This is a genomic window from Moraxella atlantae NBRC 14588, assembly GCF_001591265.1.
Lineage (GTDB): Bacteria > Pseudomonadota > Gammaproteobacteria > Pseudomonadales > Moraxellaceae > Faucicola > Faucicola atlantae.
Genome location: NZ_BCUL01000001.1, coordinates 1 through 230686, shown reverse-complemented (window position 1 = coordinate 230686; position 230686 = coordinate 1). Strand labels below are relative to the sequence as shown.

197 protein-coding genes and 5 pseudogenes (1 of these 202 cut by a window edge) are annotated in these 230686 nt (G+C 49.1%); 88 read left to right on the top strand and 114 right to left on the bottom strand.

The genetic code is table 11. The features are described 5' to 3' along the window. Positions 1-1462 carry the 5' portion of an exodeoxyribonuclease V subunit gamma gene (locus MA2_RS01025; protein ID WP_067055107.1) on the bottom strand. Its footprint begins 2807 nt before the window's first position, so 1462 of the gene's 4269 nt are visible here — the first part of the coding sequence; the start codon lies at positions 1460-1462; the stop codon falls past the left edge of the window. Between the two features lie 178 nt (positions 1463-1640). Here MA2_RS01025 and MA2_RS01020 point away from each other — a divergent pair, with 178 nt between their 5' ends. Beyond that, positions 1641-2207 carry a hypothetical protein gene (locus MA2_RS01020; RefSeq protein WP_067055104.1) on the top strand — a complete coding sequence of 189 codons (567 nt, stop codon included), beginning with the start codon at positions 1641-1643 and terminating at the stop codon, positions 2205-2207. Between the two features lie 352 nt (positions 2208-2559). Here the strand turns inward: MA2_RS01020 and lysS are convergent, their stop codons facing one another. From lysS to MA2_RS00995, 5 genes are all read right to left on the bottom strand, one after another. Beyond that, positions 2560-4089: a lysine--tRNA ligase gene (lysS, locus tag MA2_RS01015; RefSeq protein WP_067055101.1), complete on the bottom strand. Its 1530-nt coding sequence runs from the start codon at positions 4087-4089 to the stop codon at positions 2560-2562. Between the two features lie 236 nt (positions 4090-4325). Then, the gene (gene prfA, locus MA2_RS01010) at positions 4326-5408 is read right to left on the bottom strand and encodes a peptide chain release factor 1 (protein ID WP_067055098.1); all 1083 of its coding nucleotides are present in this window, start codon (positions 5406-5408) and stop codon (positions 4326-4328) included. A 194-nt stretch (positions 5409-5602) separates the two neighbouring features. Then, positions 5603-6394: a TatD family hydrolase gene (locus tag MA2_RS01005; protein WP_067055094.1), complete on the bottom strand. Its 792-nt coding sequence runs from the start codon at positions 6392-6394 to the stop codon at positions 5603-5605. Positions 6395-6510: 116 nt separating this feature from the next. Then, entirely contained in the window at positions 6511-7620 is a 1110-nt protein-coding gene (locus MA2_RS01000) for a type I glyceraldehyde-3-phosphate dehydrogenase (protein ID WP_067055093.1), read from the bottom strand. A gap of 45 nt (positions 7621-7665) precedes the next feature. Beyond that, the gene (locus MA2_RS00995) at positions 7666-9702 is read right to left on the bottom strand and encodes a DEAD/DEAH box helicase (protein WP_067055090.1); all 2037 of its coding nucleotides are present in this window, start codon (positions 9700-9702) and stop codon (positions 7666-7668) included. Between the two features lie 210 nt (positions 9703-9912). On the opposite strand from MA2_RS00995, the gene MA2_RS00990 reads away from it, so the two are divergent. From MA2_RS00990 to cysE, 3 genes are all read left to right on the top strand, one after another. Then, a complete protein-coding gene (locus MA2_RS00990) occupies positions 9913-10311 on the top strand; it encodes an Hpt domain-containing protein (protein ID WP_067055087.1) in 399 nt (132 codons plus the stop codon). Positions 10312-10404: 93 nt separating this feature from the next. Beyond that, positions 10405-11241: an RNA methyltransferase gene (locus tag MA2_RS00985; RefSeq protein ID WP_245945323.1), complete on the top strand. Its 837-nt coding sequence runs from the start codon at positions 10405-10407 to the stop codon at positions 11239-11241. Positions 11242-11373: 132 nt separating this feature from the next. Further along, on the top strand, positions 11374-12399 hold the full coding sequence (cysE, locus tag MA2_RS00980; protein ID WP_067055413.1) for a serine O-acetyltransferase: 1026 nt from the start codon (positions 11374-11376) through the stop codon (positions 12397-12399). A 38-nt stretch (positions 12400-12437) separates the two neighbouring features. Here cysE and MA2_RS00975 read toward each other — a convergent pair whose 3' ends face one another. From MA2_RS00975 to MA2_RS00965, 3 genes are all read right to left on the bottom strand, one after another. After that, on the bottom strand, positions 12438-13295 hold the full coding sequence (locus MA2_RS00975) for a metal ABC transporter permease (RefSeq protein WP_067055082.1): 858 nt from the start codon (positions 13293-13295) through the stop codon (positions 12438-12440). Positions 13296-13416: 121 nt separating this feature from the next. Beyond that, positions 13417-14193: a metal ABC transporter ATP-binding protein gene (locus MA2_RS00970; protein ID WP_067055079.1), complete on the bottom strand. Its 777-nt coding sequence runs from the start codon at positions 14191-14193 to the stop codon at positions 13417-13419. Positions 14194-14202: 9 nt separating this feature from the next. After that, entirely contained in the window at positions 14203-15267 is a 1065-nt protein-coding gene (locus tag MA2_RS00965; RefSeq protein WP_158080605.1) for a metal ABC transporter solute-binding protein, Zn/Mn family, read from the bottom strand. 167 nt (positions 15268-15434) lie between these two features. On the opposite strand from MA2_RS00965, the gene MA2_RS00960 reads away from it, so the two are divergent. After that, a complete protein-coding gene (locus MA2_RS00960; RefSeq protein WP_067055074.1) occupies positions 15435-16250 on the top strand; it encodes a MipA/OmpV family protein in 816 nt (271 codons plus the stop codon). A gap of 29 nt (positions 16251-16279) precedes the next feature. Here MA2_RS00960 and MA2_RS00955 read toward each other — a convergent pair whose 3' ends face one another. The 3 genes from MA2_RS00955 to MA2_RS00945 all read right to left on the bottom strand — a co-directional run bounded on the left by MA2_RS00955 (position 16280) and on the right by MA2_RS00945 (position 19263). Next, positions 16280-16567 carry a hypothetical protein gene (locus tag MA2_RS00955; RefSeq protein ID WP_067055071.1) on the bottom strand — a complete coding sequence of 96 codons (288 nt, stop codon included), beginning with the start codon at positions 16565-16567 and terminating at the stop codon, positions 16280-16282. Positions 16568-16650: 83 nt separating this feature from the next. Then, positions 16651-18078, bottom strand: a complete 1428-nt coding sequence (locus MA2_RS00950) for a glyceraldehyde-3-phosphate dehydrogenase (RefSeq protein WP_067055068.1) — start codon at positions 18076-18078, stop codon at positions 16651-16653. 132 nt (positions 18079-18210) lie between these two features. Continuing rightward, the gene (locus MA2_RS00945) at positions 18211-19263 is read right to left on the bottom strand and encodes an NUDIX domain-containing protein (protein ID WP_067055065.1); all 1053 of its coding nucleotides are present in this window, start codon (positions 19261-19263) and stop codon (positions 18211-18213) included. Positions 19264-19439: 176 nt separating this feature from the next. Between MA2_RS00945 and hemP the strand changes: the two genes are divergently transcribed. After that, entirely contained in the window at positions 19440-19604 is a 165-nt protein-coding gene (gene hemP, locus MA2_RS10805; RefSeq protein WP_079352160.1) for a hemin uptake protein HemP, read from the top strand. A gap of 61 nt (positions 19605-19665) precedes the next feature. On the opposite strand, the gene orn is transcribed toward hemP, so the two are convergent. Continuing rightward, the gene (orn, locus tag MA2_RS00940) at positions 19666-20220 is read right to left on the bottom strand and encodes an oligoribonuclease (protein ID WP_067055062.1); all 555 of its coding nucleotides are present in this window, start codon (positions 20218-20220) and stop codon (positions 19666-19668) included. A gap of 295 nt (positions 20221-20515) precedes the next feature. Between orn and rsgA the strand changes: the two genes are divergently transcribed. The 4 genes from rsgA to secB all read left to right on the top strand — a co-directional run bounded on the left by rsgA (position 20516) and on the right by secB (position 23022). After that, complete coding sequence (rsgA, locus tag MA2_RS00935; protein WP_067055059.1) at positions 20516-21583, top strand: ribosome small subunit-dependent GTPase A; 1068 nt, start codon at positions 20516-20518, stop codon at positions 21581-21583. A 130-nt stretch (positions 21584-21713) separates the two neighbouring features. After that, positions 21714-22115, top strand: a complete 402-nt coding sequence (locus MA2_RS00930) for a rhodanese-like domain-containing protein (RefSeq protein ID WP_067055410.1) — start codon at positions 21714-21716, stop codon at positions 22113-22115. Positions 22116-22221: 106 nt separating this feature from the next. Next, a complete protein-coding gene (gene grxC, locus MA2_RS00925) occupies positions 22222-22482 on the top strand; it encodes a glutaredoxin 3 (RefSeq protein WP_067055056.1) in 261 nt (86 codons plus the stop codon). A gap of 75 nt (positions 22483-22557) precedes the next feature. Further along, positions 22558-23022 carry a protein-export chaperone SecB gene (gene secB, locus MA2_RS00920; protein WP_067055053.1) on the top strand — a complete coding sequence of 155 codons (465 nt, stop codon included), beginning with the start codon at positions 22558-22560 and terminating at the stop codon, positions 23020-23022. Positions 23023-23456: 434 nt separating this feature from the next. On the opposite strand, the gene MA2_RS00915 is transcribed toward secB, so the two are convergent. From MA2_RS00915 to MA2_RS00900, 4 genes are all read right to left on the bottom strand, one after another. Next, entirely contained in the window at positions 23457-24803 is a 1347-nt protein-coding gene (locus tag MA2_RS00915; RefSeq protein ID WP_079352161.1) for a S1C family serine protease, read from the bottom strand. A gap of 180 nt (positions 24804-24983) precedes the next feature. Next, positions 24984-25994, bottom strand: a complete 1011-nt coding sequence (gene dusB, locus MA2_RS00910; RefSeq protein WP_067055051.1) for a tRNA dihydrouridine synthase DusB — start codon at positions 25992-25994, stop codon at positions 24984-24986. 55 nt (positions 25995-26049) lie between these two features. After that, the gene (locus MA2_RS00905) at positions 26050-26391 is read right to left on the bottom strand and encodes a GNAT family N-acetyltransferase (protein WP_067055048.1); all 342 of its coding nucleotides are present in this window, start codon (positions 26389-26391) and stop codon (positions 26050-26052) included. Between the two features lie 53 nt (positions 26392-26444). After that, entirely contained in the window at positions 26445-26693 is a 249-nt protein-coding gene (locus tag MA2_RS00900; RefSeq protein WP_067055045.1) for a GNAT family N-acetyltransferase, read from the bottom strand. An 88-nt stretch (positions 26694-26781) separates the two neighbouring features. Between MA2_RS00900 and rlmN the strand changes: the two genes are divergently transcribed. The 9 genes from rlmN (at position 26782) to MA2_RS00855 (ending at position 38067) form a co-directional block, all read left to right on the top strand. Beyond that, positions 26782-27957: a dual-specificity RNA methyltransferase RlmN gene (rlmN, locus tag MA2_RS00895; protein ID WP_067055042.1), complete on the top strand. Its 1176-nt coding sequence runs from the start codon at positions 26782-26784 to the stop codon at positions 27955-27957. Between the two features lie 138 nt (positions 27958-28095). Further along, positions 28096-28989: a type IV pilus biogenesis/stability protein PilW gene (gene pilW, locus MA2_RS00890; RefSeq protein ID WP_067055039.1), complete on the top strand. Its 894-nt coding sequence runs from the start codon at positions 28096-28098 to the stop codon at positions 28987-28989. A gap of 51 nt (positions 28990-29040) precedes the next feature. Further along, positions 29041-29904, top strand: coding sequence for a RodZ domain-containing protein (locus MA2_RS00885; protein ID WP_067055036.1), 864 nt, complete (start codon positions 29041-29043; stop codon positions 29902-29904). 36 nt (positions 29905-29940) lie between these two features. Further along, the gene (gene ispG, locus MA2_RS00880) at positions 29941-31059 is read left to right on the top strand and encodes a flavodoxin-dependent (E)-4-hydroxy-3-methylbut-2-enyl-diphosphate synthase (protein ID WP_067055033.1); all 1119 of its coding nucleotides are present in this window, start codon (positions 29941-29943) and stop codon (positions 31057-31059) included. Positions 31060-31157: 98 nt separating this feature from the next. Beyond that, positions 31158-32489: a histidine--tRNA ligase gene (hisS, locus tag MA2_RS00875; RefSeq protein WP_067055030.1), complete on the top strand. Its 1332-nt coding sequence runs from the start codon at positions 31158-31160 to the stop codon at positions 32487-32489. Between the two features lie 10 nt (positions 32490-32499). Beyond that, the gene (locus MA2_RS00870) at positions 32500-33384 is read left to right on the top strand and encodes a YfgM family protein (RefSeq protein ID WP_067055028.1); all 885 of its coding nucleotides are present in this window, start codon (positions 32500-32502) and stop codon (positions 33382-33384) included. An 85-nt stretch (positions 33385-33469) separates the two neighbouring features. After that, the gene (locus tag MA2_RS00865; protein ID WP_067055025.1) at positions 33470-34765 is read left to right on the top strand and encodes an outer membrane protein assembly factor BamB; all 1296 of its coding nucleotides are present in this window, start codon (positions 33470-33472) and stop codon (positions 34763-34765) included. Further along, positions 34762-36171 (top strand): ribosome biogenesis GTPase Der, encoded by a 1410-nt coding sequence (gene der / locus MA2_RS00860; protein WP_067055022.1) that lies wholly within the window; start codon positions 34762-34764, stop codon positions 36169-36171. Before MA2_RS00865 ends, der begins: the two co-directional genes overlap by 4 nt. 51 nt (positions 36172-36222) lie before the next feature. Continuing rightward, positions 36223-38067, top strand: coding sequence for a sensor histidine kinase (locus tag MA2_RS00855; protein WP_067055019.1), 1845 nt, complete (start codon positions 36223-36225; stop codon positions 38065-38067). 96 nt (positions 38068-38163) lie between these two features. Here the strand turns inward: MA2_RS00855 and MA2_RS00850 are convergent, their stop codons facing one another. From MA2_RS00850 to tsaA, 3 genes are all read right to left on the bottom strand, one after another. Beyond that, positions 38164-39348, bottom strand: coding sequence for a D-alanyl-D-alanine carboxypeptidase family protein (locus MA2_RS00850; RefSeq protein ID WP_067055017.1), 1185 nt, complete (start codon positions 39346-39348; stop codon positions 38164-38166). 160 nt (positions 39349-39508) lie between these two features. After that, on the bottom strand, positions 39509-39964 hold the full coding sequence (locus MA2_RS00845) for an MCR_0457 family protein (protein ID WP_211269863.1): 456 nt from the start codon (positions 39962-39964) through the stop codon (positions 39509-39511). A gap of 165 nt (positions 39965-40129) precedes the next feature. Beyond that, positions 40130-40870: a tRNA (N6-threonylcarbamoyladenosine(37)-N6)-methyltransferase TrmO gene (gene tsaA / locus MA2_RS00835; RefSeq protein WP_067055009.1), complete on the bottom strand. Its 741-nt coding sequence runs from the start codon at positions 40868-40870 to the stop codon at positions 40130-40132. A gap of 277 nt (positions 40871-41147) precedes the next feature. Here tsaA and MA2_RS00830 point away from each other — a divergent pair, with 277 nt between their 5' ends. Beyond that, positions 41148-41933, top strand: coding sequence for a ferredoxin--NADP reductase (locus MA2_RS00830; RefSeq protein ID WP_067054999.1), 786 nt, complete (start codon positions 41148-41150; stop codon positions 41931-41933). Positions 41934-42034: 101 nt separating this feature from the next. Here the strand turns inward: MA2_RS00830 and MA2_RS00825 are convergent, their stop codons facing one another. From MA2_RS00825 to MA2_RS00815, 3 genes are all read right to left on the bottom strand, one after another. After that, entirely contained in the window at positions 42035-43510 is a 1476-nt protein-coding gene (locus tag MA2_RS00825; protein WP_079352162.1) for a DHA2 family efflux MFS transporter permease subunit, read from the bottom strand. Between the two features lie 129 nt (positions 43511-43639). Next, positions 43640-45283, bottom strand: a complete 1644-nt coding sequence (locus tag MA2_RS00820; protein ID WP_067054996.1) for a dipeptide ABC transporter ATP-binding protein — start codon at positions 45281-45283, stop codon at positions 43640-43642. A 56-nt stretch (positions 45284-45339) separates the two neighbouring features. Continuing rightward, positions 45340-47259 (bottom strand): Lnb N-terminal periplasmic domain-containing protein, encoded by a 1920-nt coding sequence (locus tag MA2_RS00815; RefSeq protein WP_158080606.1) that lies wholly within the window; start codon positions 47257-47259, stop codon positions 45340-45342. 334 nt (positions 47260-47593) lie between these two features. Here MA2_RS00815 and MA2_RS00805 point away from each other — a divergent pair. The 5 genes and pseudogenes from MA2_RS00805 (at position 47594) to MA2_RS00785 (ending at position 51505) form a co-directional block, all read left to right on the top strand. Next, a pseudogene (locus MA2_RS00805) lies at positions 47594-48756 on the top strand (RNA-guided endonuclease InsQ/TnpB family protein). A gap of 58 nt (positions 48757-48814) precedes the next feature. Then, entirely contained in the window at positions 48815-49108 is a 294-nt protein-coding gene (locus tag MA2_RS00800) for a DUF1315 family protein (RefSeq protein ID WP_067054988.1), read from the top strand. A gap of 32 nt (positions 49109-49140) precedes the next feature. Then, positions 49141-49722: a protein-tyrosine phosphatase family protein gene (locus MA2_RS00795; RefSeq protein ID WP_143821839.1), complete on the top strand. Its 582-nt coding sequence runs from the start codon at positions 49141-49143 to the stop codon at positions 49720-49722. A 38-nt stretch (positions 49723-49760) separates the two neighbouring features. Further along, on the top strand, positions 49761-51056 hold the full coding sequence (locus tag MA2_RS00790; RefSeq protein ID WP_067054983.1) for a serine hydrolase domain-containing protein: 1296 nt from the start codon (positions 49761-49763) through the stop codon (positions 51054-51056). 23 nt (positions 51057-51079) lie between these two features. Then, complete coding sequence (locus tag MA2_RS00785; protein ID WP_067055399.1) at positions 51080-51505, top strand: HIT family protein; 426 nt, start codon at positions 51080-51082, stop codon at positions 51503-51505. A 31-nt stretch (positions 51506-51536) separates the two neighbouring features. Here the strand turns inward: MA2_RS00785 and modA (MA2_RS00780) are convergent, their stop codons facing one another. The 5 genes from modA (MA2_RS00780) to MA2_RS00760 all read right to left on the bottom strand — a co-directional run bounded on the left by modA (MA2_RS00780) (position 51537) and on the right by MA2_RS00760 (position 57746). Further along, positions 51537-52553 (bottom strand): molybdate ABC transporter substrate-binding protein, encoded by a 1017-nt coding sequence (gene modA, locus MA2_RS00780; protein ID WP_067054980.1) that lies wholly within the window; start codon positions 52551-52553, stop codon positions 51537-51539. A 288-nt stretch (positions 52554-52841) separates the two neighbouring features. After that, positions 52842-53042, bottom strand: a complete 201-nt coding sequence (gene iscX, locus MA2_RS00775; protein ID WP_067054977.1) for a Fe-S cluster assembly protein IscX — start codon at positions 53040-53042, stop codon at positions 52842-52844. Between the two features lie 16 nt (positions 53043-53058). Continuing rightward, the gene (gene gloB, locus MA2_RS00770) at positions 53059-53877 is read right to left on the bottom strand and encodes a hydroxyacylglutathione hydrolase (RefSeq protein ID WP_067054974.1); all 819 of its coding nucleotides are present in this window, start codon (positions 53875-53877) and stop codon (positions 53059-53061) included. Positions 53878-53908: 31 nt separating this feature from the next. Beyond that, positions 53909-57088 carry a LysM peptidoglycan-binding domain-containing protein gene (locus MA2_RS00765; protein ID WP_067054972.1) on the bottom strand — a complete coding sequence of 1060 codons (3180 nt, stop codon included), beginning with the start codon at positions 57086-57088 and terminating at the stop codon, positions 53909-53911. A 175-nt stretch (positions 57089-57263) separates the two neighbouring features. After that, positions 57264-57746: a hypothetical protein gene (locus MA2_RS00760; protein WP_067054969.1), complete on the bottom strand. Its 483-nt coding sequence runs from the start codon at positions 57744-57746 to the stop codon at positions 57264-57266. Positions 57747-58115: 369 nt separating this feature from the next. On the opposite strand from MA2_RS00760, the gene yajC reads away from it, so the two are divergent. From yajC to secF, 3 genes are all read left to right on the top strand, one after another. Next, positions 58116-58460 (top strand): preprotein translocase subunit YajC, encoded by a 345-nt coding sequence (yajC, locus tag MA2_RS00755; protein WP_067054966.1) that lies wholly within the window; start codon positions 58116-58118, stop codon positions 58458-58460. 73 nt (positions 58461-58533) lie between these two features. Then, the gene (gene secD / locus MA2_RS00750) at positions 58534-60426 is read left to right on the top strand and encodes a protein translocase subunit SecD (RefSeq protein ID WP_067054963.1); all 1893 of its coding nucleotides are present in this window, start codon (positions 58534-58536) and stop codon (positions 60424-60426) included. Between the two features lie 10 nt (positions 60427-60436). Continuing rightward, a complete protein-coding gene (secF, locus tag MA2_RS00745) occupies positions 60437-61750 on the top strand; it encodes a protein translocase subunit SecF (protein ID WP_067054960.1) in 1314 nt (437 codons plus the stop codon). A gap of 263 nt (positions 61751-62013) precedes the next feature. On the opposite strand, the gene ubiE is transcribed toward secF, so the two are convergent. Both ubiE and MA2_RS00735 read right to left on the bottom strand, forming a co-directional pair. Then, positions 62014-63033, bottom strand: a complete 1020-nt coding sequence (gene ubiE / locus MA2_RS00740) for a bifunctional demethylmenaquinone methyltransferase/2-methoxy-6-polyprenyl-1,4-benzoquinol methylase UbiE (RefSeq protein ID WP_067055398.1) — start codon at positions 63031-63033, stop codon at positions 62014-62016. Positions 63034-63152: 119 nt separating this feature from the next. Continuing rightward, the gene (locus tag MA2_RS00735; RefSeq protein ID WP_067054957.1) at positions 63153-63866 is read right to left on the bottom strand and encodes a DUF8198 family protein; all 714 of its coding nucleotides are present in this window, start codon (positions 63864-63866) and stop codon (positions 63153-63155) included. A 282-nt stretch (positions 63867-64148) separates the two neighbouring features. Here MA2_RS00735 and MA2_RS00730 point away from each other — a divergent pair, with 282 nt between their 5' ends. Together MA2_RS00730 and MA2_RS00725 are read left to right on the top strand one after the other, a co-directional pair. Continuing rightward, positions 64149-66029, top strand: coding sequence for a SurA N-terminal domain-containing protein (locus tag MA2_RS00730; protein WP_067054954.1), 1881 nt, complete (start codon positions 64149-64151; stop codon positions 66027-66029). A gap of 188 nt (positions 66030-66217) precedes the next feature. Further along, positions 66218-67442, top strand: a pseudogene (locus MA2_RS00725) (RNA-guided endonuclease InsQ/TnpB family protein). A 13-nt stretch (positions 67443-67455) separates the two neighbouring features. Here the strand turns inward: MA2_RS00725 and MA2_RS00720 are convergent. Together MA2_RS00720 and MA2_RS00715 are read right to left on the bottom strand one after the other, a co-directional pair. Continuing rightward, entirely contained in the window at positions 67456-69384 is a 1929-nt protein-coding gene (locus tag MA2_RS00720) for a TonB-dependent receptor plug domain-containing protein (RefSeq protein ID WP_079352283.1), read from the bottom strand. Between the two features lie 264 nt (positions 69385-69648). Beyond that, entirely contained in the window at positions 69649-70167 is a 519-nt protein-coding gene (locus tag MA2_RS00715) for a hypothetical protein (protein ID WP_067054951.1), read from the bottom strand. A gap of 430 nt (positions 70168-70597) precedes the next feature. Here MA2_RS00715 and recJ point away from each other — a divergent pair, with 430 nt between their 5' ends. The 3 genes from recJ to MA2_RS00700 all read left to right on the top strand — a co-directional run bounded on the left by recJ (position 70598) and on the right by MA2_RS00700 (position 73343). Continuing rightward, positions 70598-72394 (top strand): single-stranded-DNA-specific exonuclease RecJ, encoded by a 1797-nt coding sequence (recJ, locus tag MA2_RS00710; RefSeq protein WP_067054948.1) that lies wholly within the window; start codon positions 70598-70600, stop codon positions 72392-72394. A 241-nt stretch (positions 72395-72635) separates the two neighbouring features. Further along, positions 72636-73019, top strand: coding sequence for a hypothetical protein (locus MA2_RS00705; RefSeq protein ID WP_067054945.1), 384 nt, complete (start codon positions 72636-72638; stop codon positions 73017-73019). A gap of 21 nt (positions 73020-73040) precedes the next feature. Then, positions 73041-73343 carry a hypothetical protein gene (locus tag MA2_RS00700; RefSeq protein ID WP_067054942.1) on the top strand — a complete coding sequence of 101 codons (303 nt, stop codon included), beginning with the start codon at positions 73041-73043 and terminating at the stop codon, positions 73341-73343. A gap of 277 nt (positions 73344-73620) precedes the next feature. Here the strand turns inward: MA2_RS00700 and MA2_RS00695 are convergent, their stop codons facing one another. Continuing rightward, positions 73621-75096, bottom strand: a complete 1476-nt coding sequence (locus MA2_RS00695) for an L-serine ammonia-lyase (protein WP_067054939.1) — start codon at positions 75094-75096, stop codon at positions 73621-73623. A gap of 273 nt (positions 75097-75369) precedes the next feature. Here MA2_RS00695 and MA2_RS00690 point away from each other — a divergent pair, with 273 nt between their 5' ends. Together MA2_RS00690 and MA2_RS00685 are read left to right on the top strand one after the other, a co-directional pair. After that, a complete protein-coding gene (locus tag MA2_RS00690) occupies positions 75370-76443 on the top strand; it encodes a helix-turn-helix transcriptional regulator (protein ID WP_067054934.1) in 1074 nt (357 codons plus the stop codon). 49 nt (positions 76444-76492) lie between these two features. Beyond that, the gene (locus MA2_RS00685) at positions 76493-77707 is read left to right on the top strand and encodes a TerD family protein (RefSeq protein WP_067054931.1); all 1215 of its coding nucleotides are present in this window, start codon (positions 76493-76495) and stop codon (positions 77705-77707) included. Positions 77708-77722: 15 nt separating this feature from the next. Here the strand turns inward: MA2_RS00685 and MA2_RS00680 are convergent, their stop codons facing one another. Genes MA2_RS00680 through yejB form a run of 3 tightly spaced genes read right to left on the bottom strand, consistent with a single transcriptional unit; the run spans position 77723 to position 80526 of the window. Continuing rightward, on the bottom strand, positions 77723-78412 hold the full coding sequence (locus tag MA2_RS00680) for an MOSC domain-containing protein (RefSeq protein WP_067054928.1): 690 nt from the start codon (positions 78410-78412) through the stop codon (positions 77723-77725). 16 nt (positions 78413-78428) lie between these two features. Next, the gene (locus MA2_RS00675) at positions 78429-79451 is read right to left on the bottom strand and encodes an ABC transporter permease (protein WP_067054925.1); all 1023 of its coding nucleotides are present in this window, start codon (positions 79449-79451) and stop codon (positions 78429-78431) included. Positions 79452-79476: 25 nt separating this feature from the next. Further along, positions 79477-80526: a microcin C ABC transporter permease YejB gene (gene yejB / locus MA2_RS00670; protein WP_067054921.1), complete on the bottom strand. Its 1050-nt coding sequence runs from the start codon at positions 80524-80526 to the stop codon at positions 79477-79479. 377 nt (positions 80527-80903) lie between these two features. Between yejB and MA2_RS11500 the strand changes: the two genes are divergently transcribed. Next, positions 80904-82631: a sigma-54-dependent transcriptional regulator gene (locus MA2_RS11500; protein WP_067054918.1), complete on the top strand. Its 1728-nt coding sequence runs from the start codon at positions 80904-80906 to the stop codon at positions 82629-82631. An 18-nt stretch (positions 82632-82649) separates the two neighbouring features. On the opposite strand, the gene MA2_RS00660 is transcribed toward MA2_RS11500, so the two are convergent. The 8 genes from MA2_RS00660 to pheA form a co-directional block, all read right to left on the bottom strand. Next, a complete protein-coding gene (locus tag MA2_RS00660) occupies positions 82650-83174 on the bottom strand; it encodes a 2-amino-4-hydroxy-6-hydroxymethyldihydropteridine diphosphokinase (protein WP_079352285.1) in 525 nt (174 codons plus the stop codon). Positions 83175-83177: 3 nt separating this feature from the next. After that, positions 83178-83561 carry a dihydroneopterin aldolase gene (gene folB, locus MA2_RS00655; protein ID WP_067054912.1) on the bottom strand — a complete coding sequence of 128 codons (384 nt, stop codon included), beginning with the start codon at positions 83559-83561 and terminating at the stop codon, positions 83178-83180. A gap of 31 nt (positions 83562-83592) precedes the next feature. After that, on the bottom strand, positions 83593-84531 hold the full coding sequence (gene rarD / locus MA2_RS00650) for an EamA family transporter RarD (RefSeq protein WP_067054909.1): 939 nt from the start codon (positions 84529-84531) through the stop codon (positions 83593-83595). Between the two features lie 78 nt (positions 84532-84609). Then, entirely contained in the window at positions 84610-85713 is a 1104-nt protein-coding gene (locus MA2_RS00645; RefSeq protein ID WP_067054906.1) for an RNA-guided endonuclease InsQ/TnpB family protein, read from the bottom strand. Between the two features lie 338 nt (positions 85714-86051). Further along, positions 86052-88307: a bifunctional prephenate dehydrogenase/3-phosphoshikimate 1-carboxyvinyltransferase gene (locus MA2_RS00640; RefSeq protein WP_067054903.1), complete on the bottom strand. Its 2256-nt coding sequence runs from the start codon at positions 88305-88307 to the stop codon at positions 86052-86054. Positions 88308-88349: 42 nt separating this feature from the next. Then, entirely contained in the window at positions 88350-89501 is a 1152-nt protein-coding gene (hisC, locus tag MA2_RS00635) for a histidinol-phosphate transaminase (RefSeq protein WP_079351979.1), read from the bottom strand. A gap of 109 nt (positions 89502-89610) precedes the next feature. Next, the gene (locus MA2_RS00630) at positions 89611-90150 is read right to left on the bottom strand and encodes a DUF924 family protein (protein ID WP_211269839.1); all 540 of its coding nucleotides are present in this window, start codon (positions 90148-90150) and stop codon (positions 89611-89613) included. 107 nt (positions 90151-90257) lie between these two features. Continuing rightward, on the bottom strand, positions 90258-91397 hold the full coding sequence (gene pheA / locus MA2_RS00625; RefSeq protein ID WP_067054897.1) for a prephenate dehydratase: 1140 nt from the start codon (positions 91395-91397) through the stop codon (positions 90258-90260). A gap of 331 nt (positions 91398-91728) precedes the next feature. On the opposite strand from pheA, the gene rlmKL reads away from it, so the two are divergent. From rlmKL to csrA, 3 genes and pseudogenes are all read left to right on the top strand, one after another. Then, the gene (rlmKL, locus tag MA2_RS00620; protein WP_067054894.1) at positions 91729-94020 is read left to right on the top strand and encodes a bifunctional 23S rRNA (guanine(2069)-N(7))-methyltransferase RlmK/23S rRNA (guanine(2445)-N(2))-methyltransferase RlmL; all 2292 of its coding nucleotides are present in this window, start codon (positions 91729-91731) and stop codon (positions 94018-94020) included. A 184-nt stretch (positions 94021-94204) separates the two neighbouring features. Next, the gene (locus MA2_RS00615) at positions 94205-95488 is read left to right on the top strand and encodes an aspartate kinase (protein ID WP_067054891.1); all 1284 of its coding nucleotides are present in this window, start codon (positions 94205-94207) and stop codon (positions 95486-95488) included. Positions 95489-95822: 334 nt separating this feature from the next. Continuing rightward, positions 95823-95994: pseudogene (gene csrA, locus MA2_RS11365) on the top strand (carbon storage regulator CsrA); the annotation flags it as partial. 364 nt (positions 95995-96358) lie between these two features. Here csrA and MA2_RS00605 read toward each other — a convergent pair. From MA2_RS00605 to MA2_RS00590, 4 genes are all read right to left on the bottom strand, one after another. After that, positions 96359-97099, bottom strand: a complete 741-nt coding sequence (locus MA2_RS00605; protein ID WP_079351980.1) for a sulfate/molybdate ABC transporter ATP-binding protein — start codon at positions 97097-97099, stop codon at positions 96359-96361. Next, a complete protein-coding gene (gene cysW, locus MA2_RS00600; RefSeq protein WP_079351991.1) occupies positions 97096-98070 on the bottom strand; it encodes a sulfate ABC transporter permease subunit CysW in 975 nt (324 codons plus the stop codon). The genes MA2_RS00605 and cysW overlap by 4 nt, the downstream gene beginning before the upstream one ends. Then, positions 98070-98876 (bottom strand): sulfate ABC transporter permease subunit CysT, encoded by an 807-nt coding sequence (gene cysT / locus MA2_RS00595; protein WP_067055389.1) that lies wholly within the window; start codon positions 98874-98876, stop codon positions 98070-98072. Before cysT ends, cysW begins: the two co-directional genes overlap by 1 nt. A 145-nt stretch (positions 98877-99021) precedes the next feature. Beyond that, entirely contained in the window at positions 99022-100152 is a 1131-nt protein-coding gene (locus MA2_RS00590) for a sulfate ABC transporter substrate-binding protein (RefSeq protein WP_067054888.1), read from the bottom strand. 319 nt (positions 100153-100471) lie between these two features. Here MA2_RS00590 and queC point away from each other — a divergent pair, with 319 nt between their 5' ends. The 5 genes from queC to MA2_RS00565 all read left to right on the top strand — a co-directional run bounded on the left by queC (position 100472) and on the right by MA2_RS00565 (position 105551). Further along, complete coding sequence (gene queC, locus MA2_RS00585) at positions 100472-101215, top strand: 7-cyano-7-deazaguanine synthase QueC (protein ID WP_067054885.1); 744 nt, start codon at positions 100472-100474, stop codon at positions 101213-101215. An 85-nt stretch (positions 101216-101300) separates the two neighbouring features. Further along, positions 101301-101651 (top strand): hypothetical protein, encoded by a 351-nt coding sequence (locus MA2_RS00580; RefSeq protein ID WP_067054883.1) that lies wholly within the window; start codon positions 101301-101303, stop codon positions 101649-101651. A 63-nt stretch (positions 101652-101714) separates the two neighbouring features. Continuing rightward, positions 101715-103229, top strand: a complete 1515-nt coding sequence (locus MA2_RS00575) for a dihydrolipoyl dehydrogenase (protein WP_079351982.1) — start codon at positions 101715-101717, stop codon at positions 103227-103229. A 38-nt stretch (positions 103230-103267) separates the two neighbouring features. After that, a complete protein-coding gene (locus MA2_RS00570) occupies positions 103268-104497 on the top strand; it encodes a mechanosensitive ion channel family protein (protein ID WP_067336778.1) in 1230 nt (409 codons plus the stop codon). A 121-nt stretch (positions 104498-104618) separates the two neighbouring features. Then, positions 104619-105551, top strand: coding sequence for a transaldolase family protein (locus MA2_RS00565; RefSeq protein WP_067054880.1), 933 nt, complete (start codon positions 104619-104621; stop codon positions 105549-105551). An 81-nt stretch (positions 105552-105632) separates the two neighbouring features. On the opposite strand, the gene obgE is transcribed toward MA2_RS00565, so the two are convergent. Next, complete coding sequence (obgE, locus tag MA2_RS00560; protein ID WP_067054877.1) at positions 105633-106850, bottom strand: GTPase ObgE; 1218 nt, start codon at positions 106848-106850, stop codon at positions 105633-105635. Between the two features lie 164 nt (positions 106851-107014). Here obgE and xseA point away from each other — a divergent pair, with 164 nt between their 5' ends. Both xseA and xseB read left to right on the top strand, forming a co-directional pair. Further along, the gene (gene xseA, locus MA2_RS00555) at positions 107015-108424 is read left to right on the top strand and encodes an exodeoxyribonuclease VII large subunit (RefSeq protein ID WP_079351983.1); all 1410 of its coding nucleotides are present in this window, start codon (positions 107015-107017) and stop codon (positions 108422-108424) included. Between the two features lie 65 nt (positions 108425-108489). Next, on the top strand, positions 108490-108705 hold the full coding sequence (xseB, locus tag MA2_RS00550; RefSeq protein ID WP_067054872.1) for an exodeoxyribonuclease VII small subunit: 216 nt from the start codon (positions 108490-108492) through the stop codon (positions 108703-108705). Here xseB and MA2_RS00545 read toward each other — a convergent pair. Next, positions 108702-110885, bottom strand: coding sequence for a potassium transporter Kup (locus MA2_RS00545; RefSeq protein WP_211269838.1), 2184 nt, complete (start codon positions 110883-110885; stop codon positions 108702-108704). The two genes, xseB and MA2_RS00545, sit on opposite strands and share 4 nt — an antisense overlap. 254 nt (positions 110886-111139) lie before the next feature. Here MA2_RS00545 and MA2_RS00540 point away from each other — a divergent pair, with 254 nt between their 5' ends. Next, positions 111140-111715: a TetR/AcrR family transcriptional regulator gene (locus MA2_RS00540; RefSeq protein WP_067055384.1), complete on the top strand. Its 576-nt coding sequence runs from the start codon at positions 111140-111142 to the stop codon at positions 111713-111715. Here MA2_RS00540 and MA2_RS00535 read toward each other — a convergent pair. Further along, complete coding sequence (locus MA2_RS00535; RefSeq protein WP_067054869.1) at positions 111705-112844, bottom strand: metallophosphoesterase; 1140 nt, start codon at positions 112842-112844, stop codon at positions 111705-111707. The genes MA2_RS00540 and MA2_RS00535 overlap by 11 nt on opposite strands. Before the next feature lie 215 nt (positions 112845-113059). Between MA2_RS00535 and MA2_RS00530 the strand changes: the two genes are divergently transcribed. Then, a complete protein-coding gene (locus MA2_RS00530; protein WP_067054866.1) occupies positions 113060-113437 on the top strand; it encodes a 5-carboxymethyl-2-hydroxymuconate Delta-isomerase in 378 nt (125 codons plus the stop codon). Between the two features lie 71 nt (positions 113438-113508). Here the strand turns inward: MA2_RS00530 and mnmA are convergent, their stop codons facing one another. Next, positions 113509-114678 carry a tRNA 2-thiouridine(34) synthase MnmA gene (mnmA, locus tag MA2_RS00525; RefSeq protein ID WP_079351984.1) on the bottom strand — a complete coding sequence of 390 codons (1170 nt, stop codon included), beginning with the start codon at positions 114676-114678 and terminating at the stop codon, positions 113509-113511. Positions 114679-114860: 182 nt separating this feature from the next. On the opposite strand from mnmA, the gene MA2_RS00520 reads away from it, so the two are divergent. The 3 genes from MA2_RS00520 to MA2_RS00510 all read left to right on the top strand — a co-directional run bounded on the left by MA2_RS00520 (position 114861) and on the right by MA2_RS00510 (position 117764). Continuing rightward, positions 114861-115664 carry a response regulator gene (locus tag MA2_RS00520; protein ID WP_067054863.1) on the top strand — a complete coding sequence of 268 codons (804 nt, stop codon included), beginning with the start codon at positions 114861-114863 and terminating at the stop codon, positions 115662-115664. 8 nt (positions 115665-115672) lie between these two features. Further along, positions 115673-117376, top strand: coding sequence for a two-component system sensor histidine kinase CreC (gene creC / locus MA2_RS00515; protein WP_067054860.1), 1704 nt, complete (start codon positions 115673-115675; stop codon positions 117374-117376). 133 nt (positions 117377-117509) lie between these two features. Then, a complete protein-coding gene (locus MA2_RS00510; protein ID WP_067054857.1) occupies positions 117510-117764 on the top strand; it encodes a hypothetical protein in 255 nt (84 codons plus the stop codon). Here the strand turns inward: MA2_RS00510 and MA2_RS00505 are convergent. Then, a complete protein-coding gene (locus tag MA2_RS00505; RefSeq protein ID WP_067054854.1) occupies positions 117747-118517 on the bottom strand; it encodes a glutathione S-transferase family protein in 771 nt (256 codons plus the stop codon). The two genes, MA2_RS00510 and MA2_RS00505, sit on opposite strands and share 18 nt — an antisense overlap. 260 nt (positions 118518-118777) lie before the next feature. Here MA2_RS00505 and MA2_RS00500 point away from each other — a divergent pair, with 260 nt between their 5' ends. The 4 genes from MA2_RS00500 (at position 118778) to nrdA (ending at position 124184) form a co-directional block, all read left to right on the top strand. After that, positions 118778-118999 carry a DNA gyrase inhibitor YacG gene (locus MA2_RS00500; RefSeq protein WP_067055377.1) on the top strand — a complete coding sequence of 74 codons (222 nt, stop codon included), beginning with the start codon at positions 118778-118780 and terminating at the stop codon, positions 118997-118999. Between the two features lie 67 nt (positions 119000-119066). Further along, the gene (locus MA2_RS00495) at positions 119067-120263 is read left to right on the top strand and encodes an acetylornithine/succinylornithine family transaminase (protein WP_067054851.1); all 1197 of its coding nucleotides are present in this window, start codon (positions 119067-119069) and stop codon (positions 120261-120263) included. 144 nt (positions 120264-120407) lie between these two features. Continuing rightward, positions 120408-121424, top strand: a complete 1017-nt coding sequence (locus tag MA2_RS00490) for an LLM class flavin-dependent oxidoreductase (RefSeq protein ID WP_067054848.1) — start codon at positions 120408-120410, stop codon at positions 121422-121424. 414 nt (positions 121425-121838) lie between these two features. Then, the gene (gene nrdA, locus MA2_RS00485; RefSeq protein WP_079351985.1) at positions 121839-124184 is read left to right on the top strand and encodes a class 1a ribonucleoside-diphosphate reductase subunit alpha; all 2346 of its coding nucleotides are present in this window, start codon (positions 121839-121841) and stop codon (positions 124182-124184) included. A 252-nt stretch (positions 124185-124436) separates the two neighbouring features. Here the strand turns inward: nrdA and clpA are convergent, their stop codons facing one another. The 4 genes from clpA to argC form a co-directional block, all read right to left on the bottom strand. After that, complete coding sequence (clpA, locus tag MA2_RS00480) at positions 124437-126740, bottom strand: ATP-dependent Clp protease ATP-binding subunit ClpA (protein ID WP_067054844.1); 2304 nt, start codon at positions 126738-126740, stop codon at positions 124437-124439. Positions 126741-126921: 181 nt separating this feature from the next. Then, positions 126922-127356 carry an ATP-dependent Clp protease adaptor ClpS gene (locus tag MA2_RS00475; protein ID WP_067054841.1) on the bottom strand — a complete coding sequence of 145 codons (435 nt, stop codon included), beginning with the start codon at positions 127354-127356 and terminating at the stop codon, positions 126922-126924. A gap of 116 nt (positions 127357-127472) precedes the next feature. Then, positions 127473-128318: a hypothetical protein gene (locus tag MA2_RS00470; RefSeq protein ID WP_067054837.1), complete on the bottom strand. Its 846-nt coding sequence runs from the start codon at positions 128316-128318 to the stop codon at positions 127473-127475. Positions 128319-128598: 280 nt separating this feature from the next. Further along, the gene (gene argC, locus MA2_RS00460) at positions 128599-129669 is read right to left on the bottom strand and encodes an N-acetyl-gamma-glutamyl-phosphate reductase (RefSeq protein WP_067055374.1); all 1071 of its coding nucleotides are present in this window, start codon (positions 129667-129669) and stop codon (positions 128599-128601) included. Positions 129670-129801: 132 nt separating this feature from the next. Between argC and MA2_RS00455 the strand changes: the two genes are divergently transcribed. From MA2_RS00455 to MA2_RS00435, 5 genes are read left to right on the top strand one after another with little or no spacing between them, the layout of a single operon-like run. Next, the gene (locus MA2_RS00455; RefSeq protein ID WP_067054832.1) at positions 129802-130605 is read left to right on the top strand and encodes a glycosyl transferase; all 804 of its coding nucleotides are present in this window, start codon (positions 129802-129804) and stop codon (positions 130603-130605) included. Between the two features lie 48 nt (positions 130606-130653). Continuing rightward, the gene (locus tag MA2_RS00450; RefSeq protein WP_079351987.1) at positions 130654-131544 is read left to right on the top strand and encodes a glycosyltransferase; all 891 of its coding nucleotides are present in this window, start codon (positions 130654-130656) and stop codon (positions 131542-131544) included. A gap of 50 nt (positions 131545-131594) precedes the next feature. After that, on the top strand, positions 131595-132137 hold the full coding sequence (locus tag MA2_RS00445; RefSeq protein WP_067054826.1) for a glycosyltransferase: 543 nt from the start codon (positions 131595-131597) through the stop codon (positions 132135-132137). Between the two features lie 11 nt (positions 132138-132148). Next, positions 132149-132667 carry a glycosyltransferase gene (locus MA2_RS00440; RefSeq protein ID WP_067054823.1) on the top strand — a complete coding sequence of 173 codons (519 nt, stop codon included), beginning with the start codon at positions 132149-132151 and terminating at the stop codon, positions 132665-132667. Between the two features lie 7 nt (positions 132668-132674). Beyond that, a complete protein-coding gene (locus MA2_RS00435) occupies positions 132675-133325 on the top strand; it encodes a glycosyltransferase family 25 protein (protein ID WP_067054818.1) in 651 nt (216 codons plus the stop codon). 133 nt (positions 133326-133458) lie between these two features. Here the strand turns inward: MA2_RS00435 and MA2_RS00430 are convergent, their stop codons facing one another. The 29 genes from MA2_RS00430 to MA2_RS00285 form a co-directional block, all read right to left on the bottom strand. Next, positions 133459-134181 carry a hypothetical protein gene (locus tag MA2_RS00430; RefSeq protein WP_067054815.1) on the bottom strand — a complete coding sequence of 241 codons (723 nt, stop codon included), beginning with the start codon at positions 134179-134181 and terminating at the stop codon, positions 133459-133461. Then, positions 134150-135019, bottom strand: a complete 870-nt coding sequence (locus MA2_RS00425; protein ID WP_067054812.1) for a hypothetical protein — start codon at positions 135017-135019, stop codon at positions 134150-134152. The genes MA2_RS00430 and MA2_RS00425 overlap by 32 nt, the downstream gene beginning before the upstream one ends. Before the next feature lie 15 nt (positions 135020-135034). Then, entirely contained in the window at positions 135035-135892 is an 858-nt protein-coding gene (locus tag MA2_RS00420) for a WaaZ-like lipopolysaccharide core biosynthesis protein (RefSeq protein ID WP_067054808.1), read from the bottom strand. A 2-nt stretch (positions 135893-135894) separates the two neighbouring features. Continuing rightward, positions 135895-136668, bottom strand: coding sequence for a glycosyltransferase (locus MA2_RS00415; protein ID WP_067055371.1), 774 nt, complete (start codon positions 136666-136668; stop codon positions 135895-135897). Positions 136669-136681: 13 nt separating this feature from the next. After that, positions 136682-137608: a branched-chain amino acid transaminase gene (locus tag MA2_RS00410; protein WP_067054805.1), complete on the bottom strand. Its 927-nt coding sequence runs from the start codon at positions 137606-137608 to the stop codon at positions 136682-136684. Between the two features lie 217 nt (positions 137609-137825). Further along, positions 137826-140669, bottom strand: coding sequence for a bifunctional [glutamate--ammonia ligase]-adenylyl-L-tyrosine phosphorylase/[glutamate--ammonia-ligase] adenylyltransferase (gene glnE, locus MA2_RS00405; protein WP_067054801.1), 2844 nt, complete (start codon positions 140667-140669; stop codon positions 137826-137828). Positions 140670-140744: 75 nt separating this feature from the next. Then, positions 140745-142409, bottom strand: coding sequence for an ABC1 kinase family protein (locus MA2_RS00400; RefSeq protein WP_067054797.1), 1665 nt, complete (start codon positions 142407-142409; stop codon positions 140745-140747). Between the two features lie 377 nt (positions 142410-142786). Beyond that, positions 142787-143437 (bottom strand): hypothetical protein, encoded by a 651-nt coding sequence (locus tag MA2_RS00395; RefSeq protein WP_067054795.1) that lies wholly within the window; start codon positions 143435-143437, stop codon positions 142787-142789. Positions 143438-143573: 136 nt separating this feature from the next. Beyond that, positions 143574-144776, bottom strand: a complete 1203-nt coding sequence (lldD, locus tag MA2_RS00390; RefSeq protein WP_067054792.1) for an FMN-dependent L-lactate dehydrogenase LldD — start codon at positions 144774-144776, stop codon at positions 143574-143576. Between the two features lie 27 nt (positions 144777-144803). Further along, a complete protein-coding gene (locus MA2_RS00385) occupies positions 144804-145562 on the bottom strand; it encodes an FCD domain-containing protein (RefSeq protein ID WP_067054790.1) in 759 nt (252 codons plus the stop codon). A 70-nt stretch (positions 145563-145632) separates the two neighbouring features. Then, positions 145633-147327, bottom strand: coding sequence for an L-lactate permease (gene lldP, locus MA2_RS00380; RefSeq protein ID WP_067054787.1), 1695 nt, complete (start codon positions 147325-147327; stop codon positions 145633-145635). A gap of 381 nt (positions 147328-147708) precedes the next feature. Beyond that, positions 147709-149244: an amidophosphoribosyltransferase gene (purF, locus tag MA2_RS00375; RefSeq protein WP_067054784.1), complete on the bottom strand. Its 1536-nt coding sequence runs from the start codon at positions 149242-149244 to the stop codon at positions 147709-147711. Positions 149245-149465: 221 nt separating this feature from the next. After that, positions 149466-150014, bottom strand: a complete 549-nt coding sequence (locus MA2_RS00370) for a CvpA family protein (RefSeq protein ID WP_067054781.1) — start codon at positions 150012-150014, stop codon at positions 149466-149468. 59 nt (positions 150015-150073) lie between these two features. After that, positions 150074-151108 (bottom strand): quinone-dependent dihydroorotate dehydrogenase, encoded by a 1035-nt coding sequence (locus tag MA2_RS00365; RefSeq protein ID WP_067055368.1) that lies wholly within the window; start codon positions 151106-151108, stop codon positions 150074-150076. A 166-nt stretch (positions 151109-151274) separates the two neighbouring features. Next, the gene (locus MA2_RS00360) at positions 151275-151697 is read right to left on the bottom strand and encodes a DUF4870 family protein (protein ID WP_067235048.1); all 423 of its coding nucleotides are present in this window, start codon (positions 151695-151697) and stop codon (positions 151275-151277) included. Positions 151698-151767: 70 nt separating this feature from the next. Then, a complete protein-coding gene (locus MA2_RS00355) occupies positions 151768-153063 on the bottom strand; it encodes a beta-propeller domain-containing protein (RefSeq protein ID WP_115254056.1) in 1296 nt (431 codons plus the stop codon). Positions 153064-153379: 316 nt separating this feature from the next. Further along, positions 153380-154363 (bottom strand): cell envelope integrity TolA family protein, encoded by a 984-nt coding sequence (locus MA2_RS00350; RefSeq protein WP_067054775.1) that lies wholly within the window; start codon positions 154361-154363, stop codon positions 153380-153382. 39 nt (positions 154364-154402) lie between these two features. Further along, on the bottom strand, positions 154403-154870 hold the full coding sequence (tolR, locus tag MA2_RS00345; RefSeq protein ID WP_067054772.1) for a protein TolR: 468 nt from the start codon (positions 154868-154870) through the stop codon (positions 154403-154405). 26 nt (positions 154871-154896) lie between these two features. After that, positions 154897-155652 (bottom strand): protein TolQ, encoded by a 756-nt coding sequence (gene tolQ, locus MA2_RS00340; protein WP_067055362.1) that lies wholly within the window; start codon positions 155650-155652, stop codon positions 154897-154899. Positions 155653-155755: 103 nt separating this feature from the next. Then, complete coding sequence (locus tag MA2_RS00335) at positions 155756-156475, bottom strand: hypothetical protein (RefSeq protein ID WP_115254057.1); 720 nt, start codon at positions 156473-156475, stop codon at positions 155756-155758. A gap of 195 nt (positions 156476-156670) precedes the next feature. Continuing rightward, positions 156671-157639 carry an AEC family transporter gene (locus tag MA2_RS00330; protein ID WP_067054765.1) on the bottom strand — a complete coding sequence of 323 codons (969 nt, stop codon included), beginning with the start codon at positions 157637-157639 and terminating at the stop codon, positions 156671-156673. 32 nt (positions 157640-157671) lie between these two features. Beyond that, positions 157672-159573 (bottom strand): tRNA uridine-5-carboxymethylaminomethyl(34) synthesis enzyme MnmG, encoded by a 1902-nt coding sequence (gene mnmG, locus MA2_RS00325; RefSeq protein WP_067055359.1) that lies wholly within the window; start codon positions 159571-159573, stop codon positions 157672-157674. Between the two features lie 381 nt (positions 159574-159954). Beyond that, entirely contained in the window at positions 159955-162033 is a 2079-nt protein-coding gene (locus MA2_RS00320) for a 2-oxo acid dehydrogenase subunit E2 (protein ID WP_082781978.1), read from the bottom strand. A 124-nt stretch (positions 162034-162157) separates the two neighbouring features. Continuing rightward, a complete protein-coding gene (gene aceE, locus MA2_RS00315) occupies positions 162158-164974 on the bottom strand; it encodes a pyruvate dehydrogenase (acetyl-transferring), homodimeric type (protein ID WP_067054760.1) in 2817 nt (938 codons plus the stop codon). Positions 164975-165297: 323 nt separating this feature from the next. Further along, positions 165298-167922, bottom strand: a complete 2625-nt coding sequence (gene acnB / locus MA2_RS00310) for a bifunctional aconitate hydratase 2/2-methylisocitrate dehydratase (RefSeq protein ID WP_067055353.1) — start codon at positions 167920-167922, stop codon at positions 165298-165300. Positions 167923-168244: 322 nt separating this feature from the next. Then, a complete protein-coding gene (locus tag MA2_RS00300) occupies positions 168245-169213 on the bottom strand; it encodes a bile acid:sodium symporter family protein (RefSeq protein WP_067054752.1) in 969 nt (322 codons plus the stop codon). 116 nt (positions 169214-169329) lie between these two features. After that, complete coding sequence (locus MA2_RS00295; RefSeq protein WP_067054749.1) at positions 169330-169821, bottom strand: flavin reductase; 492 nt, start codon at positions 169819-169821, stop codon at positions 169330-169332. A gap of 64 nt (positions 169822-169885) precedes the next feature. Then, entirely contained in the window at positions 169886-170947 is a 1062-nt protein-coding gene (locus MA2_RS00290; RefSeq protein WP_067054745.1) for a methionine synthase, read from the bottom strand. Positions 170948-171000: 53 nt separating this feature from the next. After that, positions 171001-172104 carry a putative oxygenase MesX gene (locus tag MA2_RS00285; protein ID WP_245945324.1) on the bottom strand — a complete coding sequence of 368 codons (1104 nt, stop codon included), beginning with the start codon at positions 172102-172104 and terminating at the stop codon, positions 171001-171003. Positions 172105-172594: 490 nt separating this feature from the next. On the opposite strand from MA2_RS00285, the gene lipA reads away from it, so the two are divergent. From lipA to MA2_RS00265, 5 genes and pseudogenes are all read left to right on the top strand, one after another. Further along, entirely contained in the window at positions 172595-173695 is a 1101-nt protein-coding gene (gene lipA / locus MA2_RS00280; protein WP_067054742.1) for a lipoyl synthase, read from the top strand. 371 nt (positions 173696-174066) lie between these two features. Continuing rightward, positions 174067-174222 (top strand): annotated as a pseudogene (locus MA2_RS10795) (IS607 family transposase); the annotation flags it as partial. Continuing rightward, positions 174219-175064 (top strand): RNA-guided endonuclease InsQ/TnpB family protein, encoded by an 846-nt coding sequence (locus MA2_RS00275; protein ID WP_079351990.1) that lies wholly within the window; start codon positions 174219-174221, stop codon positions 175062-175064. The pseudogene MA2_RS10795 and the gene MA2_RS00275, both read left to right, overlap by 4 nt. Positions 175065-175382: 318 nt before the next feature. Continuing rightward, positions 175383-175850 carry an IS1 family transposase gene (locus MA2_RS00270; RefSeq protein WP_306303888.1) on the top strand — a complete coding sequence of 156 codons (468 nt, stop codon included), beginning with the start codon at positions 175383-175385 and terminating at the stop codon, positions 175848-175850. 170 nt (positions 175851-176020) lie between these two features. After that, positions 176021-176947 (top strand): alpha/beta fold hydrolase, encoded by a 927-nt coding sequence (locus MA2_RS00265; protein WP_067054737.1) that lies wholly within the window; start codon positions 176021-176023, stop codon positions 176945-176947. Here the strand turns inward: MA2_RS00265 and MA2_RS00260 are convergent. Together MA2_RS00260 and cysK are read right to left on the bottom strand one after the other, a co-directional pair. After that, complete coding sequence (locus MA2_RS00260) at positions 176936-177745, bottom strand: 2OG-Fe(II) oxygenase (protein WP_115254058.1); 810 nt, start codon at positions 177743-177745, stop codon at positions 176936-176938. The genes MA2_RS00265 and MA2_RS00260 overlap by 12 nt on opposite strands. 105 nt (positions 177746-177850) lie before the next feature. After that, positions 177851-178903, bottom strand: coding sequence for a cysteine synthase A (gene cysK / locus MA2_RS00255; protein ID WP_067054734.1), 1053 nt, complete (start codon positions 178901-178903; stop codon positions 177851-177853). A 271-nt stretch (positions 178904-179174) separates the two neighbouring features. Between cysK and dapD the strand changes: the two genes are divergently transcribed. Both dapD and queE read left to right on the top strand, forming a co-directional pair. Then, a complete protein-coding gene (gene dapD, locus MA2_RS00250; protein ID WP_067054731.1) occupies positions 179175-180008 on the top strand; it encodes a 2,3,4,5-tetrahydropyridine-2,6-dicarboxylate N-succinyltransferase in 834 nt (277 codons plus the stop codon). Between the two features lie 177 nt (positions 180009-180185). After that, positions 180186-180926 (top strand): 7-carboxy-7-deazaguanine synthase QueE, encoded by a 741-nt coding sequence (queE, locus tag MA2_RS00245; RefSeq protein WP_067054729.1) that lies wholly within the window; start codon positions 180186-180188, stop codon positions 180924-180926. 56 nt (positions 180927-180982) lie between these two features. Here queE and MA2_RS00240 read toward each other — a convergent pair whose 3' ends face one another. Continuing rightward, positions 180983-181237 carry a hypothetical protein gene (locus tag MA2_RS00240; RefSeq protein WP_067235026.1) on the bottom strand — a complete coding sequence of 85 codons (255 nt, stop codon included), beginning with the start codon at positions 181235-181237 and terminating at the stop codon, positions 180983-180985. Positions 181238-181468: 231 nt separating this feature from the next. On the opposite strand from MA2_RS00240, the gene purB reads away from it, so the two are divergent. Beyond that, positions 181469-182878, top strand: coding sequence for an adenylosuccinate lyase (purB, locus tag MA2_RS00235; RefSeq protein WP_067054726.1), 1410 nt, complete (start codon positions 181469-181471; stop codon positions 182876-182878). A 169-nt stretch (positions 182879-183047) separates the two neighbouring features. Here purB and MA2_RS00230 read toward each other — a convergent pair whose 3' ends face one another. Continuing rightward, on the bottom strand, positions 183048-185234 hold the full coding sequence (locus tag MA2_RS00230) for a phosphocholine-specific phospholipase C (RefSeq protein ID WP_067055342.1): 2187 nt from the start codon (positions 185232-185234) through the stop codon (positions 183048-183050). Between the two features lie 875 nt (positions 185235-186109). Here MA2_RS00230 and MA2_RS00220 point away from each other — a divergent pair. Continuing rightward, positions 186110-186319: pseudogene (locus MA2_RS00220) on the top strand (helix-turn-helix domain-containing protein); the annotation flags it as partial. 390 nt (positions 186320-186709) lie between these two features. Here the strand turns inward: MA2_RS00220 and MA2_RS00210 are convergent. From MA2_RS00210 to MA2_RS00190, 5 genes are all read right to left on the bottom strand, one after another. After that, positions 186710-187702, bottom strand: coding sequence for an IS5 family transposase (locus MA2_RS00210; protein WP_067054714.1), 993 nt, complete (start codon positions 187700-187702; stop codon positions 186710-186712). Positions 187703-187789: 87 nt separating this feature from the next. Continuing rightward, positions 187790-189220: a siroheme synthase CysG gene (gene cysG / locus MA2_RS00205; RefSeq protein ID WP_067054710.1), complete on the bottom strand. Its 1431-nt coding sequence runs from the start codon at positions 189218-189220 to the stop codon at positions 187790-187792. Positions 189221-189379: 159 nt separating this feature from the next. Continuing rightward, positions 189380-190036, bottom strand: coding sequence for a phosphoadenosine phosphosulfate reductase domain-containing protein (locus MA2_RS00200; protein WP_067054707.1), 657 nt, complete (start codon positions 190034-190036; stop codon positions 189380-189382). A gap of 124 nt (positions 190037-190160) precedes the next feature. Continuing rightward, positions 190161-190820 (bottom strand): DUF934 domain-containing protein, encoded by a 660-nt coding sequence (locus tag MA2_RS00195; protein WP_067054702.1) that lies wholly within the window; start codon positions 190818-190820, stop codon positions 190161-190163. Positions 190821-190860: 40 nt separating this feature from the next. Next, a complete protein-coding gene (locus MA2_RS00190) occupies positions 190861-192546 on the bottom strand; it encodes a nitrite/sulfite reductase (protein WP_067055339.1) in 1686 nt (561 codons plus the stop codon). 355 nt (positions 192547-192901) lie between these two features. Here MA2_RS00190 and sat point away from each other — a divergent pair, with 355 nt between their 5' ends. From sat to chrA, 6 genes are all read left to right on the top strand, one after another. Next, positions 192902-194209: a sulfate adenylyltransferase gene (sat, locus tag MA2_RS00185; RefSeq protein WP_079352181.1), complete on the top strand. Its 1308-nt coding sequence runs from the start codon at positions 192902-192904 to the stop codon at positions 194207-194209. A gap of 250 nt (positions 194210-194459) precedes the next feature. Then, positions 194460-195365, top strand: coding sequence for an SDR family oxidoreductase (locus MA2_RS00180; protein WP_067054699.1), 906 nt, complete (start codon positions 194460-194462; stop codon positions 195363-195365). Positions 195366-195459: 94 nt separating this feature from the next. Continuing rightward, positions 195460-196266 carry a M23 family metallopeptidase gene (locus MA2_RS00175; protein WP_079352180.1) on the top strand — a complete coding sequence of 269 codons (807 nt, stop codon included), beginning with the start codon at positions 195460-195462 and terminating at the stop codon, positions 196264-196266. Between the two features lie 36 nt (positions 196267-196302). Next, on the top strand, positions 196303-196488 hold the full coding sequence (locus MA2_RS00170; RefSeq protein ID WP_067054696.1) for a hypothetical protein: 186 nt from the start codon (positions 196303-196305) through the stop codon (positions 196486-196488). A gap of 148 nt (positions 196489-196636) precedes the next feature. Next, entirely contained in the window at positions 196637-197902 is a 1266-nt protein-coding gene (locus MA2_RS00165; protein WP_067054693.1) for an oxygenase MpaB family protein, read from the top strand. Between the two features lie 106 nt (positions 197903-198008). After that, a complete protein-coding gene (chrA, locus tag MA2_RS00160; protein WP_067054689.1) occupies positions 198009-199229 on the top strand; it encodes a chromate efflux transporter in 1221 nt (406 codons plus the stop codon). 2 nt (positions 199230-199231) lie between these two features. Here chrA and pdxA read toward each other — a convergent pair whose 3' ends face one another. The 14 genes from pdxA to MA2_RS11055 form a co-directional block, all read right to left on the bottom strand. Continuing rightward, positions 199232-200350, bottom strand: a complete 1119-nt coding sequence (pdxA, locus tag MA2_RS00155; protein ID WP_079352179.1) for a 4-hydroxythreonine-4-phosphate dehydrogenase PdxA — start codon at positions 200348-200350, stop codon at positions 199232-199234. Positions 200351-200524: 174 nt separating this feature from the next. Further along, on the bottom strand, positions 200525-201001 hold the full coding sequence (bfr, locus tag MA2_RS00150) for a bacterioferritin (RefSeq protein ID WP_067054687.1): 477 nt from the start codon (positions 200999-201001) through the stop codon (positions 200525-200527). A 403-nt stretch (positions 201002-201404) separates the two neighbouring features. Next, positions 201405-201887, bottom strand: a complete 483-nt coding sequence (gene bfr, locus MA2_RS00145; RefSeq protein WP_067054684.1) for a bacterioferritin — start codon at positions 201885-201887, stop codon at positions 201405-201407. Positions 201888-202215: 328 nt separating this feature from the next. Continuing rightward, positions 202216-202425 (bottom strand): (2Fe-2S)-binding protein, encoded by a 210-nt coding sequence (locus MA2_RS00140; protein WP_067054681.1) that lies wholly within the window; start codon positions 202423-202425, stop codon positions 202216-202218. A 135-nt stretch (positions 202426-202560) separates the two neighbouring features. Beyond that, positions 202561-203055, bottom strand: coding sequence for a molybdopterin synthase catalytic subunit (locus MA2_RS00135; protein ID WP_067054678.1), 495 nt, complete (start codon positions 203053-203055; stop codon positions 202561-202563). 3 nt (positions 203056-203058) lie between these two features. After that, positions 203059-203316, bottom strand: a complete 258-nt coding sequence (locus MA2_RS00130; RefSeq protein WP_067054675.1) for a MoaD/ThiS family protein — start codon at positions 203314-203316, stop codon at positions 203059-203061. Further along, the gene (gene moaC, locus MA2_RS00125; RefSeq protein ID WP_067054673.1) at positions 203303-203818 is read right to left on the bottom strand and encodes a cyclic pyranopterin monophosphate synthase MoaC; all 516 of its coding nucleotides are present in this window, start codon (positions 203816-203818) and stop codon (positions 203303-203305) included. Before moaC ends, MA2_RS00130 begins: the two co-directional genes overlap by 14 nt. A 14-nt stretch (positions 203819-203832) precedes the next feature. Then, positions 203833-204354 (bottom strand): molybdenum cofactor biosynthesis protein B, encoded by a 522-nt coding sequence (moaB, locus tag MA2_RS00120; RefSeq protein WP_067054670.1) that lies wholly within the window; start codon positions 204352-204354, stop codon positions 203833-203835. A gap of 50 nt (positions 204355-204404) precedes the next feature. Continuing rightward, entirely contained in the window at positions 204405-205412 is a 1008-nt protein-coding gene (gene moaA, locus MA2_RS00115) for a GTP 3',8-cyclase MoaA (protein ID WP_067055327.1), read from the bottom strand. A gap of 131 nt (positions 205413-205543) precedes the next feature. Beyond that, positions 205544-206827: a molybdopterin molybdotransferase MoeA gene (locus MA2_RS00110; protein WP_067054668.1), complete on the bottom strand. Its 1284-nt coding sequence runs from the start codon at positions 206825-206827 to the stop codon at positions 205544-205546. 100 nt (positions 206828-206927) lie between these two features. Next, a complete protein-coding gene (locus MA2_RS00105) occupies positions 206928-207563 on the bottom strand; it encodes an ATP-binding cassette domain-containing protein (protein WP_067054665.1) in 636 nt (211 codons plus the stop codon). A gap of 19 nt (positions 207564-207582) precedes the next feature. Next, the gene (gene modB / locus MA2_RS00100; RefSeq protein ID WP_067054662.1) at positions 207583-208272 is read right to left on the bottom strand and encodes a molybdate ABC transporter permease subunit; all 690 of its coding nucleotides are present in this window, start codon (positions 208270-208272) and stop codon (positions 207583-207585) included. Between the two features lie 27 nt (positions 208273-208299). Further along, the gene (gene modA, locus MA2_RS00095) at positions 208300-209082 is read right to left on the bottom strand and encodes a molybdate ABC transporter substrate-binding protein (RefSeq protein WP_067054659.1); all 783 of its coding nucleotides are present in this window, start codon (positions 209080-209082) and stop codon (positions 208300-208302) included. Between the two features lie 276 nt (positions 209083-209358). Continuing rightward, on the bottom strand, positions 209359-209520 hold the full coding sequence (locus MA2_RS11055; protein ID WP_156470930.1) for a hypothetical protein: 162 nt from the start codon (positions 209518-209520) through the stop codon (positions 209359-209361). Positions 209521-210000: 480 nt separating this feature from the next. Between MA2_RS11055 and MA2_RS00090 the strand changes: the two genes are divergently transcribed. The 5 genes from MA2_RS00090 (at position 210001) to MA2_RS00070 (ending at position 214799) form a co-directional block, all read left to right on the top strand. Next, complete coding sequence (locus tag MA2_RS00090; protein ID WP_079352178.1) at positions 210001-211119, top strand: ABC transporter substrate-binding protein; 1119 nt, start codon at positions 210001-210003, stop codon at positions 211117-211119. Positions 211120-211300: 181 nt separating this feature from the next. After that, positions 211301-212350 (top strand): ABC transporter substrate-binding protein, encoded by a 1050-nt coding sequence (locus MA2_RS00085; protein ID WP_067054656.1) that lies wholly within the window; start codon positions 211301-211303, stop codon positions 212348-212350. Between the two features lie 131 nt (positions 212351-212481). Next, positions 212482-213381, top strand: coding sequence for an ABC transporter permease (locus tag MA2_RS00080; RefSeq protein ID WP_067054653.1), 900 nt, complete (start codon positions 212482-212484; stop codon positions 213379-213381). A gap of 86 nt (positions 213382-213467) precedes the next feature. Then, positions 213468-214262 (top strand): ABC transporter ATP-binding protein, encoded by a 795-nt coding sequence (locus tag MA2_RS00075; protein ID WP_067054651.1) that lies wholly within the window; start codon positions 213468-213470, stop codon positions 214260-214262. A gap of 207 nt (positions 214263-214469) precedes the next feature. After that, a complete protein-coding gene (locus MA2_RS00070; RefSeq protein ID WP_067054646.1) occupies positions 214470-214799 on the top strand; it encodes a hypothetical protein in 330 nt (109 codons plus the stop codon). Between the two features lie 66 nt (positions 214800-214865). Here MA2_RS00070 and MA2_RS00065 read toward each other — a convergent pair whose 3' ends face one another. From MA2_RS00065 to leuA, 3 genes are all read right to left on the bottom strand, one after another. Further along, on the bottom strand, positions 214866-215327 hold the full coding sequence (locus tag MA2_RS00065) for a resolvase (RefSeq protein ID WP_067054643.1): 462 nt from the start codon (positions 215325-215327) through the stop codon (positions 214866-214868). 78 nt (positions 215328-215405) lie between these two features. Further along, complete coding sequence (locus MA2_RS00060; protein WP_067055321.1) at positions 215406-215726, bottom strand: YcgL domain-containing protein; 321 nt, start codon at positions 215724-215726, stop codon at positions 215406-215408. A gap of 10 nt (positions 215727-215736) precedes the next feature. After that, positions 215737-217419, bottom strand: coding sequence for a 2-isopropylmalate synthase (leuA, locus tag MA2_RS00055; RefSeq protein WP_373279743.1), 1683 nt, complete (start codon positions 217417-217419; stop codon positions 215737-215739). Positions 217420-217622: 203 nt separating this feature from the next. Between leuA and MA2_RS00050 the strand changes: the two genes are divergently transcribed. Beyond that, entirely contained in the window at positions 217623-218090 is a 468-nt protein-coding gene (locus MA2_RS00050) for an Lrp/AsnC family transcriptional regulator (protein ID WP_067054637.1), read from the top strand. 148 nt (positions 218091-218238) lie between these two features. On the opposite strand, the gene MA2_RS00045 is transcribed toward MA2_RS00050, so the two are convergent. Next, the gene (locus MA2_RS00045; protein WP_079352177.1) at positions 218239-219114 is read right to left on the bottom strand and encodes a hypothetical protein; all 876 of its coding nucleotides are present in this window, start codon (positions 219112-219114) and stop codon (positions 218239-218241) included. Positions 219115-219715: 601 nt separating this feature from the next. On the opposite strand from MA2_RS00045, the gene ahcY reads away from it, so the two are divergent. The 6 genes from ahcY (at position 219716) to MA2_RS00015 (ending at position 228413) form a co-directional block, all read left to right on the top strand. After that, a complete protein-coding gene (gene ahcY / locus MA2_RS00040) occupies positions 219716-221095 on the top strand; it encodes an adenosylhomocysteinase (protein WP_115254103.1) in 1380 nt (459 codons plus the stop codon). Between the two features lie 182 nt (positions 221096-221277). Beyond that, complete coding sequence (locus tag MA2_RS00035; RefSeq protein ID WP_067054628.1) at positions 221278-222168, top strand: methylenetetrahydrofolate reductase; 891 nt, start codon at positions 221278-221280, stop codon at positions 222166-222168. A gap of 9 nt (positions 222169-222177) precedes the next feature. Further along, positions 222178-223533 (top strand): adenosylmethionine--8-amino-7-oxononanoate transaminase, encoded by a 1356-nt coding sequence (gene bioA, locus MA2_RS00030; protein ID WP_067054625.1) that lies wholly within the window; start codon positions 222178-222180, stop codon positions 223531-223533. Positions 223534-223618: 85 nt separating this feature from the next. Continuing rightward, positions 223619-224467, top strand: coding sequence for a 16S rRNA (uracil(1498)-N(3))-methyltransferase (locus tag MA2_RS00025; protein WP_067055318.1), 849 nt, complete (start codon positions 223619-223621; stop codon positions 224465-224467). Between the two features lie 223 nt (positions 224468-224690). Next, complete coding sequence (locus MA2_RS00020) at positions 224691-226484, top strand: acyl-CoA dehydrogenase C-terminal domain-containing protein (RefSeq protein WP_067054623.1); 1794 nt, start codon at positions 224691-224693, stop codon at positions 226482-226484. A gap of 126 nt (positions 226485-226610) precedes the next feature. After that, positions 226611-228413 (top strand): acyl-CoA dehydrogenase C-terminal domain-containing protein, encoded by a 1803-nt coding sequence (locus MA2_RS00015; RefSeq protein WP_067054621.1) that lies wholly within the window; start codon positions 226611-226613, stop codon positions 228411-228413. Positions 228414-228494: 81 nt separating this feature from the next. Here MA2_RS00015 and gmk read toward each other — a convergent pair whose 3' ends face one another. Next, on the bottom strand, positions 228495-229112 hold the full coding sequence (gmk, locus tag MA2_RS00010) for a guanylate kinase (RefSeq protein WP_067055315.1): 618 nt from the start codon (positions 229110-229112) through the stop codon (positions 228495-228497). A gap of 240 nt (positions 229113-229352) precedes the next feature. Between gmk and ispH the strand changes: the two genes are divergently transcribed. Next, a complete protein-coding gene (ispH, locus tag MA2_RS00005; RefSeq protein WP_067055313.1) occupies positions 229353-230303 on the top strand; it encodes a 4-hydroxy-3-methylbut-2-enyl diphosphate reductase in 951 nt (316 codons plus the stop codon). The last annotated feature ends 383 nt before the right edge of the window (positions 230304-230686 follow it).

Below are 230686 nucleotides of genomic sequence, written 5' to 3'. Positions count from 1 at the left end.
CCTGTTGAAGTTGAGCAATCGCGTTTTGCTGATTTGAATTGGAGGCAGTATTGGTTGGATATTTTGAATTTCTTAGGCTATTTAGTTGTTGCAACGCCTGAATTTTTTGCTGGGTGGCGTGTGAATTGCTTGACTCAACATTAAACGTATTTTGCACCAATGTGTGCAGCCGTTCGGCGGCTTGACGTTCATCTAACATCAAAATATCGTATTGTAGTTGGCTCAACAGCGTATCACGCGGCGCGCGATCATCAAATTTATCTTGCCATTCAATCTCACCATATGTATTGCCCGACAGGCTGACCAACATGGCAAACACCTCGCGCGACTGCTTGCCAAAACGCGACAATAACGTATGCCCATACTCACGCAGTTCAGTATTTGGCTGATGGGTCATCTGCTGTTGTAGCAGCCAATTTTTATCAACAATATCTGCCCAAAACTGCATAGACGGGTTAAAGTGTAGCAACGTGATATTGGTAAATTCTGCCAGTCGCTCAATTTCTAACAGCTCATTGGGCGGTAACTGCTGCACGGTGAACAGTAACACCGATGACGGCAACTGTGCGCGGCATACCCGTTGCACCCAATCGCGCTTATCATGTAAAGCTTGCCAAAAATGTGCGTGGATAGCTTGGCGTATGGCAAAATCTTGCGCAAATAGCGTCTGCCACAAAAACCGCTGCGCCGCCTCAAGCGTTTGGTAATGCTCAACCAACCAATCGGGTGTAATATCCGCCGTGTTGGCATCGCGCCCATTTAAGCGATTAAAAAAGTCATCGCGTTCAGCAATCATCTGCGCGATCGCCAGCGGCTGCCCATTATTCCATTGCATCAGCCAGTCTGTGCGATAGGTCAAGTACCGACTCAGCACCGCCGCCATATCGCCTGCAAATTGCCACAGCCGTTGATCGTGGGACTGGTGAGCAGCTGCATCAGACGTACGGGTATTAGCAAGTAAGGACTGATTGTCCGCCCAATCAGTGCCAGTGGCTGACTGGTGCGCTTGCGGTACGCTAACTGGTTGATCTTTGGTTGAATTAGCCTGTTTATCTTGTAGCAAGGGCTGAATAAACGCGTGCAGCGCGTGCTTGTCGTCACGAAAAATCTGCGCCGCATGCTGCAATAGATAGCCAAAAATCTGCCATTGCATAACGTTTTTGGACAACATCGGCACATCGGGCACACGCGGGACATCTGTTTCGCTGGTTAGCCGCTCATAGGTGCGTAGCACGCGCTGCATCAAACCCAAAAAATAACGCCCCCAAAATTCGGTGGTCACCAGTGTGCTAATGCCCGTTTGGTCAGCGACTTGGGTTTTTAACCATTCGCCCAGCACCTTGGACGGTACAATCACATGAAACGGTTCAAATACTGACCGCGACGGGTTTGGCTGGCAATAAAGTGCCAATAAGTGATCAAATAAAATTTCTGTTTTATTGCTTTGGATAATTTTTAGCATAACAAATCGGTGAATTTAATTTTTTAAAAGTTTTAAAAAGTTATAAGAGGCTATGTGTGGCAAATTAGCCGAAGGCTGTGGCAAATTATTTGCACCGACTGCCTATGACTGCGCTTTTGTAGTACAATAAATTTTGGGTTATTAGGATCATACTGCAACACACCAATAAGGGCAAACCATGCTGCCAACCATTGACGTGATTTTCTTTCATCCTGTCAAAAAGTTTAGCGTGCTCTACCGCGGCGGTAAATTGTGGCAACTGCCACGGCTGGATTTTAACGCCCAATCCTTGGCATATGCCAAACCTTACACAGGCAATCCTGAGGAGCTGTTTATCGCCGCCAATCAACAACCAAGCGACATCGCGCTCAACACTGAACTTTTGACCTTAGATTTACCTGCAACCTTGGTCGGACACAATGTGCCGCAGTTTGAACACTGGTGGCAAGCCAATCGTTATCATTACCGCGATATGATCCGCCAAAAAGCTGATGCACAAGCGCGCGCCAAATCGGTACCGCATCATGGTGTTTCGCCACAGACACAGACACAGACACAGACACAGACACAGACACAGACACAGACACAGACACAGACACAGACACAGACACATGTTAAGCCAAATTCAGATCATTTAACAAGCCAAAACTTACCCCAAACGACAGCCAGTGACGCGCAAGTTACTACCAACCAATCCGATACCATTTTTGATGAATTACTGGCAGAATTAATCCGTGATTTATAACGGCTTTTCGTGAGTTTGTGAACCAACGCTAATAAAAAGGAGCTTAAAAAAGTAGGAGTTGATTTGATGATTATCAGCACTAACTGAAACGTTAAAGCACAATCCAGTCACATGATGAATCACGCACTTAGAACGCAGTTTTCAGCATGGGAAAAACAAAATCAGTTGACCACTGCCAACTGTTATTAACTAGAATGGTAGTCATTTGAAGTACTGTTTGAAATAATTAAACATATAGGACTCGCTACATCAATCCTTGCACAAGCTAAATCGTCATACCCCACGAAAAACAATTTTTTTGACAATAAAAAAGCACCCTACATATGGTGCTTTTTTATGCCGCTTTGCGCCATCAAACGTCTTTACGACGCATATGCGGAAACAAAATCACATCGCGAATACTTGGCGCGTCAGCAAACAACATCACCAAGCGGTCAATACCAATGCCCTCGCCTGCCGTCGGTGGTAAGCCATAAGACAATGCCTCGATAAACTCCGCATCATAGTGCATGGCTTCATCATCGCCTGCGTCTTTTTCAATGACTTGTTGGCGAAAACGCTCGGCTTGGTCGATGGGGTCGTTCAGCTCGCTAAAGCCGTTGGCAATCTCACGTCCACCGATGAATAACTCAAAACGGTCGGTAATTTCTGGGTTATCGTCATTGCGCCGTGCCAACGGTGAGGTCTCAGCAGGGTATTCGGTAACAAAGGTTGGTTGGCGTAGCTGATGCTCAGCGGTTTCTTCAAAAATGATGGTTTGCAATTTGCCGATGCCAAAGCTGTCTTTAACTTCTTGCTTGAGCACATTTTTTACATAATTTGCCAAATAGTCACGATCAGCGATATTTGCCATGTCAAAATCGGCGGCATACTGAGCAATCGCTTGTGTCATCGGCAAACGCACAAACGGTGCTTTGAGGCTGATTGCTTCACCTTGGTAGGTTAGCTCAGTTGTGCCTAAGATATCATGAGCAAGCTGGTTAAACATCTGCTCAGTCAACGCCATCAAATCACGGTAGTCGGCGTACGCTTGATAAAATTCAATCATGGTAAATTCAGGATTGTGCCGCGCTGATACGCCTTCATTACGAAAGTTTCGGTTAATCTCAAACACGCGCTCAAAACCACCCACCACCAAGCGTTTGAGGTATAATTCAGGCGCGATCCGCAAATACAGCGGCATATCCAAGGCGTTATGATGGGTGATAAACGGTCGGGCTACCGCACCCCCTGGGATGACGTGCATCATCGGCGTTTCAACTTCCATAAAACGCGCATCTAACATGAATTTGCGAATACCTGCAATCACTTGGCTACGAATGATAAACGTCTGACGGCTGGCATCATTGGTCATCAAGTCCAAATGGCGGCTACGATAGCGGCTTTCGGTGTCAGCAAGTCCATGAAATTTGTCGGGCAATGGACGTAACGATTTGGTCAAAAGCTGCACATCACTGGCATGAATCGACAACTCGCCTGTGTTGGTGCGAAACAGATGCCCCGTGATACCGACGATATCGCCGATGTCCCATGTTTTAAAGTCGTTGTACGCATCCTCGCCGATGTCATTTTTGCTAATATAGGCTTGTATGCGCCCTGTCATATCGGCAATGGTGGCAAAACTCGCCTTGCCCATGACGCGCTTTAGCATCATGCGTCCTGCCACACTGACAATGACAGGCTTGGCATCGGCAAGCGCTTGTTTGTCTTGGTCTTGGTAGGTGGTTTGTAGGTCTTGTGCGTAATGCTCACGGCGAAACTGATTGGGGTAAGGGTTTTTGCCTGCTTGTTTGATGAGATCAAGTTTGTGATGACGTTGTTTGATCAGTTCGTTTACGTCTTGCACTTCGGTATTTTCGGGGGATTGGGGTTGGTTTGACATGGTTACTTCTTCTTTGACATTTAAAACGAAAAATCCGCGAAATTTGCGCTAAAGTTTTACAGCTTGCCAGCAGGCGAATCATGCTGATTTTGATTCGCTTTGGGCATAAAACAGGCTTTAGGCTACCTGACCACTTGGACTAAATCATTACCATTGATAAATTATATTAACATCAAATTTTAATGATAAAAAACTTAATTGATCAACAATAGGCGACGCTTAAGACGTCTTAACCATCAGTCCTCGCCACTGACAGAAGCCATCAAGTCAGCTTGGTGCTCGCGCAGTAGGCTGTCTAGCAATTCATCCAAATCGCCTTGCATGATCGCATCAAGTTTATATAAAGTTAAATTAATGCGATGGTCTGTCATGCGTCCTTGCGGAAAATTATAGGTACGGATACGCTCGGAGCGGTCACCACTGCCGACCAGATTGCGCCGTAAATCACTGGCAGCATCGACTTGTTTTTGTACCTTTTCTTGCTGAATTTTGGCGACCAGCATTTTCATGGCTTTGTCGCGGTTGGCGTGTTGGCTGCGCTCTTGTTGGCACTCTACCACCGTTCCTGTCGGGATGTGGGTGATACGCACGGCAGAGTCGGTTTTGTTGATGTGTTGCCCCCCTGCGCCGCTTGCGCGGTAGGTGTCAATGCGCAAATCAGCAGGGTTAATCTCGACGCTGTCATCAATTTCAACCTCGGGCATGACGGCAACGGTGCACGCTGAGGTATGCACGCGCCCTTGGCTTTCGGTTTCAGGCACACGCTGAACGCGGTGCGCACCCGATTCAAATTTTAGCCGTCCATACACGCCTGTGCCTGACACGCGGCTGATAATTTCTTTATAGCCGCCATGCTCGCCCTCGTTGGCTGATAGCACTTCCACTGTCCAGCCTTGTGACGCGGCGTAACGCTCGTACATCCGAAATAAATCGCCCGAAAAAATTGCCGCCTCGTCACCGCCCGTACCTGCACGGATTTCCAAGAACGCAGGGACTTTATCATTTGGGTCTTTAGGCAGCATCATGACGTTCAGCACGTCTTCAAGCTCAGCGATACGCGCTTTGGCGGTGTCGATTTCATCCGCCGCCATCTCTTTCATGTCGGGGTCAGACAATAGCTCTTGCGCGGTGGCTAAATCTTCCTCGGCTTGGCGGTATTGTTGCCACGTGTCAGTCAGCTCGCTTAAGTCGCTGTGCTCCATTGATAGCGTACGAAATTTATCATTGTCCGCGATGATCTCGGGATCAGACAACAACGCAGTGACTTCTTCAAAACGCTCAACTAGCTGGTCAAGGCGAAAACGTAACGATTCTTTCATGTATCCTAACGGTTCAGACCGCCGATTGGCTAAGCGTATATCTCATACGTCACCAACCTCGGCGGATAAATTTTTATTCAATTAAAGTTTAAAGACGCTATTTTGCCATATTTTTGCCTGTTTTGCATGGCTTTTAGCTGGCAAACTTTTGACCGATCAAAAATGATTCAGCGGTTTTATCAAGCTGTATGGATTTAGCGGTACTGGTTTAATAGGTCATCAAAATTGTTGTGGGTGATATCCGCCAACGCATCGACAGGCATGGCGTACAAATCCGCCAAAAACTGCGCAACATACGGCACAAATGTCGGCTCATTGGGCTTGCCACGTTTGGGAACAGGCGCAAGGTACGGGCTGTCAGTCTCGATCAACAAGCGGTCTTTGGGCAGTTTTTTGGCGACATCTTGCAAATCGGTGGCGTTTTTAAAGGTAACAATGCCCGATAAAGAAATATAAAATCCCAAATCCAACGCTTGCTTGGCGGTGGCATAGTCTTCGGTAAAACAATGGATCACGCCGTGTTCGGCACGTTCGGCGCGTAGGATATCAAGCGTATCACGGCGTGCCTCACGCGTGTGGACAATCAGCGGTTTTTTGAGGGTTTGGCTGGCGTGAATGTGACGCGCAAGGCTTGCCTTTTGCGCGGCGGCGTTGTCACTTGACCAATGATAATCCAGTCCCGTCTCGCCAATCGCCCACACTTCACCAGGCGCGGCAAGCTCGGTCAAATGCTCAACAGTCGCCGCCTGTAGCACGCCGATATCCTCACACGGGTGCACTCCCACCGACATGCCCAGCGTCATGCCCGCAGGTGCGCGCATGGTGATATCGTGGATGGCATCGTATTCATCCAAATCACACATGATGGACATGATACGCGATACGTTAGCAGCTTGCGCGGCTTGTAGCACATTGTCGATGTTACCTTGGTGTTTGCTTAAATCTAAGCGATTAAGATGGGCATGACTGTCAGTAAAGGTTGGCATAATTTTTTTCAGTTAACATGACTAGCGTTGCTGGCATAATTAGGGCGCGTGGGCAAAAATCAAGCACTTGCCAAACAAGCACTTGCCAAAAGAGCTAATTTTAAAAACGCGCAAACCTAAGACGCAAGCGCGGCTAAATGCGCCAACATATCCAACATGCGGTTGGCATAACCCCATTCGTTGTCATACCATGCAAAGACCTTATACTGCGCGCATGTGCCTGTACCCACTTGCATGGTCTGCAGGCTATCAATAACCAATGACGCGCTATGGTGAATATAATCACTCGATACCAGTGGCTCATCGCTATACGCCATAATACCCCAAAAAGCGTTTGCGCTGGCATGCTGTAGGCAAGCGTTGAGCTCAGCGCTGGTAACAGCGGTGTTTAAGGTCAATGTGACATCTATCGCGGCAACATCAATCGTCGGCACGCGGATAGAATACCCGTTGATTTTGTCCGCCATGGCAGGCAATACCTTGCCGACAGCCGCAATGCTGCTTGAGGTGGTCGGAATGATGTTATGCCCCGACGCACGCGCGCGCCGCCAATCGCGATGGGCTTGGTCAAGCACGGTTTGGTCAGCGGTGACGGCATGGATTTCGGTCATCATTGCCGATTGCACACCAAATGCGTTATCAAGAACGAACAACAGCGGCACCAGTGCTTGCGTGGTACACGACACGCCTGAGACAATCGGCTGCTTGCGCGTTAAGGCGTGGCGATTGACACCGAGCACAATACTGGCATCCACATGGTCAAACGGCGCGGCACCGATAATCACCTGCCTTGCGCCTGCAACAAGATGCTGATACGCACCCTCATAGCTGCGAAAATGCCCCGTGCTCTCTAGCACCACATCGATGTTTAAATCGCGCCACGGCAAATATTTTGGGTCGGCTTCACGCAAGATGGTTAGGCTGATGCTATGCGTTGGCAAGTCAATGCATAGCGTGTTGTCAGTAAGCGTTGCACCAATACGCGCGTCAAGCCGTCCGTGAGTGCTGTCGTATTTGAGCAAGTGTAGCAGCGTGGGTGCATCAGCAAGGTCATTGATAGCAACAATTTGTATATCCGTCACATTTGGCAAGCCGTTGGCTGGTTGGTCGCCCTCAAGCAAGCGTTCTAGATACGCGCGCAATACGTTGCGCCCAATGCGCCCAAAACCGTTAATGGCAACGCGTAACGGCGGCTGAGTGGTTGATGGGAGGGTAAATTTTGGCATGATAGGGTTCAACAGATATTAGTGGCTAAATAAAATAGACAACACTTATTTTGTGGACGTTTTGGCAGATTTGGGTACAAACAGCAACGCCAACCGAATGGTGTTGTAGCCGTATTTGTCGCCTATCACATCACGCAATTCATGGACAAGGACCTCCTCACCATCATCTTTGTCTGCCATCACCGTTTGGTAAGCATGTGCTACCGCATCAATCAGCGTATCATTGGGACGCAGATGCCCCAGTGGCAAATCGGTGAATTGTTGTTGCAATTTTTCGATATGTCCAATGATCGTGCTTTGTGCCAAGCCGCGCTGCTCAGCAATTTCGGCGAGGGTGAGGCTTTCATCAAGCAGTGCCTTGGTTTGTAGTAGTGTTGGCGTGAGTTTGGGCGATGGGCTGGTTGTACCGTCATCTGTGTCGCCGCTGGTTTGGATTTGCTGAACGATGGCTCGTTTACGCGCTAGCAGTTTTTGCTGTTCGGCATGGCGTTTTTCATAGCTTTTAATTTTGCGTTTATCGAGTGTGCCATGACTTTTTAGGATAAAGGCGTCTTGCGCTTGTTTGATGATTTCAGGGTCTTGGCGTAAAAATTTGTCCTCAAGCGCTTTGGATAATGCCAAAAATCGCATATCCGCGCCGCGTGCGGTTGGGTCAAGCTGTAGGCTTAGTTCATTAATACCCAATAAACGCAGCCCAGAAAGCCGCCGCAGACGCGACAATGCAACGTAGCCCTGCCCGTTTTCAAAGGTTTTGGATAAGTCAATTTCGGCGGCATCTAGTGTCATACCTTGGCTTTTGTGGATCGTAATCGCCCATGCTAGCGTCAAGGGTATGTGGTAATATGCCGCAACAATCTCGCCATCGTCATCATCAATGCGCCAAGTGTCGTATTCTACAATCACCTGTCGCCCATCATTGAGGCGCACCAGTGGATACAGCCCATTGGCAATCTGGTTTAGGCGGTTATCAGCGTCATTGTCGGTCTGATCAGTGGTGTCGGCATTCGCGTGTTTGGTGTCAGCTTTTTTAACATCGGTGTCTTTAATATCGGTGTCTTTAATATCGGTGTCTTCAAAATCAGGGCTTTCATTGGTAGGTTTTTTCTCGTTTTCTTTGTCGTCTTGGTCGGTGGGTTTGAGCGCGACAAAGTCTACCACTTCGCCCAATGTGCCGTTTGATACGTTTAAATCAGCGTTGTTTTTGATAAACATGACCTTTGCGCCGACTTTTAGCGTTAAAATCGGTGCGTTGCGTACGCCTTTTTGCAAAGTTTCAACCAGTGCAGCATCACCTTCACCCCAACTTTCATACGTTTGGCTGGGCGTGGTCAGATTGGTCAGTTCTTGTTCGTTAATTTGATTGACGTTAAAGTTGTGAGTAAACAGGCGTGTGCGTGTATCGCTCAGCGCGTGATTTGCCGTGGCGCGTAAGGCAGGCAAGATGTCGGGGGTAAACTGCTGTGTGCGAATCTGCTGCAAAATTGCCAACAAATCCAGCCCATGATAGCTATCGCCTGTGATGGCGTCCTCAGGCGCAGTTTGGCGCTGGCGGTGCTGCTCGGTCAAATAACACACCTGCAAATCTGCCTCAATCCACGCCTGCGCCATAAAGGCAAATTTGTCACGCGGCGTTTCATGCCGCTCTCCCACAGGCGGCAGCTGAAAAAAATCCCCTGCCAATAACAGCTGAATACCGCCAAATGGCGCGTCATTTTCGCGCACCGCTTGCAGCACTTGGTTTAACACCTCAAACTGCTTTTTGTGCAGCATGGAGATTTCATCGATCACCAAAACTTGCGCACGCTGCACACGCTCAACCACCAAAGGACGTCTTTGGATGCGTTTTAAATCAATGGGTGTCAGGCTATCTAAAATCCCGATGCCTGCCCAGCTATGAATCGTCATGCCGTTCATGTGGGTGGCAGCAATGCCTGTGCTCGCCGTCACCGCGACATTGACCCCACGCGCGCGCAAATAGTGCAAATATTGGTTAATGGTATACGTTTTGCCCGCGCCCGCCGAGCCCGTCAAAAACACGTTTTTGCCCGTTTTTAGAATGTCAAGCGCGGTTGATTGTTTCATTGTTGGTGATTTTCTTTAAATTTCAGCAAAAGTTGGTAACATTTGGCTAATAAAACTGGTAAAACGTCATGGTTTAACGCATGATGACTAGCGCATAAGAATTTAAGTTTTAACCAAGCCGTTGGCAACGCCCAAACGGGTAAAACCCAAACGCTGTAATATAACGCCAAATACAAAGCGGCGCAACGCTTATTCAATCATGGACAATCTATGTTAACCAACCGACCAAGCGGTATTGACACGTCAAACCAAAATATCCAAATCCCCCCACCCAGTGCTATTGATGCCAATATGCTTGCTGAACTGCAAGATCTATTGGCAGAAGACTTTAGCCCAATGATGCACAATTTTTTGGCAGATTTGCAGCAAGGAATCGATGATTTGCGCTCAGCGAAAGCTACTAATAATAACACAGTAGGTTACGATATCGCGCACCGTCTAAAAGGCGCAAGCTTAAACTTGGGCGCAAATACACTTGCCAAGCAGTGCCATGCCATGCAGGTGCTGTGCCAATCAGGCCATATTGGCGAATCTGATGGTACATTAGACACAATGATTGCACAGGCACAGCAAGTACGGGCACAGTTATTGGCGGTTTTGGCGTCTTAATGTTAGCCGCTTAAATTGCATTGGTGGTTTACAAACATCAACCACTTGAACCTCTTTGCAAGTTGCATAAAATTTGCCACAATAGTCAATTTTTTGCTACGCCTCATTTATCCAATGACCGACACCACCCCAAGCAATGCTCTAGACAATTTTTTAGCCACGATCCGCGTGGTTATGGTTAATACGACCTTACCTGCCAATATTGGCGCAGCAGCACGCGCCATGCACACGATGGGGCTGCGCCATTTGACGCTCGTTGCCCCCAAATACGCGCTTGATGATACTGCATTTGCCAATGCTGCTGGTTCAACGGAGGTGCTACATAACGCCCAGATCGTTGATGATTTGGCAACCGCGGTAGCAGATTGCACGTGGGTATTGGCGACCAGTAGCCGTGTCCGTCATATGCCAAAGCCTGTGATTACCCCTCAACAAGCAGCGGATTTTTTGCTTGATTACCACCGTAAACAGTCGGCGCAAAATCACACGCCAACAGTAGCTCTCGTGTTTGGGCGTGAGGATCGCGGCTTGACCAACCAAGAGCTGATGTTGGCAGATTATCACGTGCAAATTCCTGCCAATCCTGCCTATCCTGTGCTGAATGTGGCAGCCGCGGTGCAGGTGATCGCTAGCACCCTGTACGCCCACGCGTTGGCAGCGTTTGCTATGGCAGATGCATTAAATCCTGCTAATGCCAATACGCTTGATGTGATTTTGCGCCAGCATTGGGACGCGCCTGCGGTTAGCCAACATGAGCAAATCGCGCTTGAGCAGCAATTTTTGACAGTATTACAAAGCCTAGATTTGTACCAACCCGAGCAGTCCAAACACATGCCACAGCGCGTCAATCGTTTATTTGGGCGGCTGCAGCTTGACCAAAAAGAGTATCAGTTATTACAAGCGTTGTTGGCAAAACTAACCAAAAACTGATCCTAACAGCGTCTCGCCGCCAAAGCTTAACCGCGTAAAAAGCTTGCTTGGCATACCCAAAGCCAAACAAGCGTGTTATGATACACGCTTGTTTGATTGTCGTTTTGATTGTGGTTTATCTGTGAGATGTTTATGCTAAACCGTGCCCGCCGCTTGCGCCATCGTTGGTTGCTAATTCGCCGTGAACTGCAAGAAGATGTGCAAGCGGTATTTGATCGCGACCCTGCGGCGCGTAATACACTCGAAGTGCTTTTAACCTATCCAGGTGTGCATGCCCTGCTGTTGCACCGCGTGGCGCATGGCATGTGGCAGCGCGATTTAAAAGGCGCGGCACGCATGGTGTCTTTTGGTAATCGGTTTTTGACAGGCATCGAGATTCATCCAGCAGCAAAAATCGGGCGGCGGTTTTTTATCGACCATGGCATGGGTGTGGTAATTGGCGAAACCGCTGAAATTGGCGATGATGTCACGCTATATCACGGCGTCACCTTAGGCGGCGTGTCGCTCAACGAAGGCAAACGCCACCCAACGCTGCAAGACGGCGTGGTGGTAGGCGCAGGTGCCAAGGTTTTGGGCGGTTTTACAGTCGGTAAATACGCCAAAATCGGCTCAAACGCGGTGGTGGTCAAAGAAGTGCCTGAAGGTGCGACGATGGTCGGTAGTGCGGCGCGGATGATTTTGGACAAAAATTTGGCACAAAAAGCAGGGCTTGATAGCCTTGCCAATAACAGTGCCATCCCCGAGCCTGCCGTTAATTCTGCCCCACCACTGACTGACCCTGCGCATGAAAAACAAGCCGCCCACCCCACGAAAAATGACCTACGCGCGGTAAATTTGCCCACCAATCAGCCCACAGATTCAATCGATCAGTCAAACGGCGCTAAACCTGCCCCCCAAACCGCCAATCACACAGCGGTAGAGGCGGAACGCCATGCCATTTTTCACCAGTATGGCGTAGATCCCAACTCGCCTGATCCGATTATTCAAACGTTTTTAAAGCTGCTTGAGCACATCCACCAGTCGGATGCACGGCTCGATGAACTGCAAGCAGCAATGTGCCGCCTTGACCCAAATTTTTGCAAAAAACAATACCCTAAGCTCAAAGCCATTGATCTTGATGCAGTCGCGCCACAAGTGATCTTGTCCGATAAGCCATGATGTTGCTACATTTAGGCAGTATGCAGCAGCCAACGCCATCACACTCGACTAAGCGGCTGATGGCGCAATTTTGCCACCAGCCAACACAGCAGATAGATGCCAAACGACAGCGTCGTGATATAAGGCGATACGGGCAAGCCTGGTGACAACGACAACAAAATTCCACCTACTGCAGCGATACTGGCAAATACCATCGATAACACATACAGCCACAGCGGCTTTGCGGTGACCAAACTTGCCGCCGCCGTTGGGGTAATCAGTAGCGACAGCAACAACAACGCGCCAACAAACTGCACGCTGACCGCCACCACAAGGCTGAGCATCAGCATAAACAACAGCGACATTGCGCGCAAACTGATATGCCGCGCCTGTGCAATCTGCGGATCAAGCGCAGCAAACAACATACGTTGCCCAAACAGCGCCATCACCACCCAAACCACTGCCGCTACCACCAGCAAGGTTTGGATCTCGGTTGGTGTGACGGCAACAATTTGCCCCGTTAAAAGCCCAAATTTATTGGCCGCCCGCCCTTGATACAGCGACAAAAACAACACGCCAAGCCCTAGCCCAAACGGCAACACAATACCAATCACCGCATTGCGATTTTTGCCATCTAGCCCCATCAGTGCCAATGCCGCCCCTGCCACCAGTGAACCGATAATTGCCCCCCATGTTACCGAAGTGCCAAGCCACAAGGCACACGCCGCGCCTGCAAACGACAATTCTGCCGTACCGTGCACGGCAAACGCCATATCACGCGCCTGAATAATCGGACCAATCAGCCCTGCCAGCGTGCCTAAGATCAATGCCGCCAGCAGCGATGATTGCACCAACGGCAATAGCTCAAAAAAGCCATTAAAATTGATGATGGCGTGTAAGGTATCAATCAAGGACATACGGTTCAACGTTTTTAGATAGCGGCTAATAAGGGCGATGATGGCAATACAGTAAGCCTAACACTTAAAACGATGTATTTTAGCAAAAATCGGCTTAGATATTGGTAAGTTTTACGCTCAGTTAAAGCTGAGATAACAGCTTGCGGCCGCCAACTTGTGTGGTATGACTGGACAAATACACCACCTGATCAACCAATGGTGCGATGATTTCACGCTCATGGCTGACCATCAAGACCGCCGTTTGGTGCACAGCCTTGCGATGCGCCAAAATATCACAGACGATCTGCTGGCTTGTCACATCAAGGCTAAGTAGCGGTTCATCCATCAACAGCAAATCGGGGTCATTGACCAAAGCTTGTGCAATGCGCATACGCTGCTGCTCACCGCCTGACATCAAATGCAGCGGCGCATGACAAAACGCTTGCCCATTGACCTCGGCAATAGCTTTATCCACCAAACGCTGTTTTTGTTTGGCTGACCACCAGCGTCGGGCAGGTTTTGAACCACGGGATGTTAGACTCAACCAACCAAACAATAAGTTACCGCCATCTAGCCCAAGCTGCACCAAGTCACGTCCCCGAATCGGCAGGCGTGGGTCAAAATTTTTCAGCTGCGGCACATAGCCGATACGGGCATCGCGGGCAAGCCACACCTGCCCGTGACTCAAAGGCCGCAAGCCTAACACGCTTTGTAATAACGTGGTTTTACCTGCACCATTTGCCCCTATTAAAGCGACAAATTCGCTGGATTTGACCTCAAAGCTCACCCCCTGCCACAGCGTGCGCTCACCAAAGCACATACTGGCATCGGTGAGACGCAAAACGTCGCGCGGCGCGGTAGATGACGTCGTTGGCTGACAAGCAAAATCCAGTGTGGTGGGTAGCGTTGGTGTTGGCATGTTCATCAATCAGTGATCAGCACGCGTTTTGGGTGTTTCTTGGCTGGCAGCGGCAAATCGCTCGATGGTAGCGCGCATAAAATCGATGTAATTTGTCGTATCTGTCGGTAAGGTTTCATATACTGTGACCACAGGGATATGCATGTTTTCAGCCATTTTGCGCAGGGCGCGGCTGGCAGGGTCTTCGGTTTGTGCATTCAGTACCAGTATATCGACTTGTTGTTGTGCCAAGAGCTGCTCAGCGGTGTGCAATGCCTTGACCGATACGCCTTCATCATTTGCCAGTTGATTGATAAATTCAGGCGGTGTGACATTGGTAATGCCCATATCTGCCAATAAAAAATCCGCCACAGGTTCGGTTGCCAATGCCTGTAAATGTTTGCCCTGCCCGATTTTTCGCGCTTCGATTTTTAACTGGTCTAATTGGGCATTGAACGCGGCGGCATTTTGTTGGTAAGTGGCTTGTTGGGTGGGATTGGCAGTACTCAATTCTTGCGCAATCGCATTTGCCACTTGCTGCACAGCTGCCAGTTGATAAAATACGTGCTCGTTTTGCTCGCCATGATGGTGGTGATGTGAATGACCATCGCTGGTATCGTGGGTATGCGTTGCTGTATTTTCCTGCACGTGGGATGTATTAGCGTGCGGCTGGCTGATTGCTACTGCATTGAGCACGCGCGGCGCAGGGTCAAGCGATTGGGCGATTTGTTGCGCCCAGTCATCATAGCCGCCGCCGTTCATCAATACCACCGCAGCTTGCTGCATGTTTGCCTTATCGCGCGCGCTGGCTTGGTAGCCGTGTGGGTCTTGGGCAGGATTATCCACGGCAGCGATGACCTGCGCCGAATCACCTGCAACCGCTTGTGCCACTGCTGCCCACAGATTGGTTGAGGCATAAATAACGGGACGCGCGTTTTTAGTCATTGCTGCGCTAGCAGATTGGGTGTGGGCAGCGGACTGCTCGCCAGAATCGGCATGGTTGGTAGGCTGACAAGCAGACAATGCTAAAACTATGCTGCTTGTCAGTGATATTATACTGTATTTGAGGCTAAATTTACTTAGGCTATTTGGCATTATTTGTACCTTTTTGACAATCCACAAGCTGCTGCTAACCATTGTTATGTTATAATATAACATTTAATAACCTTGCGCAAACTTTACTTTGCCGTTACGTCAGTTTGTGGCACAATGCCTTTGAGACACCCTTTTACATCTGTGGGTAAAACGTACGGAAAAAATCAATGATGCAACGGTTATTCAACAAAGCAATGTATCGCCAATTCAGAATTGGTGTTTTTTTGGCGGTGATTGGCGTGGCCAATGCCCATGCCGAAGGTTGGCTAAATCGCGACAATATGCTACCTGTGGATGACAACGCGCGGCTAAGCGTCGGGCTTAACGCGTCTTATAACCAATTAGGCTATGACAAAGACAGTACTGTTACCGTGCTACCGCAAGCATTTTATGACAATAACCGTGTGTATCTAGAAGGCAGCGAGGCGGGTGTATATGCGTACAAGGATGCCGCCAATGAATGGCGCGTGTCGTTGGCGTACGATGGGCGCAGCTTTGACCCTGATGATGCCAATAACGATGCGCTACGCAAGCTTGATCAGCGCAAGTGGTCGGCGTTGGCAGGCACCAGCTACATGCGTATTACCCCATATGGCGGTCTAAAAGCGCAGGTTGAGACGGATATTTTGGGGCGTAGCAAGGGTACGCGCGTTAGACTATCGCATTTGAGCCGTTTTCGCCTGCTCGATGAGCGTTTGACAGTGTACCCTGAGATCGGTCTGCTATGGGGCAGTGAGGATTACAACCAGTATTACTATGGTGTAAGCCAAAAAGAGTCGGCGCGCAGCGGCTTGCCTGCGTATGATGCCGACAGCAGCGTGCGTCCATTTGCCAATATCAGTGCCAGCTACCGCGTCAATCCGCGTTGGCGTGTGTTCATCAGCGAAGGCTTAGAGCGCATGAGCGATGCGCAAAAAGACAGCCCGTTGGTCGATGGCAGTTGGGACAGCCGTACGCGTATTGGGTTTAATTACCAGTTTTAACCACAACTTTACGGCTATCGAATTGGTAACTATAAAAATGGATTACGTACCGTATCGATATTAGCTTGTTGATAGGCTTGATGATCTTTGCGTTCAAAATCTTGCGCGTTATGCGCTTGTAAATAACTGACGATTTGCCCCAATAAATCATGCAGATGTTGCGCCTGTGTGAGGCTTTGGCGATCAAGGGTAAAGGTCGCGCTGCCATACAAATTGACCTGCTGCCCTTGGTTTTCTAGTGTCATCTCACCAAGGTTTAGGCTCGCCTCATCATCGGCAAAGGGGGTAAACTCGGTGTTTTGCTGATCCTCACGCATTTTTTAATCCTTGTGTTTATTTAAACGATTTGCCACAAAAAAACCCGAACGCGTCGGGTTTTTTTATCTAGTCACGGCATACGTTAGACCAGTTTTGGTGTGGTCACGCCTGCCATTTTTTGCGCCACGCGCAACACTTGCGCGCTATAGCCCATTTCATTGTCATACCACAGGTACAAGTGCGCTTGATTGCCGCTGACGATGGTCGCTTTGGCATCAAAAATACTGGTTTCTTTCGCGCTGATATAGTCAGTTGAGACGGCATCGGGTGAGTCGGTGTAGTCGATTTGCGCGCTCCACTCGCTGCTGGTTGCGATTTGACGCATAAAGTTATTTAGCGTTTCAGCATCGGCAGGCGCACGGTCAAAGGTAACGTTCAATACCGCCAAGCTAACGTTTGGCGTTGGTACGCGGATTGAGTTACCTGTCAATTTGCCTTTAAGCGCAGGCAAGGCTTTGGCAACAGCTTTGGCAGCACCTGTTTCGGTGATAACCATGTTCATTGCTGCAGCACGTCCGCGACGCTCAGCTTTGTGGTAATTGTCTACCAAGTTTTGGTCATTGGTGTATGAGTGGATGGTTTCAACGTGCCCTGCTTGCACACCGTACTCGTCGTGCAATACCTTGAGTGCAGGCGTGATGGCATTGGTGGTGCAGCTTGCCGCGCTGATCAATTTGTCATCGGCTGTGATGTCGTTGTCGTTGACAGCAAATACGACGTTTTTCATGTCGCCTTTGCTCGGTGCGGTCAAAAGCACTTTGGCAACGCCTTGGCTTTGTAGATGCTTGGCAAGACCGTCTGGATCGCGCCATTTACCTGTGTTATCAATCACCAAAGCATTGTTGATGCCATATTGCGTGTAGTCAATCTGGCTCGGGTCATCGGCATAAATGACTTGGATGTACTGCCCGTTGGCAATAATAGCTTGGTTTTCCTCATCGGCAATCACCGTGCCATCAAACCAACCATGGACCGAGTCACGCTCTAATAACGAAACACGCTTGACAAGGTCATTGGCTTGGCTTTTGCGCACCACGATCGCGCGTAGGTTCAAGCCACGGCTTAGTCCGCTATCTTCAAGCATCAAACGGGTCAAAATCCGTCCGATACGTCCAAAACCATACAGCACCACATCGGTTGCGCCATCACTGCCTGTGCCTGCTTGCGCTTGGGCATCTGTGAGCACTTGCTGTGCGTCTGTGCCTTCGCTAAGACGCTGTGCCAAACGCCCGATATCCACTTGGCTGTTTTTGATATCACTGGCATTGAGCGCGTCTAATACTTGCAAAGCGTGTTGCAGTTCAACATCGCTTAGCTGCTGGGTACGCTGATAGGCCTGTGCAATGCGGCGCACATTGCTGTTGGTAACAGGACGGTCAAACAAACTGACCACAACGCTGCGGTCACGATACAGCTGATTGGCCGTAGCTAGCAATCGCTCTAGATTGGCAGTGTGGGTTTGGGCTTGGGCTTGGTGGTCTTGATGACGCTGGGTATAAGCGTTGGTCATTGGTCGTCCTTTTTATTACTAAATAAAAATGAAGAAAAAAAACAATCACTAAATGTAGCAAATGCGCTTTACAAAATAGTTTGGTGTTATTATAGCCAAAACCTGCGCCACTGTCAGCGGTTTTGTCACCGCTCACAGAGCATCAAGTAGGCGAATACCTGCCACACCGTAGCCATCATGAGCGCGCGCGGCGGCGATATCTGCTATGCCGATACCACCAAGCGCAAAAATCGGCACCTTACTGCTTGCCGCCAGATGACCAAAACCTTGCCAGCCCAGCGTTGGCGCGTCGGGATGGGTGGGCGTGGGCAAAACAGGCGATAAAAATGCCCCCATAACAGTATGGGTTTGTGCTAGCTGGTTTATCTTACTTAGGCTATCTGCATCATGGCAACTGGCAAAATAGCGGCAGGATGGCAGTAAATCTTGCGCCGTGCTGCCCATCAGCTGATGATGGTTAAGATGTAGCACCACATGGTTATGGTCACAACCAGGCCAAGCCAATTGACCAACCGCTTGATAGCTAAGCAAAAACGTCACATCAGGGCGGTTGGTATGCAACGCTTGCCACGCTGCAAGATATGCCTGTGTGCCGTCAGATTGTGCCAACACGCTAGGCAGGCGCACGTACAGCCATGCGTGTTGTGGCAGTTTGTGCGTATAAACATCGAGCCATGTATCAAACGTGGGCAAAGCATGGGTGGCAGCAGCGATATCACGGCTAATACCGATGACATTGGACAATGCCAACCAGTCCACAATCCGCGTATTGGCAGCAGGTAACGGATAATTACCTGCGCTGATATCGGCGCGTGTCGCCCATACCAACGCTTGCCCCTCGCTACCCTGCCCTTGCAGGCGTGTGTATTGCTCAGCCGTTGCCTGTGTATAAAATACGTGTAGGCTTACGCGTTGATCACCATAATCATGGCAAATCACACCCAATCGCGCCCAACCGTTATCTGCCATCTGAACGCCCAATTCCTCGTACACTTCACGCAACAAGGCTTGCCGTGGTGTTTCGCCTGTTTCGATTTTACCACCAACAAATTCAAAGCGATTACCTTGATGTTGGTGGGCATGGCGACGTGCCAACAGGTAGCGCGTTGGTGCGTTGGCGCTACTAAACGCGATGACCGCAACCGCCACGTTAATGAATTTAGTAGGGCTTAAGGTGGTTGGCATGCTAGTTCCTCACAGCGATCATACCGCTACGTAGCCATATTTATTTAAGCAAACTTTGCCCAAGCAAAATTTTTTGTTAAACGGCTTGACAGAGCGCAAATTATTAATGATAATCGTTATCAAATAAAAGCTATTTTATTCGCTTTGTCTAGCCAGCCATGCATAGGAGCCATCTGATGTATCATTTATTAAACCGCGTCATCCCGCAAGCCCAAACCGCCTTGCCAACTTTACAATCACAACATTTATTTGCCATGAGCAAGGAGATTCGCATTCAACACGGCGGCGAGGAGTATCGCCTACGCCTAACACGCAACAATCGCTTGATTTTAACCAAATAAACATTGATTTGATCAAACAAGCCAGTCCAAGTGCTGGCTTTTTTGTACAAAATAACAAGGATTATGGCGCGATCAGATTAAAAAAATGCGTACGATAATGGCGCAACTCGCGCACCGAGTCACGGATATCATCCAATGCCAAATGGCTGCCTTTTTTCTCAAAACTGGCTAAAATATCGGGGCGCCAGCGATAGGCAAGCTCTTTGACCGAGGACACATCCAGATTGCGGTAATGAAAAAACCGCTCAAGGGCTGGCATTTGACGTGCCAAAAAACGACGATCTTGGCACACCGAATTGCCACACATCGGTGAACGCCCTGCTTCGATATATTTGCTTAAAAAATTGATGGTTTCTTGCTCGGCGTGCGCCAATGTGATGTCACTGCGGCGAATGCGGTCAATCAAACCCGATTGCCCATGTTGGCGCGTGTTCCAATCGTCCATGGCATTAAGCACCAGCGCAGGGGTGGCAATGGCAAACACAGGACCTTCGGCAAGGATATTGAGCTCGCTATCGGTCACTAAGGTGGCAATTTCAATAATGGTATCGGTTTGGGTGTTGAGCCCTGTCATCTCAAGGTCAATCCAAACCAAGTTTTTGTTGTCAATCGGCATAATGTGGGGTCTTTTGTCTGGCGTATCGTGTCTTTTATAGCGCGACTTAGCACGATATTTTAGCACGATATTTTAGCACGGTATTGTAGGCACTTTGGCACGGCTTGGCAACTGCGGCAAAAACTGTATCAAAAATTGGCGCGGCTTTTGGTCACCCGTTTTAAGATTTGGCTACAAAATAACTGATTTTTTTGTGACCAATTTTAGGCTAAAATAGTTTGTTTGCTTTTATTTGGGTATCAAATCTAACAACATTGACCGCGGATAATTTTATCATGATGCAAGTAGTGCGTGTATGGCGTTAATTCGTAAGCGTAAACTCACCGACCAACAAAGCCGCCGTATCAAAAAACAGCAGCAAAACCAACAGGTTATTGACCAAGATGATTTGTTTGACGGCGTGGTCATCGCCAACTACGGTAAACAGCTAGAAGTACAAGCCACGTCCCTGCCCACACACTTGCCTAGCGCACCTTCGGTTGCCGAAGGCGAGCCGATTCCGTTTTGGCAACCGATTACGCTACACAGCGTGTGGCGTTGTCATGCGCGCACCAATTTGCCGCTGATTGCCACAGGTGACCGCGTGCGTTTAAGTGCTGACCCCAACACACGGCTTGGGCGTATCGAGGCATTGTACGAACGCCAAAACGTCATCACCCGTCCCGACCGCTACCATAAACTTAAACCCGTTGCCAGTAACGTTGATCTGTTGGCGATTGTCTTTGCGCCCTTGCCTGCCCCAGCGGCGCAGCTGATTGACCGTTATTTGGTGGTGTGTCATCACAGCGAGGTTACACCGCTGTTGGTGCTCAACAAAGCTGATTTGCTAGCCGCGCCCGAGTTTGACGATATTTTAACCCTGCTAAAAGAGTACCATGCGTTAGGCTATCACACGCTAACTACCCAAGCCAATGGCGATTTGAGCGCATTGCACGCGCAGGTAGCAGGCAAGACGGTGATTTTTGCTGGACAATCGGGAGTCGGCAAAAGTAGTCTTGCCAATCAACTACTACCCAATGCCGACCAAGCCGTAAACGCCATCTCAACGCTCTCACAGCTTGGACAACACACGACAACAACCAGCCGCTTATTGCCGTTTGTGCCAACAAATCTGCAACAAGGTGCGGTGATTGATACACCAGGAATTCGGGAGTATGGGCTGTGGCATCTGACCAGCGCCGATGTTTTGGCAGGCTTTATTGAGCTTGCGCCGTTAGCCAGTCAATGCCGCTTTCGCGATTGCCAGCACACCCCTGAGTCATTAGGCTGTGCGCTGTGGCATGCGGTAGAGCAAGGCGAAGTCTTGGCGCGACGGGTAGAAAGTTTGGTCACGTTGCAAGCTGAAGCACAAGCAGCGGTTTAGCGATCTTATTTGGCGTTTGGATCGGCATTTGGGTGGCTTTGCCAGCGCGCCACAAACCCGTTATAATACACCGATACGCTTATTTTTAACGCCCAACCAATTTAAATACGGGCACAAACGGGAGGTCAGATTGGAACGTTGGTTTGAGTTTATGGGGCGACACCCGTTTTTGTTTGGCACGTTGTTTGCTTTGATTGTCATGTATTTTATGCTAGAAACACGGCGTAGCGGCAAAAAAATCAGTCCCAACGCCATTGGCATGATGGTCAATGAGCAAAATGCCCAGCTCATCGATATTCGTAGTAAAAAAGAATTTGACGCAGGGCATATCAAAGGCAGCCGCAATATTCCATTCACTGATTTTAAAAACCATTTAGATAGTCTAAAAACCCAAAGTCAGCCTATCGTGGTGGTCTGTCAGATGGGTATGACCTCAGGTGCAGCGGTCGCCCTACTTGGCAAAGACAATGTGTATCGTTTAGATGGTGGTATTGCTAATTGGCAAGCGGCAGGTTTACCTTTGGTAAAATAAGACAAAATGCATTGACTTTTGGTGATTTACCGCTATGATGATTTAAGCAATTTTTGCTGATATTTTAATTATTTTAAACGAACAACCATGATATAAGGATGACTGTATGGCACACGTCAAAGTCTATACCACACCGATTTGCCCCTATTGCATGCAAGCCAAAACGTTACTTAAAAACAAAGGCGCAGATTTTGAGGAGATCGGTATGCACGATTTATCACCTGCCGACCGCCAAGCCTTGATGCAAAAAACCAACAATTACCGCACCGTACCGCAGATTTTTATTGGCGATACCTTTGTGGGTGGGTTTGACCAATTAGCTGCTTTAGAGCGTGAAGGCAAACTTGACGCTATGTTGGCGCAATAAATGTTGGCGCAATAAATAAATTTTACTCGATTAACCCTTTAATCACGGATATATAAAATCCATTTGGAGCATCCCATGACTGACCAAACCGACCTACCACAATTGGCACTTGAGCGTATTTATGTCAAAGATCTATCGCTTGAAGTGCCAGGTGCAGATGTTTTTACCCGTGAATGGCAACCTGAGCTTGACATCAACCTATCTAGCAGTGCAGAAAAACTCGATGATTTGCATTATCAAGTGGTTTTGACGGTCAATGTGACCGCTAATAATGGTGGCTCGGCGGCGTTTGTCGCGGAAGTTCATCAAGCGGGTATTTTCATGTTGCAAAATATCCCCGACGACCAATTGGGTGCAATTTTGGGCGCATATTGCCCGAACGTGCTATTCCCTTATGCGCGTGAGGTGGTCAGTGATATCGTCAATCGCGGTAGCTTCCCACAGTTGTTACTCGCGCCTGTCAATTTTGACCAAGCGTATGCACAAACTTTGGCACAGCAAGACCAAACCCAAACTGACGCAGACGATCATCATGCTTGATTGGACGTCAGCTTTTTGACTTCCTCCCCTCCCTAAAGTGAGGGGATTCCTTCTGCAAGACGGTGAAGCCCCACCGCAAACCTAAGACAATGGCAACCGCCCGTACGACACACCGTACATCTTAGGTTCTTATTTTAAGCTAATCCTACCGTTAGGATTGTCATAGACACGAATTAGCTTAAGTGTGTGTTTGGAAACGTCTTACCAGTTAAGTTACTGCGTACTCGCAATTTAGTCTTAACTTAACTGTGGAATGTAAGACATTGAATATAGTGAGATGAGTATAGCAAAACTCATCGCATTTAACAATTGCCTTATATCCACCGCCTGAAGTCGGTGGTTTTACGGCAACAGAGGATAAAGCATAGATAAAAAAGCGTTTGCCTGACTGCAAACGCTTTTTTATGGTCTAAACTTTTGTTGTTCAGCCAATATTATCGATTAAACAATTCCATCAATTCACGCGGGCTCATCTGATGTGGGTCTAGCTCTTGGGGCAATGGTTGGGCTTGATTGACCTGCCCTTGACGCTCACCCAAGATTACGGGGATTTGGCGTTGTTCATCACCGCGTTGTATGGTCAAAGTAATCGTGCTGTTTGGAGTTTTACGTGCCACCAGTTGAATCAGGCTGTTGGCATCGGTCAAAGTCTGTCCATCAAGCGCGGTGATAATATCGCCACGTTGTAGTCCTGCTTTGGCAGCAGGCCCATCGGGCAATACGTTCATCACTTCAATACCCGTTGCATCATCACTTAGCTTGGTTGGGTCTTTGGCACGACCTTGTAGTTCAATGCCCAACCAACCGCGGCTGACATGCCCTGTTTTAATCAGACTGTTCATGACGTTTTTGACGATATCGGTTGGGATGGCAAAACCAATCCCCATCGAGCCGCCCGAGCGCGAATAAATCGCTGTGTTAATACCGATCAGCTGGCCATAGGCATCGACCAACGCGCCACCTGAGTTACCAGGATTGATCGCGGCATCGGTTTGGATAAAGTTCTCAAAAGTATTAATGCCAAGCCCTGTGCGCCCTGTAGCAGAGATAATACCTTGCGTCACCGTCTGCCCCACCCCAAACGGGTTACCGATCGCTAACACAACATCACCAACATTAATCGGTGTTTCACGAAAACCAAGTGGTTTTAAGCCTGTTAAATCCACCTTGATAACCGCCACGTCGCTTTCAGGATCACTGCCAATCAAGCGCGCCGCTGCCTTGCGCCCGTCGTTGAGCATCACAACGATGTTATCAGCTTGGGCAATGACGTGAGCATTGGTGACGATATAACCATCTTGTGAAATAATCACGCCCGAACCAAGGTTGGTTTCCTCACCTTCGCTTGGCATGCCGTGGTACTCATAAAACCGTCGCATGACAGGGTCATTGGCGTAAGGATTACTGATTTTTTGTGTGGTGTAGATATTGACCACAGATTGCGCGGCGGTGGTGACGGCGTTGTGATAAGAGGCGACTAAGTTGGTCGCTGTATCGGGCACCGTTTGCGCAGGTACAGGCGTAGGTTTTGGCGGCTGCCAGTCGCTGGTGCTTGCGCTCTCAGATGAGTTTGCCTCCGTGGGCACGGCGGTGCTAGCAGACTGTAATGACAACGTGCCTTGGCTCAGTGCCCAGCCACCGCCCAATACCAGTGCGGCAAGCAGCGTCCACGGTACAACCACTGCCGCACTGAGCGATTTATGCCGTGGTGCTGGTGGCAATGTGGGGCTTGATTGGGTGGTGTGTTCATCATGCGGTGGCAGATTTGGACGTTGGGTCATTCGGTTTTCTCAGTTGGTTTTTGCGCTTTGCAAGCGTGGCGGTAATGGATTCCTAGTTGATACGTAAACAATCGATGAGCTGGCGCGTATTGTATGCCACCCAAATCTTACTGACAATTTAGTATTGGTTATAAATTGGTAGCATTTGGTGCAGGTGGTGGTTGGTAGATTTCGGCTTGATTAAGCGTCTGCCTCGCGTTGTGCGGTTTGTAAAAATTGATCCACCACCGCAAACTGTCCGCGTGTGCTGTCCTCAGCGTACATGGCTTGGCGAAACGCGTTGGAATTGACCAGCCCTGTGGTGTACCACGCGATATGTTTACGCGCGATCCGACAACCCGAATACTCGCCATAAAACGCATAAAGCTCGTCCAAATGCGCCAGCACAATATCGCGCAATTCTGCCACACTGGGCGCAGGCAAGTGTTCGCCTGTTTGCAAAAAATGCGCGATATCACGAAAAATCCACGGCTGCCCTTGCGCCGCACGCCCAATCATCACCGCATCTGCGCCCGTTTGTGCCAAAACCTGCGCCGCTTTGGGTGCGCTGTCGATATCACCATTCACAATAACAGGTATGCTTAGGCTATTTTTGACCTCGCTGATTAACTCATAGCGCGCCTGCCCTTGGTATTTATCCTCACGCGTGCGCCCATGAATGGCAATCGCAGCAATGCCTGCATCCTGCGCCAATTGGCTAACACGCAAAATATTTTCTTGCCCATTGGCAAAACCTAGCCGCGTTTTGAGCGTTACGGGCACATCAACCGCGCCCACCACTGCATCAAGCAGTCGCTTGACCAAATCCTCATCTTGCAGCAACGCCGAGCCTGCCAGTTTTTTACAGACTTTTTTGGCAGGACAACCCATGTTGATATCAATGATTTGCGCACCGTTGGCAACTTGATAACGCGCTGCCTCCGCCAGTTTGGTAGGCTCAGCACCCGCGATTTGTGCAGCAATCGGCGCGACCTCGCCGTCAAAATTGGCCCGAAACAGCGTTTTTTGGTGGGCAAATAAAGTTGCATCAGATGTCATCATTTCAGACACCGCGTGCCCTGCGCCAAAACGGCGGCATAGGCTACGAAACGGCTTGTCCGTCACGCCTGCCATCGGCGCAACGATTAAGCGATTGGCGATGGTTTGGCTGCCAATTTTTAGGGGAGTCAGTATGGGGTGTGGTGTAGACATAGACGGCGTAAAAATTGCTTATTTTACTGTGTTTAGCCAAACCAATAAAGCCAAATTAGCCAAAAAATGCATCAGCATATTGAATTTCAACATTGAGCGTATCATAGGTGGTATCTGATAAAACCCACACGCGCAGCGCACCATCGGGTACGTCAAATGGCGCAGTCAGACCCAATCTACCTACATGTTGGCAGCCAAATTTGGCGTAATAATCAGAATACCCAAGCACGACCACAGCAGGATAATCCAACGCTTGGATGAATTTGTGGGCGTGCTGAATCAATGCCGCACCAACGCCCTGCTTTTGGTAAGTGGGGTGCACGGATAACGGCGCAAGTGCCAACACCTTTGTGTCGTTGATCAAGGCCTGAAAAAACAATATGCCCGATGATTTCACCGTTTTTATAGTCAATCCTAAATTATAGTAAGCACCGTTTGCCCTGAGCTTGTCTAAGGGTAACGGTCGTTATGGTTCGACAGGCCTACCACGAACGAACCTGTTCGATATAATTCAGTTTTCACTATATGTTCTGCCACCAACGCCAATTTGGGCAAAAAAGCTGGATCTTGCCGCAAGCGTTCGACCAAAAATTGCTCTTGGTGATCGCTGTCATCAGCAGTAGCAAACGCTGTTTTGATCAGCGTATGAATGTGGGCAAAATCGCTGGGCTGTTCGCGGCGAATGCGATAATTTTTCATGCTAACTACTTGTTCTGACAAAAAATGACTTTACTTACAATTTTGACTATAATAGCAAGTTTTATCAGATTTGTGATATAAGCCAACCATGAGTAAAATTCCCGTTGTTGAAACCTTTGTGGATGAAAATCCTGCCAAAACCAACCTGCTTGGCATGAGTCAGGCGGCATTGGCAGCGTTTTTTGTCGGTTTGGGTGAAAAACCGTTTCGCGCCAATCAAGTGATGAAATGGATCTATCAATCTGGCGTGGATGATTTTTATCAGATGACCAATTTGTCCAAAAAATTGCAGGATAAATTGGCGCGCGTGGCAACCATCACACCACCGACGGTCAAGTTTAAAAAATTTAGCGAAGATGGCACGCGCAAGTGGGTGTTTGAAGTGGCGGGCGGCTCGTTAGTCGAGACCGTGCTGATCCCTGCCGATGACAACAAGCAATTTGGGCGCAAAACCTTGTGTATCTCATCGCAAGTTGGCTGCGCGCTTGATTGCGCGTTTTGTAGCACAGGCAAACAGGGCTTTGAGCGCGATTTATCCGCCAGTGAAATCATCGGGCAGCTGTGGGTCGCCAACCAATCTTACATGCAAGATATGCCCATCACTGAACGCCAAAACATGGTCACCAACGTGGTGATGATGGGCATGGGCGAGCCGCTGCTCAACTATGAACCTGTGGTCACCAGTATGCAGCTCATGCTCAGCGATTTTGGTTTTGGGCTGTCTAAACGCCGTGTGACGCTATCGACCTCAGGCATTGTGCCAAAAATGTATGATTTGGCAAAAGACATTGACGTGGCATTGGCAATCAGCCTACACGCGCCTAATGATGCGCTGCGCAACGAGCTGGTACCGATTAACAAAAAATATCCATTAGCCGACTTGATGGCAGCGGCAAAGGCGTATGTGTATGATGAAAATCCACGCCACAAAAAACATGTCACCATCGAATATGTCATGCTCAAAGACGTTAATGATACTGATGTGCACGCGCATGAATTGGTTGCACTGCTGCAAGATTTACCGTGCAAAATCAACTTAATACCGTTTAATCCCTTTAGCCACGCACCGTACGCACGTTCAAGTAACAACCGTATTCACGCCTTTAGCCAGATTTTAAGCCAAGCAGGGTTTGTTTGTACCGTGCGCCAAACCCGAGGCGATGACATCGACGCGGCGTGTGGGCAGTTGGTCGGGCAAGTTGCCGACAAAACCCGACGTGCCCAACGTTGGCAGCAGCGCGTCGCAAGTCATACAACCGCCTGATATCGGTCAAAGTAACGGCGCAAAATTTAGCAACGCTTTGTAAAGCGGTTGTTGTTGGCATGGCGTTTTGCTATAGTAGCGGGCTATAGCAGACAGTGTTTTGGGAATTTAACAATTTTGGCGAGGGTGTACCGCGGCATGAATATTGATCTATATAAAGATAAAGCGCGCGCATACCAGATGCAACACACAGCAAGCGGCTATTGGCTGCTTGTTGCGGCATTGGCAGGACTGATGTTTTTGCAAGCAGGCTGCGCCAGTCGCACCCCAGCCGCCGCGCCCACCACACAAACTGTCACCAGTAGCGACCCAAGCCGCCGTCGGCAAGACCCCAAAGAGATTGCCAAAGTCCGCACAGCAATTGCAGCAGAATTTATCCGTAACCATCAGCTTGACAATGCCAAACGCCAGCTTGAGGACGCGCTCAAAGCCGATCCGCGCTCAGCTGCCGCGTATGACATGATGGGTGTGTTGCTTCAGCAAGAAGGCAGCCCGATTAATCTACAAAAAGCTGAAAGCTATTTTTTAAAGGCATTGGCACTAGATCCTGATTATATGCAGGCGCACAATAACTACGGTGTGTACTTGGCGCAAATTGGGCGTAATGCTGAGGCGATTCGGCAATTTGAAATTGCAGGCGCGGCGTTGGGCTATGACGGACGCGCCAGTGCGCTAGAAAACTTGGGGCGCACCGCGTTAAAAGTCAATAACGTGCCGCTTGCCACCACGGCATTGTTAAAAGCTTTAGACGCTGATCGCACCAGTGTGATTGCGCGCACTGAGCTGGTGGATATTTTTTTACAGCAAAATCGCATCGCTGAAGCGCGTGAATTGCACAATGACCTACTGCGCTTGATGGCAGACAACCTTGATCCGCGCACCTTGCGCCAAGGCATTCAGTTGGCGCATTTGGCAGGCAACCGCAACCAAGAGCAGCAATACACCCGTCAGCTGTTTGACCGCTATCCGCTCAGCGATGAAGCGCGTCAGGTCAAAGGCTGGCTTGCCAACCCAACCGCTGCTTGGCGATAATTTTTAGCCACTTATTTTTAACCTTCAACCGATCAGTAATACGGATATTCGATGGACACGCAAGACAACGCCCGCACCCTTTCGCCAAGTTTTGAATCTAATGGTATGCCGCTGGGGCAACGGCTACGCCAAGCGCGTGAAGCCAAGGGCATCAGTCTTGAGCAAGCCTCCAGTCACACACATATTTTAAAGCGACATTTGGTGGCATTAGAAGCCAATGATTTTGCAGCTTTGCCCCAACCGACATTTGCGCGCGGCTTTGCCCAAAGCTATGCGCGGTTTTTGGGCTTGGACAAAGACGCGATCACCGAAAGCTTTGATCGTGAGTACCCAGCCCAGCTCAAAGAAAGCGCCAACATCGTGCGTGCGCCCGTTCAGCCGATGGGTACATTGCAGCGCGATGCTCGTCCAACATTGAAATTTAACCCGTTGATTTTGGTTGGTGTGTTGGTGGCGTTGGCATTGGCGTTTTTTGTGTTTCGTACTGTCACGCATGCGCACAAAGACACCGAGTCTCAGCCTGTCGATACCACGCTTACCCCACAAGAACAAGTCAGCGGCGCGGCGATTGACACCACAAGCAGCACCTTTAACAACAGTGGGTCAGCGATTGGCGATGCCACAGGGCTAAACAGCGCAGGCAGCGCGATTGATAACGCGACGTCAGCGGCAGTGGGTGCAGCAACACTGGATGTGTTGATTAAAAACCCGACCACCGTCAATATCACCGATGCGACGGGCAACGCCATCATGCAAGGGCAGCAAACCGCGGGCACGTATTCGCTCAGTGGTCAGCCGCCATTTAACGTTCAAATTGACAATGTTGATCGCGTAGGACTTGATTTAAACAGACAACCCATTAAATTAAGTCAATATGCGCAAAACGGACAAGCCAACTTTAGCCTTGCGCCGTAGCGTTTTTAAACCCTATTTAAAAAACCAAGGACAACTATGTCAAATCACAGCCCGATTCAGCGCCGTCCGACCAAAAAAATCTATGTTGGTAACGTTGCCGTGGGCGGCGATGCGCCAATTAGCGTACAAAGCATGACCAACACCGACACCTGTGATGTGGCAGCCACGGTGGCACAGATTGAACGCTGCGTGACGGCAGGTGCAGACTTCATGCGCGTTTCAACCCCAACGATGGACAGCGTCGCAGCGTTTGCTGAGATTAAAAAACAAGTCAGCGTGCCATTGGTGGCAGATATTCATTTTGATTACAAGATTGCATTGGCAGCCGCTGAGGCAGGCGCAGATTGTTTACGCATCAACCCTGGCAACATCGGCAGCGAGCAAAAGGTGCGTGAAGTCATCGCCGCAGCACGCCATCACGGCATCAGTATGCGCATTGGGGTCAATGCAGGTTCACTAGAAAAAGACTTGCAAAAAAAATACGGTGAGCCCACAGGTGAGGCGCTGCTTGAGTCTGCCTTGCGCCATATCGACATTTTAGAGCGCAATAACTTTGACCAATACAAAGTGTCGGTCAAAGCCAGTAATGTATTTTTGACACTTGACGCATACCGTTTGCTGTCGGCACAAATTGACAATCCGCTACACTTGGGTGTCACCGAAGCAGGCGTATACCGTACAGGTACGGTCAAATCAGCGATTGCGTTAGGCGGCTTGCTGCTTGATGGCATTGGCGATACCATGCGTATCTCACTGGCGGCAGAGCCTGAAGAAGAAATCAAAATCGGTTTTGACATCCTAAAATCATTGAATATCCGCAGCAATGGGGTGAATTTTATCGCCTGTCCTAGCTGCTCGCGGCAAGAATTTAACGTCATTGCGGTGATGACGGATCTAGAAAGTCGCCTAGAGGATATTCGCGAACCGATGGATGTATCAGTGATTGGCTGTAAGGTCAATGGACCGGGGGAGGCCAAAGAGGCCGATATTGGTGTGGTGGGTGCATCGCCCAATAGTTTGGTGTATAAAAATGGTGAAAAATCACATCTGATTGATACGACCAAATTAGCCGATGAGATTGAGGCGATGGTACGGGCTAAAGTCGCTGAACGGCAGGCCCAGCGCGCAAATGAGATTTTGCGTGTACAAAGTTAATCGATCAAAAGCCGCAAGATCCATCCTATAGACTTATTTTAGTGAACTTAGCTTTGTTAAAAAATAAGTTCACTAAACTTTAATCATCTGAGTGAATAATGAGCAATAAAATCACCGCGATTCGCGGCTTTAAGGACATCTTACCTGCAGCGACCAAAGAGACACGCTCGTCGGCGGAGTGGCGTTATGTCGAGTCTGTTTTAACCAGCGTACTTGATAGCTACGGTTATAGCCAAATCCGCTTGCCACTGGTTGAGGAAACCCAGCTGTTTGCCCGTGGCGTGGGCACGGATACCGACATCGTGGCAAAAGAGATGTTTGCTGTATCCTATCACGCTGACAACCAAACAGATAAAAACGATGAGACAGCCAGTTTTGCACTGCGCCCCGAAGGCACAGCAGGTGCGGTGCGTGCGGTCATCGAACACAACCTAACCCGTGGTGATACGCCCAAATTGTGGTATATGGGCGCGATGTTTCGCTATGAACGCCCACAAAAAGGACGCTATCGCCAATTTCACCAACTTGGTGTAGAAAGTTTTGGCAGCGAATTGCCCGATGCCGATGCAGAATTGATTGCCATGACCGCAACCATGTGGCGCAAACTTGGCATAGCCGAGCATTTGACTTTACAGCTTAACTCATTGGGTGAAGCCGACGAACGCCACGCCTATAAAGCCGCGTTGGTGGAATATCTTAATCAGCATTTTGACCAGCTTGATGAAGACAGCCAACGCCGCGTCACCACCAATCCGCTGCGCGTACTTGACAGTAAAATTGACAGCACGCAAGCCGTGTTACAAAACGCGCCGCGCCTTGCCGACTTTTTGGGTGAGGAATCTAAAGCGCATTTTGAGCAAGTCAAACACTATCTTGCCGCGCTCAACATTGCGTTTGAAATCAATGATAAACTGGTACGCGGATTGGATTATTACAACAAAACCGTGTTTGAATGGGTCACCGACAAACTGGGCAGCCAAGCCACGGTTTGCGGCGGTGGGCGCTATGACGGCTTGGTTGGAATCTTAAAAGGCAAGCCTGAGCAATCCGAGCCTGCGGTGGGCTTTGCCATGGGGCTTGAGCGTCTGCTACTGCTCATGGCAGAAGTCAATCCACAAGCCATGCCTGCCGATTGTGACGTGTTCGTCGTTGCGCAGCCTGAACTGTTTGCCCATGGTATGACGTATGCCCAAAACCTGCGCCAAGCGCGTCCTGACTTGCGCGTCAAGATGGCAAGCGCGACCAGTCTTAAAGCACAAATGAAAAAGGCGGACAAATCAGGCGCAGCGTTTACCATGATTTTGGCGCAAGATGAAATCGACAACGGCAAAGTCAGTGTTAAAAACATGGCGACAGGCGAGCAACGCCAATTCGACGCACATGATTGGCAATTTGATGCCGATGCCAGCCCACTCAACCAACACAGTTAAGGGAAAAAGTATGGCAAAAAATATTTCCCCGTTGGTTAAAACACCAAAAACCAACCTACCCGAGCAAGACGACCAACAGGCAATGCGCGCGCTCAAGCAGTACGGCGGCTATATCGTGCTGGCAATATTGCTTGCATTGGCGGGCTATTTTGGTTGGAATTACTGGCAACAGCATGGCGGACGTATCGACAGCCGCGCGATGACTGATTTTGCCAAAATTGAGCTTGACCAAACCCAACTTGATGATTTACAAAAATCATCAGCTGATGCGGCAAGCCATCAGCAACTGATGGCGGCTAAACAGCAACTGGCACAAGATTTGGATAATTTTATCAGCCAGCATGGCAACTCAGTGTATACCTGGCAAGCGTTGATCCAAAAAGCAGCGTTACAAGCCGATGCCAATGATTTTAAAGGTTCGGCAGCCACCCTGGCAAAAGCGCGTGAATTGAACATAAACGATGACGGGCTACAGGCAATTGCTACCTTGCGCTATGCCGAGGCGTTGCTTGCCGACAACCAACCCGATGCAGCAGCGCAAGCCCTACAAACGCCTATGCCTGCTGCGTTTGATATCAGCAAAAATGAGCTGCTTGGTGATATTGCATTGCAACGCGGTGATAAAGCACAGGCAAGTAAATTGTACCAACAAGCATGGCAGGGGCTACAGACGCGTAACCAAAACAATGCCGTGCCACAAGACCGCGCCTTATTGCGTGTAAAAATGGAGAGCTTGGGCTTAACCGTTCAACAGCCTGACCCAACAGGTGGGGTGATTGTTCAATCCGAACCTGCCCAAGCGTCATCCAATGCAGTCGCGGCTGAACCTAGCGCGAGCAGTAACGCAGCATCCGCCAGCACGCCAGCGGTAACTAGCGCGGCGGCGCAACCTTAATCAGCCTAGCTGCACGTTGATTTGGTCTAACCTACCGACGGATTAACAGGCAGTGCTATTTATTTAAAGTTTTTGAGGGCGTTGTATGACCCAGCGATACATCAATTCGTATTCACCTTATCCTACAGCTGTCACGCGCCGACCAGCGGTAGCCCTACCGCGCGCGGCTTATACTGTGCTGTTATCTGCACTACTCGGCATGGGCAGTTTAAGCGGCTGTAGTTATTTTAAAAAATCTGAGCCCATCAACCCACCTGCCGCCTTGGTACAAATCAATAACCCACAGCCCATGCTCGCGCCTGCGTTTTATCACGCTGCGCCGACAGGCAAACGACGTTTTGGCTGGGGCAATGGCAAAACCAGCGCGGTCAAACCATCAAAAAAACACGGCGCGACCCAAACAGGCGCAGGCTTGCAAGTTGCCAGCGATACAAACGGTTTTGTCAGTGCCGCAAGCCATGGTATCGTGACGGCTATCAATCCACAAGGGCAAACCCAGTGGCAAATCAGCTTACCCAATGCCATCACAGGTGGCGTAAGTCTTGACAACACAAACGGCAATGTGTTGGTCAGTGACCGCGCAGGTAAGGTGATCGCGCTTGAACGCACAACCGGCAAAACCCGTTGGCAAACGCAGCTTGCCAGCCCTGTGATGTCGCCTGTATTGGTCAGTGGCGCGCGCATTGTTGCCTTGAGTAACAGCGGTGTAGTCACTGCCCTTGATCGCCAAACAGGACAAGTGGTCTGGCAGTTTGCCACCCAAAATCCAAATCTCAGCCTACGTGGTGCTGCTAGCCCCATCGCGTTGGATGCAACCACGGCATTGGTTTCAACCGCAGATGGACGCGTGCACGGTATTACGCTTGCCAACGGTACGCCGTTGTGGTCGCGGCGCATCAGCCAAGTTCGCGGTGCCAGCGATATTGACCGTCTAGCTGATATTGATGCAACGCCTGTGTTTGAAGGCACGACACTTTACACCATCAGCTACAGTGGGCAGCTCGTGGCGGTGGATTTGGCAACGGGGCAGCTTTTATTTACCCAAGATGTTGCCAGTTTAAAATCTGTCGCGCTTGATGGTGATAGCCTCTACGCCACGACTCTCGATGGTAAATTGCTGTGCTTAGATAAAGTCACAGGTACGCTGCATTGGCAAAGCGATACCCTTGCCTACCGTGGGCTCAGTAACGCCGTCGCTACGCCGCGCGCGGTCTTGGTCGGTGATGTGTATGGCTATATCCACGCCTTTGACAAAGCTACGGGCAACCCGATTGACCGCCAACAAGCCCGTCACGCCGTCACCCATTTACAACTTGAGGGCAGCCGCCTGTTGGCGACAGACAATGATGGCAGCTTTAGCGTGTGGCAGGTGCGTCTATGAAACCAGTAATTGCACTGATCGGTCGTCCAAACGTCGGCAAATCAACGTTGTTTAACCAACTTACGCGCAGCCGCCAAGCACTGGTGGCGGATTTGGCAGGTTTGACGCGTGACCGTCAATACGGTGAGGTCAATTTTGAGGGCAAGTCGTTTATTGTGGTTGATACAGGCGGTATCGGCGAGCAAGACGATGGCACAGGCGCGATTGATGACTACATGGCAGCGCAGTCGCAAACTGCGATTGAAGAGGCTGACCGTATCATTTTTGTGGTCGATAGCCGTGCAGGGATTACCAGCGCCGATAGCAACATTGCCAAACAGCTACACACCTTGGGCAAACCTGTGATTTTGGTTGCCAACAAAATCGACGGTGTGCATGAGGCGGCGACCAGTGAGTTTTTCGCGCTGGGTTTTGGTGAACCACAGCCGCTTGCTGCTAGCCATGGACGCGGTGTCACCAACCTGCTTGAAACCCTAACCGCGGATTTGCCCGAACAAAACACAGCAGAACAAATACCTGAAGGTATGCGTATTGCCATCATCGGGCGACCCAACGTTGGCAAATCCACGCTGGTCAATCGTATGTTGGGTGAAGACCGCGTGGTGACGTTTGACATGCCTGGCACAACACGCGATAGCATTTATATCCCGTTTGAACGCGCAGGCAAGCACTATGTGCTAATTGACACGGCAGGTGTGCGCCGCCGTGGACGCATTGATGAAAAAGTTGAAAAGTTTTCGGTAATCAAAACCCTACAGGCGATCAAAGACGCGCAGGTAGTGATTTTAGTCATTGATGCGCAAGAATCCATCACTGACCAAGATTTACATTTGTTGGGTTTCGCGCTAGAAGCAGGGCGTGCGGTGGTAATTGCCATCAACAAATGGGATGGCTTATCCGATGAGCAAAAAAACTGGATCAAGTCTGAAATGGATCGGCGGTTTCATTTTATCCCTTACATCAAGACGCATTTTATCTCGGCACTACATGGCACAGGCGTGGGCTCGCTGTACCCGTCGATTGCGCGTGCATATGCCTCGGCGACGCTTGATATCTCAACCAGCCGCTTGACGCAGATTTTGCAGGATGCGGTGGGTGCGCATCCACCGCCCATGGTGGGTGGGCGACGGATCAAGCTACGTTTTGCCCACTTGGGCGGACATAATCCACCGATTGTGGTGATCCACGGCAACCAAACCGACCAAGTGCCCAATAGCTATCGGCGTTATTTAGAAAATGAGTTTCGCAAGGTATTTAAGCTTGAAGGTACGCCGATTCGCGTTGAATTTAAACAAAATGCCAACCCGTATGCCGGGCGCAAAAGTAAAAGTAGCCTGACCGAGGCCCAACAAGCGCGCAAGCGGCGGCAGATTCAAAAGTTCAAACAGCGCGATAAAAAACGCTAAACTAGCGCAACTTCATCACGGCAATCCCAACAGCAATCCCAATAGCAATCTATGACACGTCGTTCGCTTACCCACAAAGATTTGGTGCGTTGGTTTTTGATCTTGCCAACGCAACTGGTGTTTGTGCTGTGTATGCTGACGTTTTTGGTCAGTGATCTGTATTTGACGCTACACTGCGAGGTGCGCCACATTGAGCGTATCAACCAGCTATTGGCGCGTGATGTTGCAAGCAGTCACGCACCGCTACACCAACGCCAAATCGAAAACCTGCTGCAGCTATTTCCCGAGATTGAAAACGCGGCTTTTTTTGCCACCCCTGCCAATGTGGCAATTCCCAAATCTAATAACCGCGCGCACCCGTTGGCGATTCTTTTTAATGACTACATGAGCTTTAATCAGCCTGTAGTGCTGAGTTCTAGCCATGACCAAACGCAAGCCCAACAGGTGTACGGCTACGTCAAGACCACATTAAACCTAACGCGTATTCGTCAGCAGTGGCTACACAACATTTGGTTGCCGTGTTTGGTGATGTTGGTGCTTGATGGCTTGTTGATGTGGTACATCTTGCGTCTAGCTAAGCGCATGACCGAGCACCTGCCTGCCATTGAAAAAATCAGCAAGCAAGTTTTGGCAGACAAACCTGTTGATTTAAGCCGTTACGCCAGTTTACAAGAGGACAGTTCTGCGCTACTGATCGAGCGCACCTTGTTGCATAGCCTGCATCGTCAAGCGCGGCTACAAGCTGAGCTTCAGCAGCTTAAAACCGATACGCAAACACTCAAACAGCAGCAGCTGGCGCAGATGCAGCAGTTTTCAAGTTTTCAAAATCTGCTAACGCATGAATTTAAAACCGCCATTAGGCATGTCAATACGGGTCTTGAGCTGTTGCAAAGCCATTATCTGACGGAAGAACAACAAGACGCGGTCAATGTGATTGGCATGAGCATGCAGACGGTTGATAGCAAGCTTGACCAAATTATCCAACTAATTCGTATTGAGCGTGGGCAGACGGGCGTGGATTTGGCGTATTTTAATCCCAATCAATTGCTTGAAGAAGTCATCAACAACTATCAGCCGTTTGCCGAGCAAAAAGGTCTGACGCTCACCCTCAAAACCTACCACGCCGATTACCGCCTTGAGGGCGATGCAGGCAAGATTACCACCATCATATCATCGTTTGTTGATAATGCCATTAAGTTTACTGAGCAAGGCAAGGTGTTGGTAAGCTCTCAACTGCAGCACTTTGAGCACCGTATTCGTTGGACATTGCAAATTCAAGACACAGGCGTAGGCATTACCCAAAAGCATATCAATCAGCTATTTGATCCGTTTTTTGAAGCAGAACCTGCGCCGATCGTGCTGCACCACCCTTACAGCAATGCGTTATTTTTGGTCAAAAAACTGGCAGATTTGATCGGCGCGAGTATCGAGGTGAGCAGTGAGCTTGGGCAAGGCACGACTGTTATCGTGTCCATGGTGCTGCTAGACTGGCAAAACCGTGATGAACGCAAGCTGTTGCAGGGTTTTCAGCTTGCCCTATGGCTAAGCGATCATCCATGCAATTCAGCTGCCAACTATCTTATCGGGTTAGGTGCGCAGGTCGCGGTGTATGAACAGCCGCACAATCTACTCGATCAGCTTTTGCAGCAGCCGTTTGATGCGTTGCTGATTTGCCCATCGATTGACTTTGAACAAGCCAACACGCTGCTAAGCCAGTTACGTCGCCAACAGACCAATCGCCGTATCTTGGTGATTTATTACTATCACAAGCTAACGGCGCGCCAAATTGATCTGTTGCAAATTAATGGCATTGATCACTTGCAAGCTATTAGCACCGATGTGAGTAATGCTGAACTTAGGCAGCTTGCCCAACACCTGGCATCGTATTTGTTATGACAAGTTGTCAGCAATTAAAACGACCTAGCCATGATTGACTAAGCCGCTTATCACGTGGGCATATCGCTAGACTTTTATCAAAAAAGTTGGCACAAGTTAGCCAAACAAGCCTTGGAAAAAGCCAGCGATATGCTGCCAGATACGGGTGAAAAATCCCGACTCTTCAACCGCAGACTGTGCGACCAAATTAACCGAAGCGACAGGCTTGCCGTTGAGCGTTGCCGTCATTTTACCAACAGGCTGTCCTGCTTTGACGGGCGCTGCCACGTTGGGATTAAGGCTCACCACAGTTTTGACATTATCCTCTTCAATTTTTGGCAACAACACTTGTAAATTGTTTTGCGTCACCACATTGACAGCATCGGCTTGACCGTATTTGACTGGAATCGTGCCCATCATTTGGTTGGCAGGTGCAGCAACTTTGGTGGTAAAGTGGCCAAAGCCCCAATCAAGCAATTCACGCGACTGTTTGCCGCGTTCTTCGGCAGATTTGGTGCCCAAAATCACCGAGATTAAGCGCATGTTACCGCGCTTGCTTGAGGCAGCTAAGCAAAAACCTGCATCGTTGGTGTGTCCTGTTTTCAGCCCATCAACCGTTTTATCGCTGTAAAGCAACACGTTGCGGTTGCCCTGTTTGATGTTATTGTAGGTAAATTCGCGCTGGCTATATAGTGGGTAATATTTTTGGCTATTGTGAATAATGGCTTTTGATAACAACGCCAAATCATGCGCTGACGCTTCATGACCATCGGCTGGCATGCCTGTGGCGTTCATAAAGTGGGTGTGAGTCATGCCGATTTTTTTGGCTTCAGCATTCATTAAGTCAGCAAAGGAGGTCTCACTGCCTGCAATGTGCTGCGCCATCGCCTTGGCAGCGTCATTCCCCGATACGATGATGATGCCTTTGAGCATATCGATCACGGGCGCGGTCTGATTGACATCGACATACATGCACGACTCTTCACTGCTACCGCGACACCATGCGTCGGGGGTCATCAGCACGGGCTCATCTTCTTTGAGCTTGCCTTGTAGCAACCGCTGCTCGATGAGGTAGCTGGTCATCATTTTGGTCAATGAGGCAGGCGGTAGCGGCTGCTCGGCATTTTTTTGTGCCAAAATCGTGCCTGTGTCGTAATCCATCAACACATACGCAGCGTTATCAAGCGTTGGTGGGGTGATGGCAGCTTGCGCCAGCGCGGTGGGCAGCACAACGGCTAGGCTAACACTGGCATATTTGACAAAATTACTCGATTTAGCAGGTACAACGGACAACGCATTCATACAATTAACTCAGTGGCACAAAATTTGACGCAACGTTTTAAAACATCAATTTAAGACATCAATAAAAAACTGCTAAAGGATAAAACAAAACGTTGCGCAATACAAACACTTACTGGAATTTTTTGCGATTTAGCTCATTTTTGACCGTGCACAATCGAGATCATTCACCCATACCCGACTCTGCCAATTCAAAGCACATTTGTTGGTTATCGGCTTTGGGAAAGCTGAGCAGCCACTGACGGGTATCATTTAAAATCTGTTGATAATCGGCTTGGGTGGATAGGTACTGCACAGCGGCTTTGGGCTCGCTGATGGTTGGCATCAAGTTTTGTAGCTCGGTGTTGTACGCCTTGGCAAAGTTGGTGCGCTGTTTGGCGTTGAGCATTGGTGGACACATCTCAGAGATGACCTGTAACATCGCCACTTCGTTTTTGGTTGGACCAACTTCTGACAAATCAATGGTAACGTGATTGGGGTTTTGCGCTTGACTATCGGCTGCTTGGCTGACGGGTTGGGCGACAGGTTTGGCTTTCTTGCTGGCAGCATGCGCAGGTAGAACGGCGATGGTTGCCATGACAGCAAGACTAAAAGCACTGAATAAACGGCGATGTTGCATGGTGATTTCCAAATACATGACGACAAATTCAATGCGCTATTGTGCCAACATTGGCGGCAAAAAAACAGCGCAAAATCACATTTTCACGTATTGTTGTCGGTGGGTAAAATTTGGGTAAGAATTGGCGTGTTTTTTTTTGTTATGCCCCCTGCCCTTTTGTACCCATCAATTTGACCAATCACATTCACGCAATGCTACCACCGCCAAGCCTTGCGCATCGGGCACAAAATCCACATCAATTTTGCCATAGCGCACGCTATACACGCGCCCGTCATCGTGCTTGCGGTATGCAGGGCGCGGGTCTTGCGCGATCAGCGCGTGAATAATCGCGCCATCGTCGTGTGCCAACGCGCCTATTTGTATCAACTGGTCAAGCTGCATTTGTGCTTGCGCCTGCCACGTTACAAGCTTATGACCAGGCGGCGTGTCCGCATAACCACTGGTTGCTGCCACGCAGTCACTGTAGGCTAGATAGGGCTTGACATCAACCACAGGTGTGCCGTCGACCATATCCGCGCCGATGATATCAAGCTGCGTTTGCCCATCCACCACCTGCATGCCTGCCAGCTGCACCACAGACAAGCCAAGCCCTGATGGGCGAAACATACTGCGACTGGCAAATACGCCGATTTTGGCGTTACCGCCCAAGCGCGGCGGACGCACCTGTGGGCGAAAATTTTGCCCTGCTACACCAGACGGTGTGTCATGCAACACTTGGTGAAACTGCCAAATCACCCACAGATGGCTAAATTGCTCAATACCGACAAACGCCTGTGGATTGCCAAACGGTGGGACAAACTCAAGCTGCGCGCGTACATTCACCAAATTTGGCTGGCGTGGAATGCCAAATTTTTGTACCAACGGTGAGCGCACATAGCCAATAATCGGTAACTCAATGTGATTCATAACAAGCCAACGTGGTCACGCTTACAGACTGCCTCATGGTTTAACGCATTTTTTACTAACGATATGCCAATTTATTATGACTTTTTGCGCGGATAAAATCGCAAGACAAGGCAAAATTTGTTATGATACGCGTTTTATTCTAGCAAGGCAATGACAAGGCATATCACGGCGGTGAGCCTGTGTGGTGTTGCCGTTTTTGCCAATGATAATGATATTGAGTAGCGTTTGGGATCATTAGCGATCTTGCCCCAACGCACACGACCAACAGGCAGGGCATATGTCGAATTTATCCAAATTTTACCAAGAAACCGTCACCTATGTGCACCATTGGAATGACACGTTGTTTACCATCAAAACCACGCGCAACGATGGGCTGCGGTTTCGCAATGGCGAATTTGCCATGATTGGGCTTGAGATTGACGGCAAGCCGCTGATGCGTGCCTACTCGATTGCCAGCACCAATTATGATGAAGAGTTGGAGTTTTACTCAATTAAAGTACCCGATGGCCCTTTGACCTCGGTGTTGCAACACATCAAGGTTGGCGATACCTTGTTGGTTAGCAAAAAACCAACAGGCACATTGGTGCTAGATGACCTAAACCCTGGCAAACATTTATACATGCTCTCGACAGGTACAGGGCTTGCGCCGTTTTTGTCCCTCACCCGTGACCCTGAAGTGTATGAGCGTTTTGACAAAGTGATTTTGGTGCACGGCGTGCGTTATGTTAGTGAACTGGGCTACCGTGAACGCTTTGAGCGTGAGCTATTCAACGATGAATACCTTGCCGATTACGTCAAAGACAAATTTATCTACTACCCAACCGTAACGCGCGAACCGTTTCGCAACGAAGGCCGTATGACCAACCTCATGCGCTCAGGTAAATTGTTTGAGGATATCGGCTTGCCTCCGATGAACCCAACCGATGACCGCGCGATGATTTGCGGCAGCCCATCAATGAACAAAGATGTTGCCGCGTTGCTTGATGAATACGGGCTCAAATGCTCACCGCGTATGGGTGGCACGGGTGATTATGTCGTTGAGCGCGCGTTTGTTGAGCAATAATATTTGGCGATTTTAAAAAAGTGCATCAAAAAAGATTGGTGCATAAGGGTAAGCCTGTGTGCTTACCCTTTTTTTACACGCATTTTAAAATATTTTTAACATTAATGATATAAACCTACCCCGTCACGCGGATGCAAACGCAAAAAATACAAACCCGACAAGATCGTCAAAATGCCCAATAGCAAAAACGCATGCGAAAACGCGACTTGGGTTTGGGCAAGGCTTGCGCGCGCAGGCGTAAGTAAGTGCAGCACCGACGCGCCAAGCCCAATGCCAAAGCTAATCGCCAGTTGCTGATTGGCAGAGAGCAGACTGTTACCGCTACTGGTCTGATACGGACGCAGCCGCGCAATGCTAATGGTATTCATCGCGCTAAATTGCAGCGAATTGCACGCCCCCATGAAGGTCAGTAGCGGAATACTCAGCCAAAGTGGCGTGTGCTGATTGTATTGCGACAACAGCATAATATTAAGCCCGATAATTGTCGTATTGATCACCAGCGTACGCCGATAGCCAAAGCGGCGTACAATCCGCGTTACCAGTGGCTTAATCACCAGTGAACCAATCGCAATCGGCGCAAGCATCCAACCTGCCTGCGACGGGCTATAGCCAAGCACCACCTGTAGCAACAGCGGCAGTAAAAACGGGATTGCGCTCATGCCAAGTCGCGTCAGCAAATTGCCAAGTAATCCGACACGAAACGTGCGCACCATAAACAAATCCAGCCCAAACAATGGCTGCTGTCCGTTACGCGCCTCAGAATGCTTGGCGTGGTAATAGTAGCCGACCAATAACGCCACCGCAAGCCCTGCCACCATGGCTGCAAAAATGCTCGTTTGTGGCTTTTCCGCACTGATGTTATTGACAAATTCTAGCGCGAAAGTAAAACATGCCATCGAACTGCCAAACAACAAAAATCCCAGCAAATCCATACTCGGATTGCGCTGCAAGTATTGCGGCATCAGCTTAAGCCCGACCCACAAGCCAAGTAACCCCATCGGCAAATTGATCAAAAAAATCCAATGCCAACTTGCCCACTCAACCAAATAACCACCAACCAACGGACCAACCACAGGCGCGACCAACGCAGGCATGACAGCATAATTCATCACCGATAGCATCTGCTCACGCGGATAGCTTTTAATCAGTGTGAGCCGCGCAACAGGCATCAGCAATGCCCCACCAAGCCCTTGCACGACACGGGCAAAAATCAAACTACCCAATGTGGGTGAAATCGCGCACATCAACGAACCCACACTAAACACGCTGATAGCGACCAAAAACGTGGTGCGTGTACCGTATTTATCAGCGATAAAGCCGCTAATCGGGGTAAAAATCGCCAACGTCAGCGCGTAGCTAATCACCGCCCACTGCATCGACAGCGCAGGCTGATTGAGGTCACGCGCCATCGCAGGCAACGCCGTGTTGAGCACAGTTGCATCCAAAATCTGCATAAATAGCGCGATGGCGACTACCACAGGCAAAAATTTTTGTTGCACGGATGACAGTGTAGGCAGTGTCGGCTGATCACTGTCTTTGGCAGTCGTCAGGTGATGGTTTAAGTTAGTCTCTGGCATTGCGTTTTTATGCGTGCTTCTGCTGGGCTTTTAGATCAAGATAATCGGTTTTTTGCCGACAACTTAGACATTATAACAAGGTATGATGACATCGAGGGACAATAAATCTGCCGACGTGCCTGCCATTGGCTAAACCTTTATCGATTGGATCAATGCTTGCGTATACGGTGATTGCGGATGATCAAACAAATCTTGGGTGGTTGCTATTTCAACCATTTGCCCGTCTTTTAACACCAAAATGCGTTGGCACAACGCCTTGACCACTTGCAAATCATGACTGATAAAAATATAGCTCATACCAAGCCGCGCCTGCAAATCACGCAGCAGCTTCACCACCAATACCTGCGTTTGACTGTCTAGGGCGGCGGTCGGCTCATCAAGCAGCAAAATCTGCGGACGCATGACCAACGCACGCGCCAATGCCACGCGCTGCCGCTGCCCGCCTGACAGCTCATGTGGATAACGCTGGGCAATCTCAGGCAGTAGCTGCACCAACGCCAATGCTTCCTGTACTGCCTGCTGGCGCGTGGTTGTCGACAAGCTACCATCAGCCAACACCAAACCTTCGGCAACCAGTGTCTGCACATCCATGCGCGGATTGAGACTGGCATAAGGGTCTTGCATGACTAACTGCAACGCACGACGATACGGTCTAAACTGGCGTTGGTTTAAGGTTAAAAGATTGGGCGTTGCGGGCAGATGGGCGTTTGCTAACCTCACTTGCCCCGCTACCTGCGCCTGTCGTGGCAACAACTTGAGCAATGCGCGTGCCAGTGTTGTCTTACCCGAACCCGACTCGCCTACAATACCCAAGGCTTCGCCTTGATGCAAGCTAAAACTCACCGCTGCCAGTGTGGTCAGCACCTGCGGCGACTGCCAAATATACTGACGACGCACATAATGTACGCCGACATCTTGCACGCTGAGCACTGTCGGCGCGTCCTGCTCGACTGTCAATGGCGTGCCAAATTCTTGCGTCATCAAGGCGCGCGTGTAGCTGTGCTGCGGATTAGCAAATAGTGCAACGGTATCGCCCTGCTCAACAATACACCCTGCCTGCATGACGGCAATGCGATCGCTATAGCGACGCACCAGTTTAAGATCATGGCTAATCAGCAGCAGCGCCATGCCGCGCTCGGCTGTCAGACGCTGCATGAGTGCCAATATATCGTGCCGTAAGGTCACATCCAGCGCAGTGGTTGGCTCATCGGCAATGAGTACTTGCGGCTGCTGTGCCAGTGCCAGTGCCAACACAACACGTTGGCGTTGTCCACCCGATAATTCATGCGGATAACGCGCCAATTTGTCCGCACCATCGGTAAGCTGAACTTGCTTAAGTAACTGCAACGCCTGCGCGCGCCGCTTAGCTTTTACCACGCCTGCCAATGCCAAACTCTCGCCTAGCTGCTTGCCAACGGTGTGCAAAGGATTAAGCGCGGTCATCGGTTCTTGAAACACCATGCCAATTTGCCGTCCGCGAATCTGCCGCCATTGGTGTTCATTACGGCGATGTTGGGCGCGGCTTAATTGGGCAGGCCCAATGGGCGTGGGATTGATGGGTAGCGGTTTATCATCAAGCCATGCCTGCCCCGTGACTTGCAAGCTTGCTGGCAACAGGCCAAGCAACGCAAGGCTCGACAACGATTTGCCCGAACCCGATTCACCGACCAAGGCCAACGTCTCGCCTGCGTTCAGCGTATAGGATAGATTTTTGACAAGCGTTTGATAGGCAGTTTGTATCGTTAAGTTTTTTACTTTGAGCAATTCACCCATGCTTAAATAGTTTCCCCTAACGACTAAATGTTCGTTGAGCCACCAGCCGCGCGCCCTTAATCAAAATAACGCAGATAACGTAAGCCAATGCTATCTTGCGTTGTATCCGCCACTTGTTTAAAACCGTGATCAAGCGTCCACTGTCGTGATAGCGTGACGCGCAAGGCGTTGTGGCGGTCAAAATCGTATTGTGTGCCAAACTCTACGCGCGGCTGGGCATAGCGTTCGTGCTTGTTATCGCCTGCTAACCACAGCGGCAGATCAAACGTGGCAAGCGCGCGCCAATCGGGACTGATCTGTTGTAAGCAGCTGCCCGTCGCGCCGATACCTGCGCGATAGCCATGATACAAACCGCGTCCACCTTGCAACGCTGCCGTACCGAGTGCATAGCAAATATTGGGCGGTAAATCCGCTGGCGCGCGTGGTGTGCCGTATGCCCAACTTTTGCCATACTCGCCCGATAAATTGCCTACAATGTCGCCACCATCATCGTGGCGAATACCATCTTGTACGCGCTCAAGGCTGAATTTTGCCCCCCAGCTATTGCCTTGTTTGGCGGTATTGACAGGGTTTAGGGCGCGCATTTGCATGATGGTTATGTGATTGAATTCAACGCTGTCATGCTGGCCGCGCTGATTGGTGGGGACACGCAGCTCACCTGACAGTGCGGTTAATGCCGCGCCGATGGGATAGCCATCAGGCTTGTCAAGCGCGTCATGATACACCATCCGATAGCCCAGCGTCAGCGCGTCATGCGTGTTGCGGTTTTTGACCTGTTCTACACCCACACTCACCTGTTGCAATGGGTTTGCCAGCAAGGGATCACTGCGGCTACCTTGCTGTGGTGTATTTTGTAACGCGTGTGAGTTAGGCGCAAGTGGCGCGCCATACGGCTCGCTGTCTGCGTTTACTGCTTTTAAAACCTTGGTATTACGCACTGTCTGCTCACGGGCAACGCGTGATGGCACAAACTCACGCGTGGTTAAAAGCGCATTCGCCGCCAAGTGCCGTACGATTTGGGCAGGTGCGACCAAAGGCTGTAGCCCGTTTAGCAAATCACCCCGTGGGCGCAGCGCGTCCAACAGTGCCAAAATCTCTGACGCGCAATTATCCGACAGCAACTTATACGTCAGATTTTGCCCTTGAATCTCCCATACTTGTCGGGTCAGCTGCTCGACTTCGGCAGGCGATAAATTGAGCCGATACGTCCACACGTTGCGCCCTTGTTCTTCGGTGTAGCCTGTGATTTTTTGGGCATAATTGTTCAAGGTAAATTCACCTGGCGTACCTGCGATCACCGCCTTGTAGGTAAATTTGGCAAAGCTTTCCCCATCGGTCTTTTTTGGCGTATAATTAAGATAAGTTGCGCGCGCAGGGTCTGGCGTATCAAACCGCAAAAAACTGTGCGCGAACGCCGATTGTGGATCGGCCAAGTATTCGTCAGCAAAGATAATTGACGCACCCTGTGCCGCCAAATTGGCTTGCCAACGCGCCAACGTCGGACACTCAGCAGACGGCAACACATGATCGGGAATGGCAAGCGTGGTTTTTAACCAATGCACGCGCGCAGGCATACGGCAATACACCGACGCATCAGGCGTTGGGTTTGGCATGAACATCGCCCCGAGGGTGGCTTGTAATTCTGCCGCAGGGTCATGCCCACCATCGGGACTGGCGAAAAACGCCTGCTGATTGGCAAGTGAATTATTGGCGGTAGCAACACGGCTAACGCTGCCAGTACGATACGGCGTTGGGTAATACAGCAGCCGCAACCAAGCGGTAGAATGCGCCAAGTCTTGCGCTTGGGCCTGCTTACGCGCGTCGGCAAGCGTGGTTGGCGCGCTAGTGGCACTGGCTGCGGTCGGCATGGTGGGTTTAGCGTGTGCGTTGGTTGTCAATAAATGGCTGGCTGCCAAAGCCAGACTAAGCCAGAATACGCGCCGATTGGTTGCAGGGATTTTTTTATGTGGTTGCATTGCTTTGTTTAAAGATGACTGCTGCTGCATAATTTGCCCGATGCTTTGTGGTTAGTGAAATACTTGACAAAAACCTGCTCAACATGTTTGCTCACTGACGCGTCAATATGACCCGATGTTTGCTATATTAAAGGCATCTATCAGCAAAGTAAAACCTTGTTTTGCCATTTGGGCGTTCAGCGCGTGGTGTTTGCCTGTATCTTGCAGGTGCGCCGATTTGCCCAAATTTTTATCCTCCGTTGCCGTAAAACCACCGACTTTAGGCGGTGGATATAAGGCAACTTTGAAACCATGCTTACACACAGAAACTTGTTAAATATGTTAAACTAACCCCATGAAAACCCTCAAGCTACGCATAAAAGACAAACACACAGCAAAGCTTAACCGCCTAAGCGGTTTGGTCAATTTCGTGTGGAACTATGTTAATGACTTGAGTTACAAATACCTGCAAAAAACAGGCAAATTTTTTAGTGCCTATGACCTAAACGAATACACCAAAGGTAGCGGTGAACTGCTAGGCTTACATTCTCAAACCATACAAGCCATTAATGAAACTCACGCCAAATCGCGACGCCAATTCAAAAAGGCTAAACTTAACTGGCGAACCAACAACCCAAACTCAAAGCGTAAAAGCCTAGGTTGGATTCCATTTAAGCAATCCGCAATCAAATTACTGGCTACTCATCAGACGGGTAAAAAAGGCTTAAAATCAACCCTACAGCTTAGTTTAGCCAAAGGGAAAAAGCTCATCATCGACCTATGGGATAGCTACAATCTTAGCCTATATCAAATAAACACCTGCGAAATCGTCCAAGACAGCCGTAACCGTTGGTATGCCTGTATCACCGTTAAAGAATACCCAAAAACCGAGTGTGGAACAGGTAGTGTCGGCATAGACTTAGGCTTAAAAGACAGTGCCGCCGCCTCAAACGGTGACAAACTCACCATCAAACAGACGCTAAAGTATGCCAAAGCGTTAGCCACCGCCCAACGTGCCAAAAACAAACAGCGTGTCAAAGCGATTCATGCCAAAATCAAAAACACACGCCAAGACCTCATACACAAATTCACCACAGGGCTAGTTAAAAACAATGCCTTAATCGTGGTCGGCGATGTAAAAACCACCCAATTTAGCCGCAAAAAAGGCAAACTAGCCAAATCGGTTTACGATGCAGGTTGGTTTGAACTCAAACGCCAACTGACCTACAAATGCAAGCATGCAGGTTGCCGTTTTGAAATCGTGAATGAACGATACACTACCCAAACTTGTTCGTGCTGTGGCGATATGTCCAGTAGTCCAAAAGGTAGAGCAGGTTTGCGAATAAGAGATGAGAACGGATAAGCAAAGCACTGCTTTGCCCGTTCGCAAGACAAGAGCTATGCTCGCAGTAGACTTGTGCAAAGTGTGGCACATGGCATGATAGAGATATTAACGCCAGTAAGAACATTCTTGCGGTCGGGCTTGACCGTCTAGCAGTAGGAATCCCCTCACTTTAGGGAGGGGAGGAAGTCAATTGTATCGCCAACACTCATTTGAACCATTTTGTGAGGAACCATGGACACACAAGCTGTTTTAAACGCCTTAACGCCTGAGATTGCCGAAAAATTTCGCACTGCCATCGCGCTTGGGCGTTGGGAAAGTGGCGAACGCCTAACCGAGGCGCAGCGTCACACCTGTATGCAAGCATTAATGGTGTGGGAACACGCGCATTTACCCGTCGAAGATCGCGTTGGCTATATCCATAAGCCTGCCAAAAATAACGCCGATGCCTGCGATATCGAACATGACCATCACTACCCCAACCAGCAACCCGACCCCAATGCCCAATACCCCGTTAAATTTCGTTAAAATTTAGATGTTTGATTTGTTTGGAACAACTGGTGACCGATTTGCCCCACGATAATTTGCCCGATCCGCATGACCCCTATACGCCGCAAGAAGCATTTAACCCACATGACGACGCGCCCACGCCGACGTTGGTGTTGCCGCATTCGGCAGAGTTTACGGCATTAAGCGATGCCTTGTCTACCAAGGACTGGGGGCAGGTTTTACAAGCCGAAAAACGTCTATGGGTGGCGCATGGCTTGACGCGTGAGGGCGTGGCGCAGTTACCTATACATGGGGTAGCAGCGGTGATTGACCTTGCCCCTGCCGATGTGTTGGCGTTTGATATGGCAACAGCGGTGCACGAGGCAGGCTTGGCGTACCATACGGTGCCCGTGCGTGATATCAATGACTTAAAGCAAACTGTTATTATGCGTTTTGACCGCGCATTGATGGCGCATGCCGATGATTTGGTGCTGTTACATGGCGTGACTGCCGATGATGCAGGCGCGGTGGTGGCACTGCGTGCAGGTTGGCTACGGGGGCGCAAGATGGACACGGCACTGGCACGCGGACAAGCAGCAGGTTTAGACAGGCTATACGATACGGTGTATCAACGTTTGTTGGTACCGCGTTAGATATGAATGCTTATTTAAACAATTTTTAATACAGAACAATGAATTATAACGCTCTTAATCAACAACTTGCTAGCTTTTTACAAGGGTTTGACTTAAATCAACCGCTTGGCGGCTGTAGCCTTGTTATCTATCACCGTGGGCAATGTGTCAGTGCATTGGCACACGGCACCGCGACCATCGATAAAGCCACAGGCGAGCGCACGCTGTGGACACCTCACACCTTGGCATTGAATTTTTCTACAGGCAAAGGGGTGTTGGTCACCTTGGTGCATTGTTTGGTTGCGCAAGGTTTGTTGGATTATGACACGCCAATTGCCGCGTATTGGGCGGATTTTGCCCAAAATGCTAAAGACACTGTCACCCTACGCGATGTGTTGAGCCATCGGGCAAATTTGTATGACGTGCAGCAAATCACCGAGACCGCCAAAGATATGCTTGATTGGCAAACAATGGTCGCCAATGTTGCTGCCATGACAGCACAATCCAGCAACACACTTACCGTGGCTTATAGCGCGCTGGTGTCAGGCTGGATACTGGGCGGCTTGGTTGAGCGCGTCACGGATTTGGATTTGCAAACGGCATTGACGCGTTATTTGCTTACCCCCTTGGGCTTGGTCGGGCAGGTGTATTTTGGTGTACCGCATGACATCGTGCCGCAAGTCGCCCAGCAGTTGCGCCCACCTTCGGCAAACAGCGCGCGCAGCAAACCTGTATTGCAAACCGATAGCGCGACGACATTGGATTTTTATCAACAATTGCCAATGTACGCTGATTGGCAACGCCTTGCCGATACTGACGCGGTGCTCAATACCCAAGCTATCAACGCGCTATACTTCACGCCCAGCCGAGTTGCGCCTACCGATTATCAAGCCGCTTTGGTACCCGAAGGCAGCCGCCAATTTAATTACTATCACCCTGCCAGCTTGCAAGCCAAAATCCCTGCCGCCAACGGTGTTGCCAGTGCGCAGGCATTGGCGACCATCTACGCGATGCTTGCCAATGGCGGACACTGGATGGTTGAGGGTCAAATACGCACGCTGATAACGCCCGAAGTGTTTGCCTCGCTAGAGCAGGTGCAAAACAACCAGCCTGATAAGGTCATGCCTGCAACCATGCAATGGCGGCTTGGCTATCATCGTGTGTTTAGCCGTTTACATACGGTGGCTGACGGCTTTGGGCATATGGGCTATAATGGTTCGATGGCATGGTGCGACCCACACCGACAGCTTGCCGTGGCGTTTATCCACAATTATGACACCACCATGCTCAATGACGTGCGTCAATTTATTTTAACCGAGCAGATTTTAGATTTTTTTGATAACGTGCAACTTTGATCACAGACCATCAGGATACACCAATGACACAGCCAACCTACGACAACGACAATATTTTTGCCAAAATCTTGCGCGGTGACATCCCCAATTTTACTGTGTATGAAGACGACAAAACCTTAGCATTTATGGATATCATGCCGATGGCACGCGGGCACGTACTGGTTATTCCAAAATGCCAAGCCGTTGAACTATCTGATATGCCTGCTGAATATTTGCAAGCTGTGTTTGTCACCGCCCAAAAGGTTATGCAAGCTCAACGTCAAGTGCTAAACCGTGACGGCATTGTACAGATGCAGCTTAATCACGCGCAGGCAGGGCAATCGGTGCCGCATTATCATGTGCATTTGATCCCGACCAGTATCCACGCATTGGGTCAGCACGCTGAGCGCAAAGCCGATACAGACGGGCTTGCCGAACTTGCCAAGCAGTTAAAAGCTGCCATTATCTAACAATGGCCTAAACGCTTCAACAATGCCGTGCTCAGCTGCAGGCAGGCAATTTAAGGCTGCTATCGCCACACACGGGTAAATAGCCTGCTTCCGTCAAAAGCAGCTGCCCCTTGGATGATAACAAGTAGCTGACGAACTGCTGACTAGCCGTGCTTGGTTTGAGTACCATGCCTTCGTGCAAAATCGTCGGATAGTCTGCTTGGGACAGTGGCGCATAGCTACGCGTTTTGGTGGCCTCACGCACGGTGTTGTCACGCGCCTTGCTAAGCACTTGTGCAAGACTGACAAAACCAAAATCCACCAGCCCTTGATCGGTAGCAGCAAAGGTCTGAATCAAATTGGCATAGGGCTGTAGCTGGATCTGTGTCGAACTGGCAAAATTTTGATTGACCAGCCATGCTTGCGCCGCACTGCCATAGGGCGATAGCTCGGGGTCAGACAGTGCGATTTGCAGCGGCGCGTGTTTGATCAATAAGTCATCAAGTAGCTGTGTTGGCGTATCGGTCAAGGCATATTTGGTGCTATACAACACCAGCTGCCCACGCGCATAAATAAAGGGCTGATCATAACGCGAGCCGCCACGTCGTTGGCTTGCGGCGTATAAGTCTTGGGTATAGACTTGGCTTGCCGTCAAGAATATATCAAAGTTATTGTGTTGGCGAATACGCGCGGCAAGCTTATCTGAGGTGTCATAGGTGATTTTAAGTGTGATGTCGGGATGCAAACGGTTAAAATCTTCCACCATGACGGGCAAAGCGCTGTTTAGATTGGTGCTGGCAGCAATCAATAGTGTTACTGAGCGTTTGGTAGGTGCACTTGCAGCAGCGATTGGTTCGGTAACCGATGCACCGCGCGTAGACACCTGCTCGCTGGCTGCCGTGGTATAAGTCTGGCTAGCTTGTGAACTGGTCTCAGGTGATGGCGCAACAGGCGATTTGTCAGGCTGACAACCGCCAAGCAAACCAGCTACCAACAGCGCACAGCCTTGTAGCGTTCTTAGTTTACTTTGCCAACATCTGTCCTGCCCATACATGTTACAATCAATCATGCTTAACCTCAAGCTATGATGGGCAATAACCTCAGCCTGCCTGTACCATCGCCTATGTCATTGATGTGATCGCGGATTAGAATCGAGCAATCACTGCGTATTACTATTTAATCTTAGCCGTATCTTGCAAATGATAATAACTAGCAAAATCCTGTTATTGAGCATGATACGCGATTTAAAAAATTGCAATGTATAAAAACGTATGGCTTCGGTTAGTTTTTGGGTGGATAGTTAGCAGTTTGGTTGATTTATTTGATCGCCTTCAATCGCATGGCAACTTGACTTGGTCTAGTCTAATTCATCAAGCCATGCCATTTGAATAGCCTCAAGCTGTCCTTCGGTAGACTTATTGGGATCATCGGTAAAGTCGGGCAATTCGGTAACATAGCGGTGCAAGTCAGTAAAGCGAATGTATTGCACATCGACATCAGGGTGCGTATCTGCCAACTCAATCGCGATATCGCGTGCATCTGTCCATTTTAGTGCCATGTTCTCTCCTTGGATGCTAAAAGTTGTTTTTTAATTGACGCAAGCTACCAAACAGCGCCAACGGTTCGGTGGGTAACTCTTTCGCCTCGGCGGTGTGCTTTAAATCAAGGCTACCTGCCGCCGCGCGGATGAATGGATTGGTACGCCGCTCATCGACAAGGGTGGTCGGCAAAGTAGGTTTGGGTGGCTGCTGATTGCGCAAATCTTGCGCGTGATGCAACGCTTGGGCAATGTCGGTGTTGTCAGGCTCAATGTGCTGCGCAAAGCGCAGATTGCTGACAGTGTATTCATGGGCAGGATACAATACCGTGTCAGCAGGCAGGCTATTGAGTCGTTGAAAGCTGTCAAACAACTGCTCAATGGTGTCGCTAAATACGCGCCCACAGCCTGCTGCAAACAAAGTATCACCACAAAACACGTGCTTTACCTCACCCATTTGCATAATAAACGCGAGATGCTCTGCCGTGTGGCCTGCAATTTGCCAAACATCAACCGCATGCCCAAACGCGCTTAGCTCGCTGCCATCTTGCACAGGCACGCTATTAACCGATTTGGGTAACAGCGGTGCGATGGCAGGATGCATCAACACGGGCACGTCGGGATATACTTGACAAACGTCTGCCACGCCGCCGATATGGTCAGCATGATGGTGGGTAATCCAAATCGCCTGTAAATCCAGTTCATGCGCGCGCAAAAACTCAAGCGCAGGTGCTGCTTCACCGATATCAACCAAAATTGCCTGCTTGTGCGTTGGCTCAACCAATGCCCAAATATAATTGTCTTGCAGCGCAGGAATCGGCTGAATGGTCAGTTCTAAGGCAGCTTGCTTGGTCATTGTCTTGTCATCCGTTGGGTCTGTGGTGGGATCAGCGTACAGGTACGTTCAGGGTTTGCCCAATTTTTAAATCCGCCGTTGGGGATAAGCCGTTCATATCTGCCAGTTCTTTGGTTGAGATATTGTATTTACTTGCTAAGTTGATTAAGCCATCGCCTGCTTTGACTTTGTAAGTGGTCGTTGTTTTGGGCACTATAATGCGCTGACCTTTTAGCAAATTGGCGTTGGGTTTTAGGTTGTTCATCGCGGCAAGTTGGGCAGTGCTGATGCCGTATTGACTGGCTAGATTGATCAAACCATCGCCTGCTTTGACGGTATAGCGTTCGGTCGCGCCTTTATAGTCAATGGTTGTACTGTTATCATCGCTGTCTGCGCTGCGACTGGTTTTGCTGCTTGTGCGCGATGATTTGGTATCTGACGCGGTGTCGTTATTTGCGCCTGCATTTGGAATGGTAAGTTTTTGTCCAACCAACAAGTTATCCGTTGGGGATAGGTTGTTAGCTTTGGCAAGCTCACTGGTTGATAAATCAAACTGTTTGGCTAAGCTTATCAGACCATCGCCTGCCTTGACGGTATAGCTCGTTGGGCGGCTGGTAGAGGTCGTGGTTTTGGTCGCACTGTTGTTTAATTTTGCTGCAGCTTTGGCAGGTACGTTGATGGTCTGCCCAAGTTGCACGCGGTGTTGGGCGTTGAAGTCATTTAGCGCGGCAATGTCATCGGCTGATACGGATAATCGATCGGCAATACCAATCAAGGTGTCGCCTGTCTGCACGGTATATTTACTGGTTGCCACTTTACTATTGCCTGAGCTGCTGGCAGTTGCAGCGGGTTTATCGGGATTTTTGCTTGGTACCAAGGACAGTTTTTGTTGGGTGCGCACCTGGTAGGTCACGGGAATGTTGTTAAAGCGTGCTAAATCGCCAATCGATAAATCATATTTGGCAGCAATACCCGTCAAGGTGTCCCCTGCTTGTACGGTGTAGGTATCAGGGCGATTGGGCTTGCCATCGGCACTGCTGCGCGCGGTGGGCTTGCTGGGCTGACTGTTTTGGTTTGCATTACTGGTGTTGTTGGTCACTTTACCGGGCACCAGCCATAGGCTTTGTTTGGTGCGTACTTGGTAGTTTACTGGCAGGTTGTTGTAACGCGCCAGTTCGCTGATTGATAGCCCATATTTGGCAGCAATACCCGTCAAGGTATCCCCTGCTTGTACGGTGTAGCTATCGGGGCGGCTGTCTTGGTTGTTGATGGGTTTGGCGTTATAGATGTATAAAGTGGTGCCAACGTATAGCGGCGCGTTGGCGTCAATTTGGTTCCACTCAGCGATATCACGCCAGTTTACGCCCAATTGGTTGGCGATTTGTTGTAAATTATCGCCACGTTTGACTTGGTAGGTCGTACGTGTACCCTGAGGTTTGGGCTTTTTTATAGGGGCTGCTTGGGTATTTGCCGCGCTACTGCTACTGGCTCGACTGGTGCCGCTTGTGGCTGAGTCTGAGGCAGGTGTCCATTTGACGGATGGCTCTTTAAATGACAGCTGACGGCTTTCACCGCGCGCTTCTAGTACCGATTGTTGGGTTTGGATCGCATCTAGTTTGATGTTACCATCGCGCTGGCTGATAATTGGCTGGTCAGGCGATACCTGCGCGATTTGCTGAGCGATCATATCGCGCTCGGCTTGGGTCAAAGGTGGCTCTTGCATCACGGTGTTATTACTGGTGATGGTTGCCGATGTGGTCGGCAAGGTATTGGCAGACTGCATTTCAGCAGTAATACTCTGCTGCTGTGCTGTGCTGATTGGCGGCTCGCTGGATTGATAAGTGCCGTTGCCAAAGCTTGCCAGTTCGCTAGAATTAGCCACCGATGGCATCGGGGCAACGTAATTGGTGTTTTGCTGCTGCACCATTGAAGTCGCCATCGCGGCTAGGTCGCTGCTTGATGAGGGCAGGTGTGTGTTGCTGGTGGTTGTCGGTATATGGGCGGTGGGTCGGCGGCTGGTGGTTGTGTTGTTAAAGCTGCCATCGCCTGACCAGCTTGATGGGCTTTGTGCGCTCCATACGGACGCACCACCGCGCAATTGGCTGATTTTAGCATCAAGCGAGGTATTGACGTCATTGGGGATTAAAATCCGATTCGGTCCTGCGCTATCAACAACGCTATTAAGTAGCCCGCCGTTGAGTGCGTAAAGCTCTTCATAATTAACGCCTGTTAGACGGCTGACATCATACAAACTGGTGCCCACGCCTGCAGGTACGCTACGAAAATGCTGGCGGTTGGCAATGGCAGGCAAATACACGCCGTACGCGCCTGGGTTTTTAACGATTTGTGCCACCGCCATAAAGCGCGGTACATAGTTCATCGTCTCAGTTGGTAGGCGCAATGACCAGTAATCTGTTGGCAAGCCACGCGCTTGATTGGCACTGATTGCTTGTTGTACGCGTCCAGGTCCTGCGTTATACGCCGCTAAAGCCAGCTCCCATGAGCCAAACTGGTTGTACAGCGCGGTTAAAAAATCATACGCGGCGCGCGTCGACTCAATAACATCGCGCCGTCCATCAAAACTTGAGGTTTGATTTAGCCCGTAAATTCGCCCTGTACTGGGAATAAACTGCCACAGACCCGCCGCTGCTGCGTTACTGGTTGCGTTGGGGTCATACGAGCTTTCGATGACGGGCAACAGCGCAAGCTCGGTGGGGATATTGCGCCGTTCTGCTTCACGCACCGTATGGTATAAATAACGGCTAGCACGCGCGGTTAAGCGGTTAAGGTAATCTTGCCGTGAGATAAACCAGCTTTTTTGTGCTTCAATCCGTGGATCATACTGGTTGGCATTCATTTTAAAATTCGCCCGCATACGATCCCATAGGTTACCGTACTGCTGCACCAGCAACGCGCTGTTTTCCACCATTGTCATATCGGTGGCTTCAAGCAGGCTTTCTAACTCATCGAGGCTTTCTAAATCCAATAACGCTGCGCTTTGTTGGGTGACTTTGGCGGCTTGGGTGGTTGGTTGGGTAGGTTGCTGTATGATGACGCGCTGGGTCGTTTGTGGCACCACAACGCGTGTCGGCTGCTTACGCGCAGATTGGTTTGGTGTGCTGCTACACGCCACAGCAAGCCAACTTGCCAATGCAATGCTAAGCGGTTTAAGTACGAAATTGAACGTTTTGGTTTTATAAGTTTTGGTTTTATAAATAGTTGTTTGTTGCATAGATCATCCTAAACCACAGCCGATTGTTCGCGCATTGTGCCAGCAGGCGTATTTTTTTTCCGCTAACAGGTTAAGCCGAACAATTTAACACAAAATTTGCTCAACGCAAACGCTTAACACCGTTTAAACGTGGATCACGTGGCGCATATCTGCCTATTGACTAAAAAATGCACGGTCATTGCTCGATCGTCAGTTGGCTGATAGAACGCGTGAGTACCACGCCAGTTGCACCTTTATTAAAGGTTGCGCGTGAGTCAGTAACGAGCTTGGTTGGCTTGCCGTTTTCGGTCAAGGTTTCGATCGTTTGCACGTTGGCGCGTGCTTGGTCGCCACTGGTCACCACGTTGTCAATACGAATACTGTAGCTGTACGCGCCTGTTTTTGCCCAGTTGGTTTGCAGTAAGTTGAGATAAGATTGTTTATTGAGCGTACCACTTTTACCCTTACGCGTCACAGCGATCAGCACATCATTGTCAATCAAGCGGCTGACTTGGGCGGTGTTTTTGGCATTGGCAGCGGCAGCCATCTGACGGGCAAAGGTTTGTAAATCCGCCTCGGTGATATCCGCCATGGCGGTTTGACTGCTTAAGGCGGCTACCAACGCGGCAGTGGTCAGCGCGGCACGTGAATAAGACAAGGTTTGCAACAATGTTGTCATGATTAAGGCTCGCTTATTTGAATAAAAATTTTAAAGCACGATAAAATAAAAATAGTAAAATAAAAATAGCCAGGCAATACCGTTTAATCGGCACTGATTTGCGTTTAAGTTTAACACACCTCTTGTTACACCCTTGTAACAGCTTGCTACTTATCGGCGTGTCGGCGATGGTTGCAGAAAGATTTCTTCAGCCAGTTTAGCCTAACCAATATCGAGTTTTTTTGTGATAAACATTTATTCAAACTGGCAAATCGGGTATGATGGGCGGTTTAGTTGCCGCTTGTGCGGTCAAATTTTATCAGTTGAAATTTTGTTAGTTAAAACATAACCCATTTTTAGTTTTGCCCACTGTTGGCATAAGGTTGGATAATGTTTGGTTTTATTTCACTGGCTCATGCCGAGCCTGCCGCAGCCCCTGCTGCCAGCGCAACGTCAATGATCGCCCAGTTGGTGTTACCACTGGCATTTTTTGCGATTTTTTACTTTTTTATTATCCGTCCGCAATCGCGCCGCCAAAAAGAACACCGCCAAATGATTGATTCGGTCAAAGAAGGCAATGAGGTGGTGTTTGCAGGCGGCTTGATGGGCAAGGTAGTGCGCGTGCAAGGTGAGTATGCGGTCATTGCGATGAACGCCCATCAAGAGGTGATGGTGCAACGCGCGTCAATTATTTCGGTGTTGCCTGCTGGAACGCTTGAGAGTTTAAAACCTTAACGCATTGAAAATTTGAATTTGGAGCGATTTACCGTTGTGGTAAATTTAATATTGATGTAAACAGAAGTCCACTATGCACTACCCTGCTTGGAAATATGTTCTTATCGCGCTGGTGTTGTTGGTTAGCACGATTTTTGCGCTGCCCAATTTGTACCCCGATAAGCCTGCCGTGCAAATCACGGGCGCAGAGGCTGGCACGACACTTGATGCGCAAGTGCTCAACCACGCCGAACAAATCTTGAGTCAACACGGCATTGCCACTCATGATAACCAGTTTGATGGCAAATCGGCACTGCTTAAAGTCAGTGATGAATCCAGTGAAACCCAGCTCAAGGCTCAGCAGCTACTCAAAGAACAACTGGGTGACAATTATGTTGTCGCGCTTAATTTAGCGCAAAGCACGCCTGCATGGCTGCAACGCCTTGGCGCGCATCCGCTCAAACTTGGCTTAGACTTGCGCGGCGGTGTGCGCTTTGTGCTAGAGGTCGATATGGCAAAAGCGGTTAGCCAGCGTCTAGAAAACCTTACGCGTGATATCCGTGCAGAGCTTGCCAGTCGTGGGCTTAGCACAACCAATATCACCCCGATTGATGATGGGATGGCATTGGTGTTTGCTGACAATGCCAGCCGTGACCGTGCGCTTGATATGCTGCGCGCACGTTTTGGGCAGTATCAGCTCCAACCTGTCATCAGCCCACAAGGCGCGGCGATTAATCTGACCTTAGGCGATACATTGCGCAACCAAATTGCACAAGACGCGGTTACCCAAAACTTAACCACACTGCGCAATCGGATCAATGAGCTAGGTGTGGCAGAAGCGGTGGTGCAATCGCAAGGCGCGAACCGTATCGTGGTTGAATTGCCTGGTGTGCAAGACACAGCAGAAGCCAAGCGCGTACTGGGACGCACGGCAAACCTTGAGTTTCGTATGGTTGCCGATGGCAATGCCGCCTACCAAGCCAACCCAACCGCCCTACCACCAGCAGGTACGGAGGTATTTGCGTTTGGTGAAGTCAATTCACCACGCAAAACTTTGCTTGAGCGTCAGCCTGTGGTGACGGGGCAAAATGTGCAAGATGCACAGGCTGGACTCGACCAAAACAGCCGCCCACAGGTAAGTATCACGCTTGATAGCGCAGGTGGACGCTTGATGCAAAATACCACGGCAAAATCGGTTGGTAAGCAGATGGCGGTACTATTTATCGAAAATAAACAGCGCATTAACTACCAAAAAGACCCTACCACGGGTGAAGTCATCGAGGTGCGCACACCGTACGCCGAAAGCCGTATTATCAACCAAGCCACCATTCAAGGCGTGTTTGGCTCATCATTTCAAATCACAGGCTTAGACAGCAATGCTGAAGCGTCAGAGCTGGCGTTGCTGCTGCGTGCAGGTGCGCTGGCCGCGCCGATGTACTTTGTGGAAGAACGCACGATTGGGCCATCTTTGGGTGCAGACAACATCAAAAAAGGTATTTTCTCTACCAAAGTTGGTTATTTACTGGTGTTCTTGTTTATGTTGGTGTTTTATCGCCTATTTGGTTTGTTGGCGAATATTGCACTGGCATTTAACTTGATCATGATTTTGGCGATTATGTCGGTGATTGGCTCAGCACTGACGCTACCAGGGATTGCTGGTATTGTATTGACCATTGGTATGGCGGTAGATGCCAACGTATTGATTTTTGAGCGAATTCGTGAAGAGCTTGCCAACGGTGCACGTCCCAAATCGGCGATTGTGGCAGGTTTTGACCGCGCGTTTGTCAGTATCTTTGATGCGCAAATCACCACGTTATTGGTGGCGTTTATCCTGTTTGCTATTGGCACAGGGCCGATCAAAGGCTTTGCGGTAACGCTTGCTATCGGGATTATCAGCTCAATTTTCACCTCAGTGACCGTGACGCGCGCGCTGGCGCAATTGGCGTATGGCTATCGCCGTCAAGTCAAGCGTTTGAGCATCGGCTAAGGGGAGCATTATGTCAGACAATCACAATCAGTCACACCGAGACGATGACGCGCTTGACGACGCACTTACACCAAATACCAATGCCCAAGACGCACAGCAGCGACTGGCAGATTTGGGCGTACAATCTTTAACGGCAGGCGACACATCGCGCCGCCAACGCCGCGCGCCCAGACGCTCAGGACGCGGTGGCAATCATGCCACCAAATCTCGTCAAGACACCCCCACCAACACGCCAACAACCGACGCGGTGCAAGATACCTCTACCAATGCGGCAGACCAAAACCATGAGGTACTGATCGCCACGCCTACCGCCGTTGGTGATGAAAAAACCTTGACGGGTAAGCGTGTAATCAACTTCATGAAAGTTGCCAAACCGTTTGCCGTGCTATCGTTGATTTTGATGTTAGTCGGCTTGGGCGCGATTTTGGTAAAAGGTTTAAATCTTGGTTTGGATTTTACAGGCGGTGTGTCGGCAACGGTGGTGTATGCGCAGCCCGTGCAACAAGCGCAGGTACAGCAAGCCCTAGCCAGTCATCAAATCAATGACGGCGTGGTGCAGTATTTGGGCAGTAATAAAGAGATTTTACTGCGCCTGCCTCCACAAAACCAAGTCGAGGGCTTAAGCCAGACGCTTGATCAGGCGTTGGATTTACCCAACAACGATGCGACGATTAAAAGCATCGATGTGGTCGGCAGCCAAGTCGGCAATGAAATTTATGTCAATTCGATCATGGCGTTGGCACTGGCATTGGCGTGTATGTTTATTTACGTTGCCGTGCGCTTTGAATGGAAACTGGCGTTGGGTGCGGTACTGGCATTGTTTCATGACAGTATCATCACGGTCGGGATTTTCGCGCTGTTTGGTTGGCCGTTTGACTTGACGGTATTAGCGGCGATCTTGTCTTTGGTCGGTTATTCGATTAACGACACCATTGTGGTGTTTGACCGTATTCGTGAAAACTTTCGCCGTGTGCGCGATGTAGACGCCACCACAATTGTTAATTTGTCTTTGACCGAAACACTGCGCCGCACCATCATGACGATCTCAACCGTGCTATTGGTGGTGCTAGCCATGATATTCTTGGGCGGAGCAAGTTTGTATTGGTTTGCTATCGCACTGTTTATCGGTTTGATCTTGGGCACATTTTCATCGGTGTATATTGCCAGTGCAATTCCGCTATGGATGGGCATGTCACGCAAGGACTTTATTGTTGAGGTCAAGCCTGAGTTTATCGAAGAAGAGGTGGTATTTGACGACCGTCATGCACCCGTCTGGCAAGCCGATGAGTCAGATGACGTATTACCCAGCGATAACCGCCGTTAAGCACCATCAAGCGTCGGCACAAGGCAGCACAATAAAAAACGGTATGGTCAATCCATACCGTTTTTTTTGCCATGATTTTTTAGGGCGTGTCCCTATTTGGATAATACGGCTAAAAATCGATGAAATCGCCAGCAAAATGGGGCAAATTATGCAGATAATATGGCAATATTAGCAAATAATTTAACGCAACTTTGCCAGATTTGGGTATTTTTAGACCATTAAAATACGTTGTTCTAAATGAAGGACATGCCCTAATAATTGGCTTATTTTTTAAACCCACGATGCACAGCCACAATACCTCCTGTCAGGTTGTGGTAGTCGCAATTGACAAAACCTGCATCTTGCATCATGGTTTTTAGCGTTTGTTGGTCAGGGTGCATACGGATCGATTCTGCTAAATACTGATAGCTAGCCGAGTCATTGGCAACCAATTTGCCCATCAGCGGCAGCGCGGTGAATGAGTACACATCATACGCTTTGGACAATGGCTCAAACACAGGTTTAGAAAACTCAAGCACCAACAAGCGTCCGCCTTTTTTGAGCACGCGATACATCGAGCGCAAGGCAGCGTCTTTGTCGGTAACGTTGCGCAAACCAAAGCTGATGGTCACCAAATCAAAGCTTTCATCGGCAAATGGCGCTAGGGTTTCGGCATTGGCAAGCACAAAATCAACGTTGTTGCAGCCTGCGTTTAGCAATCGCTCACGCCCAACCTCAAGCATGGCTTCGTTGATATCCGACAGCACCACGCGCCCACTACGCCCCACTTCACGGCTAAACACTTTGGCTAAATCGCCCGTACCGCCTGCGATATCTAACACATGCTGACCTGCGCGCACACCTGTTAGGCTGATGGCATAGCGTTTCCATAGTCGATGAATGCCAAATGACATCAGGTCATTCATGATGTCGTACTTTTTAGCAACCGAGGTAAATACTTCGGCAACACGGTCTTGTTTTTCAGATTTGCGAACACTTTGGTAGCCAAAGTGTGTCACTTCATCGCCATCGGTGGCTTGGGTATGTGGGTTTTGAATCGCGCTACGATCATAGTACCCCGCGGTTTGTGTGTGCGCCTGTGGCTGTGCATGAGCGGCTGACGTGTGGTTGGCAGGGCGCGTCATCTGCTGGCCTTGCGGCGCAGACTGCGGCAAGCCTTGGGTAGTGCCAAATGCTTGTGTGCTATCTTGCGCCTGTTGGGCATTTTGGGTATGTTGTTGCACCAAGTCGGCTTGCACCTGCACGTTTAGGGTCGCATTGTTGGTCATACTGTCTTGAATCATCGCATCGTGTGGATGAGCAGCGGTTGGCTGCTGATGATTGGCATCTACAGGCGTATTATCATTTGGCGTATGGTTTTGTATAGAATTGGACATGATGGCTCCTCAACTGGCTAATAGATTTATACGTTAAACGGATCGGGCTGCCCACTGTGTACGTTATTGATGATTTGGTGTTCTTTTTGGGCAAAATTTTCCATCAAATCGCCCACGCTTTTGATTGGGCGAATTGCCTCAAAGCCTTTGGCAATAAAATCATACAACGCGCCAAATTGATATTTGTAGGCAACGGGTTTTGCCAGAGCAAAGCTTTTTTGCATGACAAATGAGCGCAAATATTTATCACTTTGGTAGCAAGTGGCAACCAGTGCATCAATTTGCTGATGACGGGCTTGTGGCTTATTAACCGCGCGATAAGCTGCCAGCATGGTATCATCATTGACGGGCAGATTGTGTGCCAATAAATACTGCGCCAGCTCGACATCTAGCCCAATCGCCTCAACAGCTTGGCGTACGCCCTCTACGCCTGTTGCCAAGGCATTGACAGGGATGAATTTTTCAAGCTTGCCTGCTGTGCGCGTGATACGCCCGATTTGCTTAGCAAGTTGGTCAAACTGTTCACCGCCGTATAATTGATCAAACAAGTAAGATCCAAATGCTTGCTGTTTGGGCGGTGCAAAGAGCTCAGCGTGGGTTGCGGTCATACGCTCACGTTGCCACGCTTGGGCTTCTTGCAGTTTTTGCTTGAGCACGTCATCGTGATGGTGTGGATATTGTTGGTATTGGTCGAGACTGGCTTGCAGCTGGGCAAAGCTTGAATCAAATAAATCAGACATAAGGCTGTGTGCTAAACCTATCAAAATAAACGTCAATAAAAATGTTATTATCAACCAAAACCCTACTTGTACAAAGACAAGTTTTGTTAAATTTTGCCAAGTGTGTCAGCAGGCGCAATGCATTGCCACGTCAAAAGCGTTTGTGGATAGTATTTGGCGCAGGTTTGCCCTATAATGATGGGTCAATTTTGGTTTAACTGCTTTGACTTAAATTTTTAGCTAAGTTTGGGTAACTGGCAAAATATCTGACACGTTGCGGTGTTTTGCGCCCGATGGACGATTATGGAACGATTACGCGAATTTTTACAAGGCTGGGTTGGCAAAAGCTTACTGGTGTTGTTTATGCTGCCGCTTGCCGTCACAGGGGTGGAGTCAATTCGCCACAGCGGTGATGACCCCAATGCCGTTGCCAAGGTTGGTGAGCTCAATGTGCCGCAATCTGCGCTACAAAACGCCATCAACCAACGCCGCCAAAGCCTGCTTGCCCAAGTCGGCGGTGATACCAGTTTGATTAATGACGAAATCTTGCGCAAACAAACGCTTGAGAGCATGATTGACCGCTACTTGATCGCCAATCAAAGCCAAAATTTAGGCTTTAGTGTGTCAGATGCTGCGATCACCCAAATGTTGGCAACCGAGCCGACGTTTTTGGATGAAAGCGGACAGTTTTCGCAAGAACGTTTTGCCAGTTTTTTGCAGCAGCAAGGCATGAGCAAAGAACAGCTGTTTGATACCTTGCGACAAGATATGACGCTTAGCACATTTAGCCGTGGCGTAATTAACACCGCAGTATACCCATTAACTGGCGTGGACAAATTACTTAGTCAACAAACCCAACTGCGCCCTGTGTGGGTCGCGCGCGTACCATGGCAGCCGTTTGCCGCGCAGGTACAAGTCAGTGATGCGCAAATTAACCAGTACTATCAGCAGCATCGGGATCAATTAAATAGCGATGACGCGGTGGATTTAGCGTACGTCATGCTTGACAAAAACGCCTTGCCTGCCCCTGCCCCGTCTGAGGCGCAGGTTCAAGCTGCCTATCAGCAATATATCGCCAATAATCCCAACGCGCCAGAATATGACGTGTCAATGATTTTGATCAATGACCCCAACGCACAAGCAACTTTAAATCAGCTTAAAACCCAGTTGGATAACAAACAAGCCGATTTTGCTGCCCTAGCCAAACAATATTCACAAGACGAGGGCAGCAAAAATAACGGCGGTAATATTGGCACAATCAGCCAAGCGATGTTTCCAAAAGACTATGCAGCGGTGTTGGCGGCGGTCAAAGGTTTGCAAGTTGGGCAAGTGTCAGCACCTGTCAAAACCCAGTACGGCTATCAGCTATTTAAGCTCAACAACATCAGCGGTGACGCGCCGCCTGATTTGGCAACCATGCGCCCAACGTTGATCGCGCAGCTACAAGCGCAAGCCCAAGACGCACAGTATCAAGATTTAATCAGCAAAATCAATAACGACGCGGTAGCAGATGTAGGGGTAGAACAGCTTGCTAAGCGTTATCGTTTGTCTGCCCATACGTTGCCAAACTATCAAACGACCCATGCACAAGGCTTGAACCAACCTGCGGTCATGACGGCAGCGTTTGATCCACAGCTGCGCGGTGCCGCTAACGGTGCAGGACATGTATCAACAGGCATTGACCTCAAAGACCGCACCGTTTGGGTACAACCAAATAATTACCGCGCAGCCCATGCAATGACGCTTGCTGAGGCGCGACCTATGATCAAACAAAAACTGGTGCAACAGCAAGCGCAAGCGTTGGCATTGGCGCGTGCCAAGCAAATCGCCGCCGCTGTCCAGCAAAAAAATAGCGTTGAAGGTGTTGGGGTAGAATTTAGCCACTTAGGTGATATTAATCGCCAAAACCCTGCTCTTAGCGATGCCGAGCGTGCCAGCGCGTTTAGTGTACCTGCCCGTGCTGACAAACTGGCAGTCACCACGCAAGCCACACCTACAGGCGCAAGTGTGTTGGTTGGCGGAGTCATTCATCAAGATGCCAGTGCCATTGATGCAGCAAGCAAGCGACAAGCGGCGAACATGGTGCGCGATGCGATTGGGCAAAGCCAATTTGAGGATTATTTGGCATATTTGCGCGCGCATACTGACGTAACGATAAAAAATGCTCCTGCAAATAATCCTTGAGAAATGCTGTTAATTTTTACAGGATTTATGATTGGATGATACCATCTAGCATCAAAAAGGCGAGGTCTATCTTCGCCTTTTGTTTATCTTCCATTGCCGTAAACCTGCGACTTCAGGCGGTGGATATAAGGCAACTTAAGTAGCTATGCTTACACACGATAAGATACTAAATATGTTAAAATAAACCCATGAAAACACTCAAGCTACGCATACGAGACAAACACACAGACCAACTAAACCGCCTAAGCGGTTCGGTTAATTTCGTATGGAACTACATCAATGACTTGAGTTACAAGTACCTACAAAAAACAGGCAAATTCTTTTCAGCCTATGACCTAAACGAATATACCAAAGGTAGCGGTGAATTCCTTGGCTTACACTCGCAAACCATCCAAGCCATCAACGAAACCCACGCCAAATCGCGTCGCCAATGCAAAAAAGCCAAACTATCATGGCGAACCAACAATCCAAACTCAAAGCGTCAATCACTCGGTTGGCTACCATTTAAACAATCCGCCATCAAACACATTGCCACCCACCAAACAGGCAAAAAGGGCTTAAAATCAACACTACAACTAAGCCTAGCCAAAGGGCAAAAGCTACTGATAGACGTATGGGACAGCTACAATCTTAGCCTATATCAAATAAACACCTGCGAGATTGTACAAGACAGCCGTAACCGTTGGTATGCGTGTATCACCGTCAAAGAATACCCAAAACAGCAATGTGGTACAGGTAGTGTCGGTATTGACTTAGGCTTAAAAGACAGTGCCACCGCCTCAAAAGGTGATAAACTGCAAATCAAGCAAACGCTTAAATATGCCAAAGCGTTAGCCACCGCCCAACGTGCCAACAACAAACAGCGTGTTAAGGCTATCCATGCCAAATCAAAAACACACGCCAAGACCTGATACATAAATTCACCACCCGATTAGTCAAAGATAACGCGCTAATCGTGGTTGGTGACGTTAAAACCAGTCAATTTAGCAGTAAAAAAGGCAAACTAGCCAAAAGCGTATATGACGCAGGTTGGTTTGAACTCAAACGCCAACTGACCTACAAATGCGAGAACGCAGGTTGCCGTTTTGAAATCGTCAATGAGAAATACACTACCTGAGGACGGCACTAGCGAAGCACTGCTTCGCCCGTCCGCAAGACAAGGGCTATGCCCGCCGTGACGTGCTCGTGTTGCGGTCAAATCGACAGCAACAGTCCAAAAGGTAGAGCAGGTTTGCGAATAAGAGATGAGAACGGATAAGCAAAGCACTGCTTTGCCCGTTCGCAAGACAAGAGCTATGCTCGCAGTAGACTTGTGCAAAGTGTGGCACACGGCATGATAGAGATATCAATGCTAGTAAGAATATTCTTGCGGTCGGGCTTGACCGTCTGGGAGCAGGAATCCCCTCACTTTAGGGAGGGGAGGAAGTCAATTAAACTTGTACGTTACATCAACCAAGCCATTGATGCCTTTGGCATTATAGCCGTATGCTGTGCTGTAGTCTTTGTCGGTCAAGTTGTTTAGGCGTGCACCGATGGATAGTACAGGGCTGATGTTGTATTTGCCGCTGACGTTGAGCAAGGTATAGCTGTCTAATTTTTTAGCACCATTACCTGCGGTGCGTGAATCGACATATTCAATCTCACCACGCAAGGCGTATTGCGGTGTTTGGTAACCGACATACACCAAGCCTTGACTTTTGGGCTCATAGTCTAGCTGCTTGTCGGTGGTTTGGTCTTCTACCTTTTGGTACGTGTAGCTTAGCCCCCATGCCCAGGCGTCGCGCTGCCAATCATGCGTTAAGCCGATGCCGTCGATATCGACCTTATCAACGTTTTGCATTTGTCCTGCATAGGTTTTAAAATCCGTCGTCACCCATTTAAGCTTATCACGCCAGCGACTGTGGTAAGCAGTCAAACGGCTGCTGCTGTTAGCCGTGCGGTACTCGGCAAATAATTCGTTATTTTTACTGGTTTCGGGCTTAAGATCGGGGTTTTCTGATCCAGGGTAATACAGATCATTAAAGGTTGGCGCGCGAAATCCTGTGGCGTATGCTGCACCGATCCGCCAATCGGGCGCGATGCGGTAAGCTGCGCCAAGGTTGTAGGTGGTTTTGTCGCCATATTGTGAATTGTCGTCATAGCGCACATGGGCTTGCAAATCGTATTGGTCTTGGTTTAGCTGATAGCCAACAAAGCCACTGGTCACGTCACGGTCGGTTTTTTGATAATTTTTTACACCATTACCTGACAGCGATTGCTTGAGCCATTCTGCCCCACCAATCACTTGCCCCACACCGCGTTGGGCGGTTGCAAGGTTATAACCAAGCTGCAAATTGGCTTGCTGTTGTTTGGTATCAAACGTGCCACCGTTTGGCGTGATGCCATCATAACTGGTGGATTTATCGATACTTTGCCCATAGCGTAATTGCGCGCTTAGTGCATCTTGTTGATAGTCAGCATGGGCTTGCCACGCACCGTTTTTTTGGTCGCTGTGACTATCGACAAATGGCACAGGGTTAAAGTCTGCGTCATAGCCACTGCTGTCGTAGTCAGTGGTCGAATCGGCGTACAGCAACGACGCGCCGACTTGCCATGCAGGATTTAGTACACGCTTGCCAACAACGCTAACGTTTTTGGTTGTAAAGCCGTCTTTGTCATGATAAGGCGCGAAGTTATCGGCATTGGTTGCGTCAATACCATCGGTTTTGTGATAGCCTGCGCCAAGGCTTAAGGTTGTATCGCCCGTGACGTATTGCCCCACTGCATTGGCTTGATAGGTCGATTGCGAACCTGCGCCGATAGCCGCGCTTGCACCTGTTTGTCTGGCGTTTTGTCCTTTGGTAAAGATTTGAATCACACCGCCCATCGCATCAGCACCGTATAAGCTACTGGCAGACGCGCCGTATACGACTTCAATGCGGTCGATTTGATCGGCAGGCAACAGCGACAACGCCGCCCCGCCTGTACTGGCCAAACCATAACGAATACCGTCAATCAGCACCAACGTGCCTGCATTACCAAATCCGCGCAATGATATGCTGCTGACTGTGCCTTCGCCGCCATTTTGGCGCACCACAATACCCGGCTGATGGCGCAGCACCTCAAGCACACTTTGCCCACGAAAACGCTGTAAGTCTTGCACATCTACCACCTGTGTTTGCGCGATGGTGTGTGTAAGCTGTGTCGGCGTACGGCTTGCGGTAAAAGTCAGCGGCGCCAATGCCACAAGATTAGCCGTCTGTCCCACCTCATCGGCATACGCATTCATGCCAAAACTGGCTAAAATACTTAGGCTCATAGCTGTTAGCTTAAACATCACGCGCGATTGTTCGATGGTCAATTGCGATGCTGCCATACACCCCACTCCTCTACTTGGCTTATACGCAGTTGTAATAAATTGGTAATATTGTAAAAAATTTATTTACAAAAGCCTAGCGCTTTATCCATCGTATCCGTGGTATTTACTCACCTAAAGCTGAATTTAATTCATCTTAGCAAAACCTGCCAAGTAAATCGCGCCACGCTGGCACCAAAAATCGACAGCAAAAAATCCTGTGTCAATGCGTATCGACACAGGACAAATTAACACATCAAGTTAAATTAATAAGTGTTTGAAAGGTTATTTACTTACAGTTGCGACTGTTTTGCCACGTTGAAGCTGCTTGGCTTTGGCATAGCATTCATCGATATGTTTGGTGGCGATTTTTTTGAACATCAAATAACCAATCGTACCTGCCACAATTTGCCCACCAAATGGCACAAACTTGGTCACTTGTTTGGCAACGATACGGCTGCCAAAACCTTGAAAGGTTTTTTTGGCAATGCTGCGTGTGGCAACAAAACCTGCAAAATCCACTGCGCGGTCTTTCCAACGCGCTAGCTCTGACTCAGATTTTTTGCTCAAATCAACCTTGCTTGGGTCATCAATCAAGCCAAAACGATAGCTGATTTCTGGTAACAGCTTGGTCAACAGCCCTGCATCAACTGCCACATCCACCAACGGTACGGGTACGACTGCCGCTGCCGCCGAAATACGCGCTTGTTTTTTGACCATCTCTAGACATTCGCGTTTGACTTTGTCTAAATCAAGATTTGGATCAACCGATTTTGGCATTTTTTCCACGTTTGTGCTTGACATAGTGGTATCTCCCTTGCGTTTACAACAATTAAATTTAAACATGATTTGCCCCATGATGATTTATAGCTTATAGATCAAACATAGTTAGTGCGACTTTGCAAAATAGTAGGCACTTATTACACAATAGTAGGCACTTATGACACACTAAAAATTTGCAAAAATGACACAAGATAACTTTTATTGTAAATGCTTGCGCGGTGTTTGATAAGCGTAAATTTGCAAAAAATTGCACAATTTTTGTAGCTGGGTTCTGATGACTTGGTTTTTACAGCTTGTTTTTTATGGCTGGGTCAGCTTGTATCTAAAAACCTGCTTTTGCCAACTTTTTTGTCAGTTTGATGCCACAGCAATGGATAAAGCCTTGTATTTTTGTCGACTAACACACATGATGAAGGCTTAGCCAAATGTTCGCCAATTTTGGGTGTTGTGTATGTTAGATTTAACGCCACGTACGACTGACGATGTGTTGATTGCCAATTTACGCCAACAGCTGGCAAATGATGGCACAAATGCCGATTTGAACACGGTGATTGCGCGGATTTTGGCAGGGCGTGGGGTGGATAGTACGGCAGAGCTGCACCTTGCGCTTGGCGCGTTGCAACCCGCGTCAGACCTCAAAGGACTGGACACGGCGGTGGCACTGCTAGATACAGCGATTGATCAGCAACAGCAAATTTTGATTGTTGGTGATTTTGATTGCGATGGCGCGACCAGTACGGCGTTGATGGTGCGAGTGCTGCGTGAGATGGGGGCGCGGGTGGATTTTTTGGTACCCGACCGCTTCAAATATGGCTATGGCTTAACACCGCAAATCGTTGAATTGGGTGTTACACGTTTTGCGCCCGATGTCATCGTGACGGTGGATAACGGCATTGTCAGCTATGCTGGGGTGGCAGCTGCCAAGGCACGTGGCATTGAGGTGATCATCACCGACCATCATCTGACGACACAAGACGCGCCTGCTGCGGACGCGGTGGTCAATCCCAATCAGTTGGGCTGCACGTTTGGTAGTAAGGCGTTGGTTGGTGTGGGGGTGGCGTTTTATGTGCTGGGCAATCTTGCCAAAATACGCCGCACTGCAGGCAAGCCATCGGCGCAAGTCAGTCGGTATTTGGATTTGGTCGCGTTGGGCACGGTGGCAGATGTCGGCGTGCTTGACCACAATAACCGCATTTTAGTGCATTATGGCTTACAGGCAATCCGCGCAGGGCGGTGCTGTGTGGGGATTTTGGCATTGCTTGAGCAGGCAGGTCGGCATGCCAGCCAACTCACCGCGCAGGATTTTGGCTTTATCATTGCGCCGCGTATCAATGCCGCAGGGCGCATGGAGGACATGCGTATTGGCATTGAGTGCTTACTTGCCGATGATTGGAGCACGGCGCAGCGGTTGGCGCACCGGCTTGACGCACTCAATCGCCAACGCCGCCAAGTTGAGCAGCAGATGCGTCAGCAGGCGGATGATTTGCTTACTAAAATCAGCCAACAAACCCATATTTCTGACAATGCCAATCCAGCGCAGCCTACGCGCAGCTTGGTGCTGTATCAAGATGACTGGCACCAAGGCGTGATTGGGATTGTGGCAGGACGGCTCAAAGAAGCCTACCATGTGCCTGCGATTGTGTTCGCGCCTGCCGATGTCAATGCGGTCGGTGATGATGACGCGATCAAAGGCTCAGCGCGGTCGATTGCAGGTATTCACATTCGCGATATGATTGAGCGTATTGCTGAGACGCAGCCTGATTTAATCAGCCACTTTGGTGGGCATGCGATGGCGGCAGGGCTGACTATCCCTAAGCGCAATTTTGCCGCGTTTAAAGCCGCGTTTGATGGGTTGATGCGCCAATTGCCGCCCGAAACATTTAGCGAAACGTTGTACAGTGATGGACAATTGCCTGCCGCTGCGTTTGATGTCGGTTTTGTTCAGTATTTGCAAAATTTGACGATTTGGGGGCATGGTTTTGCCGCGCCTGTGTTTGATGGCGTGTTTGTTGTGCAGGATGTTCACGTGTTAAAAGAACGTCATGTCAAGCTGTGGCTGTGCCCAGCCGATTCACCAACCACACTTAGTTTGGAGGCGATTTGGTTCAATGCCGATTTTGGTAAGCTACCTTTGACCCAAATTGCCCGTGGCATTAGCCGCGTGCAGGTACTTTATGAACTTGACGACAACGCATACAATGGACAACATCGGGTGCAGCTGATGATCAAAAAAATCGCCTTAATCTAAGAATGTCTTTAAAATGATGACTCAGATTGTCGCTAAGATTGGAAGTTGGCACGCTCGCATGGGTGAAAGTTCTTCAGATTACCTAAGCCGTGTTAAATCAGAATTAGGCAATAGCGAAAAGGTCGAATTTTACCGCCAATATTTAACCGAACTTGGGTTTAAAAACTAAACAAAAAATAACAATTTTTTATGATATTTAAATAAAATCAAATTTTATTTATTGATAGATAAGGGAACTATTATGTTGAAAAAAGCTTTAATTGTCGTACTTGCTTTATCTAGTACAACCTATGCTGTAGGTGCAGAAAATAGGGGTAGAATACAAGCTCAAGGTAAACAACCATTGGTAGAAAAATCGTCTGCATGGAACTCAGCTACTCCAATTACTGCTGAATATGGTTTAGTAAAATTAGATACTGAATTAGATACCGTTTGGAACTCATTGTCTTCCGCTGAAAAAAAAGAACGTCTTAATGCCTATGATTGTGCCAAAAAATTCATTCAAAGTGCTAAGGCTTCTGGTGGAGTATCTGCCCCTGTTAGTAAAACTTGTCAAGACCCTAATAGAAAAGACCCAACTGCTCGCATTGATATTGAAGTAATCGCAGGACAAGCTTTTAAATAACAAATTTAGTAAGGTGAATTTATGAAATCATTAGAATTATGGCAATCCGTTAATGCTGATAGACAATGGAAAGAGTGGTTAAATAAAAAAGGCAATGATGGTACGCTAATTGATACAGACGATAATGTGAGTTTTATTGATACAGAAACCAAGAAAGCGGTAAAAATCACTTATGAGCCGAATGGGAAACATGAATTTGAGCATTGGAATAGTGATTTTGATAGTGATGAATACAAGATAGATGTTTTAAATATTGTTTTTAGTAATATTGAAAAATCAAAATCTGAACTTCCTAGTATTTTATCAAATTTTAATAAAAACTAGGTCAAGTTTATGACAACCACAGGGCATTAGCATTTCCACATTATTTGTAAAGCAAATACATCACAAACTTATACCCCTATCTTGATTTGGATTTAATTCTTTTTCGATTTCCCTAACAGTTTGGTAAGTAAATCGTTCTGCTGTCTGTTGATATTGGCTAGCTTCTCGTTCTCGTTGTTCAATCGCTCGTTCTGTGCGGTCAAATTGCGGTTGACTGCTATCAATTACTCGATTTGTTGTGATAGATTGGTGTGCTATAAAAATGCGCTGACCCTTGTTAGCATTGGCTGTAATTGACGGTTACATCCACCGTCGGGATTTTTTCAATTTCTACCAACTCACCAAGCGGCGTGTCTAGCCCTGCGTCAATCACGGGGTCTAATACGTTGATGGCAAGCCCACCCATCGCGGTTTCTTTGTATTTTGCCATCATATCAAGCCCCGTATCTTTCATGGTTTTGATGGCTTTATCCAGTGACACGACGTGTTGCCCGTTGCCTTTGAGGGCTAAGCGTGAGGCATTGATGGCTTTGATCGCTGCCATGGCGTTGCGCTCAATACACGGCACTTGCACCAAGCCTGCGATGGGGTCACAGGTCATGCCCAAATGGTGCTCGATACCGATTTCTGCTGCGTTGGCGCATTGGGCAGGCGTACCACCAAGCACATGGGTCAAACCTGCCGCTGCCATGGCGCACGCCGAACCGACCTCGCCTTGACAACCGACTTCTGCGCCCGAAATTGAGGCGTTTTCTTTGATGATGATACCAATCGCTGCGGCGGTGAGTAAAAAATCCTCAATACCCTGCACGCTATAATTTGGGCAAAAATCGCGGTAATAGTGCATAACAGCAGGAATCACGCCTGCCGCGCCATTGGTCGGTGCAGTAACCACACGCCCACCGCTGGCATTTTCTTCATTGACTGCCAAGGCGTACAAATTGACCCAATCCATCACTGCCAGCGCGTCATTGAACGCCTTGCGACTGTCGGCGGCAGATAGCTGTTGATAAATCGCCTTGGCACGCCGCTGCACATTGAGCCCACCAGGTAAGATGCCGTCATTGTGGCAGCCGTCATTGACGCAGCTTTGCATGACATCCCAAATCGCCATCAAACCATCATGAATCGCCGTATCTGATAAATTGGCGCGTTCATTGGCGCGGACGATATCCGCCATACTCATGCCATGCGTTTGGCACAATTCTAGCAGCTGCTTGGCTGTGCGAAACGGATACGGCACGGGTTTTGCCACGCTGTCAATCACAGGTGCGTCGGCACGCGCTTCTTGCTCAGTCATGACAAAGCCGCCACCAATTGAATAATAGGTGTTGTGGTGCAACAGCGTCTCGCCATCCCATGCCGCCAACGTCAAGGCATTGGGGTGATATGGTAACGCCTCCATACCATTGAGTAGCAAATCACGGTTAGGGTCAAACGCAATGCTATGCTGCCCTGCTACATGAAGCTCATGTTTGGCATAAATATCAGCAATTTTTTGTCCAATGGTTTTAACCTCGGTGGTTTCGGGAATCTCACCCATCAAGCCAAGCATGACCGCGATATCACTGCCATGCCCGCGCCCCGTCGCGCCCAAGGAGCCATACAGTACCGCCTCAATACGCGTGACTTGCGCCAGCACGCCTGCCGCGCGCAGCTCAGCAATAAACAAATTGGCGGCCTTCATCGGCCCGACGGTGTGTGAGCTTGATGGTCCAATACCGATTTTAAATAAATCAAATATGCTAATCATGCACGGTTCTCTATTCAATTAAGCTTAGCAATCCTTGCCGCAAATTTGTTACAAATGTGGCGATTTAAATTGCACTGATTATAGCAAAATCATGCCGTCAGCATAAGCAGTTTTATAGCGTTACAAATCCGCCGTATGATGACAGGTGACGCACGACATATTCTGACCTATAATAGCTTTAATCATTTGCTAAACTGCTAAAAATTGCCATCACTTCATTGTTATAAAACATTGTTATAAAACTTCACCTCATTGTTATAAAACTTTAATCACATGAGTAAAGCGCAAGACAACAACGCAACCGCGACCACCGCCCGACAATGGCAAATTTTGTCGCAGCTTGATCGCAAACGCTGGCTGGGTACGGCACACATCAAAGAACAGCTGGATTTGATGGGCTTTGATATCAGCCTACGTACCATTCAGCGCGATTTGAACGCACTTGCCGAGCGTTTTCCAATTGAAAAAAATCACACCAACCCACAAGGTTGGCGGTGGCGTGAGGACGCGCCGCTGCAAACCCTGCCGCACATGACGCTGTCGCAAGCGGTGGCGTTTAGCATGGTTAAAGACAATCTGACCCATCTACTGCCCCCTGCCGTGCTCGATGAGCTGATGCCGTGGTTTGACCTTGCCAGCCGTCAGCTCAAAGACAGCAAGGTGGCAAATACATGGCTTAACCGTGTGCGGATTTTGTCCGCCAATCAGCCGCTGATTGCGCCTGCTGTCAAGATAGAAGCCAAAGAGGCGGTGTACGACGCGCTGTTTCAAAATCGCCAATTGATTGCCTGCTACAAGGCGCGCGGCCGCGATGAAGCCAGCGAATACGTGCTTAACCCGTTGGCCATTGTGCAGCGCGGTGTGGTGATTTATCTGCTTGCCAGCCGTCAGGATAAATCGCCCGATGATATCCGCTATTTTGCCCTGCATCGTTTTGACAGCGCGCGTGTCAGCGACCAGCCTGCCAAGCTGTCCGACAACTTTAACCTTGATGCTTATCTTAATTCAGGCGCGATGGGGTTTGCGTTTGCGCTATTTGAGCAGCTCAAAACCGCCGATACAACCAGCGATAGCAGCCGCTACGAGCCACCAAGTGTGGCGGTGCATTTGATTTTTGCGCCCACGGCAGGCAAAAGTCTACTCGAGAGCGCGCTTAGCACCGACCAACACACTTGGAAGGATGATGCAGGTTTACACGTTAAGGCGACTGTCAATTTAACTTCACAGTTGGTTTGGTGGCTGCGTGGTTTTGGCAAGGGTTTACGCCATATCGAGCCGCCGATTTTGGCAGCGGCGGTGCGTGAGACGGATGTCAATCAAGCATCAGCCACAGTAACTGACGACTAACCAGTTTTAGGATTGATGTTAAAATTTTTTAACAAATAGAGCATAGACGATGAACGCAAACGACCGACACACAAAAGACGCAAACGACAAAGAGTTAAGCGACGAAAATTTAAACCAAGACCAACCAAGTCACGTCAATCAGCCAGATCCGCTACAGGCAAAAACACAAGCGATCACCGAAGGCGAAACTTTGGTCAAAACCTCAAAACCCAAAACCGAGCCTGACAGCACGCCTGCGCCGACCGTCACGCCATCATTTATCCCTGCTACCCCTACCCCGCCTGATATCGTGTACAGCGATTTGCGCGATGATACCACCTTTGCCACGCCCGTTAAACCAAGCGCCTTGCCTGCCAGTCAGCCGTTGTCTGGGCCTGTGCTACACAATGCGCTTGCCGAGCCGCTAAGCACCGAACGACTTACCCCCACACCGACTGACACGCCAACGCATACCAGCTATATCCCAAGCCAGCCAGCCAGCGCGTTTATCGGTGATGGGCTTGGTGCGCATGAACACTTGGTAAAAACGCCCAAAGCTGACGCCATCACCGATGCCAGTATTTTGGCAAACAGCCACCAACGCGTGCTTGGCGACCCACAAAAGATTGCCGATGCGCGCGGTCGGTTGATTGAGCACATGGGTGTCGCGCTTAAGCAGTGGATTTTGACTGCCGAATGGCAACGCACCGATATTAGCCAATCCAAGTTTTTTGGCTTAAAACACAGCACGCAAACGGTGGATTTGGATTTATTATGCTTATTGTGTAACCGCTATGGCGAAGTGCTTGAGCGCGTGTGGTTTAAAAATGTGCGCGATCAAGCTGAGGCGGTGCGCTATTTGGGCGATGAACTATTAGGCGACACGCCACCACAGCCCGATCCACGGCTAGATGACACACTCAAAGCCGATGAGCGCAAAAACCTCATCCCCGATCATGGTAGCCACCAAGAGCGCATGGCAATTTTGCTGCCACGCATCGCGCCTGCCGTGTTTCAGCTGGTGTTTGTGGTGTCAAGTTATGGCGATTATGGACTGTCACAAGCGCACAGCGGCCGCTGTCAGCTTGCCGACGATGAAGGCAACGAGATTGCCACCGTTGATTTGACGCGTCTGCCTGATGGCTGCCGCGCGTTGTGGCTAGCAACCCTAAGCCGTTCGGCCGATAGCTGGCGGTTTCGTGAGGAGAATTTGCCACTTAAAATCAGCAAAAAAGTCTCGCTTGAGCACGCGGTCAGCGAGCACTTGGTACGCGCGGCAAAATAATGGCTTGCTGAGCACCTATTGCGCGCATTTTTTGGCCAACATTGCCTTCCAACTGCCCTCTAGGCAATCAATCGCCAGCCAACGCTCGACGACATCGGCAGGCAGCTTACCCGTTTGGTTGGCAAGCTGCCATAGCGTCGCCAAATCGGCAAACGCATACGGACGCGCGACCAGATACACGGGCAGACCTGCCGACAATTTGCCATCTTGCACCACCTGAAAATACCACCCTGCTATGCCCTGCTGGCTGATAAACGACGCCATCCCATAACGCCCCAGCTGGTCATTGATTTTAAAACAAGGGCGACGCGGCTGCACAACACGCAATTTGACGCTGCTTGCGTCATCCTCACCAAAGCGATACACATCGCCGATGCACACATTGCATTCTTGCATCGGCACATCAGGCGTGGTGACGGTCAAATTTTCGCCCAACGTACCGATGGCAACATCCATACCAAACGCCGCGTTGATTTTGGCATACGTCGTCACAGGCATTTGGTGCACGGCTTTGAGGTGACCGCCGTGATGTCTGCGATCGGCTTGCTCATCGGTGACTAAGCCCAGATAATTCACCGCCACCGCGCCTTGCACGGGGTATTTGTTAATCGCGCTGAGCTTATCACGGGCAAAATAATCCGCCTTGCCTGCGCGTACGTCACTTAACATTCCAATCAAGCGCGGTAAATTTTGGTTATCGCTCATTGTTTCGCCTTAAATTTTATCGTGCGCGTGGGTCGAATGCATCGCGCAATGCCTCACCAATGAAAATCAGCAATGACAACACCACCGTTAAACTAAAAAACCCTGCCAACGCCAACCACGGCGCGTCAAGGTTATTTTTGCCCTGCAAAATCAGCTCACCCAATGATGGCGACCCTGCAGGCAAGCCATAGCCCAAATAATCCAGCGTCGTCAGTGCGGTGATGTTGGCGGTTAAAATAAACGGTAGCTGCGATAGACTTGATGACATAGCATTGGGCAAAATATGGCGGCGCATAATAGCATAATCCGACGCACCCAATGCCCGCGCTGCCAGTACATAATCAAAGTTACGCGCGCGCAAAAACTCAGCCCGTACCAGCCCCACCAACGCCTGCCAACCAAACAACAACATCAAAGCAAATAGCCAATACACGCTTGGGCGAAACAAGCTCACCAAAATCATAATCATAAACAGCTGCGGCAAACCGCCCCACACCTCAAGCAGCCGCTGCCCAAACAAATCCACCTTACCGCCATAGTAGCCTTGCACCGCACCGATAGCAATGCCAATCAGCGACCCTGCCAGCGTCAATGCCAGCCCAAACAGCAACGATACGCGCAGCCCATACAGCACGCGCGCCAACACATCGCGCCCTTGGTCGTCGGTACCTAGCCAGTTTTTTGCATTTGGCGGCGCAGGGTACGGCTCAAGGCGTGTCACCGCAGGCGTTTGGTCAGCATAAGGTATCGGCGGCATTTGCAAGTACCCGTGCGCGTTAATCAACGCTTGCACAGCAGGGTCTTGGTAGTTGGTCGCGGTCTCAAACACACCGCCAAACGTGGTTTCAGGATAAGTCTTAACCACAGGAAAATAATACCGTCCCTCGTATTTGACCCACAGCGGCTGATCATTTGCCAGCAAATTCGCCCCCAAACACACCGCAAAAATCAGCCCAAACAGCCACAGCGACACCCAACCGACGCGGTTACGCCGCAGTCGTACCAATCGTTGTTGCCAAATCGGTGAAAGTCGGCGCACGCTTGTTATCCTTGTCTTATCAAAACTACTGACCGTCAAAATCAATGCGTGGATCAATCAGCTGATACATAACATCGCTGACAAGCTGCAACACCAGTCCAAGCAAGGTAAAAATAAACAACGTGCCAAAAATCACAGGATAATCGCGCTGCACAATCGCCTCAAACCCAAGCCGCCCCAGCCCATCGAGATTAAAAATCACCTCAACCAAAAAATTGCTACCAAAAAACATACCGACAATCGCCGCAGGCAACCCTGCAATCATAATCAGCATGGCATTGGCAAACACATGCCCGTACAGCACCTGCCGCTCACTGATTCCCTTGCTACGCGCGGTCAAAACATACGGCTTGCCAAGCTCTTCTAAAAAACTAAACTTGGTCAAATACGTCAGCCCCGCAAAACCACCCACCGTGCTTGCCGTCAGCGGCAACACCAAATGCCAAATATAATCCTTGATCCGTGCCATCAGCGGCAACTGATCGGCGTTTTCAGCGTGCAAGCCTTGCAGCGGAAACACCTGCCAAAAACTGCCGCCAGCAAACAACACCAATAGCACCACCGCCAGTACAAACACAGGCACAGCATAACCCACCGCTAGCAGCAGCGCAGAGAGTTTATCAACACTGCCTTGGTGGTGCACGGCTTTATAAATCCCCAGTGGCACAGACACGGCGTAAATCAGCAGCGTAGACCAAAGCCCCAGTGAGATCGATACGGGCAACTTTTGCCAAATTAAGCTAGTAACAGGTTGCCCCTTAAAAAATGATTCACCAAAATCTAACTGCACGTACTGGCGCAACATCTGCCAAAAGCGTTCAGGCGCAGGTTTATCAAAACCATATTGTGCCTTGATAGCCTCCACCATCTGCGGCGACAGCCCACGGCTGCCTTGATACGTTGTGGTAGCCAGCTGGGTTTGCGTTGCACCCGTTTTTTGCGCATCCTCAACTTGGGCAATTTTTTGCTCAACGGGTCCGCCAGGCGCAGCTTGCACGATGACAAAATTGGTCAGCAAAATCAAAAACAACGTTGGCATGATGAGCAGCAATCGCTTGATGATATAGCTTAGCATAAGCACACGTCACGGGGCTAAAATCTGCATTGTAACAGGTTTTTAAAGCGGCTTAAAAGGCTTGTGTGCATCGGCTTGTCACAGGTGTTTTGATCAGCCGCTTTGGCTCAATTTGGCTAAATTTTCATTTTCCCACACTTGTTTGTGAGCCTGTTTTTAAGGACTGTATTTTTTTAAAGGTATTATTTAAAGGTATCATTTAAAGGTATCATTTAAAGGCATCATCGGCAATTTTGGGCGGATAAGCAAACTGACAATTTTTGTCACCCTATGCTAAAATAAGCTAAAAAACCAGTAACATTTTGGCGCATTTTGCCCATCTGATAACGATGACAGGCGAAAATTTGGCACAAGGTAAGTTGTAGCACGAGGTCGGTATGGCAGTGGCATTGATTGTAGATGATGAGGTGGATTTGTGTCGGCTAATGCAAATGACCCTCAAACGCATGGACATCGACGCACGCATTGCCTATGACCTTGCCACCGCCAACAGCCTACTTGCCGAACAGACGTTTGATTTTTGTCTCACCGATTTGCGCCTACCTGATGGCTCGGGGCTTGATCTTGTCAAGCAGATTAGCCAGCATCACCCCAACACCCCTGTTGCGGTCATCACCGCGCATGGCAACATGGATTTGGCGATTGAAGCATTAAAACTTGGCGCGTTTGATTTTGTCAATAAACCGCTTGAGCTACCGCGCCTGCGTCAGTTGGTTGAAAACGCACTCAAAGCTGCCGCTGATGCCAACGCCCAAACCACCGCCAGCGCACCACCCGATTTGTTTGCAGGCAAATTGATTGGACAATCTGCCGCCATCTTACAGCTAAAAAACACCATCCAAAAACTGGCCCGCAGCCAAGCACCCGTGTTTTTGTGGGGCGAATCAGGCACGGGCAAAGAAGTCGTCGCGCGGCTGATTCATGAGCTCAGCCCGCGCAGCCAAGCCAGTTTTGTGGCTGTCAATTGCGGCGCGATTCCTGCCGAATTGATGGAAAGCGAATTTTTTGGGCATAAAAAAGGCAGCTTCACGGGCGCAACCACAGACAAAGATGGTCTGTTTCAGCAAGCCAACGGCGGTACGTTGTTTTTGGATGAAGTGGCCGATTTGCCGCTTGCCATGCAGGTCAAGCTACTGCGCGCCATTCAAGAAAAAAAGGTGCGCCCCATCGGTGGCACACAAGAAGTCGCGGTTGACATCCGCCTGTTATCTGCCACCCACAAAAACCTCGCTAGGTTGGTCGAGGCAGGTGAATTTCGGCAAGATTTGTATTACCGAATTCACGTCATTGAAGTGCGTTTGCCAAGCCTAAATCAACGCACTGATGATATTTTACTGTTGGCAACGCATTTTTTGGCACAAATCTACACCGATTGGCAACTTGACACCCAGCCTGTACTGACCGATGCGGCAAAACGCGCGTTACTCAACCACCGCTATTTGGGCAACGTACGTGAATTGCGCAACATTTTGGAGCGTGCGGTGACACTTGCCGACAGCGCGGTGATTGACGTAACGCACTTGCAGTTAACGCCGATGGAAGCGGCAGCCAGTCAAGATACGGACGATCACCCAAACCAGCACAATACAAGTCAGCACACTATAGATAAGCAAGATACAAACCAGCAGCTTGCAGACAGCCAATTGTCTACCGCACCGCCCGCTACACCTACACCAACAGATAGCAAGCCAAGCCCACAAGCTACCGTTAGCACGCGTTATCAGCAAACCGCGTTTAATCCAACCATTCAATTAACGCCCAATACGCTGGCGGCTGGCACGGTATTACCCACCTCCCCTGCGCCCACTTTGCAAAATGCACATGACGATCCTGCACCATCACAACTGGGGCAACAAGCGCATCAAACCGATGAGCCAACCGGTGTATTTGCCGGCTTGTCTGGTGTGCCGCTTACCGATGATGGTCTTCCAAGTGAAGGCTTAGAGGCGTATTTGCTACAACAAGAGCGACAGCTGATTATTGCCGCCTTAAACCAAAGCAGTGGCAACAAAACTCAAGCCGCCAAATTGCTCAATATGTCGTTTCGCTCGCTGCGCTATCGGATGAAAAAACTGGGTTTAGAAAGCGATGGCGACGATGATTGATTTACTCAATAGATCAATCTAAACATCAAACAACGCTTGTAGCGTATGCGCCCAAGGCATTGGCAAACTGGCAAGCCCTGCCTTGTCATAACTGGGCAAAGGTAGCCGCCGCGCCAACAATTGCCAATCACCGCGCGGGATCACAACTTCAACAGGCGCATCAGGCAAGGCTGCCGCTAGCGCGCTGCTTGGCGTTGGCGTACGTACCGCCAAAATATCAACATCCAAGGTCACATTTGGCTTGGTGCACGTCTGCCTGCCATTATCACGCTCAAGCTGTTTGGTCAGTTGCCATAGCGTGGCGTACGCCATCGTGCCATTGAATGCAACCACCGCAATTTGATTATGGTACGGCGCAACCTGTACCTGTGGGTATTCATCTGCCAACTGACAGGCGTTTTGATGGATCGCGCTTAGCGTGAGCGTACCCATACCAGCAAGCGTTTGCCGACACGCAGCTAGGTGAACTGCAGGCGCGACGTTGCTTGCCAGTGACAACACCGCACCGTTCACCTTATGATCGGGCAAGATAACCGCTATCATGGTTTACTTGTCCGTTTGCCAACGCGTGATTTTGACGCCAACATGACGCGCCTCTTTGACTGCCGTTGGCTTATACAGCGTCACCGTCACGCGATCGGGCGCAAATTCTGCCAAAATCATCTCTGCAACCAGTTGCGCCAAGCGTTCAATCAATGCCACTTGCTGCTCACGACAGACTTGTGTCACGCGCTCGCTGACGGTTTTATAATTGATCGCCGCCGCGATATCATCATTTGCTGCTGCCTGCCGTTGGTCTGCCGCCATCTCAATGTCAAAAATCAGCGGTTGGGTAATTTGTTGCTCCCATTCGTACACGCCAATCACGGCATCCACCTGTAAGCCGTGAATAAACACCACATCTACCGCGTCGGCTGCTTGCTGCTTCATGCGTTATGCTATCCTTGATCTTTTAATAGGTTTAATGTTTGCGCTGTTTAAACAAGTCATAACTAAAAAATATTAGCCCCAGCCAAATACAGCCAAACGTAATCAACCGACTGCTGTCAAAGGCTTCATGATAGACCAACACCGCAAGCAAAAATACAATCGTTGGCGACAAGTAATTTAAAAAACTCAACAAACTAAACGCCACCATTTTGGTTGATTTGTTATACATCAACAGCGGAATTAGGGTAATCGGCCCTGCCAACATCAGCAGCCAAATACTGGGCGACAACCAAAACGCCACGTGACTACTGGCAACATCCGCTTGCCAAAACCATACCACACATGCAGGTACCAACAGCGCGGTTTCGATAAACATCGCCGACAGCGCGTCTAATGGCGTACGGCGGTGCATCAGTCCATACACCGAAAACGTCGCCGCCAATAATAGCGTCACCCACGGCAATTTGCCCAGTAACACCAATTGTACGCCGACACCGACCAGCGCTAGGCCAATCGCCAGCCATTGCAGCGGACGCAGCCGCTCCTGTAGCACCACCAGTGCCAACAGCACGCCTGCCAACGGGCTGATAAAATAGCCCAAACTTGCCTCAAGCATGTGATTGTGATTGACCGCCCAAACATACGTCAGCCAGTTGGTTGCGATAATCGTGCCCGATATCAACGTATACAACAGCCATTTTGGCTCACGGCGCACCACCCCAAGCCATTGCCAATGCCGCCGAACGACAAGCAACAACAGCACAAACACAAACGACCAAATCACCCGATGACCGATAATTTCAACCGCATCATAATCGGCAAGCTGCTTAAAATACAGTGGAAAAAATCCCCACAACGTATACGCCCCCAACGCCGTGGTAACACCGCGTGGTGTAGTAACGACACTAGATGTCGCTATAGTAGGTTGACGGGGCGATTCGGTAGGGTCGTTAGTGGGTGACGCGGACATGTTTACAACAACTTTACAACAACGTTTTTGGTAGTAGGTTTTGGTAATACGTTTTTGGCTATTGACTTCCTCCCCTCCCTAAAGTGAGGGGATTCCTTCTACAAGACGGTCAAGCCCGACCGCAAGAATGTTCTTACTGGCGTTAATATCTCTATCATGCCGTGTGCCACACTTAGCACAAGCCCATTCTCTTATTCGCAAACCTGCTCTACCTTTCGGACTACTGGATATATCGCCACAGCACGAACAAGTTTGGGTAGTGTATTTCTCATTCACGATTGCAAAACGGCAACCTGCGTTCTCGCATTTATAGGTCAGTTGCCGTTTGAGTTCAAACCAACCTGCGTCATATACGCTTTTGGCTAGTTTGCCTTTTTTACAGCTAAATTGGGTGGTTTTAATATCACCGACCACGATTAAGGCATTGTTTTTAACTAGCCCTGTGGTGAATTTGTGGATGAGGTCTTGGCGTGTGTTTTTGATTTTTGCATGGATTGCTTTGACACGCTGTTTGTTTTTGGCTCTTTGAGCGACGCCCAGTTTTTTAGCCCATGCCTGTGTTTGCTTGATTTGTAGTTTATCGCCGTTTGAGGCGGTGGCACTGTCTTTTAAGCCTAAGTCTATGCCGATACTACCTGTACCACATTGCTGTTTTGGGTAGTCTTTAACGGTGATACAGGCATACCAACGGTTACGGCTGTCTTGGACGATTTCGCAGGTGTTTATTTGATATAGGCTAAGATTGTAGCTGTCCCATAGGTCGATGATGAGCTTTTGTCCTTTGGCTAAACTAAGCTGTAGGGTTGATTTTAAGCCTTTCTTGCCTGTTTGGTGGGTAGCGATATGCTTAATCGCGGATTGCTTAAATGGAATCCAACCTAGGCTTTTACGCTTTGAGTTTGGGTTGTTGGTTCGCCAGTTAAGTTTAGCCTTTTTGAATTGGCGTCGCGATTTGGCGTGAGTTTCGTTAATGGCTTGTATGGTTTGAGAGTGCAAGCCTAGCAGTTCACCGCTACCTTTGGTGTATTCGTTTAGGTCGTAGGCGGAAAAGAATTTACCAGTACGTTGTAGGTATTTAAAACTCAAGTCATTCACATAGTTCCACACGAAATTGACCGAACCGCTTAGGCGGTTTAGTTGGTCTGTGTGTTTGTCTTTTATGCGTAGCTTGAGGGTTTTCATGGGGTTAGTTTAACATATTTAATAAGTTTCTGTGTGTAAGCATGGTTTCGGAGTTGCCTTATATCCTCCGCCTAAAGTCGGTGGTTTTACGGCAACGGATGATAATACGCTTTTGCCAAATATATTTGGCTAAACCTTAAATGCCAATCAGCAGCATTGGCGAACACAAACCAATTAGATGATTGAGCGCACCAGAGGTTTTACTTGTAAAGGCTTAGCTTTTAGGGGCTTAGCTTTTAGGGGTTTAGCTTTTAGGGGTTTAGCTTTTAGGGGTTTAGCTTTTAGGGGTTTAGCTTTTAGAGGTTTAACTTTTAGCAAACACACTGTTGCCAAATAGGCTAAACATCGTCTTGCTCAACGTCTAGCTTGAGCCCTGCGCGGCTGACCAACTGGGCAAAATTTGGAAAGCTGGTATTGACCGTTTCGGTGCCGTGTATTGTGATGGTGTCTGATGCGCGCAAGCTGGCAACGGCAAAGCTCATGGCAATGCGGTGATCGTGGTGGCTGTTAATCGCCCCGCCGCCAAATACATACCGCGCCGCACCTTTGCCCGTGATACGGATGCCATCTTCTAGTACCGTGCAATCCACACCAAGCGTCTGCAAGCCATCTGCCATCACCGCGATACGGTCAGATTCTTTGACGCGCAGTTCTGCTGCGCCGCGCAATACGGTTTCGCCTTCGGCACAGCTTGCGGCGATAAACAACACAGGAAATTCATCAATCGCTAAGGGTACCAAGTGCAGCGGAATCTCAATCCCATGTAGCGGCGCGGATTTGACCACAATGTCCGCGACAGGCTCGCCGCCCACATCGCGCGTATTGCTTAGGCGGATATCAGCACCCATCAGGCGCAAAATATCAATTACACCTGTACGCGTTGGGTTGATCCCCACATGCGACAACGTCACGTCACCGTGTGGCGCAATGCTCGCTGCTACCATAAAAAACGCCGCACTTGAAATATCGGCAGGTACAGCCAAATCGCACGCCGTCAATGTGCCGCCACCGTGCACAGTGATGCGATTGCCATCTTGCTCAACAGGATAGCCAAACGCACGCAACATCCGCTCGGTATGGTCACGCGTGATTTCAGGCTCACTGACCGTGGTGCTGCCTTCGGCGTACAAACCTGCCAACAGCAAGCATGACTTAACTTGCGCTGACGCCATTGGCATGGCATAGTCAATACCATGCAGCGTCTTAGCACCTGTGATACTGATCGGAGGCGTGCCTTTTTCGCCTGTGGTTTGCAGGCTTGCACCCATTTGGCGCAATGGTTTTGCCACGCGCTCCATCGGGCGTTTGGACAAACTGGCATCGCCAATCAACACACTGTCAAATGCTTGCGCTGCCAAAATCCCTGCCAATAAGCGCGTACTGGTGCCCGAATTGCCCATATCAAGCGGCTTGATGGGAGCTTTTAAGCCATGCATACCAACGCCTTCGATAGTAACTTTATCGCCCTCACGGGTGATATTGACACCCATTTCAACAAACGCTTGCAAGGTTGCCAGCGCGTCTTCACCTTCTAAAAACCCCGTCACCGTTGTGGTACCGACTGCCAGTGAGCCAAACATAATAGCACGGTGCGAAATCGATTTATCCCCTGCCACAGTGTAAGTGCCAATAAAACTATCAGCAGGTGCAATGCAATAACGTTGGGTCGGTTGGCTCATGGTTGGGTCATTCCTATGTTGTGCACTGGCAAGCATATGTCCAAAATGGCGACGGGCATGGCGGGCAGCGCATAAATCCGCCAGCAGCGCGGTGCTATCTTCGGTCAAAAGCTGTTGTTTTAAGCGGGCAAGCTGGGTTTCATAGTCCTCAATGCCTGCCAATAGCGCGGTTTTATTGGCAAAAAAAATGTCGCGCCACATGATGGGGTCGCTGGCGGCAATGCGGCTAAAATCACGAAAACCGCCTGCGGCATAACGAAAAATATCCAAATTGTCATCGTGCGCGGCAAGCTGATTGACCAGTGCAAACGCCAACAGGTGCGGTAAATGGCTGGTATGCGCCAGTACCGCGTCATGGCGCGTAGCGTCCATCACGCTCACCTGTGCGCCAAGTGCCTGCCACAACGCGGTAATTTTCGCCACTGCTGCCGCTTGGCTAAACGGTGTTGGGCAAACAATGACTTGATGGTGAACAAACAGCTGCCCATTGCGCGCCAGTAAACCTGATTTTTCTGCGCCTGCAATGGGATGGGCAGGCACAAACTGTCCAAAACCAATGCCATGTGCCACGCGTATCGCTTGTGCCGCTGCCACCACGCCTGCTTTGGTACTACCAACATCGGTGATCACACAATCATCGGGCAACCTACCTGCTGCCAATGCCTGCGCTAAGGTATCTAAAACATCAGCGATTGCACCAACAGGTGTAGCGACCACCACACAATCACAGCCTGCCACTGCTTGGGCAAGTTTGGCAAAACCTGCGTCGATCACGCCCAACTCTTGCGCCATGCTCAAGGTATCGGCATAGGTATCAAACGCAACAATTTGTTGGCTTAAACCGCGCTCGCGCATAGCTTGGGCGACGCTTGCCCCCATCAACCCCAGACCGATGATACAGGTTTTTGCAAACATAACAGCCAATTGTACTACCCAACTACATTAAAATTTTACAACTTACGCCAGCACTTGCGCCAAGGTATCCAAAAAGCGGTTGTTTTCCTCAGGCAGCCCGACACTAACGCGAATCCACGCGTCTAGACCATAGCCACTAAGCACGCGCACAACGATGCCTTGTTCAAGCAACGCTTGATACACCGTTTGCCCATCACCAACATTGACCATGACAAAATTTGCCACCGATGGCACAAACTCAATGCCCAAACTATCCAAACCTTTATACAACGCTTGCCGCTGCTCAGCATTAAACGCCAAATAATCTGTCAAAAACGTTTGGTCTGCCAATGCCGCTTGCGCCGCTGCCAATGCCAACACGTTTGCGCCCATCGCTTGGCGCGACAGCTTAAGTAACTCAGCCAGCACAGGCGAGCTGATTGCATAGCCAACTTTTAAACCTGCCAGCCCATACGCTTTTGAAAATGTACGTAAAATCACCACGTTATCAAAAGTTTGTGTCAAGCGCACACTGGTTTGTTTGGGCGTAAATTCGATATACGCTTCATCAATCACCACCAACACCGATGATGGCACACGCGCGACAAACTTGGCAATCGCCTCGGCGGTCAGTAGCGTACCTGTTGGGTTGTTGGGATTGGCAAGCAACACCAAACGACACTCGGGCGTGGCGTTGATCACCTCTGCCATCGCGGCAAGGTCATGCCCGTATTGCTGCGCAGGTACACACACCGCTTGCTGTGTCACATTGAGACTGGCCAACTGATAGTCTGACAACGCATATTGCGCGTACACCATGCGCGCGTTTTGATTTTTGCCATCAGCTGTACTCAGCGTTGCCGCCGCCAACAACGCCAACAAATCTTGCGCACCGTTTGCCAACGTCACACAATCGGCGCTCACCCCATGAAAATCGCCCAAATACTGGCGCAAGGTCACGCCTGCCCCATCAGGATAGCGCGATAACGCACCAAGCTGCAATGCCACCGCCAACGTCACATGTGGCGAACAACCCAACGGGTTTTCATTGCTTGATAACTTGACGATATCGTCCGCCTGCACGCCGTACTCGCGGATGATATCCTCACGTGTGACATCTGCCTCATACACCTGCAACGCATCTAAACCTTGTAGGTGGGGCGCGTCCGATGGGGGCAAATCAAAATAAGACAAATCTGAGCGAGCGGCTGACATAAAAACCTTGTCTTGTACAGTCAAAACTAAACAAATTTAACACCTAGACAAACTAAACACATTGCACGTACAGCTGGGCACGTACAGCTGGCAAGCACAATACCTACCATCAAAATGACGAATCAGGCTGCTGCAAAAATGCCAACTCCGCCGCGCTTGAGGTACGCCCCAACACAGCATTGCGGTGCGGATAACGCCCAAAACACGCAATGATCGCACGGTGCTTGCGCTCGTATTCTTGCGTTGTGTCATCGGCATATCGGCAAAACAACGGCTCTGCTGCGTCATGAATCATCAACGACTCAGCGTGCATAAATGGCATCAAGGCAAAATTACGCGCTGCTTGCTCAAGCAGGGCAAAATCCGCCTGCCCGACCAATGCCTGCGCCAAAACCAGTGCCATACCATCTTGGGCAAAGGCTTGCGGCGTATCGCGATAGATATTGCGCGAAAACTGATCCAGCACGATGATTTCCGCCAAACGCCCGTGCAAGGTTGTGCGCCACGCGTACAGCTCACCACGTTTTGCCGCTTGCAAGGTTGGCAAAAACTGCGCGGTCAGACGTGCATCAAAATCCGCATCTTTGGCAAACCACAGCGGCTTGGTGGTGGGGTCAAACCAAAACCGCAAAACATGTTGCGCACCAATTTGACCATCTTGTCTGTCAATTTGCCCATTAAAGTGTGTGGTCGCTGGCATTGTTTAGCCTTGTTCATCAAGCGTTTTGGTTGGGTACATTTACCACGCAGTTTTGGTTAAAGCACCGCTTTGGGGTATGAACCCAGCACGCGTAAATCTTTGACATTGGGGCGAATTTCATCCAACGCCGCTTGCAATGCCGTATCCTCAATATGCCCTAGCATGTCAATAAAAAACACATACGCCCACTTGTTTGGACGCTCAGGGCGCGTCTCGATACTGGTCATCGACACACCGTGCTTGGCAAGTGGCTGCAAAATCTGAATCAGTGCGCCTGCCTGGTCTTTGGCAGACACCAAAATCGAGGTTTTATCCTGCCCCGATGGCGCGACACGTTCACGCCCGATGATCAAAAACCGTGTGGTGTTGGCAGGGTTGTCCTCGATATTTTCATACAACTTGTGCAGCCCGTATTCACTGGCGGCAACATCGCCTGCAATCGCGGCAGAGTGCCATTCACTTTTAAGCCGTCTTGCCGCCTCGCCATTGCTTGACAATGCTACACGCTCAACGTTTGGATAATGCGTATCAAGCCACTGCCGACATTGCGCCAACGCTTGCTGATGGGCATAAATCTTAGACAGCCCTGCCACCTTGGTGTGCTCAGCCACCAAAAACTGGTGATGAATCGGCAACTCCACCTCGCCGATGATGTGTAATTCTGAGGTCAAAAACCCGTCTAATGTGTGATTGACCACGCCTTCAGATGAATTTTCAACAGGCACCACGCCATACATCGCCGCGCCCGATTCAACCTCGCGAAACACATCGCTAATCGTTGCCAATGGCATGGTGGTGGCAGCCTTACCAAAATGCTTGAGCGCGGCAGCATGGGTAAACGTGCCAGCAGGCCCTAGATAAGCGATTTTTTGTGGCGCTTCTAAATCAAGGCATGCCGACATGATTTCACGAAATAGCCGCGCCATTTTATCGGCAGGTAAAGGACCAGTGTTGCGTATCATGACGTTGCTTAGCACCTGCGCCTCACGCTCAGGGCGATAAAAAACGGGCGATTCATCGCTTTGTTTTTTGATGCTTGCCACGTCAATGGCAAGGCGCGCACGGTGATTAATCAACGTTTGAATTTGGGCATCAACCGCGTCAATCTGTTGGCGCAGCTCGGCTAAATCTTGTGGCGACGATGCTTGGGTATTTTGTTGGTCGGTTTGTTGGGTGTTGGTGTCGGCTTGGCTCATGGTTTGATGAAATGTTGTCAGTTTTAAGATTGGAAAATTTACACTTGGCTGAAAAACTATGCAATCGTTGATGTTAATGTTGATGTTAATAAAGTCGAATACTAGCACACTATTTAGGCTTGTGCGAATTTTTTAGGCTTGTGCGCATTTTTAAGTGTTTAAAATATCGCGCATCAAAACGCTATAACTGCATACCACCAACATCACGCGGTTTAAAGCGCCAATTTAATCTACGCAAGTGCTTGATAAATGTTATAATCGCCATCTTTTATCTAACGCTTTGGTTATTTAATTAATTTAACCTCCCAACAGCAGCCGCTAAGCGAATGTTATGACCGATACCGCCACCTCTAACCCGCCGCATTCCACCACCGAACGTTGGCAAATTATCATCACATGTGCCGATGGGCTTGAGCAGCCTTTGATGCGTGAGCTTGCCAGCCTTGATATCGCTGCAACGGTTGAGCGCACAGGACGGCTACACGCCGATTTGACCCTTGCCGATATTTACCGTGTGTGTTTGTGGTCGCGCGTTGCCTCACGCGTGCTGTTGCCGTTGGCGCAAACGCCGCTGCAAGCAGGCGATATTGCCGAACAGTTGTATCAGTTTGCCAGCACGGTGGATTGGTCTGCATGGTTTGGCGTTGAGCAAACTTTTGCCATTCGTTTGTCATTGGATAAGCGCGTTACTGCCAATCAGCAGTTTGCCATGTTGCGCATCAAAGATGCGATTGCCGACCAGTTTAATGCGCGCTTTGGCAGCCGCCCAAATGTCGATAAGCAGCCTGATTTTGCCATTGTTGCGCAAGTGGGTGAAAAATCCGCCGAGTTGGCGTTGGATTTGTCGGGTACCAGTTTGCACCGCCGTGGCTACCGTGCGGCGATGACCGATGCACCGCTTAAAGAAAACCTTGCCGCCGCGCTGCTGTATGCTGTCGATTTTCACCAAACAGCGTATGATGCGCTGATTGACCCGATGTGTGGTTCGGGTACATTGCTGATTGAGGCATTGCTGATGCGTGCCGATTACGCCGTTGGGCTGGACAAAGCCGAGCGGCAGTTTGGTTTTTATGCATGGCAAGCACATGATGGCGCACTGTGGCAGCAGTTGGTCAATGCTGCAAGTCAGCGTTTTGGCGATGGCTTGGCGCGTGTGCGCGAGGACTTGGCAGCAGGACGTTTTTGTGTGGTTGGACTAGATGCTGATGCGCAAGCCATCAAGGCAACCCACAAAAACTTGATGGCAGCAGGGCTTGGCGCGTTGTTGCCACAAATCACCTTGCAGCAGCGCGCATTAGCAAGCCTACCGCGCGCGCTTGATGCCGCCGCAAGCAATGACCGCCGCCCGACTGACTGGCAACAGCCGCTTGTCATCACCAACCCACCGTATGGCGAACGCCTTGGTGATGAGCCGCTGATCAAGCCGCTATATCAAGGTTTTGGCAAGCGTTTGCAGCAGATTTTTGCCGCAGATACCCACCCTGTTACGGTGGGCGTGTTGGCAGGCAAGGTAGAACACGCCGATACCCTGCCGCTGCTTGACCCGCAAACCATGCGTTGCCACAACGGTGCTTTGACTGTGTATTTTCGCTCAGGGCAGCTCAATACCCAGCCTGCGCCCAGCATTATCGAAGGCTACCAAAAGCACGAGGTTACCCTAGAAGGTGGGCAAGACTTTGTTAACCGCTTACAAAAAAATTTAGCCAATCTCAAAAAAAACGCGCTCAAACAAGACGTAACCAACTTACGCATTTATGACGCGGATTTGCCCGATTTTAAAGTTGCTGTTGATGTGTACGGTAATTTTGTCCACGTGCAAGAATACGCCGCGCCTAAGTCCATTGATGCCGAGGTTGCCAAAAAACGCTTTAATTTGGCGTTGGTTGGCATTCGCGAGGTATTGGGCGTAAACCGTGAGCAGACGTTTATCAAAACGCGCGCACGCCAATCGGGCAATGAGCAGTACGACAAAAAGAACAACACAGGCAAGTTTTTTGTTGTCAATGAGCCTAGCAGTGGCGGACAAACGGCATATTTTTTGGTCAATTTTAGCGATTATTTGGACACAGGGTTGTTCCTTGACCACCGCCCGATGCGTCAACTAATTGCCAACAGCGCGCGCGGCAAACGTGTGCTTAACCTGTTTGCCTATACCGCAAGCGCAAGCGTACACGCGGCACTAGGCGGTGCTAAGCAAGTGCTCAGCGTGGATTTATCGCAAAATTATTTGGATTGGGGGCGCAAAAATTTTGCCCTAAACGGTTTAGCCGAAAACGCGGCATATCAGTTTATCGCCGCCGATGTGTTTGACTGGCTCAAAAACCACAGCGAACAATACGACGTGATTTTTATTGATCCGCCAACGTTTTCAAACTCCAAAAAATTTAAAGGCACGTTTGATGTACAACGTGACCACGCAGCGTTAATCAACCGTGCGATGAACCGCCTTAGTGCCGATGGTGTGGTGTATTTTTCCAATAACTTTAGCAAATTTACCCTCGATGATACATTAAGCGCGCGCTACGCCGTTGAAGATCTGACCCACCGCACGATTGGCTTTGATTTTGATGCCAAACGCCCGATTCATCGCGCGTGGGCATTGCGCCACAAACCTGCACGTTAAGCCGACTGATAAACGGCGGTTGGCACAGGCTTAACTTTTTTGCATGCACTTTGCTGCAAAAATACCGCCAAATAGCTTTTAGCCGCGCGCGTGCGGTGCTACAATGTGCACTTTTCTGTGCTCTTTGGCATATTTGTGCTGTTTAGCACACGGTTTTTAGCAAGGTCTTAAGATTGGGGGAGCTATGGCGTTAATCGTGCAAAAATACGGCGGCACGTCGATGGGTAGCGTGGAGCGCATCAAAAACGTTGCGCAGCGCGTCAAACGTTGGCACGACCACGGGCACCAAATTGTGGTGGTGGTATCGGCGATGAGCGGTGAAACCAACCGCTTGATTGACCTTGCCAAACAAGTCAGCGCAAAGCCCGACCCGCGCGAATACGACCAGATGGTTTCAACGGGCGAGCAAGTATCGATTGCGCTGTTGGCAATGGCACTTAAAGACTTGGGCGTCAATGCCAAGTCAATGACAGGCGGACAGGTGGCGATTCGCACCGATAGCAGCCACACCAAGGCGCGTATTCAACACATCGATGATAGCCAAATCCGCAGCGCGCTGGACGCAAACATGGTGGTTGTGGTAGCAGGTTTTCAGGGTATTGATGACCACGGCGACATCAATACCCTAGGGCGTGGCGGCTCAGACACCACAGGTGTGGCACTGGCGGCGGCGTTGTCGGCGGATGAATGCCAAATCTATACTGATGTCGATGGCGTATATACCACCGATCCACGCGTCACGCCAAAAGCCAAAAAACTGGCAAAAATCACCTTTGAAGAAATGCTAGAGATGGCAAGCCTTGGCTCAAAGGTCTTACAAATTCGTGCGGTAGAATTTGCAGGTAAATACCAAGTACCGCTGCGCGTGCTGTCAAGTTTTGACGAAGACGTGGACGGCAGCTTTGATGACACATTCAGACAAACGGTGGGCACACTGATCACCACCGACGAGGGAGACACGATGGAACAGCCGATTATCTCAGGGATTGCGTTTAACCGTGACGAAGCCAAAATCGTTGTGCGCGGTGTTGCCGACCGCCCTGGGATCGCCTCAGCGATTATCAGCCCTGTCAGCCAAGCCAACATCGAAATTGACATGATTTTGCAAAACTTGTCAAGCAATGGCTCAACGGACTTTAGCTTTACCGTCAATCGTGGCGATTATGACAAAGCCATGCAGATTTTGCAGGAGCACTTGGCAGAAATCGGTGGCAAAGAAATTGTTGGTGATAACAAAGTGGTTAAAGTATCACTGGTGGGTGTTGGTATGCGCTCACACGCAGGTGTAGCAAGCCAAATGTTCCAAACGTTGGCAGAAAACAACATCAATATTCAGATGATTTCAACCAGCGAAATCAAAATCTCGGTGGTTATCCAAGAGCAGCAGCTTGAAAAAGCTGTCAAGGCATTGCATACCGCATTCGGGCTTGACCGTAATGATGGTGAAAGCAAGGTTGCAGGCTTATAATCCGCCTTGTAATTTAGCAAGATGCCCCGATTAAAGGGCTAAAGGCGCGCAGCTTTTTTAAGACCGCTTTAAAACTGTGCCATTGCCACCGCCAAATGCCAACCTCAGTTGGTTTTGGCGGTGGATTGTTTTATACTGCTTGTCAGTACAGCCAATGATGGTCGTGATACACCCTTACTATATGTTGTGCGATATGGGCAATCGCAACAGTATGGCATATGGCAACCGTGCCACGTTGGCTAATTTTTGGTAAATAATGATAAGGCGCATTAACAAATGCGTCAGTCACCGCAGCAGCAAGTCTGCTAGTAAGGCGACATAAGGAGCGTGACGCATGTTAATTTTGACCCGCCGAGTCGGCGAAACCTTGATGATTGGTGATGAAGTCAGCGTCACCGTATTGGGTGTCAAAGGCAATCAAGTACGTTTGGGTGTTAATGCGCCCAAGGACATTGCCGTACACCGTGAAGAGATTTATCAACGCATTTTGCATGAGCGCACAGGCTTTGAAGGTGATGGCACCTATGACAACGGCTATGAGCGCAGCTACCACGACCGCCACCACAATGATCGCGGTTATATCCTGCAGCCGAGCGAGGCTATCAAGGCAGTTATTCACGCTTTGATGACCAAACAGGTTATGATCACCGTGAGCGCAGCGTGCCCCATACCCCACATGGTAATGGCGACTTAAACCATTTGGAAAATCAACGCGTTGGCAACCAAGGCAACTTTAATCCAAATTTTAACCCATTTGATGACGATTTTTATAATCGTTAAAATTTGTAAAGTAACAGCCGCTGATATTTTTGGCGTATCAGCGGCTTTTTGTTGACAATCATTTTTAATACTGGTTTAAAATTTACTGGCTTAAATCATGTATTCGATTTGTGCCTCTTGCAAAAAGTCAGCAACAAATGCATTGGCAGGGTTACGAATCAGCTGCTGATAATCGCCGACTTGCACGATCTCACCGTGATTCATCACCACGATTTCATCGGACAATTCTGCCGCTTCGTCTTGGTCATGGGTGACCAAAATACTGGTAATGCCCAACTCATGATGAATAGCACGCAGCCAACCGCGCAACGACTTACGCACTTTGGCATCTAGCGCGCCAAACGGCTCATCAAGCAATAGTAACTTGGGTTCAACCGCCAATGCGCGTGCCAAAGCAATCCGCTGTCGCTGCCCGCCCGAGAGCTGATGCGGATATTTATTGGCGGTCTGTGGTAGCTGCACAAGCTCAAGCAGATGGTTGACTTTTTTGTCAATCTCCGCTTTGCTTGGGCGCTGGTTTTTTGGCATCACCGTTAAGCCAAACGCGATGTTGTCCTGTACGGTCATATGGCGAAACAGCGCGTATTGCTGAAACATAAAACCGATATGACGCTTTTGCACAGGCACATCAGTGACATCTACACCATCAAACAAAATCCGCCCCGTATCGGCAAGCTCTAGCCCTGCAATGATACGTAGCAGCGTGGTTTTGCCACAGCCTGAAGGACCAAGCAACGAGGTCAGTTTGCCCGTCGGCACGGTCAAGTTCAACGGATGCAAGGCGGTAAATTGCCCAAACTGCTTGCTGACATCACGAATTTCAATGCTCATGGCGTGGGGTTATCCTTGTTTGATGGGTCTTGCGCGTGCTTAGGGTATTCACTGGGCGCGGTCGGCAACGGCTGAAAATTGATATCCTCTTGTACCGTCTCGTTTTGTACTGTCTCGTTAGATTGCTTATTGGCTTGATAGCGTGTTAAAATTTGCTGAATACTCAGCGTAACCAATGCCAACAGTGCAAGCAAGCTAGACAAGGCAAATGCCGCCACCATGTTGTATTCGTTGTAGGCGATTTCAACCAACAGTGGCATGGTATTGGTTTCGCCGCGAATATGCCCCGACACCACACTGACCGCGCCAAACTCGCCCATCGCACGCGCATTGGTCAAAATAATACCGTACAACAGCGCCCACTTGATGTTTGGCAAAGTCACGCGCCAAAACATCTGCCAACCTGACGCACCAAGCGTCAAAGCCGCCTGCTCTTCACTCGCGCCTTGCGACTGCATCAGCGGAATAACCTCACGCGCCACAAACGGAAACGTAACAAACAGTGTTGCTAGTACAATGCCTGGAATGGCAAAAATCACCTGAAAACCAAAGTACTCCAGCCACCCACCCAGCCATGTGTTCGCGCCCAAAAGTGACACAAACATCAAACCTGCCACCACAGGCGATACCGAAAACGGCAAATCCAGTAATGTGGTCAAAAACTGTTTACCGCGAAAATCAAACCGCGTCAAAAGCCATGCCAATGCAATACCGATCACTGTATTGATCGGCACCACAATCGCCGCAGTCAATAAAGTCAAACGAATTGCCGCCAAGGCTTCGCTGTCAGTCAATGCAGCAAGGTACAGCTGCCAACCGCCTTTAAGTGCCTCATAAAACACCGCCGCCAGTGGAATCACCAGCATAACCGTCATAAACAGCACCGCAATGCCAATCAGCAGCCAGCGCAGCCACGCAGGTTCTTTGGTTGCAGGCGCGTTTTGATACGGGTAGTCTTGTCCGCCTATCATCACACGCCCCCGCCACGTCGCGTTAGCCACCATTGCGCGGCATTGATGGTAAATAAAATCACAAATGAAATCAACAACATAAACAACGCCACCGCTGCCGCGCCCGTGACATCAAAGCTTTCTAATTTACCAATGATAATCAGCGGTAAAATCTCTGACTTCATCGGTAAATTACCGGCAATAAAAATCACCGAGCCATACTCGCCTGTGGCACGGGCAAACATCATGCCTGCCCCCATCAGCAGCGCTGGGTACAACTCGGGCAGTACCACACGGCGCACGGTTGTTAAACGATTTGCGCCCAACACCGCAGCGGCTTCTTCATATTCTACCGACAACTCTGCCAACACAGGCTGCACCGCGCGTACAACAAACGGCAAACTCACCACCACCAATGCCAGCCAAATGCCAATCGGGGTAAACGCAATTTTGATTCCAAACGGGGCAAACCAACGCCCAAGTAAACCATTGGGTGCGTATAGCGTTGCTAACGAAATGCCCATCACCGCCGTCGGCAAAGCAAACGGTAAATCCACCAAGGCGTTGAGCAGCGATTTGCCAACAAAGTTATAACGCACCAATACCCATGCCACCAACGTGCCGAATACCAAATTGGTCAGCGTCGCCAGTAACGATACCTTGAGCGTTAGACCAATCGCAGCTTGCACACGCGGTTCGGTGATGGTCTGCCAAAAACCTGCCAATCCGCCATCTGCCGCTGTCAGCACCATGGCAACAAACGGCAACAGCACCAGCAGCGACAACGCCAACACACTGATGCCCAAACTAAGATTAAAAAACGGCATGATGTGGCGTTTTTTATTGTTGAGTAGCGTCTTAGCATCCACACGCGGCTTAGCCGTCGTGGGCGGCGCGTTATCGCGGGCGTGAGGCGGACTTGCCATACGTGGAACTTACCTTTTGTTGATGAAATATAAAATTAAAGCCAAATTATTTTTTGGTATCAGCAGGTGTTGTGGTGCTGTTTGGGTCGGCTAGCTGGTCAAACACGCCGCCGTCTTTAAAGTATTTGCCCATGATGTCATCCCAACTGCCAAATACAGCGTTTGGGCTAAAGGTGTTGAGCGTGGGCAATTTGTCGGCATTTTTTGCCAACACATTGGCATCGCTTGGGCGCAAGTACAAATCTGCCGCCAACTGCTGAGCAGGCTCACTCCATAGATAATCCAAATACGCTTTTGCCGCCTCAGTCGTGCCTTTTTTATCGGTCACGGTTTTGACGATGGCAACGGGGTTTTCTGCTGCTACAGTGTAACTTGGATATACAATTTCAACTTGTCCCTGCCCAAATTGCTTGCTGGCAAGGTTGGCTTCGTTTTCAAACGTCACCAAAACATCACCGATTTGACGTTGCAAGAATGTGGTGGTAGCCGCGCGTCCGCCGTTTTCATAAACAGGTACATTTTTTAATAGCTGCTTAACAAAGTTTTGTGCTTTGGCATCGTCGTTGTTAAATTGATGCAAACCGTAGCCATACGCACCCAAAAACGCATAACGGCCGTTGCCTGTGGTTTTGGGATTTGCCAAGACGATCTGTACGCCTGATTTGGTCAAATCTGTCCAATCTTGAATGTGTTTGGGATTGCCTTGACGCACCAAAAACACCACCGCACTGGTATATGGTACGGCGTGGTTGGGAAATTGCTGCTGCCAATCATCGGCAACCAAGCCTTTTTTAACCAGTAGCTCGATATCTGAGCCTTGGTTCATGCTGACAACATCGGCTTGCAAACCATTGGCCACTGCCAACGCCTGTTTGCTTGAACCACCGTGTGACTGCTGAATGTCGATTTTTGCGCCGTTGTGAGTTTGGGCGTATTCTTGGACAAATTTGGGGTTATAGTCTTTATAAAAATCGCGTGCCACATCGTATGATACGTTGAGCAATTTGATATCGCCTGTGGCAGCTGCCGTGTTTGTTTGCGCGTTGCTGTTGTCCGCCTGTTGGGTGGGCGCGCGCGCACAGCCAATCGCCGCAGCCAAGGTCACAACACCGATTGTCGACCATTTGGCCGTGTTAGATTGGACAAATTTGTGAAACGACAATACTGCGTTTGGCATAACAACCCCTTAATCTACATCACGTTTGGCATTCATGCTTGAGCACAAATGCGTAGCAATCAAGCGCGCTATTTTAACAAGGTTCATCACCATTTGGCTATGATAAATTACCGCATTGTTATGACTAAACGGCATATTTAAAGCATAATTGCAGGCGTTTAGGACACGCGTTGGGGTGGTCAAAATTTGGGCTATTTAGCTGTTGATTGCTTGGGCAAACAGCCGCTATAGCCAATAAATTTTAGAAAATCATGCCCAAATGGCTTATAATAGCGGTATTTTTTAATGCATTTTTTCTTAGGTTTTATACAAAAAAATTATGCCATCACAAACCTCTAGCACTTTTACAGAATCTGGCGTATCGTCCAACAATGCAGTGGTATTGTTATCGGGCGGACTTGATTCGGTCACCTGTTTGTACTGGGCAAAGGTGCGTTTTGATAACGTCACCGCGGTCAGTTTTGACTACGGGCAACGCCACAACAGCGAGCTTGCCGCCGCTAAACGCATTGCCAAGCACGCACAAGTTGCGCATCGCATCATCAATATTGATTTAGCGCAGCTGGGCGGCTCGGCACTGACCGACCCGAGCATGCAGGTGCCAACGGGGCATGCGCATGACTTTGCCGAGCAGCATGACGACAATGCCATTCCCAGCACGTATGTGCCTGCGCGCAATACGATTTTTTTGGCGTATGCCTTGGCGGTGGCAGAAGTCACTCAAGCGCGTACGATTGTCATTGGGGTCAATGCGGTGGATTATTCAGGCTATCCTGATTGCCGCCCTGATTACATCGCCGCGTTTAACCACATGGCAAACCTTGCCACCAAGGCAGGACGACTTGGGCAAACCTTGACCATTGCCACGCCTTTGTTGGATTTGAGTAAAGCCGATATCATTCGCTTGGGCACATCGCTTGGTGTGGACTATAGCCTAACAGTGTCATGCTATCAGGCCGATGATGCAGGACGGGCGTGCGGTGTGTGCGACAGTTGTGTGCTGCGCCAGCAAGGTTTTTTACAAGCTGAAATAGACGATCCCACACGCTATCGGGTAGGCTAACGCCATGTGCGTGCGCTGCAGGCAGATCGTTGTGGCTTTATCCAACCAATCGACCAACAGCGCGCCGAGTTACTTGAGGAATCCTATGAAAATATCGTCATTTAAACTATGTACTGCGCTGAGTGTCGCTGCGTTACCTGCTGTGGTGTTGGCGACTACGAGCGCGCACGCTGCCAACGCTCAACAAGTCAATGCCTGCGCTAGCCAAATGACTGAGCGCAACATCACCGACAACAAGTCTGCCAAACGATTTTGCACCTGCGTGCTTGATGAGCAAGCCAAAATCACGCAAGCACAAAAAAACGAGCTGGACGAATGGGTACAAAGCGGCAAAGATGTCCGCCAAAACAAAACCTTTCAAACCATCAGCCTGCGCATGAAAGCCTGCGGCGATGGGATCAAATTTAATCGACCCAACGCCAACGACAAACGCTAATGCCAAAAAAGACTGTGCCATGCAGTCTTTTTTATTTGACCCAATCAAACATAGGAAAACACGATGCAACCCACCCCCACACATACGGTTGATGTCGCTGTGATCGGCGCAGGCACAGCAGGACAAAGCGCGTTTCACCAAGTCAAAAAATGTGGCAAAAATGTGGTGATCATCAATGCAGGCAGCTGGACGACAACCTGTGTGGATGCTGGCTGTATGCCCAGTAAGCTGCTACTGGCTGCGGCAGAACGCGCGCACTTAGCCCACACAGCAGATGAATTTGGCGTAATCACGCAGGTGCAAATTGATGGCAAAGCCGTCATGCAGCGTGTTCAACGCGAACGCGCACGCCTAGCCAGCTATGTACAAGCCACAGTTGATGGCTGGGACGATGACCAAAAAATCAGCGGCACCGCACGCATTGTTGGCAAAAATGCTGACGATCAGACCTTATTGGCAGTCAATGATGACATCATTGCGGCAGATACGTTGATCATCGCCACAGGTTCAATGCCATCAGTACCCGATGGTTGGGCGGACATACTCGGCGATCGGCTTTTGACCTCAGATACGGTGTTTGACTTGCCCGATTTGCCCAAGTCGCTGGCAGTGGTTGGCGCAGGCGCAATTGGGCTTGAGCTAGCACAGGCGTTTAGTCTGCTTGGTGTGCGCGTGCGGCTGTTCAACCGTGATGCCACGCTTGGCAGCTTATCTGATGATGACATCAATGCAGCAGCGATTGATAGCCTAGCCACTACGGTGGATATGGCATTAAATGTAACGATTGACACGCTGACCCAAACTGACAATGGCGTGTGCGTGTATTACACCGATTGTGATGGCAACGCACAGACGTTTGAGGCAGAGTATCTGCTAGCGGCGGTTGGACGGCATGCCGAGTTAGAAAAATTGGGGATCGACAAGCTTGATATCGCCTTGGATGACAAAGGCTATCCTAAAGACCTAGACCCTGCCACAGGACAAATTGGCAAACGTCGCGTGTTTGTCGCAGGGGATGCCAGTGGACATTTTCTGCTACTGCACATCGCCAACATCGAGGGCACACAAGCAGGTATGCTTGCCAAAGACTGCCCCATCACCGCTGACTATATCCGTGATTTGCCCGTGCCGTTGTCGGTGGTGTTTTGCTTGCCCAATATTGCCCAAGTTGGGCAAACATATGCACAGCTCAAAGACAGCGACACGGATTTTGTGACAGGTAAGGTCAGCTTTGCCAACCAAGGGCGCAGCCGCGTCATGGGTGTCAACCAAGGCGCACTCCACATCTATGCCCATCGCAGCGATGGCAAATTGCTTGGCGCGAGCATGGTCGCCCCCGATGGCGAGTATTTGGCGCATATTCTTGCGCTTGCCATCATGCAAAGGCTTAGTGCTAGTGAGCTTTTGACCATGCCGTTTTATCACCCCACTATCATTGAGGGTATGCGCACGGCATTGCGTGATATCGTCAAACAATGTTTGGCATTGTCTGACGATGAGGGTACAGACACAGCTGCCGCGCGTGCAGCTGAGACAAAAAACGCTGCTTTACCCAACGTCAATCCCATGTTACGCTAAGCTGACACGCAACCAACGCGCTATTTAAAGGTCGGGGTATGTCGGCACGCCAGTTTTTTCGCCAAATTTTTCGCGATTTGTATTATGATTTTTATTTGGCGTTGGGCGGATCGCTGGAGGACGAGGCACTCAACTGGACATGGCAAGCCAAACGCATTGCTGCAACGACGATTAAAGTCGCGATTTTGCTTGGCGTATTGGGGCTGCTGTACTGGCTGACCGTGTATGCCATCAAGCACAACCGTTGGACGGGCAAAAAAAGCCGTTATTTTTCATCATGGCGGCTGTTTGCGCGGCTGCTGTGGCTGTTCTCAAGCGTGCTTGCGGTGATGAGCCAGCTTAGCGTAGAGCCCGATACCATCAAAGCCAGTGTCAAGGCAGGGGTTTGGTCGGTGCTGTTTTATTTGTTGTGGTATAACCTTGGCTATATCATGCAACAAATGCTCAAAGATTATGGCCTCAATGCCTCGATTAAGCAACTTTTGCATAACCTGCTGTCGGTGCTGATTATCGTGCTCTGGCTAGCAAGCGTCATGGCACAGTTTGGTTTTGACATTGTGTCGGTGGTTGCAGGTCTGGGGATTGCAGGCATTGCGGTAGGTTTTGCAGCCCAATCGACATTGGCAAATTTTATTTCGGGCATTAATATTTTAATTGAGCAGTCGTTTCAAGTGGGTGACTGGGTCAAAATCAATGACAACGAAGGCAAAGTCGTTGAAATTGCCTTGCGTACCACCAAGATTTTGACGCGCGATAATATCACCGTGATTGTGCCAAATTCGTCGGTTGCCTCATCGGTGGTGATTAATCTGACCTCCAAAAATCTGATTCGCTTTGACATTGAGGTGCGTATTGCGCTTGAGCAGGATATCGAGACGGCGCGCGAGGTGATGATGGCGGTACTCACGCAGGAGGAAGCGCTGAGCCCACGCCCTGCACCACTGGTCACGGTCGATCATATCGGCGATTTTGGTGTGTATTTTATCGTACGGTTTTGGGTTGCACCGCCGCAAGTGGCGCGTTTGCCTGTGCTCAAAGAACAGCTGCGTGAAAAAATCAAACGCGCATTTGATGATGCAGGTATCGCTACGCCCTACCCACATATGCAGCTTATCGCGCCCGTATCAAATTTGCGTCCGCGTCAGCTCAAAACCGCCTTGCCTGCCAAACCCATCCCTAAGCTTGCGCAGCTAAAAAACTGGCGCAAAGTAGCGTCGTCGTCTAAATTTTTTGGCGTTTTTTTGGATAACGCTGTTTTGGAAAAATAATTGCTTAGGCTATTTTTAGCCATCCAAAGCCGCTGAGCAAACTATCAAATCGCCGTATCTTGCGTTAAGCGCATAAACATGCTACTTTTAATAAAATACCAACAACAACGTGGATAACACCATGAACAGCTTAGAACAACTTAAACAAATGACCACCGTTGTCGCCGATACGGGCGATTTGCAAGCGATTGCACGGCTCAAGCCTGTGGACGCTACCACCAACCCAAGTCTGATTACCAAAGCTTTGTCGCACGCTGATATGCAGCCCCAACTACGCGCCGCGCTTGCCCGCCACAGTGGTGATGTGGATGCGGTAATCAATGACTTGACTGTGGATTTGGGCAAGCAGATTTTGGCATTGATTGAGGGGCGCGTTTCAACCGAAGTCGATGCCAGTCTGTCGTACGATACCGACGCGACTGTACGCCAAGCGTTGCAATTTATTGACGCATACGCCAAAGCAGGTGTAGATACGTCGCGGATTTTGATTAAAATTGCTGGTACATGGCAAGGCATTCAAGCCGCACGTCAGCTTGAGCAGCAAAATATTGCTTGTAACGTAACACTGATTTTTGGTTTGGCGCAGGCACAGGCATGTGCCGATGCAGACGTGACGTTGATATCACCGTTTGTTGGACGGATTTTGGACTGGCAAAAACGCGCCGAACACGCTGAGCATATCGCCATCGCGCAGGACAAAGGCGTGCAGTCGGTCAAACGGATTTATCATTATTTCAAACAACACGGCTACCCGACCCAAATTATGGGCGCAAGCTTTCGTAGCGTCGAGCAAATTTTGGCATTAGCAGGTTGTGACTTGCTAACGATTTCGCCCGAATTGCTTGACGCGCTAGCCAGTATGCAGACGCCTGTGGTGCGTCAATTGTCACCCGACATGACGCATGAGCCCATCACCAAAACCACACTTGCACAGGCAGATTTTGACACACAATTGACCCATGACGCGATCACGCATGAGCTATTGCCTGCAGGCATTGAAGGATTTGTCAAAGCGCGTCAGCAGTTGGTTGATTTGTTAAATAGCTTGGCATGATGCCTTATTTTAAAAATAATTAAAAATGAAAGCCGCCAGCTTGTGTGTGGTCAGCGGCTTTTTTTGAATAAATTTTACAACCTAATACGGTGCGTAAACCACCTCGACACCGTCATCATCGTCAAAATCATCATCGCCTAAGTCGTCGGCTTGTACGCCCTCACGTTGTGCCTTGCGCTGCGCACGATAGGCTTGTTTTTGCGCCTCGCTATTTTGACGTACTTCAGCTTCTAGGCGTAAGAAACGCTCACGCTGAGCCGCGGCGTATTCGGGATCTTCTTGCTCGCGCTCACGCTCTGCCTCGATGGCGTTCATCAAATGCCATACCACCGCATCTACCCCTTCGCCTGTCAAAGTCGAGGTCATAAACACCTCCCCTTGCCAGTCCAAGCCCTCAACGATACGCGCGCGCATCGCCTCACGCGCCTCTTCAGGAATTTGATCGATTTTATTTAAAATCAAAATCTGGGGCAAATCCGCCAATTCAGGCGAAAACGCCGCCAATTCATGCAAAATCACGCGCGCATTAGAGATCGGGTCACTGCCGTCAATCGGCTGTACATCGACCAGATGCAACAGCCGCCGTGTACGCGCGACGTGTTTTAAAAACCGAATACCCAACCCTGCGCCCTGCGACGCACCCGCAATTAACCCAGGAATATCCGCCATGACAAACGAGCGATGCCGCCCGACATCCACCACACCCAAGTTTGGCACCAATGTGGTAAATGGGTAGTTGGCGACCTTAGGGCGCGCTGCCGATACCTGCCGAATAAACGTCGATTTGCCTGCATTGGGTAAACCAATCAAGCCAACATCGGCAACTACTTTAAGCTCAAGTTTAAGCTGTTTTAGCTCACCTGCAAAGCCTGAGGTAGCACGGCGCGGTGCTTGGTTGGTTGAGGATTTAAAATGTGTGTTGCCCAATCCGCCATCACCGCCTTTGGCGACCAATAAGGTTTGACCTTTTGCGGTCAAATCGCCAATGACGCTGTCGGTTTCAACATCGACCACCGTTGTACCAATCGGCACGGTCAGATAAATATCATCCGCGCCGCGCCCTGAGCAGTTTTTGCTGCCGCCGTTTTCACCGCGTTTGGCCTCAAAACGCCGCGTAAAACGATAATCAACCAACGTGTTGGTGTTGTCATCGGCAATGACATAGACATCACCGCCCTTGCCGCCGTCACCACCGTCAGGGCCACCTTTGGGTACATATTTTTCTCGTCGAAAGCTGACAATGCCGTTGCCACCGTCACCTGCTTTGACTGTTACGATTGCTTCATCAATAAATCGCATTGTCACCTCGTCCTTATTTTTTAAAACTGATAAAATTCATCATTTTAGCGGATTTTGAAAGTTAAAGGCAAAATTTTTACCCATCATCACGCTAAAATGGTACAATCGGCTGAGACCATCAACCCAACATCCAGCATAAAATCACAGCAAAAACCCCAACAACAATGCCTGTCAATCAACACATATTGCACCAAATTAATGACCTTGCCACCAGCCAATCCACCAGCGAGGCTACCTTGAGCAGCAGCGAGATGGCGCAGCTTAGCGCAGAGCTTGCGCACGCCCAAGCCGAAGCCGAGCTGCATGCCGCCATGCAAGACACCACGCTGTCATTGGCGGATTATCTTGCCGCCGTGCAATTGGTGATTGATGAAACCTTTGCCCACAGCGTGTGGGTCAAGGCAGAGATTCGCAGCCACAGCAGCAAAGGCGGACATCATTATTTTGAGCTGGCGGACAAGGACGCGGACGGGAAAATCACCGCCAGTTGTCGCGGCAATTTGTGGCGTGGGCAGGCGCAGCGTCTACTTGGTAAGTTTGAACGCCAAACGGGACGCAGCCTTGCACAAGGTTTGAACGTACTGTTTAAAGTATCGGCAAGTTTTCATCCGCAATATGGGTTTGCCGTCACGATTCTGGACATTGACCCGACTTATACGTTAGGCGATTTGGCGCAGCAATACCAAGCTATGCTCAGTCGCTTACAAAATGAGGGCTTATTGACGCTCAATGCCAGTTTGCCTACACCGTTTGACATCACGCACGTGTTGGTCATCGCACCCGAGAACGCCGCAGGCTTGGGCGATTTTCGCGCCGATGCCGACCGTCTGATGGCGGCAGGTGCGTGTGAATTTAGCTATGCCCATGCCACGTTTCAGGGTAACCACGCGCCCAGTGAGATTCGCCAAGCCATCATCACGGGGCGTAAGGCACTGCAAGCGCGAGGTATTACACCTGATTTGTTAGTCATCATTCGCGGTGGTGGTGCGGTTGGTGATTTGGCATATTTAAATGATTATGAACTTGCCGCGTTGGTCGCCGAACAGCCGATGCCTGTGTGGGTTGGCATTGGGCATGAGCGTGACCGCGTATTGCTTGATGAGGTGGCACATACGCGATTTGATACCCCATCCAAGGTCATCGCAGGCATTACCCAACACCTGTACGCCACCACCCAAGCGGCAAAACAGGCATTTGTCCAAATTCAGCACGCCGCCACACAGCAGCTGCAACTGGCAAAAACTGACTGCCAACGCCAGTTGATGACCAGCCAACACGCCGCCCTTCAGCAACTACAGCACAGCCATCAGCAGCTTGATTTTGCCTTCAACACGCTCAAACAAGCCGCGTATCAGCAGCTTGCCCTTGCCAAGCAGCACAGCGAGCAGTTGCGCGAGGTGATTTTGCTCCAGCACCCTGCCAGCGTGTTGGCAAAAGGTTATGCCATTGTGCGTACCGATGACGGGCATGTCATGACCCGTGCCAAACAAACCGCGCCAAATACCCACTTGACCCTACAATTACAAGATGGGCAACTGGCGGTCACGGTCAATGCCGTGACCCTTAACGACTAAATGACAGGTTCGATTTTTTTGACTTGTTAGTTTTTAACTTTAGATAAATTTAGATAAATAATCCTATGAACACCACTACCACCCCAACCGACTTTCAATCCGCCTACCAACTGCTTAAAGCCAATGCCCAACAGCTACAATCTAGCCAACAACCGAATATTGATGAGCTCATGGCGATTGTTGAGCAGTCCATCGCCGCCTACAAAGTCTGCCAAACGCGCATTGACGCCGTTGAACGCGCGCTCAATCAAGCCTTTGACAGCAGCGACAGTGACGCTTAAATATCGACTTTGACGCCAAGCTCAACCACTTGGTTGCTGGGCAGTTTAAAATACTCTACCGCATTGCCAGCGTTACGCTGCATATGCCCAAACAGTTTTTTGCGCCAACGTGCCATGTGGGCAAGTGGGTGCGCTGCGCCAGTTTGTGACGAGACTTGTTTTTTTGGCGCAGGGTTTTTGACCACAATCTGCGACAAAAAATAGCTCACAGGCTGTTCGGTAAGGTTAAAATTAAACGCTGTCACGTGGCGTAGCGCGGCAGGCACATCGATGTCATTTTTAAATCCGTAATTGAGCAGCACCTGCCAACAATTATTGCCCAAGTACACCTCCTCGCTGCGCTTTGCAAGCCCAATCCACGGCACGTCATGGGTTTTGACACACACAAACACTTGAAAATGGTGCAAGACCTTGTTGTGCTTAAGATTTTGTGTGAGTGCCAACGGGACGATATCGGGCGTTGCCACCAAAAATACCGCCACGCCCTCAACAATATTGATATCAGCAATCGGTTGGTATTTGTGATAGCGCGCGTGTTGTTCTTGTAAATGTTGGTATTGGCGATCCAAATCACGGCTCAATGGGCTATCAGCAAACGCAGGCATCAACGCCAGCTTGTTGATGCGTGCATCCAGCTGCTGCACGGCGTTTTGTAAACGCGCTGCCTTAATCCCTCCATAAAGCTGCGCCAAGTATTCGCGCAAATCAACACTGGTGCGTTGTTGGGTTTGGCTAAGCAACGCACGCCCATCGCGCCAAGTGGTCATAAGCACAAACATGCCTGCACCCAGCAGCAGCGGAAACCAACCGCCCTTGGGCAATTTAAGCAAATTTGATGCCCAAAATAGCCCATCGATACAGACAAAAAACGCCGTCGCCGCGACACACAACGCCCATGGATAACGCCACGCATAGCGAATGACAAAAAACGTCAAAATCGTCGTAATCAGCATATCGGTACACACCGCGATGCCATACGCTGCTGCCAACGCACTTGAGGTTTTAAACAACGCCACCGCCAGCACAATCGCCACAAACAATCCCCAATTCACCGCAGGCACATAAATTTGTCCTGCCGATTTGGCATTGGTATAAACGATCCGCAAGCGCGGCAATAAACCCAACTGCACCACCTGTTTGGTGATACTAAACGCGCCAGAAATCAACGCTTGCGAAGCAATCACTGTGGCAAGCGTTGCCAGCACCACCATGCCCACGCGCAGCGTTTCAGGAATCATCAAAAAAAACGGATTGTCGCGCGCCGTCGGGTTTGCCAACAAAAACGCGCCTTGCCCCAAATAATTGAGCACCAGCGCAGGCAGCACAAGCCCAAACCACGCTAGCCGAATCGGACGCTTGCCAAAATGCCCCATATCGGCATACAACGCCTCACCACCCGTCACACACAGCACCACCGCACCGAGCATCAAAAACACCGTCCACGGCGCGTGCGTCATCAGCATAAGCGCATACAGCGGGTTGATAGCTGCGATAATTGCAGGATTTTGTGCAATGTGATACACGCCAATGCCTGCAATAGCAGCAAACCACAGCACCATGATCGGCGCAAAAAACCGCCCGATGCCTTGCGTGCCAAAACGTTGAACAAAAAACAGCGCGAACAAAATCACCAACGTCAAAGGCATGACCCATGGCGCAAGATGCGGTGATACCACCGCCAACCCCTCGACCGCCGACAGCACCGAGATGGCAGGCGTAATCACCCCGTCACCATAAAACAAACACGTGCCAAAAATCCCCAACAGCATAATCACACCGTATAGCTTGGTCATGCTTGCCGACTGTGCCTGCTGACGAATCGCACTCATCGCCAGTGCCAACATCGCCACCAGCCCGCCCTCACCGTGATTATCGGCGCGTAGCACCAAAGTGACATATTTTAGACTGACAATAATCATCAACGTCCAAATAAACAGCGAAAAAACGCCATACACATTCGCCGTTGTCCACGCCAAACCGCCATGGGAAAATACTTCTTTGACCGAGTACAGCACACTGGTACCAATATCACCATATACCACGCCAATCGCGCCAAAGGTCAAGGCAAATTGTGATGTATGACCATGGGTATTGGCTGTGGTGGATAAATTGCTAGATGTAGCTAAGGAAGGGGTTTTTGGGTGGGTCATAAAGCTGCCAACGTCCGATGTTTGCGCCATTATACGCCTGTTTATCAAGCTTACGTGACAACTTTATTTTGTAACTATTTTTACCAAAACCTAAATAAAACTTGTGTTTATTCACGCCTTGCGTTATAGATTTTGGTATCAATTGGCTCTGATAAAATCTGCCGCCGCTGTTGCATAACACCACAAAAGCCCCCACCCTATTGCATAAGTTATTCACTTTTGGTAAATTTTGCCGCCGCAAAGCGATGCTTGCCGCGCCACACTTGCCTATAGGTACTCATACGATGAATGAAAATGACTTGCGCGTCATCAAAACCCAGCAGCACATTGAGCAAGCATTTTTAACACTGCTTGCCAAAAAGCCTTATCGCGCGATTACGGTGCAAGATATCCTAGAGGATGCGCAAATCAATCGCTCAACGTTTTATCGGCATTATGCCAATAAAGACGCGCTTGCCGAGGCGATGGTGGCAGGATTTCGCACGGTGTATGAGCAGTTTTTGGCAGAGCGTTGCACGTTGTCATCGCAAGAAAACCTTGCCAACTGGTTGGCGCGGTTTTGGCAATTTATTTATAGCCAAAAATCGCGAATCTTGGCATTGTGGCAAATCAAAACGCCAACGATCCATCTATACGACGACATGTACGCGCTGATTCGGCGCAATTACATTGCGTATGCTGAGTACCATGGCAAGGCAGGTGATTTGGACTACCAAGGGCATTGCTATGCGCACATGGTGCTAAGCAGCTTGATGTATACGCTTGAGCACGATGTCGAGATGAGCGTTGATGATATGCGCCAAAACTTACTGACCATGCTTGACACCGCGCGGATGAAAACCGAGCAGATTATCTGCTAATATTCGCTGATTGGTTGCTGCCAACCAGATCAATCACCCACACTTCAGACTGCGAGCCTAAGCGAAACGGTACGCCCCACAGCCCATAGCCTGAGCTGACGATGACATCAGTGTTATGGATGCGTTCATGCCCATAAGCCAGCCGATACATCGCCTTTACAATAAAATTGGCAGGAAAAATCTGCCCGTTGTGGGTGTGTCCCGATAGCTGCACGTCAATCGGTAACGCGACATTTTGCGCGATTTGGCTAGGCTCATGATCAAGCAGTACGATGGGCAGCTGATTGTTAGGCGGTAGCAGATCAGCGGTGGGTTTACGGTATTTGGCGTGGTCATCTAGCCGCCCAACCAGCCACAGCCGTTGATCGACCAACGCGCGGCTATCGGTCAGTAGGTGAATGCCAGCATCCTCGATGGCACGGCGAATTTGCGCTTCATGCCCGTACATATCATGATTACCTAAACTGGCATATACCCCAAGTGGCACAGCATGGACAAGCGCGCTGAGCGTTGGCTGCATGTTGCGCGCGTTGTATTCATCGGTGTTGTCGTCCATGATATCGCCTGCCATCAATAGCAGTTCGATATGCTCATCTTTGACAATAGCTTGTAGTTTTTTTAGATGGTATTGTCCAATCAACCGCCCCAAATGCAAATCTGAGACCAAACCAATGCGTAACGGTTTTGCCAGTGGCTGATTGGTTTGAATGGTTAAACGGCGCACCACAGGCATATACGCGTTATACACCCCAAGCCCAACCAAACCGACAAACATCACTGCCAGTAGCCCACGCACGCCCCATAGGGTATACCCACTCGCCGTGCTTGCGCCCATGCTTGCCAACAGCAGCTTACTGACCAGTAGATGCACCAACCACGTCGCCAGCGTGGCTAAAATAAACAGCCACAGCACGGTCAGCCAGCTCATCAACAGTTTAAGCCCCATACCCGAAAACTTAACCACCACTGCCAATAGCAAGCCATTACTAAACGCAAATAGTGCCCACAACACATAGCGACTGGTTTTTGCCGTCAGCCATGGCGCAAATCCCCATTGCACACCACGCGCCGCGCCATACGTCAAACCCTCAAGCAGCAGCACGGTAATTGCTAAAAATACCCAACGCATTTTTTATCCTTAGAATAATTTTTTATTGACTTTTAATTGCTGAATTTAACTCACAAATCGGTTGGCACCGCTTTGCACTTTACGGTTGAATGATAGTTGAAAAATTATAGGTAAAATTGGTTACAATATAGCGAGCCTTCACCATTGCGCTGACAGATTTTCAAACAACTGTCATAAAAATAGGCATAAAAACAGGCATAAAAACAGGACACGCCATGCCACATTTAATTATCGAAACCAGCCAAAACTTATCTATTCCCGATCCTGAGCGTTTAATGCAGCAAATTCACCAAGCCCTATTTGCTACGGGACAAGTTAAAGCCCTCAATGATTTAAAATCGCGCTTGTACCAAAGCAAGCACAGTTTGGTGGGCGACGGTTGCACGGCTGAACATTTTATCATGGTGCAATTATACTTGATGGCAGGGCGTGATGCGGCTACTATCGCGCATTTATGTCAAGTCGTTGCCGACACCATTGCGCAGTTTTTTGCCACGCATTTGCCCAACAATGACCCGCAACAGCCACTACAAATTTGTGTCAATCCCGTTGAATTGGGCGCGCAGTACACCAAACGCAACGTGCATATTTGATCATCAGTGTTTGGGTAAAACAGGGATTTAAGTCGCGCCTTAATCCCTGTTTATACTTGACTTACCGTCCTTTATGGGTAAATTGACTCAATCACCCCACCGCCTAAGCACACCGCGCCATCGTACAATACGCAAGATTGACCTGGTGTGACCGCACGCTGCGGCGCATCAAACACCACCCGAACGCGACTTGCATCAGCATTATCGGCGTATAGCGTGCAGGCTTGGTCAGGCTGGCGGTAGCGCGTTTTGGCGGTACAACGCAAGCCATCTGTGTCAAAGACTTGCGGCGGCGGTGCAACCACCCAATCGACTTGGTAGGCAACCAATGATTTACTTTGTAAGCGCGGATGGTCATGCCCTTGCCCGACGATCAAGCGGTTGTTGGCTAAGTCTTTTTCTAGCACAAACCACGCTGCTTCATCACGGTCTTTGACCCCACCAATACCAATACCGCCGCGTTGCCCCAATGTGTAGTACATCAAGCCATCGTGCCGCCCAATGCGTGTGCCATCATCGGTATAAATATCGCCTGGTTTGGCAGGCAAATACTGCTGCAAAAAGTCTTTAAACCGCCGCTCACCAATAAAGCAAATCCCTGTCGAATCCTTTTTGTGCGCCGTTGCTAGCTGATATTGCTCGGCAATCGCGCGCACTTGCGGCTTGGGCAACTCACCGACAGGAAACAACGTTTTTGCCAGTTTATCACCGCCCACAGCGTGCAAAAAGTAACTTTGGTCTTTGTTGTCATCCAGTCCGCGCAACAAATTTGCCTTGCCATCAGCATTAACAAAGCTGCGCCGTGCGTAATGCCCCGTCGCGATATAATCTGCACCAAGTGTCATGGCATAGTCCAAAAATGCACGAAATTTGATTTCTTTATTGCACAAAATATCAGGATTTGGCGTGCGCCCTGCGCCATACTCTGCCAAAAAGTGCTCAAACACCTTGTCCCAATACTCGGCGGCAAAATTCGCGGTGTGCAATTTAATACCGATACGGTCGGCAACCGCTTGTGCGTCGGCAAGGTCAGTCAGTGCCGTGCAGTATTCGGTGCCGTCGTCTTCTTCCCAGTTTTTCATAAACAAGCCTTCAACAGCAAAGCCTGCTTGTTTGAGCAACAACGCACTAACCGACGAATCCACACCGCCTGACATACCGACAATCACGCGAATCGGTTGATCGCCAACAAGTCGCTGAGCGTCTGCCAAACCAAACGCGCTTGATAATGCTTCAGCCATAGCACCCCCATACTTAAACCCATTATTTTAAAACGCTTATTGGGGGCTGGCAAGCCAAAAAACCACTTGCACTTATTCACAAAGCGCGTCACTATAGCTCTGATTTTCTATTGACATAACCATGATTTCATGGTTTTTGAAAGTTTTAACAAATTTACCAATCCATCAAGAGTATATCAACGATGAATAGCGAATCCAATGTAGTAATTTTGCTGGTGGAAGATGACGCGGCGATTGCCAGTACGCTGCGCTATGCTTTTACGCGCGAGGGCTGGCAGGTGCATTGGTGTGGCAGTATTGGACAGGCGTTGGATTTTGTCCAACAATCGGATTGCCCGCCCCTTGCTGCTTTGGTGCTGGATATCGGTTTGCCCGATGGTGACGGCTTCGCGCTGTGTCAGCAGATACGTTTTGGCACATCCGTGTCAGCGACGCTGCGGCAAGTGCCGATTGTGTTTTTGACCGCGCGCGACGAGGAAGTGGATAAAATTGTCGGGTTGGAAGTTGGTGCGGATGATTACATCACCAAGCCGTTTAGTCCGCGTGAAGTCATTGCGCGGCTTAAGGCGATTTGGCGCAGACAGCAGATGAGCCACACCGACAGCCACGCCAACCACCCTACACCCTCACTTGTATCGAGCGCGTCCACACCGCCGATCCATTTGACGCACGATTTTGTCAAAACGTTGGCAAGCGGCCAGTGGCGCTATTATGATGCGCAGGTGCGTTTGATATGGGATGACGTGCCATTGACGTTGAGCAAAACCGAGCTTGCGATTATGTTGGCGTTGTTGGCTTATCCCGAGCAGATTTTGTCGCGTGAGCAGATTTTGGTACACATCAGCCCCCACCCCGAACACCGCTTGGCGCGTACGATTGACAGCCATGTCAAAAGTTTGCGACAAAAATTAGCCAGCATACGACCAGATGTCACTGTGATTAGCACCCATCGAGGTTTGGGTTATAGCCTGCAAGCGGCGGATTAGATCCATTTATGTCACCGATTGCGCCCAACACCGTTTCAAACCCTGCCAACCCTACCAACCAAAGACCGTACCGCCCTCGTCCCAGTTTTCATGCCTTGTTAGATGCCCTATTTGGTAAGCGCGTGGCGTTTAGTGTGTTTTTTCGAATTTGGTTTGCGGTGGTATTGGTGATTGCCATGGCTAGCGGGCTGACGTTATACCAACTGCAAAAAACCATTCGTCCATCAGCCCAGCGCGTGGTTGAGGATATGTTGGTCGATAGCGCAAAACTATTGGCGCAAATGCTAGCACCCTATACGGAGGAGGATTTCACCGCTGCCACCGTGCAGGCGCGTTTCGCCCCTGCGCTTGCCAAGCCTTTGGCTGTCGCTCCTTCCATCAATGAGGAAACGCCGCTGTGGTTTGACCAAAAGACCGCCAGCCAGCTGTTGGTCTATGTCACTGACGCTGATGGCATCGTGCTATACGACAGTACTGGACAAGCGATTGGACAGGATTATAGCCGTTGGAATGACGTGTATTTGACTTTACGCGGCAAATATGGCGCGCGCGCCACACGCAGCGACCTCAAAGACGAACAAACCTCTATTATGTACGTTGCCGCGCCTATTTACGCCCACGACGGTACATTGGTTGGCGTGGTCAGCGTTGGCAAGCCAAGCCGCACGCTACTGCCTTATCTGACTGTTAGCCGCCAGCAGCTTTTGCAAACCATCTTGATGGTGACGCTATTTGGCATGGTGCTTGCGGCGTTGGTTGCGGCGTGGTTGCGCCATAGTGTCGCGCAAGTGTCGCATTATACCGCCGAACTTGCCCGCACACCGCCACCACATTTTTATTTGGGTAAAGAACTTAATGACTTAACCACTGCGATTGGCGATATGAAACATCGCATTGAGAACAAAGCCTATGTCACCGAATACGTCCATACGCTGACCCACGAACTCAAAAGCCCCTTAACGGCGATTCGCGCCAGTGGTGAGCTATTGGGCGATGACCTGCCTGCTGCTGATCGCATACTATTTAGCCAGACGATTTTGCAGCAGTCAGACAAGCTTCAACATTTGATTGAACGCCTGTTATTATTAGCAAAGTTGGAACAACCCACGTCGCGGCTTAACCGTGAGCCCTTGGATGTCGGTCATTTAACGCAGGTTTGTCTTAGCGCACAACAGGCATGGATTTTACAGAAAAATTTACATTACCAAACTTTTGTTGCTACCAACGCCACCCTGAAAGCAGACCCATTTTGGCTTCAGCAAGCCCTACAAAACGCCATCGACAATGCGATTAAATACGCGCAATCACGGTTTGCTGTGGGCGTTTGGCGGTCATTGGCAGGCTTACATATTTGGCTAATCAATGACAACCCGCAGCTGCCCGACTATGTCTTAAATCGCGCTTTCGAGCGATATTTTTCTTACCAAAGCCTTACGGATAGTGTACCCACACAACCCAGTAGTACGGGTTTAGGTTTAACCTTAATCCGTCAAGTCATTGAATTACATGGCGGTACAGCGACTCTGCGCCAGCTTACATTGGCGGAATTGCAAACCTACCTTGAAAACAGCGATGCAATCACTGTTAATTCAACAACCGACAGCACCGCCCAAGATTTTAAAAACTGGCTAATGGCTTGCGCCACTGAGGTTCATCAACATTCTTCCCCACTATTTTATGTCCTATTAGAGGTTACTTTACCAGTCACCTAAAATTTTATCATCCATTAAACCTTTGACCGCTGACGCAAAATCCATCAAATTTTCACACAATGCGCATCCGCTTTGCATAGGTTGGCTTTAGACTAAGTTCAATCAAAGATGCTAAAGCGAATAAGGAGTTGACATGTGCCTGTTCAAAACTGACGATTTTTATTCATTGAACAATCCATCGCAACTTATCTTACACTGGCAAGGCTTGCCGAAAGTGACTATCCAACAACGATTAACACGCGCAAATTGCGAGTTTGTTGAATTTGCTTATTGGTTGATCGTACCATCATTGGGTGTGATGTGTCGGTTTGAGCAGCAGATTTGTGTGAACATCGTAGAAAATCTACCAACCAAACACTTGGTAGAAAACCTAATCACTGCGGCTTAAAACATTTAACGTCATTACACCGCCTTTTTCAACCGCACGTTGATAGGCAGGGCGTACGTGGGCTTTTTTCAGCCAGTTATGAATGTGAGTGTATTTGGCAGGCAAATCACCCGTTTGCGCCATGGCATTGATGACAAATTCTAAATGAATATCCGCGCCACTAAACTGCGAGCCTGCCAGCCACGTGTGCTTGCTTAGATGCTGGTTTAAAAATTGCAAATGCTGTTCAGAGGATTGATTGAGATAAGATTTTTGCACGCCTCTGTGCAGTAGCTGCGCCACCTGCTTGATACCAATGGGTGATTTTTTGGCAGCAAAGGCAAACATTAAGCTAATCATCCGCAGCGGCATCAACGAGCTTTCGGTAAAGTGCAGCCAGTAGCGGTATTGCTCATACGCTGCGGTGCCATAATCGGGGCGCAGCTGTTTGTCCTTAACCATGGCTAACATGATGTCATCATTGGGCGCGTCATCACTGACAGTTGGAAGGTGGCGTTGCTCGCCTTGTTGCAACCGCGTGTCATAGTGGTCGATGATATGCTCAATAATATGTGCCGACTCAACCAACGCGGTGTCACCATCTTGCAAAATTGGCGACTTGCCTAACGGATGAATGCGCTGCATGGCTTTGGGTGCCAGCCCATGTTTGCGCTCATAGGTGGTAAGCTGATAATCTAGCTTTAGCTCCTCAAGCAGCCAAATAATGCGAAACGAGCGCGAGTTTTCTAAATGATGTAAATGTAAGGTACTCATAATATCATCCTTAATCTTTGAATAGTTAATCTTAAACTACACTTAAAAAAACTGGGAAAAAGTTTTGGATTGCTAAATTACTGGATTAATTTATTGTAGCGTAAAGCTCTGGCCAAATCGTTAGCGAACTGTGGCAACTTGGTGCAAAAATGGTTATTTTGCGCTATGATGGCAGCTAAGCTTGGCTGACTAAATTTTGACCCATACCCAGCATTTTGACCCATACCCAGCCGTACAATCCAACCGATTTTGCACAACCTATGAATCAAGCACAAAACTCTACTACCGCAACCAACACGCTTGCCACCCACCCTTGCCCGCGTTGCGGTACGCCAACCGTATGGCAAAACAACGCCAATAAGCCATTTTGTAGCGCGCGTTGCAAGCTGATTGACCTAGGCGCGTGGGCAAGCGAGGACTACAAAATCGCTGCACAAGACGCGCCTTTTAGCGATGAATTGATGGGCGATGATCAGCGCTGATCATATTTGATGATATAAACCATCCGTGGTTTAAACGTACAAAACACCAACCAATCGGGCATTTGTTATGACTTCCACTTCAGCCATTTTACCAACCTACAAACGCCAGCCAATTCGCTTTGCCCGTGGTCAAGGCAGCTGGCTATACACTGCCGATGGCACGCCGTATTTAGACGCGCTGACGGGCATTGCGGTGTGCGGACTGGGGCATTGCCATCCACAAATCAGTGCCGCGATTGCCGAGCAAGCCGCAATTTTGGTACATACCAGTAACCTGTACGAAATCGACTGGCAAGAAACCGCAGGCGCAAAACTGTGCCAAGTGGCAGGCATGGACAAGGTATTTTTTGCCAACAGTGGCGCAGAAGCCAACGAAGCTGCGCTCAAGATGGCGCGACGCTATGCCCACACACGTGGTATGGCACGCCCTAAGGTAATCGTCATGCAACACGCATTTCACGGGCGCACGCTTTTGACCGTGTCAGCAACTGCCAATGAAACAGCACGCGCAGGTTTTTACACCCTTGATGATGATTTTATCCGTGTGCCGTTTGGCGATAGCGCGGCGATTGAGGCGGCGTTGGCAGCGCATGACGATGTTTGCGCGGTTATGCTTGAGCCCATTCAGGGCGAAAGTGGGGTCAATACCGCAGCCGATGGCTTTGAATATTTGGTGCAAGTGCGTGCGGTGTGTGATGCGCATGATGTGTTGATGATTTTGGATGAAGTGCAAACGGGCAACGGACGCACGGGGCGATATTTTGCCTATCAGCACAGCACGATTGCACCCGATATTTTGACGACCGCCAAGGGCTTGGGCAATGGCTTTCCTGTCGGGGCGTGCATGACGCGAGGGCATGCCAACGAAATTTTTGGCTATGGTGCGCATGGCTCAACATATGGCGGTACGCCACTGGCCTGTCGCGTGGTGGCAGAGGTTATCGACGTGATCACCAACGAGGCTGCCATGAGCACCGCACAGCGCAACAGCGAGCTTTTGCAAACAACCTTGCTTGACGCGCTTGGCGATGAGGGCGTGACCTTGCGCGGTGCAGGCATGATGCTGGGCGTGGTGCTACCAACCGACCGCAACATTGAGTTTGCCAGCTTGGTTGATAAAGCGCGCGAACATCATCGGTTACTGATTAACGTGGCTGGTGGCAACGCCATTCGTCTATTGCCGCCGCTGAACATGACCACCGATGAAACGCTAGATGTCGCTGAGCGTTTGATTGCGTTATTAAAAAATGAACTTGCCGTCTAAAGGCAATGCGCGACCTGCGTTGTGCTTGGGTGTTTGTCTAGATGGTTTTTGGCTGGTTTGTTGGGTAGCATTGTGTAAGCGTACTTGATTTTTGCTATTTTCGCCTTTATTAAGTTGTTAGATTATACTAAGGACTTAATATTTATGAAAATTTCTTTTTTGGATTTGGTACCTGTCATCGCTGCTGACGGGGCTTCGGATGCACTACACAATACCGCCCGACTTGCCCAAACCGCCGAAAACGTCGGTCTAAACCGTTACTGGCTTGCCGAACACCACAACATGCCTGGTATCGCTAGCAGTGCGACCAGTGTATTGCTTAGCTATTTAGGTAGCCAAACCAGCCGCATTCGCTTAGGTTCGGGGGGCATCATGTTGCCCAACCATGCGCCTTTGGTGGTGGCTGAACAGTTTGGCACACTAGCGGCATTGTATGGTGAGCGATTTGACTTAGGTCTGGGGCGCGCACCAGGTACTGATGGTGCGACGTTTGCTGCCTTACGCCGTACGATGGGTGACGCCGAGCGTTTTCCGCAAGATGTGCAAGAGCTCATGGGTTATTTTACCGCGTCGGATCAGGCACGGGTCAAAGCCGTACCTGCGATAGGATTGAATGTACCGATTTGGATTTTGGGTTCGTCACTGTTTGGGGCACAATTGGCAGCAGCTTTAGGTTTGCCATATGTATTCGCCTCACACTTTGCGCCGCAGATGCTGATGCAAGCGGTGACCGTATACCGCGAAAACTTCCGCCCATCGGCTCAGCTGGATCAGCCGTATGTGATGGTGGCTGCCAATCTCTTGCTGGCTGATCGTCAGCGCGATGCCGAGTATCATTTCACCTCGGTACAGCAAGGCTTTGTTAATTTGCGTCGTGGTCGCCCGTCGTATGTGCCTGCGCCTGTTGAGGACATGGACGCGATTTGGACACCTGCCGAACACCAAATGGTTGATAGTGCGCTGTCGGTGTCGTTTGTCGGTGATACGACGCGCGTGCGTGAACGCTTGGCAAGCTTTATTGACCATGTCAAACCCGATGAATTAATCGTCACCGCCAATGTGCATGACATCGACGTGCGCGTGCATAGCTTGGAATTGGTGCCTGCATTGGCGTTATTCGATTTAAACACCGCTAGCCCCAGCACTGTCCATACTGCCTAAGCCTTATTTGATTTGCGCATCGAGTAAAGCCAAATTCTATCAACAGAATTTGGCTTTTTCATTGATAAGTTTGGTAAAAATTTATTACGGCAGAACATGATGGATTGTGAAAACTTCAAATAAAATCAGTATCTCAAGCTTATCATCTACCTTTGGCAATCATAAATCCAAAATTTTTACAAGCTAGTATTTTAAAAAATATTGGGTTATATTGTGCTCACATTTTTAGCCAACCACTAGATATAGTTATTTTAATCATCAGCTTGTATTAAATAAAGTTAAACCAATGCTTACGTTTATCCAAACGTGAGACAGAATACCTTTGCCTAAACTTTAATGCCAGCAGCAAAATAACGTGACAATCATGTGGTTAAGTCGGCTAATTTGCATCCACACAATCAACGGGAGCACGCTATGACCCCTGCCAAAGACATCATGGTTCAAAAACGCGACGGGCGGCTTGAGCCGATTAATCTAGACAAAATCCACCGCGTCATCGAGTGGGCGGCGACGGGACTGGATAATGTTTCGGTATCGCAGGTCGAGCTGAGCGCGCATATCCAGTTTTATGACAATATCACGACCAAAAGCATTCATGAAACCATCATCAAGTCTGCCGCGGATTTGATTTCTGTGGCAACGCCTGATTATCAGTACCTTGCCGCGCGTTTGGCGATTTTTCATTTGCGCAAAATCGCGTTTGGGCAGTTTGAGCCGCCGCATTTGCTAGCCCATGTGCAAAAACTCACCGCCGCAGGCAAGTATGACGTGCACCTGTTGGCAGATTATGATGAGGCTGAATTTGACGCGCTCAACGCCTATCTTGATCACGACCGCGATTTGAATTTTGCCTATGCTGCTGTCAAGCAAATGGAAGGCAAGTACTTGGTACAAGACCGTGTAACCAAACAAGTGTTTGAAAGTCCACAGTTTTTGTATATGCTAATTGGTATGTGCCTGTTTGCCAATTATGACAAATTGTATGACAAGGCAACGCGCTTGGATTATGTTAAACGCTTTTATGACGCGGTATCGCAGTTTAAGATTTCATTGCCCACGCCGATTATGTCGGGCGTGCGTACACCATCGCGCCAGTTTAGTTCATGCGTGCTAATTGAGTGCGACGACAGCTTAGATAGCATTAACGCAACAACCAGCGCGATTGTGCGCTATGTATCGCAGCGTGCAGGCATTGGCATTAACGCAGGGCGAATTCGCGCGATCGGTAGCCCCATTCGTGGCGGTGAGGCGCAGCACACAGGCTGTATTCCGTTTTATAAGCTGTTTCAAACGGCGGTTAAATGCTGCTCACAAGGCGGCGTGCGTGGCGGTGCAGCGACGTTGTTTTATCCGATTTGGCATTTAGAAGTTGAAAGCCTTTTGGTTTTAAAAAATAACCGCGGCGTAGAAGACAATCGCGTGCGCCACATGGATTATGGCGTGCAGATCAACAAAACCATGTACCAACGTTTGATCAAAAACCAAGCGATTACCTTGTTTTCGCCATCCGATGTACCAGGTCTGTATGACGCATTTTTTGCCGACCAAGCCGAATTTGAACGCTTATACGCCCAATATGAAGCCGACCCAAGCATTCGCAAGCAGTCGATTGCCGCGCAAGAACTGTTTAGCCTGATGATGCAAGAGCGTGCCAGCACAGGGCGGATTTATGTGCAAAACGTCGATCATTGCAATACCCATAGCCCGTTTGACCCTACCAAAGCACCAATTCGCCAATCCAATTTGTGCATGGAAATCGCCTTGCCGACCAAGCCTCTTGACAACATCAACGATGAGCATGGCGAAATCGCGCTGTGTACGCTGTCAGGTATTAACTTGGGCAAAATCGAGCAGCTTGAGGATTTACAAGAACCTGCCGAATTGATTGTCCGCGCACTCGATGCGTTGCTTGATTATCAGGACTACCCTGTAGCGGCCGCCAAAAATGGCTCCATGCAGCGGCGCACACTGGGCGTGGGTGTGATCAACTATGCGTATTACTTGGCAAAAAACAACACCAAATACTCCGATCCTGCCGCCCTGCCCTTGACCCATCGCACGTTTGAGACAATGCAGTACTACCTGCTCAAAGCATCTAACCAGCTTGCCAAAGAGCAAGGCGCGTGCCCCGCATTTGGTGACACCACCTACGCACGTGGCGTGTTGCCGATTGACACCTACAAAGCAGACGTGGACGGCATTTGCCAAGAGCCATTGCGCTGCGATTGGGAAGGTTTACGCGCTGACATCTTGGCGCATGGGCTGCGTAACAGCACGCTAAGCGCGTTGATGCCGTCAGAAACATCAAGCCAAATTGCCAACGCAACCAATGGTATCGAGCCGCCGCGCGGTTTGGTGTCGGTCAAAGCCTCAAAAGACGGAATTTTAAAACAAGTCGTCCCTGAAATTGACACGCTCAAAGACCAGTATGAGCTACTGTGGCAAATGCCAAACAACAACGGCTATTTGCAACTGGTTGCCATCATGCAAAAATTCATCGACCAAAGCATTTCTGCCAACACCAACTATGACCCTAGCAAGTTCACTGATAGACGCGTGCCCATGAAAGTCATGATTCAAGACCTATTGATGGCATACAAACTGGGGCTAAAAACCTTGTACTACCATAACACGCGCGATGGTGCCAACGATGCCCAAGGCGACTTGGCAAAAAAAGACCTCGCACGTAACAATGCCATGCAAGAAGTCGTGGTACAGGACGACGAAAACGGCTGTGCAGGTGGTGCGTGTACGCTGTGATGTTGAATGTTAAGCGAATACACGGTTGGAAAATGGCAATCGGCTTAGGCATGCTGCTAGCTGTGCTAACAGGTGCCAGCGGTTGCCAAGCCTATCCGCAGCATTATGACAGCCCAATTCCAATCCGCTTGCCACAATAATTAGACGGCTGCTTACTTAGGCTATTTTTTGAACGATAAAAAAATGCCCCTGTATTCAAACAGAGGCATTTTTTATTGAGGCAGAATTTAAGCGGCTCAATTTAAACCGCCATTAGGCGTTATCTGCTGCCGCGCCGTCGGTGACGACCAGATCAATGCCGCTGTCATCGGCATTCATGCGTACCGAAACTGTACCGCCTTCGGTTAAATCACCAAACAAAATCATCTCTGCCAACGGTTTTTTGATTTCATCTTGGATCAAGCGACCCATCGGACGCGCACCCATCAAACGGTCATAGCCTTTGTCCGCCAAGTAATCACGTACGCCGTCGTCAATTTCTAGCACGACTTTTTTGTCATCAAGCTGTGCTTGTAGCTCAACCAAGAACTTATCAACCACCGACACAATCACATCTTTAGACAACGGATTGAAGTGAATCACCGCGTCTAAACGGTTGCGAAATTCAGGCGTAAACGTGCGTTTGATCGCCTCGCTGTTGTCGCGGCTGTGATCTTGTTGGGTAAAGCCCATCGTGTTACGGCTGATACTTTCTGCACCAACGTTAGTAGTCATGATCAAAATGACTTGCTTAAAGCTTGCCGTACGCCCGTTGTTATCGGTCAAGGCACCGTGGTCCATGACTTGTAGCAACAGGTTGAACACATCAGGATGCGCTTTTTCAATTTCATCCAGCAGCAACACACAGTGTGGAAACTGGTTGATTTTTTCGGTCAATAAGCCGCCTTGATCAAAGCCCACATAGCCTGGCGGCGCACCAATCAAGCGTGACGCGGTATGCGCTTCCATGTATTCAGACATATCAAAGCGTACCAATTCAATGCCGAGTAAATTCGCCAACTGACGGCTAACTTCAGTTTTACCCACACCCGTTGGGCCAGCAAACAAGAACGAACCAATCGGCTTATCCTCAGGCTTAAGCCCTGCGCGCGATAGCTTGATGGCATCTGCCAAAGTTTTGATGGCTTCATCTTGCCCAAAAACCAAGTGTTTGAGGTTACCTTCTAGGTCTTTGAGCACGGTTTTGTCATCGCTTGACACCGATTTTGGCGGAATACGCGCGATTTTTGCCACGATATGCTCAATTTGCGGCACATCAATCAACGCTGCCTCGGTTTGCGCTTGAGCTTGTGTGTCGGCATTGCCTGCATCGTCAAGTTTTGTCAACGGCTGCTGTAAGCGCACAAACGCACCTGCCTCGTCAATCACATCAATGGCTTTATCGGGCAAAAAGCGTTCATGAATGTGTTTGACCGCCAAATTAACCGCGCTTTGCAAGGCTTCATCGGTATAGCGCACGTGATGAAAATCCTCATAACGCGCTTTTAATCCGCGCAAAATATCAATGGCTTCATCAGCCGTTGGTTCATTGACATCAATTTTTTGAAAACGACGGCTTAATGCGTGGTCTTTTTCAAACACTTGACGATATTCGGTAAACGTGGTCGAACCAATGCAGCGCAGCTCGCCATTCGCCAACGCAGGTTTAATCAAGTTTGACACATCCATGCTGCTGCTCATCGATGAGCCTGCACCGATAATCATGTGAATTTCATCGATAAACAAAATCGCGTTGGGCTTATTTTTAAGCGCATCTAGCAAAGCTTTCATACGTTTTTCAAAATCACCGCGGTATTTGGTGCCCGCAATCAACGCGCCAATATCAAGGCTATACACCACCGAATCTAGCAGCGGCTTGGGCGCTTGCTTATTGACAATCAGCCATGCCAAGCCCTCAGCAATCGAGGTTTTACCCACCCCAGGGTCACCAACCAACAGCGGATTGTTTTTTCGCCGACGACAGAGAATTTGCGCCGCGCGTTCAATCTCTTGTTTGCGCCCAATCAAGGGATCGGTGTTACCTTTGGCGGCTTTTTGGTTAAGGTTGGTCGCGTATTCGGTCAAGGGATCTTTGGCAGTGCGCTCAGCACTTGGCTCACCTGTGCTGTCAGCAGTTTTTTCTTTATCTTTGTTGCCGTGTGACAGGTATTGGGTCAGCTCAAGACGGGTAATGCTTTGTTTTTTCAGCAAATACACCGCGTAGGTATCGTGCTCAGAGAACATCGACACCAGCAAGTCTGCGCCCTCAACCGAACGGTTGCCTGAAGCAGATTGCACATGAAAAATTGCACGCTGCAAAATTCGGTCAAAACTGCGCGTTGGCTGCGGTGCCACGTCGTCTTTATCATTGACCACAGGGGTATGCTCATCGATATAAGCGTTAAGCTCACTGGCAAGCTGCTCAAGGTTTGCCGCACAAGCAACCAATGCCTCGACCGCGCTGTCGTTTTCTAATAACACAAGCAGCAAATGCTCAACGGTCAGGTACTCGTGGGCACGCTGTTTTGCCAATGTCACCGCCGCGCGCAGCGTGGTTTGTAGTTCTAGACTTAGCATAAATCATCCTTATTATGGCGGACTTGGCAAGCCTCGGCACAGCTTTAATGCGCCACACACTTACCAAGTGATTATCGATTAATAAGGCTAAATGGTCAGAAAATCAAGAGCACGATGTGGCACAAATTACTTGTCAATACAATACTTTGTCAATGCATCTTAAACCCTTGCTGTGCTAGATTTAAGCATCAGGCTGTGGTTCAATTTGGGTTAAAAGCGGAAAACCTGCTTGGCGCGCTTCTCGATTGACGGCTTGGGCTTTGGTCTCGGCGATGTCTTTGGGGTACACGCCTGCAATGCCCCTGCCTTCGTGATGAATCGCCAGCATGATGCTGACGGCTTGGTCAAGGTTGTGTTTAAAATGATCTTGTAACACACCGACGACAAACTCCATCGGCGTATAGTCATCATTGTACATGATGACGGCATAATGCCGTGGGCGTTTGAGTTCAGGGTCTGCCAACAAGACATCATCGAGTGGCTCACCCTCAGGCGTGATGTCATTGTCAATGGCGCGGATGGTTGTGTGGGTAGGCTGACTGGGATAATGCCAATCGGCGGCTGCCTTAACAGGCACAAAAACACAGGATGGTAAAATAGCTAAGGTAGTTGGCATAATTTTGGCAAATGACTGACGACAAGATGACGTTATTGTAAGCATAAATCCCGAAAATTCAAGCACATTTGCTACTGATCTGCCACTGATTAACTATGGATTATATTGAGATTACCTCAAGGCGTGGCAGTGCTTGCAGCACTCACACCACTAGCGACTGGGCTGCTATCTTGAATTGGGCGGTCATCGGTATTGGGTGTTTCTGCCAGTGAATACGGCAGATTATCAAGCCGCTCGCCCTCTTGCCAGTCATACACCTGCTCGATGTTTTGCCTAGCTGCCGCCAATTCCACTTTGATTTGCTTGGGCTTAAAATCCTTGGGCATAATAAAGCGACCACGCACCCGCGCCACGCCGTTGATATCATAGCTGGCAGGCTCAATCGGCACTTCGACCATATTGACATCATCAAGTAGCGTAAGCTTAGGTGTTAGTTTTTTGGTTTGTCCCGAGCGGTCTACCATACCGACATCAAAACGGTATTCAAAGGCATTTTCGGGCAACGGCGCGATTTGAATACCAATCAGCTGTAGCTCTGCGCCACCGCGTTTGGCAAGCTCCTTGATCAAAAACTCATCTTGTTGCTGAACTTGCAAATTGGTCAAACGTAAGCTATCTAAATCCTCACGCAAGCCATCAAGGTTACTTAGGCTAATATCGCGCTCTTGTTGGGCATTGGCGACCGCGGTTTGTAAGGTCTGGATTTTACTGTTTAAGGCTTTAACGTTGCTGGCAGTTAGCGCTTCACTTGGCACGCCAACCCGCGCTTGCAAGGCAGATTTGCCCAAGGCACGCTGGTAGCCGATGCGCTGCCCAAACAACAATGCCAATAACGCAACCAATAATAAACTGATAGCAAACGCTATCAACAGCCCCGATAGCTCACTTTTTTGCCGCAAAACATTGCGCCGTGTGGTTTGGGTGGTTGGCAAAGGTTGTTGTGAAGGTTCGGGCAATGCCATAAAGATTCTCAAAACCAGTCATTGGGTCTGTCTACCGTTTTACATAGGCATCGGTAGACAGACAATGAATTATAATTGCGTATGTTGGTTGGATTAATCGGCGATTTGCCCAGCTTGACTTATAACCAAAGGCAAAAATTAACCAAAGGCAAAAATCTGCCACGCATGGGCGGTAAATTCGCCCATTATAAACAATCTTGCCGCAAAAAACAGTGCTATTTATCATCACGCGCTGTTTTAGGCAATCGTTGTAGTTGGGTGTACACCTTTTGTCACATCACTACGGCACCACAGGCGTAAGCGTCAGTCCGTGTGTTTCGGGCAATTCAAACATCAAATTCATATTTTGCACTGCTTGCCCTGCCGCACCTTTGACCAAATTGTCCTGTACTACCAAAATTGTCAGCATCAGGCTATCGGGCAAGGTCTGCACGGCAATACGCAGGCGATTGCTGGCGCGTACGCTACGCGTGTCAGGGTAAGTAGCTTGCGGCATAATATCAATAAAGGTTTCATCGGCATAGGCTTGCTCATACAACGCTTGCCAGTCTTGCTTGCGCCCTGCATCTGTCAAGCGCAGATGAATGGTGCTAAACATACCGCGAATCATGGGTACAAGGTGCGGCACAAAACGGATATCATGGCGTTGGACAGCGTGGTTATGCTGGCTAAGTAAGTCATTCACACCTTGCTCGATCTCGGGCAAATGTCGATGCCCTGCCACGCCATAGGCTTTAAAATTGTCCGCCGTTTCGCTAAACAACAAATCCATCTTGGCTTGTCTGCCTGCACCTGATACGCCTGATTTGGCATCAATGATGATCCACGGCTCAATCAGTGCTTGCCGTTGTTGGTTTTGTTGGTCAATAAGCGGCTTTAAGCCCAAAATTGCTGTCGTTGGGTAGCAGCCAGGATTACCAACAACACGCGCCTTTTTAATCGCCGCACGATTGACTTCAGGCAAGCCATATACCGCTTCACGCAACAGCTTAGGGCAAGCGTGATCTAGCTGATACCATGTTTTAAAATCTTCCAATGATTGCAAACGAAAATCCGCCGCCAAATCAATGACTTTGGTGTTATTTTGCAACAAAAATTCAGCATACTGCATGGCAACGCCGTGTGGTGTGGCAAAAAATACCACATCGCATTCTGCCAACCGTTTGGGATCTAAATCACTAAATACCAAGTCCGACACACCGCGCAAACTTGCAAATAAATCTGCCACGCGCCTGCCTGCCTCGCTGCGTGAGGTGAGTTGGGTGATGGTAACATCGGGATGTTGGCTCAACAACCGAATCAGCTCAACGCCCGTATAGCCTGTGCCACCCACGATGCCGACGTTTATCATTTTTTGCCCCATGCGCTGGTCTAAAAGAATACTGCGCGTAAGCTTAGCACACATTTACCAGCAAAACTAGACGGTGTATAATGCCATCAAGCGCGTCGCGCATTGAACAATTTTTTATCACAATGATTTAACATGCTTAAACAAATCATCTGTATCAAATGGGGCACCAAATACAGCGCAGGCTACGTCAATAAGCTGTATGGCATGGTTAGCCGCAACATCACGCCGCCATTTCGTTTTGTCTGCTTTACTGACAACACCGATGGTATTCGCCCTGAGGTCGAATGCCAACCATTACCGCCAAGTGATATCCCAATGCCCAAAAATACGTTGGGTAAATGGCCCAAATCGCGCTTATGGAACGCAACACTTGGCGATGTCACGGGTACGGTGCTGTTTTTGGATTTAGATGTCGTCATTGTTGGTAATCTCGATGATTTTTTTAGTTATGCCAACCCCGATGACACAGTGTTGTCATACAACCCAAGCAACCCACTAGAACGGCTTGGGCAAACCTCTTGTTTCCGATTTAAAGTCGGTAGCCTGGTGCCATTGTTGGAAAAATTTCGCGCAGACCCACAAGGCGTGGCGGATAAATACCGTTTTGAGCAGCGTTTTGTCACCAAAAACGCGCCCAACGGCATTAAATTATTCCCCAAAGCATGGGTGGTGCATTTTCGGCGCAAGTGCCGCCAGCCGTTTCCACTCAATTATGTGTTACCGCCCAAATTGCCACATGATGCCCGTATTGTGATTTTTCCTGGTGATTTGTATCCGCAAAATGCGATTGATGGCAAATACAACAAGCAATCTGCCAATAATGCCAAAGACCATTTAGCACGCTTATTTACCCCTGAAAAACTTAAGCATCCGATCAAGCATTTGCGCCATTTTATTTTGCCAACCGATTGGGTAGCACAGCACTGGCGTGAGTAAGGTGTGTTTTAGTGTTGTAATCAATTTAAATAACCATCAAGAAAAGATATGATGAACAATCAAGAACCCATTCGAATATTTGTTGGCTGTGATCCCAACAACAGTGACCTTGAGCAAATGATGGTGCTAGATTATAGCATTCACAAACACACCCAGCAGCCCGTGCAAATCATTTGGATGCAGCTGTCGCATGACCCAAACAGCGCTTGGTATGCCGACCCTGCAACAGGCAACGGCTGGCGCACGCAAGACTGGGCAACGCCATTTTCAGGATTTCGCTGGGCAATTCCTGAATATTGCGGCTTTGCAGGGCGTGCAATTTATATGGATGCCGATATGCTGGTGCTAAGCGATATCAACGAGCTATGGCAACACCCCATCACTGGGGATGCAGTGGTCGCTGCCAAAGGCAATGGTGATTTGATGCGGCTGTGCACCTGTGTGTGGGATTGTGCCAAAGCGCAAGCGGTTTTGCCACCATTGGCTAAGCTACAAGCCGACCCTGACAGCCATCAGCACATGATGCGCCTGTTTCGCGAACATCCTGAATGGGTTGAGGTGTACCAAGACCATTTTAATTGCGTTGATGGCGAAGAACTGCCGATTGAGGCGATTAAGATTTTGCATTATTCGGATATGGGTACGCAGTTTAGCCACCGTTATTCATTGCCGCGGCTGCAGCAAGAGGGCGGTCAGCATTGGTTTGATGGGCAGATCTTGCCGCATCCTCGGCAGGATTTGGCAGCGCTTTTTGACCAGTACTATCACGAAGCGTTGGCAGCAGGCTACACGGTTGAGAATTACCGCACCGAACCGTTTGGCGCATTTAACAAAAAAAGCCACAAACGCTACAAAGGCAATGCCATCACCCGCCCCAATCATGCGCAAAAATCGTCTTGGTTAGGCAGTAAATTGGATAGATTACTCAAACGCGGCTAACGCTTGCTTGTTGCCTTTGTTTTATAGACCAAGAATTACCAAGGATTGGCATGCAGGTTGTATTGGTTATCAACTCACTGCAAGGCGGCGGTGCAGAGAAGTTTGTACTCACGCTGGGTGAGGCGTTAGTCGCGCTTGGGCATACTGTTGATGTGGTGTATTTTGAGGATATCATTGAGCACACCGTAAGCCCAAACTTACGCTATCATCTATTGGCATTTAATAAATTAAGCCGCAGTATTCCAAAGCCCATTCGCTATCGGCTCTTTGCCCGTCAAGTCGATGCGCTGATTAGCAAGCTTGCCCCCGATGTTGTACTGGTTAATCTGTATCGCGCCTATGAAATATTTTTATACTCCAAATTAGCCACCCAAGGCATGGCGGTAAATTTTGTTTTGCATAATTATTTATCAAGCAAATTAGATTGGCAAAACTTGTCCTCAAAAAAACAACAGCATTATCAACGCGTGTTTACCCGATATCCCACGATTGCGGTTAGCTATGGCATGGCACAGGATTTTAAAAATCTGTTTGGTGAAAATGTACCGCTCACCACCATTCATAACCCAATCAACCCGAAATTGCGCGTTTAGCGACAGCGTTTGTGCCTGATTTGGCGCAAGGTTATATCGTTCATGTGGGCAGCTTTAAACCACAAAAAAATCACGCGCTGCTTTTACAAGCCTATGCCCAATCCAGCCGCCGCTATCCGTTGGTATTGGTTGGCAAAGGCGTACTTGAGGCGCAAATTCGGACGCAAATTGCAAAGCTTGGCTTACAAGATGAGGTGATATTGGCAGGCTTTCAGTCCAATCCGTATCCATTTGTCAAAAACGCGCGCGGATTTGTTTTATCCTCTGATTTTGAGGGAATGCCGATTGCGTTGATGGAGGCCGTCGCACTCGCTGTGCCTGCAATCAGCACGGACTGTCCGTCAGGCCCCAGTGAGATTTTACCGGCGCATCACCTAGTGCCTGTTGGTGATCGCGCCGCGCTGACAGCCAAGCTCAACGCCTTGATGGACAACCCTGCTGATTTTGTCGCACCGTTTAATCCGCAGTTTTTACCCGAAAATGTCGCGCGGCAGTATATGGATTTTGCTGACGCTACTCGCCAGTTGTAGGTGATCTATGATACTCAAAAACTATGTAATTCACGTTACAGGCAATGCCGCTCGCCATGCGCATATTGTCGAGCAGTTTGGCAATCAAGAGATTGATTTTGAATTTTTCGCCGCGGTCACGCCAACTACTATTCATACGGTTGCCGTTCAGTTAGGCATCCATATCGCCAACACATCGTGCAGTACAGGTGAAATCAGCTGTCTGCTCAGCCATGTTAGCCTTTGGCGGCATTGTGTAGAGGCGCAGTTGGACTTTATGGGTGTGTTTGAAGATGATATTTGTTTGGGTGAAAATAGCAATTTATTACTCACAGATGATGATTGGCTAAAAAAACTCAACCAACCCATCGTTAAGCTAGAAAAATTTAGCCGCCGTGTGCATCTAGGCAAACCTGCTTATGATATCAAAGACACCAACCGCCGTGCCTACCCACTTTTGACCAAAAACTTGGGCACGGCAGGCTATTTTATATCGCAGCAAGGCGCGCGATATTTATTGGATTTTGTGCGTCAATTACCGCAATTAGAAGCGATTGATGTGCTGATGTTTGACAATGAAAAACACCCCAAAGCCATACCGATTTATTTGGTCGAGCCTGCCTGCGTGATTCAAATCCACAAACTCCACCCCAGCCTTAAAAATGACCTAGCCAGTTAAATTCGCGCAAGCCGCAGCAAGTCCTTGACCACGACAAAGTCCAAAAATCCGCTTACACGAGTGTATCGTGAGCTGCAACGCACCGCCAAACCGCTGTATATGCATTATCCAACGTTTAAATAGTGACAATCACTTAGCGCATCAACCAAATCAGCCCCACCGCCGCCGATAGCACAGCACCTAGCCCAATGATGCGATTACGCCGCCGAATCAAGGTACGGCGCAGCTTGGTTTGGCTGCGGCTGGCTTGGTACTGCTCGATATAGATCTCACCATCATAGCCATCTTGGCGTGTATCGCGGTCAAAAATCTTGATATAGCCTGCCGATAGTGGCGCGACGCTAATATGATTTGCCATTTTGTGCATGGCAGCGTCTAGGCTATCTTGGTCGACCTGCGTGCGCTTGCCATCGTGTTGTTCGGCAATCCATTGTGCCACCAACTTATGACTGGCAGGCGTGTTGTTAAAAAACATAGTGCTTGCCAAATAATCATGTGACATGTTGGCAAGTCCACGCGTGTCGTATAGCGCCACATCCTCGCGTACATGGTTAAAATAATCCAATGGTTTTTTGACCACCGCGTCCGCGTCAAGATACAAAACGCCATAGTCAGCAAATTTTTCTAAACATTTGGCGATAAAGTACGGCTTGATACGCGTATTGGCTTCCCAAAATCCTGCATCCGCCACTTGCGCCAAGTAATAATTTAAGCCAAACTCATCCAATGACGCCTTTAAACGCATGGCATGCTCGTGGTAACTGGCGGTGTAAAAACAGCACACCACAAACGTGTCACGACTGCTCAATGACTCGATTTGTGCTTCAATGATTAGCGGATTGATGGCAGATTGCATGGTTTGGTTCCTTGATATCGGTTGCTTGCATTTGTTCAACGTCGGTTGGCGGTGTCACTTGCTCTTGCCACCACCCCCCTTTTTCATCGGTATGTAAAGCTTTGACAAAGGCAAACGCGCTGTCGATATGCTGCACCGCCTCAAACACGTGTAGCAAAATCTTGCCTGCCAACGGGTCAAGCTCGGCTAGCTGCTGATAGCGTGCGCGCATGTTTTTGAGTGTATCATCACGTCCAACGCGAAAATAATCCAAACCCTCACCCATAGCAAGCTCATCATGGGCAAGGCTAAACTGACTAAAATCCAACCGCTTGGGATCAAACCCAAGTTGGCGCTCAATCGCCAATAGCTGCGTTTCATAGACTTTGAGGGTATTAATCAAGCTGACCGCGTTCATCAAAATACCTGCTCGTACAGCGTGATTGGACAATGTTGGGCTAAAATCAACAAACGTATCACACGCCGATATCACCCAACGTAGCGACAAATGCGCCAACAAAAAATCCGTCTGCGTTTGCCACAGCCGCTCAAACTCGGCAAACGTCTGCGCGGCTTGGTAATTGCGCCGCAGCAGCACAATCAACATGGCATGATAAAAACACAATTCAGGCTGACCGATAAACTCAGCTTTAAGCTTATTAAAGTGCTGGTTTAGGTCACGAATTCTGGGCTTATTTTCATAAATTGCCCAATCAACATCCGTCTCGGTGATTAGGGTTTGGCGCATCTGCTCAAAGGTTTTGGCGGCATAAACTGCCAATAATTGCTTGGCACCAAGACGTTTTTCACTACAAAACAACAATACCACTTTGCGCCGCCAACCTGTTAAGTGATACATAACAACCCTTAAACTCTAGAACAAACCTTGTGATACGGGTGACTGATTGACCAGTGCCATGCCATGCTTGGCGTACACGTTTTTTAGCCAGTCAAATGATGGCACAATCCGATTTGCTACCGCTTTATCCAGCATGATGGGAGCGATATGGTTCACAGATTCATAAAACCGTGGCTGCTGTGTGTTAAGCAAATCCACACCGTACAAATGTACCGCGCTTGGATCAAGACCAAACGCTAACTGTGCTGCCGCGTACGCCACCGTGCCTGCCTCAACAAAACCCTGCGTGATATCCAACGATACGCCAATGACGGGATCATGCTGCCAATCCATCACAAAGGTCTGTGCGGATAAATCGGTTTGGCGCAAGGCGGCTTTTTGTACCGTAAACTCTGGTATACGCGCTAACCACGCTAAAATTTTTCGACGCGTTGCACGGAAAATCGGGCGGTCAATGGCAAAAATCAGGCGCAAATTTGGCTTAAACCTCATCACAACATCGGGCGCGGCGGCAATCAAAGCTTGTAGTACAGGCAAGGTTAGGCAAAACAGCATACCTTGGTAATGCGCAAGCAGGACTGGCAAATTATGCTGAATAAACCGCGCATCGGTGACGACATACGCCATAGGCTGGGCAAATTGGTATTGCCCCATTAGGCTAAGACTGCCATTCATAAACAGCGCAGGCTGCGCCAATAGCTCGGCAGTAAAATCCACATCTGTGATGGAAGGCCCTGAGGCAAATATATTGACTACTTTGCCTGCAGTTTGGGCTTGTAATGCCATCAAGTCATGTTGGCTAAGCAAGGCAAAATCCATCGACTGATGCTGCACCATCAATGCAACGTGGTCTTGTACCTGTTTACTTGCCATCATTAGCGCCAATGCTCAGCAACCCATGGCGCAGGACGCACCACACGGTACCACTTGCCTGCACCACCACGAATCGCATCAGGCGGATTGACTTCACCGTGAAAGATGACGATTTTTGCACCCTTAGGCAACTTAGGCGGTATAACCAAATTCAGCAGCGGCGGGGCAACGCATTGGTATTTAAAACTTACGCACCAGTCTTTGGGGAAATATTCTAAATGGTGATGCGCGCGCAAATAATGGGACAAATACGCCTGTTCGTGGCGCACCTGCTGGCGAATGGTGGCAAAATTTTGCTCAAAATTTGCCAAGAGATTGGGATAAGTATTTTGCCCAATGTGAAAGCGGTATACTGAGCTATTACCCACCATACGCCACGGTTTTTTCCAATCGCGGATAATCAGCACGCTGTCGGGGTAGCGCGTAGGATAGGTAAACAGCGCGTCGATGTTATCAACAATCACCACATCTAAATCCAAAAACAACGCCGTACCTGACAAGTCATACAGCGTTGGCGCGAACGTGGTAAGTTTATTCCAACCGCGTTCAGGCAGATTTGGCGGTAAATTGAGTGCTGGCAGCGGATAGCAGCGCACGGCTTGGTCAATGCCGCGGCTGTCATCGGTTAAACAAACCATGGTAAAGTCAAGCGTTAAGTGACGCTTGACCATGCCATACAACCGATTGACATAGTCTGCGCCGTATTTGGTGCCCCACTTCATGCACAAGACATAACGCTTGGCCTCGCCGTTGGCGCGCACACTGCTATCTACCATGTTTTTGGCGATATCACTCATCAACGTAAGTCAGCCAATGCGCATACTTGTCGTTACGCCCGTGGACGATATCAAAGAACAGACTTTGTAGCTGTGTGGTAAGCTCACCGCGTACGCCTTTGCCAATCACGCGGTCATCGTATTCACGGATCGGGGTGACTTCTGCGGCTGTGCCTGTCATAAAGATTTCGTCGGCGATATAAAATTCGTCACGCGTGATACGGCGTTCATGCACCTTGATGCCTAAGTCACTGGCAAGCTGAATGATGGTGCGGCGTGTGATACCATCGAGTGCGCCACCTGCCAAATCAGGCGTATGCAGCTCACCGTTTTTGACCAAAAATAGGTTTTCACCCGAACCTTGACACACATAGCCTTGCGGATCCATCAAGATCGCTTCGTCATAGCCATTACGGGTGACTTCATGGTTTGCCAAAATTGATACAGGATAGTTGCTTACCGCCTTAGCTTTACACATGGTTACATTGGGCATGTGATGGGTAAATGATGAGGTTTTGACACGAATGCCTTTTGCCATACCCTCTTCACCCAAGTACGCGCCCCAATGCCAAGCCGCTACCATCGCATGAATGCTGTTGGTTTTGGCAGAGATACCAAGTTTTTCTGAACCGACCCAAATCAATGGGCGTAGGTAGCAAGATGTTAGGTTGTTTTGGCGCACGACATCTTTTTGCGCTTGGTTGAATGTGGCAAAATCATACGGCACATCAAGCTCAAAGATTTTGGCAGAATTTAGCAAACGCTCGGTGTGTGCATCAAGGCGAAAAATTGCTGTGCGTCCGTCGTGGGTTTCGTACGCGCGCACACCCTCAAACACGCCCATGCCATAATGCAGCGTGTGGGTCAGTACGTGGATTTTGGCATCGCGCCAGTCCACCATCTCGCCATCTTTCCAAATCACGCCGTCGCGGTCTGCCATACTTGGTACCAGTTGCACGTTTTACTCCTTGTTACAACTTAGAGGTTAAATGTCGGTTTGAACCTTTAGCAAGTTTAAACCAAAAATACAATCTTGTTCAGCCCTTGGGCAGTTGTCAAAATTTTGCCATCACTGAATAATAGTATTTAACAGGATTTTAGCGGCAAGTTAAAGCAAAAAATTTTTACGCTACAGCCAACTTTTTTTATCAAGCATTTTAAATGCGCTCACGCTCGCCAATCCATGCCTGCCACACACTCTCAACAAACGTGCGCAAATCCTGCCAGTCGGCGGCAGCAACAATCGGTGGCTGCCCTGCCAATGCCAAACGGTGCATGGCAGCACGAATGTGCAAATACGCCTCGGTCAAGCGCGTACAGATCGCTGCCTCCACCAGGCCTGTGCTTGCCAACGCCTCAAAAATGCGTACGTTATCGCTCCATACCGCCAATTCAGGATAGGCATGGGCATGCGCCAACACCGCAAATTGCGCCATAAACTCGATATCAACCAAGCCGCCAAAATCCTGCTTCAGATGAAACTGTCCAGCTTGTGCGGCGCGTGTTGGGCTGGCTAGGTGCTCATGCATCTTGCGGCGCATGGCGGCAACCTCGGTGCGTACATCGGCAAGCGCGCGCGGCATGGCAAGCACCTGTTTACGAATATCGGCAAACGTTTGGCACACCGACACATCGCCTGCCACACTGCGCGCACGCACCAAGGCTTGGTGCTCCCACGCCCAGGCCTTTTGGCTCTGATACAGCAAAAACGCATGGGTTGACACCACCAGCATACCTGCTTGCCCCGATGGGCGCAAACGCATGTCGATCTCATACGCGCGCCCATCACGGGTTTGGGTAATCAGATAATTCATGATTTTTTGCGTCAAGCGCATGGCAAAGCGCATACCGCTGATCGGTTTATCACCCGTTGTCAGCGCGCCCTCATCGATGTCATGGATAAACACCAGATCCAAATCTGAGCTGTAGCTCAGCTCCAGACCGCCCAGTTTACCATAACCGATGATCGCAATGCCCATCGCCTGCTCACTGACAGGCGTGCCATGCGCGCTGATGGGATAGCCATGTTTTTTGACAAGATCGGCAAATGCCAGTTGTAAAGTGGCTTGTAGCACGACCTCGGCAATGTAGGTCAGCGAATCAGACACCTTCATTAGCGGACGCTCTGCCAAAATATCACTGGCTGCCACTGCCAACACTTGGGTGTTTTTAAAAAACCTCAAGGCATTGAGCACGCCTTCATCGTCGTCGGGCTCAACGCGCAGCAGCTGTTGGCGCAAAATATCGGCAAGTTCGGGTTTATCGGGCAAATGACGGTATTGCTCACGCAAAAACGAATCGAGCAGCACAGGATGACTGGCAAGCTCACGCGCAATCCACGGGCTGGCGGCCAACATCGGCATCAGCTTGCCTGTGGCGTTTGGGTTTTCTGCCAACATGATTAAATAAATCGAACGCCGACTGATCGCCTCAAGCAAATCAAGCAGCCGCGGCAAGGCAAGGTTAAGCGCGGTATCGTCCAAATTTGGCGATAGCAAAGCATGTACCAGCACAGGATGCGCGCTATTGAGACGGCGGCGCGATTCATCATCAAGTTTTGCGACTTGACTGCTGTGCCAAAATGCGTCTAGGCGCGCGATATTTTCAGGCGTAAGGCGCGTGCTTAGCGTGGTTTGATTTTTAGCATGGTGAATCTGCGGCATCTTGGCAATCGCGCTGCGGTCGATAACCATACGCTCAAACGGCACTTTAACCTGTGCACGTACTGCGTCAAGCTCGGTCATAAACGCGCGCCAATCGGGGTAATTCAGCGCGCGCGCCAAGCGCTCACGGGTCGCAAAGTCGGTCGGCAAGCGTTGGGTTTGCTCATCATACAAGGCTTGGATAGCGTGCTCAACACGGCGCAAAAATCGATACGCCGCGGCAAGCTCGCTTGCTGTTTTGGCATCTAAATAGTCAAATTCGCGCAACGCATGTAGTGCCTGTAGACAATTTTTGACACCCAGCTCCGACACACGCCCACCATAAATCAGCTGAAACGCCTGCACAATAAATTCAATATCACGGATACCGCCTGCACCAAGCTTGATGTTATCAACATCTTGCCGACTGGCGACTTGATTTTGAATCAGCGACTTCATACTACGCAACGCAGCAAACGCGCTATAATCAACATAATAACGAAACACAAACCGCCGAATCAGCTCATCAAGCGGTTCAGCAAATGCCACAGGCGTAACCAACCGCGCCTTGAGCCACGCAAACCGCTCCCACGCGCGCCCATGTTGGGCAAAGTATTTTTCTAGCGCAGACAGATGAATGGCAAGCTCGCTACCCTCACCCCACGGGCGCAAGCGCATATCCACGCGAAACACAATCCCTGCTTCGGTCGGTGTTGCCAACAAATCAATAATCCCCTGCCCCCAACGCTGCATGAATTTTTTGGTGTCAATCGACTTTTGCCCAAGACTACGCTCGCCATTGGTTTCGCCTTGTCCTTGATGAACAAATACCAAATCAATATCACTGGATAAATTCAGCTCATGCCCGCCCAATTTTCCCATGGCAATCACCGCCAAATCATCGGCACATGGACGGTTTTTGGCATCGTCAAACTGTGGCGTGCCATAGCGGCGTTGTAAAACTTGATAAACATGGCGTTTGGCAAAATTTAAGCACGCATCGGCAAATTCAGACAGCTCGGCTGTCAGATCTTCAAGGCGAATGATACCCAACGCATCTTGCCAAATCCAGCGCAGCATCAATAAGTTACGCAGCGTGCGTAGCCCGTGCATGACAGCGGCTTGCTCATCTTGGGCGGTATCATCGGCTTGGGTAAATTCTGCAATCAATGCGGCAAATACCGCCGTATCCAGACCTTGCCCCAGTGCAAAACGCGCTAAAAACGCGCGCACCGTATCGGTTTGGCGTTGCCACAGCCGCCAAGCAAATGGACTTGCCAGCTCAAGACGCGCTAGCTGCCCAGCGGTTGGTGAATTGGTCACATTGTCGGTCGGTTTAGTCGCTAAAACGTTGGTCATGGCAGGTGGTATTTTTTCATCATTTTGTTATCAGCTTAGCATTGAGGGGTTAGCATTGAGGGGCTAAAGCTTTTTTCAATTCAACAGCCGCCACAGCACACACACCGCCGCCGCGATATACAACAGCGGCACCAGCCAACTGCTAATTTGCCATGTCGCATGATTGGCGACCATGGTTGCCAATACCAATAGCCCAGCAAAGCCCAGAATCGCCAACCAGTCTTGCTGGCGGCTTTTGAGCATATCGGCGCGTAGCAACTGGATTTCGCGCAGCTGACGGTCTTGCTGTCCGCCAAGCCGTGACAAGCCTTGCAAGCTGTTGTCTAATAGCTCGGGCAAATCATTGACCGCCAATAGCAACTCGGGCAAATTTTGGCGCACTTCATTCAGCTTTTGCATGGGGTCAAACTGCTGCTTGACCCACTCGGTCAAGATCGGTTTTGCCAATGACCAAATATCAAGCTCAGGGTACAAGTCACGCCCCAAGCCCTCAACGTGCACCAAGGTTTTGAGCAAAAGCATCAGCTGCGGTGGAATGTCCAAATGATAACGCCGCGCGATGTCCAATACCTGCATGAGCACGCCTGCAAAATCAATCTCATTGATCGGCTTAGCAATCATCGGCGATACGGTGCGGCGCATATCGCGCATCAGCGCATGGCGGTCTGTGGTTGGCGGAATCCAGCCTGCGCGCGCGATGATATCAACCAACATGGTAAAATTGCCGTTCATCACTGCCAGTAATAGCCGCGCGACCAACAACTGATCTTGACGCGATAATTCGCCAACAATCGAGCAATCAAGCGCGATATAACGCGGATTTGGGTTTGGCGTGCCTGCAGGCAAGGCTTCGACGAACACATTACCAGGGTGCATATCGGCATGAAAAAAGTTATCACGCAGCACTTGGGTAAAAAAAATCGTCAAGCCTTTTTCTGCCAATGCAGCACGGTCATAACCAAGCGCGTCAAACACTTGCGTGCGTGACACAGGCGCACCCTCGATGCGCTCCATCACCATGACATTTTTGCCAACCGCATACACCTCAGGCACATACATCAGACTTGAGCCCAAAAAATTGTTGCGCATTTGGGTAGTATTGGCAGCCTCAAGGGTGAGATCAAGCTCTGACAGCATGACTTGGCGATAATCCTCGACCAACTCACGCGCGTGAATCGCGCGCGCCGCTTCAATACGCGCCGTCGCCCAACCTGCCAGCTCGCGCAAAAGTTCAAAGTCTGCCATGATTTGTTCGCGAATTTGTGGACGCACGACCTTGACCACAACCTCACGCCCATCATGCAAGCGTGCGGTATGCACCTGCGCTATCGACCCTGCCGCCAACGGCTTGTCATCAAAACGCGCAAACAGTGTCGCCACCGGCTGCCCCAAGCCGCCATCTGCTATCGGGCGTTCGATTTGTGTTTTGGCAAGGGCAACATCAAACGGCTTGACCTTGTCTTGTAGCTGCACCAACTGTTCGATAACCTCAGGCGCGACCAAATCGCGGCGTGTGGACAGCAGCTGCCCAAGTTTTAAAAACAGCGTACCCATGTCCTCAAGCGCAAGTTTTACACCGTTGGGGTTGGGTTTGGCAAACCACGCTACAGGGTGCATAGCAATCAGCCGCGCAATCGGCTGTAACTGTGGGGTTTGCGCGACGGGCAGATGGGTATCAAGACGGTAAAACGCGGCGATACGCCACAGCTCAAACAGGCGCTTTCGATATTGCAATAACACAGCAGTGGCTCAACGGTTGGCTAAAAACAAGATGGTTAGGCGATTGTAGCATGTTCTATACGCTGTGGGGAGTTTTTGATTGCTGACTTAAGCATTTATACAACTGACTTCATGCCAAAATTTTACTTATCATCCACCAACATGATAGTGTATTCAAACGTCTGTATATATCGCAGCGCGCTGATGCCACTGACTGATAAGATTCGGGAATCAACAGCATGACTTATCGACCACTGTAGATACATGGCGTTAAATCAATGCCTAACCGAGCGCCCCCCATAAGCTCCAAGAAACAGCAAATACGCCCTAGTGGTGACATAGACAGCTTGTGATAGCAGCTTAAGGCGCCATTTAAAAATATTAAACAACCAAATCACCTAGTCTAAAGGTAGCATACTGCGCCGCATGCGCTCACGTTCTTCATCGGCGCGTTGGCGCAGTTGCGCTTGTTTGGTGTCATCGCTGGCATGGATATCATAATCTCCTGCCCGATCTTTGGCAGTAAAATCTGGTCCTACCGCATTTTGGGCAAACGCTTGCGTGCCATGATTGGTATTGGGCGCAAAATGCTGCGTGGCAAAGCCTTTGAGCTGCTCGAACAACAAAGTTAATTGACTGGCAAATGATACGCCAATGACAGGCTGCAACCGATCAATAAAATCAGGCTGAAACCCTGCCATCAGCCGCTTAACCTGCGCTAAGATTTTATAATCCCCTTGAATAGGTAAATTGCCTTCAGGCTGCCCCATCAGATACAACAGCTGTGGAATATCACGCGCCGTGACAATACAATCAGGCTTCACGATACTTGCCTGTCCGCCTCTGGGCTCAAAAATCGGCGTGGTGACTGGCTCAAAGCGGATATGGTCGTCATTAAAAATCGTATCCACCGACACAGGTGGCGATTGCAGCACCAAGCGCAAGGTCTTACCCGATAGTGGCGCGATGCCCTGCTGGGTAATCGGATCAGCCGCCAATGCCAAATTCGCGGCTTTTTCAAACGCCACCAATGCCAATACCGATAGCATGTTTTTTCCTTGTTGTGAGGTTTACTTAATTTGGCTGATTGAAATTGGGTTAGTTTAATCGCTCAGTCCACAAAAAGCCAGTCATAAAAAAAGCCACTCTATACAGAATGGCTTTTTTATCATTCAAAACAAAAATTTATTTGTTTTGAGCAGCTTGTGCAGCGCGACGCTCCACTGCAGCTTTGGCGTCGCTGCTTAGTTTGTCATAATCAACAACCGCGTCACGGGTGATATCTTTGATGGTGTTGTTACCTGTCAAAGTCATTGCAACGCGCATTTCACTCTCAATCAGATTTAGCAAGTTGGTTACGCCTTTTTCACCTTGCGCGCCTAAGGCATAGATAAATGCACGACCAATCAGACACATATCTGCGCCCAATGCGATCATACGCACGATATCAAGACCATTACGGATACCTGAATCCACCAAGATTTTGATTTCATCTTTTACAGTATCAGCGATGTATGGCAAGGCTTTGGCAGTAGACATTACGCCATCAAGCTGACGACCACCATGGTTGGACACCAAAATACCATCCGCACCAAAACGTACCGCATCTTTGGCATCTTCTGGGTCAAGAATACCTTTGATTACCATCGGACCATCCCAGAAGTCACGAATCCACTCCAAGTCTTTCCAAGAAATCGATGGATCAAAGTTTTTGCCCAACCAACCGATATAATCTTCTAGAGGGATCGGTTTGCCCAAGTATTTTGACACGTTACCCAAATCATGTGGACGACCCAATAGACCTACGTTAAACGCCCAATGTGGGTGTACCACTGCTTGTGCGTAACGACGCAAGTTGGCATATGGACCGCTCATGCCTGAATGTGCATCACGATAACGTGCACCAGGTACTGGCATATCAACGGTGAAGATTAGGGTTGAACAGCCTGCAGCTTTGGCGCGTTCAAGCACGCTTTTCATAAAGCCACGATCGCGCAATACATACAACTGGAACCACATTGGACGGTGCATGACAGGCGCAACTTCTTCAATCGGGCACACGCTCACGGTTGATAGTGTAAATGGAATGCCTTTTTTATCCGCGGCTTTTGCTGCTTGTACTTCACCACGACGCGCGTACATACCTGTCAGACCCACAGGTGACAGTGCCAATGGCAATGACAATTTTTCGCCAAAAATTTCGGTTGATAGGTCAAGCTGTGACATATCGTTAAGTACACGTTGGTGCAACGCAACTTGTGATAGGTCTTGTACGTTACGGCTTAAGGTTTGCTCAGCATACGCTCCGCCATCAATGTAATGGAACAAAAACGGTGGCAGACGACGACGCGCGGCTTCGCGGTAGTCATTGGCAGAAGAGATAATCATAATGTGCCCTTATTTGATTAAAGAAAATTAAAGCAGGATACCCAGCCGACTAACACGTTGGGTACGTGCTTGCTGTAACTCAATATCGGTGATTTGCTGATTCACAAAACCGATATGCTCACAAATTGCCTCACGGGCGGCTTGCGGCTCGCCATCACTCACATGCGCTAAGATAGCAGAATGCTGCGCGTGTAACTTATCAAATTCGTATGTTTGAGTATAAATTTTGCGTCTGGCGGTGACTACATTGTGTTGCAAACGCTCAAATAAATTATGCATAAGCTCAAGTAGCACCAAATTATGCGACGCCTGCGCGATTGCCAGATGAAATTGCGCATCTGCCAGCGCCGCCTGCTCGGTATTGCCTTGCCGCTGAAAATTCGCTAGGCGATCATACGCTGCACGAATATGCTCGATATCGGCAGGTGTGGCGCGTTGGGCAGCGTACCATGCCGTGCCCGCCTCAAGCACCAACCGCGCCTCATAGACATCAAGCCGATACAATGGGTCGGCATCATCGTCTTTTATAGCAGTAGGCTCTAGAGACGATTGGCTTGCCCGAAACATCGTTACCGCCAACGGCTGACGCACAAATGTGCCCGATCCTGCGCGGCTTTCAAGCACGCCTAGCCCAATGAGCTGCCCAATCGCTTCACGCAATGCGGCGCGTGAGACTTGCAGCTCTTGACAAAGCGCGCGCTCGGCAGGCAAACGCGCCCCTATTGGTAAATTTTGTGCCTCAATCATCAGCAATAAGGCTTCGGCAGTCTGCACGCTGACTTTCATGCTCACCTATCGCCCTTTTTTCAAGTCCACTGACTAAAATTTAGCACAATTTTTTGGTAAAGTTTGTTCATTAATGTCCTGCTACGGCAGGTAGCGCAGGGATCATCCACGGGAAGACATACGCTTGCAACGTGATCAGCACGCCCATCATCACCGTAAAAATCAAACTGTGCTTGACCGTAAAGCGGAATAAATCCGACTCCTTACCAACCAAGCCAACCGCTGCACAGGCAATGGCAATCGACTGCGGTGAAATCATCTTACCTGTTACCCCACCTGAGGTATTCGCCGCTACCAACAATACCTCTGGCACGTTGATTTGTTGTGCCGTTGTGGCTTGCAAGGCAGAGAACAACGCATTGGCAGAGGTGTCTGAACCTGTCAAGAACACGCCTAACCAACCAAGCATTGGCGAGAAGAACGTAAATGCCTTGCCCGTATGCGCCAGTGCCAGCGCCAATGTTGCTGATAATCCTGAATAGTTGGCAATAAAGGCAAACGCCAATACCATGCCGATAGAATAAATCGGAATACGCAGCTCGTACAACGTTTCACCAAATGTGTTCAGTGCCTCTTTGGGGCGCATTTTCAAAAATACGATGCAAATCAGCGCAGCTAGCATGATCGCTGTACCAACTGCCGAGAACCAGTCAAACTTATAAATGGCCGCGTAGTCTGCCACATCTGGCACGATGGGCGGCATTTTTTGCACCATATTATGCAAAAATGGTACTTTAACCGACACCACCATGTCTGCCAACGCACCATCGGGCATACCGTCTTTGCCTTTGGCAAACAAGTCTTTAAACGGCTTAATACTCCAAATTGACACCATCGCGGTCAAAATCGCAAACGGCATCCACGCCTTGATGATCTCGCCAGTGGTATGCTTAACAGCAGGCTGCGTGCTTAATTCTGCATGCTCGGCTTCATCAAAGCGGAAAATATGCTTAGGTTGCCAGACCTTGAACAACAACGTTAAGCTGATCAGTGCCGCAATCGCTGCGGTGATATCAGGCAATTCTGGTCCCATGTAGTTGGCAGTCAAAAATTGCGCCAATGCAAATGCCCCACCACCGACCACAATTGCAGGGAATGTTTCTTTCACACCGCGCCAGCCGTCCATGATCGCCATAATCCAGATCAACACAATTGGCACAAAAAACGGCAACTGTCGCCCAACCATCTGACTAATTGCATGTGTATCGATATTTGACACCTGACCTGCAACGATAATCGGAATCCCCATTGCCCCGAACGCCACGGGCGCAGTATTGACAATCAAGCACAAACCTGCTGCATACAGTGGACGAAAGCCCAAACCCACCAGCAACGCGGCGGTAATCGCCACAGGCGCGCCAAAGCCTGCTGCCCCTTCCAAAAACGTACCAAATGCAAACCCAACCAACAGCATCTGTAAGCGTTGGTCTTCAGTTAAAGACAGGATACTGGCACGAATAATATCAAACTGCCCTGTTTTTACCGTAATTTTGTACAAAAACAGCGTACCAATGATGATCCACGCAATCGGCCATAGCCCGTACATAAAGCCATACGCACCTGCTGCCAGTGCCATCGCAGGCGGCATATGGTAGGCAAATAGCGCGACCAATAACGCTAAAATCACCGTAATCGTACCTGCGATGTTGCCCTTAAGGCGCAAAACCGCCAACGCGATAAAGAAAAATACAATCGGAATTAACGCCACCGCGCTTGACAACCAAATATTGCCAAACGGGTCATAAAGTTGTTGCCATTGTTGCATGTGTTCCTCCATGAACCTTAGTGTACAACGCAAAATAGTTTAAACATCTGCACTACAACTACCCTAAGCCAAGTTATCGCTTAAAAATTGGTCAGACCAATTAACACAATTCAGTTATTACAAAAAGGCTACTGTACGCCACTAAACGCGTTCATATTAGTGTTTTTGTAGCAATAAGGCAACGAAAATTTGTTTAATGTTGAGTTTTTTGTACTGATACTGGCATCATGGATTAATTAAACCCGATAGCTTTTATTATTGGTCAGACCAAATTTTTAAGACAAAATGCCAATTAAATCAAAAATTTTGCAATAAAAAATAGCCGCCCAATATGACGACTACTTTGCAAAAACCACGGACAAAACCCTATCAGCAGGCTGATTATCCCTCAGTATGTACACCCATCATATCCACGGGGGTATCAGCAATCACTTGCACACCTGCCGATTTTTGCTTAGCTTGTTCGCTGCGTTTGCGCTGCAATAGCTCCAAATACGCTTCGTCGATATTGCCTGCCACATATTGACCATTGAATACTGAGCAGTCAAACTGCTTGACAGGGCTGTGTTTGTCTTGCACCGCGTCAATCAAGTCATCCAAATCTTGATAAATCAGACGGTCTGCGCCGATCATCTGACAGACTTCCTCAACGCTATGTCCTGAGGCAATCAGCTCGCTGCGAGCAGGCATATCAATGCCATACACATTTGGGTAACGTACAGGTGGCGCGGCACTGGCAAAAAATACTTGTTTAGCACCTGCATCACGCGCCATTTGGATAATTTCATGACAGGTTGTGCCGCGTACAATCGAGTCATCAACCAACAACACGTTTTTGTTTTTAAACTCCAACGGTACCGCACTAAGCTTTTGGCGCACCGATTTTTTGCGCTGTTTTTGCCCTGGCATAATAAACGTGCGCCCAATGTAGCGATTTTTCATGAAGCCTTCGCGATATTTGACACCTAAGTGCTGCGCCAGCTCCATCGCTGATGTGCGCGATGTATCGGGAATTGGAATGACCACGTCAATACCGTGCGCCTCACCCCACTCCCGCTTGATTTTTTGCGCCAATTTTTCGCCCATGCGCATGCGAGCTTTATAGACTGAAATATTGTCCATAATTGAATCAGGACGCGCAAAGTACACGTATTCAAAAATACACGGAGCAAAGACTTTGGGCTCAACACATTGACGGCTAAACAGCTGTCCGCCTTCTGTGATAAAAATCGCCTCACCGGGGTTGATATCGCGCACCACGTTAAAGCCAGCTGTTGTCAAGGCAACCGATTCTGAGGCAACCATGTATTCAGTACCGCCATCTTCTGCCAAACGTTCGCCATAAATCAATGGACGAATGCCGTTGGGGTCACGAAACGCTAAAATCCCATAACCTGTGATCATTGCCACAACCGCATACGCACCTTCAATGCGCCCATATACAGCGGTGGCAGCATCAAAGATATCTTCAGGCGTTGGGTGCTGCTTGCCCAGTTTTTGCATCTCATGCGCCAACACATTGAGCAGCACTTCAGAATCTGAGTTGGTGTTGATGTGACGCATATCCTCATCGTACAATTCAGCGGCAATCTCCAGCGCGTTGGTCAGGTTGCCGTTGTGCGCCAAAGTAATACCGTACGGCGAATTGACATAAAACGGCTGCGCCTCGGCACTGCTTGATGTACCTGCCGTGGGATAGCGCACATGCCCAATGCCCAAATCACCGACCAAGCGCATCATATGACGCGTCAAAAACACATCACGCACCATGCCATTTTCTTTTCGCAAAAACAGCCGTCCGTCTTTGCACGTTACGATGCCTGCCGCGTCTTGCCCACGGTGCTGCAACATTGTCAGCGCATCATACAACAACTGATTGACTGGACTGTGTGCCACAATTCCGACCACACCGCACATACCGACCCCTTCTATTTAGCCCATCTTCTTGGCATGACCACCTTTTGACATCAAAAGATGGTTATAATAAAACATTGAATCATCAAGTTAGCTGATTGCCAGGCCTGTGATGATTTAGCACCTTACTAAGGCAACACAGCGCAATTTCAAGCCTTTGGTAAAATAATTCTGTGCTCACTTGCATAAGTTTTTAACAAGCTGTGCGATCAAGCACAGCTTAACTACGGCGTTTTGGCATGCCGATCAACCGTATCTTGCAATGTCGCCATGCCGTATCTGCCGCCTGTCTGTACCTGCTGCGCTAACTGCCGACTTACCGCCATACCAAACGGCGCAAGCGGTAGCAGCACGGGCACACTGCGTGAATCTTGCCAAATCTTTGCATCAACTGTCAGTGGCACCAGTGTGCTTAGCACCACCAACACAACCAGCAAATTACGCGCCGCGCCAAAGCCCGCCCCTGCAAGCCTATCTAAAAACCCTAGGCGCAAGCCCTGCAACGTACGCCGCAATAGCCACAGTACGATATGTAGCCCGACCACCACCGCCAGTGCCAGTACAACAAAACTTGCCACCCATGCCAGCCATGGGGTGTCAATGCTCAACCAATCTGCCACCCACGGTGCGAACGGACGCGCCAGCACCGTTGCTGCCATCAGCGCAATGAGCCAGCCAAACATCCCCACCAACGCGCGCAATAACCCTGCACGATAGCCTTGCCATAAGCCAAGCAGCACAAAGCCGCCAATCAGCGCATCAATCGCCGTCATGATAAACTGGATCAATCATAAGATTAGAATAATTTGGCATGCTGCGCTAAAGCCAAGCATTAGGTAGGTTTTTGGCTAAGATAATAGCCATCTAGTGCTTCAACACAGTCTTGCACCAATGCTGGCCCTTCATAAATCAAGCCGCTGTATAGCTGCACCAATTCGGCACCTGCCTCGATTTTATTGACTGCGCGTTGTCCTGAATCAATACCACCTACGCCAATCAATGCCACTGACTTGGGCAAACGCTCGGCAAACTGCGCTAAAATCTGCGTGCTGCGATGGCTCAACGGTCTGCCCGATAGTCCACCTGCTTGCTTTGCCATTGCGTCATCTTCAACACCATAACGGCTTAAGGTGGTATTGGTCGCAATCAGCCCATCGATCTCAAAGCGCGCCACTTCTTGTGCGATAAAATCGACCTGCGCATCGTCCAAGTCGGGCGCAACTTTCAGCACAAGCGGCACATAATGCCCGTGCTGATTGGCAATTTGGCTATGGCGATTTTTAATGCCATCAAGCAAATGGCTCAAGGCATCGCCTTGCTGTAGGTCGCGTAAATTTTTGGTATTGGGTGAGGAGATATTGACGGTAATGTAAGACGCGTATGGATAAACGCGCTCTAAGCAAAATAAATAATCATCAAGCGCGTTTTCAACAGGGGTCACAGCGTTTTTGCCGATATTGATGCCGAGCACGCCTTGGTATTTGCTGCGTTTAACTTGAGCTATCAGATAATCCACACCATGATTGTTAAAACCCATGCGATTGATGATAGCGCGCGCGTCTTTGATCCGAAACAGTCGCGGCTTGTCATTACCTGCTTGTGGCTTGGGCGTTACTGTACCAATCTCAATAAAGCCAAAGCCCAATGCCGCGAGCGCGTCAATGTATTCACCGTTTTTATCAAGCCCTGCGGCAAGCCCGACAGGATTGCTAAACGTCAGCCCCATGCATTCGGCGATAAGCTGCTGTTTGGCATAGACAAAGCCCAACATACCCATTTTTTGTGCACGCTCAAGCATGGCAAGCGTCATTTCATGGGCGCGTTCGGGGTCAGTATGAAGCAAAAACGGACGCAATAACGGATACATGGCAATCGCTTTTTGTTGATAAAACGCTAACAAGTTTGGCAGTGCATCTAGCAGATGAACCGCCACCCCACAAACACCAGATACGTGGATGCGCGTATTGTAACAAATTTGTCATCTAAGTTCACGGGCAAGCAGCAAAAACCTGTCATTGCCTACCCGTTTTGCTTTATGGCACAGCTTTGTGCTGCGCCAACGCAATCCAACCCCGCACAATGCGGTATAAATGCCACAACGTGGTAAAGACCATCACAACCAGACCCAATGTACCGATCAAACTACCGCCCCAGCCCACACTGCTTGCGCCACCGCTGGTACCAAAACCCAAAATCGCCGAGCCATAGCCCATTACCAGCATGATCGCGCCGATTATAAAAAACACAATACTGTACCAAAAAGTTTTGATTTGCCAGTCAAAATGGCTATACAACCAGGTACCGCGCACTTCATCGCGTTTGATGTAGTTCATCACGATGGGGATAATCCACGTTAAGCCTGCGGTAAAATAACTAAACAAATACAGCGCGTAGCTGATATGGTTATACGGAACTAAGCGCTCAACGCGCTCGCTCAGCGCGTAGTTCGATGACATGGGGGAAGATGTCACGTTGTTATCATAAGGACTTGGCATAGTTATTCTCGTTTGGTTGTTGATTGACAAATTATGGCGCACCTTTAAGCCAAATTGGCTCACGGATTACGCCTGCTGGCGCGCCGTTTTGGTGCGGATTGATACTAATGGTTTTGCCCTCGGATTTAATTATTATGACGTTGCGCCCCGAATAAATCAAGTGCTGCCCGTTTGGTGAAATGCTGGGGGCTTCGCTTAAGCCTGCGTTGTTAATCGCGCTCACGCTACCTGTTATCAGATCCATCACCGCGCCTTGCTGTGTACCTGACAAGAACGACATTTTTTTGCCATCGCTGCTAATGCGCCCTGAGGTATTATAGCTGCCGCCGCGGCTGACCTGCTCGATACTGCGTGTGGCAAAGCGATAGCGATAAATCTGCGGGCGGTTATTGCCGTTACGATCAGAGGTAAATAAAAACGACTGTCCATCGGGTGCCCAACTTGGTGCGATATCCGCCATCGGGTGGTTGGTCAGTCGCTGCGGTGCACCGCCGCCTGTTGATAGATAAATTTCGGGGTTGCCGTCTTTGTCACTGCTAAAGAGCACGCGCGAGCCATCGGGCGAGATTGACGCGCTAAAGTTATTGGCGCGAAACGGCGTCAATAGACGGCTTGATTTGCTAACCACATCACTGGCATATACCACAGGATAACCCTCACCTTGCGCGGTATAGGTGAAGCTTTTGCCGTCTAATGAGGGGTTAAGTGATTTAATCGTGCCGCGGTATTCACGCAAAATCTCAGGGTTATAGCCATCAACATCTGACATGATCAGCCGTGAGACACGATTTTTGCCCGTGCCATTTTCAACCACATACACAATTTTACCCGAAAAATCGCCTTGCACACCGGTTAATAGCTCATAAATACGATCAGCGACTTTATGCCCTGCTAAGCGCAATGCGTTGGGCGTGTTGCGGCTGCTCACACGCTGCACACCATCTAGCACACGTCCGCTACCTACTTCAATCACCTCAAAATTGATCTCGACATCGCCGCGGTTGCTGCGCGTATTGCCCACGACCAAATACGGCACACCTTGGTGCTGCCATACGGGCAAGGTGACCTCACCGCTGGATTTAGGGCGTTCTGGCAGGTTGCTATCAAGCGCAAATTGTCCCAAATTGGTTAGATCATTGGCAACGATACCCGAGATGCTCTCTGCGCCTGCAAACGGCACGATGGCAATTTGGGTATTGGTGCGCGGTGCGGCTTTGACAATGGTGACATCAGCGGCTTGCGCGATGGGTGTAAGGGTCGCAGCAAGTATACCGCAAATCACGGCAAAGGTCCTAAACACAGGGCGAAATTTAACGGTTGTTTTCATGGGCTAAAATCTTTGATAAGGTGGTCATTATGATAAAATTTGCCAAAATCATACCATCAAATACAAGATGGTAAAAGGTTTTTATGGTTTAGCGGTGGGCTGGGTTTTATTAAAGGATTATGTAGCGATTTTTGGTCAGGCTAATAGATGATTGGGTGGCTGGTTTGGGCTACTTTTTTGGCGCATCACTTTTGGCTATTTAGCGATTGCCAAAAGCGATAAGTACCAAAAGCGATAAGTACCAAAAGCGACTGTTACCAAAAAAAGACGATTAGGTACCAAAGACGATTAGGGGGTATTTTTACCGTCACCAAGATTATTCAGCGGTAAAGGTAAAGTTATTGCTGGCAACTTTGTTGTAGATATCGGCAGGTGGTGCAGGCAAGGGGCTGGATGATTGTAACGCTTTGGTCAAGCTTGCTTTTAGGATTTCATCACCGCCATTGATGTGAATGTTGCTGATTTCACCCGATGATGAGATATTAAAGGACGCGCGCACGGTTTTGCCTTGGCTGTTGGCAGGTACGCTCCAATTGGCTTCGATTTTGGCTTTGATTTGGCTGATGTAACTGGTTGCGTCACCGCCACTACCGCTGCGGCTACCTGCATTACTGCTTGTACTGCTTGTGTTGTTGATGCTTGCACCGTTGTCTTTGCTGTCGCCGCTATCGGCACGGCTTGTGGTGCTGCCTTGTTTGGTGATGTCTGATTTGCCTGTTTCGACACGCTCAATCAGAATTTTTTTGTTGTATGCCTCTGCCGTGCGGCGGTTTTCCTCGCGGATATCATCAAGACTGTTTTCGCGTTCACGGTAATTTGCCAACGTGGCTTGCTCATCGGCTTGCTGTTGGTTGAGGTTATCAACGATTGCTTGCTGCGCTTCAGCAAATTCACGGTCGGCTTGCTCGGCGTATTGCGCGCGCTGAGCGTCAAACGCAGCTTGCTGTTCGACAAGATTTTGCATGGCAGGGGGTGGCGTGTGGTGACTGGCAGCAGACTGGCGCGGCGTGGCGTGGCTCATGGCAGTCATTGGGTCGATCACGCCTGTGGCATCGGGATCGCCTTGCGCACTTTGGCTCAGTTCTTCAGCGCGCTGATTGGCACGAATGTGGCTTTGGATAGCAGCCAATTCTTCGGGGGTAACCAAACTGGTTTGCATGGCAGCAGGCGGCGGCTCACGGTTCCACCACACCAACGCGCCAATCAGCAACACATGCGCCAAAATACTGAGTATCAACGCCCACGTTTTGTAGTCTGGCGTGCGCACAGGCACATACACGGCGGAAATTTGCGGACGCATGGGGGTGGTTTTTCCTTGTGCTAAAATCCTAAACGCAGGCTATGAAGGTTGTTTTTTGGGTGGGGCGGTCAGTAAGCCGACTTTTTGAATGCCTGCTTGCTGCAAACTTGCCATCAGCTGCATGATATCGCCATATGGATTGTGCTGGTCGGCATTGATCATGACATTTAGCTGCGGTTTACCATCGACTTGGTACTCAGGCAGGTCTTGTAGTTCTTGCAATGTGGCGATCAATTCACGGCGAGACACAGGTTTGTCGGCGGTGCTTTGGTAGCTGACAAACAGTTCACCTTGGGCATCCATCGATACAATAACGGGCAGCTGACTGCCTTGGCTTAACGCTTTAGTCTGTGCCTTTGGCAAGTCAATATCCACACCTGTAGTTAGCATGGGCGCGGTGACCATAAAAATAACCAACAACACCAACATCACATCGATATACGGCACAACGTTCATGTTGGCGTTGATTCTGCGCGCATTGGCACGGCTATAAGGGCTTGGATTCATCGGCGTTTATCTACCTTATACCCGTATTAGACGCCTTCGTTGGGCACCGCAACGGTTGGCTGTTTATCAAGCATGGATATTTCAACGGGCGCATCAACAGGTATGGCAGATGCTGGGCTATCGGGGCGACTTTCACGCAGCAGCATACCTGTGATTTCATCACAAAACAACGCGCGGCTTTGGTAAATCTGCTCGGCTTTGGCGGTAAAATGGTTGAATGCTAATGCCGCAGGAATGGCAGCAAACAAACCCAACGCAGTGGCAATCAACGCCTCGGCAATGCCTGGCGCAACGGCAGATAGCGTAGATTGCTGCTCAGTCGATAACCCCATAAACGCGGTCATAATCCCCCACACCGTACCCAATAGCCCGATATACGGTGACACTGAGGCGATACTGGCAAGCAGCGGCAAGCCTTGCTCAAGCTCTAGTTGCTGACGACCCAGCCCGACGCGCAACTTGCGCTCAACGCCTGCGGTGATATCTGCCGTCGACAATGCCTTACGCGCTAGGCGCAAAAACTCGCTATAGCCAACAAAAAATACCTGCTCAAGCCCACTGCGCTCGGGGTTGCCTTGCACGCCTTTGTACAGGGTGGGCAGCTCAATGCCCGACCAAAAGCTCTGCTCAAACTGCTCATCGGCATCGCGCGCGCCTGCCAACCGACTGCTAAGCCGAAAAATCGTCACCCAACACAACAGCGATGCCAATAATAGCAACGCCATGATGATTTGCACAAAAATGCTGGCATGTGTCACCAGTCCAACGATGTCCATGGTCATGGATTGGGTCGTCCGCTTGTCAATGGTTGATACAAAACGCGCCAAAATTTGGCGGCAAATGTTGGCATTATAAAGCGTTTTATGACGATGTGACAAGCATCGTTTAACACGCTGCGATCTGTTGCGTGGCTATGAAATTATCAGCATAACTTTGGGCAGCGTCTTGCATGGCGGCGACCCAATGCGCGCTGACATCATCCGCCTGTAGACTTTGCTTGACCGCATCGGCAAGCACAGGTGGCAACACACTAAACTGCGTATCGACGGCTAATTGCCATACACCTTGCCTGCCATCTGCTGCATGGTGCTCTGCCGCGTCATGTGTTGTCGCGCCAACCAATTGCCACGCACGATCACGATTGACCATCTCAACCATCCCAATCCACTGCCAATGGGCAAAACTTTGCGCCACTGCGGTGGCTAAGTCCGCTTGATAAATCGGCACAAAGTCTTTGAGCGTGTTCGTCCAGTGTAGACGCAGCGCGACATCGGGTTGGGTATGATACAACACCAATTTACCCGTGAATTTTAGCTGCCACGCTTGCGGCACATCTTGCACAGCAATGCCAAGCCCTGTGGCAAAGTCCTCGCGGCTGATGGCCTCATCAAAGCGTTTGAGCAATTGCCCTTGTAACGGATACTGCGCTTTGGTGGCATCGGGCAAGGCTTCATAATGGTAAATCAGCTGCATCGGGCGCGTTTGGCTGATACTGGCTTCTATCAACTGGCAGCGGTGGATTTGCCAATTGCTTGCTGTTTCATCTATTAAGGTTAATAAATCCAACGGTTTAGGTTCAACGTTTACCTGTTCAGTGTGACGCATTTGGATGTTACTCGTATCAGTGTGATCAGCTGGTAGGGTTGGTAGCATAGTCTGATCAACTTATAGAAAATTTTTAATAACTTACGGTTAAATTATTGCCAATGATGGATAAACTGCAACCGCTTTCAGCCATATTTTAATTTTATTTATAAAACTTAAGTTTAAAACTTTGGTAAACCAGCCGTCTGACAATTTTTACATTAAGCCAAACGCACGCAACATCCCTGCACCCACCGCCATGCTCAACATCGATACCACGGTGGTAAACGCCAAGATATTGGCAGCGGCCACGTCATTTGCACCCATCGCCTTTGCCATGACATAACTTGCTGCCGCAACGGGTGATGCAACCATCAAAAATAGCACACCCATTGACAATGGCGGCAAGCCAAAAGCTAGCCCCACTGCCACGGCAACCAACGGCGCAACAATCACCCGTCCTAAGCTTGCCTGCATCGATACACCCGACAGGCGCAACATCGAGGCAAAATCCAAACTCGCACCTGCACAAATCAATGCCAACGGCAATGCCATCGCCGCCAACAAATCCCCCGTGTGATGAATCACCGTCGGCAAAGGCGGCAAGTGCAAGCCTTTATACACAAAAGCCGCTACCAACGCGATAATCAGCGGGTTTTTGAGCATAGTTTTGCCCATATTAATGATGCGCGCGCCCATCGAGGTGTGCTGCTGGGTGCGGCTGAGTGTGATGACAGCTAAAACATTGAACAAAATCGTCACCACACCCATATACACCGCGCCAACGCTCAAGCCTACTTTGCCATACGCATTGGCAACGGTCGCAAGCGACATGATTGCCATGTTGCTGCGATACACACCTTGCACAAATACACCTTGGTCAGCAGGGTCAGTGATGCGCCAGCGCGCGTACAGCTCTGCTCCGATGAATAGTAGCAAGGTCACCAACACGCCTGCGCCAATGAGCGGTAGCTGCGAGCTAATATCAACGCTACTACCCGATACACTAAAAAACAGCAAACATGGCAGACAATAGCGAAACACTAGCGCCGAAGCAATATCGACAAAATTGGCATTAATCTGCCCCCAACGCCGCATCGCCAAACCCAACGCCATGATCAGCAAGTTGGGCAAGGTGATAGTTAGCGCAAACACCAATGCGGCAAACCACAACGTGCTATCCATCGGTTTGCCTTAGTCGTCGCCCATTGCAGCGTTTATGCCATGGGTACATGGTCATCGGCTTGTTGGCGTTTGAGCTGTTGTTTTTTTAAAGTCATCATCAACAACTGAATCGCTGCTGGGGTCACACCACTGATACGGCTTGCCTGCGCCAAACTGGCAGGACGCACGTGGGCAAGTTTTTGCACGATCTCATTGGACAAGCCCGATACCTGTGCGTAATCAAAATCAACAGGCAATGCCATGTGTTCAAGTTTTTTCATCTGCCCAATTTCGGCAGCTTGGCGGTCAATATAACCTGCGTATTTCACGCCGATTTCGATTTGCTCGCCAACCTCAGGCGCGACGGCGGATTCGGTCAAAGGCGCAAGCGTGGCAAAGCTGATGTTTGGGCGTTTTAACAAATCAAGCGCGGTACTCTCTTTGGTCAAAACCTCATCAGTATTGGCCATTAAGGCTTGCCCTAGCGCGTTGTGTGGTGTTGCCCATAAGGCTTTGAGGCGCTGGGTTTCGCGCTCAATCGCTTCGACTTTCTCGCTATACGCTTGCCAACGCGCGTCATCGACCACGCCTAACTCACGCCCGATTTCAGTCAAACGCTGGTCGGCATTGTCCTCGCGCAGCAGCAGGCGGTACTCAGCACGACTGGTAAACATGCGATACGGCTCTTTGGTGCCATGCGTGATAAGATCATCAACCAACACGCCCAAATATGCTTGGTCACGGCGCGGTGTCCATGCAGGCAAACCTTGGGTGCGCCGTGCAGCATTGATACCTGCCAAAATTCCCTGTGCTGCTGCCTCTTCATAGCCTGTTGTGCCGTTAATTTGACCAGCAAAATACAGATTTTCAATCGACTTGGTTTCAAGACTTGGCTGCAAGTTTTGGGGGTCAAAATAATCGTATTCGATGGCATAACCAGGGCGCAAAATATGCGCGTTTTCCAAGCCTTTCATTGAGCGCACCAACGCAAGCTGAACATCAAACGGCAGACTGGTTGAGATACCATTGGGATACAGCTCATGCGTCGTCAAGCCTTCAGGCTCAATAAAAATCTGGTGGCTGTCTTTATCGGCAAACCGATGAATTTTGTCTTCAATCGATGGGCAATAACGTGGCCCCACCCCCTCAATCACGCCCGAATACATCGGCGATCGATCAAGCCCTGCGCGGATGATGTCATGCGTTTGCGTGTTGGTGTGGGTGATATAGCAGTTAATTTGGCGTGGATGCATGTGGACGTTGCCCATGTACGACATCACAGGCAATGGCGTGTCTCCTGGCTGCACCGTCATCACGCTAAAATCCACCGTGCGCGCATCGATGCGTGGGGGCGTGCCTGTTTTTAGCCGCCCCACAGGCAAATTGAGATCACGCAAACGCTGCGCCAAACGCAAAGCAGGTGGGTCGCCTGCACGTCCGCCTTGGTGCTGCTGCAAGCCAATATGAATAATCCCGCCCAAAAACGTGCCCGTGGTCAAAACCACCGCACCGCAAGCAAATTCAATGCCCGATTGGGTAACAACGCCCACCGCCTTGCCATCTTGCACAATGAGGTCATCTGCAGCTTGCTGAAATAAATCCAAATTTGGTTGATTTTCAAGGGTATAGCGAATCGCCGCTTTGTACAACATGCGGTCGGCTTGCGCACGCGTTGCCCGTACCGCCGCGCCTTTGCGGCTGTTGAGCACGCGAAATTGAATCCCTGCCTTATCCGTTGCCAGTGCCATTGCGCCACCTAACGCATCGACCTCGCGCACCAAATGTGACTTACCAATGCCGCCGATTGCAGGATTACAGCTCATTTGCCCCAAAGTTTCGATGTTGTGCGTCAAAAGCAAGGTCTGTTGCCCCATCCGCGCCGCTGCCAACGCCGCCTCTGTGCCTGCGTGTCCGCCACCAATGACGATTACATCATATATTTTGGGATATTTCATCACGCCCTCGCTTATGTCCAATGGGTTTGCACCCATTTTTAAAGAAACGGACTATTATACACCAAATCAACTTTTGGATAAAACCACATTGATTTTAAGGCATTTTTATTCTAAAAAAATCAAAATCAACGTAACCAAAATATAGATATATTTTAAATTTTTAGTTTATTTTTTTAATTTAAAACACCCAATTGCCGATATTTTTTGAAAAAATCGCTCATTTGGTACGTTGCACTGGGTACTACCACCTCATCAAGCCATGCGCACACAACCAATATTATGCACCCAAAACCGCTACCAACCCACGCTTACAGCAATAAAAAACCTGTCGGACTTGCGACAGGCTTTTTTATTTGGCTTAAAACCAAAACCGCTTAACGTCTAGAACAAAATGCGACGTGGGTCAGCCAGTAAGTTGGCAACATAGCGTGTGAATACCGCCGCATCAGCACCGTTAATCACGCGATGGTCATACGACAACGACAATGGCAGCATCAAGCGTGGCTCAAAGCTTTGGCTATCAGCATTCCAACGTGGCTGCATGCTGGCTTCACTGACGCCCAAGATCGCCACTTGCGGCCAATTTACCAGTGGGGTGAAATATGTGCCGCCCAAGTTGCCTTGGCTTGAGATGGTAAACGACGCGCCTGTTAGCTCTTTGGCAGTCAGTTTTTTGTCACGTGCTTTTTTGGCAAGCTCACCGATTTCGATGGCGATTTGCTTGATACCCTTGTTCTGTACGTTTTGGATCACAGGCACGGTCAAGCCGTCATCGGTTGCCACCGCAAAGCCCATATGTACTGATTTGCGCACCAAAATTTGCGTGTTATCATCACTCAAATGGCTGTTAAATTTGGGAAACTGTTGCAAGGCGTATGCAGTGGCTTTCATGATAAATGCTAAAATCGTCAGACTAACACCTTGTTTTTTAAAGTCTTCTTTTAAGCTAACACGTAACTGCTCGGTATCCGTGATGTCTGATAAATCAAACTGGGTGACCTGTGGCAAGTAGGTGTTGTAATTAAGCTGCGGGATTGAAACTTTTTGCAAGCGGCTTAGGTCTTGGCGTTCGATATCACCCCAAATCTCAGCCTTGCTCATATCTGGTAAGGCAGGCAAACCACCACGCGCCGCTGTTGGTGTTGTACCGCTTGCAGAAGGTGCGTTTTTCACACCCTGCATTTGGGTTTTAACATAGGCAAAGACATCATCTTTGATAATCCGTCCGTGTTTGCCGCTACCTTTGACTTGGTTGATATCCACACCAAGCTGACGGGTAAGCTTACGCACAGCAGGGCCTGCATAGACGTTCGCAGATTTGGCATTTAGCTCGGCTTCACTCAACTGTGACTGGCTTTGCGTTGGGTTGCTACTGGCTGCCGTTTGTGTAGGCTGACTGCTAGCTGCTTGTTTAGGCGGTTCAATCTCTGTGGTTTTTTGCGCTGTTTGTGGCTGTGCAGCGGCAGCTGGTTGGCTCGTTTGCTCTGTACCTGCGATGACAACAAAATCCTGCCCATTGCTGACGCTATCACCTGCCTGTACCAAGCATTTGACAATTCTACCTGCAGCTGGTGCTGGTACTTCAACTGAGGCTTTGTCCGATTCAACCAACACCAATGGTTGGTCTTTTTCGACGCTGTCGCCTTCTTTGACTAGCCATTCTGCTACGTCTGCTGTTTCTACGCCTAGATCAGGCAGCTGATAGGTTTGCTTACCACCTTGGCTGCTCTGGGCTTGGGCTTGCGCGGCTGGTTGGTTGTTGGCAGGTTGGCTAGCTGTTGGTTGTGTTGTTTGGGTGTTATCAGCTGTTTTTTGGGGGGCTGTTTTTTGGGCAGCATCGCTGCTAGCACCTGCGATGACAACAAAATCCTGCCCATTGCTGACGCTATCACCTGCCTGTACCAAGCATTTGACAATTCTACCTGCAGCTGGTGCTGGTACTTCAACTGAGGCTTTGTCCGATTCAACCAACACCAATGGTTGGTCTTTTTCGACGCTGTCACCTTCTTTGACTAGCCATTCTGCTACGTCTGCTGTTTCTACGCCTAGATCAGGCAGCTGATAGGTTTGCTCACTACCTTGGCTGCTCTGGGCTTGGGCTTGCGCGGCTGGTTGAGCAGGTTGCGTTTGAGTCGATTGTTGATTTTGATCGGCACTATTTTGGGTGTCGTTATCAGCTTTTTGGGGTTGGGCATCGTCGGCAGCATTGCCTGCGCTGCTGTCATTTTCGCCTGCTGCGTCTTCAACTTCAAGCAAAACATCGCCTTCTTTGACGCTGTCACCCACTTTAACAGCGATATGACTGATTTTGCCTGCTGCACTGGCGGGTACTTCGACTGAGGCTTTGTCAGATTCTAGCAAAACAATATTGTCATCTTTGGCAATCGTATCGCCAACTTTCACCATAATTTCGCTGACTTCGGCACTGTCCACACCCAAATCGGGTACTTTAATTTGCATGTCGTTGTCCTTCGTTTTTTTGATATTTTGGTAACATTTATGCAGCAAGTACAGCACCATAAGCGCCGCACCTGCTTGTTTGTAGGGTACGCGCCAAGCCTTGCGGCGGCTTGGCAGTTTGGGTTTATTCTGGCTTGTCGTTGATAAGCGGCGCATCGGCCTGGTCTTCTGCCTTGCCTTCTGTTGAGATCGCCTCATCATCCTCTTCTATCAACTGTGGTACAGGTTTAGGATGAGCACCGCGTGGTGCTGGCGCATCTGGTGATTGGTCGATTTGCTGTGGTGGGTACCAAGCAGGTGGTGCTTCGGTATCGATACCAAAGCTGTTAATCGCATCTTTAACCAAGCGTGGATCAACTTCACCTTCGTCAGCAAGCAGTTTTAGCGTAGCAACCACGATGTGCGCGGCATCCACTTTAAAGAAGCTGCGCAATTGCGCGCGGCTGTCTGAGCGTCCAAAGCCGTCAGTGCCTAAGGTTGCGTATGGGCGTGAGTCAGGCAACCAAGCGCGGATTTGCTCTGAGAATGCGCGGATATAGTCAGTTGCTGCCACAACCACACCTTCATGCTGCGCTAACTGCTCGGTAACCCATGGGGTCTTTTGTTCTTCAAGTGGGTGCAGGCGGTTGTATTCGTCGGTTGCCATACCATCGCGTGCTAGTTCGTTGAAGCTGGTCACGCTCCACACGTTGGCTTGAATGTTGAACTCATCTGCCAAAATTTGTGCGGCTTTTTGTACTTCACGCAAAATCACGCCCGAACCTAGTAACTGTACTTGCTTGGCACCACGATCTTCAAGTAGGTACATACCACGCTTGATGCCTTCTTCTACACCCTCAGGCATGGCTGGGTGCTCGTAGTTTTCATTCATCAACGTGATATAATAGTACACGCGCTCACCGTCAGCATACATGCGTTTTAGGCCATCGTGAATGATCACGCCCAACTCATAGCCATAGCATGGGTCATACGACACACAGTTTGGTACGGTGTTAAACAATACCATATGATGACCGTCTTGGTGCTGCAAACCCTCACCGTTCAAGGTTGTACGTCCTGCTGTACCGCCCATCAAGAAGCCTTGCGCTTGGCAGTCACCTGCTGCCCATGCCAAATCACCCACGCGTTGGAAACCAAACATGGAGTAATAGATGTAGAACGGAATCATCGGCAAGGCGTTGACTGAATAACTGGTTGCCAAGGCAATCCACGCGCTCATCGCGCCTGCTTCGTTGATACCCTCTTCAAGCATATGCCCATCTTTGGCTTCTTTGTAGCCCATCAAGGCTTCGCTGTCTTCTGGCGTGTAGTTTTGCCCTGCTGATGAGTAAATCCCTAGCTGACGGAACATACCCTCAAGCCCGAAAGTACGCGCTTCATCGGGCACGATTGGTACCACGCGCTCTTGAATCGCTTTGTTTTTGAGCATAGCAGACAGTAAGCGCACAAAGACCATCGTGGTTGATTGCTCTTTGCCACCGCTACCTTGGAGTACTTTATCAAACATATCAAGGCTAGGAATTTCTAGCGGGATATGCCCACTACGACGGTTTGGCAAGTGACCACCCAACGCTTCACGACGCGCTTTTAAGTATTTAGACTCTGGCGAATCTTCGGCAGGGCGATAAAACGGCAATTCATCAAGCTGCTCATCGGTAAATGGCAAATTGAAACGATCGCGGAAATATTGCAAGCCCTCGATATCTAATTTTTTGATTTGGTGGGCTTTATTGACCGCTTGCGCTTGTACTGACAAACCATAACCTTTGACAGTTTTTGCCAAAATAACGGTTGGCTGCCCTTTGGTTTTCATTGCCTCACTAAACGCGGTGTAAATCTTGATCGGATCGTGTCCACCGCGGTTTAGATGGGCGATTTCATCATCGGTCAGATGGTCTGCCATTTCTTTAAGTTCAGGGTATTTGTTAAAGAAATGCTCACGCACAAACGCGCCATCACGCGCTTCATAAAGCTGGTACTCACCATCGACGACTTCTTGCATACGGCGTTTTAACGCGCCTGAGGTATCCTTGGCAAGTAGTGGGTCCCAGTTGCTACCCCAAACCAGTTTGATCACACGCCAACCTGCGCCGCGGAATACTGATTCAAGCTCTTGAATGATTTTGCCGTTACCACGCACAGGACCATCAAGACGCTGCAAGTTACAGTTAATCACCCAAATAAGGTTGTCAAGTTTTTCGCGACCTGCCAGTGAAATTGCACCCAAGGTTTCTGGCTCATCGGTCTCACCGTCGCCCAAAAATGCCCAAATCTTACGGTTTTGTTGTGGGATCAAGCCACGGTTTTCTAGGTATTTTTGAACATGGCCGTGATAAATCGACATGATTGGTCCTAGACCCATCGACACAGTTGGGAATTGCCAATAGTCGGGCATCAAGTATGGGTGTGGGTAGCTGGGTAGGCCTTTGCCACCAACCTCACGGCGAAAGTTAATCAGTTGTTCTTCACTCAAGCGACCTTCTAGGAACGAACGCGCGTACATCCCTGGTGATGAATGCCCTTGATAATAAATCATGTCACCGCCAAAGTCTTCGGTAGCGGCACGCCAAAAATGGTTAAATCCTGTTTCATACAAGGTTGCGCTTGAGGCAAATGTCGCCAAATGTCCACCTAGGTCATCGCCTGATTTGTTGGCGCGCATGACCATCGCCACGGCGTTGTAGCGCACCATTGCGCGGATGCGGTGCTCAATGCCAAGGTTACCAGGGTAGCTTGGTTGGTCTTCGACAGGAATGGTATTGATATACGCAGTCTCAAGGCGATTAAACATCACGCCTTCTTGCACAGCTTTGTCATACAAGGCTTTAAGCAAAAACTTGGCACGATCTTTATCGGCGTGTTTGATCACCGATTCAAACGCCTCAAGCCATTCTTGGGTTTCTTGGTTATCGGGGTCATTATAATATTGCTGTTGTTGCATCTTCGGTTCCTTATGGTTGAAAAATGACAGCGGGTTGAAGTTGTGATGGGTTAAAATCGTACTTTTTTACAATAACATCCAAATACATCAGTTACTAAAATAGCCAGCCTATAACTAATCCGCTCACATTACATACACGTCGGCTTAGGTCTATCTTACAAACTTTCGCTGACAATTTAAACCACACGTGTATTTCTTTATTTTAGCTTTTTTACGCTAACTATTTTTTTACTAAATAACCAGAATTTTGCTACAAATTCATTGTAACAAAAAGCCCCATCAGTGTGATAGGGCTTTTGTATAACCGCCAGTCAGTCGATTAATTAGGCAAGTTGTGCCACGTCAATTTTGCTGACTGCTTCGACATCGACTTCGTTGGCTTCTTTAGTGTACTCTGCCATGCGGTCAAAATTCATGTATTTGTAGATGTCTTTTGACATGCTATTGATTTTGCTCGCGTATTTTTGGTACTCATCATTGGTTGGCAAGCGTCCTAACACGGCTGCCACAGCCGCTAGTTCTGCCGATGCTAGATACACATTAGCACCTTGACCTAAACGGTTCGGGAAGTTACGCGTTGAGGTCGAAACCGCGGTTGATTTTGGCGCAATACGCGCTTGGTTACCCATGCACAATGAACAACCTGGCATTTCAGTGCGCGCGCCTGCTTGGGCGTACACGTTGTACAAGCCTTCATCCATCAACTGACGCGCGTCCATTTTGGTAGGTGGCGCGATCCACAGACGGGTCACAAGGCTACCTGCTGGTACTTCTTTAAGCAGTTCACCTGCCGCGCGGAAATGACCGATATTGGTCATACAAGAACCAATGAACACTTCATCAATCTTGTCACCTGCTACGTCTGCCAAGGTTTTGGCATCGTCTGGGTCATTTGGGCAGCACAAAATTGGCTCTTTAATCTCTGACATATCAATGACGATGTCCGCTGCATATTCAGCGTCTTCATCGGCGCGCATAAGACTTGGGTTGGCGAGCCATTCCTCCATGCCTTGAATGCGGCGTGCCAAGGTACGCGCATCGCCATAGCCTTCAGCGATCATCCATTTTAGCAAGGTGATATTAGAGTTAAGGTACTCTTTTACCGACTCTTCAGACAAGGTGATGGTACAACCTGCCGCAGAACGCTCTGCTGAAGCATCTGACAATTCAAACGCTTGCTCAACGGTCAAGTTCTCTAAGCCTTCAATTTCTAAAATACGTCCATTAAAGACGTTTTTCTTACCTGCTTTTTCAACGGTCAGCAAGCCCTCTTGAATCGCTTGATAAGGGATAGCATGGACAAGGTCACGCAAGGTGATACCAGGCTGCATCTCACCCACAAAGCGCACGCGCACTGACTCTGGCATATCCAGTGGCATCACGCCAGTAGCTGCCGCGAACGCAACCAAACCAGAACCTGCAGGAAATGAGATGCCCATAGGAAAACGGGTATGCGAGTCACCACCAGTACCCACGGTATCAGGTAACAACATACGGTTAAGCCATGAGTGGATGATACCATCACCAGGGCGCAAGCTTACACCGCCGCGATTCATGATAAAATCAGGCAAGGTGTGTTGGGTTTCTACGTCGATAGGTTTTGGATAAGCTGCAGTGTGGCAGAATGACTGCATGACCAAATCTGCACTAAAACCTAGACACGCCAAGTCTTTGAGCTCATCACGGGTCATCGGACCTGTGGTATCTTGTGAGCCAACCGTGGTCATCTTAGGTTCGCAATAAGTACCAGGACGCACACCCTCTACGCCGCAAGCTTTACCCACCATTTTTTGCGCCAAGGTATAGCCTTTGCCTGTATCAGCAGGTTGTACAGGTTTGATAAATACGTCTGAGGCTGGCAAGCCCAAATAATCACGCGCACGATTGGTCAAAGCGCGTCCGATAATCAACGGAATACGACCACCTGCACGCACTTCATCCAACAAAGTGGGTGATTTTAGGGTAAAGGTTGAGATCACCTCGTCAGAATCATGACGGGTAATTTTGCCATCGTGTGGATAGATGTCAAACACATCACCCATGTTCAAGCCCGACACATCCGTCTCGATCGGCAATGAGCCTGCGTCTTCCATCGTATTAAAGAAAATCGGTGCGATTTTACCACCCAAAACCAAGCCGCCTGCGCGTTTGTTTGGTACACCTTTGATGTCATCGCCCATCAGCCATAGCACTGAGTTAGTGGCTGATTTACGGCTTGAACCTGTACCAACCACGTCACCAACGTATGCTAACGGAATGCCATCGGCTTTAAGCGCTTCGATTTGCTTCATCGGACCAATCACACCGTCTTCATCAGGGTGGATGCCGTCACGGGCGTTTTTGAGCATTGCCAGTGCGTGCAATGGAATATCGGGGCGGCTCCACGCGTCTTGTGCAGGCGATAGGTCGTCGGTGTTGGTTTCGCCTGTGACTTTAAAGGTTTTATAAGTCATTTTTTCTGGTACAGGCTTGCGGCTGGTGAACCACTCAGCATCTGCCCAAGACTGGATCACAGCTTTGGCGTACTCGTTGCCTGCGTCAGCTTTTTCTGCCACATCATGAAACGCATCAAACACCAACAAGGTATGTTTAAGCGCGTCAGCAGCATCGGCTGCCAATTGTTTGTCGTCCAATGCCTCAATCAATGGCTGAACATTGTAGCCACCTTGCATGGTACCCAACAATTCAATGGCTTTTTTCTGATCTATCAAAGGCGATTGCGCGTTGCCTTTGACGATATCTGCCAAAAATGCCGCTTTTACATACGCTGCTTGGTCTACCCCTGGTGGGATGCGGTTTTCTAGTAAGTCCAACAAAAAATCGCCTTCATCGGCAGGCGGATTTTTAAGCCCTTCAACCAATTCAGCAACTTGGTGTTCGTTGAGTGGTTGCGGTACGACACCTTGTGCGGCGCGTTCTTCGACGTGTTTGCGATAATTTTCTAACATAATCATCCCTCTGATTGTTGATGGTTAAGTTGGGCTTTCGGCGAGCTATTAAAATATCATCTTGCCTAGCAAATTGCCCAAGCCTTGCCAAGATTGGTTTGTACACAGCAAGGGCAATGCGGGGTATCAATTTTTATTGACTATAATCGCCTTACTATACCGTATTTATGGCAAAAAGTTAAGGCAAAATGCTGCCAAAATCGTGCAGCGTGCGGCTATAACGATTATTTATATAAAAAATATAAACGCCGTTTTGGCATTTTTTAGCAAAATAAACTGCGTTTGTGTGGCTTGGCAATTTGCTCCATGGTAGGCAATTTGGCTAGCTATTTTTTGCCAACTGAGCTGCCAAAATACCGCACACCAACAGTTGAATTTGATGAAACAACATCAACGGCAAAATCAGCATACCATAGGGCTGCCCTGCAAACAAAATCTTTGCCATGGGCACGCCACTTGCCAAAGTTTTTTTGGAACCGCAAAACAAAATCGTGATCCGATCAGCGCGGTTAAAGCCAAGTTTTTTACTGCTCACTTGCAGCACGACCATGATAATAGCCAACATGATTAAGCAAATGATGATGAGATAGGCCAATGTCGCCCATGACACTTGCTGCCAAATGCCTTCAATCACCGCTGCGCTAAATGCCGAATACACCACCATCAAAATCGAGCCTTGATCGACCACCTTGACCAATTTGCCATGCTGTTTTAAAAAATTGATCATCCGTGGGCGAACAATTTGCCCCAAAATAAACGGCACCAGTAGCAGCCCAACGATTTTGCCGACTACGCCCATGCCGACACCACCTGCGCCGTCTACTGACTGATTTAAAAACAGCCCAACCAACACAGGTGTCAGAAAAATCCCGATGATATTGGACGCAGACGCGCTGCACACCGCCGCAGGCACATTGCCTTTAGCAATCGACACAAACGCAATCGAGGATTGCACTGTTGAGGGCAACAGGCATAGATAAACAAAGCCCATGTATAGCTCAGGCGTGATAAATGGCATGACCAACGGCTTCATAACAAGCGCAAGCAGTGGATACAGCACAAACGTGGCGGCAAAAATCATCAAATGCAGCCGCCAATGCAGCAAGCCCTCAAGCACCGCTTCACGCGATAATTTTGCCCCATGCAAAAAAAACAGCAGCCCAACGGCAACATCTGTCATGTGGCTAAATACGCGCGCAGGCGTGCCCGCTATCGGCACAATACTGGCAAGCACCACCATCAGCATAATCAGCAGGCTAAAATTATCGGGCAAATACTTGGGTCGGTTCATGATCGTAATATCCCTTTATCTCAACATGAAAAGACCTGCTACTGGTTCATGACCAATAGCAGGCGCGCAACAACAAACAGCGAAAAAACCACCGGAATAGGGTCAATTAAACCATGCTAACCGATTTTGGGCGTACCCACACGGTGATACGCACGGTTAAAATACACCAATCCTTGATCGTGGTCATTTTGACGCAAGGCGACAATGCGGCACATAAAGATACCATGCGTACCAATTTCTTGGATTTGCTCAATTTGGCAATCAAAACTCACCAGCGCATTGGTCAAAATCGGTGAACCCGTTGCCAACGTTGTCCACTCAGCTTGTCCAAAACGCTCCTCAGAGCTCATTTTGGAGGCAAAGCTGTTCGACAGCGGCTCATGGTGTTCGGCAAGCACATTCACCGCTAGCACACGGTTTTCAACAAAATACTGGTAAGAGCGTGACGCGGTATTCATGCACACCAGCAAGGTCGGTGGCGCATCGGTGACGCTACACACCGCCGATGCGGTAAAGCCGTGCCGCCCTGCCTCACCTGCGGTGGTTACCACATTGACCGCGCTACTGAGCATTGCCATGGCGTTTCGAAAATCGCTCGCTGCTACCATTTGTATTTGCTTACCTTTTACTGTTATAACTTTTTGACCCTAAAAAACACCGCGTGCGATTGGCTTATGCCAATTCACGACGCACAAGTGCTGCCCCTGCTGTCAAAGCTGCAAGCTTGCCACGGGCAACCGCGCGTGATAGCGGCGTCATGCCACAGTTGGTTGAAGGATACAGCTTATCGGCATCGACAAATTGTAATGCCTTGCGCAAGGTATCGGCAACTTGTTCAGGCGTTTCGATGGTGTCGGTCGCCACGTCAATCGCGCCCACCATGACCTTTTTGCCGCGAATCAGCTCCATCAAATCCATCGGCACGCGTGAATTTTGCGATTCCAATGAAATCATGTCCAAGCATGACGCTTGCAGTTTTGGGAATACTTCTTCGTATTGTCGCCACTCGCTGCCCAGTGTCTGTTTCCAATCGGTGTTTGCTTTGATGCCATAGCCATAACAGATATGCACCGCGGTTTGACAACCCATATCGGCTAAGCCTTCACAAGCGCGTTCTAATGCCGCCATGCCCCAATCGTGAACCTCATCAAAAAACACGTTGAACGCTGGTTCATCAAACTGAATAATATCCACACCTGCTGCCGCCAATTCTTTGGCTTCTTGGTTCAAAATGGTGGCAAATTCCCATGCCAATTTTTCACGGCTTTTGTAGTGCGCATCATACAAGGTATCAACCATGGTCATCGGGCCTGGTAATGCCCATTTGATGACGCGGTCGGTGTGACGACGCAAAAACTGCGCATCTTCAACAAATACCGCCTTGGAGCGCGACACCGCGTCTACAACGCTTGGCACGCTGGCATCGTAGCGGTTACGAATTTTGACCGTTTGGCGTTGGTTAAAATCCACACCATTAAGATGCTCAATAAAGGTGGTGACAAAGTGCTGACGGGTTTGCTCGCCATCGCTGACGATATCAAGCCCTGCGGCAGTTTGTTCTTGCAGTGATACCAACAGCGCGTCATATTTGGCTTGTTGCAAGTCATCGCCTGTGACTCTCCATTCTGACCACAGTTTTTCAGGTTCTGCCAACCACGCAGGCTTCGGCAAGCTACCTGCAGTTGAGGTGGGTAGTCGCTGTAGCTGGGCGATACGGTTTGCTGATTGCGTCATAAAATCTTCCTATTTTTTTAAATTAATTAAATTATTAAATTAAATATAAAACACTAAACAACATCCACGCCTGCCCACTGTGCTAACACATTGCGAAATGGCTCGATGAAGTTGGTCTCGGTGTAGTTACCTTGTTCGATAGCAAGCTGCGTGCGCTCGTCACGGTCATAGTCGATATTTGTCAATGAATAATCGTCATACGTCAAACTTGGCTGATACACCTGCCCTGCTGCCGAATTGGCGTTATAAATCTCTGGGCGGTAAATTTTTTGGAATGACTCCATCGTGCTGATGGCACCAATCAGCTCAAGGTTGCTGTAATCGTTGAGCAAATCGCCTGAGAAATAAAACGCCAACGGGGCAACCGCATTGGGCGGCATAAAGTAACGCACACGTAAGCCCATGTGAGCAAAGTATTCATCGGTCAGCGAATACGCATCTTGGCGGTACTCTACGCCAAGAATTGGATGCACGTTGGTTGTGCGCTCGTAAGTTTTTGTTGTCGAAACACTTAGGCAAATCACAGGCGATTTGGGAAATTGCTGGCGAAACTCATCTGATTCTAACAGGTATTTAAACAACTTGCCATGCAGCACGCCAAAGTTATCGGGGACTGTGAAGTCAGTGTTTTGGTAGTTATTGTTGTGACGACGCAGCCACACACTAAAGTCATAATCGCGCACATACGATGAAAAACTGTTGCCGACAATGCCGCTGATGCGTGTGTGGGTTTGTTGATCAATGATGGTAGTGTGCAGCATCTCGATGGCAGGAAAACGCTCGCCATTGCCTTCGATATCCAAATCAAGTGATACGATGTCAAGCTCAACGCGGTAGCGATCGCCCGTTGGGTTATCCCAATGCGCCAGATTGTTGAAGCGGTTGTTAATCATGTTCAACGTATTTTGCAGGTTTTGCTGACGGCGCTCACCGCGTGCAAGGTTGGCAAAATTGGTTGTCAAGCGTGTGCTTTTGGCAGGCACATAGTTTTCATCAAAACGAATGCGCTGGACTGAACAAGCAAACGGTTGGGTTGAAGTCGGTTGGGTTGAAGTCGGTTGGGTTGAAGTCGGTTGGGTTGAAGTCGGTTGGGTTGAAGTCGGTTGGGTTGAAGTCGTCATCGCTAAATCACCTTTGGCTAACGGGTTATCTGACACAATTAATCTTACATCTTGTAAGATTTTAGGTTTTAATCTATGCCGCTATTTATACCTGATTTTTAACATGAATAAAAATGATATTATTCTAAAATAAGTTGAATAAAATTCATTTTAGAAATTTTTATTGCTTTGCGATTGTGGCAATGACATCAGACCACAACAACATATCGACGCGCCTAGCAAACTAATACCTTGATTTTTAGGCACTTAGCATACAATAAGTTAAAACTTGTTATTGATGGCTGATTTTTTTTTCTGTTGATTTTTTGAAAGTCATGCCGACGGCAAATCATGGCGCGCTTTAACATCAGGTGCGCGTTAATATCAATCGTTAAATTTAGGTGTCATATGATTTTTGCCAATCAAGTAACCAACAATCCGCTTTTTGACCAGCAAGCAAAGCTGCCAAACAAGCGGCGATTTGCTATAATGGCGTGATACATAACAGCCGACGTAAATCGCTGCTATATAAGAACAAGGAACTTTTATGACTGACGTTGTGCAAACCCATAACCCAACCGCCGAGACAACGCGCCCCACCCCACCTGCTGCGCGTGCCGCCGTCAGACGCCCCGAAGTTGGCGAAAAGCTGCGCGGACATGACAAAGTAGCGCGAATTCCTATTAAAATCATTCCCACTGAAGTTGCGCCCAAAAAACCCGATTGGATTCGCGTTAAACTGTCGTCATCGGCAGAGGTTGAGCGTATCAAATCCACTTTGCGCCGCAACAACCTATATACCGTCTGTGAGGAAGCTGCTTGCCCCAATTTACCTGAATGTTTTGGCGATGGTACGGCAACATTTATGATTATGGGCGATATTTGCACGCGGCGTTGTCCGTTTTGTGATGTGGCACACGGTCGCCCACGCCCGCTTGACACTGACGAGCCGCGCCATACCGCCGAAACCATCAGTGATATGGGTCTAAAATATGCCGTGATCACATCGGTAGATCGCGATGATCTGGTCGATGGTGGCGCAGGACATTTTGCCGAGGTCATCGAGCGTACGCGCGCGCTATCGCCTAATTGCTTGATTGAAATTTTGGTGCCCGATTTTCGGGGGCGTATGCAGATTGCGCTTGATACGTTGGTCGAGACTGCGCCCGATGTGTTCAACCACAACATCGAAACCGTGCCACGGCTATACAAAGCATTTCGCCCTGGTTCGGACTATCAACATTCACTAGATTTGCTCAAACAATACAAGGCACGCCGCCCCGATTTGCCAACCAAATGCGGTTTTATGGTCGGTTTGGGTGAGACTGAAGAAGAAGTTTATGCGCTGCTGGATGATTTAAAAGCGCATGACGTGGATTTGGTGACGATTGGGCAATACCTTGCACCAAGTAAAAGTCACGCGCCTGTAGATCGTTTTGTTCATCCTGATGAATTTGACCGCTATATGGCGTATGGCAAAAAATTGGGCTTTTTTAACGTTTGGGCAGGCCCGATGGTGCGCTCAAGCTATTTTGCCGATCGCCAGTATTACGGCGAGCCATGCCCACGCCCCATTCGTGGTAAAAATCCTGTGTCAGAAGCTGATATAAAGGCAGGTGCGTCGGTGAGCAAACAGACAGCGTGCTAGGATCATTCAAGTATTGTTCCAAAAAAGGGTGTGCAGTTGAGCGCGCCTTTTTTTGTGTGGGTTAAAAAGTCAAATATCGGCTTGATGCTTGCCTTTTACTAGCGCTTAACCACATTGCGCGGTAGGCTAAAAACATGCTACAGTAAAACCCTGTAGCTATTGTGTCCTGTAGCTATTGTGTTTAGTGGGTGTAAAGACTTTTGCCAGCCAATTCATCGATTGGCTTTTTTTTGTGTTGTTGGTTTGATACTTTTTGTGTTGTCGGTTTGATACGAACGTTAGCAAACGGTGACAACATCTTGGGGGACAGGGTTACTAACTGCTTATTGAAATCTAACTAAATCTATTTAATAATACCCATTATGAATAGATTAATAAGTATCAATCAAGGCGAAAACCTATCCTTTGAAGAGGAACTCGCCCAAGACGTACTCGAAATTATCACCGTATTTAGTGCTAGACTTTACGGCTCACGCAGTAAAAAAAATAAAAAACTACTCGAAGCCGTCAAGGAAGTATTAGAGTGACAGTCATTCGTGGACACATCATTCGACTTGACCCAACAGACAAACAAGCCACCTACTTTGCAAAAGCTTGCGGCGTGGCTCGCCTTGCCTATAACTGGGCATTGGCAGAATGGCAAACCCAACATCAAGCAGACAAGGCTTACCGTGATGATTGTTTAGCAAAAGGCATTGAAATTGACATCAGCAAACTAAACAGGCCATCGCAAGGCAGCTTGCGTAAACAGCTTAACGCCATCAAACGCACCCAATTTCCCTTTATGTTAGAAATTACCAAATGTAGCCCACAGCTTGCCATCATGCAACTCGGGGACGCATTCAAACGCTTTTTTAAAGGGGAAGCTAAATACCCACAATTTCGCAAAAAAGGCGTAAACGACAGATTTAGCCTATCCAACGACCAATTTAAAATAGACCACAAACGTATCAAAATTCCTAACCTTGGTTGGGTCAAAATGCGTGAAAACCTACGACATACTGGTAAAATCTTATCCGCCAAGATTTTTAAAAAAGGCGACCACTGGTTTGTATCGGTGGCTGTTGAATTACAAGACCCACCACAGCCCATACCCAAAACAGGCAAAGTGGTAGGTATAGACTTAGGTATTACCGATTTAGCCGTATTATCAGACGGTACAAAAATCCAAGCACCCAAACCACTTAAACAGCAATTACAAAAACTCAAACGCCTAAGCAAACAACTTAGTCGTAAACAAAAAGGTAGTAACAATCGTGCCAAAGCGAAAACCAAGCTATCACGATTACACGCCAAAATCAGCAATATCCGTCAAGACTTTAGCCACAAACTCACCACACAGCTTGTTAAAGGGGTGGTGTTTAAATAGTAAGTTTTAGGATAAAATAAACATATTCTATCACAAACAAAAATGTTAAATTCATGATAACGGAACAAAAAACCTATCATTGCCGAAGATGCCAATCTACTAACGTGAAAAGAAATGGGTACAACAAAGCAAAAAGTGAGCTATACCATTGCTATAACTGCAACTTTTACGGTGTCATGTACCCAAAAGTAAAATACACAGAAGAACGCAAAGAAGAAATCATCAATACCTATCATGAAAGAGCCAGCATGAGAGGTATACAACGGATATTTGGCACAGCCCCAGCCACATTAAGTAACTGGTTAAAAAAAAGCCCAGATACCAATAATACAGAATCTACTGCCTGCAAAACCTAATGATATCCTTGAACTTGACGAAATGTGGACATTCGTACAAAAACGAAACAACAAACAATGGCTTTGGCTTGCCTTATGTCGTAGAACAAGACAAATCGTCGGTTATTACATTGGTGATAGGGGGATTAAAGCTTGCAAACAATTTAAAGCTAACATTGCCCCAGATTATCAAAATCTCATCAGCAAAAGTGATATGTGGAAAGCGTATAATAAAACCTTTGATTCACGTTTGCATGAATGTAGTGAATATCGGGGTGAAACCAGTCATATAGAGCGTTGTAATGCAACAGTTCGTGCGAGAGTAGGTCGGCTTGTTCGTAAAAGTTTGAGTTTCTCTAAGCAACTAGAAAGACACGTGGACGCTATTCATGTTTTCATCAATAAGTACAATGCTCAGAAAGCTAAAGAATATCGAAAACTTACTATTTAAACACTACCAAAAACCACTGTTTAACGCCATGTTAGCGGTGGTTTTTTGTGGCAAGTACTCGCGCTTGCGCCTTGTCATCTGCTGCCCAAACCGCTAAAATTAAAGCATTGACTTGCCAAAAATTTTACAAAAATAACGCTAGCTGCTAGCTATTACGCTAAGGAATACCTATGTCTGCGCCTATTCTCAGCGACCGCCTGTATAACCGCTATGTGCCACCTGAAGATATTGAGCCAATTGCCGCGCTGCTACTGGTGCATGGCATGGTCGAGCATTCAGGACGTTATACCGATTTTGCCGAATTTTTGGCACAGCAAGGTGTGGTGGTGCAAACGTTTGACCAACTGGGGCATGGGCAACGCGCGGCAGAACTGGGCGATTTGGGCTATATGGGCTTGCCCGACCCTGCTCAGCGAATTTTGGACTACACACGTGTGCAGTATGATGCGCTGGCTTATGACTATCCCGATTTACCTAAATTCATTTTGGGGCATAGCATGGGCTCATTTGTGACCCGTGCGCTGTTGCCCAGTCTGACAGAAGGACAAAACGAACAATTGGCAGGCGCGATTTTGATGGGTACATCAGATGCCAATCCGCTAGCAGGGGTCTTTTTGCCGATCACACGCGCACTTAATGTGATCGCACCACAGCAAGATAGTGCACTGCTTGATGGTTTGCTACGCCGTGTGACCAACTTGCCGTTTTGGCGTGAGCGCGACAAAAACCACTTAAACTGGCTTAACACCGACCACGAACAAATTCAACGTGCCATCGATGACCCGTTGATGATGTTTCATTTTTCGTACAATGGCTTTTATGCATTGATGGAATTGATGGCACGCGCTACCCCTGCCGACTGGGCTCAGGGCGTGCGCCGTGACTTGCCAATGCTATGGGTCAGTGGGCAGGACGATAATGTCGGACAAATGGGTAAAGCATTACCGCGTATCGTCAAACGCTTACGCGAACAAGCGTTTCGCGATGTTGAATACAAGCAGTACATGGGCATGCGTCATGAAATTTTGTTTGACCCAGACCATGCGCAAGTTTATGACGACATCATAGGCTGGATTAAGCAGCATCTAACGACCTGACCGCCCACGAATACCGCCCAACATCAGCCCACGGCGCAAGCGATTTTGCCAACGACTGGGGTCAAAATGACGCAGCTTTTTGCCCTTGGGTACTTGAATGATGACGTTAAATAACCGTCGATAGTGCCCTGCTGGGCTGGTCAATGCCTCGACTGCATGCCACGCGCGTGCTGTGTTTTGAAACAAAAAACTGCGATTATCACGGATATCAAACGCTTCGGCATGGCGAAAGTCACTGATTTCAGGATTATCTTGTGGTACTTGCTTACCATCTAGCACGATAATCGAACCGCCCCATGATAAATCCCAGTCTGCTGACGTATTAAAATAAAAAATATGCGTGGCAAGTTTTTCAAGGCTATCGCAATGCGGCGACACCTCAGAGCTGTTTTCGCCAACATGCCATGCGTAACGCGCATCAAAATCCTCAATGCCCAGCATGCGCGCCAAAAACTCGTGATACGCCGTGCTAGTTTGTAGCTCGGTGACAAACGCTTGCCAGCTTACAGGCAATTGGGCAAGCGTCGCCACGCCGCGGCTGCCTGCTTGTTTGTCATGATAAATCGATTGCTGCAACGCTAAATAATAGCGATTGTGTGGGCGTTGCCCCGTCGCATTTCTGGCCAAATTGACATGCCGTTCAAACAAATCTAGGCTTGGAAACTCACGATACAGCAAATCAAACGCTTCAGGGCGTAGCAGATCTTTAAACAAGGTATGCGGAAATGGCTGCTGCTGGCGAAAGGTTTTGGCATCAAACTGGTGCATCAGCTCGTGATTGAGAAATGGCATCATCATTTAAACTTATTTTTAAGATAAAAATATTAATGGGCTTATGATAACTTGCATAAGCCCAGTAGTCAGCTGTATTAAGCCGTTAGCATCTGGCTAAACTCATTTGGTTTAGCTGAAGTTTTCGCCGCTAAACACACCATCAAACAGTACCGATGACAAATAACGCTCGCCGCTGTCGGGCAAAATCACCACGATGGTTTTGCCTTGCATGTCGGGGCGACTGGCAAGCTCATTGGCAGCTTTAAGCGCAGCACCGCAAGAAATACCGCACAAAATGCCTTCCTCAGTCATCGCACGGCGCGCCCATTGTACCGCGCTGTCGCTATCCACGGGGATAACCTCATCAATCAAATCCAGTGCCAAGTTTTTGGGAATAAAGTTTGCGCCGATACCTTGAATTTTGTGTGGGCCTGGGGTGATGGGTTCGCCTTTTAAGGTTTGGCTGATAATGGGCGACTCGGCAGGCTCAACCGCAACCGTGTAAAGCGGTTGGTGTTTATGCTGTTTAAAATACGTCGCAATGCCCGTTAGCGTACCGCCTGTGCCCACGCCTGCAACCAACGCATCGATGTGTCCGCCCGTTGCGCGGTCAATCTCAGGCGCGGTGGTGCGTACGTGGGTTGCAGGGTTGGCAGGGTTATCAAACTGCTGTGGCAAAAAGTAGCTATCAGGCGCGCTGTCATGGATTTGTTGGGCTTTTTCGACCGCCCCGCGCATACCTGCCGCTGGATCGGTGAGCACCAAGTTTGCGCCCAATGCCGCTAGCACCTTGCGTCGCTCCATGCTCATTGATGATGGCATGGTCAATGTAATCGGATAGCCTTTTGCCGCCGCCACAAACGCCAATGCGATGCCTGTGTTGCCGCTGGTTGGCTCGATGATGTGCATACCAGCTTTGAGTTTGCTCGATTTTTCGGCGTCCTCAATCATGCCTGCACCAATACGGCATTTGACCGAAAACGCTGGGTTACGGCTTTCAATTTTTGCCAAAACTGTCACGCCTTGCGGCATGATACGGTTGAGACGTACCAGTGGCGTGTTGCCAATCGCGTCGGCATTGTTGGCATACACCGCCGCGCTACTGGTTGTGCGCGTGTCATCGGTAAGGTGGTGATCAGCCGCCGCTTGGGCGAATTGTGGGTCGGGTTGTTGAATCGTCATGTGATCTGTCCTAGTTTTATGTTGATAAAAATTTTAAAAATGCTATTTTAACAGTACTTTAGCAAGCAGTCTTAGCATATCGCAGCAGAGCCGATGTTTTATTCTAACAAGAAAAAACGCTGGTTGCCTTTGCTTTTTGTATTTGCTAATTTAGGCTAAATTAGCGACAATATAAAGCCTGTACTCGTCAAATTTTAAGAATAAAGTTATCATTATTTTGCATACATTTGCTGTTTAATTTGACTCACCAACATGGCAAAAGGAACCTTTTATGCGTGATACAACCAACCTAAAACAACTGATTGAAACCGCGTTTGACAACCGCGCCGATTTAAGCCCAAAAACCTTTAGTGACGAGCTGCGCGCAGGGGTGAATGACGTGCTTGCCAAGCTTGATGATGGCAGCCTACGCGTGGCTGAAAAACAAGGCGATGAGTGGATCGTTCATCAGTGGGTCAAAAAGGCTGTGTTGTTGTCGTTTCGAATGAATGACAACCGCATCATGCAAGGCGGACGTGATTTGCAATTTTTTGACAAAGTCGATACCAAGTTTGAGGGCTGGGACGATGAGCGGTTTGCCCAAGCAGGTGTGCGTGTGGTGCCGCCTGCGGTGGCGCGTCGTGGGTCGTTTATCGGCAAAGGCGTGGTCTTGATGCCATCGTATGTCAATGTTGGCGCGTATGTCGATAGCGGTACGATGGTCGATACGTGGGCGACTGTGGGCAGCTGTGCGCAAATTGGTAAAAACGTGCATCTGTCGGGCGGCGTGGGTATTGGCGGTGTGCTTGAGCCATTGCAAGCCAATCCAACAATTATTGAGGACAATTGTTTTATCGGCGCGCGCTCAGAAATCGTTGAAGGCGTGATTGTTGAGGAAGGCTCGGTCATCTCGATGGGTGTGTATATCGGGCAATCGACCAAGATTTATAACCGCATGACAGGTGAGGTCACCTACGGGCGCGTGCCAGCAGGTTCGGTGGTGGTAGCAGGCAGCTTGCCAAGTCAAGATGGTAGCCATAGCTTGTACTGCGCGGTGATCGTCAAGCAAGTCGATGCCCAAACGCGCAGCAAGGTTGGTATCAATGAGTTGCTCAGAATGGATTGATAGCCCAACTATCCCATTAAGCACAACCAGCAGTTTGGCACGCCAAGCTGCTTTTTTTATGATATTTGACATCTTAGCCGATCGGTAAGAGATTTAAACGCCCAAATACCTGCTTAACGTTGTTAAATTTGTTAAAATGGTGCGGTTAACATACTTTTTTATATCCAACATGTGTCTATGTCAAACGCGTCCGATATTTTATTAAATACTCCCCTACGCAACACCACCATTCCGACCACTGACCCTGCAGCAGGTTTGCGCGTGAGCGAGATTTTTTATTCACTACAAGGTGAGGCATTGACGGCAGGTTTGCCGACAGTGTTTATTCGTCTAACAGGCTGCCCACTGCGCTGTGTGTATTGCGATACCGAATACGCGTTTTTTGGCGGTGAGCGCATGAGCCTAGAGGACATCATCGCAGATGTGGCGCGTTATGCGTGTCAGCGCGTGTGCGTGACGGGCGGTGAGCCATTGGCGCAGCCCAATGCCATCGCGCTTATGCGTCAGTTACTCGACTTGGGCTATGAAATTTCGTTAGAAACCTCGGGCGCGTTGGATGTTTGCGGTGTACCACCTGCTGTGTCAAAGGTCATGGATATCAAAACGCCATCATCGGGTGAAGTGGATAAAAACCTGTGGGACAACCTTGCTTGCTTGACTACTCATGACCAACTGAAGTTTGTCATCATGAATCGCGCGGATTATGACTGGGCAAAACAGGTGCTAGCAAGATATGATCTGGCCGATAAAGTCGGTACGGTATGGTTTTCACCAATGTTTAATGTGTATGCTGATCGCTCGCCTGAGGTGCCAAGCCTTGCCACCGAATTGGCGGAGTGGATTTTGGCAGATGCCCTACCCGTGCGTTTTCAGCTACAATTACACAAAATTATTTGGGCAGATGCGAAGGGTAAATAATGTGTTGGGCAAGATTTTGGCACACTTAACCCAACCAGTATTTAGCCAAATACGCCTCAAGCCGCAGGCAAGCCAAGCCACGCTAAGCGCAGCGGCGTATTCAGTAGACCCAGCACAAACACCACCGTTTCAACCAGCCACATGATCAGAGTGTACAAACGAATTTGCTCGCTGTTCCAATCCCAAGCCAGCCAACCGACAACAAATATCGACAGCCAACCCTCAACCACCTTCGCGCCGCCGCATGCTAGCAGCCAATAGTTTAGCGCACTACACAGCGCATAACCTACACACCATAACCATATGCCCATGATACCTCCGCGCTGGTATTGTTTGCGCACGCTTGAGCTTTTATCAGTTAGCTTGAGCTTTTATCAGTTAGCTTGAGCTTTTATCAGTTAGTATGCACGATGGTAGCCGCTTTTGACCATCCAAACGATTTTTTAAAAAGTAGCAAATTCCGTAAGCCTGTGCAATTGTGTATAATGGCACCTTAAACCTTTTTTTGTTACGTTTTGCCTATCTTAATTTGGGGAAAGCCTATGAATACCTTGACCGCCCTGTCACCAATTGATGGACGCTATGCCGCTAAAGTCGATCGCCTGCGCCCGTATCTGTCTGAATTTGGCTTGATTAAAGCCCGTGTCACGGTTGAGATTCGTTGGTTACAAGCCTTGGCACGCCATCCCGATATCGCCGAATTGCCTGCGTTTGATGCCGACACGCAAGCTGCGCTCAACGCGATTGTCGATCATTTTAGCGAAGCCGATGCACAGGCGATTAAAAATATCGAAAAAACCACCAATCATGATGTCAAAGCGGTTGAGTATTTCATCAAAAATACCTTTAAAAACCAACCTGCGCTTGCCGATAAATTAGCAGATAGTTTAGAATTTATTCACTTTGCCTGCACCTCAGAGGACATCAACAACCTATCGTATGCGTTGATGCTCAAAGACAGCCGCGCCGAGCTTACGCGCACTATGCAGCGGTTGATTGATGACATCGCCCAACTTGCCAAAACCCATGCCACCCAGCCGATGCTATCGCGCACCCACGGGCAAACCGCCAGCCCAACCACATTGGGCAAAGAGATGGCAAACGTCGCTTATCGGTTGGCGCGTCAGCTCAAGCAATTTCGTGCTGTGGAACTGCTGGGTAAAGCCAATGGCGCGGTCGGCAACTACAACGCGCATTTGTCAGCATATCCTGACGTGGATTGGCAGCAGCACGCGCAGGATTTTATCGAGCAGGATTTGGGGCTAACTTTCAACCCTTATACCACCCAAATTGAGCCTCACGACTATATCGCCGAGCTGTTTGACGCCCTGCGCCGTTTTAACACAGTATTGATTGATTTTAATCGCGATGTTTGGCAGTACATTTCTTTGGGTTATTTTAAACAAAAACTTAAAGAAGGCGAAGTGGGCTCATCAACCATGCCACATAAAGTCAATCCGATTGATTTTGAAAACTCTGAGGGCAATTTGGGCGTTGCCAATGCCATGCTGGCACATTTGGGCGAAAAATTGCCGATCTCACGCATGCAGCGCGATTTGTCAGACTCAACCGTTTTACGCAATATCGGGGTGGGCTTGGCGCAAAGTTTGATTGCCTATGACGCATGCTTAAAAGGCATTGGCAAGTTGCAAGTCAATCCTGAGCGTTTGGCAGCGGATTTGGACGCGGCGCAAGAGGTACTCGCCGAGCCAATCCAAACCGTAATGCGCCGTTACCGTGTAGCAAATCCATATGAGCAACTTAAAGCCTTGACGCGTGGTAATGCCATGACGCGTGAGATGATGCTAACGTTTGTTGATAGTGACGCACTGGCGGCGGTTGCTGATACCGATAAGGCGCGTTTGCGTGCGCTGACCCCTGCCACTTACACGGGCAACGCGGCAGATCAAGCAGCAGCCATTGATGTGTGGTTGGATAGATTAAATGGCTAACTTGCGCTAAATACAAAAAAAACGCCTGCAATACCTTTACAGGCGTTTTTTGTATTTGCTTAATTGCTACGGCAAAAACCATTAAATATTTATGTCATTTCTCGATCAAAAAAGGCTTTTATTCAAAAACTTTTTTAAATTGTTAAATATTTATAAATTTATTTAAATTCTAAACTTCTTGCCCCATCGCAGGATCAGTGATTCCATGTTCACCTGTTTCTACGCGACCTGCAAAACGGCGTTTCCAGCTTGCGTCTTCTTTAAGGGTAACCTCAAAGTCGTACCAACGTCCGCTATCTTTTAAATCCCAATGCAACTGTATTTCTTGACCAGCTTGCACCATTTGTGTTTTCGTGGCATCAGAGCCGAAGTAGGCTTTTGGTGTCACTACGAAGGTTAAGTTACTGGCAGATTGGTTCATCAAATCTACATATACATTGCCATTGGCAATATCATAGCACACGCGGATTTCTGCTTGATTGGGTGAGGCGGTATTACCAACAAAATGGCGGTGATAACCATTGTTTGATAATACCCATAGATCATAATTGCCGTTGGTTAATGCCCATATATCATTTAGCTGCTTGTTGGGTTCCACGGCATAGCGGCGTGGAACATCGGCAAGGTTTAGTTTATCATAAACATGGAACACACAGCCTTCTGTACCCGTGTTAGCAAAAATTAAGCCAACGCCTGTAGCATTGACGTGTGCGGTGGTGTGCAAACGATACGGTAAGGCACGTGAAGGTTTATAGCCTGTTTCTTGTTTTGGCAAGGTTTGGTTAGCAGGAACACTAATTGGTGGCAGTTTTTCTTGTGCCGTGCGCAAGCTATCGGCGTGTTGTTGAGTTTGGCGACCTGCTAAGGTAGGTAGCTGTTCGTTATTGGGTTCTTTAAAGTTAAACGCTGAAGTCAAATCACCAAACATCGCGCGGCGATAAGGCGAAATGTTAGTTTCTTGTACACCAAATCGCGCTTCTAAGAAACGCAAAATCGAGGTATGATCAAAGTTTTGTGAATTAACCCAGCCACCTTTGGTCCATGGTGAGATGATATACATCGGCACACGTGGACCTGGTCCGTATACATCATTATCAGGCAATGGCATATCATCAGCTTCAGGCACATGCATTTGGCTGTAATACTCGGCAGTCAGCTGTGATTGCGGTAACGTAGTTTTGCCATACCATTTGGCATTGTCTTGAACTTGCACGTACGATGGTGCGCACGGTGATGGCAAATGGTCGAAAAAGCCATCGTTTTCATCAAAATTGACAATTAAGACAGTTTTGCTCCACACCTCAGGATTAGCAGTTAGCGCGTCTAATACTTCTTGGGTATACCATGCGCCTTGAATAGGACTAGACGGACCAGGATGTTCTGAGTATTTTTCGGGCGCGACAACCCAAGACACTTGCGGCAATTTATTGTCTAAAATATCTTGCTTAAATGAACCGAGCATACCACCATCAGGCATAGTGTTGGCAATACCTTTATATAGGGGGGCTTTGGCATCCAAACTTGGATCATAAGCGGGCGCGACGTAGCTTTCATCCCAATTGTGATAGACGGGCTGACCTGAGGCGATATTAGCTTTACGGTAAGCCTCAAATCCCACCAAGCAGTTATCGGTGAAGTTATCAGGCATGTTTTGGTACACTTTCCAGCTAATACCTGCTTGTTGCAAACGTTCGGGATAAGTCGTCCATTTGTAGCCGCCATCGGTCATACCTGGTTCAAGCTCATCCCAAAAATTATTCACAACCACTTGCGGTGGATTGGCGGTCGCGCCGTTAGTGCCTGTCCAAAAGAACATGCGGTTACAGTTAGTGCCGCCATGTAACGAACAAAAGTAAGCATCACACACAGTAAAGGCTTCTGCCAAGGCAAACTGAAAAGTTAATTCTTCGCGCTGATAATAGCCCATAGATTGAGGCTGCTTATACTTGGGCCAATGACTCATGCGTCCTTTATCCCACGCATCACGTGCATCAACCCAACTATGAGGTGTGCCTTTAACGCGCTGAGCATTGCCCAGTTGTTGATCCAAGTGATAAGGCATGATAATATTGTCATCTTTATCAAGCTGTTGCCATACACTGCGGTTGTTAGTTTGCGGGATAGTAAAGCGATCACCAAAACCGCGCACGCCTCTTAATGTACCAAAATAATTGTCAAATGAGCGGTTTTCCTGCATTAAAATAACCACATGTTCGACATCTTGAATCGTACCTGTTTGGTTATTAGCAGGAATCGCCAAAGCCTTTTGAATTGAAGCAGGAAAAGTTGCCAAAGTTGCCGCAGACAAACCCGCGATACCTGATCCTTGTAAAAATTGACGACGTGAAACAGACATAATCAACACCTCTAAATTAATACGATAAATAGTTTTCGATTGACATAACAAATGCACTATTAGCAATTTGTAAATATTGTTCATTGAAGCAGGCTATCTAGGTGCGCAGTCTAATGCTGGGGGCTGTGTACCACTAGCAGGCTGGTCAATCACGGTAGATTGGCTGGCAGCCTCTACAGAACTTGTAGGCTCGATTGTGGTTTTATCGTCATCATCGTTACAACCGCTTAATAAAGGCACGGTACATACAGTCATTAACACAAAAACCATAAAATTTGTGCGCGGCACAAAATTGCTGACTTTTAACATTTGTGATCCTTGCTCAATAAAAAAGTTGGTGGTGCACCAAAAAGTTTAACCCAACATATATTCATGCATAAAGGCATGGTAAATATAAGATAAGTTTGCTTAATCGTTATTGACTAAACGATGGATAAAACAAAACGTGCCCATGGTAGATAAAAATTGTGACTGTGAAGTGACAATCAAATGACGATATGATGACGTATAGTGAGAACCGCACTATACTGAGCAAATTTAATTACATGCTAACATTAACCGCTAACTCTATAAGATATACTAAACACCTACAGCTTAGATACCATGACAAACAAAACCAATTTATTAGTAAAAAATTTAATAAAATTTAATAAATATATTCTATTTTTAAATAAATTTAAATAGATGCTATTTGATAGCGCAATATATGGCATCATTCAGTAGGCCGATAAATTAATATTGCAATAGCATAAACTAACCATTATAAGATTAAACTACAACCTACGATGAAAATCAGCACCATTGAACTCACAGAAACCGAAAAATAAGCACTTGAGCGAGGGTACGAAACAAGCCAAACAGCCGTATATCGACAACGTTGTCATCTTATGTTACTCAAAAGCCAAGGCTACAAAGTCCAAGACATCGCCGATATATTGGGCACCAACATTCAAAGTGTATATAACTGGGTCAAACTTATTATGGACGAACTCACTGAGCAAACAGGCAAACAATTTAGCCAATGCACCTTTGAGCGTTTTTTAAAAGTATTAGCTACCCCTACAAACGCATCCGTATGCGATTAAGCAATGCCACCCAGAGCATTATCGACTTAAAAAACAATAACTTGACGTACTTGGAGATAAAACAGGGTTGGCTTAGACCTTGCGATTATTTCGATTTTGATTCACTGCGCTATGGCGTCAATCGGCTGTTTGCTAATATCGGCTTGTTGCTAAATTTAAACTTCAAGCTATTTGTATATATAGTAATTTAATTTTGTCAGATTACTTATAAATAGTTGAGACCTTTGCACAAACCAGCGACCATCTCTCGACACCAATTTCAAACTCAACTAAAAACTGGAATTGGTGTTAAAGAAGCGAAAAAAGTCACCGAATTGGCATAAAAGTCTCCCAAATTGCAGTCAATTAACGTCTATTGGCTAGTTTTGCCAACCAACAGACACAATAACCCTAAGGCAGTCCGTATTTTCGCTTCAAACCTAGGGCGGTTTTTAAATGATGCACAATGCTAGCAAGCAAGGTACTGGTATGAAATTGCATTAAGCCAAGATGACGAGCCTTGCTCATCCCATAATGCAATTTAAAATGACCGAATACCCGTTCTACCGTATTTCTGGTTTGGCTCTTTTGGGTATTGGTACGTTTTTGCTGTTCGGTAAGTGGTGTATTACGCCATGCCCTATCATGGATATGATTGTTGATAGGCGGCTCATGCTCGGCAAGATAGTCGTCATGGGCTTGGCTTTTATACGCACTGTCGGCGTAAACGGCAGATTCATCACCTGTTAAAAGCGTGGTAAAACATTGTGAATCATGGACATTAGCAGGGGTGGTTTGAACTTTTTTGACAAAGCTGTCTTCATCACAGTTAAGATGGATTTTATAGCCGTAGGTGGTTTTTACTTTGCCTGTGCTGTCTTTTTTACTGACGTAGGCAGCTTCGTTATCTTGGGTATTGTCGGTATGTTTGCCTTTTTTAGCTCGTTTGTTTTTGGCTTCAACGATACTGGCATCAATGATGCTAACACTGCCTGCTTTGATGATGATATTTTGCTCGGCTAGTTGCTTATTGATTTGGTTGAATAAGGGTTCAATGAGTCCAAGTTCACCTAAGTGTTTGTGGTATCGCCAAATGGTGCTGTGGTCGGGTACGTTATCGGTAAGTGATAGCCCAACAAAGCGACGAAATAGTAAATCTCTTGCCAGTTGTTTTTCCATGGCTGGGTCGGATAGGTTATAGAGTTTTTGTAGTAGTAAGATTTTAAACATGATGACAGGGTGAAAGGCACTTTCGCCACGGTCACTGCTATGAACGTAGCGTAGGGTGTGTTCGATACTTTGCCAGTTGATTAGGTCGTGTAGTTCATCGAGTTCTTCGATGGCTTTGTGTCCGTTAATGAGACTGTCTGCTAGGGAGAGTTGCCCTGTTTGTTTCCATGCCATATTCGTGTCTTTTGCTATCTGTTTGATTTTACTGTATTATATCACTTTTACAAACTTTTGTGCATTTTTTCGTGCAAAGGTTTCTAGTTATATTTTACTTACCATATGATCGCGCCCAAACCATGCCAACGTATCATGCAGTTTCACCACATTGCCGATGATCAGTAGCGCAGGCGTTGGTAAGTTCGCCTCAGCTTGTTTGGCGACGATATCGGCAAGTGTGCCTGTGAGCACGCGCTGATTGGGTAGGCTTGCATTCGAGACGATCGCAATCGGTGTATCGGGTGCGCGTCCTGCCCCCACCAAGCCATCAGCAATCGCTGCCAACTGGTTTAAACCCATATAAAACACCAGTGTCTGGTTATCGTCAAGCAGCTGGCTAAACTGGTTATTGATGGTGTTGGTTTTGATACACGCGGTGACAAACTGTACCGACTGGGCATAATCGCGATGGGTCAAAGGAATGCCTGCATAGCTTGCCGCCGCCGTCGCTGAGGTAATCCCAGGTACAATCTCATACGCCACACCTGCTGCCGCTAAGCGTTCGGCTTCCTCACCGCCGCGCCCGAACACAAACGGGTCACCGCCTTTGAGGCGTAACACACGCTTGCCTTGCTTGGCATGTCTGATCAACAATTCGTTGATTTGGTCTTGGCTAACGGCGTGATTGCTGGCTTTTTTACCGACATAAATTTTGGTCGCGTCACGGCGGCATAAATCCAAAATCGGCGCAGATACCAAATTATCATAAAACACGATATCCGCCTGCTGCATCAAGCGTAAGGCTTTAAAGGTCAGCAAATCGGGAGCACCTGCACCTGCGCCCACGATATACACCTTGCCCAGTGCGCCAACTTGCGCCGCCTCGCTGGGTAGATGATCACGATGTACCGCCAACAAATCTTGTAAATCGCGCTCGGCAGTAGGCAAATCGTTGGCAAACACACGCTCGGCAATCGTACCTTCAAACACCTGCTCCCAAAACTTACGCCGCGCGGTGATGTTTGGCAACGCCGCTTTGACATGATCACGAAACTTGCCTGCCAAACCTGCCAACGCACCATACTGCGGTGGAATCACAGTTTCAATTTTGGCGCGTAGCAGCCGTGCCAATACAGGGGCCTTGCCCGCGCTTGATACTGCCACCGTAATTGGATCACGGTCAATGATAGCAGGAAAAATAAACGTACACAGTGGCGGATTATCCACCACATTGACAGGGATATGCTGCGCTTGGCAGTCGCGATAAATCCGCTCATTGAGTGCCGTGTCATCGGTGCAAGCAATCACCAAGGTTTTACCTGTAAGTAACGCACTGTCATACGTGCCCGTGTGCAAGGTGTGTTGCGGTTGGTCACCAAACGCGGCTTGTAGACTGGTTTGATAACGCTTGGCGATAAAGGTAATATGCGCCCCTGCCCGCGCCAGCAGTGTCGCCTTACGCAGCGCAACCTCTCCGCCGCCAACAATCAACACGGCTTGGTGTTCTAGCTTAAAAAATAGCGGTAAGGTATTCATACTTGCCCCTTGTGCCTGTTTTGCTGATTGACCAACAAATGCATCTCAGAATATACCTGATGACAGTGAAAGACAAAAAAGCTGAACGCGGTGTCCAGCTTTTTTACGCTTGCCCTTGGCGTGCGCTGTGTGGTTGTCAAAGATATGACGGCTATGGGCTTATAGCTGCGTGTGCAAACCACATTCGCGGTTTTCTTCCACTTTGGTGGGGTCAAAGTAGTCGTGCTCATTGGGCAAATCATTGGCTTTAAGGTAGTCTTCCAAATCATCTTCTGTCCAATGAAATAACGGCGCAACCTTAACAATACCGTCTTTGCTCTCGGTCACCACATCAAGCGATTGACGAAATTCGGTTTGGTCACGGCGAATTGCATTGATCCACAAATCTGGGTTGATTTCTTTGAGCGCGCGCCCAAATGGTTCAAGTTTAACCTGCTGGGTAAATTCCGCGTGCGCAGGGTTATTGACGCTTGGAATACCGTTAAAATACACATCGCGCCATGCAGCGGTCTGTTGTGGTAAATACGTCACCACATTGAGGTTCAAGCGTTTGATCAAATCCATCGCATGGCGATAAGTCGCCTCAGTGTTGTAACCAGAATCGACAAACAACACCGTGATGTCTGGGCGTTGCTTGGCAACCATATGCAAAATCACCGACTCGTATGGGCGAAAATTGGTGGTGATAATCGGATTGTTGGCATGCTGCAATGCCCATGCCACGATGTCTTCGGCAGACTTGTCTTTTAGCTCGGCGTTTGCCGCGTCAAGGTCGATATTGAGTTTGTTACTCACGGTGTGTCCCCATCTTTTCATCAAATACAGTTAAAATTAGCCCGTTAGTGTAAACGGATTTGTTATGCCAAAAAAGTGCCAATTACCGATATACTTATGCCAAAATTCGATTTGGTTTATTGCTTTATTTGAGCCACGCGTACATTTATTTTGTCTGTACGCGGCTAAACATCGGTAATTCTTGCGCGCTGCGTCCATCATATGGGTGGCGAATACTGTCAAAATATGCAAACCACGCGTCATCAAAGTTTGTATCATCAATGACAAATTGACTAAAACCAACCTGCGCCAGTGGCTCTAATGTATCAGGCAAGATGTCACCCAGCGCGCGCAAGATGGTGTCGCCAAAATCGGGGTGCATACGCATGCTTTGGGCTAGGCTATAGCCGCGTCCATCGCGAAAACCTGCAAAATAAATTGTCACCGCATCTAGGTGCGGCAAAATCTGCGGCAAAGCGTGCGCTACTGTTTGGTAGTCGGTGTCACCCGACAACAGCAGCGTAACGCGTTGTGCATCGGTTGTATTCGCTGCCAAATATGCGACATCATCGATCAGTGTGGGCAAACGCTCGGCAAGTTGCTGCTTACGCGCAGCTTGTTTGGCTTTGGCGGTTTTGTTGTCATCTGCGCTGGCATCTTCAGTCAGCAAAGCAAGCGGCATCAGACTATAGACGATTTCACGGGCATCGGGCTGCAAGGCAACGCCCTGCACCGTGTCAGTCAAGTCAATAAATTGCCGTGCACTGCTATCGGCAGGGTAAAATGCGTCAGATTCGATGATATGCGTGCGGTCAATAAGCGGCATACAGGCGCAATCCTTTTTTTGTCGTTAATCGGTGGTGGTATTAGGCTTCGCTGGGTGCGTTGTCGCGATACACGCGCGCTTGAAACGGCTCAATCCCAATCCGCGCCACGGTGTCGGCAAACAGCTCTTCAGGCTGACGCTCGGTCAGATACACTTGCAAAATATCATCCAACGTGCTTGCCACCGCGTCCATCGCCACTGACCGCCCAAGAATTTGCCCAAGTTTGGCGTCTTGTTTGGATGAACCGCCCAGCGAAATTTGGTACCAATACTCGCCTTTTTTATCCACGCCCAAAATCCCAATATCGCCCACATGGTGGTGTGCACAAGCATTCATACAGCCTGAGATATTCAAGCGCAAATCACCCAAATCATGCACATAATCAACTTGTTCAAAATGTGCGTTGATTTGATCTACGATATTGAGTGTGCTGGCATTGGCAAGCGCGCAATAATCAAAACCAGGACACGCGATGATATCGGTGAGCGTGCCGATGTTGGGACGTGCCAAATTGTACTCGGCAAGTGCTTGCCACAGTTCATACAAATCACCCAACGCGATGTCACTAAATACCAAGTTTTGGTGGTGGGTGCTGCGAATCTCGCCAAAATTGTAACGATCCGCCAAATCGGCAATCACGCGCATTTGGGTTGAGGTGACATCACCTGCAATTTGCAAATATGGCTTGAGCGATAGCGTAACGATACGATAGCCTGCTACTTTGTGGGTATGGGTGTTGTGCGCGTACCAAGCAGCAAATTCGCTATCAGTCGCCAGTTTATCCTGCAAGCTTTGCTCAATGGCAGGCAAATCTGTACCAAAATCTTGGTAGTCAGGACTGCTAAAAAATGATTTAGCATACTCAATTTGCTCGGGCGTTAAAGTCAATGCACCGTCTTGATTGTAGACTTGCCAGTCTTGCTCAACCAACTCAGCAAACGCATCTTTGCCCATGCTTTCAACCAAAATTTTAATCCGCGCTTTGTATTTGTTATCGCGCCGTCCGTACTGGTTGTACACGCGTAACACCGAATCTAAATACGATAGCAAGTCTTTTTCGGGCAAAAATTCGCGGATCACCTTACCAATGACAGGCGTACGCCCAAGCCCGCCGCCAACGATGACTTCAAAACCCAACTCGCCTGCATCATTTTTCACGATATGTAAGCCAATATCGTGCAGCATGGTTGCAGCGCGGTCTTCTTTGCTGCCGATCACCGCGATTTTAAACTTGCGCGGCAAATAGGTAAATTCAGGATGAAAGGTAGACCACTGGCGAATAATCTCGCAATAGGGGCGTGGATCGGCAACTTCCCCAGCGTTCACGCCTGCATATGGATCGGTGGTGGTATTGCGGATACAGTTGCCCGAAGTTTGAATGGCGTGCATCTGCACACTGGCAAGTTCGGCTAGAATATCGGGGACTTCTTCAACCTTGACCCAGTTAAGCTGAATATTGGTGCGCGTGGTAAAATGCCCATAGCCTTTGTCATACTGCTCGGTGATGTCGGCAAGTTTGCGTAGCTGATAGCTTGCCATCAAACCATACGGAATGGCAATACGCAACATCGGTGCGTAACGCTGAATATATAGCCCATTCATCAAACGTAGCGGCAAAAATTCTTCTTCGGTCAGCTCACCTGCTAAATAGCGGCGAGTTTGGTCGCGAAACTGCGCCACGCGGTCATTGACCAACTGCTGGTCGATGGCATTGTATTGGTACATAATCACCTCGTTGGCTGATTGCTTGTGGTTGGCTGGCAGGTGCCTTGTTGTTGATACTTTTGATCGATCTATCAGTAATCGGCTATTGTATAACAAAATCACCGTTTGCAATAGTTATTAAGCAGTTACTAAGCCGCTTGTAATTTTGCCGTATGATTTTGCATGGCTTGATACAAATTAATCGGCTATCTTAAAACTTCACTGGCAGTTTGCTAAATTCTAATTGGTGATAAAGTTATGGCTAAATTCCAAACCGTGATAACCCTAGACAAAAAAACCATTTTATAACTATCGCCAAATCGCCTATGATTAAACGTTAATTTTTTATCTCAGCAAAAAACCAATAGGAACAACGATGACCCAAGCAAATCTTGCATCCGCTACCCCACATAGCCATAACGCCGCCGATGCCATCCCTGCCAGTGCCACCAATCAGCCCACCGATGGCTTGGTACCACCACACGGCAGCTCTGTGCTCAAACCCAAACTTTTGACAGGTGACGCGCTTGTCGCCGCCCAACAAAAAGCCGAAAACCTACCCAAAATCAACATCACCTCACGCGAAGCAGGTGACTTGATTATGCTGGGCATTGGCGGCTTTACCCCACTTGATGGTTTTATGAACCAAGCCGATTGGCAATCGGTGTGCGATAACATGCACCTAGCAACAGGCGATAACGCTGGCGTATTTTGGCCAATTCCAATTACCCTATCAACCGACCAGGCAACCGCTGATCGTCTGACCATCGGCGATGAGGTAGCATTGGTGCACAATGACACCGTGATGGGTATTTTGACGCTAACAGAAAAATACACCATCGACAAAGCGCATGAATGCCAAACCGTTTTTGGCACGACCGATACCGCTCACCCAGGCGTTGCACTGGTGATGGCACAAGGTGATGTCAATTTGGCAGGCGATGTTGTGGTGCTAAGCGAAGGCGATTTCCCCGAAAAATACGGCGATATTTATCTTACGCCTACGCAAACCCGTGAAATTTTTAAACAAAAAGGCTGGAAAACTGTTGCCGCGTTCCAAACCCGCAACCCCATGCACCGCTCGCATGAATACCTTGCCAAAATCGCCATCGAAATTTGTGACGGTGTGTTGATCCACTCACTTTTGGGCGCGCTTAAACCCGGTGATATCCCTGCTGAAGTGCGCCAAGAAGCGATTGCAACTTTGATTGACAATTACTTCCGCAAAGACACCGTTATTCAAGCAGGTTATCCGCTTGATATGCGTTATGCAGGGCCACGTGAGGCGTTGTTGCACGCGCTATTTCGCCAAAATTATGGTTGTAGCCATCTGATTGTTGGGCGCGACCATGCAGGCGTTGGCGATTATTATGGTGCATTTGACGCACAACACATTTTTGATACGCTGCAGCCCAATGATCTTGTCACCCAACCGCTAAAAATTGACTGGACGTTCTGGTGTGATGAGTGTGAGGCGATGGCTTCGACCAAAACTTGCCCACACGATGAGCATTCTCACGTTAAAGTGTCGGGTACTAAATTGCGCAAGGCATTATCAGAAGATGACTATGTGCCTGAAAACTTCAGCCGTCCAGAGGTGCTAGAGATTTTGCGTGCCTACTACCAAGGCTTAGGCGAGCATGAAAAACATAAAGTTGAGCTCAAAGGCCATTCTGCCAAATAACGTTTGGGCTAACTGTGCAAAAGGCAGGCGTTTTGTCTGCCTTTTTTATTGGTCACTTTTTTGATTTGTGCCGTTTTTTTACTGCCGCTTTAACATACGCTTACCAAAATAAGACGCTTACGCGCCCAAGTACGGGGGCGTATTATGGCACAATGCCGAAGGTCTGATAGCCAGATACTTTTTAATTTATTTAACTTAAAAAGATATTGGTTTAAATTTTTAAAATTAACATAATCAATCAGGTATAAATATGAACCAACAAGCAACCGATAAACAAACGCCAACCAATCCACTCACCGCGTATCATGATGGTGATTTTCCGCCCGAAAAACAGCCTAACCCCGGCGTACAACAACAGATGAAATATATCCCTGATTGTGGCGAGGACAGTTACCGCGGTCACGGGCGCTTGCAGGGGCGCAAGGCGTTGATAACGGGTGGTGACTCGGGTATTGGGCGTGCGGTGGCGATTGCGTTTGCCCGTGAAGGCGCAGACGTGGCGATTAGTTTTTTGCCCGAGGAGCAAAGCGACGCTGAACAAGTCAAATCCTTGATTGAGGCGGCAGGACAGCGCGCCTTGCTACTGCCTGCTGATTTGCAAGATGAGCACGCCAGCCGCCAAATCGTCAAAGATACGGCTGAAGCTTTTGGCGGACTTGATATTTTGGTATTAAACGCAGGGCGGCAAATAGTGGTCGAGCGTTTGGAGGATTTGACGGCCGATGAGCTGCGCAAAACGTTTGATATCAATGTGTTTTCACAGATTTTTTCTATCCAAACCGCGTTGGACTATTTGCCAGCAGGTGCTAGCATTATCACCACCAGCTCGATTCAAGGCTTTGAGCCGACGACCAATTTGCTGCAATACGCTGCCACCAAAGCCGCATTGGCAAACCTAACCAAAGGGCTGGCAGCGCAGTTTGCTGAGCGCGGCATTCGGGTCAATGCTGTAGCCCCTGGCCCGATTTGGACACCATTACAAGTCGCCTGTGGTCGTGACCCTGAAGCCGTGGTTGATTTTGGGCAAGAGAGCACCCTTCAGCGCGCAGGTCAGCCTGTTGAATTGGCAGGCGTTTACGTGTTTTTGGCGTCAGATGAGGCCAGTTATGTCACGGGGCAAATTTACGGCATCACAGGCGGAGCGCGGCTGTTTTGATGGTAGCATTAAGCGTCCCAATGTTTGTTGAAAAAACTTGCTGCCTTGTTGGGTTAAAAAATAATTGCTAGTAAAAATAAGAGGTTATGTTGTTATGCGCGCGTTTGTTGGCGATTGTATCTATTCACCCCAGTCATCACAGCTTTTGGCATGGTCTGCCGTACTGGCGGCAAGTATCGGCTTGGTAGCGTGTTCTGCACCGCGTCAGCCGACCAATGCACCGCATACGCGCACGGTCTTGGTCAGTAACGCCCCGCCCGTATATGTGGTGCGGCGCGGCGATACGGTCAGCGCGATTGCCAGCCGTTACGGGCTTGATTATCGTCAAATTGGCGCACTCAACGGCTTAGACAGCAATTATACCATCTATCCTGGCCAGCGTTTGCGCTTGACCAATCAGCGTAGCGTCAGCACTGCTGCACCGCGCCCTGTGTATAATACCCCACGCACCACCGCGCCGATTGTGGCAGGCACACCGCGCCCAATGCCCAATACCATGCCTACCAGCATGCCAAACAATACACCCAACTGGACGGCGCAAACGTGGCTACGTCCCGTCTCGGGCAATATCATTCGTGGATTTGATAAATCCGCTAACAGCCTTGGTATGTGGTTTGCTGCCCCTGCAGGCACAGCAGTGCGCGCCGCACAAGCAGGCACGGTGTTGTATGTCGGCAGCGATTTACCAGAGTACGGGCGGTTGGTGCTGATTCAGCACAGCAATGACTACATCAGCGCTTATGCACATTTGGGCAATATTTTGGTACAAGAAAAACAAACCGTGCAAGCAGGACAAACGATTGCCAATGTCGGCTACGCGCCAAGCGTCAATCAATCGGCGTTGGAGTTTCAGATTCGCTACCGCGGTACGCCGATCAACCCTGCGCAATTTGTGCGCTAAATCAACACGCAACATCAGCATAAAAGGAGCTGTAACATGGTCGAAAATAGCAAAGCATTTGTTGCCCTAAAGATGGCAGAATTTTTGTTTCAACAAATTCAACACGATGATACCAGCACAAACCGTGGGCGGGTTTATCGCACCAAAGATGAGTTTTTCGCGCTATATAAAGAATGCTTACATGTGGTTAGCACCACTGAAGCCGATCACCCAACCAAATAAACTGTGTTGTTTTACTAGCAAAAACCGCCACTATGGCGGTTTTTTTGTTGGTGGCGATCTTACCCATTTTGCTAACAAACATTGATATTTTTTGTGGTGAATTTCTGCTATAGTTTTGAATATCCTAAACTTTATTGACCCTAGAATCATGGCTACCGATTTTCATGCTGCGTTTACTTCTGCCGTGTATGGTCGCAACCGCCCTGCCGAGTATAACGCGGATTTGCAAGTTTTGCGGCGCATTCGGCGGTTTTTGTTGCCCAAAGATTTTGCCGTATCGGCTGCACTGATTGATGAGCTCAATCAAGGCTATGGGCTCAACGATGCACCCGTTGATGCGCTGCTAGCCGACGGCATAAAATTTGCTAGACCGCTGCAACGGCTGATTTTGCGTGAGTCTGGCTTTGCAGATAACGCGCCGACAACCGCGCAAAATCGTGCCGATGATCAAAACTTGCTCAAGCGTGCCGAATTTGCCGAGCTGTACACACAATTTGCCACTTATCCTGATTGGTACGAGCCACAGCTTGCCGAAATCGGTGCGGTGGCGTATCGGCGTTATCCGTTGATGCTGGTGTGGCTGCTGCGCAATGTTGCGCTGATGGCAGGTTACAGCATCCCGGCGTTGGCGTTGCCACTGATACAAACAGGCGCGTTGGTCAATGATGCTTTGCCGCGGCTGATGCGCACCTATGCGTATATTTTGGCGGTGTCTGAACACGCAGCAGTTAGCCCGACAGGGCGCACGGCATTGGCGATTGGCAGTGAGGGTTGGCGACAAAGCATTCAAGTACGGCAAATTCATGGCTTGGTGCGCAAACAGCTGTTACAAAACGGTTGGGACAGCGTGTACTGGGGCATACCGATTAACCAAACCGATATGGTTGCCACGCACTTGCAGTTTTCGCTATTGATTATGCGTGGGCTCAAGATTTTGGGCGCGCGCATCAGCACGGAGGAAGCCGAAGGTATTTTGCATCTGTGGCGGCTGGCTAGTTGGTGGATGGGCATTGAGCTAGCACGTTTACCTCAGCATGAAACGGCGGCATGGGCGTGGCTGTATACCTATTTGGCAACGCAAGAGCTGGATTTTGAGGTTGGCAAGCCATTGGCAAAAGCATTGCACGATTTGCCTTCGCAGCTGATGGGTAAACAGACGCGGCGCGGTCGTTGGGTTGAAATGGTCAATGCCAGTGTCACGCGTACGCTGGTTGGTGATGATATTGGCGATGGGCTTGGTTTGCCGCGTCCTAAGTGGCGGATTGGAGTTTTAGCCAGTGTGCCGATTTTGTTTGGTGTGGATACGGCGCGGCAATTTAGCCCACAGCTGGCAATAAAATTAGAACAAGTCCGCGCCAAACGACAAGACAACATGAATTGGTGGCTAAAACGCTATGACCATTACTATCAATAATTTTGCTATCCGTCAATTTTGATGGTCTGCCCATGCCAAATTTACCTTTGTCAAACCCCAAATCAAATGCATTCGCTAAGATTGATCAGCCATCGATGCGCACAGCATGGGGGTGTTTTGGGTATTTTTGCAACTTGGTTGCACCAGTTTCGGCGGTCCGATTGCGCATTTGGGCTATTTTCGCCAAACATTTGTTGAAAAGCGTAACTGGCTTAGCGATGCCCAGTATGCTGATACGGTTGCATTGTGTCAGTTTTTTCCTGGACCTGCCAGCAGCCAAGTTGGTATGGCGATTGGTTGGTATCGTGCAGGGCTAGTCGGTGCGCTGGCCGCATGGCTTGGTTTTACGTTGCCCTCGGCAGTGGTGTTGATGGGCTTTGCGGTACTGTTGCAGCGTTATCCTGACGTTGTGCCTGTGGGGCTGGTGCATGGGCTCAAGCTACTGGCGGTTGCGGTGGTGTGGCAGGCGGTTTGGGGTATGGCGCATAAGCTTACGCCCGATAAACCGCGTTTGACGGTGGCGGTATTATCGGCTTTAGCGGTGCTGTGCGTGCCGACAATTTGGGCACAGTTGGCGGTGATGGTCATGGCAGCGGTAGTTGGTTGGTGGCAGTTGCAACCACGATTGCCAAGCTCTGATCCAACGCCGCAAGCATCTGTTTTGGGCAAGGCATCTGCCAAACAAACGCGACTTGCGATGGGCTGGCTATTGGTATTTGCTGGGTTATTGGTCGGTTTGCCACCATTGCAACAATATTTTGCTCATCAGGATTTTGCCAATCAAAGTTTGGCAGCGCATGGGCTTGCGGTGTTCGATGCGTTTTATCGTACAGGTGCGTTGGTATTTGGTGGCGGGCATGTTGTTTTGCCACTGTTGCAAGCGCAAACGGTGGCTATGGGTTGGGTTGATAACGCGACATTTTTGGCAGGTTATGGCGCGGCACAAGCAGTGCCCGGCCCGTTATTTACCTTTGCTGCGTTTTTGGGTGCGTCAATGAGCCAGCCACCAAACGGTTGGCAGGGCGGTTTGTTGGCATTGGTGGCGATTTTTTTGCCATCGTTTTTGTTGGTGTTGGGTGTGCTACCCGTTTGGCAGCGTTTACGCACCAATCACACGTTACAAGCGGCACTATTGGGGGTCAATGCGGCGGTGGTCGGTGTGCTGCTGGCAGCGTTGTACAATCCTGTGTGGGTTAGCGCGGTTGGCAGCGTGCAGGATTTTGCCGTGGTACTGTTTGCGATTGCCGCATTGATGGTCTGGCGGCTACCCGTGTGGGTGGTGGTGATTGGTTGCGCGTTGGCAGGGATTGCGTTGGCGCAAACTTAAGCTCAGATATTCGCTACGCGCTGCGCGTCTGCCATCGTTTGCGCGTATTGCAACGCGTGGTATAGGCTACTGGCACTTGCCTGCCCCGTGCCTGCCAAATCTAACGCTGTGCCATGATCCACTGAGGTGCGAATATACGGCAAGCCAAGTGTGATATTAACCGTTTCACCAAAGCCATGCGATTTGAGCGGTGCCAAGCCTTGGTCGTGATACATGGCAATCACCACATCACAATTGGCTAAATGCGCGCGTGTAAACAATGTGTCGGCAGGCATGGCAAGGCTAATATCGACCCCTGCTGCGCGAAACTCTGCTAGCACAGGATTGATGATATCATTTTCTTCACGTCCCAAATGCCCGTCTTCGCCTGCGTGCGGATTTAGCCCACACACCAAAATCCGTGGCTGCTTTAGCCCGAATTTGCTTTGACAATCCGCCAACACAATCGCCACCGTTTCGCGCACCGCACTTGGTGTGATGGCATCGGCAACCGCACGCAGCGGCAAATGCGTTGTCACCAATGCAACGCTCATTGCGCTATTAGCAAGCATCATCACCACCTTGGCACAGCCTGCTTGTTGCATAAAATATTCGGTATGCCCCATAAAATCAGGCAGCTTTGCCATGATGACGGATTTTTGCAGCGGTGCGGTAACAATCGCCGCCACCTGCCCCGTGTTTGCCAGTGTATGCGCCATATCAAGCTGCGCCAACACCATGTCTGCATTGGCAGGATTTAATATTCCTGCTTGTACAGGCTCGGCGGTGGGCAGATGAATGACGTTGAGCGCATTAGATCGGCAGGTTAGCGGTGGCAAGGACAAGTGGTGGTTGGCAGTTTGGTCTAGGGTGATGGGGTTAATTTGAATAGTATTGCTTAGGCTATTTTGTTTAAGCAGCAAATCATAACGTGCTTGCAAAGCGTTAAGATCCGCCAACACCACCACAGGGCGGTCAAACTGCGCCAATTTACCTGCACTTACCAACATCAGCACGATATCCATGCCAATGCCTGCTGGCTCACCTGTGGTAATCAATAATGGTGTGGTTTGACAATTGTTGGGATGATTTGCACCGAATGTTGTTTTACTTAGGCTATTTTTAACATTATCCTGCGCCATTATTGCCTCCTTCACGTTTGCCCAACCCTGCCTGTCAATGCTGGTCAATAAAGTCATCTGTTAAAGCGACCCAATACAGCCGCCAAACAAAAGCCCCATGCGTTGATAAACACATGGGGCATGGTGTGCCAGTTTACAAGGTGGGGTGCTAGTCGTGATCACCAAAATATGGTTTTATTCATCATCACTCATCAGGCTTTGGGTGTATTTTTCTAGTCCCATACGATCGATCAGCTCGTGCTGGGTTTCAAGCCAGTCGATATGCTCTTCACTGCCGTCTTTGAGTTTGACCAATAATTTGCGCGACACAAAATCTTGCTCAGCCTCACACACAGCGATGACTTGGCGCAGCAGCTCAGTTTTTTGGTATTCAAGACGCAAGTCACATGCCAAAATTTCGGCAACATTTTCGCCGATCAACAGCTTGCCCAGTTCTTGCAAATTTGGCAAACCTTCTAACATCAAAATGCGCTCAATCAAGTCATCCGCCCATTTCATTTCACGGATGGATTGACGGTACAGCACATCATTTAGTTCATGCAGACCCCAATTTTTGGCGATACGGGCATGCAAAAAATACTGGTTAATCGCGATTAACGCTTGCCCCAACGCGGCATTGAGGGCACGGATCACATCACGGGACGTTTGCATAGCAGCAGACTACCTTTTTTATCATTCGTTGCCGTAAACCTGCGACTTCAGGCGGTGGATATAAGGCAATTGTTAAATGCGATGAGTTTTGCTATACTCATCTCACTATATTCAATGTCTTACATTCCACAGTTAAGTTAAGACTAAATTGCGAGTACGCAGTAACTTAACTGGTAAGACGTTTCCAAACACACACTTAAGCTAATTCGTGTCTATGACAATCCTAACGGTAGGATTAGCTTAAAATAAGAACCTAAGATGTACGGTGTGTCGTACGGGCGGTTGCCATTGTCTTAGGTTTGCGGTGGGGCTTCACCGTCTTGCAGAAGGAATCCCCTCACTTTAGGGAGGGGAGGAAGTCAAGAATGAAAAACGTTGGTAAAATTGGCGCACGATGGGTGTTTTAACCCTCGTCAATATCGCCCAATTGCGCTTGTAGATAATTGGGCAAGCCAATCATATCAATCAAGCGCAGCTGCTGCTCAAGCCAATGCGCGTGGTCTTCTTCGGTGTCAATCAACTGCTCGACCAACAGCTCACGGGTGACAAAATCGCCTTGCTGCTCACACAGCACGATGCCGTCTTTGAGATGTTGGCGCACCTTGTATTCAAGGTCTAAATCCGCCTGCAGCATGCTTGGCACATCATGTCCCACGTGGATGGCATCCACTTTCATGTTGGGCACGCCTTCAAGCATTAAGATACGGTTAATAATCTTACGCGCGTGATCGGTTTCTTCTTCCATTTCGTGATGAATGCGCGTGTACAATTTGTCGTAACGCCATTCGTGATACATCTGGGCATGGATAAAGTACTGATCACGCGCGCCCAGCTCACCACCCAATAAAAAATTTAAATAATCAATAACTTGCGGACTACCTTTCATGGTTGTATATCCCCGAATGCAAAACAGTTAACTTTGATACGCTGATATGGCGCAAAAATTTGATAGCGGCTATGATAAGGTATGTCAAAAAAGATGGCAAGGTTTGGTGAAAATTATTTTGTAATAATTAACAATAAAGAATTTAATGATAATTGTTTTAACTTGGTTCAAGGTTTGGCTAAGGCGCTTTAACGCGGATCGGTTCGGTTGTTTAGCCATCATTGCCAATTGATGCTTGGTAAAAGCACCAAAGCTGCGCCGCTGTACTGTAACTCATCTAATTTTTAGCGGCTTGATTTTAAGCTGTTGAGGATTGAACCGCCAAATACTAGGCTACTTGGATATATAAATTTGCTTTGTTGGCATCAGCTTTGGCGGCATGGTGCTCGGCAAGGTAGTCTTCTACCATCGGCTGACAGCCACCACAGCAGGTTGCTACATCAAGCACATTTTGCAGGGCTTCTAGTGAGTCATGTCCTTGGGCAATGGCGTTTTTGATTTGGGCTTCTTTGACAGCGTTGCAGATACAAACGTACATGGCGGTTTATCCCATCGACTAATTTATGATAGCGTTATCATAATAATAATTAGTCGCATTTGCAACCGATTTTAGCTATTATTTCTTTTTATCTGTTTGTGAAAATCTTTTTGTGAAAATCTTTGGCGTGATGACCTAGCCGTTGTTGCTCAGCCATAGGGCAGCGTCGCTGTCGTGATAAAATTCTTGCTTCCAAATTGCCACATCGGCTTTGATGGCATTGAGCAGCCATTCGCAGGCAGCAAACGCAGGCTGACGGTGCGCGGCGGTGATGCCAATCCAAATTGCCATGTCACCGATCGCCAATTCACCCACCCGATGCACGGCAAGCGCATGAACAATGGCAAATTGCTGTTTGGCGGCGGCGGCAAGTTGCGCCCCTTGGGCAAGCGCGAGCTGTTCATAGGCATGATAATGCAACGCTTTGACGGGGCGGGTGTTGTTGTGGTTGCGCACCCAACCTTCAAAGGTCACCAACGCGCCGCATGTATCGTGGTGTAAGGCGGTTTTTAGGCGATGATCGTCAATTGGGCTGGCAAGCAGGGCAAAACCTTGCTTAATGGCGGTGTCATAGGCTTGCGCTTCAGACAACGTGGCCGTGGTAAGCGTGGCCGTTGGGCGGTATGACATACTCTAGCCTCCTGCAACAGGCGGGATAAATGCCACTATATCGCCGTCTTGTAGCGGTGTATGCCAGTTGGCGATGACGTGGTTGATGGCGATGGCAAGCCGATGTTGTGCCAAGTCAAACGTATAACGTTGGTTTAATTGCTGATACAGTTCGGTTGGGTCGTTGCCAGCAAATTCGATGACTTCTTCATCTTTGCCTGCACATTCAGCCAAACTGGCAAAATACAATAGCGTCAAGCGTTTGGGGCTAGTGGCTGACATAGTCGGATTTGCCTCCTGTTTTGCTTATCAGCTTGATGTCACCAATGGTGATGTCATGTGATAAGGCTTTGGTCATGTCGTACAGCGTCAAACACGCCACTGACACGGCGGTTAGCGCTTCCATTTCAACGCCAGTTTGGTCACTGGCGCGTACCGTTGCGTTTACTGTTATGGCGGCGTGGGCATCGTCATAGGTAAACTGCATATCAATGCCTGTCAGCGCGATGGCATGACACAGTGGGATAAGCTCGCTGGTTTTTTTGGCCGCCATGATGCCTGCGATATGCGCGGTTTGGGTGATCGAGCCTTTTTTGGTCACGCCAGCACAAGCCTTGAGCTGCACGTACACGGTTTGGTCAAACGATACCGTACCTGTGGCGCGCGCCTGCCGCGTGGTAATGGTCTTGGCACTGACATCCACCATGTGGATATCGCCATCAGCCGTGACGTGCGATAGCTGAGGTTGAGCGGTAACGGACGATGTGGGTTGGTTTGTCGTCATGATCGGTTGGTGTGTTAATGATTGGGGTTTTGCCCAAATACATGGGCAACAAAATTGCACGGACGTGTGCGGTTATCAAGCTGTTCAGCAATAATGCGCTGCCAACCTGTACGACAGGCACCTGTCGAACCCGGCAAGCAAAAAATCACCGTGTGGTTGGCAATGCCTGCTAACGCGCGCGATTGCACCGTTGAAACACCAATTTCTTGCAACGACAACGCGCGAAACAGCTCACCAAAACCGTCAATGGTTTTGTCAAACAGCACACTGGCAGCCTCTGGCATCAAATCACGAGCATAGAACCCTGTGCCACCTGTGGTGATGATGGCATGAATGGCAGGATCAGCGATCCATTCGCTCAGCTTAGCGCGGATTTGGTATTTGCAATCAGTGGTCAAGGCGCGCGCGGCAAGCTTGTGCCCTGCCTCGGTCACGCTTTGGGCAAGATACGCGCCCGATTTGTCTTCATCAAGACTGCGCGTATCGGACACGGTCAGCACGGCAATATGTAAAGGGATAAAATTTAACGCTGTCATAGCATGCCTTATTTTATAAAGTTGGTCGCTTTGATAAAAACTGATAAAAACTAACCGCCCACGATGGATAAATTGTGCATCAAACCGCTGTCGGCCGCCTGTAACTGATGGCGTGGTGGCTTATACGCCATTAAGTCTTGCACCGCGCCCATCAAACCTGCCACATCACCTGCTTGCAGCCATGGGCGCAAATCGTGACTGACGCTGTCAAACAAACACAAATGCAGCTTGCCTGTGCTGCTCACACGCAAGCGATTGCACGTATCACAAAAATGCTCAGCATACGGCGCGATGATACCGATTTTACCAACAAAATCGGTATGGCGATATTCAACAGCAGGGCCTGCGTCATCGGCGCGTGGCTGTGCTTGCCAGCCGTTTTGTAGTAAATAATTCACCAGTCGCTCACGTAAACTGGCAGGCTGCTCGTCAAAAAACCTGCCAACGTTATCACGCGTTTGCATCAGCTCAATAAACCGATACGTTACAGGGCGATGTTTGACAAAATCAAGCGCAGCTTGCAAGGTGTCAAACGCAATATCTGCAAACAATACGCCGTTGAGCTTTACTGTCATCTCTAACGCCAGTGCGGTGTCGATATCCGCCAGCAGCCGCGGCAACACGTTCATGCCTGTCAGTCGCCGAAAGGTCGGCGCATCAAAGCTATCCACACTGATATTGAGCTGATGTAGCCCTGCTGCTTGCCAACGCGCTACCTGCTGCCCAAGTTTGTAGCCATTGGTACTAAGCGCGACGGTACGCACACCCGTTTGAGCAGCGGCTTGTGCGATGATGGCGGATAAGTCTTGCCGTGTGGCAGGTTCCCCACCCGTCAAGCGTACTTTGGTCATGCCCAGCGCGGCAAACCCTGCCAACAAGGTGTTAATCTCTGCCAGTGTCAGCGCAGGCGCAGGCTTACCGCTGTAGCCATTTGGCAAACAATAGGTGCAGCGAAAATTGCACACATCGGTAACCGATAAGCGCAGATAGGTCAGTCGCCGTTGCCAATGATCCACCAGTGATACGGTTTGGCTTGGCTTGGGAGATGGGTAATGCATGGGCACAGATGGCGGCATAGTTTTTTTAATTTTTTAAATAAAAAATTTAAAAATCAAATAGTTAAAAGAAAAAGAAACAGTGCTGTAGTATATCAGCTTTTATCCATTTAGGCGATATATGACAATTCAACTTAGTGCAACGCCCAAGGCAATGGTACAATCCACACCGTTTCACCCATCGCCGCACCTGCGCTATCGGCAGGCAACACCAACAAGCAATTGGCAAGGGTCAGCTGCTTGACACAGTGCGAGTCTTGCGCTGCCATCGGGGTGACATGACACTGTCCATCAGCAGCTTGCTCAAAATGCGCGCGCTGATAGTCTTGTCGCCCAACCGCCTTACTAACCGCATGGGTCAATACCGCTGGCACACGCAGCGCGATGGGTAAATCTGCCTCTGCCACGCCTGCCAAACGCCACAACGCAGGCTTGACAAAATTTAAACACCCCACCACCACCGACAACGGATTACCGGGTAGGCCAAAGTATGGCACGGTGGCTTGCCCTCGGCTAAACTCACCAAACATCAGCGGCTTACCAGGTTTCATGGCAACCTTGTGCTGATGGACTTGCCCAAGCTTACGCACCAATTGGCTGAGATAATCGTAATCCCCTACCGACACACCTGCACTAGACACAATGACATCGCATTCGGCAATCGCCTGCTCAAGCGTTGCCCGAATTACCGCAGGGTCATCGGTAAGAATACCATAATCTTTGATCACCACTGGCAGATCTGACAACAACGCGTGCAACGTCGGGCTGTTGCTGTCATAGAGCTGAGCGGCATGGGTGAGCGATGCGCCCACCGCTACCAACTCATCACCTGTTGCCAAAATACCGATCGTCAGTGGCACAAGCGTTGGTACTTCGTGTATGCCTAAGGTCGCCAACAAGCTGATATCACTGGTGTTGATGCGCTTGCCTACCGCCAACACCTGCTCACCTGCTTGCACCTCTGCGCCTTGTGCGCGGATATGTGTACCTACGGTTGGTGGCGTATCAACCACCACTTGATACGGTAGGTGTTTTTGTTCTGGCGTTAGGTTGGCAAAATTGGTATTTTCCTGCATCACCACACGGTCACAGTCAGACGGCACCACTGCCCCCGTGAAGATACGCACGCCCTGCCCTGCTTGCAACTGCCCAATAAATGGCTTGCCCGCGCTTGACTCACCGACAACACTCAAAGGCGCAGCGGACAAATCACTGCCTGTGGCAATAGCAAAACCATCCATGGACGACAAATTTTGTCGCGGTACATCAAACGGTGCGGCTATCGGCGCAGCTAGCACGCGATTTAGGCTTTGCGCCAGTGGCACGATTTGTTGGGCACGCTTGGTCACAGGGTATTGCGCCACGTACTGCTGGCAATAGTTGGTGATAAACGCTTGTAATTCGGCAACGCTGAGCATAATTTAGTCTTTTTTCTTTTTCACAAGGTAACAAAACGCGGTTTTTAATTTGGGCGAAACTGGCTAAACATTGGGGCATACCTAAGCAAGTCAAGCCATTTTACAGGTAATATATTGCTTCGGTCAGCTGCAACAACTCGTGTTTATCGTGGCTGACATACAGCATGGGAATGGCAAAATGCTGACCAATTTGGGCAAAAAACGGCAAAATCTCTGCCTTATGATCACTGTCTAGCGCGGCTAGTGGCTCATCAAGCAGCAACACCTGCGGCGCATACAGCAATGCCCGCCCTAGGGCAACGCGCTGTTTTTCGCCGCCCGATAGCTTGGCAGGCATCCGTGCAAGCAGCGGCGCAAGTTTTAATAACTCAATGATAGCATCGGGGGCAAACCGCCGCTCGGCAGGTGCAATGTTGCGATAACCAAACAGCAAGTTAGCGTTTACCGTTTTGTGCGGAAACAATTTGGCATCTTGAAACACCAACCCAACACGCCGCTGCTGGGTCGGCACGTTGATGTGTTGGGCGCGGTCAAACCAACCTTGCCCTGCCACACGAATATGCCCACTCACGGGGGTAATCAGCCCTGCAACGGCGTGTAGCAAACTGGTTTTGCCCGTGCCTGACGCGCCAAATACCCCCACGATACGCTCGCGCGCCTGTAGGTCAATATTCAGACGTTTTTGCCCCAATTTAAGCGTACATTGACAATCAAAGCATAAAGTAGTCGTGGTCATGGCGGCAATATTCGGCAAATCAATTGAGCAGACGTTGGCGTTGGCGGCGGCTATACCATTGCGATAACCACAACGCGGCAAACGCGATGATCAATGACATGCCCATCAAACGCATGACAGCAGCATCACGATCAGGCTGTTGCAACAGGCTATACATAGCAAGCGGCAAAGTGCGTGTTTCGCCGGCAATATTGCCGACAAACGTCATCGTCGCGCCAAACTCACCCAAACTGCGACAAAATGCCAACACCGCACCGACCAAAATCCCACCCCACGACAGCGGCAAGGTAACTTGCCAAAACGCCTGCCATGCCGACGCGCCCAACGTCTTGGCAGCAGCTTCTAAATTGGTGTCAACCAGCTCAATCGCCAATCGCACCGCCTGCACCATCAACGGAAAACCCATCACCGCGGCCGCCAACACCGCACCTTTACGGTTAAACGCGAGCTCTAGCCCCACACTTGCCAACGCTTGCCCAAACACGCCTTGCCCACCGAACAGCCGCAGTAAGATATAGCCCGGTACAACAGGCGGCAGCACCAACGGCAAAAATATCACAGTCTCCAATAACGACTTGCCCCAAAATGACTTGCGTGCTAACAGCCAACCAAATCCCAAAGCAGGTAATATATTGACCAACAAACTGCCTGTTGCCACCTCAAGTGACAGTGTCATCACCGCCCATTCATCTTCGGACAAAGCAAACATACAGCTAACGGCTCGTGGTGCTAGGCGTTATAACACGCTAAAACCATATTTGCGATACACCGCTTTGGCAGTTGGACTTTGCAAAAACTGATAGTAGCGCAAGGTTTCGGCATCGGGTTTGACTGAACTTTTTGGCTGCACCAACGCCATCGGATAAACAATCGGCGTATGCAAATTGGCAGGCATGATCGCCACCACCTGCACGTTATTGGCAATGCGCGCATCGGTGGCGTACACAATGCCCAATGCACATTCGCCACGATTGACAAAGTTAAGTGCGGCGCGTACATCATCGGTCTCAACCAAGCGCGGTTGTAGCGTCTGCCACCAACCCAAATTGCGTAGGGCCTGTTTGGCATAACGCCCTACGGGCACGCTCTCGACCTGCCCTGTGCATAACCGCCCACCAAACGCGCGCCCAATGGCAAAATCTTTTGTTGGGCGGATGGTAGTGCTGGGCAACTTATTTTTGGGTGCAATCAACACCAGCCGATTTGCCAACAAGTTGCGTCTGCTACCTGCCACCAAGTAATTTTTATTGGCTAAATAATCCATCCACGCGGTATCGGCAGATACCAACACGTTGGCAGGCGCACCTTGCTCAATTTGCTTAGCAAGCGTAGATGAGGCCGCGTAAGAGGTTTTGACGCGCGCAGATTTGGGATAGGTTTGGGCGTAGCGTTGGTTGATTTCATCGATCGCATTGGTCATGCTTGCTGCCGCATACACAGTGACATCAGCATGCGCGCAGGTCAAACTGGCAATTATGGCGCATAGCAAGGTGGATTGTTTTTGTAATAATATTAGCATAGTGATGTGGTATAATGGCTATTTTTTAAAATTTGGCCAAGGCTTCAGGGGCTTCAAGCAATCTTGACTTAGTCGAACAAGCTTGTTGCATTGATGCAGATTAGCACACCTGCGTGTCGTTTTAAACCGTTATTTTGCGTACCTACCGATTGTTTCGCGTGGCAAGTTTTAGATGTTGCGCGTGGCAAGTTTTAGACACAAATTTTAGACACAAAAAAACCGCTGCCAATCACGCCAGCAGCGGTTTTTATTACTCACTTAACACACAGTTAGCACTTAGCGGTTGGTTTTCACCGCAATCCGAATGGCAGGCATCGTGCGTGCGCGTTCGGTGATGGGCTGTGCTGATGTGTCGTAGTGCGTTGCCATGGGTGCTTGTTTGACGGGCAATACATCACCCACGACCAACACACCTGACATCATACCGAATGTGTTCATACCTAGCTCCTTATCCTCGTCTGAGGTCGTCCATTTAGGCGTTTATCGTAGGTCGCGTTTTGCGGACTTGCCAATGGCAGTATGCCACCATCGGTATGCCAATCCCTAGCAAAACAAAGACTTACGTACCAAACACCTAGATCTGCGCTCGGCAAATTTGTGGCAACAAATTCACCAAACAGGTAACTTACACCTTCTGTACGCCGATATTATACACACTTGTTGAGTTTTTTACCAGATTTTTCTTTATCATATTTTTATGACATTTTTATGACATTGCGTGACATCAGTTTTATAGTGCAAAATTTTTGGCAAAATGCCAGTGCTAAGCTATATTTGCGCAGGTTTATACTTGTGATACGATAGCCCGTACAACAGCCGCCTGCCGATACATTCAGCAAACACGGCTAGCCACTAAATAAAAGACGTTTTTGGGCTCGCTTTGGCACATCTGGTAGTAAAAAAATATGAAGGACAAGCATGGCAAAACAAACTGATTTATTTGCACCGCGCCGCACAGCTAGCGCATCGGTCACCACATTTGGCGGCATATTGGGCAAACTGGCAGCCAGTGCCGTCACGCTTGCCGCACTCAGTCTCAGCGCATGCCAACGCCCAACCGAACCAACCACCAACGCGACCCATCATGCATCCGATATCGCCGCATCAAGTACGGGTAATGCCTACAAACCTGCCAAAAAAATCGCTATCAGCGCGATTGTCGAACACCCGTCATTAGACGCAATTCGCCAAGGTGTGATCGATGAACTATCCGAACAAGGCTACCAAGTTGGGCAAAATTTATCCGTGCAATTTCAATCCGCGCAAGGCAACACTGCCACCGCAGGGCAAATTGCCAAGCAGTTTGCCGCCGACAATCCCGACGTGATCGTGGCGATTTCTACGCCAACCGCGCAAGCCATTGCCGCCGCCACGCGCACCATTCCGATTGTCTATACCGCGGTGTCTGACCCTGTGGCAGCAAAGCTAATCGACGCGCAAAATACCCCAACGCAAGCCAATATCACGGGGCTATCTAGTCAGTTACCACTTGCCCCGCAGCTGGATTTTATGCAAAAAATCGTGCCAAATCTGCACACCGTTGGCTATGTGTATAGCTCGGGCGAAATCAATTCGGTCGCACTTGGCAAACGCTTACAAGCCGAATTGCCGACACGCAACTTGCAACTGTTACAAATCCCTGCCAACCGTGCCACCGACATCGCCATGGCAACCAACAGCTTGGTGGGTAAAGCGCAGGTGATTTACACCTCGATGGACAACAACGTCGCCTCAGCATTTGAATCCATGGTGCAAGTTGCCAACCAAGCCAAATTACCGATTGTGGCATCTGATGAATTTAGCGTGCGCCGCGGTGCAGCAGCAGCGCTGGGTGTCAATGACTATAACTTTGGACGCAAAACAGGTGAAATGGTCGTCAAAATCTTGGACGGTGCGTCTGTGCAAAACGTCGCGCCTGCGGTCATGGATGATTTAACCATGTATGTCAGCCCCAAGCACGCCGCCGCACAAGGCATCAGCATACCACCTGAACTCATGCAAGGCGCGGTTAATGTCGATGATATGCCTACCAAATAAGCATTGAGCTGGTGTTTGGCAGTTAGTTGGCGTGTTAAAGCGCGTGTAAAGACTGGCATAAAATTTAAGCCAATGCTAAAATTTGTTGAAATTTTGTCGCTAATGGTTGTCAATAGGTTTTTTAAGCCTATTCACTTGGCGACGTATTTGGGTGACAGGGATTGAGGTTTAAGGAGTTGTTATGTATCAGATGAATCGTTTGGCGCGTGCTTTGATGCTAGGCGGACTGTGCGTATTTGGCGTAAGCGCGTGTAACCAAAGCCAAACCACCGCAGCAGACAGCGCAAACACAGGCGCAAGCAGCGCAACCGCCGCCGCTACGGGGCAAAAAACCGTCGATATCACCGCTATCGTTGAGCACCCTGCGCTAGACGCGGTGCGTCAAGGTGTGATTGATGAGCTGGCGAAAGAAGGCTTTAAAGACGGGCAAAACCTTAAAGTCAATTTTCAATCTGCCCAGGGCAACACTGCCACCGCAGGACAAATCGCCAAGCAATTTGTTGCCGAAAATCCTGACGTCATCGTTGCCATTGCCACCCCATCAGCGCAGTCAGTCGCTGCTTCGACGCGGACCATTCCTGTGGTATTCTCTGCCGTTACCGATCCTGTTGAAGCCAAATTGGTACCATCGTGGGAAGCCTCGGGTACCAACGTGACAGGCGCGTCTGACCAACTGCCGCTTGAGCCGCAAATTGACTTGATGAAACAAATCATCCCCAATCTAAAAACCGTCGGCTATGTATATAGCCCTGGTGAGGTCAATTCCACTGTGGTGCAAAAACAGCTTGAGAGTAAATTGGGCGCGCAAGGCATCAAGCTTATTGCCGTACCTGCCCAGCGCTCAACCGACATCGCGCCTGCTGCACGCAGCTTGCAAGGTAAAGTGGATGTCATTTACACCTCATTGGACAACAACGTTGTATCAGCGTATGAGTCGCTGTATCAAGCCGCTAAAGAAAGCAAGATCCCACTGATTGCTTCAGATACCGACTCAGTCAAACGTGGCGCGGTCGCAGCGTTGGGCGTGGACTATCACCGTTTAGGACAAGAGACGGGCAAAATCGTTGGACGGATTTTAAACGGTGAGACAGCAGGCAGTATCAAGCCGTACATGATGCAGGACTTGGACTTATATCTAAGCCCCACGCACGCACAAGAAGTTGGTATCACATTATCGCCTGAACTCATCGGGCGTGCAAAAGTGGTTGAACCAACAGGCAATAGCAAATAAAATATGCCCTTTTTAAAATCGCCACACATTTGGGCGGCGGTTGGCTAGCCCAAACACACGGGTTACGGTTTCTTGTATTTAAACCACGGACACCTAAACCCATGGCACACCTTGCGGAAGACTAAATTGATATGGCATTTCTGGCTTTTTTTGCCGCGTTAGAAAGCGGACTGATCTACGCGCTGGTCGCGCTGGGTGTCTATATCTCGTTTCGGATCTTAGATTTTCCCGATTTGACCGCTGATGGCAGCTTTCCGCTTGGCGGCGCGGTGGCAGGTGTGGCAATTTTGGCACATGTCAATCCATGGTTGGCGTGTTTGTTTGCCGTGTTGGCAGGTATGGCAGCAGGTGTCACGACCGCATGGCTGCACGTGCGCCTAGGCATTTTGCAGCTGCTGGCCAGTATCTTGGTGATGGTAGCGTTGTATTCGGTGAATTTGCGCATCATGGGTGCACCCAACCTATCACTGCTGGGTGAGCCTAGCGTATTTGCGCCATTCGTCAATGACAGCAATGGCTTTTGGATGCGCTGCGTGGTGATTGGCGGCTTTGTCTTGGCGGCAAAACTGTTACTTGACTGGTTTTTTAGTACCGAAACAGGGCTTGCCATGCGTGCAACAGGCTCTAACCTCAAAATGTCGCAAGCGCAAGGCATCAATACAGATCGCATGACCATGCTCGGCATGGCGATTTCTAACGGTTTGATTGCTTTGGCAGGTGCGTTGTTTGTCCAAACCCAAGGCGGCGCGGATATCTCCATCGGTATCGGCACGATTGTGATTGGACTGGCTGCGGTCATCATCGGTGAGACCATTATCCCTGCCAAGCGCATGTTGTGGATTACCTTGTCGGTGATTGTTGGCGCGGTGTTGTATAAGTCATTTATCCAAATCGCACTTGCCAGCGAAACCTTGCGCCAAATCGGTTTTGGCCCACAGGATTTGAATATTGTCACCGCGCTGTTGGTCATTATCGCGCTGATTTTACCCAAACTCAAAAGCCGCTTTATGCCAAAACGCCGCGTGCGTTAGCGTCAAGCCGCTATTTTTTGTCATCATTCGTATGTATCGCCAAAGGCGCGTTGGGCGTTGTTGGCAACTTGAGGAAAACCGCCGCCATGATGCAAGCGCAAGATTTACGCCTAACCTTTAACCCTGGTACGCCGATTGAAAATCCTGCGCTGCGTGGACTGAGCCTTGAGATTGGCGAAGGTGAATTTGTCACCGTGATTGGTACCAATGGCGCAGGTAAATCGACATTTTTAAACGCCGTTGCAGGCACCGTGCGTGTTGATAGCGGACAAATTTTGTTAAATGGTATTGATGTCACGCGCCAAAGTGCCTACCAACGTGCAGGACTGGTAGCACGGGTATTTCAAGACCCGATGGCAGGCACCTGTGAGCATTTGACCATTGAAGAAAACATGGCACTGGCGTATAAGCGCGGTGGCTGGCGCGGTCTATCAGGGGCATTATCGGGTAAAAACCGTGAGCTGTTTCGCGAAAAACTTGCGATTTTAAAACTAGGTCTAGAAAACCGTTTGACTGACCGCATGGGCTTGTTGTCGGGCGGACAACGACAAGCGGTTAGCCTGTTGATGGCGTCACTACAACCATCTAAAATCTTATTGCTAGATGAGCATACCGCCGCACTTGACCCCAAAACCGCCGATTTTGTCTTACAGCTGACTGACCAAATCGTGCATGACAATGGTTTGACCGCCATGATGGTCACCCACTCCATGCAGCAAGCATTGAACCACGGTAGCCGCACGGTGATGCTGCACCAAGGACAAGTGGTCTTGGACGTTTCAGGTGAACAGCGGCGTGGCATGACGGTACAAGACCTGCTAGCGATGTTTGAGCGCACACGCGGTGAAGTGGTTGCCGATGACAGCTTGTTATTAAGCTAGTGATCCATCGAGTTATTAAAGTTATTAAACTGTTCTACAATCCGCCAGTTTCACTGTCATTTGTGCCAATTGTTTGGCTAACGTTACAAAAAAGACGATAAATTGCGCCGCTTGTTTACATAGTTTTTATATCGCTATGCCGTATTTAACGGGATAATAAGACAATATTTGTCCAATTTAACAATGCTTATTTGATTTGAGGTTATCATGATTGATTTAAAATCGCTATTTGTTAAAGCCGTTGAAGACCAAACCCTAAACGTCAATGAGTACATTTTTTTACCTGAACGCGTGGATATGATGGTCAAAGACGGACGGTTGAGCTGTGTGCTCAATACCAACGGTAAAGTGGATTTCATTTATCACAAAGATGGCATCACCGAGGTGCGCTCTGGCCTGCGCAAAAGCCCGTTTACCTCATTTCGCAATGAATTGCACTATGGCGTGTATGATGACTTGGTCGATGATGTGATCGAAGCGGTTGAAAAAATCGTGTCAAACCAATCAAAATACTTTAACTTTGCCTCAGAATCTTAATTTTGACAAGGCAAACAAAAAACGGGCGATAATGCCCGTTTTTTATGACCTCAAATACGCTAAACTTCAGCGTTCTGTCACAGTTTCGGTCACTGTGGTTTCGGTTGCTACCACGCGCTTGGCGCGGGCTTTGTTCAGTCCCATACGCATAATTTGCCACAAAAAACCCAAAATACAGCCCACGGTAATCACAACCATGATCGGCAATAGGTTTTTAAAGATAATGGATGGCTCTTTCATCAACACGCCATACACCACCGCAATACTGGCAGGCGCAATCTCAGGCGCAACCCCCAACGATGTGGTGGGCGTAAGCAAAATCGCGCACAAGATAATCCAGCTTAAGCCTGCCAAACTTTGTGGCAAAAGCCGTGCAATCAGCGCCCATACCGCCAACGCAACCAATGAAAATCCGACATACGCGATAATTGGCAGCTGATCGGCAGGCACGCCACTGACCAGATGTGACCAGCCATTGATAATCCAACTTAAGGCATCCGCCAGCCCGTCCAATGAAGCCAATATCATACGCGTATCTCTTTTACTATGCGTGTTAAACCGAATAATGGGCGTTATTTTAGCACATTTTTTGCGCCCGCAAATCGGCTATTGCCATTTATTCTGCTGCGCCTCGTGCATTTGCGTGGCGGCGTGACGTTGCCATTCGTCTTCATCAGGCATTTGGACAAAGTAGCCTTGAGATTGTAATTTTGCAAGCACATCTGCCTTATCGACACGCGCAAGTTTTGGCGTAGCAGCAAGATCTAAGTGCATGACAAAGCTTTCACGCCCTAGCGCGCGGCGAAAATCAGGTGGTAGCACGCCAAGCCAGTCCTTGATCGTCTCGGTATCATCGGGATAATCAGGACGCGCGATATACACATACAAATCAGGCTTTTTGGCAAATTTATAAATATCACAATGCATCATGTGCCCCTTATGCCTGTGCCAGTGCCGACAAAGTGGCTTTGAGCATGGCAGATACCGTGCTGGTACACGTGCCAATCCCTGAGTAAATCTCACCATCAACGTTAAGCTGCAAGTACGCCACCGCGCTGGCATCGGTACTGGTAACATCATTTTGGGTCAAAGCATGTTCCGCGTAGTTAATCACGTGGATATCTTTGCCCAGTGTACGCGCCAGCCCATCGACAAACGCCGACAATGCACCATTACCCTGCCCATTGATGGTCAGTGTTTCGCCTGCTTGGCTAATCGCGCCTGAGAAGCTGACGCTACCGCTGGCATTATTGATGGCATAATCTTGTAAGACCAATTTGTCTTGGTTGAGATAAGTCGCTTCAAATACGCCAATCACATCATCAGAGGTCAGTTCAGTTTGGCGTTGTTCGGCTTCTTGCTGCACCACACGGCTAAAGTCAATTTGCGTCCAACGTGGCAGTTTAAAACCAAAATCACGCTGCAAAATATACGCCACACCGCCTTTGCCCGACTGGCTGTTGATACGCACCACGTCTTGGTAGCCGCGTCCAATATGGGCAGGATCAATTGGCAAATAGGCAACATCCCACAAATCTTGGGTTTCAGGATTGGCGGCGTTGTAATCCAACGATTTTTTAATGGCGTCTTGGTGCGAGCCGCTAAACGCGGTGAACACCAACTCACCAACATATGGATGGCGCGGATGAATCGGCAATTGGTTGCACTCACTCACCACCTGAGCAACCTCGCTCATATGGCTAAAATCTAGCTGCGGATCCACGCCTTGGCTGTATAAATTCATCGCCATGACCATGATATCCATGTTGCCTGTACGCTCGCCATTGCCCAATAAAGTGCCCTCAATACGATCAGCACCTGCCATCAGCCCCAACTCACTGGCGGCAATCGCTGTGCCACGGTCGTTGTGCGTGTGTAAGCTGATTGTCACGTGCGAGCGCATGGTAAGGTTACGGCAAAAATATTCGACTTGGTCAGCATAAACGTTCGGCGTTGAGCTCTCCACTGTACCTGGCAGGTTTAAAATCACCTTTTGTCCCAAATCAGGTCGCCACACTTGGCACACCGCGTCACAAACTTCTACAGCAAAATCAGTTTCGGTTTGTGAAAAGCTCTCGGGTGAGTACTCAAAAATCCACTCCGTATCAGGGTGTTGTGCTGCCATTTTTTTCAGCAATGCTGCACCCTCAACCGCAATCTTGGTAATCTCAGCATGATCGGCTTTATAAACCTTGTCGCGCTGTACTTTAGACGTTGAGTTGTATACATGCACTATGGCGCGTTTTACGCCTTTTAGCGCCTCAAACGTACGGGCAATCAAGTGTTCACGCGCCTGCACCAACACCTGCACGGTGACATCATCGGGAATATGCCCCTCTTCAATCAACTTGCGCGTAAAATCGTACTCAACCTGTGCGGCTGATGGAAAGCCGATTTCGATCTCTTTAAAACCAATCTCTACCAACAGCTTAAAAAAGCGCATTTTTTGCTCAAGGCTCATCGGCTCGATCAACGCTTGGTTACCATCACGCAAATCCACACTGCACCACAGCGGCGCTTGGGTAATGGTTTTATCGCACCATGTGCGCTCGGTCAATTTTGGCGCGAAGGCGAATGGACGATATTTGCGGTGGTCAAACTGGCTATTTTTGGGCATCATTGCGCTTTGACGATTGACGACTTGGGTCATAATCAGCTACCTGTAATCAGCATAAAAAACTTTAATTGAGATGACACTATTATAGCCGAGTTTTTGCGCCATAACTCACCAAAATTTTACTCAAAAGTTTTGTATAAGCGTGAATATCACTCATTTTTAGCTTAAAATTAGAGCAATCACCTAAAGATACGGACACAATTAAAATGACTTACCAACTAGATGACATTGACAAAAAAATTTTGCAGTTACTACAAGCCAATGCACGTATCAGCAACCTAGAGCTGGCACAGGCGGTTAATCTGAGCCCTACCCCTTGTGCGCGCCGCGTTAAACAGCTTGAGCAAGCAGGCGTAATCACAGGCTATACCACCCAGATCAACGCACAAGCATTGGGCTATGCCTTAACCGTCTATATTGCAATCAGCATGGATCGGCATACCGCCGAGCGATTTGCCAACTTTGAAAAACAAGTACTAGCCTTTCCTGAGGTGGTACAGTGTAGCATTGTGACAGGCAGAAGTGAGGATTATTTACTCAAGGCTGTGGTGCGCGATATGGCACACTATGAAGATTTTTTGTTACATCGGCTCAATCGCATTGACGGCGTAAGCCAAGTACATACCAGTTTTGAGCTACGCGCCGTACTAAATCGCTGCGCAACCGCTCCTTGATCCAAACAGCATGGCTGATAGTATTGCTATTAAAAAAGCGGATATTAAAAAACAGATATTAAAAAACAGATATTAAAAAAGCGACACTCAATAGAGTGTCGCTTTTTGGTTTTAGTCAATGACTAATCAGCAAGTCATCGTGACTAAATTAGAAGCGGTAGCTAACACCTAGCTTAACGATCGGCAACCACTCAGCAACGTTTTTGTCACGGATATCCGCTTCAGCTTGACGTGCTACGTCGTCAGCATTGCCTGGTAGATTAGTCTTTTCATTAACAACAACTGTGCCGTTGGTTGGGGTAACTTTTACATCAGCTTTGCCCATGTAAGCACCACCGATTTCACCGAATACACCCCAGTTGTTGTTTAGGTTAGGACGGAAACCTAAAGTCAAGTAAGGTGCTAGGTCATTGCGATGATCAAGCTCACCTACCAATTGACCTTCGGTGATTTTGTACTTGTCACCACCAACTTTGATGGTGCCTTTGTTGTTGTCAGTTTTAACTTTAAAATCGTTATCTGGTACTAATACACCTGCACCAACGGTGAACCAACTTGCGCCTGGACGCATTTGTACACCAACGTATGGGTTATTAAAGTCCGCTTTGTCGTATTTATATTTTACACCGCGTGCTGTGAAGTCATCACCTAATAGACCTTTCACATCACCGCCTGCCCAACCAGCGACCAATTCAGTGTTTTCGTTCACTGACCAGCCGATGTTTGCACCATAACCTAGCGTACCTGCTTCAATACCGAATGACGCTGGGTGGAAGAAAGTGTCCAACGCAGTACGTGGTGCTTCAACGATCTGGGTGGTGGTGTTTTGAACCACACCAGTTGCTGGATTATAAGTGGTGGTTGATACACCAACTGGCTGAGTAACAACTTGTTGATCAACAACAACTGGTGTTGCATCAACTGGTTGTGCTACTGCTACAGGCTGAGCAACAACAACAGGTGCTGCAAACGCGCTTCCTGCAACCACTGCAGATGATAGCGTTGCTAATTTCAATGCTTTCATAGCTTTTCCTCAATTCATGTGAGCCTTAAATAAGTAACACCGCAATACCCGTTTTGCTAAACATGATCCAACCGATAACGTCAGGTCATATTTTGTTACTTATCGCTTGCGCATATTTAAGCGCAAAATTCGCGCAATGTCACGCAACTTCATGCGCTTTTTGTTAGTCTTTGTGTAAACTTACAAGTCAATTTTCACTTTGTGATATAAAAATTGGTGTTTTATGCGCTTTTTTTCAACAATGTTTGACTAAACGGTTGAATGGATCGCTTATTTTTGCGATCAGCGATTAGACAATAGACCACACTTGATGACCGAAAGCTGTTACTTTTTTGATGACAGGATGACAGTTTGGCAATTTTTGCCTACAATACACTGGCTGAGTATTTGTTGTTCAGTGCTAAGAGATGTTGCGTTTGTTTGGGTGTGCTATTTACATTCGCCTAAGCAATCAGGCTTAGCTTTTATTTTTGCTGATGTAAAAATAAAAAAATAACGACATCTGCCGAAACGAAATCTTAATGCAATAAATTGTCAAGCGATGTTGGCTTGATGGTTTTAGGTTTTATGACAAGAAGGAGTGGACGCAGTGTCTACTAAGATCAATCAAGATTTTCATGATTATAAAGTCGCAGATATCAGCCTAGCCGATTATGGGCGCCGTGAAATCAAGCTGGCAGAAGCCGAAATGCCTGCTTTGATGGGTATTCGCGCGCGCTATCAAGCTCAGCAGCCATTAAAAGGCGCAAAAATTGTTGGCTGTATTCACATGACGATTCAAACAGCGGTACTGATCGAAACGCTGGTGGCGTTGGGTGCTGAGGTGCGCTGGACGTCGTGCAATATTTTTTCAACCCAAGACCACGCAGCAGCAGCGATCGCGGCGGCAGGTATTCCTGTGTTTGCATGGAAAGGTGAAACTGAAGAAGAGTATGCGTGGTGCTTGCGTCAGCAGATTTTTGCAGGTGGTGAAGCATCGGGCAAATTGTGGGATGCCAATTTGATTTTGGATGATGGCGGTGATTTGACTGCGCTGATTCATGATCATTATCCACAAATGCTGGACAATATTCATGGCATCAGTGAGGAGACTACCACAGGTGTGCACCGATTGGTTGATATGCTCGCCAAAGGTACGCTTAAAGTACCTGCCATTAACGTCAATGATGCGGTGACCAAGTCAAAAAATGACAACAAATATGGCTGCCGTCATAGCTTAAATGATGCGATCAAACGCGCCACCGATATGCTACTATCAGGTCGGCGTGCGTTGGTGATTGGTTATGGCGATGTGGGTAAAGGCTCAGCGCAAAGTTTGCGTCAAGAAGGCATGATTGTGCGCGTCAGTGAGGTTGATCCGATTTGCGCGATGCAAGCGTGTATGGATGGTTATGAGGTCGTCTCACCGTTTGTTGGTGGCGATCCTGCCAAAGGCGTCAATGAAACATTGCTACAAAATACCGATCTAATTGTCACCACCACGGGCAACTACCACGTGTGTAACCGCGATATGCTCAAAGCGTTGAAGGCAGGCGCAGTGGTGTGTAATATCGGGCATTTTGATACCGAGATTGACACCCAGTTCATGCGTGATCACTGGCGTTGGGTTGAGGTCAAGCCGCAGGTGCACCAAGTGTATCGCTCAGAAGATGACAATGATTATTTGGTCTTGCTGTCTGAGGGGCGTTTGGTCAATTTGGGCAATGCGACAGGTCATCCATCGCGCGTGATGGATGGTTCGTTTGCCAATCAGGTGTTGGCGCAAATTTATTTGTATCAAGAACGCTTTGCCGAATTGCCAATCGATGATAAGGCAGGCAGTGTGTATGTCAAGGTCTTGCCAAAAAAACTGGATGAAGAAGTCGCCGCTGCGATGGTGGCAGGTTTTGCAGGTGTTTTGACCAAGCTTACGCAAGAGCAAGCCGATTATATTGGTGTGCCTGTTGAAGGTCCGTTTAAATCAGATGAGTATAAGTACTGATTTTATCCGTAGCTTATCTGTAGATCAATGAATGAGATGGCGATGACATTGGGTTGTCGCCATTTTTTTAGCGGTTGTCTGGCATGGTTTTTGTTGCATAATTTTCGTACGATAGAAAATTTCAATTTTATTCCAACCAAATCCCGTTATAATAGCGGGCATTTTGCACGACTGGATTTGCCATGATGACCCCGTTTTCGATTGAATTTTTTCCGCCAAAAACCGACGACGCTGCCACCAAGCTATTGCACACGTTTGCCGAGCTCAATGCTTTGCAACCTGAGTACTTTTCGGTGACTTATGGTGCAGGTGGTTCAACGCGTGCGCGTACGCTTGGGATAGTTAAAACATTAAGTGAAGCCAGCGCAACGCCGATTGCGCCGCATTTGTCCTGTATTGGTGATGGCAAGGCAGAAATTGCCGAATTGCTTGATACCTATGCTGCGCTAGGCATTAGCAAAATCGTGGCGCTGCGCGGTGATTTGCCCTCAGGGCAAGTGGGTTTTGGGGAATTGCCTTATGCGGTCAATTTGGTGCAGTTTATCCGTGAGTATGCAGGCGATCGTTTTGAGATCGAGGTGGCGGCATACCCTGAGATGCACCCACAAGCGCGTAATTTTGCCAGTGATATTGACAACTTGGTTGCAAAGTATCGCGCAGGTGCGTCAGCGGCGATTACTCAGTTTTTTTATAACCCCGATAGCTATTTATATTTGCGTGATGCGTTGGCAAAACGCGGTGTGCAGCCCGAGGATTTTGCGCTTAAAGCAGGCATCATGCCGATTACCAATGCGTCAAATTTGATTCGGTTTGCTGATGCATGTGGCGCGGATATTCCGCGTTATATCCGTCGGCAGTTGGCAGATTTTGGTGATGACCGTGCGGCAATTCGGGCATTTGGTTTTGATGTTGTGATGCGTTTGTGCGAGCGTCTGATTACAGAGGGCGTGCCTGCGCTGCATTTTTATAGCATGAACCAAGTGAATCCAACCAAGGCATTGATTGAGGCATTGGACTTGCGTCAAGCGGTTGATCCAACCTCTAATCAGACCACTAAATCTATCAAAGTATAAGGCGGTTGCATGAGCGCGTTGTGGTTACCTTGCACCCAAATGCAGCACCTAGCTGACCAACCACCGCTTGCCATCGTACGCGCGCAAGGTAGCACGCTGTACGATGCCGAGGGTAACGGCTATCTGGATATGATTAGCTCATGGTGGGTCAATCTGCACGGGCACTGCCACCCAACCATCAATGCCAAAATCAGTGAGCAGCTGGCAACACTTGAACACACACTGTTGGCAGGTGTGGTGCATCCACCAATTGTTGAACTTGCTGAGCGGTTGGTGGCTATGACGCCTGCGCCACTGCAAAAGGTATTTTTTGCCGATAGCGGTTCGGCAGCGATAGAAGTCGCGCTCAAAATGGCGCTGCAATTTTGCCAACAACAAGGGCAAACGGCTAAAACCAAGTTTATCGCACTTGAACACGGCTATCATGGTGAGACGCTCGGCAGTCTGTCGGTGACGGATGTAGCGTTGTTTCGGGCGCAGTATCAGCCATTGGTCATCGAGCAGCTGACCACCCCCTCGCCTGCCAATTTGTTTGCGCCGCCCGATATCGCGCAATCGGAGTATGAGGCGCAGTGTCTTGCCCACCTTAAGGCAACACTGGCAGCCGAGCATACGCGTATTTGTGCATTAATTGTTGAGCCACTGGTGCAAGGCGCGGCAGGCATGGCAATGTATTCGCTGGATTTTTTGGCAGCAGCGGTGGCGTGCTGTCGGCATTATGGCGTGTTGGTGATTTTTGATGAAATTGCCGTTGGTTTTGGGCGCACGGGCACGATGTTTGTATGCCAAGCGTTGCAAGCACGTGATGCCACGCTCTGCCCCGATTTTTTGTGCTTGTCAAAAGGCTTGACGGCAGGTTATTTGCCGATGTCGTGCGTACTAACAACACAGGCGATATACGATGGCTTTTATGATGTTCGCCTTGAGCGTGGCTTTTTGCATTCGCACAGTTTTACGGGCAATCCATTGGCAGCGACGGCAGCGTTGGCTTCGTTGGATATTTTTGCCCAAGACGATGTCTTGACGCGCAACCAAGCACTGATTGCGCGTATGGCACAAGGCTTGCAAGCCTTGGCGCGACAGTACCCCGATCGTGTTGCGCTAACGCGGCAAACGGGAATGATCGCAGCGTTTAGCCTGATGACCGACAAGCAAAACACAGACGCACAAGCTGCGCGATCGTTGGCGCGGTATTGCTTGCAGCATGGCGTGCTCATTCGTCCGATCGGTGCACAGGTTTATCTAATGCCGCCATATTCGACCACGCTAGCAGAGCTAGACACGGTGTTTGGTGTGTTGCTAGATGCCCTAGCGGCGCTTGATATCAGCCATTTGCCACCTATGGATACGGTTCATTTGGCATAAAACCGATAAGATACGTTTTTTCATTCAGTGCTTAGGCTATTTGACGCGCTTGCGTTTTTGCTGCTTTGATTTTTTGACCATCACCATGCGACGATTTTTTTACGACCCTACAACCAAAGATACTAGCACCCCAGACGCTAGCACCCCAAACGCGCTAAAAATCGGCGCAACTTTGCCACTAACGCCCGATATTTTTCAGCATTGGGTCAAGGTGTTGCGCGCGCAGGTTGGTGAACAAGCGTTGTGGTTTGACGGCACGGGTGGCGAGTACCGCGTTACCCTGAGCCAAATCCAAAAAAATGCTGCCACTGTACACGTTGATGAATTTTTTGCCATCGATCGTACTTTACCATTTGACGTAGATGTTGCACTGGTGATGAGCCGCGGCGATCGCATGGATTATGCCATTCAAAAAGCCACTGAAGCAGGCGTGCGCCGCATTCAGCTGTTGACCAGTCAGCACGGTGAGGTACGCCTTAAGCCTGAGCAGATTCCCAAAAAACTGGCGCATTGGCAGCAAGTAGCGATTGCCGCATGTGAACAATGCGGGCTTAATCGCGTGCCCAAGATTTTGCGGCCATTGGCATTGGCAGATTGGTTGGCAATATCGCCATCGTACCATGCGCACGCGCTCAAACTGGTACTTGCCGTGCCATCGGCTGAGGGCGATACCACGGCGCACGCCACACCGCGCTTGATTGTGCAGCAGTTTTGCCAATCGTCTGATCCACTTATCGCGGCGCAATTTTGCTTGTTGATCGGTGCAGAAGGCGGTCTATCAGCACAAGAGGTACAAGCCGCGCTTGCCATCGGTTTTCATCCTTGGCAAATCGGCACGCGCGTGCTACGCACCGAAACCGCCCCCGTGGTTGCTTTAGCTGCGTTGGCAACGTGGTATGAAGCTGCGCAAATCGGTAAATTTACAACCACTTAATGGTTGCTCATACCCACTCAGACACTGCCAAATCCTGCCTTTTTTGCAAGGCGTATTAGCATTTTTTAACGATTTTTTCATGACTTTACAGTCATAGCTTGTTCTTGCTAGCGCGGCGATAAATGCCTATCTTTATGCCTGTTACCGCACGGTTGCGGCATTGATGTCAGCCATTGACTGTCAAAGATTGATTGTCACTCTTTATTGCTAAAAGGAAGCCACGATGCAATACAAAGCCCCCATTCGTGATATGCAATTTGTCATGCACGAGCTATTAAATTTTTCTGAACATTACAAAAATATCCCGATTTATGCCGAAAACGACCGCGATATTTTAAACAACTATATCGAGGCGGCGGCAGATTTTGCCGAAAGCGAGCTTGCGCCGCTCAACCGCACAGGCGATGAAGAAGGCTGTACGTTTGACAATGGCGTTGTCACCACACCAGCAGGCTTTAAAGAAGCCTACAAACAATATTGCGAGCTAGGTTTTCCATCATTGACCGCCGATGAGGAGTTTGGCGGGCAGCAATTGCCGTTGTCATTAGCATCTGTGGTCAATGAAATTATGGGCGCGGCAAACTGGTCATTTTCGATGTATCCTGGTTTGTCCGAGGGCGCAATTCGCACCATCGAACACCACGGCACTGACGAGCAAAAACAAAAATACTTGCTCAAATTGGTAAGCGGTGAATGGACAGGCACGATGTGCTTAACCGAAGCACACGCAGGTAGTGATTTGGGCATCACGCGCACCAAAGCTGAGCCAAACGATGATGGTTCGTACGCCATCACTGGGCAAAAAATCTTCATCTCAGCAGGTGAGCACGACATGGCGGATAACATCGTGCATATCGTGTTGGCACGCCTGCCAAACGCGCCACAGGGTACCAAAGGTATTTCATTGTTTATCGTGCCAAAATTCAACGTCAATGACGATGGCAGCATCGGTGAGCGCAACAGCGTATTTTGTGGTTCAATCGAGCACAAAATGGGTATCAAAGCCTCTGCCACGTGCGTGATGAACTTTGATAAAGCCAAAGGTTACTTGATTGGTCCTGAAAACAAAGGTTTGAACTGCATGTTCACCTTTATGAATACCGCGCGGATTGGTACGGCAATCCAAGGCTTGACCGCGGCTGAATTGGCGTTTCAAGGTGGCTTGAGCTATGCCAAAGACCGCTTAGCAATGCGCGCATTGAGTGGTGCTAAATTCCCTGATTTGCCTGCCGACCCGATCATCGTGCATCCAGCAGTGCGTAATATGGTCTTGACTTGTAAAGCCTTTGCCGAAGGTGGACGCGCGTTGGTGTATTACCTATCGCAGTTTGCCGATGTGGTGGCAAAAGGTGACGGCGAGGCGGCAGAATACGCTGACCAAATGTTGTCGCTTTTGACCCCGATTGCCAAAGCATTTTTGACCGAAACAGGCTATGAGGCAGCAAACCATGGCGTGCAAGTGTATGGCGGTCACGGCTTTATCCGCGAATGGGGTATGGAACAAAACGTCCGTGATACACGCATTGCTTGTTTGTACGAAGGCACCACCGAAATTCAAGCGCTTGATCTGTTAGGGCGTAAAGTCTTGGGCTCACAAGGTAAATTGCTGCGTAACTTCACCAAAGTGATTCATAAATTCTGTCAAGAACACGCAGATAACGACGAGATGGGACAATTCATCCGTCCGTTACAACGCCTAAACAAAGAATGGGGCGATATCACCACCCGTGTTGGCATGGAAGCCATGCAAAACCACGACGTGGTTGGCGGTGCGGCGGTAGACTATATGTACTACAGCGGTTATGTGACTTTAGCGTATTTGTGGGCGCGTATGGCAGCAGTCGCACAAGCTGCACTACAAACCGATACCACCGAACGCGCGTTTTACCAAGCCAAAATCAAAACCGCGCAATTTTACTTTGCCAAGTTGTTGCCACGCACCTTGACCTATGCCAAACGCATCGAAACAGGGCTTGAGCCGTACATGGCAATGGACGTTGAAGAATTCCAGTTTTAATTGCAAAACAACTGTGAACCATGAAACGTGTTACGCCATCTTAAGCCCACAGGTTTAAGATGGCATTTTTATGCAGTTTTTTTATCAGCAAATTTTGAAATAAAATATTAGCAAAAGGAAATAGCTATGCCGATTTATCATGCACCGATTGATGACATGCGCTTTATTTTAAACGATGTATTTAACGCCTCAGAGTTTTGGCAACAAATGCCTGCGCTTGAGCATGTCGATAGCGACACAGTCGATATGATTTTAGAAGCCATGGCAAAATTTGCCACCACCACATTGCTACCGCTCAACCGCACAGGCGATGAAGAGGGCGCGCAATATCTGGGTGATGGCAAGGTCAAAACACCAGCAGGGTTTGCCGAAGCGTTTCATGAATATGCCGAAGGCGGCTGGATTGGGCTGGGCGGAGACATGGAGTACGGCGGTCAAGGTATGCCCAAAATGGTGACCATGCTTGCCGAAGAGATGGTGTTTACTACCAACCAATCGTTCGCGCTCTACCCCAACCTATCAGGCGGTGCGGCGATGTGTTTGCTCAATGCAGGCAGCGATGAGCAAAAACAAACCTACCTTGAAAAAATCTACTCAGGCGAATGGTCGGGCACCATGTGCCTAACCGAGCCGCATGCAGGCACGGATTTGGGCATCATCAAAACCCGCGCCGTGCCCAACGACGATGGTTCATACGCCCTCACGGGCACCAAGATTTTTATCACCGCAGGTGAGCATGATTTGACACAAAACATCATTCATCTGGTATTGGCAAAAACGCCCAACGCACCTGCAGGCTCAAAAGGCATTTCATTGTTTGTTGTGCCAAAATTCTTGGTCAATGCCGATGGCAGCTTGGGCGAACGCAACAGCCTAGCGTGCGGTTCCATTGAACATAAAATGGGTATTAAAGCCTCTGCCACCTGCGTGATGAACTTTGATGGTGCCAAAGGTTGGATGATTGGTGAGGAAAATACAGGGCTTGCTTCAATGTTCATCATGATGAATTACGAACGCTTGACCATGGGTTTACAAGGCATCGGCGGTACCGAACTTGCCTACCAAAATGCCGCGTTGTATGCCAATGATCGCGTACAAGGACGCGCCGATCACGGCACACAAGACCCCAACAAGCCCTCAGACATCCCCGTAAACTACGCTGACCCCATCGTACACCATGCCGATGTGCGCCGTATGCTGCTCAATGCCAAAGCGGTGAGTGAAGCATCGCGCTGTTTTGCCATGTATGTTGCCAAGCAGTTGGATATTTACAAATTTAGCCCCGATAAAGCCGCCAAAAAAGCCGCTGTTGACCGCGTCGCACTGCTGACCCCTGTGTCCAAAGCATTTTTGACCGACCGCGCACTGGAAGCCACGATTGATTGCCAACAAGTGTTTGGCGGACATGGCTATATCCGCGAATGGGGGATGGAACAAATCGTTCGCGATACCCGCATTTCACAAATTTACGAGGGCACCAACGGCATACAATCGCTGGATCTGCTAGGGCGCAAGGTTGCTAAAAATGGCGGTGCGTTTGTCGAGACCTACCTTGCCGAAATGCGCGACTTTGCCCAGACTATGCAAGCCAACCACGCTGTCAAGCAAGCGATTTTGACCAGTGCCGACACCTTGGCGGACTTGACCCAAAACGTGCTTGAGCAAATCCAACACAAACCTGACGCGATCAACGGCTGTGCGGTGGATTATTTGGCGGCATTTGGTTATGTCAGCTTTGCGTATATGTTTGGCTTGATGGTGGAAGCGGCGCACGGCAAAGCAGGCGAATTTTATGCCAACAAAGCCAAATTGGCGGATTATTTTGTCGCGCGTATGTTGCCACGCCTGCAGGGACATGTGGCGATGGTCAAAGCAGGCACCGACCCTATCATGGCGTTTGACAACAGCTATTTTGTACAAGAAGCGTAAAACACAGCCAAAAGATACGCTTAAATTTTTCCAGCAAAAAACCGCCGAAGTCAACGGCGGTTTTTTATTGTCACATCTTGACTATTCACTTAATAAACGCTCAATGCGCGCAGCCTGTGCTTGCTGCTGTTTGGCAAGCGTCAGTCGATTTGCCATGATGATGGCTTTAAGATCCGCCAGCGCGACATCAAAATTGTCATTGACCACGACATAATCAAAATGTAAATACTGCTGCATATCGCGCACCGCACCTGCAAGGCGTTTTTCGATGACTTCTGCACTGTCTTGCGCGCGTGTTGATAGGCGTTGGCGCAGACTTTGGCGGTCAGGCGGTAGGATAAACACCGAAATGGCATCGGGGCGCAGTTTTTGCACCTGTAGCGCGCCTTGCCAGTCAATTTCTAAAATCACATCCAGCCCACTTGCCAGCATTTTATCGACCGAGGCTTGCGAGGTGCCATAAAAATTGTCAAATACATCGGCAAATTCCAAAAAATCACCACGGGCGATCATGTCTTGAAACGCTTCACGGCTAACAAAATGGTAATGCTGCCCATCGACTTCACCAGGGCGCGGCGCGCGCGTTGAATGTGATACGCTGACCGCCAAGTCATTGGTGGTGGCAAGCAGCTGCTTGACCAACGAAGTTTTGCCCGTACCTGATGCGGCGGTAATGATAAACAATGAGCCTGTCGTCATGCTGGTTCCTTTTAAAGTCAAGATTTGCACACATAAGCGTTGCGCGTATTGTAGCAGTTTTGCGCCCAGGCGTTTTGCCAAATTCGACCATTGGATTTTTTATCCATTCACCTGCCCCACTGTGGCTTGAAAACGGTTACAATAGACGGCAAATTTTGTCCTAGCCCAGTTATTAAAATTTTAGTTGTTCAATTTTTAGCTACCAAATTTTTAACATTTTCAACCATAAGCGATATGAGCATGCAGATTTTACTTGCCAACCCCCGAGGCTTTTGTGCTGGTGTAGACCGCGCGATTGCGATTGTCAATGAAGCGCTGGCGCGTTTTGAGCCGCCGATTTATGTTCGTCATGAAGTGGTACACAACAAGTTTGTCGTCAATGATTTGGCACGGCGTGGTGCGGTCTTTGTTGAGGAATTAGATGAAGTGCCCGATGGCGCGATTGTGATTTTCTCGGCGCATGGCGTGTCAAAAGCCGTTGAAGACGAGGCTGAACGCCGCGATTTGACAGTGTTTGACGCGACTTGCCCATTGGTCAGCAAGGTGCACATTGAGGTCAATAAGTTTGCCAAATCGGGTATGGATGCCATTTTGATTGGGCATGCAGGTCATCCTGAGGTTGAAGGCACGATGGGGCGTTTTGATCCACAATATGGCGGACGCATTCATTTGATTGAAGACGTGGAAGACGTAGCGCAGTTGGATTTGCCGCAAGATACCGAGCTTGCATTTGTCACCCAAACCACGCTGTCGATGGATGACACAGCAGGCGTGATTGACGCGCTCAAAGACAAATTTCCGCAAATCCATGCCCCACGCAAAGATGATATTTGCTATGCCACCCAAAACCGTCAAGACGCAGTCAAAGATTTGGCACAAGCGTGTCAAGTGGTGTTGGTGGTGGGCTCGCCCAATTCATCCAACTCTAACCGCTTGCGCGAATTGGCAGAACGCTTGGGCGCGAAGGCATATTTGATTGACAACGCAGCGCAAATGCAGCCTGAATGGTTTAATGGCGTGAACAGCGTCGGCGTGACCGCAGGGGCATCCGCGCCTGAGGTGCTAATTCAAGAAGTGTTAGATACGTTGCAGGCTTGGGGCGGTGAAAAACCTGTTGAACTATCGGGCATTGAAGAGCATGTGACCTTCAGTCTGCCCAAAGCCCTGCGTACACCAAAAGCCGACATTTAAACGCTCAGTTATCAAACAAGATTCTTGACTTCCTCCCCTCCCTAAAGTGAGGGGATTCCTTCTGCAAGACGGTGAAGCCCCACCGCAAACCTAAGACAATGGCAACCGCCCGTACGACACACCGTACATCTTAGGTTCTTATTTTAAGCTAATCCTACCGTTAGGATTGTCATAGACACGAATTAGCTTAAGTGTGTGTTTGGAAACGTCTTACCAGTTAAGTTACTGCGTACTCGCAATTTAGTCTTAACTTAACTGTGGAATGTAAGACATTGAATATAGTGAGATGAGTATAGCAAAACTCATCGCATTTAACAATTGCCTTATATCCACCGCCTGAAGTCGCAGGTTTACGGCAACGAATGATAAAATTTTTTATAGTT

Bases quoted from the DNA above. Each gene is read 5' to 3' on its own strand.
- MA2_RS00260 (WP_115254058.1), bottom strand. From the start codon at position 177,745: ATGATGATGCCATTTCTCAATCACGAGCTGATGCACCAGTTTGATGCC.
- cysK (WP_067054734.1), bottom strand. From the start codon at position 178,903: ATGACGATTCAACAACCCGACCCACAATTCGCCCAAGCGGCGGCTGAT.
- MA2_RS00520 (WP_067054863.1), top strand. From the start codon at position 114,861: ATGAATAGCGAATCCAATGTAGTAATTTTGCTGGTGGAAGATGACGCG.
- folB (WP_067054912.1), bottom strand. From the start codon at position 83,561: ATGAAGCAGCAAGCAGCCGACGCGGTAGATGTGGTGTTTATTCACGGC.
- MA2_RS00140 (WP_067054681.1), bottom strand. From the start codon at position 202,425: ATGTACGTTTGTATCTGCAACGCTGTCAAAGAAGCCCAAATCAAAAAC.
- MA2_RS00395 (WP_067054795.1), bottom strand. From the start codon at position 143,437: ATGCTATCGGTATTGGCATTGGTGGCGTTTGAAAAAGCCGCGAATTTG.
- MA2_RS00500 (WP_067055377.1), top strand. From the start codon at position 118,778: ATGAATCAAGCACAAAACTCTACTACCGCAACCAACACGCTTGCCACC.
- MA2_RS00825 (WP_079352162.1), bottom strand. From the start codon at position 43,510: ATGCCAGAGACTAACTTAAACCATCACCTGACGACTGCCAAAGACAGT.
- moaC (WP_067054673.1), bottom strand. From the start codon at position 203,818: ATGACGACAAACCAACCCACATCGTCCGTTACCGCTCAACCTCAGCTA.
- MA2_RS00965 (WP_158080605.1), bottom strand. From the start codon at position 15,267: ATGCCAAATAGCCTAAGTAAATTTAGCCTCAAATACAGTATAATATCA.
- MA2_RS00295 (WP_067054749.1), bottom strand. From the start codon at position 169,821: ATGGTAGCAGCGAGCGATTTTCGAAACGCCATGGCAATGCTCAGTAGC.
- ispG (WP_067055033.1), top strand. From the start codon at position 29,941: ATGTCAAATCACAGCCCGATTCAGCGCCGTCCGACCAAAAAAATCTAT.
- moaB (WP_067054670.1), bottom strand. From the start codon at position 204,354: ATGACAGCGTTAAATTTTATCCCTTTACATATTGCCGTGCTGACCGTG.
- MA2_RS00060 (WP_067055321.1), bottom strand. From the start codon at position 215,726: ATGCATTGTGATATTTATAAATTTGCCAAAAAGCCTGATTTGTATGTG.
- MA2_RS00865 (WP_067055025.1), top strand. From the start codon at position 33,470: ATGACCCAGCGATACATCAATTCGTATTCACCTTATCCTACAGCTGTC.
- MA2_RS00105 (WP_067054665.1), bottom strand. From the start codon at position 207,563: ATGACCACGACTACTTTATGCTTTGATTGTCAATGTACGCTTAAATTG.
- MA2_RS00680 (WP_067054928.1), bottom strand. From the start codon at position 78,412: ATGAGCGATAACCAAAATTTACCGCGCTTGATTGGAATGTTAAGTGAC.
- MA2_RS00580 (WP_067054883.1), top strand. From the start codon at position 101,301: ATGAAAATATCGTCATTTAAACTATGTACTGCGCTGAGTGTCGCTGCG.
- MA2_RS00175 (WP_079352180.1), top strand. From the start codon at position 195,460: ATGCGCGCGTTTGTTGGCGATTGTATCTATTCACCCCAGTCATCACAG.
- MA2_RS00720 (WP_079352283.1), bottom strand. From the start codon at position 69,384: ATGGCAGCATCGCAATTGACCATCGAACAATCGCGCGTGATGTTTAAG.
- MA2_RS01020 (WP_067055104.1), top strand. From the start codon at position 1,641: ATGCTGCCAACCATTGACGTGATTTTCTTTCATCCTGTCAAAAAGTTT.
- MA2_RS00640 (WP_067054903.1), bottom strand. From the start codon at position 88,307: ATGTTTGCAAAAACCTGTATCATCGGTCTGGGGTTGATGGGGGCAAGC.
- MA2_RS00505 (WP_067054854.1), bottom strand. From the start codon at position 118,517: ATGAGTACCTTACATTTACATCATTTAGAAAACTCGCGCTCGTTTCGC.
- MA2_RS00540 (WP_067055384.1), top strand. From the start codon at position 111,140: ATGAATGAAAATGACTTGCGCGTCATCAAAACCCAGCAGCACATTGAG.
- MA2_RS00210 (WP_067054714.1), bottom strand. From the start codon at position 187,702: ATGGCATGGAAACAAACAGGGCAACTCTCCCTAGCAGACAGTCTCATT.
- grxC (WP_067055056.1), top strand. From the start codon at position 22,222: ATGGCACACGTCAAAGTCTATACCACACCGATTTGCCCCTATTGCATG.
- MA2_RS00990 (WP_067055087.1), top strand. From the start codon at position 9,913: ATGTTAACCAACCGACCAAGCGGTATTGACACGTCAAACCAAAATATC.
- MA2_RS00575 (WP_079351982.1), top strand. From the start codon at position 101,715: ATGCAACCCACCCCCACACATACGGTTGATGTCGCTGTGATCGGCGCA.
- dusB (WP_067055051.1), bottom strand. From the start codon at position 25,994: ATGTCTACACCACACCCCATACTGACTCCCCTAAAAATTGGCAGCCAA.
- MA2_RS00180 (WP_067054699.1), top strand. From the start codon at position 194,460: ATGAACCAACAAGCAACCGATAAACAAACGCCAACCAATCCACTCACC.
- MA2_RS00335 (WP_115254057.1), bottom strand. From the start codon at position 156,475: ATGCGTCACACTGAACAGGTAAACGTTGAACCTAAACCGTTGGATTTA.
- tsaA (WP_067055009.1), bottom strand. From the start codon at position 40,870: ATGAATCACATTGAGTTACCGATTATTGGCTATGTGCGCTCACCGTTG.
- glnE (WP_067054801.1), bottom strand. From the start codon at position 140,669: ATGACCAACGTTTTAGCGACTAAACCGACCGACAATGTGACCAATTCA.
- MA2_RS01005 (WP_067055094.1), bottom strand. From the start codon at position 6,394: ATGCCAACCTTTACTGACAGTCATGCCCATCTTAATCGCTTAGATTTA.
- MA2_RS00200 (WP_067054707.1), bottom strand. From the start codon at position 190,036: ATGAAAAGATGGGGACACACCGTGAGTAACAAACTCAATATCGACCTT.
- MA2_RS00730 (WP_067054954.1), top strand. From the start codon at position 64,149: ATGGAACGATTACGCGAATTTTTACAAGGCTGGGTTGGCAAAAGCTTA.
- MA2_RS00615 (WP_067054891.1), top strand. From the start codon at position 94,205: ATGGCGTTAATCGTGCAAAAATACGGCGGCACGTCGATGGGTAGCGTG.
- MA2_RS00075 (WP_067054651.1), top strand. From the start codon at position 213,468: ATGATGCAAGCGCAAGATTTACGCCTAACCTTTAACCCTGGTACGCCG.
- MA2_RS00885 (WP_067055036.1), top strand. From the start codon at position 29,041: ATGGACACGCAAGACAACGCCCGCACCCTTTCGCCAAGTTTTGAATCT.
- gmk (WP_067055315.1), bottom strand. From the start codon at position 229,112: ATGACGACAGGCTCATTGTTTATCATTACCGCCGCATCAGGTACGGGC.
- MA2_RS00870 (WP_067055028.1), top strand. From the start codon at position 32,500: ATGGCAAAAAATATTTCCCCGTTGGTTAAAACACCAAAAACCAACCTA.
- MA2_RS00330 (WP_067054765.1), bottom strand. From the start codon at position 157,639: ATGGATAGCACGTTGTGGTTTGCCGCATTGGTGTTTGCGCTAACTATC.
- MA2_RS00530 (WP_067054866.1), top strand. From the start codon at position 113,060: ATGCCACATTTAATTATCGAAACCAGCCAAAACTTATCTATTCCCGAT.
- MA2_RS00035 (WP_067054628.1), top strand. From the start codon at position 221,278: ATGATGACCCCGTTTTCGATTGAATTTTTTCCGCCAAAAACCGACGAC.
- MA2_RS00715 (WP_067054951.1), bottom strand. From the start codon at position 70,167: ATGTCAAGCACAAACGTGGAAAAAATGCCAAAATCGGTTGATCCAAAT.
- bfr (WP_067054684.1), bottom strand. From the start codon at position 201,887: ATGAAAGGTAGTCCGCAAGTTATTGATTATTTAAATTTTTTATTGGGT.
- MA2_RS00845 (WP_211269863.1), bottom strand. From the start codon at position 39,964: ATGCAACATCGCCGTTTATTCAGTGCTTTTAGTCTTGCTGTCATGGCA.
- obgE (WP_067054877.1), bottom strand. From the start codon at position 106,850: ATGCGATTTATTGATGAAGCAATCGTAACAGTCAAAGCAGGTGACGGT.
- modA (WP_067054659.1), bottom strand. From the start codon at position 209,082: ATGCTAATATTATTACAAAAACAATCCACCTTGCTATGCGCCATAATT.
- MA2_RS00820 (WP_067054996.1), bottom strand. From the start codon at position 45,283: ATGGGTGAATTGCTCAAAGTAAAAAACTTAACGATACAAACTGCCTAT.
- MA2_RS00700 (WP_067054942.1), top strand. From the start codon at position 73,041: ATGAAATCATTAGAATTATGGCAATCCGTTAATGCTGATAGACAATGG.
- MA2_RS00320 (WP_082781978.1), bottom strand. From the start codon at position 162,033: ATGCAAATTAAAGTACCCGATTTGGGTGTGGACAGTGCCGAAGTCAGC.
- MA2_RS00085 (WP_067054656.1), top strand. From the start codon at position 211,301: ATGTATCAGATGAATCGTTTGGCGCGTGCTTTGATGCTAGGCGGACTG.
- secB (WP_067055053.1), top strand. From the start codon at position 22,558: ATGACTGACCAAACCGACCTACCACAATTGGCACTTGAGCGTATTTAT.
- hisC (WP_079351979.1), bottom strand. From the start codon at position 89,501: ATGTCAGCCGCTCGCTCAGATTTGTCTTATTTTGATTTGCCCCCATCG.
- lldD (WP_067054792.1), bottom strand. From the start codon at position 144,776: ATGATTATCTCTTCTGCCAATGACTACCGCGAAGCCGCGCGTCGTCGT.
- MA2_RS00970 (WP_067055079.1), bottom strand. From the start codon at position 14,193: ATGCCAACACCAACGCTACCCACCACACTGGATTTTGCTTGTCAGCCA.
- hemP (WP_079352160.1), top strand. From the start codon at position 19,440: ATGTATCATTTATTAAACCGCGTCATCCCGCAAGCCCAAACCGCCTTG.
- MA2_RS11500 (WP_067054918.1), top strand. From the start codon at position 80,904: ATGGCAGTGGCATTGATTGTAGATGATGAGGTGGATTTGTGTCGGCTA.
- nrdA (WP_079351985.1), top strand. From the start codon at position 121,839: ATGACCCCTGCCAAAGACATCATGGTTCAAAAACGCGACGGGCGGCTT.
- iscX (WP_067054977.1), bottom strand. From the start codon at position 53,042: ATGGCACTAAAATGGACAGATGCACGCGATATCGCGATTGAGTTGGCA.
- MA2_RS00165 (WP_067054693.1), top strand. From the start codon at position 196,637: ATGGCTACCGATTTTCATGCTGCGTTTACTTCTGCCGTGTATGGTCGC.
- ispH (WP_067055313.1), top strand. From the start codon at position 229,353: ATGCAGATTTTACTTGCCAACCCCCGAGGCTTTTGTGCTGGTGTAGAC.
- MA2_RS00195 (WP_067054702.1), bottom strand. From the start codon at position 190,820: ATGCCGCTTATTGACCGCACGCATATCATCGAATCTGACGCATTTTAC.
- MA2_RS00240 (WP_067235026.1), bottom strand. From the start codon at position 181,237: ATGGGCATATGGTTATGGTGTGTAGGTTATGCGCTGTGTAGTGCGCTA.
- dapD (WP_067054731.1), top strand. From the start codon at position 179,175: ATGCGTGATACAACCAACCTAAAACAACTGATTGAAACCGCGTTTGAC.
- MA2_RS00705 (WP_067054945.1), top strand. From the start codon at position 72,636: ATGTTGAAAAAAGCTTTAATTGTCGTACTTGCTTTATCTAGTACAACC.
- secF (WP_067054960.1), top strand. From the start codon at position 60,437: ATGTCAGACAATCACAATCAGTCACACCGAGACGATGACGCGCTTGAC.
- MA2_RS00350 (WP_067054775.1), bottom strand. From the start codon at position 154,363: ATGCGTCCGCAAATTTCCGCCGTGTATGTGCCTGTGCGCACGCCAGAC.
- xseA (WP_079351983.1), top strand. From the start codon at position 107,015: ATGCCTGTCAATCAACACATATTGCACCAAATTAATGACCTTGCCACC.
- MA2_RS00760 (WP_067054969.1), bottom strand. From the start codon at position 57,746: ATGACAACATTGTTGCAAACCTTGTCTTATTCACGTGCCGCGCTGACC.
- tolR (WP_067054772.1), bottom strand. From the start codon at position 154,870: ATGAATCCAAGCCCTTATAGCCGTGCCAATGCGCGCAGAATCAACGCC.
- ubiE (WP_067055398.1), bottom strand. From the start codon at position 63,033: ATGATTCAAGACAGTATGACCAACAATGCGACCCTAAACGTGCAGGTG.
- MA2_RS00050 (WP_067054637.1), top strand. From the start codon at position 217,623: ATGACTTACCAACTAGATGACATTGACAAAAAAATTTTGCAGTTACTA.
- MA2_RS00790 (WP_067054983.1), top strand. From the start codon at position 49,761: ATGAATTATAACGCTCTTAATCAACAACTTGCTAGCTTTTTACAAGGG.
- MA2_RS00170 (WP_067054696.1), top strand. From the start codon at position 196,303: ATGGTCGAAAATAGCAAAGCATTTGTTGCCCTAAAGATGGCAGAATTT.
- MA2_RS00365 (WP_067055368.1), bottom strand. From the start codon at position 151,108: ATGTATCCGTTATTGCGTCCGTTTTTGCTTCATACTGACCCCGAACGC.
- MA2_RS00015 (WP_067054621.1), top strand. From the start codon at position 226,611: ATGCCGATTTATCATGCACCGATTGATGACATGCGCTTTATTTTAAAC.
- MA2_RS00800 (WP_067054988.1), top strand. From the start codon at position 48,815: ATGGACACACAAGCTGTTTTAAACGCCTTAACGCCTGAGATTGCCGAA.
- MA2_RS00455 (WP_067054832.1), top strand. From the start codon at position 129,802: ATGCTTAAACAAATCATCTGTATCAAATGGGGCACCAAATACAGCGCA.
- MA2_RS00300 (WP_067054752.1), bottom strand. From the start codon at position 169,213: ATGAACCGACCCAAGTATTTGCCCGATAATTTTAGCCTGCTGATTATG.
- yajC (WP_067054966.1), top strand. From the start codon at position 58,116: ATGTTTGGTTTTATTTCACTGGCTCATGCCGAGCCTGCCGCAGCCCCT.
- bioA (WP_067054625.1), top strand. From the start codon at position 222,178: ATGAGCGCGTTGTGGTTACCTTGCACCCAAATGCAGCACCTAGCTGAC.
- cysE (WP_067055413.1), top strand. From the start codon at position 11,374: ATGCTAAACCGTGCCCGCCGCTTGCGCCATCGTTGGTTGCTAATTCGC.
- acnB (WP_067055353.1), bottom strand. From the start codon at position 167,922: ATGTTAGAAAATTATCGCAAACACGTCGAAGAACGCGCCGCACAAGGT.
- MA2_RS00535 (WP_067054869.1), bottom strand. From the start codon at position 112,844: ATGCGTTGGGTATTTTTAGCAATTACCGTGCTGCTGCTTGAGGGTTTG.
- MA2_RS00385 (WP_067054790.1), bottom strand. From the start codon at position 145,562: ATGAAAGTCAGCGTGCAGACTGCCGAAGCCTTATTGCTGATGATTGAG.
- MA2_RS00955 (WP_067055071.1), bottom strand. From the start codon at position 16,567: ATGCGTGAGGATCAGCAAAACACCGAGTTTACCCCCTTTGCCGATGAT.
- MA2_RS00900 (WP_067055045.1), bottom strand. From the start codon at position 26,693: ATGAAAAATTATCGCATTCGCCGCGAACAGCCCAGCGATTTTGCCCAC.
- MA2_RS00490 (WP_067054848.1), top strand. From the start codon at position 120,408: ATGAAAATTTCTTTTTTGGATTTGGTACCTGTCATCGCTGCTGACGGG.
- MA2_RS00425 (WP_067054812.1), bottom strand. From the start codon at position 135,019: ATGTATCACTTAACAGGTTGGCGGCGCAAAGTGGTATTGTTGTTTTGT.
- orn (WP_067055062.1), bottom strand. From the start codon at position 20,220: ATGCCGATTGACAACAAAAACTTGGTTTGGATTGACCTTGAGATGACA.
- MA2_RS00135 (WP_067054678.1), bottom strand. From the start codon at position 203,055: ATGTCATACCGCCCAACGGCCACGCTTACCACGGCCACGTTGTCTGAA.
- mnmA (WP_079351984.1), bottom strand. From the start codon at position 114,678: ATGGCTGAAGCATTATCAAGCGCGTTTGGTTTGGCAGACGCTCAGCGA.
- MA2_RS00850 (WP_067055017.1), bottom strand. From the start codon at position 39,348: ATGAATGCGTTGTCCGTTGTACCTGCTAAATCGAGTAATTTTGTCAAA.
- yejB (WP_067054921.1), bottom strand. From the start codon at position 80,526: ATGCTAAGCTATATCATCAAGCGATTGCTGCTCATCATGCCAACGTTG.
- pheA (WP_067054897.1), bottom strand. From the start codon at position 91,397: ATGAGCCAAGCCGACACCAACACCCAACAAACCGACCAACAAAATACC.
- moaA (WP_067055327.1), bottom strand. From the start codon at position 205,412: ATGCATTACCCATCTCCCAAGCCAAGCCAAACCGTATCACTGGTGGAT.
- MA2_RS00090 (WP_079352178.1), top strand. From the start codon at position 210,001: ATGGCAAAACAAACTGATTTATTTGCACCGCGCCGCACAGCTAGCGCA.
- MA2_RS00950 (WP_067055068.1), bottom strand. From the start codon at position 18,078: ATGACCAACGCTTATACCCAGCGTCATCAAGACCACCAAGCCCAAGCC.
- MA2_RS00355 (WP_115254056.1), bottom strand. From the start codon at position 153,063: ATGAAAACAACCGTTAAATTTCGCCCTGTGTTTAGGACCTTTGCCGTG.
- MA2_RS00565 (WP_067054880.1), top strand. From the start codon at position 104,619: ATGAACAGCTTAGAACAACTTAAACAAATGACCACCGTTGTCGCCGAT.
- lldP (WP_067054787.1), bottom strand. From the start codon at position 147,327: ATGCAACAATGGCAACAACTTTATGACCCGTTTGGCAATATTTGGTTG.
- MA2_RS00975 (WP_067055082.1), bottom strand. From the start codon at position 13,295: ATGTCCTTGATTGATACCTTACACGCCATCATCAATTTTAATGGCTTT.
- MA2_RS00265 (WP_067054737.1), top strand. From the start codon at position 176,021: ATGTCTGCGCCTATTCTCAGCGACCGCCTGTATAACCGCTATGTGCCA.
- lipA (WP_067054742.1), top strand. From the start codon at position 172,595: ATGACTGACGTTGTGCAAACCCATAACCCAACCGCCGAGACAACGCGC.
- MA2_RS00410 (WP_067054805.1), bottom strand. From the start codon at position 137,608: ATGGCAGACCGCGACGGCGTGATTTGGAAAGATGGCGAGATGGTGGAC.
- MA2_RS00290 (WP_067054745.1), bottom strand. From the start codon at position 170,947: ATGACGCAATCAGCAAACCGTATCGCCCAGCTACAGCGACTACCCACC.
- MA2_RS00130 (WP_067054675.1), bottom strand. From the start codon at position 203,316: ATGTCAGCCACTAGCCCCAAACGCTTGACGCTATTGTATTTTGCCAGT.
- rarD (WP_067054909.1), bottom strand. From the start codon at position 84,531: ATGTCCGCGTCACCCACTAACGACCCTACCGAATCGCCCCGTCAACCT.
- hisS (WP_067055030.1), top strand. From the start codon at position 31,158: ATGAGCAATAAAATCACCGCGATTCGCGGCTTTAAGGACATCTTACCT.
- rsgA (WP_067055059.1), top strand. From the start codon at position 20,516: ATGGCGTTAATTCGTAAGCGTAAACTCACCGACCAACAAAGCCGCCGT.
- MA2_RS00450 (WP_079351987.1), top strand. From the start codon at position 130,654: ATGATGAACAATCAAGAACCCATTCGAATATTTGTTGGCTGTGATCCC.
- MA2_RS00660 (WP_079352285.1), bottom strand. From the start codon at position 83,174: ATGATAGCGGTTATCTTGCCCGATCATAAGGTGAACGGTGCGGTGTTG.
- MA2_RS11055 (WP_156470930.1), bottom strand. From the start codon at position 209,520: ATGAACACATTCGGTATGATGTCAGGTGTGTTGGTCGTGGGTGATGTA.
- modB (WP_067054662.1), bottom strand. From the start codon at position 208,272: ATGTTTGCTTTGTCCGAAGATGAATGGGCGGTGATGACACTGTCACTT.
- pilW (WP_067055039.1), top strand. From the start codon at position 28,096: ATGAATATTGATCTATATAAAGATAAAGCGCGCGCATACCAGATGCAA.
- bfr (WP_067054687.1), bottom strand. From the start codon at position 201,001: ATGCAAACGTCCCGTGATGTGATCCGTGCCCTCAATGCCGCGTTGGGG.
- cysG (WP_067054710.1), bottom strand. From the start codon at position 189,220: ATGAATACCTTACCGCTATTTTTTAAGCTAGAACACCAAGCCGTGTTG.
- der (WP_067055022.1), top strand. From the start codon at position 34,762: ATGAAACCAGTAATTGCACTGATCGGTCGTCCAAACGTCGGCAAATCA.
- MA2_RS01000 (WP_067055093.1), bottom strand. From the start codon at position 7,620: ATGCCAAAATTTACCCTCCCATCAACCACTCAGCCGCCGTTACGCGTT.
- MA2_RS00690 (WP_067054934.1), top strand. From the start codon at position 75,370: ATGAGTAAAGCGCAAGACAACAACGCAACCGCGACCACCGCCCGACAA.
- MA2_RS00855 (WP_067055019.1), top strand. From the start codon at position 36,223: ATGACACGTCGTTCGCTTACCCACAAAGATTTGGTGCGTTGGTTTTTG.
- purF (WP_067054784.1), bottom strand. From the start codon at position 149,244: ATGTGCGGTGTGGTCGGAATTGTGGCACACAGTCCAGTCAATCAGTTG.
- aceE (WP_067054760.1), bottom strand. From the start codon at position 164,974: ATGCAACAACAGCAATATTATAATGACCCCGATAACCAAGAAACCCAA.
- leuA (WP_373279743.1), bottom strand. From the start codon at position 217,419: ATGATGCCCAAAAATAGCCAGTTTGACCACCGCAAATATCGTCCATTC.
- tolQ (WP_067055362.1), bottom strand. From the start codon at position 155,652: ATGACCATGGACATCGTTGGACTGGTGACACATGCCAGCATTTTTGTG.
- modA (WP_067054980.1), bottom strand. From the start codon at position 52,553: ATGATTGATTGTAACATGTATGGGCAGGACAGATGTTGGCAAAGTAAA.
- MA2_RS00510 (WP_067054857.1), top strand. From the start codon at position 117,510: ATGTGCCTGTTCAAAACTGACGATTTTTATTCATTGAACAATCCATCG.
- MA2_RS00445 (WP_067054826.1), top strand. From the start codon at position 131,595: ATGCAGGTTGTATTGGTTATCAACTCACTGCAAGGCGGCGGTGCAGAG.
- lysS (WP_067055101.1), bottom strand. From the start codon at position 4,089: ATGTCAAACCAACCCCAATCCCCCGAAAATACCGAAGTGCAAGACGTA.
- MA2_RS00815 (WP_158080606.1), bottom strand. From the start codon at position 47,259: ATGCAACCACATAAAAAAATCCCTGCAACCAATCGGCGCGTATTCTGG.
- MA2_RS00645 (WP_067054906.1), bottom strand. From the start codon at position 85,713: ATGAAAACCCTCAAGCTACGCATAAAAGACAAACACACAGACCAACTA.
- MA2_RS00080 (WP_067054653.1), top strand. From the start codon at position 212,482: ATGGCATTTCTGGCTTTTTTTGCCGCGTTAGAAAGCGGACTGATCTAC.
- MA2_RS00830 (WP_067054999.1), top strand. From the start codon at position 41,148: ATGTCGAATTTATCCAAATTTTACCAAGAAACCGTCACCTATGTGCAC.
- clpA (WP_067054844.1), bottom strand. From the start codon at position 126,740: ATGCTAAGTCTAGAACTACAAACCACGCTGCGCGCGGCGGTGACATTG.
- MA2_RS00420 (WP_067054808.1), bottom strand. From the start codon at position 135,892: ATGGCAAGTAAACAGGTACAAGACCACGTTGCATTGATGGTGCAGCAT.
- MA2_RS00475 (WP_067054841.1), bottom strand. From the start codon at position 127,356: ATGCCAACTACCTTAGCTATTTTACCATCCTGTGTTTTTGTGCCTGTT.
- MA2_RS00735 (WP_067054957.1), bottom strand. From the start codon at position 63,866: ATGTCTGATTTATTTGATTCAAGCTTTGCCCAGCTGCAAGCCAGTCTC.
- MA2_RS00360 (WP_067235048.1), bottom strand. From the start codon at position 151,697: ATGTCATCGAACTACGCGCTGAGCGAGCGCGTTGAGCGCTTAGTTCCG.
- MA2_RS00765 (WP_067054972.1), bottom strand. From the start codon at position 57,088: ATGCAACAAACAACTATTTATAAAACCAAAACTTATAAAACCAAAACG.
- MA2_RS00915 (WP_079352161.1), bottom strand. From the start codon at position 24,803: ATGACCCAACGTCCAAATCTGCCACCGCATGATGAACACACCACCCAA.
- xseB (WP_067054872.1), top strand. From the start codon at position 108,490: ATGAACACCACTACCACCCCAACCGACTTTCAATCCGCCTACCAACTG.
- MA2_RS00495 (WP_067054851.1), top strand. From the start codon at position 119,067: ATGACTTCCACTTCAGCCATTTTACCAACCTACAAACGCCAGCCAATT.
- purB (WP_067054726.1), top strand. From the start codon at position 181,469: ATGAATACCTTGACCGCCCTGTCACCAATTGATGGACGCTATGCCGCT.
- MA2_RS00695 (WP_067054939.1), bottom strand. From the start codon at position 75,096: ATGATTAGCATATTTGATTTATTTAAAATCGGTATTGGACCATCAAGC.
- MA2_RS00025 (WP_067055318.1), top strand. From the start codon at position 223,619: ATGCGACGATTTTTTTACGACCCTACAACCAAAGATACTAGCACCCCA.
- MA2_RS00960 (WP_067055074.1), top strand. From the start codon at position 15,435: ATGATGCAACGGTTATTCAACAAAGCAATGTATCGCCAATTCAGAATT.
- MA2_RS00685 (WP_067054931.1), top strand. From the start codon at position 76,493: ATGAACGCAAACGACCGACACACAAAAGACGCAAACGACAAAGAGTTA.
- MA2_RS00065 (WP_067054643.1), bottom strand. From the start codon at position 215,327: ATGATATTGGCTTCATTGGACGGGCTGGCGGATGCCTTAAGTTGGATT.
- prfA (WP_067055098.1), bottom strand. From the start codon at position 5,408: ATGAAAGAATCGTTACGTTTTCGCCTTGACCAGCTAGTTGAGCGTTTT.
- MA2_RS00570 (WP_067336778.1), top strand. From the start codon at position 103,268: ATGTCGGCACGCCAGTTTTTTCGCCAAATTTTTCGCGATTTGTATTAT.
- chrA (WP_067054689.1), top strand. From the start codon at position 198,009: ATGGGGGTGTTTTGGGTATTTTTGCAACTTGGTTGCACCAGTTTCGGC.
- queE (WP_067054729.1), top strand. From the start codon at position 180,186: ATGTCAAACGCGTCCGATATTTTATTAAATACTCCCCTACGCAACACC.
- cysW (WP_079351991.1), bottom strand. From the start codon at position 98,070: ATGATAGGCGGACAAGACTACCCGTATCAAAACGCGCCTGCAACCAAA.
- sat (WP_079352181.1), top strand. From the start codon at position 192,902: ATGACCCAAGCAAATCTTGCATCCGCTACCCCACATAGCCATAACGCC.
- MA2_RS00370 (WP_067054781.1), bottom strand. From the start codon at position 150,014: ATGACGGCGATTGATGCGCTGATTGGCGGCTTTGTGCTGCTTGGCTTA.
- MA2_RS00415 (WP_067055371.1), bottom strand. From the start codon at position 136,668: ATGGTAGATAGCAGTGTGCGCGCCAACGGCGAGGCCAAGCGTTATGTC.
- secD (WP_067054963.1), top strand. From the start codon at position 58,534: ATGCACTACCCTGCTTGGAAATATGTTCTTATCGCGCTGGTGTTGTTG.
- cysT (WP_067055389.1), bottom strand. From the start codon at position 98,876: ATGCCGTTTTTTAATCTTAGTTTGGGCATCAGTGTGTTGGCGTTGTCG.
- MA2_RS00995 (WP_067055090.1), bottom strand. From the start codon at position 9,702: ATGAAACAATCAACCGCGCTTGACATTCTAAAAACGGGCAAAAACGTG.
- recJ (WP_067054948.1), top strand. From the start codon at position 70,598: ATGTTAGATTTAACGCCACGTACGACTGACGATGTGTTGATTGCCAAT.
- creC (WP_067054860.1), top strand. From the start codon at position 115,673: ATGTCACCGATTGCGCCCAACACCGTTTCAAACCCTGCCAACCCTACC.
- MA2_RS00605 (WP_079351980.1), bottom strand. From the start codon at position 97,099: ATGAGCATTGAAATTCGTGATGTCAGCAAGCAGTTTGGGCAATTTACC.
- MA2_RS00045 (WP_079352177.1), bottom strand. From the start codon at position 219,114: ATGAAAGCATTGAAATTAGCAACGCTATCATCTGCAGTGGTTGCAGGA.
- MA2_RS00070 (WP_067054646.1), top strand. From the start codon at position 214,470: ATGATTGATTTAAAATCGCTATTTGTTAAAGCCGTTGAAGACCAAACC.
- MA2_RS00590 (WP_067054888.1), bottom strand. From the start codon at position 100,152: ATGCCAAACGCAGTATTGTCGTTTCACAAATTTGTCCAATCTAACACG.
- MA2_RS00945 (WP_067055065.1), bottom strand. From the start codon at position 19,263: ATGCCAACCACCTTAAGCCCTACTAAATTCATTAACGTGGCGGTTGCG.
- MA2_RS00110 (WP_067054668.1), bottom strand. From the start codon at position 206,827: ATGCTCAGCGTTGCCGAATTACAAGCGTTTATCACCAACTATTGCCAG.
- MA2_RS00435 (WP_067054818.1), top strand. From the start codon at position 132,675: ATGATACTCAAAAACTATGTAATTCACGTTACAGGCAATGCCGCTCGC.
- rlmN (WP_067055042.1), top strand. From the start codon at position 26,782: ATGAGTAAAATTCCCGTTGTTGAAACCTTTGTGGATGAAAATCCTGCC.
- MA2_RS00785 (WP_067055399.1), top strand. From the start codon at position 51,080: ATGACACAGCCAACCTACGACAACGACAATATTTTTGCCAAAATCTTG.
- MA2_RS00020 (WP_067054623.1), top strand. From the start codon at position 224,691: ATGCAATACAAAGCCCCCATTCGTGATATGCAATTTGTCATGCACGAG.
- MA2_RS00545 (WP_211269838.1), bottom strand. From the start codon at position 110,885: ATGGCGCAAACATCGGACGTTGGCAGCTTTATGACCCACCCAAAAACC.
- MA2_RS00230 (WP_067055342.1), bottom strand. From the start codon at position 185,234: ATGTCTGTTTCACGTCGTCAATTTTTACAAGGATCAGGTATCGCGGGT.
- argC (WP_067055374.1), bottom strand. From the start codon at position 129,669: ATGATAAACGTCGGCATCGTGGGTGGCACAGGCTATACGGGCGTTGAG.
- MA2_RS00430 (WP_067054815.1), bottom strand. From the start codon at position 134,181: ATGCAATCTGCCATCAATCCGCTAATCATTGAAGCACAAATCGAGTCA.
- pdxA (WP_079352179.1), bottom strand. From the start codon at position 200,350: ATGGCGCAGGATAATGTTAAAAATAGCCTAAGTAAAACAACATTCGGT.
- queC (WP_067054885.1), top strand. From the start codon at position 100,472: ATGCCATCACAAACCTCTAGCACTTTTACAGAATCTGGCGTATCGTCC.
- rlmKL (WP_067054894.1), top strand. From the start codon at position 91,729: ATGACCGATACCGCCACCTCTAACCCGCCGCATTCCACCACCGAACGT.
- mnmG (WP_067055359.1), bottom strand. From the start codon at position 159,573: ATGAAATATCCCAAAATATATGATGTAATCGTCATTGGTGGCGGACAC.
- gloB (WP_067054974.1), bottom strand. From the start codon at position 53,877: ATGACCAAGCAAGCTGCCTTAGAACTGACCATTCAGCCGATTCCTGCG.
- MA2_RS00190 (WP_067055339.1), bottom strand. From the start codon at position 192,546: ATGTACCAATACAATGCCATCGACCAGCAGTTGGTCAATGACCGCGTG.
- MA2_RS00470 (WP_067054837.1), bottom strand. From the start codon at position 128,318: ATGGCATTGCCCGAACCTTCACAACAACCTTTGCCAACCACCCAAACC.